The organism is Clostridium sp. UBA871 (assembly GCF_002295255.1).
GTDB classification, from domain to species: Bacteria; Bacillota; Clostridia; order Clostridiales; family Clostridiaceae; genus Clostridium_J; species Clostridium_J sulfidigenes.
Genome location: NZ_DBFV01000011.1, coordinates 515,877 through 746,562, shown reverse-complemented (window position 1 = coordinate 746,562; position 230,686 = coordinate 515,877). Strand labels below are relative to the sequence as shown.

Below are 230,686 nucleotides of genomic sequence, written 5' to 3'. Positions count from 1 at the left end.
CTGCATAATTTTTATTTATTTCATTATACTTAGGGATAAATACTTAGAGATAAAATTTCAGTTTACAATTGCTATTATGGATTTACTGTGTTACTATTAGATGTATTTAAAGAAAAAAGAGAAGAGGAATATGAATGATAAAAACTAAATTTGAAGAACTTGGACTTAAGGATTCCATATTAAAGTCTATAAATGACTTAAACTTTGAAAATCCTAGTGATATACAAGAGAAAAGCATTCCTGTAAGTTTACAAGGTTACGATATAATAGGTCAAGCGCAAACAGGAACTGGTAAAACCCTTGCCTTCGGAGCACCTATTCTTAGCAACATGGGTCCTAAGGGTGGAGCTATCCAAACCTTAATATTAGCTCCAACAAGAGAATTAGCTATTCAGGTTAGCGAAGAACTTTTGAAATTGTGTAAGTATGAAAAGTATAAAATCCTACCAATCTATGGTGGTCAATCCTTTGACAGACAACTTGCTGCTCTAAAAAGAGGAGTAGATATTGTAGTTGGAACTCCTGGAAGAATATTAGATCACATTAATAGAAGAACATTAAAACTTCAAAATGTTAAATTCTTAGTTTTAGACGAAGCTGACGAAATGTTAAACATGGGATTTATTGAGGATATTGAAAGTATCCTATCTAACTTAAATGAGGAAAGACAAACGCTTTTATTCTCTGCTACAATGCCAAGACCAATAAAAAACCTATCTAAAAATTACATGAAACCTGATGCTCAACATATTGTAATAGCTAAAAAATCCATGACTGTATCCAAAATACAACAATCATACTTTTTAGTTAACTCATCTAATAAATTTGATTCACTTTGTAGAATTTTAGACGTAGATAATCCAACTACAACAATAATGTTCTGTAAAACTAAAAAAGGTGTAGATGAATTAGTTGATGCTTTACATGGTAAAGGCTATAGTGTTGAAGGTATGCACGGAGATATGAAACAAAGCCAAAGAATGAACACATTAGCTAAATTCAAGAGCGGACAACTACATTTTCTTGTAGCTACTGATGTTGCAGCTCGTGGAATTGATGTTGAAGATGTTACTCATGTTATTAACTATGACTTGCCACAAGATATAGAATCTTATGTGCATAGAATAGGAAGAACTGGAAGAGCTAATAAAGAAGGTATTGCTTATAGCTTTGCTTCAAGAAAAGAAGTTTCTTTTATAAGACAAATAGAAAATCATACTAAAAGTAAAATAGTAAAAAAAGACATTCCTACTTTAGCTGATATATTCTCTGCTAAATCTGGAAGTTTAATAGAAAACATTGGGAATGTATTACAAGAAGACTCATACAATACATTCTTACCTATGGCTAAAGAGCTAATAAATGAGTATGGTGCTGAAGATGTTACTGCTTCTTTACTAAAACTAATGTTTGATAAAGAATTAAATTGTAACTATGCTGAAGAGTCTGTAGATGTAGATGATACAACAAGATTATTCTTATCTATAGGTAAGCTCGACAAGGCCAGAGCTAAAGATGTTATTGAATTTTTAGATAACACTGCCGGTGTTAAAGGTAAAGAAATTGGAAGAATTGATATCCTTGATAAGTTCTCCTTTGTTGATGTACCTAGCAATCTTGTAAATATAATATTAGAGAATTCTAAAGGAAAAATGTTTGGTAAAAGAAAAGTAAACATTGAAATATCTAATAAAAGAAAATAGATTTACATCTAATATATAGCCAAAATGCGGTATTTTACATAATACTGCATTTTTTATTTTTTTGCCAAATCTTGTATATCTATAGAAAATATAATGTTAAAATATAGTAAATAATATTTTAAAAGGAGGACATATGAAGATTTTAAACAAAATTCTATTAATAGTATTATTAATTTTCTGTGTTGTTCTAAGTGGTTGTAATAACAATAATAAATATGAAGAAGCCTCCTCTTTCACTGATGGCCTAGCAGCAGTTAAACTTAGAGGTCTTTGGGGATTTATTGATACAGAAGAAAATCTAGTTATAACTCCAACCTATGACGAAACACATTCATTTTATAACAATATAGCCCCTGTAAAAAAAGATGGATTTTGGGGTGCTATTGATAAAAAAAATAATGTGATAATTCCTTTTGATTATGAAGAAGCTACTATTATATCTGATACTCTCATTTCTGTTAAAAAGAACAGTAAGTATGGTTGTATAGACTTTAAAAACAATATAGTAGTTGATTTCGTATCTGAAACCCCAATTTCAATATATAATTGTGGAGAGGAAAATATAGCCATTATAACAGAAAACAATTACCAAGGCTTTATAGTTTTAAATACTAATTTAAAGGTAGAGCCCAAGTATACTGCCATAATGCCTAACAATTCTATAGTTCATCTTGAAAGTAATGGAAAATTTGGTTTTGTAAATCTAGAAAGTAAAACTATAGTAGAACCTAAATATTCTTATTACTTAAGCTTCAATGATGATTTAGCTCCTGTAGATATAGATGGAAAGTTTGGTTATATAAATACTAAAGATAAAATGATAATTAAACCTATTTACGATGGGGCTGATTCATTTATTAATGGACTAGCTACAGTATATCTTGATGGTAAGACTGGATGTATAGACAAGAATGGTGATGTTGTAATTCCATTTAAATATGATTATATAAACTCCTTTTGGGAAAGTGATATTTTGGTAGCTTCCTTAGATAACAAGGTTGCTCTTATGAATACTAAAGGAGAATTGCTCTTTGAACCTAAGTTTGAATACATAGAATTAGGTTCAGGAGATAATATGTTTGCTGCTAGCTATGTAGATGAAGATGGTAAACGTAAGAATGTATTTATAAATAAACAAGGTGAAATTATACTTAACACAGACTATACTGAAATTTATCCATTCTATGATGGCTTTGCTACCATTTATAAGTCAAGCAAATGTGGTATCTTAGCTTCTAATGGAATTGAGGTAGTTCCTCCTATTTATGATGAGGTTTATAATATTGATTCATCTAGAAATATATTTCAAGTATGCCTAAATGGTAAATGGGGGCTTATAGATAAAACCCAAAAAGAAATTTTAAAATGCGAATATAATATTATTGACCCCTACACTGAAAATATCTTTTTAGTAAGTAAAGATAATAAATGGGGGCTTTATAATAAATCCTCTAATAAGTTTACAGATATCATATATGATGAAATCACTCCTTCCTTCGGGGATATAGCCCCCATATCTGTAAAATTAGATAATCAGTGGTTTTACATTGATGAAAATGGTAATAAACTAAAGTAACTTTTAAATCATAGTTATATGAAATATTTTATAATTACACTAATACTTTAAAGAATATATAAGTTTTAAAGGATGCATGATGGATATATTTATTATGCATCCTTTTCATATCTCTCTAAAGCTCTCATAAAGTTACCCTCTACTAATTCACTTAACTTTTCAATAATCTTATGAGAATCTTCCTTCATTCCACCATTCATCCACTGAATTACCAAACCTGTAAATGCTAAAGTATAAAAATTTGCAATAAACTTTTTATTGTCTTCTGTAGCTCTCATATTCTGAGAAACTTCATTAACTACTCCAATAATTAAATCATAAGTAACTGTGTAAAGATATGAATCTAGGTGATTCTTTCCTAAAGAATTTAAAGTATTCATGCAAAATCTTCTATTGCTTTCTATATAGTTGAAAATCTTTTGAAATCCGTCAGTCCAGGTGTTATAACTTCTGTATTGTGATATGCTTTCTACGGCTTCTGTTTCATAAATCCATTCCAGTAGATTGTATATATCTTGAAAATGATAGTAAAATGTTTGTCTATTTAATCCACAGTTATTAACTATCTCTTTAACAGCTATCTTATTTAACGGTATAGAATTCATTAATTCCTTCAAAGATTTAGCTAATGCTTTTTTTGTTATTATTGAATTTGACATAGGTACTTATTTCCTCCCTATGGATTTTTTCATCTTTACATTTACTATACATTATATTATCTTTTTAATCCATTAATTTTCTATTACCCCTCTTTAAAATTTATAAATATTTATGCAATAATAAAAGCTATCTATAAATCTATTAAGTTAACAAATTTATAGATAGCTCCACACTTAAAATATATTCAATTATCACTCTATTATATCACCATTAGTTCCAATGGTTACTTCTTTGTAAGGAACTATTATTTGTGCTTGAAGCATGGCACTTTTAACTGAAGCTACTATTCCTGAGCAGCATGGCACTTCCATTCTAACTACAGTTATACTCTTTATATTGTTCTTCTTAAGTATTTCAGTTAATTTATTCTTATAATGTTCATTGTCATCAAGTTTTGGACATCCTATTACTGTAACTTTATCCTTCATAAAGTCTCTATGGAAATTTCCGTAAGCATAAGCTGTACAATCTGCTGCTACTAATAAGTTAGCATCCTTTAGATATGGCGCACTAGTATTTATTAAGTTCAATTGCACTGGCCATTGCATAAGCTCAGAGTTGTTTTCAGTAGTATTCTCTCTTTTTTTAGGCATAGTTTCCATAGTGATTATTGGTTTTCTTTCAATAGTTTTAGCCATTGTTCCAGGACATCCACATGGCAACTTTTCTTCCCCACCAATATTTATATCTTTAATCTCTTTAGACTTATTATCTAATTCTAAAATTCTTGCCTTTACTGCATCATCATCATATTCATCCGCTTCTCTTTCTATAATCTCTATAGCTGCTGTAGGACAATTGGGTAAGCAATCTCCTAATCCATCACAATATATATCGCTAACAAGTTTTGCCTTTCCATCGACTAATTCTATAGCTTTTTCATGACAAGCCGTAACACATAATCCGCAGCCATTACACTTTTCCTCATGGATCTTAATTATTTTTCTCTTCATAACAAATCCTCCTAAACCTATTATTTAATCTAATTTATCATATTTTTCAAAATTATATTTTTTATCACACTTATCTTTTGTTTAATTTTAACACCAAATTTAAATTAAACTATATTTAATATAGCTTAATTATAACTAGATTTCTATAATAGGTCTGTAACTTTTGTTACGCAACTAAATTTTTATTTATCTTACTAATTTTCTTGTTAAGGTACCTATTCCAACCCCCATCATAATTACTCCAACTATCATCTCAGTATTAGCTACTATAAAAGAAGCCGGTATTGGCGTTTCATTATCAGATCCTAGTCCTGTAAATACCTCAACACTTATATTTATACATTGATTTACTTGACTTAGAAATTCATTAAAGTTTTTTGGTAATCCTATACTCCACCAGTAGCTAATTATTTGATTTTGTGAGTTATATCCCAAGATCAAATACATAGTTGCAAAAATTAATATTAAAACTAAAGAGCTTATTAATGGATATAATATTCGTTCTCCATATCCACATGTAAACCAATAAATATAAGATATTGTTTTGGGTAATAGTTTTTTCAAACTTTTTCTTTGCATATTCTTACAAAGATAATAGTATTCTCCAAAGTTATTCTTCAAATTATTTTCATTATATTTATCAGCAATAGTTTCATATACAGTATATATTCCTTCATACTCTGTCTTTGTTTTTTTCTTTGGTTGAATTTTATCAAAAAAAGTTTTTGGATCTAGTTTGCTTTTTAATTTATCATTAAATTCTAAATCCTCAATGTAAGTTGATATTATTTTCCCTCCTGATAAATCCACATCCATTAAATTAATTCTTTTCATATAAGAATTTATAATTATAGCACTAGTCATATCTGTAAGTTCAAAAGATGTATCTTTAAGTTCACATTCATCAATTATTAAATAAGTGATATTAGAGCTTAAAAATTTACAGTATAATTTACATTTTTCAAAACTACAAGATAGATTATCCTTTTTATTTAGTGATGGTACATTATTAATTTCTTCTAAAATCATAGTACAGTTCTCAAAAATTACTCCTCCACCCCCAAAGTCACATTCTATGAACCTACAGGCCATAAATGTGCAATTTTTAAATTTTATATTATAAAATTTACACTTTATAAACTCAGTACATACGATACTTTTATCAGTAATCTCTAAAAAATCCCCCTCATTTTCAGTTTTAGAATTATTTATAGTTCTATCTTTAATGATTCTAAAACTATACTTTTCATCTTGTTGGATGCTAATTTTGTTCTTATTATTTTTTATTTCACTAAATAGTTTCTTATTATTTTCTATTCTTTTATATAGCTCTTCTTTTCCTTTAAACACTTCTTCTTTAAAGTTTATATAAGGCATAAAAGTCCTCTCCTTTTAATATCTACTATTTTTTATACTAATACTACTTAGTATGATACCTTTATATAAGAATTACTCATGTAGCTATATAGCTATTTTATTTTTTTCTTAGGCACCTAAAAATAAATAATAAGTCAAAGATGGGAAGTATATTTTGAGTTAGACAAGGAAACAGGTTCCTTAGATAGTAGCACTATCTAAGGGTTCTGTTGACGCAGTATAACACAAAATAGACGAGTATTCTGACTTACTTATTTTTTGAAGATGCCTTACATAGATATGCTGCCATAATTGCTGTTGCTGGTACAGTTAGAATTATTCCTATAGTTCCTGATAACCCTTGAATCAGTTCGGTGCCAAGGATATCTAAATTCAGTAACCTATTAGTTGTCATACTAGAAGAGTATAATAAAATAAGTATGTTTATAGCTCCTCCTGCAAATGCTAAAATTAAAGTATTAGCCATAGTTCCTATTATATCTTTACCAATATTCATACCACTTTTAAATAATGCTTTTATACTCATAGTCTTATCTATGGAACTTATTTCAAATATAGATGAGGATATTGACATAGCTACATCCATAACCGCTCCCAATGCAGACACAAGAATCCCTGCAAAAAATATACCCTTTATTTTTAGATTAGTCGTTTCTGCTATATACATTATACTTTCTACCTCTGACATGTTTATTCCTGAGAGATTTGTGGTTTCACCAAATATGTAGGCAAGTATTCCTGCTATTAAAACTCCTATTAAAGTTCCTAAGATGGCTGACAATGTTTTCTTATTTGTTCCTGATACTAGCACTAAGGTAATTGATGTACTTATTATAGCTATTATTATAGCTGATATTATAGGACTTACACCTCTTAGCATTAATGGTACCATCAAAAATATTACGCAAATCATTGTAAATAGTAATGCTACTATAGATTTTAAACCTTTAAATCCTCCAACCAATAATATTACTAGTAAAAATAAAATAACCATAATAGATAAAGAAGTGCTTCTCTTAAAGCTAGATATAGCCACATCATTAAGCTTATTGTCCATGAAGTACATGGCAACTATTACCTTGTCACCTTTTTTTACTACAGTATTATATAGTCTACTTACATTATTAGTTATTTCATATTGATTTTCCACATAAGGGCCATTTAATATTTTTACTGATACCTGTTGATATCCTAGTTCTATTTCCTCTATATACTTATCATCTTGCAAATTTTCTTTAAGTACATTTACTATTTCTGCTTCATAATATTCTACGCCAGCACTTAGCTTGTCCAACAAAAATCCATTAGTAAATATTAGTTTAGATGAAAAAACAATTAATATTCCTAATATAACGGTTACTGTTATTGTTATAATATCCTTCTTGTATTTATTTATATTCATTAATAACCCTCCTCTCACCTATTTTATTGTAAGGGGCTGTTTCAAACTTACTTTGAGTCAGCCCCTAAATTCAATGTCTAATTTTATTTTTTACTCTGCTCTGTATTCTCTCCTTTGTTTTTTCTCTTAAATAATAGAGTTACTCCTCCTCCAATTACTAAAACAGCTATAACTATTAGTACTATTGAAGAACTATCTCCTCCTGTTTGAGGTAAGTTTGAATTATTGTTTCCTGAATTATTTGGTTTGTTTGGTTTATTAGGCTTACTTGGATTTTCTGGTTTTTCGTTATCATCTTTACCTGGTGTTTCTTTACCTATTACAGTTACCTTTCTTGTCATAGTAGTATTATTTCCAAAGCTATCAGTTATGCTATAGGTTAAAACATACTCTCCAGCCTTACTTGTATCTACTGAACCTGTAATTACTATTTTTGAAGTTATATCTCCATCCTCTTTATCAGTAGCAATTACCCCTGATTTAGGATCAAAGCTATCTCCAACCTTTATTGTTATATTTTCAGCTCCATTAATCACTGGTTTTTCATTGGTTTCTTCACTTGGAATTAATATTATTTCTCCAGTATTTCTAACTCTAAGTCTTGCTCCTTCAGGATCCATTGAACCAAGTCCAATAGCTGATACTGTATCTCCAACTTTAATATTTTTATCCCATATTCCCTTTGTACTCTCATCTTTTCCATCCCATATATATCCTTCTACATATATCCTTGATTCTCCAGTGCCATCGTTAATATATAAATTAGATTTATCCATTCTAACTACCTTACCTTGCACCTGAATAAGCTTACCACCATTCTCAGCTATCATACTATTTCCTGTAGAAAGCTTTACTGGAGATATATCAACTGGGTTTTCATCAATAATTTGAATTTGAGCATCTTCATCCTTAACTTGAATTTCAAATTCACCCTGATATGCATCTACTGTACCTGTAACTCTAATTTTTTGTCCAACCCTTAATGGAGTTTTAGATACACCAAATATACAGATACCGCCTGTTTCATCTTCTATATACACTACTTCAAAGAAGGAATTTTTAGGAGTTACTGCCTCTGACTGAGAAGTTACTATACCTTCTATAGTAAACTCTTCTCCTAGTAAATCAGGTACATTGTCCTTATTTGCATCTATTCTAACATCTTTGATATTTACTTTTTCAGCTATCTTCTCTGGCATCATCCAACCCATAATATTTTTTACTATTTTAATATTTGAGTAAGATATTGCATTTTGCCCATCTGTTTCAAAATCTGAGAAAAATGTATTACCAGCTACTACTACCTTACCACCATTACTTAGCTCTTCTGCTCCAATAACTGATACCTTTCCTTGTGCTACTGGTACGTTATCTTTAGCATTATCCGCATCGCTAGTAGTTGTAGTTTCATAACCCTTTACTAAGAAATCTACCTTCTCTCCCTTTGCTCCATCTGAAAGGACAACTGAAGCTCCACTATAGAAGCTATATTGCTCTTTTCCATCTTCGATACCAGATACTAAATTGTATAATGGTGAACTGTATTTATTAAAGTATAATCTATAAGGTTGACCACCATTAGTAGTATTATCAATAACTTGGTCATCATTTATTCTAAGTTCTGTTCCTATAGCTTCAAGTAATGGATTAAGCTGCCTATCATTGCTATATTCACCTTCACCATCCTTATAGTCAGCAATAGTAGTTATTATTATATTTCCTCCAGCCTTTACATAATCAGCAATAGCCTTTATCTCACTTGTCTCTAACTTACTCTTAGTTAAGTTATATTCTGACTTATCAATACTCTGTGGGTTTGTAAGAATAAATAAATCTACTCCCTTGAGAGTATCTGCAGTTATTGTCTCTTTATTTAAAGAAAGTATTGTATTTCTCTGTTGTAACAAATTCTTAAGTGCTGTATATTTTCCTGCATAATTTCCACTTACATATTGATTTACGTGAGCACCATCTATTACAACTCTATAAGTGTTTTCTGGATTTCTAACTTTGACCTTTACACTATTAGTAAATACTTTTTCACTGCCTTCATGATTTATTGTTGCTTTAGCATAAATTGTATATTCACCTTGTTTAGTAGGTATCCAATCTATTTGAACATTTTCGGTTTTAGTTCCTTCCACTAAAGGAATAACTTTTTCACCTACTTTATTTTCTGTTTTAATTTCATTTGCAAAGAACTCCACCTTAGCATCTTTTAAAGCCTTAGCTTCATTATTGTAAACTCCTACAGAAACTTGAACCTTTTCATTAGGTAAAGTTATTTCATTGTCTACAGTAACTGTAGTTAAACCAAAGTTACTACTATCACCAACCCATACTGGTGCTGTAACAGCTATATCCTGATCACCCTGCACTATCTTTAAATAGTAGTAGGTATATTCTGGAGACAATTCAAACTGCCAGTCTACATTTTTAGAATTAAATTCTTTAGATACAACCTCAACTCCACCATTAGAAATAACTGATACTTTCTTTATAGTCTCATCATCAGTTATATTAACTTTAAAATTTAGTTTATCTACTTCACCTAAGGAACTTCCCATTAGACTACCATTTACTGTGTAATCAACAATCATATTCTCATCTTCTGAAGCATATACATTTAAATTTCTTATAGAATCATATATATCTCCTCTAGAGTTATCTGTGGCTATAATTACTGTTCTTGCATTATTAGCTGTAAACCACTTGCCCTTATGATTATCTTGGTTATTAGTTGGTGCAACATGCCATCCTTTATCAAGAGCTCTTGTATAATATTCATAACTTGGAAAATAACCTGAACCTCTTATTGGCCCCTCACCATTACCAACTTCCACTAAGTTTACAACCTTGTCTGTAGCCTCACTATAATAACCAAAGTCTGCAAAATCCCCAAAAGTCTTACCTGGATGATTTAATTGAGAAATTGACTGTGGTTGTGTTTGCAATGTATTGTAATAGTTTTGTAAATCCATGGCCTTATTTGATCTGGTTTCAAATCCTGGTGTATTAAATGTATTTATATGACCCCACCCTCCAGTAGAACCTGACCAAGTCATTTCATATCCATATATAGCTGTAAAATCATCTTCTTTATCATATTTATCCGCTGTAAACTGAGCATTTGTCCAAGCTTTGCTAGCTGAACCGTCTGCTAAGGAAGCTGCTGTATCATTATCAAACCAATTTGAGTGATCTGTTACTGCATAATAGTCAGCTCCATGATTCTTAGCCCAAGAATAAGCTTCATCTAAAGAACCTGTTCCATCTGAAATATTAGTATGTGAATGAAGTTGCCCGAAGTAGTGACTTAACTTACCTTTTTTGAAAGTCCATTCTTTACTTGAATAATTCCCCAAAGTATCTTTAGCTTCAATCTTTACTCTGTGACTTCCATCGTCTAAATCAGTAGTTGGTTTGTATAGAATAGATGTTGAAGTTATTGTAGCTTTTGAAGTTACATCTTCACCATCAAAGAATATTTTAATAGAATTTTTATCTACTCCTGTCCTATCTTTTATTGAAGCCTTTATTTCGGGTCTTGCTACATCTCCAATACCTACACCACTGTCTGGCACTAAATCATATATTTCTGGTCCAACTATATCTTCATTAGTTACTTCTACATTAAATACTCCTTCTTGTGGAATTCTTGTAATATTAGTTCCATCCTCAGCCACAAGATAATATTCTATACCCATCAATTTCAGTTCTTCTTTAGATATTAATGCCATGTAATTTCCTTGTTCATCTTTAGTCATATTTATAGCCTTAAAGACTTCTTCTCCCTTAACTCTATAGTTTAACATTGCACTTTTAACTTCTTTATTATCTTCAATAGAAGCTGTTATTTTGAAATCTTCCTCTATTGATGCTTTAAGAATTGGTTCATGTTTTATTATAGGCCCTTCAGTGTCAGGAGCTTCTACCTTTGTAAATGTACAAGATGAACCATATATTTGTACAGTTGTGTTGTATTTCCCCATAGTTCCTTTAACATTAACTAAGTCACCAGTAACTACATTTATATCAGAAGGTACATAGTATATGTCTAACTTATCTTCTCCTTGAGTTAAGGTCTTAGCTGCAACATCTATAACTGCATTAGTTATTTCCACATATTTTGAGTCATGCTTTCCTGTTAATAACTCTTTTATAGTATAAATTTCTGCAGTTGGCATACCACTATTAGATATAACCTTAATATCGCTAGCCTGAAGTTGAGCTAATCCTTTAAAGGTATCTCTGGTACCTTTAACTTCAACTAAGGCTCCATTAACTGCAGCACTTAAATCTATCTTAGTGGAGTTATTTGATATTGCAATTGCACCTGTAGCATCTTGAATATGAAGGGTTTTATTTCTATCATTAAAGGAAACTATTCCCCTAACTACAGCTTCAACCCCATTAGTTAAATCTCTAGCAGATGATATAGTTATGACCTCTGAAGTTGGTGGATCTATTGGTGGTTCTCCTGGATCTGTAGTTCCTCCTCCAATACAAGAAATTTCTATATCATCTATAGCTAAGTTACCTGATGCTTTATTGAAAGTAAATCTTATAGCTGTAACTCCCTTTTCTAAAGAAACTGAAAAGGTACTTTCACTCGTAACTGTAATATCTGGTCCTTTTATCTCTTGCCACACTTCATTAACTTTAACTTCTAATTTTAAAGTTGAAGTTATCGGACCATTTCCAACTTGCCCCTTATACCAAAAACTCAAAGTTCCTGTTGAAGGTAAATTGAATACTGGTGTTTCTAAAGTTTCAGTACTACTTCCACTCAATCGTCCAAATCCTAGTGAAGGTTTTGTTTTACCATAATTCCCATTTGTGTCATATCCATCTAGTACAGTAGCTTTTTCCCCATTTCTTGTAATTGTCCATCCTTCTCCTTCTGGTTTTACATTCTTTCTAGCTCCTGTAAAACCTTCTGAAAGGAGTATTGTTGTATCTTCATTATTATTAATAGCTATTTCTACTGCATAAACACTTATACTTGGCATAACAATATAAGTTACTAAGAATAATAATGCACTAATTAGGCTTAAAAGTTTATTTTTTTTCTTTCCCAATTAACTGCCCCCCTTACAATATTTTATAAATAATTATAACATTATATGGATATTATTTAAATTATTGTAATAAAACATTTAATCTTATATTATTCTATAAATTAACTATTTTTTTGAATTTATAAATATTTTTTATCAACTAATCAGTAAAATTTGTAATTAAATAATCTAATTAATAAAATATTATCAATAAGATTGAATAAAAATAAGGCTATTTCAGTCAGTTGAGATAGCCTTATTTCTATATGCAAAATTTATATCTGTACTTTTATTATAAATTTTATTTTAAATCCTTTTCTTTTCTGTAAATTTAGATATTACCATGGTACAAACCGTGTTACCTGCAGAATTTAATAAGGTTGCGGGCGCATCAATTATAGTTGCAATAACTAACATTATTGCTAAAGCTTCTGGAGGAAATCCAAATATACTTAATATTAGCATCTCGCCAATGGAACCACCTACTGGTATAGCACCAACAACAGCTCCTACTAGTAATCCCACCATGAAAATAATAGTTAAAGTTCCCAAGCTATTAATGTCTCTTCCGAATATCGCAAATAAAAACATTATCTTATATATTCCACCTATCACTGAACCATCCTTATGGATATTTACACCTAAAGGCATAACTATATTAGCTAAGGAACTAGATACTCCCATATTTTTAGCTGCCTGAATATTTACTGGAATACAGGCTGCACTAGAACATGTAGCTAATGCTGTCACTGATGGTCCTGTGGAATTTCTCCAGAAAGCTTTTATACCTTCTTTACCCCCTGCTATATAGGCATAGAGAGTAAAGAATATAATAAAATATACTATAGATACTATCAAATACAGTACAAATACCTTTGCATATCCACTTAATATTTGACTTCCTAATTGACCAACTACGTTGGCAAAATATGCTGCTAATCCTATTGGAGCATAATACATTATTATATTTATCACCTTATTTACTACTATAGCGCCACTACTTAAAAAATTAGAAAACTCCTTTCCTTCTTCTTTTGCTAACATAGTTCCAAAACCTATAAGCATAGAAAATATTATAAGTGCCAATAAATTACTTCTAGATAACAACTGTGAAAAATCCCCTACAGTAATACTAGAAACTATTTTTTCTAAAAATCCTACTTGCTCCCTAGGTACAACTTGAGCACTATTCATTAACTCTGTAAACATAGACGAATTTAGTCCCTGTGCAGGATTAAAAATTTTGAAACTAGTTACCCCTATTATTCCTGATATAATAGCCGTACATACAAATACTACTATTGTAATTCCAAGTATCTTTCCTAATTTTTTTGAGCTATCCATATTAGCAATAGCCGATGAAATACTAAAGAATACTAATGGTATCAGTATTGTAAATATTAAATTTAGAAATATTGTTCCCAGTGGTGCAAAAATACTTGCCCTTTCTCCCATGATCAACCCTATAACTCCACCTATAATAACTGAAATTATTAAAAATATCGAGGACTTATAATTTTTTAAAATCTCCATTTTTCCTCCTCCTTAAATAAAATAATATAATTAGTAATTTAATTTTCATATATGTTATAATCTTATTATATTCAACACTATGTACAATAAATATTGAATATACTGTTTAAAACATTGCAAAAACTGCTTTTTTAATAATATGATAAATGAAGTATATTTAGTTTTGGAGGTATCTTTATGGATAACACATATTCAAGTAACAAATCTGGATATCTTAATAAAGACTTTCAGCTTTTTCATATAAAGGACAAAAAAAATCAAGAATTCGAGTTTCATTATCATGACTTTAATAAAATAATAATCTTTTTATCTGGAAAAGTTACTTATTTAATTGAAGGGAAGGCTTATTATTTAAAGCCTTGGGATATTCTACTTGTAAACAATCATGATGTGCACAAGCCTATTATCGATTCTAATGAGACCTATGAACGTATAATTATTTGGGCTAATTCAGGTTTTATTGAAAATCATAATTATGAAGGTTGCGATTTATCAACTTGCTTTAAACTAGCAAAAGAGAAGAGTTTTAATTTAATAAGACTTGAAGATAAATTTCAAAATAACCTTAAAAATATCATATCTTCCTTAGAAGTATCATTTAACTCTCAAGATTTTGGAAGTAAACTTTTAGGTAACTCCCTCTTTATTCAACTAATTATATATCTTAACAGACTTTATCTTGATAAAACTTATATTACTACTAAGGATTCTTTAAAATACGATAAACAAATTGAAGAGATTTTAAAATATATAAACAATAACCTATCACAAGATCTATCCATTGAACTTATATGTAAGGAATTCTTTATAAGTAAATATTATTTAATGCATAAATTCAAAAATGAAACTGGGTATACTCTTCATAACTATATAATTCAGAAGAGATTATTTATGGCTCAAGAACTTATAAAATCTGGTGAGCCTGTAACTAAGGTTAGTTCCCTCTGTGGATTTAAGGATTACTCTAGTTTTCTACGTAGCTTTAAAAAGCTCTTTCACAAATCACCCCGAGAATATATAAATGCAATAAAATAAGCTGTCTCAAAATAAACTACTTCTGAGACAGCTTCTTAAAACACAATTTAACTATTTTATTTCATTTCCGTTGAAATCTTTAAATTCAGGCTTATTTCGAGGATCCCCAACATTGTTTTGATTCTCATGAAGCTTTTGTCTTCTTTTTCCCTTCTGAGCTGGATTGTTAGAACCTGATTTTCTCTTCATAATAAACACATCCTTTCCTTAAATAGTTTCTACTTTTTTTAAGGTTTTATGTGTTTAAATTAAGTGTTATCGCATCCAAGCCCCAGCCAAGGTAATTAGACCACTTCTTATTTTATAAGCTTCCATAATATCCTTTGCCTTGTACTTAATTCTGTTAGGTTCTATAAGCTGAACTCCTGGAATACATAAGGTTCCTTCTGCCATACCACTATCCATAAAGGCTATTTCTAACTCTACCTCATCATCTAATATGTTAGGTTCTACTAATTTATTATAAATAGCTTTTTCTGCTGATGATTCTAACATTTTATGAACTCTCTTTGGCTGTATGCATTCACCTACATATCTACTGTGAGCTTTTTTAACTTCTACAGCTTCTATATTCTTGTTAAATTCTTTAGCTTGACTTGTTAAAATGTTATCTCCTGATGTCATTACCACTGGAACTTTAAAATATCCTGCCAATAAGGAGTTAAATTCAAACTCTCCTACTACTTTTCCATTTAGTCTTATCTCTGATACCACAGAGCTATTATAACTGTGGGCTAAAACCCCTGAAGTATTATGTCTTCCATGATATCCTATCAGCATAACTGCATCAAAAGTATTATTTATACCCTCCATCATGCCAAGAATTTTTTTATTTCCACTAATTAATACTACATCTTCATCTAACTCTTCAATGAGAATACTTGTCATAGGACCGTGAGAATCATTTACTAGTATTTCTTTTGCACCTGCTTTTTTAATTCCTCTTATGACTGCATTTACTTCTTCTGTCATAAGCTTTCTTGCTCTTTCATAGTTATAGCCACCTTCATTAGTAAATCCCCAGTTAGTTACTCCACTGATTCCTTCAATATCCACTGAAATATAAATTTTCATAAAAATCCCCCTTATCTCATTCAATTTATTTCATAAGTTTTTTTACATTACTTAGATTTTTATTATTAAAAGGTGGAAAAACTATTGGAATATTTATTTTAGTAGTTTTTCTTACAACGCTTCTTCTATGAGAAAATGTCTTAAAGCTTTCTTTGCCATGATAAGCTCCTATACCCGAATTTCCAACTCCTCCAAAAGGTAACTCCGGATTAGCTAAATGAGTTATTGTGTCATTTATACAAGCTCCACCTGAAGAAATTTCTTCCAAAACCTTTTTCTCTACTTCATAGTTTTCAGCAAATAAATACAGAGCTAATGGCTTTGATAGTTTCTTAATTTCCCCTATTATCTCATCTAAATTACTAAAGCTTATAATTGGAAGAATAGGTCCAAAAATCTCTTCTGACATAGCTGCACCTTCCCATGAAGCATCTATAAGTGTAGGTTCAATATATCTTTTTTCTCTATTTACTTTTCCACCATATATTATTTTATCTGCCTCTTTATCTAATATATTTTTAAGCCTTATGAAGTGTCTATCATTAACAATTCTTCCGTAGTCTTTACTCTCCATAGCATCCTTACCATAGAAGCTTTGAATTTGCAATTTTAATTCCTTAATTAATTCATCTTTCACCTTGTTATTTACTACTACATAATCCGGTGCTACACAGGTTTGACCTACATTTATAGTCTTGCCCCAAATTATACGCTTAGCTGCCACTCTAATATCTGCACTTTCATCTACAATTACAGGACTTTTCCCACCTAATTCTAAAGTAACAGGAACTAGGTTTCTTGCAGCAGCTTCCATTATTATTTTCCCAACTTGAGCACTCCCTGTAAAGAAGATGTAATCAAAGGTACCATTAATCAATGAAGTGTTAGTTTCTATTCCACCTTCTACTGAGCGTATATATTCCTTAGGGAAGGTTTCAGTAATCATTTCTGTAATTACTCTTGATAAATTGGGCACATTTTCAGATGGTTTTAATACTACACAATTTCCAGCAGCAAGTGCTCCCACCAAAGGTTCTATCAAAAGTTGAAATGGATAATTATAAGGCCCTATAATTAGAACCGTTCCATAGGGCTGAGAAATTACAAAACTTTTTGCAGGAAATAAGTACAAAGGCGTTTTTACCTTTTCTTTCTTTGCCCACTTCTTTAAATTCTTTATAGTGTGACTAATACTACTTAATACAAAGCCTACCTCTGTAGTATAAGATTCAAACTCACACTTTCCTAAATCTTTATATAATGCTTCATATATTTTATATTCATACTTTTTTATAGCAGACTTTAAACTTCTTAATTGATTAATACGAAAATCTATATTACGACTTTTTTTTGACTCAAAAAACTTATAGTGATCTTCTATAATTTTATCTACATCAATTGAACTTAATTCCATAAACCTAATCACTCCTTATTATACCTATTTCAATAACTATATTTTATACTATTTTTACATATTATACTACATAGCTCCATAGCAAAGACCTACTTAAAAATTTTATTTTTAAGTAGGTCTTTCAAAGGGATAATTTATTTCAAACAGCTTAAGAATTTATAATTTAAAAATATTTAATATAATAAATATTAAAATTTTAAAAATTTATCTTATATAACTATTTAAAATTTTACCTAGGATACGATTTTAATATTTACCTATAGAACTATATAAATATTTAAATAGTTAACTAGTTGTTTACACCATGCGGGTTTGAGAGTTTTTTCATCTCGTTATATCCCATAAATACAATCCATACATAGGCTAAAGTCTTAGGTATCATAAGAATTCCTATGATCGGTAAAGTATTTGACCATAGTACAACAGGAATATAGAATCCAAAAGATAAAATTATTGCAATAGGCATAAATTTAAATCCTTTATCATTGTTTTCTTTAATTTTATTATGGAAAATCCATATGATTATAAGTCCTATTAATGCAAAAGGAATGTTACGATATATTCCCCAGGAAACTGGAGCATTATATGATAACCATTGGTTTTCTGGGAATGCACATAATATAATCCTAACAATAGCTAATCCATAAATAATATTAGTTAAGCCTTTTTTGTCTTTGACATCATAACGAATTCTCCAAATATGATATAGCACTACATAAAATATAGTCATTGTAATAGATGTAATTAGTTTTCCTACTCCTAAAGCCGTAGCATTAGCTTCTAAACCAGTGGTAAGTAATCCATAAGCCCTTGGAACTAGATGAAATGCATCTCCACATCCTAAAATCACTGCCATAATTCCAAATAATCTATATTGTTTATTTTGTCCACTTTTCTTAATCATAATAATTCCCATTATTATAACTGTTGAAAGATAAAGAATATCAAAAAGTGTTTCCATAATCCCTTGCATAATATATCACCTCTCATTTTTACTTGAACATAGTTCATTATTTATGTGTATAAAATGCTGTAAGTTAATACAGCATTTTTATTTAACTTTATTTAAAATAAATAATTCTCTTTAATGCTTCTATAAAAAAAGTTATATCCTCTTCCTTAGCTTTAAGCATAACTAACATGTTGCTAAAAATAAATTTAGCCACTTTTTCCTTAGTTAAATTGTCTGTCCAAGTTTCATCACTAATATTATCTTCTGAATCTAAGAGATTAACTATACTTTCACTAACTTTTTTAAAAAATTCGTGTTCTTTTTTTCTTCCTAGAGATTTTTCACTACTACTTAATAAAGATAACTGATCTATCCAATTTTCTTGAAATTTATCTAAGTAAACAAAAATATTATTATATAATAGCTCTATCTTTTCAAAAATATTTTTTTCACCCATTAAACATGTATGAAAATCAGTAAAGGCTTCTCTCCAAAAATCTTCAACAACCGATAACACTAATTCACTTTTTGTGGAGAATGAATTATAAACTGTACCTACTGAAATTTTACATCTACTGGCTACAGCTCTTATATTTATTGCTGCAATTCCATTCTCTAAGGCAATTTCTTTTGCTCCTTTAAGTATAATCTCTCTTGGGTTTTCTGAGAACCTATTCATTATATCTACTCCTTGTTTGAACTACGTTCAAGTTAATTATATATCAAATTTTTTTATAGGTCAATATGTCTTGTTATTTTAGCCTAACTGATTGAAGCTAAATTCTCCTTATATAAGTTAAGAATTTCCCTATATTTATATTATAATATAAAGTTATGAATAAAAACACACTGTTTACACTTAAAACTCCCCGAAATTTCTTACACCTACTAAAACGGGTAATTAAAATTAAAGATTAATTTAAATTATTGTACTATAATAAATATCTATAGCTTAGATGGTTATTATTTTTGATAAATATACCCAACTTGCTATATAATACATATGAGACAAAAATAATTAAGTTTATTTATATCAGGTTTATGTTAAAATTAGAAAGTGATGTGATATTATGGCTAAAACTACTTTTAAGGGTAGTATTATGCTAAATCCTGTTCCAGCAGTGATGATAACTAGTAGAAATTCTGAAGGAAGGGATAATGTATTTACTGTAGGCTGGATAGGTACAGCTTGTACTAAGCCACCTATGATTACAGTTGCTATTCGTCCTGAAAGATTATCCTATGAATATATAAAACAAACTGGTTCCTTTGTAGTAAATCTAGCTTCTAGTAATCTAGTTAAAGCTGTGGATTACTGTGGAGTTAAAAGTGGAAGAACCAATGACAAGTTTAGGGATATGAACTTGTCTCTCAGTGAAGCTAAGGATATTTCCTGTGGTATTATTAATCAATGTCCCGTTGCCTTTGAGTGTGTAGTAAAATCTATAACTCCCCTAGGTACCCATGATTTATTTTTAGCTGAAATAGTTAACTGTCATGTGGAAAATACACTTATCGATGAAAAAGGGAAAATTCACTTTGATAAAGGAGACCTACTTTCATACTCTCATGGTGAATACTTTAGTTTATCTCCTAAGCCTATTGGAAAATTCGGATATTCTGTGGCTAAAAAAACTACTATTAAACTTAAAAATAAAGGCATAAAAAAACATAATGAAACCACAAAAACTGCAATAGTGGAGAAAGAACAATTACATAATAGAAAAAATATTAAGAGTAATAAACCTAAAAAAACTAAAACTAAAAAAAGAACTCGTATATAAGAAATATATTTAATATGAAAGGTGCGATGTTTAATGAACTTTATAAAGGTTGGTTCTGCTTGTCCTATTACTAAGGTAGCAGATGTTGACTTTAACTTAAATGAAATAAAAAAATGTGTTGAAAAAGCCATAGAAGAACAAGTTAAAATTTTAGTTTTTCCTGAATTATCTATAACCTCCTATAGTTGTGCTGATTTATTCTTTCAACAAAAACTACTAAAAAAAGCAGAAGTAGCTATTGAAAATCTTTGTGTATTTTCTGAAGGAAGAGATATCTTATTTGCTGTAGGTGCTCCTTTTGAATATGATGATGTGCTTTATAATGCAGCTTATCTTATCTTTAATGGTAAAGTTTTAGGTATTGTTCCAAAAAGTTACTTACCAAATGCTTCTGAATTCTATGAAAAACGTTGGTTTAGCAGTGGTCTTAATATAACTTCTAGAATAGTTAAACTTCCTTTCCAAGACAATATATATTTTGGAACTAACCTAATATTTAGAAGTGGTGATATTAGTATTGGAGTGGAAATTTGTGAAGACCTTTGGGTTACTATTCCACCAAGCAGTTTCTTATCTTTAGCTGGTTGTAATGTAATATGTAATTTATCTTCATCTAATGAGTTAGTTAGCAAGGCTGACTATAGAAGAGCCTTAATTAAAAATCAAAGTGCTAGATGTATGAGTTCCTATATCTATTCTTCTAGTGGAGTCTTTGAATCTACTACTGATGTATTATTTAGTGGCCATCTTTTAATCAGTGAAAATGGTGGAATCTTATCTGAAAATGAAAGATTTAATCGCGAAAATGAAATTATTACAGCAATTATTGATGTAGATAAATTAAAGGCTGAAAGATTAAAAAATATAAGCTTTAGAGATAATAAAGTTTTAATTCCTTTTGATATGGAAACTATATACTTTGATTTTAACAATATAGCTATTAATAATTTTGATAAATATATAGATAAACATCCTTTTGTACCTAGTAATCCTCTTGAAAGAGATAAACGATCTAAAGAGATATTTAATATTCAAACTTCAGCTCTTGCTAAAAGATTTGAGCATACTGGCTTAAAGAAGGCAGTTATAGGAATTTCTGGCGGTCTTGATTCTACTCTAGCTCTTCTAGTGGTAGTAAAAACCTTTGATATGTTGAAAATGCCTAGAGAAAATATTGTAACCATTACTATGCCTGGTTTTGGTACTACAGATAGAACCTATAATAATGCCTTAGATCTTTGCAAGTATCTAGGTACAGACTTAAGAGAAATAAATATTGTACCTGCTTGCCTCCAACATTTTAAAGATATTGGTCATCCTGTAGAGCAACATGATGTAACCTACGAAAATGTTCAAGCAAGAGAAAGAACACAAATTCTTATGGACCTTGCTAATAAAGAAGGTGGACTGTTAATTGGGACAGGGGATTTATCTGAGTTAGCTCTTGGTTGGTGTACTTATAATGGAGATCATATGTCCATGTATTCTGTAAACTGTTCTATTCCAAAAACCCTTGTAAGATACCTAGTGGATTATGTGGCTGACCATGAAAGCACTCCTGATATAAGTAAAATCCTTATTGATATTTTGGATACCCCTGTAAGTCCAGAGCTACTTCCTAAGGACAAAGATGGAAACATTACTCAAAAGACTGAAGATATTGTAGGACCTTATGAACTTCACGATTTCTTCCTATACCATTTCATGAAACATGGTGCTTCTAAGGAACGTATAGAATTCTTAGCTAAGGCTGCCTTTAAGGGGATATATGATGACGAAGTAATTAGTAAATGGCTTAATAAATTTATGACTCGATTCTTCACTCAACAATTTAAGCGTTCAGCTCTACCTGATGGTCCTAAGGTTGGATCTATAAGCCTTTCTCCAAGAGGAGATTTAAGAATGCCATCAGATGCTAGCTATAACGGATTTCTTTAACTTTAAAAATATAATTAAATACCACTGGTAATTGTCTATTTATTACCAGTGGTCCTTAACTTAATATATAAAATATTAAATTATAGTATAACTTAATAATGAAGATAATTAGAGATATTAATTTATAATTATCTATAAATATCTACAATGAGACCTGATATTTCATCTATAGTGCTAGCTATATCTAAGTTTTCTCGTTCTTCATTAAGTAGCATCTGTGTTAGTTCTTCTAATTTATTGTCAATAGTCTCTACTGTAACAAAGTATTGAGTTTGCCAAAAGCTTATATCCTTTTTTATGGAATACATAAATGAAAGTACTGATTCTAGATATTCTTTTATTTCTTTTTTATAAGCTCTAACATCAGCATAGCACTTTGAAATTACAAGTCTGCTACCTTTAGATTTTATATTTTTAAGCATTTTCTTAAGATCTTCTTCTGACTTTTGCTCTCTAGCAAAGCTAAAATTTTTAGAGAAGTCCTGTTTGTTATTTACAACTTTACTTTCTCTTTGTATTGGAGTATTTCTTCCTACTTTTGATATCTCCATGTGAACACCCCCTTGTCCTTTAATTATATTATAAATAAGGTTAAGGATTTTAGCTATATTTTCTTACTATTTACAGATTAAATTAATTTAGGAGGCAATTATGAAAACTTTAATTAATATGTTTATAACCTTCTTTAAGATAGGTGCCTTTACCTTTGGTGGTGGTTATGCCATGATTCCACTTATTGAAAGAGAAGTTGTAGATAAAAACCATTGGATAGACAAAGATGAATTTATAGATATAATAGCTATATCTCAAAGCTTTCCTGGAGCCTTAGCAATAAATAGCTGTACCTTCATTGGATACAAAATTAATGGAGTTCTAGGAGCTATCCTAGGACTTTTAGGTGTAGCCCTTCCCTCTTTTATCATTATAGTAATTATAGCTATGGCCTTCAGTAAATTCAGAAACCTTTATGTCATTGAACTTATCTTTAAAGGCATCAATGCTGCCGTTCCCCTTCTAATTTTAGTAGGTGTAAATAGCTTGGCAAAGGTTTTAGATAAAACAGCTGTTAATATAATTATTGTAATAGTCACTGTAATTCTTAGTGTATTTATGAATGTTAATCCTGTATATTTAATTCTTATTGCTGCTGTATATGGAATATATATTAATAGAAATCACCACATTGATAATTATAAAAATACAAAGGAGGAAAATTAGATGCTATTACTAAAGCTATATTTAGCCTTTCTTAAAATTGGAACCTTCGGCTTTGGTGGTGGATACGCTATGCTTCCTTTAATTCAAAAGGAAATTGTGGACAACAATGCTTGGCTATCTCAAACAGATTTCATGGATATCATAGGTATATCTCAAATGACTCCTGGTCCTATAGCTATAAATGCTGCAACCTTTGTAGGCTATAAAACTGGCGGAATTATAGGAAGTGTTCTATCTACACTAGGGGTTGTCACTACATCCTTCATACTCATATCCTTTGCTAATTACTTCTTTAATAAATTTAAAAATTCAAAGATACTAGCTCATGCCTTAAAAGGAATGAGACCTGCTCTTATTGGACTTATAATTTCTGTATTTATAACTCTTAGCTACGAGTCCTATAGAGATTTAAACAGTTTAATAATAGCAGCAATTATTGGTTTTCTACTTTATAAAACTAAAATTCATCCTATATTAATTATTGTTATTGCAGCATTTTTAGGTATATTATTCTATGGAATGATCCCTAATTTGCTTGCTAAGTTTTAATAAAAAATATCTTGTAATTTATTAGTACATCCCTTATAATTAATGTATAAAATATAATTACATATGAGGGAGTAATTAGTAGGATTATCCTATGGCAATGTCAACATCTTGGCTTTAAGTCTGGCTTTGCATTAAATAATGAGACTCATGTATAGTGCTTACGCTATATATGAGTCTTTTCTTTTTACATACATTACCTACATATGTGATTATGTTTTTGCAAATATTAATAAAAGAATATCTTTTATTAAATCTATGTAAGTTTTACTAACTAAATCTTAGATTTAGAGTATGGCTTAACACTATTAATTATGAGGTGATTTTATGTATTTTAATGACTCTATTGACGATGTTATAGGTAAGTTTAACACCAACCCAGATACTGGTCTTACTTCATCTCAAGTTGAGGAAATTAGGTCCAAGTATGGGTCTAATAAACTGGCATCAAAAAAGAAAAAAACTAAAGTCCAACTATTCTTTGCACAACTAAATGATATTCTAATTTATATCCTTATAGTTGCAGCTATACTATCTGTAGTTGTAGGAAAAGAAATAAGTGATGCAATTATTATCGGTATTGTTATTTTAGTTAATGCAACAGTTGGAATGATTCAAGAGTCTAAAGCCGAGAAGGCCCTTGATGCATTAAAGGAATTATCAACACCAAAGGCTATAGTAAAGCGTAATGGAGAATTAATAGAAATTCCTTCAGAGGAAGTAGTCCCTGGTGATGTAATTATCATCGATGCAGGTAGATTTATTCCTTGTGATATTCGTCTTATAGAAAGTGCTAACCTTAAGGTAGAAGAATCTGCCCTTACTGGTGAGTCTGTTCCTGTAGACAAGAATGCAAATCTTATCCTTGAAGATGAAAAAGTATCTCTTGGTGATAAAAAGAACATGGTATTTATGTCTACCTTAGCTACCTATGGTAGAGCTACAGGTATAGCTGTAGCTACAGGTATGAATACTGAAATTGGTAAAATAGCTAAAATGCTTGATGAAGGTGAAAATGAGCTTACACCTCTTCAAAAGAAACTTGAACAACTGGGAAAAGTTTTAGGTATTGCTGCTATTGGTATCTGTGCTATTATGTTTGCAGTCGGTTTATTACAAGATAGAGCTGTTACTGATATGTTCATGATTTCTATCAGCCTTGCTGTTGCGGCTATTCCTGAAGGTCTTGCTGCTATTGTAACTATAGTTCTTGCTTTAGGTGTTCAAAGAATGATAAAGCAAAATGCTATTATTAGAAAATTACCTTCTGTAGAAACTCTAGGTTCTGTGAATATTATATGCTCTGATAAAACTGGTACATTAACTCAAAATAAAATGACAGTAGTTAAATACTTTGCAGATAATAAACTAAAAGAAGTTAAGGAATTCAATATAAATAATGATGGCGAAAAACTTTTACTTGAAAACATAGTCCTTTGTAATGATGCTACTTCTACGGCTACATCAAAAACTGGAGATCCAACAGAAATAGCACTTTTAGATATGGGAAATATGTTTAACGTTTTTAAAGAAGAGTTAGATAAAACTCATAAAAGAGTTGATGAAATACCTTTTGATTCTGACAGAAAATTAATGACTACGGTAAACTCTTATGAAGATAAATTTAATGTAATGACTAAGGGTGCTACTGATAATCTTATTAATATATGTACTTCTGCTTATATTAATGGTGAAGTTGTACCTATGACTGAAGAAATTAAAAATGGTTTCTTAAAAGTTGCTACAGCTATGTCAGACGATGCTTTAAGAGTTCTAGGTGCTGCTTTTAAAACTGTTAACTCTACCCATGTAGAAGTTGATGAATTGGAAAAAGACTTAACATTCATTGGTCTTATTGGTATGATAGACCCTCCTAGACTAGAAGTTAAAGACTCTATAGAAATTTGTAAAACTTCTGGCATAAAAACTATAATGATTACTGGTGACCATAAAAATACAGCCTTTGCTATCGCTAAGGAACTATCTATTGCAGAGGATATAAACCAAGTAGCTAGTGGTGCTGACATAGATAACTTAACTGATGAGGAACTTTCAAGTAGATGTGAAAATCTAAGAGTTTTTGCTAGAGTATCTCCTGAGCATAAGGTTAGAATAGTTAAAGCCTTTAAATCTAAAGGAAATATTGTATCTATGACTGGCGACGGAGTTAATGATGCTCCATCCTTAAAGGCTGCTGATATTGGTGTAGCTATGGGTATCACAGGTACTGACGTTGCTAAAGGTGCCTCTGACATGGTATTAACAGATGATAACTTTTCTACCATAGTAGCAGCTATTGAAGAAGGTAGGAATATATTTAATAACATAAAAAAATCTGTAATATTCTTAATTTCTTGTAATGCCGGTGAGATTGTTGCTCTATTCTTTGGTATTCTCTTCGGATGGGCTGCACCACTTAATGCAACTCATATATTATGGGTTAATCTTATAACAGACTCCTTCCCAGCTCTTGCCCTAGGTGTAGACCCTGGTGATAAGGATGTTATGAAACATAAACCAAGAAGTCCTAAGGATAGTTTATTTAAGGGTTCTTTATTTACTCTTTTATTTAATGGTGTGTTAATTGGTATATTAACCCTTATAGGTTTCATTTATGGAGTTAACAAATACGGAGATGCCGGAGTTACTCTTGTTAACATAGCTAACAATCCTGAAGCTTTGATGCATGCTCAAACTATAGCCTTTGTAGTTCTTAGTGGAACTCAACTGATTCATTCTTTAAATATGAGAAGTTCAGATAAATCCATATTTAAAATTGGTTTGTTCTCAAATATGTATTTAATCTATGCAATGGTTGTTGGTATCGCATTACAAATGGCAGTTATTTATATACCGCCAATTGCTAGAATGTTCAATGTTATACCATTAACTTTAGCAGATTGGGGACTTGTTATTGTTCTAAGCTTAATACCTTTAGTTATAAATGAAATAATTAAACTATTTATCAAAGATAAATAAAAAAAGACAAATTTCAATAAAATTACAAGTAACTCATAAAGGATAGTATTAATATCTTTTATGAGTTACTTTTAAATTATAATACATTTTAATTACTTTTTCATTTTTATACATATTTATACAATGAGGAGAGATTTATGACGTAAATTTGTTGTTACTTTTTATATTTTATTATTGTAATTATACATATTATGTTATAAAATATAATTAATTACTGTGAATGTATTTTAAATATATACTAATAATCATCTTATATCGACATGTAAACAATATTTCATCAAAAGTAACTGTTAATCGAATACTTTTTTAAGATACATTGTGCATTAAAATAATTCTCAATTTTATTTTGTTCATAATTGTAAAGCTTAATATAAATATTAATATTAAAGGAGTGAATTTTATGAAAACTAAACTTACTAAAGGTATAGTATTTTTATGTGCACTAACTTTAACTGCTTTTATCGGAATTTCATTATATGATATAGGTGAAGATGTTGGTCCAAGAGGACAAGCTCCCATATCTACGCAAGTTTACAATTTATAATTTTTGACTAATTAAATTTTAGCTATATTCATAATAANNTTATTATGAATATAGCTAAAAATACTAAAGGAATAATAAGTAAAATAATACATTTAAATATATATAATGTAACTAATTATACATTGCCTTTACATATAATTACCTATAAAATATAATTGATTGCATTTATTTAACTAAGGAGGTGAAGGATTTGGATTTCTTAAGTCCTGGAAAAAGATTAAAAGCTCTTAGACAACAATTAAATATCAAACAAGTAGAACTAGAAGAAATCGGTGTTTCTAGAAATTATATTAGTATGGTTGAAAGTGGTAAAAGAAATCTTACTGGAGTAACCTTAGCAAATTATCTTAAGTTTATGCAAAACAAAGCTGATGAGCTTGAAACTAATGTAAATTTAGATGTAAATTATCTGCTTCTTCCTGAAAAAGAAGAAGCACGAAACTATTGTAATATGAAATTAGATTCAACCTCAAGCCATAAAAATTTAGATGAAGTTATAAAAATAGGGGAAAAATACAAATTAGAAGATATACTTTTAAAATCTTACTTATTAAAGGGAAATCTACTATATGATGAAAATTCATATAATACTGCCTTTGTATATTACTATAAAATACTAGAAATTTATAATGATAATCAAGATAATAGTAATAAACCTTTTGCATATATTAAGCTTTCTAAATGCAAGATTATGACTCTATCCTATGAAGAAGCTCTCACATATTTATTTAAAGCCTATTCCTATTGTAAAGAGTTTAATAACGATACTAATCTTAGAAATTGTTTATATAATATAGCTCTTGTATATAAAAAATTAGGTGAATATGATAATGCTCTTATATATATAGATGAGTTGCTAAATATATGTAACTATGATACCAATTTAAAATTGTATATATCTACCATTATCCTAAAGTGTAATTGTTATATTAAGAAAAAAGATTACCACCATGCTTTAACTATATATTTTGATATTCTAAATAACTTTAGTGAAAATATTGGAATTCATTTAGGAATGATTCACAATAATATAGGATGTATTTATTATGAATTAAATGAAATAGATAAATCTATTGACTATTTTAATAGATCAATTAGCTTTAGAAAAGTACATGATATTAAAAATTTGAATCGTAGTATTATAGATATGTCTTTGGTATATGTAAAAGAAAATTCATATGATAAAGCCATAGAACTATTATATGAAGGTATAGCTTTATCTGAGAAATATTCTGATGCAGAGTTTTTAATAAGAGGCTACTCTATATTGGAAGATATTTATATAGAATTAAATAATAATAATAAACTTGAAGAAATATATCTTATATTAGTAGAAATTTTAGAAGATATTGATCTAAATAAAGTTTTAGGTATTTATATAAAACTGTCTCTACTTTATATGGATATGGGAAAACATGATAAATCTAAAGAAATTTTACACAAAGCTAACAATGTTCAAAAACTTTTATAAAAAGTGATTCAAAATTTTGAATCACTTTTTTATTTAAAATATGTATCTTTTTACAATCATATAAATTATTATAAATTTCTAGAACTTTCATGTTCAAAAAATGACATAATGATGACAACATAGGATTTGTAGTTACAACAATTTTCTATATAGTTAATTTTACCATCTTTCTTTATTTATACATAAAATTTTCCTTATATTTTTATGATATACATAGTATTTTATTATTGATAATTTCATTTCATTTCTATTATCCAAATGTTGCACTAATTGTTAAGTTACTATAGACTAATATATATGAATATAATTTAATTTGCTTAAATATGAGTAAAAGGATTTTTATTTTACTTGAATAAGGGGATGAATGATTTGATATTAAGTGAAGAAACTAAAGCTAGAACTTATTGCACTGGTAAACTTAGGTTAAATTTAACTGCTGATGAACTTGATGAGGTAATTCATATTGGAGAACTTAATAAGTTAATAGATATACTTCCTTTTCTGTATATTAAAAAGGGTAATCTCTTATATGATAAAAATCTGTTTAATGAAGCTTTTGTATCCTATGCTAAAACCTTAGAATTATATAATGCTATTCCTACAAAAGATGATGATATGATATTTATATATAATAAATTAGCTAAGTGTAAAATCAAAACCCTTTGTTATGAAGAAGCCTTAGCTTATCTATGTACATGCCATTCTTTTACCTTAGAAAATAAGGATAAAAATAATTATTATAATTGTACCTATAATATAGCTTTAACCTATAAAAAGTTAAATGATTTTGACAATTCTATTCTTTATGTAGATAAATTATTAGATAACATTGATATTAGTAAAAATTTAACCGAATATATTGACGGGACAATTTTAAAAGCTAACTGTTATCTTAGTAAAAATTCTAACTTTGAAGCTATAACTCTGTATAAGAAACTTCTTCATTTTTTTGGAAATAAATTAGGAATATATAAAGGATATATCTATAATAATTTAGCATTAGCCTATTCAAATGAAAATAATATTCATACAGCCCTAGAATATTTTAATAAGGCCTTAGACTTTAAGGCTTCCCATAATAAGCCTAGTCTTGACATTACCTTAATGTATATGGCTAAGTTATATATGAAAATCGATTCTAATAAAGAGGCTATATCTAAAATTAAAGATGGATTAAATCTGGCTAAAGAATATTCTCACAGTGAAGCTTTACTACTAGGATATAGTCTTTTAGAACAAATATATAGGGGACTAAATGATATTGAAGAACTTAGAACTCTCTATTCTGAAATGATAGAAACCTTTAAAGATGTTGATCCTAATATAACTATGGAGATATACTCAAAACTTTCTAACCTTTTGCCTGATGCTATTGGATATAATAAGTTAGACACTATTTTTAGAGTAAGTAAACTATAAATTAAAACTTAATACAATAAAAGGATTGGAAGTTCCAATCCTTTTATTTAGTCTTAAATCACCTGTAAGATTCGTATATTTCTAAAGTATTACCATCTAAAATAAATACAATAAAATCACTTTTATTATTTTTATCCATATAAAAATATTTAGCTTCTTTGCTTAGTTTTTCTATTACTTTTTCAGGATTACCATCAGATATACTAATTTCCTTATGATTTATTTTATCTCTATCTTCCAATAGCATAACACCATCATAGGATATTCTAAAAGGTATCTCCTCATAGTTAAACCACTGAAAAGAATTATTTAATTTCTCTAAGTCTTCTTCATCATGGTAAATTACTTCATTAATTTCATCTCCATCACCGCCAAAACCCCCTCTAGTACTTCCTATGAGAGTTAGTTTATCTGGTTTAGGTAATTTTATGTTCCAATTGGCTTCTAGGCATTCTGTGTAGGTTGGAAGTATTATAGGTCTTACTTTAATATAAGTTAATAGTAAAATTATCGTAACTACAATCCCTAATATTGTAGCTAAAACTTTCTTCTTCATTACTCCTCCTTATATTCCAATATATCACCAGGTTGACAATCCAAGGCCTTACATATAGCTTCTAAAGTAGTAAATCTTATTGCCTTTGCCTTATTATTTTTTAAAATAGATAAGTTAGCCATTGTTATGCCAACTTTTTCTGAAAGTTCAGTAGCGCTCATCTTTCTCTTAGCCATCATTACATCTACGTTAACAATTATCAATTAATCCACCTTCCTTATATAGTAAGATCATTTTCTTCTTGTAGTTCAATTCCATTATTTATAAGCTCTCTTACTACTGAAGAAATGATAAATACCATCATGGTAGCAAAAGTTATAACTATACAAATTAAATTTTTATATAAGAATATTGTTCCTGCTAAATAAGTAACAAAAGCTATGAATGAGCATATACTTATCACCTTTAGCGACTTTATACTCTCTTTACAAAAAGGACTTCCTTTTAATAGCTTTCCACTTAATTTCATTACTGAAATAAGTATTAATAAAAATGGTATATAAGTTATATATAAGAATATTTTTATTCCTCCACCTATATCTAACCCAGCAGTAGATATATTACTAAGATACCAATTTACTATATTAGGTAATGTTGCTCCAGCTATTATAGTTATAACTACTGATAAAACTGATACAATATATAGTATCTTTCTAAATAACATATTTTTCAAATTTATCACCTCTAACCAAAGCTTATCACAAGAGGCGTTTTACGTCAATAAATATTTATTGTTATTCAATAAATATAATATTACTTAAAAAGCTACCTCAAAATAATTCTGAGATAGCTTTTAACTTTATTCATATTTTATTTTAACCTAGTACCATTTTCATCTTGCTCTATAAGTCCTTTTTTCATCAGTGCCCCTAAAGATCTCTTAAAGGCATTCTTGCTAGCCTTAAAATATTTTTTTATATCATCTGGATTAGACTTATCATTAAATCTCATTGAACCTTGATTCTTCTTTAAGTAGCTAAGAATAACCTCCTCTAATTCTCCCATTTCCTCAAGACGAGGTTTTCTTGTGGTGATTTGAATTTTACCATCATCAAAGTATTTCTTTACTCTAGCCTTTATTTTATCACCAATGGAAATGTCGTCATAACATTCACTTTTTAATATAATTCCTCTGAATGTATTGTCTATAGCTACAACTAAATTTCCATTAGAATGTTTTCCATAAACTACGCCTTCTACCTCTTCTCCAACATTATAATGAGTAGTATCATGTAAGTATCTATCTACTCTAGTTGTTGCAGCTATTCTGTTAGTTTTATCTACATATAGATAAAATAAATATTTTTTGTCTACTTCTAATTCAACGGGTGCTTCCCTAAATGGAACTAATACATCCCTTTCTATACCTATGCTAATAAAGTATCCTATTCCAGTCTTATCTACTACTTTTAAGTAAGCTAACTCTCCTACTTGAGCTTCTACTGGCTTCATAGTAGCTATAGGTCTGTCCTTAGAGTCTCGGTATACAAATACATCTACTTCATCCTCTACGCCTATTTCACCCACTATATTTCCCTTTGGTATTAGTATGTCTTCAGAAGTTGTCTTTCCCTCTGCATCTAAATAATATCCAAATTCACAACTTCTTGATACTTTAAGAGTATTAATTTTTCCTAATTCTATCATTTATTTTCTCCTATCCACTTTTAAAACTTTGCTTATATTTATAATTGACTCCAATCAATATATTTATTAAGCTTATCTACAAATTTTATTAAATATTTCTCTTCTAATTCTGTAAATGTGTTAAATTCATAACTATCTATATCTAGTACTCCATAAACCACATCATCTTTTATTATTGGAATTACTATTTCAGAATTTGATGCCGAATCACAGGCAATGTGTCCTGGAAAATCATGAACATTATCTATTCTTTGAATTTTCTTAGTTGCTACTGCTGTTCCACATACGCCTTTTCCTATAGCTATTCTATTACAAGCTGGTAAACCTTGAAATGGCCCTAAAACTAGCTCTTCATTTTTTACAAAGTAAAATCCACTCCAATTTAGTTTATCAAAAATAGCATATATAATGGCAGATGCATTAGAAATATTTGCATATATATCTTTTTCCGAACTTAACTGGCCTTCTAAGAGGATTAACATGTATTTATATTTTTCTTCTGTAGTCATTTTTTTTATTACATCTAACTTTATCAAAACTATCTCTCCTAGCATAATTTTATTATCTAAAACTACATAAAATTCAAATTGCTTATTATAAGGCTACTTGTATTGCTTCAATAGCATTATTTCACTCTTGAATTTCTTTATGCTCTCTTCCCATATTAACATAATTCTCAGCTGAAGACTTTATAGATTTAATTTCTTCTTCTGTTAACTCCCTTACCACCTTAGCAGGGCTTCCTATACATAATACTCCACTTGGGATTATTTTATTTTGAGTTACAAGGCTTCCTGCTCCTATAATTGTATTATCTCCTATTTCAGCACCATTTAGTATTATTGATCCCATTCCTACTAACACATTATTTCCTACATTACACCCATGAATTATGCAGTTATGACCTATGGTAACATTATCTCCTATCCTAGTTGATATTCCAAAATCATTATGTACTGTAGAATTTTCTTGAATGTTAGTATTTTTTCCTATACTGGTGGTATCCATATCACTTCTAATTACCACGCTATACCATACATTAGTATTTTCTCCTATAGTTACATCCCCTATTACCGTTGCATTTTCTGCTATAAAACATGTATCATCTATAATTGGTGTATTCCCTTTAATTGCTTTTATCATTTTCCATCCATCCTTTATACTTGAAATTTCCATAATTTTCATTCAACCATTTTAATTTCTTAAAACTATATGAACACAACAATAATTATTATCTTTTATATAAGGTAATGATACCATAATTTAAAAGTCTATTGTGTAATAATTTATTTTTTCCTATTATTCATCACCTAATTACTGAATTATGTATTTATTTTCCCATATGTATTATGAAATTATATTAGTTTGTAATAATTTTTATAACTTTGTCATAAAATTTTATTAGTTAATCAGTTGAAGTGGTTAGGGTACTGAAATCTACTTAATTTAAGGCTATTTTCAGGTGTGAACAAGCACAGTTTAATGGAAATTTCAATAGTTGTAAGAAAAAAAATTATATAATATAATACAACATATAGTGCAAAAGCACATTTCGGACACAATATATAGTATATGAAGTATTTAGGGGGTGACTTGCTAATCATAACAGTGTGATTAGCTTTTATAATGAAGAGTATTAACAATATAATAAAAAGATACTACACAAAAGAGTTAGAAACTAATAAAGATTTGACAGTATACGATTTATTCCAGTGGAAAAAAGTTGACGTAATTTTAAAAGACTATAAAAAAGGTACCATTCTCGTAGATATGAAGGACTTAGAATTTCCAATTCACTATTCACAAAATGCTTGTGATATAATTGCTTCTAAATATTTCAAAAGAGCTTTAGTACCTAATGAAGTAGGCTATGAAAATAGTCTTAAAATGGTGGCACATAGATTAGTTAATTTTTGGTGTGCATCTCTAAAGGATGAAGGTTTAATAACTAATGATGAGGAGTTTACAATACTTTATGATGAATTAGTTTATTGCTTCTTAAATCAAATGTATGCACCAAATTCACCCCAATGGTTTAATACTGGATTAAAGCTTTCTTATGATATAGCTGGTGAGCATCAAGGTCATTTTTATTATGATGAGAACTTAAAAAAAGTTGTTAAAAGCGTAGATAACTATACTAGAACTCAAGCTTCTGCTTGCTTTATTTTATCTATACAAGATAAACTTTTAGGACCTCATTCAATTTCTGAGCAATATGTAACAGAAACTAAACTATTTAAGGGTGGTTCTGGATGTGGAACTAACTATTCAACTCTTAGAGCTAAAGACGAAAAGCTTTCTGCTGGTGGAATTTCTTCAGGTGTTATGAGCTTTTTAAAGGGCTTTGATAGAAATGCTGGAACTATAAAATCTGGTGGTACTACAAGACGTGCAGCTAAAATGGTTTGCCTTGATATAGATCACCCAGAAATTATAGAATTTATAAATTGGAAGGCTAGAGAAGAAGATAAGGTTCGTGCTTTAGGTAAAATGGGCTATGATGCTTCCTTTGAAGGCGAAGCTTATGAAACTGTATCCGGTCAAAACGGTAATAACTCTATAAGATTCAGCGATGAATTCATGAAAAAAGTTGAAAATCTATCTGAAAATCCAGATGAAGTAATAACTTTAAAGGGAAGAATAGATGAAAAAATTAATAAGGATGTTAAAGTTAGTGAGCTATGGGACGAATTCAACTTAGCTTCATGGCAATGTGCTGACCCAGCACCTCAATTTGATGATACCTTCAACGCTTGGCATACATGTCCCGGTGGTGAAGATGGAGACCTTGGTGCAAAGCATAATAGATTAAATTCTACTAACCCATGTGGTGAATATGCTTTCTTAGATGATACATCTTGTAACTTAGCTTCAATTAATATATATAAGTTCTATAACAAGGATAGTAAAGTATTTGATTTAGATGGATATGTTCATATGGTATCTTTGCTACAACTTATGCTTGAATCTTCTGTTCACTGGGGTCAATTCCCAACAGAAGATATTGCAAGAAAAACATATATGTTTAGAACAACAGGTCTTGGAATTGCAAACCTAGCTTCTCTTCTTATGGTAATGGGTTATGCTTACGATTCAGAAGAAGCTAGACAATTAACTGCTTCTCTAATTGGAGTGCTTACTGGAGCTTCTTACGTTACTTCTGCCCTTATGGCTGAAAAAGTAGGACCATTCGAAAAATATGACATTAATAAAGATGCAATGCTTAGAGTAATAAGAAATCATGGAAGGGTTGCAGGAGCACTAGATAGTGAATACGAAGACCTTCACTATAGCCCTGTGGAAGTTAATCATGAAATTCTTAAGGCAGAAGGTAATACTGAGCTATCTGAACTTTTAAAAACTCTTTGGCAAGAAGCTGTAGAGTATGGTGAGAAATTTGGATATAGAAATGCTCAAGTATCTGTAATAGCTCCAACTGGAACAATTTCATTTGCTATGGATTGTGGTGCTACTTCTATTGAACCATACTTCTCCCACTTTGTTTATAAAAAATTATCCGGTGGTGGATTTATGACTATAGTAAATCCAATTATAGAAGATGCCCTTGATAACCTTGGATACTCACAAGATGAAATTAAAGACATAGTAGATTATATTCTTAGAAAAGAAATGGTTAATGAAAATGGATATGAGTATGAAAAAATTATAGATGGTAAAATTGAAGGAGCTCCTCATCTTAAAGAAGAACATATTCACATTTTTGATACAGCAAACAAATGTGGAAGTGGTGAGAGATATATTAAGCCTATGGGACACGTTCTAATGATGGCTGCCATCACACCTCTTATATCTGGTTCAGTTTCTAAGACGGTAAACCTACCTAAAACAGCTACTGTAGATGACTTTAAAAAGGTTGTCCTTGATTCTTGGAACCTTGGGGTAAAAGGAATATCTCTTTATAGAGATGGATGCAAAGCTAGTCAACCTTTAAATACAGTTTTAGAAGAAGAAAATGATGCAGATTTAGAAAAGCTAACTTATGAAGAGCTTTTATCTAAAGCTAAAGAACTACAAAATCAAACTACTTCATCTACTGTATTTACTCGTGAAAAACCAATTGGTATTAGATTTGGAACTACTCATCCTGCTCAAATAGATGATGTTAAAATATACACTACAGTTAATAGAAGAACAAATGGGGAAATTTCTGAAATTTATATAACTACAGATAGAGAAGGAACTATAATAACTGGACTCTTAAATTCTCTTTCTAAATCTATTTCTGTAATGCTACAATATCACGTTCCTGCAGCAGATATTGCTAAAATGCTTAGAGGCCAAAAATATGAACCTTATGGCTTTGTGCAAAAACATCCTTACATTAAGCATGTTAGCTCCATCTCTGACTTAATCAGTAAAGTTATAGATATTGAGCTTGGTGACTATTCTCGTTGCCAAATTAAACCTAACCCTAAGGATATGGTAAAACCAATAATTCATAATAATGAAGTATCTACTACTTCTATTGACCATGGGAAATCAGAAATAAAAGGTGAGCGTATTTACTCCGAGGTTTGTTCAAACTGTTCAAGTACAAACTTAGTGAGAAATGGTACATGTAAGGTTTGTCAAGATTGTGGAACAACCACTGGATGTAGCTAAAATTATACATGATAACTAAAAAGCCAGGCAAATTATTGCCTGGCTTTTCCTTGGTTTATATACTACACTATTTACTTGACTTAAGTAATGAATTTACTTGTTCTGTCCAATATCCTACAAATTCTGCCATGGCCCATTCTGCCATAACTATCTCCTCATCACCATTTAAAGAAATAGTTAACTCTGGTGATTCACTGATTTTTCCATCTTCTATTTTATATCCATATAAACTTGATTTTGTCTTTATTATAGTCATATTTTTATTAGGGGACGATAATGCATCCTCCGCTGATGGAACCTGATTTTTAATTCCTTGCCATGATGTAAATAGCCTATCATACCTAGCTACATTCTTAGATACTTTTAAAGGAATATTTATATTATTTTCAATACTTTCATCCTTTTTACTATGAACAGTATAAATCTGCCATCTTCCTTGATTTCTTTTGATAGAAACATCTGTAAACTTATTTATATCTTCTATATGAAGTCCTTGTGCTTCATTATTAAACTTAGTTATATTTTTCTGTTCACTAATATTTCCTAAGGAAACTGCTCCTTTACCTTCCATATTCATAGTATCAATTAAATATGTCCCTACCTTTTCTGCCCTATGATCTTCTCCTTGTTCATGAATTTTAATACTTATATAATCATTTCCTATAAAATTTATCTCTTTAGATACATTTATATTTGGTTCTTTACTTACTTTTAGATCAGCTTGCTTTTCAGATGGATTGCCACTTAAAAATACAAATTCTATATTATCCTTATAATTGTTTTCAATATATTCTCTATGAATTGAAACCTTGAAAAATCCATTTTTACGTGGTAAAAGTAGGAATGGAACCTCTTTACTATATATTTTTTTACCATCATAGGATATCCAAAGAGTTTTATATGTAAATCCCTCATCAGTTTTATCTTTAATGCCTATTAATACTCCATTACTAATTTCCTCACTATCTGCTATTTCATCTACACCGGTTTTTTCATTGATATTCTCCATGGGTTTATCATCTACTTTTTCAAGATAAAGTAAAACATCGTCCTGTATTACTAATATACCTTTATCTATAACAATAACTTCCTTTAAATATGTATTTTTAGATGATATGGTTACAACTTCTACTTCCTTAGTATCTTTTAAATAATCAGGTATAAAGCCTATAGTATTATAAATGTATTGTTCACCATTTACTAATTTAGCTTTATAAGTTATGTTCTTGTATGCCTTATCAAACATAAATACTTCTTCATTACTAAAACTCACTTTGCTGTCTAACAAATTACAATTAAATACTTCCTCTTCTGTAATTCCCACATAATTTTTAACTTGCCATTGTCCCTTTAAAATAGAATCATTATTTGGTTTCTTTACTTCTATGTTAAATTTATTACAACCAGTAAGAATAAGTGCTAACATAAAAGTTATCAGTATTCTTATTAATCTTTTCATCTCATATCTCCTCTAGGTAACATTATAATAACCTCTGTACCCTTTTGTAATTCACTATCTATCTTTAAAATTCCGCTATGCTGAGTTATAATTTCTTCACATATAGAGAGTCCTATACCATTGCTTGCATTTATATTTCTTCCCTTATAAAATTTTTCTTTAACATGAGGTAGTTCATCTTTAGAAATTCCATAGCCATAATCTTTAATTGATATAGTTAAATATTTTTCATCTTCTACTAGCTTAACTACTATTTTAGAATCATTAGGTGAAAACTTTATAGCATTATCTAAAATATTTATTAAAACCTGTTTCATTCTATTTTTATCAACTTCTATAGGTTTAACCTGTAGTTCTTCAAATATGACCTCTATTCCTCTAGACAGTAGTTTAGGTTCTAATTGTCTTAATATATCTTGAGTAAATTCACCTATACTTATCACTTCTTTTCTTAAAGTGATTTTACCTGAAATTAACTTTGAAAAGTCCAATAATTCTTCTACTAGATAAGTTAATCTTTCAACCTCTGACTCTATAATTTTAAGACCTTCTCTTACTTCTTCTTTATCTTCTAAATCTGAGGACTCTAACACAATGGCCCATCCCTTAATAGAAGTTAGAGGTGTTCTAAGTTCATGGGATACAGATGATATAAATTCATTCTTTAGTCTTTCATTTTTTAGTATCTCCTCAGACATATAGTTTAGAGTATCAGCTAAACTTCCTATCTCATCCTTAGAGTAATTTGGTATACTCTCTTTAAAGTTACCCTTAGCCATCTTTTCTGCTCCCACAGAAACTAGTTTTAAAGGCTTCATTATACTATTAGAAATAAATAAACTTATAGTAGACGAAATAGAAATTACTAGTATACCTAATAAAATTATTATAAACAATATTTCCCTTATGCTTTTATCTATACCTTCAGTAGAGGCGCTAAATCTCAATATTCCATCTACATCTGTATCAAAAGAAAGTGGATATGCTACACAAATAATCTTTTCATTCTTATTTTCATTTTGATATATATTAGCTTCCCCTTCAGTATTACCACTAGCTGCTGCTTTAACTTCTCTAGTTAATATTCTGTCCTTTGAAATATATCCTGAAGAATCCATCATAACATTACCTTCTAAGTCTATTATTTGAACTCTACAATCCGTATTACTCCAAAATGTATCATTATCATTAAATATATTCTCTTTTACAGTATTGGAGGACAAGTATGTATTATAAAAATCTGATGATATCTTGATTTGGCCATATATAGTATCCTCTAGATTTCTATAGTAATATCCTTTGATAGCTATGTAAACCATAATTTGAACTATGAATATGGTTATAGCTATTACAATTATATTACTGCTAGAAATCTTAGTTTTTAAGGATTTCACTTAATCTTCCCTCCACTTATATCCTGTTCCCCAAACAGTTTCAATATATTTAGGTTTAGATGAGTTATCTTCTATCTTACTTCTAATACGTCTTATATTTACATCAATAATTTTATTTTCCCCTATGTAATTATAGCCCCACACCATATCTAGAAGTTCATCTCTGCTAAAGGCCTTGTTTGGATTTTCCATAAACATTTTTATAAGCATATATTCTTTAGGGGTTAATTCTATCTCTACTCCACTTTTATATAGTACCTTACTATCCAAATCTATTTTAAAAGCTCCAGATATAATTTCTCTACTCTTAAGACCATTTCCTAGTTCCATTCTTCTAAGTAAAGATTTAATAATAGCTATAAGCTCTAATGGGTTGAAGGGCTTTATAATATAGTGATCTGCACCAAACTCTAATCCCATAATTTTATCCCCATCTTGCGCTCTAGCAGTAAGCATTATTATTCCCATCTGTGGATAACTTTTCTTTAAAATTTCACACACTTTATATCCATCAATTCCAGGAAGCATTATATCAAGTATTACAATATCAGGGCTCTCTTTTGCAACTTCTTCAATACCAAGTTCTCCTGTTTCTGCTTCTACTACCTGAAAGCCCTCTCTCTTAAGGCTTATTTTTACAAACTTTCTTATATGTTCTTCATCTTCAATTAATAATATTTTCTTCATTATATTCACCTCTAATGTACAAAAGCACCAATAGTAAAATAAATTAACATCGGTGCTTCTTGTTCGTAATTCTTATTTTCTCTTTAACTATTCTTCCTTATCATTACTTTCTTCATACTCTTCTACATCTACAATAGTAGAATCGCTATAGTCTATATAAGATTCTGAGTCTGGAGTTACATTGGCACTATTGCTACCTTGTGGCCTTCCATTCTCATTAGAAGAATAAAATTCGTTAGTTTCCTTTTTCACCTTATATTTTAAGTACATTATACTAAGGGTTATTATAATTACAATCCCTAAAATAAGCCATAAAATTCCTTTGAATACAATTCCTAAAACTCCAAAAATCAATGGAGAAAATATAAATAACAGTATACATACAAATATAACTTTTATTAATGTTTTCATCTCAACACTATTCATAAATTCTAATTCCTTTCTATATGTATCAATTAAATAATTAATATACTATCTGATTTTAAAATTATTATCTGCTTTAAAGGTAAATTTAAAAGCCCCCGTTTACATTTAGTATTTCCCCTGTGATATAGCTACTATCCTTACTAGCTAAAAATACAGCAGCTCTTCCCACTTCTGATACACTTCCAAATCTCCCCATGGGTATTTCCTCTGTTAATTCCACTCTTTCTTCCTCTTTCATCCACATGTTCATCTTAGTTTCGATAACACCCGGTGCTATGGCATTTACTTTTATATTACTTAATGCTAGTTCCTTAGCTAAGGCCTTTGTAAAGGAATTTATAGCTCCCTTTGATGCAGAATATAAAACTTCGCAGGCAGCTCCTTCACCTCCCCAAACTGATGATATATTAATAATGCTACCTTCTTTTCTTGAAATCATATGATTAACTACAGAGTTTGTAGTATTAAATACTGACTTAAAATTTACAGACATAATTTTATCAAAATCTTCTTCAGTGTCATCCATAAATAGTCCTATTTTAGAAATAGCTGCATTGTTTACTAATACATCCACTCTGCCCAATTTCTCTAGAGTATATTCTATTAATTCCTTAGAAAAGTTATAATTACTTACATCTCCTTTAAATAAAGTACAATAATTTCCCATGGAACTAATTTGATTTAAAGTCTCCCTTGCACTTTCATCATCGTTAAAATAGTTTAGTACTAATATTGCTCCTTCTTTAGCAAATTCTAAGGCTATTCCCTTACCTATACCTCTTGTTCCTCCTGTAATTACTACCACTTTTCCCTTTAATTTCATTTTCATACCTCTTAAAACTTCTTTAATTCCCATTGTAGTTATTTTAACATTTGTTTTTTTATAGCACTAGTTATATGTACTGAAAATAAATTAATTTAAATAAATGTTAATATATTTTACATTTACTTTAATTAGTTCATTTATTAACTATAAAATTAATTTATTTCTTGTATTTTTTATTATATTTAAATATAAATCCTCTTTATTATTATATCATAATATGGTATGATAATCATGATTTAATAGTAAAGGGGGGTCTTTTTCATGGCTTATAAAATAGTAGATACTTGCATCTCTTGTGGTGCTTGCGAATCTGAATGTCCAGTTAGCTGCATAAGTGCAGGAGATGGATTATACGTTATCGATGCTGATTCTTGTATCGAATGTGGTGCTTGTGCTAGCGTTTGCCCAGTTGGTGCTCCAGTTCAAGACTAATTGAAATAAAAAATAGATGNNCATCTATTTTTTATTTCAATTTTTTATCTTAATTTTTTATTTTAATTTACTTATAGCATTAGTGTCTCTAATAAATATTAACCCATCAAAGGTATCTATAGGCTTTAATTTCATATAATAATCTTCTTCATACCCATTATAAAAAATAATGTTATGCATTAGTATTGAAGATGATAATATTTTTTTAACATCCTTATCCTGTGATGAAGATTTAAAATCTATAAAACTATTTGATATTTCTGTAAGGTTAAATATATTAGAAAACATTTGAGGATTTCCTTCTTCTATATTATAGATTTCATACTCACTACCTACACCACTACTGTCTATAGGATACGCTCCAAAACTACCTTGATGAAATTCTAATGCTAATGAATAATATTTATCTTTATACATCTCCTTTAAATTATACCCCATGCTTTTATAATCTTTAGAAATATTGCTTATATGTTGATTTCCACTCCAAAGAACTATTTTATCATTTCCATTTTTACTCTCACGATCTAGAATCCATTTAATATTATCAGCTAATAATTTTCCTTCCATATTCAAAGCTTCTTTAATGTTATGCTCTGGTCCACTGTATATGGCTAATTCTATGCTTTTCAAGATAGTCTGAAGATATTTCGAAGCCTCTTCATATTTCTCTTCTGAGGTACTTTTTACAAGTTTCTCTTTATTTTCATTAAATATATTAATTAGAATTTCAACCTTTTCTTGTTCTCTTCTTAACTCACTTGTAGGTATATTTCTAACGGGTCTTCCTCTTACTTCATCCAATTCACCATCAAACTTCTTGTATAGATCTTCATCAATATCTCTTAAATAATTTATTACAAAATTTGAACTATCTTCAGCATTAGTAACTTGAATACCGTAAAACTTAATTTTTTCCTTATGATTAGAATCTTCATTATACTTTCTCATCCATTCTATTAACTCCAAAGACTCCACCGTTGACCAAGAATAACCTCCATTTATCTTTGTTTGTCTTACTATATTTTCAGCATTTCCTTCCCCATTCAATATATAATTATTAATTAATTCAGTTCTTCCAAAATCCACATCCATAGCAAAGGTTCTATACCCCATTTCCTCTACTAAAAATTCCAGCATACGATGCTTAATTTGAAAAAACTCTTTTGTTCCATAGGTTGCCCCACCTAAGGCTATAATTTGTTTATCCTTAAATATATCCTTAAATTCCTTTAAATCTTCAAAGCCATTGCCAACCTCCACAGTGTTTAAAGGAACTAATTTTTCTTTTATAATTTCAGCCTCCTCATTAGGACTAAGTTTTCCCCAAAATAATCCTACGCATACTAGTCCGAGAATTATTATAACTGAAATTATTAATAATACCTTATTTCCTCTTTTCATCTTCATATACACCCTAAATACCTATTTTAACCCTTAACTCAACATTTTCAACTTATGGTTATATATATATTATAGAAAATTTTAGAAATATTTCAATTTTTATCTAGGTCATCTTAGAGTAATGGACAAAATTCTTCTTATTTTTAACTATATAGCATAAATACAATAAAAAATCAGTAAATCCCCCAATTGAAATTTACTGATTATATAATTAGTCTAGTATATTACCAAAGCCTTCCCCTAAAACCTCATGGACATTATGGGTTATGATAAAAGCACATGGATCCACTTCTTTTATAAAATTTCTAAGCTTAATAAACTCCTTTTTACCCATTACAGTTATTAAAACATCACTTTTTTCTAAATTGTATGCTCCTATAGCACGATAAATAGTAGCACTCCTACCTAGCTCTTCAATAATAAACTTTCTTATCTCTTCAGTTTTAGAACTCATTATTTCGATTCTCTTAGTTATATTAAGTCCATCTATAACAAAGTCTACCATGGAGCCATTTATTATAACACCAAGTAAAGCATACATCCCTGTAGTAGCTCCAAATGCTATAACTGCAAGTAAGGTTATACTAAAATCTATAATTAAAAGTCCTTTTCCAATTTCTAAATGAGCATATTTGTTTAATATTTTAGCAGGTATATCCGTTCCCCCTGTAGATGCATTCCTATTAAACACTATAGCCATACCTATAGCTCCAATTAATATACCAAAAATTAAATTTATAAGTATATCCTGTGAAATAGGTTTACTAATAGGTGCTACTTTTTCTAAAAGGGATATTATTACTGAAAGCATAAGGCTAGAATATATAGTTTTTGTTCCAAATGCCTTTCCAATAAAAATAAAACCTATGACAAAGAAAAATATGTTCCCTATAAGCATTATAATACCAATACTAAGGTTAGGAATATAATGGTTTATTATCATAGCGAGCCCAGTAAGTCCTCCAGCTGCTAAATTGTGTGGAACTAGAAAAAAATGAATACCTATAGCTATTAAAGTTAATCCAAAAGTTATTATAATATAATCTTTTATTTCCTTTTTCAAACCCATTCCTCCTCAATTCACCCTATTGATTTTTGTAAAAACTATCTTATGTTTTTCAATTTTATGTTAACTCTCTTTATTTAATCATATATCAATAGATAAGTTATTACAATATCTCTCTTTTTCTTATATATGTTTCACTGTTTAAACACTTATATACGTAAAAAACTACTACTATAAAATTTAACCGAACTTAATCAGAAAATTTCATAATAGTAGCTTGTTCTTTATATTTACTTATAGTATTTTTCTTTACTTGCAATGAAATGTAGCACACTCTGTTTCTTTTGGCTTACATGCATGGTCTCCAGAAATACAAATTTCTGAAGCATCACATTTATGGTTTTCGTTATAAACACAATTGGTAGCTTCACATCCTACTACCATTTCTGGATTAGGTCTTTGATTACTATTTGACATAGCTCCGCTTTTTTCTGCAAAACTATCACAACAAGTAGATGATTTATGAGTAGCTTCTCTTCCACCTACTTGAATAGAATCAATGCAGCAATAATAATCATTATTATATGCACAACTACATGCATCACATTTTAATTTAGTCATAAGAATGCCTCCTAAAGTTTATTTCAATAATATTGTTTCAATTTAGTAGGCAAATTATTCTTACATAATTTTATTGTTCTTTTACTTTATCTTTACAAATACGGAAAATTGAATTTCTGTAGACTCTATATGGTCATAATTTAAATCCTTACGACCAGAAAAGTTATCAATTTTTATTTTAATTTTAACTTTATCTGTTTCATCTTCAAATTGCATATCTTCTACAGGTATGGAGTTTGTTTTATTAACACCATATTTATCTATTATTCTATTAAAATACTCATTTAAATTTTTATTATATATCTGTTTACCTTTCTCTAATATCTTAAGTTCATTAGATGCTTTATTATAGTCAACTGTAATTCCATAAGAATTCTTATTAGCAGCACTTTGATAACTTATAATGTTAAAAAGGTAATCATAGTCCTTTATTTCTATAGGCTCTGATATTTCTTCACTTATAAAATAAAAATGTTCATATCTACTTTCATAATTTAAATTAGAATAAGTTATTCCTAGTACCCTCCCTGTATCACTTATAGTAAAATTATCTGGCAAATATTTAATATCCTTTAATTCATGTTTTCTATTAAAATAATCCAAAATACTATTGAGTTCTATTTGATCACCTTTAGAAACTGGATCTATAGCTTTAACTATTTTACCATTTTCAATCATATTATTTTTTATAAGGAACTTTTCAAATCTTTTATTTTGACTATACTTAGATAAATTATAACTACTCAAAGGTCCACAAATTGATATAAAAGTAATTATAGTAAGAGATATTGGGAGTATAATATTTTTTACTTTCTTAATTATTGAGTAATATATCATTATTCCAAAGACCCAAATCCCTAGTGCTAAAACAAAATATCTATTTTCAGTTATTCCATAGGCATTAACTCTTATTCCCATAGAAATAAACATAAGTACTATAAGAGGAAGTATTGCCTTTGGAAACATCTTTACAAACTTGCTTACCCAAGGACTATTTTCCTTTACTGGTGAAGTTAAAAACAAGGTTCCTGCTGATATTACTCCATACCATAATACTAAATGAGAAACTAATCCTTCAGGCCACTGTCTAGTAATAATTATCTTAGCAAAATATATATATAAGATTATTGTGTATATAGAAATTAATGGCATAATTATATAAATCATTAATATTTTAAACACCTTTGGATACTTTTCAACCTTTATAACTTCTTCCTTTTCTGGGATTCCTCCAAGAAAGAAGCATTGTGCAAAAACTCCTACAACTATAAGCCATGTATAATAATATATCTCATATTTAACTTCTATTCCAAAAAGATAATCTACGGTGAACAATATTGCTATTAATCCTAAATATAAAACTATAGAATATAAAACTGTTGTAAAAAATCTTCCTAAAACCTTTATTACATACATCTCAAAACTTCCATCCTTATAAATATATGGAGTAAAAAAGAACCCTGTAATAAATATTATAATAAGACCAACATATCTAGTAATCTGAACCATATTTAAATCTCCAAGACAAAAATATCCGTAGACTGCTAAACAAATAGCTGCAATAATATAAATTAGATATTTAAACTTCTCATTAGATTTATTTCTTCTTTCAAAATATAATTCAATGCAAATATATACTGGAATACCAAGTACTAAAGTCATCACAACACGTCTTAATTCCTCGTCACTTCCAATACTTTCTCCCATATAGATTAAAGTTATAACTGCAGCTATAGATAAAAATATGGGTATAGGAAATCTTTTTACTGAATCTTTTATAGAATTTTTCCATCCATTTACCAAAATTTTAATATACAATAATATGCCCCCTTTTATTATAAAATTATTTTTCTATGTTTTATAGTTACCTTTAGATAACTATTTATGTACCACTGTAAATTACACCCATTATACCATATCATCTAAATTAAAACATTTATCTATTACACATAATATTATCATATATGTAAAGAATATTCCTATTAAATATAAAGGAGGTGACCTTTAGTTTGAAGCCCATTGCTTCTACTAAAGAACTTAATGTTTATTCCTAAAAGAATATTATTTGAAAAAGGATCCTTGGATTATGAAATAGGCAAAAATATTTATAACACTTTTAAGGATAATAAAAATATTGAAATAATAAAATTAACTTCTAATAAGATTAAAGAGCGAATTCCTGGTGAAAATTTGCATAGCTTTTATAGTGAAGGTAAGAATACCCTAGTTGTGGGTATAAAAAAAAGAAGTAAATTTCAATCCTGTAAACCTTCTGCTAATTGGCAGTTACCCCTAGTGTCCGGTTGTATTGCCCATTGTCAGTATTGCTACTTAAATACAAATCTAGGTGATAAACCTTATATAAAGATTAATGTAAATATAGATGATATTCTAAATCAAGCAAATGAATATATTAAAGAAAGATTACCTTCTAAAACTTTATTTGAAGGTTCTGCCACCTCTGATCCTATACCTATAGAACCTTATACTAATAGTTTAAAAAAAGCTATAGAATTCTTTGCTAATAGCGATCATGGACTATTTCGTTTTGTTACAAAGTTTAATGATGTTGATAGTCTATTAGATATAGATCACAAGGGACATACAGAAATTCGATTTACTCTAAATACAGATAAAGTAATCAGTGACTTTGAAAATAGAGCCGCTTCTATAGATAAAAGAATAGAAGCTAGTGTAAAGGTGGCTAATGCTGGGTATCCTATAGGTTTTATTATTGCGCCAGTATTTCTTTATGAAGGTTGGAAAAACGATTATAAACAACTTTTATTAAACCTTAAGGATAAGCTTCCTGATAACTTAACTACTCCTGTTACCTTTGAAATAATATCTCATAGGTATACTCCTAGAGCAAAAAATATAATTCTAGAAGTATTTCCTGAAACAACACTTCCTATGGTTGATGAGGAAAGAAAATATAAATATGGACAATTTGGATATGGTAAATATGTATATACAAAAGAGCAGTTAGAAGAGATGAAAGAATTTTTTAGTTTAGAAATTGACTCTATATTTAATAATAAAGTTATAAAGTATATAATATAATGTTAAATGCAAAAGCCAAGCTATATTACCTTATATAACTTGGCTTCTTTAATGTTATAAAATTGTTTTTATATCTTTTGATTTATTCTATGTTTATATATTATTTAATTAATTTCAGCAAATTCTTCTAAGGTTATTCCATCATTATAAATCTTTTCTGACATTTCACTACCCACATATCTCACATGCCAAGGTTCATAATTATATCCTGTTATATCTTCTTTTCCCGACTCATATCTTACTATAAATCCATATTTATATGCATTATTAGCTATCCAATTAGCTTCTGGACATCCTTCAGATATCCATCCAGAACTAGTTGCTAAATCCATAGCCTCTCCTAGTTGATGCTCACTTGCTCCAGGCTTTGCTACATATTTATCTGAATAAGATTTTCCTTGGGTTTCCACATTATATTCATATAAATTTTTTTGTGTTTTGTAAGATCTATAGCCTGATAAACCACATAAGTAAACCCCATCCTTTGAAGCAGCATCTACTAGTTCCTCTAAAGCCTTAGCAGACTCCTTTGTCATATATCTTTCTTCTTCTGTGGATTCTGGTAAGAATTCTATATTTACTGAAACTAAATCCTTTGGCTTATAATCTGATGTTAAAGCATAATTTTTATTTACCACTACTTTATCATAATCATTAATAATAAAATATCCCTCTGATTTCAAATGAAATTTATTGATTAAATAATTTGTAGCACACATGCCTAATATAACTATTACTAGTAACTTCAATATAACTCTTCTTGCTTTTCTAACCTTTTTCTTTTTTCCCATAAGACCATCTCCTTAAGTTCATATACTTATTTTAAACCTTATGAGATTATTATTTATTACTTAAAGCTTACAAATTTATTACTTATTTATTAAGACATGAAATTTAAACTATTCTCCTTCTTTAGTAAACCAACCTCTACTATTATTAGCTATTCTAACAAGGGTAAGCATCACAGGTACTTCTACTAATACACCTACAACTGTAGCTAATGCAGCACCTGATTGTAATCCAAATAATGAAATTGCTACTGCTACTGCTAATTCAAAAAAGTTACTTGCTCCAATCATTCCTGCTGGTGCTGCTATAGAATGTGGCAACTTCCAAAGTTTTGCCCAAATATAAGCTATTCCAAATATAAGGAAGGTTTGAATTATAAGTGGTACTGCAATTAATACTATATGAACAGGATTATTTAAAATAGTATCACCTTGGAAGGAGAATAATATAATCAAAGTCAGTAATAATCCTATTATAGTAACATTATCAAACTTCTTTAAAAATACATTATTAAAATAATCTATTCCTTTGTTTTTAATTATTAATGTTCTAGTTATAAATCCCAGTGCTAATGGTATAACTACAAATAAAACTGTTGATAATACAAGAGTTTCTATAGGTATAACTACATCTCCAACACCTAGTAAAAAAGCTACAATAGGAGCAAATGCAATTAAAATAATCAAGTCATTAACTGCTACCTGAACTAAAGTATAGGAAGGATCCCCTTTAGTTAAGTGACTCCAAACAAATACCATAGCTGTACATGGTGCAGCTCCTAAAAGCACTGCTCCAGCTAAATACTCCTTAGCAAGTTCTGGTGCTATTATGCCCTTAAATACTATAAAGAAGAAAAATGCTGATATAGCATACATTGTAAAAGGTTTAATAAGCCAATTAGTTGTACAAGTAACTATAAGTCCCTTTGGTTTTCTAGTGGCATTAATTATACTTCCAAAATCAATCTTTAACATCATAGGGTATATCATTAACCATATAAGTATAGCCACAGGTATTGACACATTATAATACTCAAACTTATTTAGAGTATTAGGTATCATAGGCAAAAACTGACCAACCAATATTCCCACTACAATACAAAGGGCAACCCATAGAGTTAAGTATCTTTCAAAAACACCTAACCCTTTTCCACTATTTTCTTTATTATTACCCATAAGATAAACCTCCTATAATTCAATTTCTTTATTTTTTATTCTCTTAGCTAAATTTTTAATTTTTTCTTCAACAATTTTAGCAGTTTTAATAAATTCTTCATCTGACTTTCCAGTTGGATCCTCTAATCCCCAATCCTCTATATGCTTTCCGGGTAAAATAGGACATACAACATTACAACCCATTTTAATAACTATATCTACCTCAGGTATATCTCCTAGCAGTTTAGATTTCTGAGTCTCATTCATATCAATGTTATATAGCTCATTTATTATTCTAACCGCATCTTGATTTATTGTAGGTCTTAGTTGGGTCCCTGCAGAATAACTTTCAAAAACCTCTCCTTCATATAACTTTCCTAAGGCCTCCGCCATTTGAGATCTACAAGAATTGTGAACACATATAAATGCCACCTTTAGTTTCATATTAACTCCTCCATTCTTAATTGGTTAGTGTATGGTTTTCACACTTTTTATTTTAAAAATATCTATATATAACATGGATTTATTTACATCTACACTTTTCTTTTTCTTTGCAAATACACTCCTCTTTATCTGTTGTAACACTTGTTAAAAACAATATTAATTTATTACAATTAGTATTATTTAAAGAATAATGACTCCACAGTCCATCCTTTCTACTCTCAACAAGACCACAATCCATCAACACCTTCATATGATGTGAAAGAGTTGGTTGTGTAAAATCAAAATGTTCTAGAATATCACATGCACATCTTTCCCCACAGGATAATATGTCTACTATTTTTAACCTATTTGGATCAGATAATGCTTTTATAATTTTTGCATTTTCTTCATAATTCATTTTAACGCCTCCTTATATAGATAACTGTCTATGTTTATAATATAGACCATCACCTATATAGTGTCAATATGCTTATTTAATTTTTCTCCCTGTGCTAGATTTATTCTTAACTATGTAGAATGATTTATTTGTATAATTAAAAATAAGTAACTAAATTTAATATCTAGTTACTTATTCTAAAACTTTTACTATATAGATTTTTTTATTAACTCTACTATTTGTTTAGTAGATAAAACTTGTCCCATAGCCTTTGGTTTACCATTTATCATGAGAGTAGGAGTAGTCATAACTCCTAATGAAATAATATCTACTAAAGATTCAACCTTAGTGACATCAGCTTCTATCCCTAACTCCTTTAAAGCTTCCAAAGTATTATCATAAAGTTTAGTGCATTTAGAGCACCCTTCTCCTAAAACCTTAAATTCCATATGAACTCCTCCTAAAATTCAAAACTTTAATTTTTAAGTTCCATTTTTTCTCCTACAATTTCATTCCAATTATTAATTATAGGCTTTATTATATTAGGTCCTATTTTAGATATAAACACTAGTTGTGAAACTTCCTTTGGTTCACATGGCTTATAATCTATATTTTTTCCTACCACATCTATTTGTTGCCATCCATCATTTAAGTTAAAGAAGCCTTTTATTCTATAGCTATACTTCTTTATAGAATTTAAGAATTCTTCCATTTTATTTTTGCTTACAACACTACTAAAATTCATAGTTAAGCTTTTTGGCTTATTTTCCACAGTATTTGTAGACTCTTCTCCTTCAGCCCACTGATTTACTAATAGATCCTTATCTAAAAAGTCCATACTAAACTCTCCAAAGGAACAAGTTTCTATATCACACTTTGGATTTACCAGTCTAACTTCTTTAATTACGTTCTTTAGCTCTTCCTCTTCAATTAAATCTACCTTATTTATGATAGCCATATGACAATGCTTTAATTGACGATTTACTGTTTCTAAATCTTCTAATTGCTCTCTAAAGTTCATTCCATCGATTAAGCATAATACTCCCTTTAAATCATAGGTTGTTTCAGGTGATAAAACCTTTACACCTTTAAGTATCTCTTCTATATTAGATGGATCTGCTAGGCCTGAACTCTCTACAAAGACATACTCTAAATCCTGTTTACTCATTTCAGCTAAAGCTTGAGCAAAGGATATTTTTAAACATGAGCAAAAGATAGATCCCCTATTAATCTCTACCATCTCAATATTATCTCTTTTAAGTATAGTTCCATCTATGCCTAGCTTCCCAAATTCATTTTGTATAACTCCAACCTTATTTCCTTTTAACACATCTAATAGCCTTAAAAGTACTGTAGTTTTACCTGAACCTAAAAATCCAGTTAATACATATAAATTAATTTTTTTCTCCATGGTTTGCCCTCCTGTAGATTAATAATATAAAGAAATATCCTTAGATTTTTTAGTTCTTAGAGTTTAAAAAACTTCTCAATTCAGTAATTCTCTCTGAATTTAATGTATATTTCATCCAAGAGCCATCCTTGTTACCAAGAACCAATCCACTATCTGTTAAAATCTTCATATGATAAGATAAGGTAGGTTGAGTAATATTAAAATTCTCAAGAATTTTACATGCACACAATTCCTCTGATTCTGTAAGCATATTAATAATTTTTAGTCTAGTCTCATCTGCCAATGCTTTAAACATTTGAACATATTCTGCATAATCATATTTCATAAAATTCTATCTCCTAATCTTCTATTTATAAGTATTTTATATCCCTATTATATCCTTCATATAGATATTTGTCTATATGACTTTTTAATCTCAATTATTACAAATCCTAAAAAACAATATGTGATTCCATTAAATGCAAATAGCTATCTCTATATAAGTTTTTAGTAATTTTGAGATATCTAAATTTCTTAAATCCTAAATTTACATTGTATATGTATTTTTCCCTAATGATTTAGATAAATATAACTTTTCATCAGCTTCTTTTACTAAATTATATATATCCTCTTCATTAATTATTCTAGTAATTTCTATACCTATACTAACAGTTATTCTATCGCTAACTTGTGAACATTCATGAATAATATTAAGTTCCCTAAGATGCTTCATAAACCTTTTTATATTTTCAATAGTCTCTTTCTCATCCAGCCTAGATATTATTGAGAATTCTTCTCCCCCATACCTGCAGACTACATCCTCATTAAATATATCTTTCAAAGCTTTTGATACTACTTTTAAAATCTTATCTCCTTGAACATGCCCATAGTTATCATTGTATAGTTTAAAATCATCTATATCTACCATTAGAAACGTAATAACTTCTTTATTCTGACAGGCTTTTAATAATTCCAAATGCATAAATCTTCTATTATATGTATCCGTTAAAAAATCTCTCTCACTTATTAGTTTTAGCTCCTTATTTATTATAGATATTGCATTGTTTCTTATACCTAATACAAATACTGTAATAATTAAAAATATATTTATAAACTTACACAGACTTTCTTCTTTGATGAATATTATACTAACTAATAGTAGCAATGGAAATAGTACTATTAGTTTTTTTTTATATTTTCCTAACTTCATAAAAACTACTCTTATCGCTCCTCCCCATTCTGGGTAAAGTATGATAATTTTCCTCTCAACTATTTCTGTAAATAATGATTTTGCTCCGTCATAACTTTAACCTACAGATTAAACATTCGTACAATAATACTAAATCATTAGACTAAAAATTTAAGCTTTAGTATATCCTATTACTATGCATCTATAAAAATAGACAACCATAATTTCATATTGGATTGCCTTCTAAATATATTGTAGCAATATTTTCATTAGTTAATTATGTTATCTAAGTAATTTTATTTTGTATAAATATTATCCTTAATATTTATTAAGTTAAAATTTTATAGTTAGTATTTATTCTAACATTTGAATAAATTATTTATTCTACCGTTTTTCCATTTAGTCTATAGTATATTTTTATCATTTGTTTATATAACTTTTAATCTAAGAGATCCTTCAAACTAACCTCAAGTGCAATAGCCAAACTATTTAGAGTTTTTAGAGATGGCACTGTTCTTAAATTTTCAATATCAGATAAGTATGTGTTAGATATACCTGATAATTGAGCCAATTTATTTTGATTTATGCCCATTGATTTTCTAATAAATTTGATTTTTTTTCCTATTTCCACTCTATCACCCCAAACACTATTTTACGCTAATAAAGTAAAAAATCAATAGTTTTATGATTTTTTTACTGTCTATACATATTTTTTGTTCGTTTACTTATACTAATACTTAAACTATAATTTTATTATAAAAGTACGTAAATAACGTACTTTATTGGAGGTATATATATGAATTCAAGAAAAAAACTTAGAGACCTTAGAAAATCTAAAGGATTAACTTTAAAAGAATTATCTACTAAAACAAATTTATCAATATCGTTTATAAGTGATATTGAGCACAATAGAAGTAATCCTTCTATATCTACTTTAAAAATACTTTGTAATGCTTTAGATGTACCTATATCCTATTTATTAGAAGATGATAAAACTCCATCTAATTTAATATGTACTGATTTAGATGCAGTATTATCAATGCTACTAAATGACTTCTCATCTTGGAGTTATGATGACAAAATAGAACTAATCTGCTATCTAAAAGCTAAAAAACATGTTCGAGAAGCACAAAAAAAGATATGAATATATAAATTTATATAAATAATTTTAATACTATTTAATCAAATTAAACTTTAAATCTAATTTATGTTATTACTTAATTTATTTTATATTATTTATAACATCCATCCCGTATTATGGCTTTTTTTGTAATATTTGTTTCATTTTTCTTCATTCCATTATATAATTGAAACATAATATATATTCTTAAATAGGAGTGATTGCTGTGTATAATAATCTTTTCAATAAAACACACCTAAATCAAGAAACTATAGATGTATTAATCCCTATTTTAAATGAATTTGATGATTGTATATGGATAAAAAATATAAATGGAGAATATCTAGCAGTCAATAACGCATTATGTAATCTTCTAGGAGAGGATAAAAATACTTTATTGTATAGTAACGGTCTTGATATCTTCGACTACTCTAGTTTTAAATTTGTCATTAAAGATGATTTAAATGTTATTAATAAAAAGAAAAAAAGTATTATGAATGAATATTTATATATAAAAGGTAGAGAAGTTATTTTACAAACTCACAAAATTCCCATTATAAATTCGGACAATAGTTGTTACTCCTTTTTAGCTATTGGACAAGTTATTAATACAGATGAACTATACTATAACAATTTTATTATAGACAATAAATATAAAACACTATGCAATCTAATTACTGAAAGTGAAGAAAAACGTGAACAAGTTTCTTATGAAGAAGTTCATGAATATCTTATGGATATATATGAAACCCTAGACATAAATGGTACAAGCCTTTGGATCTATGATGATTCTAAAAAAATGTTAATAAAGCAAATGTCACTAGGAGTTACTGAAAGCATATCTGGCAATGATACCTTTTCTATAAGTGATTTCTATAAAGACGAATTAATAAATATTTCTACTAAAATAAACTCACCCACACCTTTAAAAAACTGTGAAAATTTTTATTGTAATAATGGTTTTTGTCAAAACTATAAGTATGTTCTTAAAGATAATTATATAATTGTTATACCTATAGTCTATAATAACTCCAGACTTCTAGGTGTTTTAAATTTATATTATAATGAGTCATTTGACACAGAATCTAATGCTAAATATATTGTAAGGACTTCTAAGCGATTAGCCTTATTACTAAAAAATATATATTTATCTACCCAATTGACAGATCAGTTACAAAAAAAGATTAAACTTGAAAATGAATTGAGTAGATTTCTTAATATAGCAGTTGATTTATATGCGATTATAGATACTAAGGGATATATTAAAAAAATAAGTTCTAATATACCTTTCATATTGGGCTGGGACTTTAATGATTTGAAAAAAATTCCTATTCAGACACTAATAAAATCAACAAATAATAGTATAAATTTCAAAGATATTTTGCATACCTATAACAAAAAATTTTATGGTGGAATATGTGAAGTAAAATGCAAAAACAATTCTTTCAAATTAATTGAATGGTATTATTATCACCAACAAGAAACACAGGAAATATTTATTACGGGTAAAGATGTAACTAGCTTTTCAAAACTTGAAGAAAAAGTTGCCTCTTTAGAAGAAAAAGTAGAATGTGAGAAATTTAAAACAGATTTTCTAGCAAATATCTCCCACGAATTTAAAACTCCTTTAAATATAATATTAGCAAGCATTCAGTTAGAGCTTAATGGTTATAATAGTATAAATGATAATAATAGTATTTACTATAATCGTCTTAATATGATAAAACAAAACTCATATAGACTTCTTCGATTAGTTGATAACCTAATTGATGTGACCCAAGTTGATAGCACCAATATAAAGCTATACAAAGAAAATGTTAATGCTATTACCTATTTTGAAGATGTGGTGAACTCAGTTTCTCAATATATAAAGAAAATGGGTAAAAATATAATATTTGATACTAATGAAGAAGAAGTATTTCTGGATTGTGATCCTGAAAAAATTCAAAAAGTAATTTTAAATTTAATTTCTAATTCCATAAAATACACAGAAGTTAATGGCAACATATGGATTACACTAACAACTAACTGGGATGAGCATAGACTATATATTTCTGTAAAGGATGATGGTGTAGGTATACCAAAGGATAGTTATGATATTATATTTGAAAGATTTAAACAGGTGGATAATTTATTCATAAGAAGAGCTGAAGGAAGTGGAATAGGATTACCCTTAGCAAAATCCTTTATCGAACTTCATAGTGGCGAAATATGGGTAAATAAGACTATAGACAAAGGTTCAGAGTTTATCTTTTACTTACCTATAACCTCTGAAAAAGATAGTAAAATTAATTATTTCTATAATAAAGTTATAGACTCTAGAGGTGAGAGACTTAAGATTGAATTTTCAGACATATATTCTTATCCTAATTAAAATAATTTACAAAGAATAAAAACAAAATGGGATCCCTTATAATAAGGAATTCCATTTTTTATTTGTATTCTTAAGCTACAATTTCTTTATCATTTTCTTCTTTTATAAAATCCTCAGCTGTTAATCCTTTAGATATTGGTTTACTTTCATCTAATGGCTTCATTGCAAATCCCGTATATCCATATATTGCAGATATAATAGGATTAATTAGTCCCAAGAAGTGGAATGGTGCATAAGCAAAAGCACTTACTCCTAAAGTAGTAAAGTATACTGCCCCACAAGTTGACCAAGGCACCAGCCCTGAAGTTAAAGTTCCTGCATCTTCAAGTACTCTTGAAAGATTTTTAGGATGTAAATTCAACTTTTCATATACTGGTTTATACATTTGACCTGGTATAACTATTGCCATATATTGATCAGCAGCCATAAAGTTCATAGCGATACAACTTATAATATTTGATAGAACAATACTTCCTCTGCTGTGACAGAAAGTAAGAATTTTAGCTATTATAGTATCTAAACAACCTATTTGCTTTACAAGTCCACCAAAACATAATGCACACATAACTAAAGAAATAGTTTCCATCATTCCAAGCATACCGCCTCTATTAAGGAGTGAGTCAACCATTGCATTTCCTGAGCTTATCTCAAATCCATAGAATAATGACTGTACAATACTTGAAATAGTCTGTCCTTGTCCTAGTGCAAATAAAACTCCTATAATAGTTCCACCTAACATTCCTGGTATTGCTGGAACTTTAAATATAATCATTAAAACTACTGAAAGTGGTGCTATAAATATTATTGGACTAATATTGAAGCTTCCTTGTAATGTTTCTAAAATAGCATTTATTTGACTAGTATCAGCAACTGCTGTATTTCTAAATCCTAAGCCTATTATCGCAAATAGAATTACAGCAATTATAAAGCTTGGTACTGTTGTATACAACATATGTCTTATATGATCAAACACATTTACTCCCGCTACACCTGCTGATAAATTTGTACTATCTGAAAGTGGTGACAGCTTATCTCCAAAAGAAGCCCCTGTAACAACTGCCCCTGCAACAATTGCAGAAGGTATTCCAAGACCAGCACCTATACCCATTGCTGCTGTTCCCATAGTTCCTGCTGTAGTCCATGCACTTCCTGTTGAAACAGAAACGATAGCACATATTATTGGAAGCAAGAATAAAAACATAGTTGGTGTAAATAATTTAAGTCCATAAAATATCATTCCCGGAACTACTCCACCCGCAATCCAAGCTCCTACTAAACAACCAACTATCATAATAATAAAGTTAGCTTGCATAGCCATGGAGTTTGTCTTTATCATTGACTCCTCCATATCTTCCCAACTATGACCTAAAAATTTCCCTATAATGGCGGTAATAGCACAACATATAACTAATGGTATCTGTGGTGCTGAATCAAATACTAGTACACCTAATAGCATAAAGCAAATTAAGCACACAAATGGTATCACTGCTATTAGCAGCGATGGTTTTTTAATTTCTTTCCCCTTATTCATAAATTAGTCCCCCTTGTTAATTAAATATTTATCTTTAAGTATTTTCTTATAAAAAAATACTTATAAGCGTGAATTAAATAATTTATCTATAGTTATTTTATACCCCTTTATATGTAATAAATAGTAAAATATATAATTATATTTAATTTAAATATAATTATGAATAAATATCCACTTAATATATTGAATATATCATGAATTTTGTGAAATTTCAATAAAGTTTACCGTTTAATTTGTTTATTTATTCATTCATTTTGTATTTTTATGTATTTTTATGTATTTTTATATTTCTATTTACATTAATTAGTTGTAAGTTTTTTTAATAAGAGATAATTGTTAACTTTATAACTCTTATTTAAGTTATTTTTAACAATAAAAAGCCTCAGAAACTGTTGATAAATCTATTTATTCTATCAATGACTCTATTATATTATTAATGTAAAAAAGGTATATCTCAAAAATATTTTGAGATATACCTTTAAATTTTTATTTAGTTACTTTAATATAATTTCCAACAAAAGACGTAGTTCCACTTTGCTCAAACCTAATATAAGCATTGTCAATTTTATCTTCATCTACTGCGTAAACTAAATGAGTTTCTTTTGTTTCATTCGGTGAAAAATCACTGAAGAAAAAGCTTTTTCCTTCATAATCTGATTGATCAAAGTATATTGGTGCATTATCCATTTGAAGGTTATTACCATTACCCCAATAATCACTTAGAAATTGGAGATTACTATTTGATGCTTTCTTCATAAACCCAATTCTCGGATAAATATTTATATCTTTTAGTTCTTTATCAAAAGGATTCTTCATGGTTAAAGTTACATAAACATACTTCATTCCTACTGTTTCAGTAATAGTATTCATTTTATTATTTTCCCATTTTTCCTCGTTAACTCTTTCATAATCCTTTAGTGTTCCATCTTCATTTATAAATGTAAGATACTCATTATAGTCAGAGAACTTATTTTTATCTAATTCAGGTAACTTATCTAATACTTCAATATTATTTACAGTAAAAGTTGGGTTTTCATCTGGGAACGCTTCATCACTTATTTCTTCATAAATATTAAATACATGATCAGTTGAAATTCCAGGTTCTACATATTCTATCTCTTCTTTATCATTATCTACTACATCTTTTAGTTCATCTGAAAATGCAGGAATCACAATAAATTCTCCAGGAATCTCTTCACATTTAATATTTTCTGCTACTTTCTTAAGTTCTTCTAAAGAAGTATTGTCAGCACCATAAATTGTAACAACATATCCACCTTTTTCATAAAACATATTGATAATATGATTGTACTCCAGTCCTTCCCTTGTAAGAATTTGTGCCTTTATGCCACCAAGGGTAGTTTCTTCTACATCACTTACGTAAATTTCTTCAAAATGCGTAGTATAGACAGGTGGACAAATAGTAATTCCCCCTACACTAAGGTCACCATTAGGATGATATTTTCCAAGAGCATTTTCAGTCTCTATATATCCTTCTGGAATATAGCCAGGAACCACCTTCATTGCAGGTACTTTAGTAGGAGCAGATTCTGTTTCAATATCACAAGTAAGTGTTCCTGTTTCTTCATTCTTACTTGTTGTAACTAAATAATGTTTAACTGCACCATAGGCTGTTGCAGATATTGCTAATGTAGCTGTAATAGCTGCAATAAGTACTATTATCTTTTTCTTCATAATTTTTTTCCCCTTTTTATTAATACTCTGAATAGAGTCTGTATTATTATCCCGTTGAATAAAATCTTGATTTTCAATGATGTTAACTTTTTGATTTTTATATTTTTGAGAAAATTCATGAGGCTCAATAGTACGTTTTAACTCTTCTACAGCATTTTCTTGCCCTAAAAGATACATCAATTTATCAAGATCTGGTTTATTATCCATACAATTCATCTCCTATCATTTCTTTTACCATCTTTTTGGCACGTTCATATCTTTTTGTTGCAACATCTTCACTAATGTGTAGTAATGATGATATTTCTCTATAGCTAAGTTCATAAAAGCAACGATACTGAATTATCTCACGATATTTTGATGGTAATTTAGAAAGTAATTGTGTAATCATATGTCTATCTTCTACTGTTTTTACAGAAGGAACTCCCTTTTGGTTTTCACTTGTCACTTTTTCCTCTACCTCTTTAGTGAATAACTGAGTTTCTTTCCTATTTCTACGATATAAATCAATGGATATGTTTTTTATTGTATATACAACCAATCTCTTAGTTTTTAAACTTTCTACCCCATGAATAGTCGAGATATATGGAATTAGCTTTATAAATGCATCTTGAACTGCATCCTCAGCTTGTTCTACATTATTTAAAATCGAGTATGCAATACCATACATCTTATTTTCATAGGCATCATAAAGCTGTGCTAGCATATTATTTTTAAAATTTTCATCCGATGAAATCTCCACCTAATCACTCCTTGCTGTTTAAGAGTCCTCTTACTAAACATAACGAATGAAAACTTACAATTCTGACATTTTTATCTTAAATTCAAAATAATTACCACTTATATAATAGTATAGGTTACTTTTAATAAATTCCACCATTGTAATTAAGTTTTAAAGTAGAAATTTAAGATAGAATTTTACACATAAAAAAAGAGCATTTATACCAGAAATACTCTTTTTTAATATTAATCTATTATAGTAACTTCTCCAAATTCTCCACTAATTCACCTATTGCATTAACATAATCCTTTATTATTCTATCCGCAACTTCATTTGCTACTATTTCTCCATCTAAATTCAAAAAATCACCCCTTATATTATATAAAACCTATAATGTTATATGATTTATCTTACCATTTTTAAAAAATTTTATAATATCATGTCCTAAATTAATCATTATCATTTTATCATAAACATATTCATTTAAATACTTTTATCTATTCTCCATAAAACTTAGGTGAAGCCTTTGAATCTTTAATTAACTCTAACTTAACATGCTTTCAGTATCTTTTAATATGTATAAAATCCTTGAAACCCCTATGGCGCCTACAAATAGTTAAATAGTTTTATTGTTAAATATAAAGCTAGTTTCCTATAAAAATATTAATATAGTTATAGTTTTACATAGTTAAGATTATAATTTAAAATTTTTTTATAAATTAGACTGTGCTATTAAATAAGTTGATATATGCTTAAACACAAAAGAGGGTAAAACTTTCGTTTTACCCTCATATTTATTCTATTAAATTTTCTCCTAGAATTCTGCAGTTCCTGTAGTTCTTGGGAATGGTATTACGTCTCTGATGTTGCTCATTCCAGTTACGTACATTATCATTCTTTCGAAGCCTAGACCAAATCCAGCGTGTTTTGTGCCACCAAATTTTCTTAATTCTAGGTACCACCAGTAGTCCTCTGGGTTTAATCCTAATTCGTTGATTCTGTCTACAAGAAGATCATATCTTTCTTCTCTTTGGCTTCCTCCGATGATTTCTCCTATACCAGGAACTAATAAGTCCATAGCTGCTACAGTTTTGTTGTCATCGTTCATTCTCATGTAGAAAGCTTTGATTTCCTTTGGATAGTCAGTAACGAATACTGGTCTTTTGTATACTTCCTCAGTAAGATATCTCTCATGCTCTGTTTGAAGGTCACAACCCCATTCTACTGGGTACTGGAACTCTTTATCTGATTTCTTTAATAATTCTACAGCTTCTGTATAAGTTACATGACCAAAGTCAGAAGTTGCAACGTGGTTTAATCTTTCAAGTAATCCCTTATCTACAAAGCTGTTGAAGAATTCCATTTCTTCTGGAGCATTTTCAAGGACATAGTTTATAATATACTTTATCATATCTTCTGCCAATGTCATGTCATCCTTAAGGTCTGCAAAAGCTATCTCTGGCTCTACCATCCAGAACTCTGCCGCATGTCTTGCAGTGTTAGAATTTTCAGCTCTGAAAGTTGGTCCGAAAGTATAAACATTTCTAAATGCAAGAGCATAAGCTTCTGCTGCAAGCTGACCACTAACTGTAAGGTTTGTTTCCTTACCAAAGAAGTCATTCTTATAATCTATTTTCTTATCCTCAGTCATTGGGATGTTCTCAAGATCCATAGTTGTAACTCTGAACATTTCCCCTGCACCTTCACAGTCACTTCCTGTAATTATTGGAGTGTGAGTATAAACAAATCCTCTTTCATTGAAGAATCTATGAATTGCATATGCAACTAAAGAACGTACTCTAAATACTGCTGAAAAAGCATTACTTCTAGGTCTTAAGTGAGCTATAGTTCTTAAATATTCAAAGGTGTGTCTCTTCTTTTGAAGTGGATACTCATTACTTGATTCACCTTCTATTACTATTTTTGTAGCTTTAATTTCAAAAGGTTGCTTACTTCCTGGAGTTAATACAAGCTTTCCTTCAACTATTATAGATGAGCTAATACTTAACTTTTCTATTTCTTTAAAGTTTTCAAGGCTATCCTCGAATACAACTTGAAGGTTTTTAAAGAAGCTACCATCATTAACTTCTATAAAACCAAAAGCTTTAGAACTTCTTAAAGTTCTAATCCATCCTGAAATACAAACATCTTGGTCTGCGTATTTTTCACTTTCTCTGTAAAGACTTTTTACTAAGACTGTTTCCATAATAAAATCCTCCTTTTATAATTTGATTATTGCCTGTTGAGGTAATATGATTCTATTTTAAGACAATAAAAAAACCTTTCCTTCCCTAAAAAAACAGGGACGAAAGGATACATTCCGCGGTACCACCCAAATTATCATATTGATCAACTCAACAAGTACAAAGATCTCTCTTGATACTCTTCTCTTTTAACGGTGAGCTTCCGTCTAAGTCTACTTTCCTAAGATTTCGGTTAGAAACTCCGAGATGTTCTTCAATAAGAGCTTCATATTGACCTTCCACCATCGTCAACTCGCTTTAACTACTTCTCATATCTACTCTTCTCATCACAGTCTTTATTTTCATCTATTAACTAGTATTTTCAAATTTATATTATTTATTCAAAACACTTGTTATCTATTATTATATGTGCATGATTTTAGAATGTCAACTATTGGTGAAAAATTTTGTATTTGTTATAATATAACATTTGTTATATTATTATATTATAGCTTAATATCTATTAATTATTTATATGTTTGGAGGATATTCTATGAAAGAGAAAGTCCCTTTTACTAAATTTCAAAAATTCCTTGAAACTCTAGCTCTATTAATCTTACTAGGCTCAATAATCTATCTAATATTCATTTGGAGCACCCTTCCTGATACTATCCCATCTCATTATAATGCTAAAGGAGTTGTTACCAACTGGAGTGGGAAGGGTATGCTACTTATAATGCCTATAATTTCAATAATTTTATATACAGGACTTACAACCATAACACTGTTTCCTAATATATGGAATGTACCTGTAGAAATCACAGAAAAAAATCAAAATTTTGTATATACTAATCTAAAAACTATGCTGATAGTTTTAAAATTAATCTTAGTTTCTGATTTTTCTTATATGACAATATGTTCAGCAACTCAAAGTTCTTTAAGTGTTTTATTTACACCTATAGTTTTAATTGCTGTATTTGGTACACTTGCCTTTTTTATCACTAGAATAATTAAAGGAAGCAAAAAACTTCAATAATATACTTAGAATATATACAAAATCTTAATTAAATAAAGGAGCCTAGATATTAATATATCTAAGCTCCTATTTATTGTTAATTAAGTTATTACTAATTAAGATTTAATATAGAATCGTCAGAATTAAAGGTATTTACATTATATAAGAATAATATATCTGTTATATCCTTCGACTCAATTAACTCTTCCATATTATCCATGTAATACCTAAGATCTACCACGTCTATCTCTCCATAGTGGGAAGTTAAAAAAGGTAGAAAACTATTGGCATAGGAATCTTTAACTACTAATAGCTTCTTCTTTGGATCTCCTAAAGATTTAATATTAATATGTGGATGATTTCCTCCTGTAAAAACTTCATACTTATCCTTTTTATCTAAATTCTCACTGCTATACAGGGTACTAGTTCTCTTTTGCTCAGTTATATAATTAACCACCATTTCTCCATTTTCTTTAGGTATGTATACATTTATACAATCTGGCTTTCCTCTCTTATCTCCTATTTTTGAAGTTAAGCTTCCATAAAAATCATTAGCAACTAACTCAACCTGAAAATCTCCCTCTTTTTTAGGCTCTAGCCCCAAACTCTTACAAAATTCCACATAGGCAAGATAAGCCCCTTTGCTAGTCCAGTGATGGTCTGTCCTATAGTATAGATACTTATCCTTATTATTTATAAGTGCATTATAGGGATTAATATATTTTACATTAGAACTTAACTTTCCTTCTATGTACTTCATATATTCCAACTGATTATCCACTGGTGCGTATTTAGGTAGCCTATCCTTTAGAATCTCTGTAGCTGTTGGTATCAGCATAAAGCTTGTATTTATATTTTCATGTTTCTTTACAAATTCATTAACAGCTAAAACCTTATGGTCAGTTTCTTCTTTCGCTCTCTCTTCAAAGTCTTCTATAAGTTGATTATTCTTTCCTATAAATACATCATTACTTTCACTTTTACCCATTAGTTTATCTACCTTAGCCTTAGTATTTATAAATAAACCTCTGCCTGGAAATTGGTCTGATATATAACTCTCATAATGTTTAATATAGTCACCACTAAGAAGTGCTCCTAAAGAAAACTCTGGTCTACTAGCTAGATTTCTATTTTCTTCTTCTGAAAATGCTTTTTCTCTTCTTAATATATTACTTACAGACATTATAGCTATAAATAAGAGAAATACTACTACCATTAGCCTTCTATTTACCTTGTTACTTTTATACATTTCTCTCACTCTGCTTTCTTTAAAATCTAAAATATAGGAAAGGATTATAACTTTCACTAACTAAATAAACTATAGATAAAATTAAAACTAACATATTCATAGCTATAACTATATATACGCCCTTTAACTTATACTTCTTTTTTATATATGCAATTAAATTTTTAATCAACGGCGTAGAGCAAATAATTGCTATTACTATAAGTATTAGATTTGTTTTCAAAGTATATTTAGCCATATTATCCATAAAAATATTTTTTCCCATTCCAAACATAAGCTTTATGTAATTTAGTGCATCTTTAACCTTTGATGTATCAAAGAATACCCAGCTTATAATTACTAAAACTACAGTATATATATGAGTAATAGCATCAGGGACTTTATTAAGAATTTTTCCTAAAAATAATTTTTCAAGGAATATGAATACTCCAAAATATAGGCCCCAAATTACAAAATTCCAACTAGCTCCATGCCATAGTCCTGTGGCAAACCATACTATAAGTAAATTTCTAAATTGCACAGCCTTCCCTCTTCTATTTCCTCCTAAAGGAATATATATATAATCCCTAAACCATGAACCTAAGGATATGTGCCATCTTCTCCAAAACTCACTGATACTCTTAGACATATAGGGATGATTAAAGTTCTCTAAAAATTCAAATCCAAACATCTTTCCAAGACCTATTGCCATATCAGAGTAACCACTAAAATCAAAATATATTTGTAGTGTAAAGGCAATTATACCTATCCAAGCTGTTAATATAGATAATTCTTCAATAGGAAGCCCCTTAATAGAAGTCCAAATCATGCCTATATTGTTAGCAATAAGAACCTTTTTTCCCATACCTCCAATAAATCTTTCTACCCCTTCTCCAAATTTATCTATAGACTCACTTCTGTTATTAAGTTGATCTTCTATATCATTATATTGGACAATTGGTCCAGCTACTAGTTGCGGAAACATAGTAATGTATGCCCCAAAATTTATAATGTTTCTTTGTGCAACCACCTTTCCCATATATACATCTGCTACATAGGATATGAGCTGGAATGTGTAAAAAGATATTCCCAGTGGTAAGGGTAAATTCCTTATTTGAAGATTAATACCAAAAATTCCATTGATATTATCAATTAAAAACCCATAATACTTAAAGAAGAATAAAAAACTTAAATTTAGTACAATTACAGTAATAAATATTGCTGTTCTTTTTTCACTATCTTCCTTATTTGCCTCTATCATAAGGCCACCTATATAATCAATTAATATGGATCCTATCATTAAGAAGATATATATAGGTTCTCCCCAAGCGTAAAAAATCAAACTCATAATAAGAATTACTAAATTTTTAAATTTCCTAGGACATATATAATAAATTATTAAGGTAATTGGTAAAAACATAAATAAAAATATCAAACTACTAAAAACCAAATTAATCACTCCAATTAAAATATACTTACTACTTAAATTCTTTATTTATTGTTGCTTCTATGGTTGCCGAATCTTTTGAAATGATCAATATTAAGTACTTTCCTTTTATATCTAATACACGATTACTTATTATGTCATATTCCTCAGGCCTATAGCTATTAAAACTATCGGACTGTTTTTTTATTCTTCCCTCAACTTTGACCTTTAACTGCTGTATAACTTCTTCACTTTTCCCTTTTAATACGAGAACCTCATTAGCATCCATATTGCTCTTAGGTGCGTATAAAATAAAATCTTCTACTTCATTTTTACTTATGTAATATAACTTTCTTAGCTTTGAACTATCACCTATATCCATCTGTTCATCATCTATAACCTGTGAAAGATTCTTTCTTAAGCTATCCATATCTGCATCTTTAACTTTAAGAACTTGGTACAGGGCTATAAATGTAATTAATACTGTTGCTATCAATATATAATAATAATTTTTATACTTTTTCATATTTATCTCCTAATTATTTGATGTAATTCCTTGGTGTAAATAAGATAACCATTTTAAATAAAAATCATATTTTAAGTGTATTCCATCTTGCTCATAGAGCTCACCTTTATCCCTTACCAATACATCAATATTTAAATAATTAACTGCTGTTTCTTCACTTACTTCATAAGCTAATTTTCTAAACTCATCTAAATTAGTATTAGTAAGCCTTCCATTAGTTTCTATAGCCCTATCCATAACTGGTAGAGGTGCTTGTATATATATATTAGTATTAGGTAATTTTGTCTTAATATCATTTATAAATTCTATGTAATGAGCCTTAAACTTATCTGGACCCCCAGGTCCACCTCCATCAAATTCTATTACATCATTCATTCCATATAAAAGTACTACATTCTTGGGCTGTAAAGATACAACTTTATCTATGTTTTCTTTACCTTTAACTACAGTATCTCCCTTATTACTTATTACATTATATTGATTTACTAATTCCATCTCCATAAGACCTTCTGTGATAGAATCTCCCATAAACACTGTATTCTCATAGAACTTATAAAAATCAACATCTTTATCCTCTACCACAACTTCAGGGGTATGATGTTTCTCTATCTTATCCTGGATTACACTTAAATCAGCCTGTTCTAAATCTTTCAAGTGCTTTCTCCCTAATAGTACTCTTTGTTTTTCATTCATCTGGACCTTTTTATTCTCTATAAAGGTATGCATACCTATTGCTGCTATCATTACTACTAATATTATTCCTATAATTGTAATAATTTGAAAACTTCTTTTCTTCATGTTATCTTCCTCTTCTGTCTAATATTTATCTTCCTTAATCATTCTAATACAACAAATTTAATATTTGGTTACAAAATCCTTACGTTTCAAAAAAACTTTACTTCACATAAAGAAACCTAAGCATAGACATACTTAGGTTTTTTCATCATTATAATAATATATGGTTCTCAAAATTTTAATAATTATCCGATTATAGGTTATCCTAGTTAATCTTTAATATATCACTTAAATTCTCATTTTTAATAATAAATTTAAATACTAAAACTCCTATAATTGAAACTACTACAAATTCTCCTATGGCAACTTGTAATACAGAAAGCCAAAATGGTAAATTTATCATGTAGTAAAGCTCAGCTCCTATAATTAAAGCATTTGATATAGTTGCCCATAAAGATGCTATAAATAGTACAAGTATTTTATTATAGCCTTCTTTTTTAGTTAAAGCCTTCTTAGTTTGCCAAATTAAAACTACAGCTATTAAACTAGCTAAGCTTCCAAATATCATATCTACTATTGCCATAGGACTTAGTAGAAAATTTGAAATGGCACATCCTATAGTTAAGGCTGGAATATATAGTGGGTCTATAAATGCCAAAAGTACCATTACCTCTGATAATCTAAATTGAATATTTCCAAAGGCAAAGGGTGCAATAACAGCAGTAACCGCTACATAAGTAGCTATAATTAGAGCCATCTTTAATAATTTTTTAGTATTGTTGCTAGTATTCATAAATATAATACCCTCCTCATTTTTTAATAGTGTAAGCTCTTAGCCTTACTAGATTCATATATTGCCCTATTTAACTCCATACAAACCTACTAATAAAATAATGAGTCTAGCTATGTCACCTCACTAGCTCCGCACCTATCTTTAACTCAGCATTTTCTTTATCCAAAAAATACCACGCCATATTTATTGGTGATTAAAATATATACTCCTATAATATATATTTATATATCTTATAGAAAAAATAAAGGCCGTCATCCAAATGACAGCCTTGTAATCCTTGTACATAAATAAAGCTCTACCTTTTTATGATGAGCTAATTAAAAGATTTCAATGCCGTAGTTTTATTTAAAGACAGGAGGCTTACGAACTGTCACTCTTATTTTGTTCAATCTTATTATATAATGTAAAGTGTTGAATTTCAAGTGTTTCAGAGATCTTCAGAAGATTTATTTTATTATTTATTCTCATGTAATATTGATATTTTCTATATTTTTCGTTAGAAACTTTGTTAGAATAGTTTTTCCAATGAAATTTATTAAAATATTATATTACTATTGATTTTTACATCCTTCAGTGGCATGGTTTGTGTGCTAAATGTACATTTAAACCAAACTTATACATACACCTCTAATTTATCTTAACATATCAACAATCTCATCTTTAGATTTTATCTTATCTTTATATTCACCTTCAAATTCTTTTGGTATTTGTTGCTTCCATTTAGAGTCTTATAGCTTGTATTTTCCCTGATATTCACCTACTGGTGCATAACATGGCTTACCATCTAATGGTGGTGTTTGTAAAGCAAATATTATTACATGCTCTTTTATATCCATAGGTGCAATCCCATCTGTTATGAGCTTGGTTGGTTTCATATCTTTTAATGAAATGGCTTCATTTGAAAACTTCTTCTTATGTTCATTTAATAAGACTTCTGGTGAGAAAATTCCTTCTGTTTCTATAACGCATATATTTTTCCCTTTTTCTAATGTGCCATCATTTTTAAAAATTTCTACTATTTCTACCTTTGAAACTGTATAAGGTATATCTTCTATCATGGGTGAAGTTGTATTTTTAACAATCCCTTCTACGATTATAGTTGAATCTTTTTTTAATTCATTTATACTATTGTATTTCTTAGTTAAACTTATATGTGAGTCTATAATGTCATATTTAATATCGTCATTAATTACCCCTGTTGTATTATTTGAAACTACTAGACTATTTGCACCTAAATTCCATTCTGAATCCTTAATCTTACTATAAGCATTAAAACAAAACACCGTAATTACTAATACTATTGTTATACTAAAATATTTTATTATTTTTTTCATTTTAGTTTTCTCCATTCACTTTATTAAAATAATCTATTTATAGCTCTACAATCTTCCACACTAGGTCCTCTGTCTAAAATTCCTGGAAACTAATCATACATATCACTTTATTCCAATTCCAATTTTGTATCCAAGGTTTTATATTAGAACCTCCCACGATAAAATATGTTATTCACACTCAATAAGAATATTGTTCATTTTTACATTAATCCTCCTTTGCTCACTTTTTATACTTATTATAGCTTGTACATTTATAACTTATATTCACATATTATAGAAATAAAATTCCAGTATATTGAGCATACTGGAATTTTATCCCTAAATCTTTTTATAAATTATAATTGCGAACATAAAAAAAGCCAAGAATTAAATTCTCAGCTTTCTTTCTTCTAAAATATCCTTTAGAATTTTTATATGATTAATTAAGTCTTCTTCCAATTTCTTCGAGGCAAGCTTTTGCTTTATTCATTATTGGAATTAACTTACCCTTTTTATCTTCTTTAATTTTACTAATACTTTTATCTAAATCTTCATACTTTCTTTCCATAATTCGCTTTGTAATGTCTGGATACTCCTTTAGCAGCTCTATATCACTTTCATTTATATTATCATACATAACCATGTCATTTATGGCGTCTGCCACTCTATTATATATATTTATTTTAATTAAGGTTGGTGAATCATCCTTTGCACGATCAAACTCCTTTTTCCTAACAAACCATGGTTCAGGAATATCTTTTTCAAGGTTATCAGCTTCACTTTCAAAAATAACTAGATTTTTAATGCCCTCTCTATGTTCGATGACATCAAAATATCCTAAATATTCAGTCTTCTTAACTCTTTTTATTATTTCTTTAAATTCCATAAGCCCACTTCCTTTCTTATATTATATAATTCTATGCTTCTTTAAACATTCCTTCTATATTATATACATTATTTTTCACTAAAATACACAAAATAAGTTAATGAAGTCTTTTAGACCTTTGTCCTTTGTTAAATTCATGTTAATTTTTCTTTATCTATTGTTAAAACTTTCTACTCTTTGTTAAATAAAAGGTTTTTGTGTTACTATTAAGTTAAAATTATTGTATCTTTAATTGTGTCTTTAGAATGAATATTATTTGAATACATATTATTTATTGGAGGTTTAACACTATGGAATCATTGTTTTTAATTATTAACCTTTTAGGAGGTCTTGGAGTATTCCTATTTGGTATGAAAATCATGGGAGATGGTCTTGAAAACCTTGCTGGCGAAAAGTTAAAGGGGATCTTTGATAAAATTACCTCTAATCCACTTAAGGGTGTAGCAACAGGTGCTATAGTTACTGCTATAATTCAAAGCAGTAGTGCTGTAACTGTTATGGTAGTTGGATTTGTTAATGCAGGTATTATGAATTTATCTCAAGCAGCCTATGTAATCATGGGTGCTAATATTGGAACAACTATAACAGCTCAATTAATTACCTTTGATTTTGATGCTATAATTCCTGTATTTATTGCAATAGGGGCCTTTTTGGTACTATTTACCAAAAAGAAAAATCCTAAAGAATTAGGTCATATAATTCTAGGATTTGGTATTTTATTTTTAGGTCTTATTTTAATGTCTGACGCTATGTCTCCTCTTAGAGAGTCACCAGTATTCACAAAACTTATTTTAAGTCTAAAAGGACATGTATTCTTAAGCCTTTTATTAGGAATAGGAATGACTGCTATAATTCAAAGTTCCTCTGCAGTTACTGGAATTTTAGTTGCTTTAGCTTCTGTTGGAAGTCTTCCAATTGATGTAGCTATACCAATGTTATATGGAACTAATATTGGTACTTGTGTTACTGCTCTAATATCCTGTTTAGGAACTAGCAAGACTGCTAAAAAGGCGGCATTAATTCACTTATTCTTTAATGTAATAGGTAGTATAATATTCCTAATTCCTCCAGTTTCTAAATTACTATTAACTACAGTAACAACTCTTACCCCTGGTGTAACTGGAGGAGTTGTGGCAAAACAAATTGCTAATGCCCATACAATGTTTAATGTAGTTAACACTATATTAATATTACCATTTACAAAATACTTAGTAACTTTAGTTAATTTCATACTTCCAGGAGAAGATGAAAAAGAAGTTGATGGAGTTAAGTATATAGATGACAGACTCTTAGAAACTCCAACTATAGCCTTTGGTCAAGTTACTAATGAGATTATTAGAATGGGTACTTTAGCTAAGGAAAATATAGAAACAGCCTTAATGGGCTTTACTGATAATAATGAAGATTCAATTAACAAAGTATATAAGAATGAAGCTTTAATAAATCTATTAGAAACAGATATAACTAGATATCTAGTTAAACTATCCAATTCTGATATTGGAGATGAGCAAAGAACTACTATAGCTTCATATTTCCATGTAGTTAATGATATAGAACGTATCGGAGATCATGCTGAAAACATTGCTGACCTGGCTAAAGATAAACTTTCTAAGAATGTTAAGTTTTCTAAAGATGCCATTGAAGAACTTAAAGTAATGGTGAATATTTGCATAGAAGCTTTGGAGCATAGCATAGAATGTTTCTCTGACTATAGTGATAAAAAGGCTTTGGATGTAAGGACCTTAGAAGAAAAAATAGATACTTTAGAAAAAGATTTAAAGATATCACATATCAAAAGATTAAATAATGGTTCATGTGATGCAATTGTAGGTACTATATTCTTAGATCTTATTAGTAACCTTGAAAGAGTGGGTGACCACGCTGTTAACATTGCTGAAATACTTTCTTAAATATAAATATGTCCCTAAAGTAAATTATTAAATACTTTAAAAGCTACAATTCAAAATTGTTGAATTGTAGCTTTCCCCTTTTATATAGATTACTTTTTAAATTTCCATTCTTTAAACTATTATGGTGTTTATGCATCCATTAGCTCTAGCTAATGATTCTAATTCCTTCATATAATCATTAGTAGGTACTGTAGTCTCAAGTAATTCCTTTCTTACTCCCATAGGTCTATATTTAATTAGCTTATATTGAATATTAGGATTAATTTCAGCTAACAGCTTACTTCCCATGTCTACAGTATAATTATTATTAAGAACTTCTGGTACTACTACTGTTCTAATTTCATATATTTTATCAAGTTTTCCTAGCTCTCTTATGTTTTTTATTACCGTTTCATTAGTGAGGCCTGTAAGCATCCTATTTTCTTCTGGAGAAAAAGCTTTTAAATCTATCATAGTTTTATCTGTTACTTCTAAAAGTTCTTTATCCTTATATATAGGAGTGGAACCATTAGTGTCTATAAAAGTTGTTAAACCAAGACTCTTTACTTTTGTAAATAGCTCCTTTAGAAAATCTCTTTGAAGAGTACATTCGCCTCCTGAAACCGTTATTCCTGAAATAAATAGCTTTACCTTTTCAATTTTTTTCATTAGTTCTGAGGCAGTTATTTTTGTTATCTTAGGGCTACTGTTTTTCCTACAAGTATCAACACAAGCATCACAATTAACGCATTTATCAATATCATACTCTACCTTACCATCTACCATTGATAGGGCTCCATATTCACAGGCAGGCACACATTCGCCACAATTGATACATCTATTTATAGTTTCTGGATTATGACAATAAAGACAGTTATAATTACATCCTTGAAGAAATATGGCCATTCTATTGCCTTCTCCATCTACATTACTAAAAGGTATTATTTTATTAACATAGCCTATAGTTTCTTGCTTATCATTCATACTTCTTCCCCCAGTTCTCATATATTTTCTTTTCCTGATAATATAGAACCGCTCCAATACTATAAGCTTTTGCTACAATTGTATCGAAGCGGCCTTTATTATAAAAATCCTTTTTATCCTATGACTACCAACTCTAATGATAAGAATTCTATTTATCAGAACTTCTTAATTTTCTTTCAAGTATCTTGGAGTTTTTAACTGCTCCATATCCAAGGGCTACTGTATCTTGAAGTACTTGCTCTCCCCTATCTAAAGCTTCAATATCAGAACGCTTAACAAGATATCCTGTAATTCTTATAACGTCACAATCATCACAGTATAGGGAGAAATATCTCATATTTAGTGCAAAGGCACCTTTGATTATATCTAAAATTGACTTTGGATTCTTCTTAGCCATTTCATCAAATTTAAATATATCACCAATTCCAGATGGGAAGTATTTGTGGAATACTGCACTTTGAATCAAGTGTTCTGGTAATGATGGCTCTTCTCCTATTGGAATTCTACATCCTGGACTTGTTTCAGTATCAGAATCAATTCCAACTTGAGAATGAAGTAGATAATGATTATCTGTAACTTCACAATATTTATTTTCATGGGCATTAACCATAGTATACATTTTATTTATAATAGTTTCACCTAGCTTGTTAGCTCTTTCACCATATCCAAATCTATCCTTTTCATCTGTTGCTCCTAGAAGCGTATTTACACATTCTGCAAGACCAACTAATCCAAACATAGCAGTAAATCTATCTCTTGATAATAAACCTTCTCTTACAAGGAAACTTGACTCAAAGAAATTACTTTCTTCTACTATGAATTTAACTCTATTATCCATATAATCAAGCATTGATTCTACAGCATCTGGTAATACAGTGTTTAAAAAGTGTTCTTCATTATACGACATCTTAGCTAGTTTTGAAAGTAACATTCTAACTAATGTATAACTTCCACCGCCAAGATTAAGTCCATTATAGCAACTTACTATTCCATACTTTTCTCCTAATTCTGAGCTAAACATTTCATGGTTAGCAAAGCTTGGCTTAGCACAGGTAAGAGCTGTTTTTATTGCTTCAACTGCAAATTCTTCACTAGTTTCCTTTGAGTATTTTAAGGTTATATTAGGAGTAGCATTTTGAAGTTCTCTCTCTACTTCTAAAATTATTCTTCCTGCTTTAGTATCCTTAGGTCCAATATTAGCATGACAGAATGAATCAGTTATTGTTCTGTCTATATGCTTTAAGAAAAATTTAATTGCTTTATATGCTTCTTCCTCATCTTCTATATATGGATCTAAAAGGGTATCAATATTACCTACATATACTGGGAAAGATGTAACTGATGGTACATGTTTATATAGAATAAGTAAATTATTTACTGCATCCCATATATCCTCTGCAGGAGTTAGGCTTAAAAACTTACTTCCATTTTTCATAAACTTTTCATAGTCAGGTACAATGTATCTAGGTCTATAGGGTGCGTTACCTTCATTAAGGTCACATATAACACCTGCATTTTCGTACATTTTTGTTTTGTCAGATTTATTTAATACATCTAAACTATTTTCTGACTCCCTAGCTAAATTTAAAACTTTCATTTCATAAGTTAAAGTCTTGTCTTTAATAATATTCATTATACTATCTTTCATTTTATCACTCCTATGACATTTTGAAATTAAGTAAATATTATTATGTTGTTCCTGCTTAACTATATACATAAATTAAATATAATTAAGCCATACTTTATTACAATAATGCAATGTTTATAATAAATTTATCTTAATTATAGTATACCCGAATATAAGAGTTTTTTCTACTATTTAATGAATAATAATTATTGATTACATTAACTTTTTAAGTAACATTTTAATTTTATCAGTATTTTTAACTTGTGTTACTTTTTTAAGAAAAGTTTCAATTAACTGTTTAAATATAAACTACACAAATAAAATTTTATGCTTATACTAATAATGTATATATATTTTTTAAGTGGAGGTGAAGCTTAAATTGAAAATCGGAATTATTTCTGATACTCACATGAATAAACATTATTCAAGACTAAAACATATACTAGATGATAAGTTAAAAGATGTAGATTTAATAATTCATGCAGGAGATTATACCTCCCCTGAAGTAATATCTATGATTAAGGAAAAATCAAAATTTATAGGTGTTTATGGAAATAATGACAAATCTAATTTAAGAAGTTTAGTTCCTGAAAAACACATATTAACTTTAGAAGGTTATAAAATTGGTATTTGTCACGGGGATGGTACTAAAAAGCAAACTATAGATAATGTGGTTGATACTTTTAAGAAGGATAAGCTTGATATAATAATATATGGTCATAGCCATAAACCTTGTATTTTTACTAAAGGAAAAACAATGTATTTAAATCCTGGATCTTCTACTAGCAAAAGAAAAGAACCTTGGTTTTCTTATATAATTTTAGAGCTTAATAAAAATTGTCCCATATCAGCTTCAGTAAACTTTTTTAAATAGCTAAAAAATTCATTATTCCATAGAGTAAAAGGATTGAGCCTATAAAATAGACTTCAATCCTTTTAATTTATTAGTTTAAACATATCCATAGATTCCTCTTACAGATACTTCTCCAGATATTACTCTATTAATAGTACCATCTTTATGTTTTACTATTAATTCTCCTTCATCATCAATATCTATTACCGTACATATGACTTCATTATTTCCATTAATTACTCTTACCTCTTTATTTATAAGTAATGAGCCTTCTCTACAAATTTCTATAACTCTACTTATATCTCCTGTATTTTTAAAGTCTTCGTAAAACACTTCAAAATTATTCAATATATTAGCTACAAGTTTTTTTCTATCAACTTCATTTCCTAATTCATTTTTAAGGGATGTGGCTTTTTCCTTTAACTCATCTGGAAATGATTCCATATTAACATTTATACCAATTCCCATGATGACATAATTTACTCTTTCTATTTCTGCATTCATCTCAGTTAATATGCCACATATTTTTTTGCCATTAATGACTATATCGTTAGGCCACTTTATTCCTACAGAAATGCCCATCTCCTTTAGAGCAGTATAAACTGCTGCTGCACCAATTAAAGTAGCTCTAGGTGCTACCATAGGAGATATATTTGGTTTTAATACTATGGACATCCATATTCCTGTTCCTTTAGGTGAAATCCAACTTCTACCCAATCTCCCCTTCCCACTAGTTTGTTCCTCTGCAGCAACTACCATTCCTTCTATAGGATTATTACTACACTCTCTTCTGCACTGAACATTAGTAGAGTCTACTTCATCAAAATAAATGAAGTTTCTCCCTATATACTTAGTTGTAAGAAGAGGTAAAATCTCTTCACCATCTATAATATCCGGAGTACTTATTAGTTTATATCCTCTATTGGAAATTGATTCTATAACGTATCCTACTTCCTTTAAGCTTTTTATATGCTTCCATATTCCAGCCCTAGTAATTCCTAATTCCTCACTAAGTCTTTCCCCTGAAATATATTCATCCTTACTTTTTCTAAGTATGTTCAATATCTTCTTCTTCATTAAATACTTACCTTCCTAAGCTTTCTTATTTCTCAGGCAAATTATATGTCTCTGCCATTCTTTTTCTCTTATCAATATAATTCTGGCACCTTTCTAAGAAAATTTCAATATTTCTCTCTTCTTTTCTTACTTCCTCTTCGGTCTTTGGCCCTCTCCCTAATCTATCACATATTCCAAGAAGTCCTATATCCTCAATGTATCCACTTTTAACAACTCTATTAAGGTCTGCAAACTCATTATTTTTTACTACGAAAAGAATCTGCATATGAAGTCTAACTAGATTTACTACATAATCATAAAATCCTTTATCTTCATGAAGCTTTAAATGGGTTAAAAATTCTTCTGCCATTCTTGCTCCAACTTTATCATGGTCATAGGCAGTGAGGTAGCCTCTTCTTAACTTTGTAGTAGTTAACTTACCTATGTCATGTAAAAATGCTGCCCACATAAATCCCTTTGGCTCTTTGCTTCTATCTCTTCTTTTAGCAGCTTCATCTATAACCATCATAGTGTGAATCCAAACATTGCCTTCTGGGTGATGTTTAGGATTTTGCTCCACATCTTTTAACTTTAAAACCATGTTATAGGGATATATATCTGGATAACCATTATTTTCTACTAAGTTATTAAAATATATGGATGGCTTTTCATCTTCTAAAAGATGCTTTGTAAATTCTTCAAAATAATTCATTTAACTTTTCTCCCTTCTTATCATACCTATATAATTAATATTATTTACATATATAATATTTACTATTAATATAATAGGTCATGAAATTTTTTCTTATGCTGTTATACACAATATATTTTTATTAACATTATATTGTAACCAATTATTTAAATTCAATTAAATATTTACTATGATAAAATACCCTACAGTATAGACGGATATCTTGTCTATCTATAGGGTATTGATTATTCAAGAATAAATATCTTTATTTTTTCTTTCATTTCTTTATCATAATTTTAGTTACCTGCAGGTTTATCTGTTGGCTTTTCAGCAGGTTTTTCTGCCGGCTTGTCTGCTGGTTTTTCTGCTGGTTTGGTAACAGGAGCTTGTTCTACTTTTTTAGTACCTCTTTTTATTATTTTAGGTAGTGGTATATAAGTATCAGTATTCATAAGCTCTGTTGAAACTACATTACCATTTTCATAAGTAGTTCTATATGCCTTAACCTTATATCCCTGAGATCCATTCTGAGTAACCTTTTCTGTTCCTATAGGTAAAGTTGGATCATCCTCATATTTTACTGTTACAGGAATGGTCTCATAGGTTTCTGAGTTAAAGCTATATGTTTTTCCACCCTTAGCTGCAGAGTTAGAATATATATTAAAGGTTACATTTCCACCACTAGTATATCCTTCAATATATATTGGATATTTGTATGGATTTGTGAATACATAATCTATTCCTCCATAAGCAATAGTTGCATCAAGTCCTAACGGAACATATCCTACTGCCATGTTATGATTTAATCTTTGATCTGGAAGAATTCCTGAGTCTAATACTGCATTGTGAAGTGTTGAGGATACTTGGCAAATACCTCCTCCATATCCAATCTCCACCTTATTTCCTACATAAACGCCTCCTGGTTGATAACCTTTATCTGCTGTAGTGTCACCCACTGTAGTATTAAAACTAAAACTTTCTCCTGGCATTAGTACTATACCATTTACAGTTTGAGCTCCTAGTGATATATTGGTACTTCTACTCCAATCTGAACTTCCAAAGTTAGTAGTTTTGGTTCCAATTCTAGTGTTAATCGTTGATAATTTTTCTTTTGTCTTAGTAGGTACCTCTTTTTTTATAGTTGCAGTTACTTCTATGTTTCCTGCTTTACTTTCTGATACTTTAGCATTTATATCCTTAACTAATGCTTGTACATCCAAAGTCTTACCAACTACTTCTTCAGTAATGTTAAATCCTGAACCTGATTTTGCTATAGTCGCATCTTTTTTAGCAACATTAATTTCACTTTCCATTTTTTTAGCAACAGTATTTATAATTTCGTTATTATAGGTAAATGTTATTGGAAAGTCTTTTTTTTCAGAACTCTTTATTGCTTTAAACTTATCTAAATACCCAAGATCTCTATTATGGTTAAAAGCTTCGTTTACAGTTTCATCTATATTAAACTCTACATGTAAGTCAGTGTAGTTAATATCATACTCCTTATCTCCAGCTTTAATTTTAATACTTCTGTTCCCAATTTCGTCGTTATATTTACTATTTAGTTCTTGTACAACTTGGTCCTTGGCTTTACCACTTACATCTATTCCTTCAACCTGCACACCTGGCATAATTAAATTCTCATATTTTGATACAGTAGTATGGATGTATGTTGTTGTACCTAAAAATACTAAAAGAACTATAGTTATTACGGAAGAAATTGCTATGATCTTAGCTTTTTTATTAGATTTTTTATTCCCTGGGGTTAGTGAAAGCTTCGATCCATTCTCACCCTTCTCTAGATTCATATCCATAGTAACATTCCTTTCATTTTACAATTAAAAAATTGATTTAACATATAAATTATATCATATGTTAATCATATTTTCATTTATATTATTATTACGATTTCATTACATAATAATTTTCTATTGTAAAATTTTAACATAAGCATTGTATATATGCAATTCCTTCCCTATACCTCTATCCATTTCTTCTGATGATTTTATTTACAGGTTCATATATCTCATCATATATTACCTCTTCTTTTACTACCTTCTTATTTTCTAAGGTTTTTCTATAAACCTTTATCTTATAACCTTTACTACCTTGATTCTCAACTATTTCTTCCCCTTCATCCAAGTTTATGTCCTTTTTATATTCTATCTTTTGAGGTATTTCTTTATAGACTTTACTAATGACTTCATACTTTATATTTTCTAATTCTTTATAAGAATATATATTAAATGTTAATTTATTATTTTCTACTATACCATCTATATAAATGGGATATGGTAAAGTATTTTTAAACTTATAATCTACAACATTATAATAAATGGTTGCATCCATTCCTTTATCAACATACCCTATTGGCATAGAATGATGCGTTCTCTCCATAGGCAGAATTCCTGCTCTTATTATTGCATTATGAAGAGTTGTAGATACCTGACAAATACCTCCACCTAATTCAGGTTGAAGTTTATTATCTTTTATAACAGGTGCTTCTACATATCCTTTTTCTTTAGTGCTTTCACCTACTAGTTTATTAAAACTATATTCTTCCTCTGGCATTAAAACTATACCACTTGCTGCTTCAGTTGCTACTTTAATATTAGTAGCTCTAACATCACCTACAAAGTTTGTACTAAAACTAGATATTATTATATTAATCCTTTTCAAATCTTCAGTGTTTATTTCTGGATTTTCAATACTAATAGGCAATTTGAGAGTAACATCACCTTTATTATTCTCAGTATTACTTTTTACAACTTCTTCAACCTTAGAAATAAAATCTTTTCTATTTATTTCTTCTTTTGAAGAACTTTCACTTACTTTTAGTTTTCCATCTTCCTTGATGATAGTTGCATTTTTAACTTCCTTGTTGAGAGTTTTTTCAATTTCATCCAACAATGAATCTACAAAATTTGTATTATAACTATACTCAATATCAAAATCTACTTTTTTAGGATTTTTTATCAACTTATAACCTTCTCTTACAGATAAATCCTTTCCATAATCCAAAGCTTCCATAAGAGTTTCCTGTAAGTTGCTTTTTATATTTAAGCTTTCATAATCAATCTTATATTCTTTATCTTTTACCTTTACCTTAATATCATTATTGATAAGTTCTTTGCTTTTTTCATTTAAAAGCTTTATAGATTCCTCCTTAGTTCTACCACCCACTTCAATTCCTTCTACAAAAACTTGAGGATAAATTTTATTTACATAACTACTTACGGTACGCTTCATATATCCGTAATAAAATAGAAAATACACTACAATAAAAACAACTATTAAAGCAATAATAGTAAAAAAAGTATTTTTATTTCCTTTTCTTCTCTGATTTCTTTTTTCCATATAAAATTCTCCTCTCATGTTATTTAAATTAGCTTGTGTAGTATTTCATGAAATATTCTAGCTAAAATAAAAAATCAGCTCATTGTAAATTTACAATGAACTGATTTTTTTATTTATACTTAAAAAGTTATAGCTAATTAATATTTTTCTTTTCTCGCTTTGCTCGCAGGGACACTCCTTCTCACATTCGTTCGAAATGTTAAACCAAAGATTTTCTTTTCTCGCTTTGCTCGTAAGGACACTCCTTCTCACATGCGTTCGAATGAGTAAGTTCGAATACCCAAATATAAAATTTGGATTCTCACTTATCTTTCTATTACTATTGCGATTCCTTGTCCGCCACCTATACATAGTGTAGCAAGACCTTTTTTGTTATCTCTCTTAATCATTTCATAGATAAGAGTAGTTAATATTCTAGCTCCTGATGCTCCAACTGGGTGTCCAATAGCTATTGCTCCACCATTAACATTTACTTTATTCATGTCAAATTTTAAATCTTTAGCTACTGCTAATGATTGTGCTGCAAAAGCTTCATTAGCTTCTATTAAATCTAAATCTTCAACTGTTAATCCAGCTTTAGATAAAGCTTTGCTTGTAGCTTCGAATGGTCCATATCCCATTATTTGTGGATCAAGACCTGCTGATGCATAAGATTTTATAGTTGCAAGATAGTTAACTCCTAGTTGTTCAGCTTTTTCTTTAGACATAACTATGAACATAGCAGCTCCATCATTTATTCCTGAAGCGTTACCAGCAGTAACTGTTCCACCTTTTTTGAAAGCTGGCTTAAGTTTTCCTAATTTCTCTATTGTTGAACCAAATTTAGGGAACTCATCTGTATCAAATACAATTGGATCTCCTTTTCTTTGAGGTATTTCAACTGGTACTATTTCATCTTTAAATCTTCCTTCTTTTACAGCCTTTTCAGCTTTTAATTGGCTACTTAAAGCAAATTCGTCTTGCATTTCTCTTGTAAGACCCCATTTTTCAGCTATGTTTTCTGCAGTAACTCCCATATGATAATCATAGAACGCATCCCAAAGACCATCTTTAATCATAGTGTCAACCATTGTTGAATCACCCATTCTTTGTCCCCATCTAGATGTTGGTAATACATATGGTGCATTACTCATTGATTCTGTTCCACCACAAAGGATTACATCTGCATCTCCTGATTTAATTGCTTGAGCTGCTAATGTTACAGCTTTTATTCCTGAACCACAAACTTTATTAATACTAATTGCTGTAGATTCTTCTTTTAAACCAGCCTTTAAAGCTACTTGTCTTCCAACATTTTGTCCAAGCCCTGCACTTATAACATTTCCTATAATAGCTTCATCTATAATAGCTGGATCTATTCCTGCTCTTTTTATTGCTTCTTTTGCAGCTACAGCACCAATTTCAGCTGCTGATAATTTTGATAATGAACCTCCAAATGATCCTACTGCTGTTCTAGCAGCACTTACAATAACAACTTCTTTCATTTTTAACTCCATCCTTTTCTTAAAAATTTTTTCTTTAAATAATTCGTTACGTTAGAAACTATTTTATCCCCTGCTTATATATCTACATAGGGTTACAAAGTCTATGTTTATTACTCTTATTTATATAGCAGTTTCCATGCCAACTTCTACAATCCCCTAAATATCTACTTTCTCGTGAATTAGGGAAAATAACACTGTAAACTACAGTTTACGGTTTTTCCTTAAACAAATCTTTGTTAATATTATAACTTCAATGTTAAATAAATCACCTAAAGCAAAATCAATAATTAGCAGATTTTTTTCATCATTTATTAATACATTTAATCTATTTAAAGGGTTAATTCTCCAAACTAAAGCACACATGTAAANNTTTACATGTGTGCTTTAGTTTACACTTTTTTTTAAAGTTCCATATTAAACCTCTTCATTTTTTTATAAAGACCTTGCCTACTAATACCCAAAACCTTAGCAGTTTCATTTTTATTACCATTAAGTTTCTCTAGAGTTTCTGTAATTACCTGCTTTTCTATTTCTTCTACTATATCTTTAAGTTGTTTATTTTCATAATCAACCTTTCTTTTGTTACAATCTAATATCTTTGCGGGTAAATGCTCTGGTAATATTTTAAGCTCTGTATTAAGTAAATTTATTGCTCTTTCAATAACATTTTCTAGTTCTCTAACATTACCTGGCCAGTTATAACATTTAAGATAATCCAAGGTTTCTTCTGATATACCTTCACTATATATTCCATACTTATTACATAGCTTAACTCTTAATGCCTCTGCAAGTGGTCCCACATCTTCAATTCTTTCTCTTAGTGCTGGAAGCTTAACATGCATAACATTTAATCTATAGTATAAATCTTGTCTAAACTTACCCTCTTGAGTTAACTGTAATAAGTTTTTATTGGTAGATGCTATAATCCTAACATCTATCTTTTTTACATCATTACTACCAACTCTTACAATTTCTCTATCTTGAAGAACTCTTAATAACTTCACCTGCATAAAAAGAGGCATATCTCCTATTTCATCTAAAAGAATAGTTCCTCCATCTGCAAGCTCAAATTTACCCTTCATTCCTGTTTTTTTCGCTCCTGTAAATGCTCCTTCTTCATAGCCAAACATTTCTGATTCAAATAGTTCTGTTGGTATAGCTCCACAATTTATTTTAACAAAGGGTTTTCTGGCTCTTTTACTACTATTGTGTATGGACTGTGCAACTAATTCTTTTCCTGTACCACTCTCCCCTGTAATTAATACAGATGAATCTCCTCTTGCAATCTTCTCAGCAAATTTTATAGCAGTTAAGAAGCTTGAGCTATTTCCGATAATTTTATCAAAAGTATAGGTTGCTTTATTCTCTACAGTGAGTTCATTTTTATAAAATTGAACCTCTTTTTCTAAATGGGATATCTTACTACTTAATATTTTAAAATTATCTATATCTTTAAACATAACTCTACCTATGGCGCCTCTAATTTTTCCATTAATTATTATAGGAACTCTCATAGATATCATTTTATGTTCATTAACCTCTTGAATATCTCCAACTTCTTTAAATCCATTTTTAGCTATAAGATGTAATTTTGTGTTTGGAATAACCTTAGTTACATGCTTACCCTCTGGTTCTTTACACCCTAAAAACTTCTTGTATCCATCTGTCATCATTGTTATAATTCCATCTTCATTAACTACTACAATGTATTCATTTAAACTATTAAATGCAAAATTGAGTATTTCTTCATCAACTCTCATATATTTTTCCTCCTAAATAAAATACATTATTTTATGTTTCTATCTATTAAGTGTAACTATATCCTTATTTAATATATTTATATCCATTTTAGCTATTTTAATTAAACTTATTTTAAAACCAATTGTTATTTACACCAAAAACTTTTTTTAAATGTTCTACTGCAAAATTGCCTGTAATTCCAACAAATATGCCAGTCCCTATCCCTGCCACGCTCATAACAGGTAAATAGAGCATAACACTCATGGTTTTTACTATTAGTGATGCTGCAAGTAATTGTCCTACATTATGAAATACTGCCCCCGCACAACTTACTCCTACAATACTTATCTTTTCTTTTCCAAGGTGTTTTGCAAATACCATAAATATATAACTTAAAATCCCACCAGATAAACTATACATTAATCTAGATATACTTCCTCCAAACATTACGGAAAGCAAAATTCTTAAAAACATAACTAAAAAAGTCTCTTTATAACTTAAGGTGTATAATGCTATTACCGTAATAATATTAGCAAGACCTAGTCTTGTGCCCGGAGTTATAAATGGTACTGGTATCATATTTTCAAATATGTGTAGCACCATGGACATTGCTACTAATAGGGATATATATATCATTTTTCTAATATTTTTACTAGCTTCTTTACTATTCATTTTCTTCACCTCAACGAGAAATTACATCTTCCCCTTCACTACTCTTTTGTTCCCCTACTATTTCAATGATTAACCTATTAGGCAGACATACTATTCTTTCTCCAACCGCTCCTATAAATCCTTCATTTACACATATTTCATCCTTACAATCTGCATCTACAATTCCTATTTTCATTTCATGAATTACAACTCGATTAAATCCATAGGAAGATTTAATAGTAAATTCTTCATCTAACCCTGTGGTTAGTTCCACTCTCTTTGTCTCTTTGCCATCTATAGAAATAACAGCATAATTTATTCCTTTATAATTACTCTGATAATTTTTTAGCATAATGTAAGGTATAAATGACACTATTAGTAACACTACAATTATTACTATATCCATTCTCTTCATTAATTTCATATTCATTCTTCTCCTATCCAACAATAGTTTAAACAAAGTAATTTTAATCTTTTATTGTTATTATATCAATATGTTCACCTAAATTCCTTAGTGATTAAAAAATTTCAGAAAAATAATCTTTAACCTATAATAACAATATACATACTCTGATGTATTTTTATGTTATTAATGTTAACTTTAATCATAAATTGTAAATAATTTTTTAACAATTTTCCTGGAAATATATTTACTATTATTTTAGTTTAGTTTATAATTAAATCATAAAAATAGTATGTTTCTTAAACTAGAAATATTTTTAGGAGGTAACATTAATGAATAAAAAAGTTCTAGCTTTATTATCCTCAGTAGTTTTAACTGCTGGAATGTTAGTTGGTTGTGGTTCAAAAGGAATGAAAGATGGAAGCTATAAATCTGAATTTGACACTTTTGATGATCACGGTTGGAAAGGACAAGTTGAAATTACAGTTGCTGATGGAAAAATCACTGATGCTAAATTCGACTATGTAAATGAATCTGGAGATCTAAAGAGTAAAGATGCCGAATATCAAGAAAAAATGACAAAAGTATCTGGAATTGGCCCTGTTGAGTTCTCAACTCAATATGCAGAAGCTCTTGTAGAGAAACAAGACCCTGCAACAGTTGATGCAATAACTGGAGCAACTACTTCTGGAGATGATTTTAAACTTTTAGCCGATGCAGCTATCCAACATGCAAATGATGGTAAAACTGAAACTGCTGTAGTTAAAGCTAAAAAATAGTATTTTCATAAATAGTATAGTAATAAGACTTTAGGATATCCTGAAGTCTTATATTTATTTCTCCATATTTATATAGTTATTACTAGTTTAAAAAATTCTATGTATTTTATATTTAAAAGTTTCACCTAATAAATTATAATGTTATTATTAATATAAAGATATAATTCACTTTAATAATGTTTTAACAATATATAAATTTTTTTATTTAAATATTAAAACTTTATATTACTATGCATATAACTAAGGAGGTCCCTATGAAACTTTTTAAAAAACTTTCTTGCATTTTAGTTCTATTTATAACTATTATTATTGTTGCAGGATGTGCAAATCAAAGATTACCTATTAAGCCAATTAGTAAAACAGAGCTAGTCATTGGTACAGTGTGTACCATAACCATATATGATAAAAGTGATACAACTATAATAGATGAATCTTTTGCTCGTTTAAGAGAACTAGAAAATATATTAAGTATAAGTAAGTCTAATACCGAATTGGATGAAGTAAATAATATGGCAGGAATAGAACCTGTTGAGGTTAGTAATGATACTTTTAATGTGGTAAAAAAAGGACTAGAATATTCTAAACTGTCTGGTGGTTCACTAGATATCACTATTGGACCTTTGGTAAAGTTATGGGGAATTGGTACAGATAATGCTAAGCTTCCCTCAGAAAAAGAAATTAATGAAAAAAAGGCTTTAATTGATTATAATAAAATTCAAATAGATGAATCAAAAAAAAGTATATTTTTAAAAGATTCCAATATGATTATAGATTTAGGTGCAATTGCAAAGGGGTATGCTGCTGATGAAATAGTTAAAATCCTAAAAAATGCTGAAGTATCCAGTGCAATTATTGATTTAGGTGGTAATATTTATGTACTCGGTGACAAGATAGATGGTACCCCTTGGAAGGTAGGAGTTCAAAACCCTGAAAAATCCGGTAGTGATACTATTGGATTTGTAAGTGTTAGTAATAAATCTATTGTAACCTCTGGAGTGTATGAAAGATACTTTGAGCAAGATGGTAAAAACTATCACCATATTCTAAGTCCAGATACAGGTTATCCATATGACAACAACATCTTAGGTGTGTCTATATTATCTAATAACTCTATAGATGGTGATTCTCTATCAACTACTTTATTTGCCCTTGGGGTAGATGAAGGTTTAAAACTTATTAACTCATTAGATGATGTTGAGGCAATTTTTATAACTAAGAACCATGAACTATACCTAACTAATGGCTTTAAAAAAGCATTTACCCTTACAAATAATAATTATGAAATAAAAGAATAATAAATGGCTATGGTAGTCCCATAGCCATTTTTTTAAACTAATTTATAGCATTTACTATTATTATATACCATATTATGATCAAGTTGTTTGATATATTTTAATACCTCTACATCTACAAATTTCATAAGAACTTCTAATTCCTCATTCTTTTTAGTAATCTCTTCATGAGATTTTGTCATATCCATCTCTGCTTGCTCAACTATATTTTTATCTATTGTAATATCATTTAGAGTTCCTTCAAATATATCTTTTATTTCTTCCTTTAACTTGTCTGAAAGTCCTCTTAAGTTTTCCATTATATTATTGCTTAATATAGCAGCAATATTATCCTTATTTTCTATGACTTGATTTTTAATTTTTATTCTAGTACTTTCTGCCTTTTCTTCTGACTTCATAAACATTACCTTAATTCCACCAGCTACTGTACTTAAGAATTTCTCATTTGGTATTACAGTAACTTCATAATTAATACTATTTAAGAATTCATCATGTAATACTAAAAATTCCTTCAGTAGCTCTTCAAGTGGTTTTATATCTATGGGTTTAATTTTACTTGTAAAATCACCATAGGCAGATATTACAGTATCTCTATTATCCTTTATCTTTTCTATAGTCTCTTGATGGTATCCATAGAGCTTTGAATACTTAGTTATATAAACCTCAAATTGCTCTAACATTAAATCATATATATTTTTATTACACCAATTTACAATAGTTTCACTAAATATCTTTTCAGCCTTATCCTTTAGTGTTGAAGTTTCTTCTAAGTCATCTATAGCATCTAGTTTTTTTTCTATGAGATCAGGGATAATTATTGATATCTTTTCTTCAGCATATTTTCCTAAAAACTCTATATCACCCTGAATTTTTGTAAGAAATTCATTATAGTTTGATTTAACTTCATCTGCTAGGTTTATATATTCTGATACACATTCCTTAAGGGTATATCTTCTTTCCTTATAAACTGCATTTTTAAATTTTATGTCTTCTCTAATTCCATCTAAAGTTTTATTTATATTGGTCTTAAAGTCATTAAATTTCATATTTATTATATTTTCTGAAGTTTGTCCTATAAGTGTTTCTAATAACTCTCTAGAATCAAAAAAGTCTTTTTGGTCAAATAATATAATTTCTCTTTTATAATCTAGCATATTTTCCAATAAAGCTTTATTATAACTTAATGCTTCAGCCTTATAATCACTACTTTTTGTATTAATAAGAATAGCCAATATAGAATTGTTACAATCTTCCAATATATGTTTAATATAAGTTACATCAATATCCCTTAACTCTTTATGACCATCTATTACAATAATATTTTTATCTGCCATTTTACCATGAATAGACTTATCATAAGTTATAATACATTTATTAGGATCTCTTAATAAATTATTCTTTGTAATAACTTCACAACTATAATAATCTTTAATATATGATTTTAACTCAAGTTGTTTATTGCTAATAAACACAATATCCTTATCTTGTAAAAAGATCTTTTCTCCAACAATATTGTTTAAAGTTTCTTCTACCTCTCTATCTTGAATTGCATTAATACCTATTATTGTTTTTTTACTACTACTTCTAATAAAGTCACTAGTATCAAATTTAGATTCTATACCATAGCTTGTACATATATCTTTTACATTATTATATAAGTATAGCCAAGGATATTCTCTTAAATTATAGTTTTCCCTTTTAGTTCCATCTATAGATATTTCTTTACATTCTTCTATATAATTAAGTAGCTCCTTATTTATATTAAATATATTGATTATGGAAGATAACTTAGTTGAAGTTTCAATTGCTTTTTCATAATTATTGTTTTGAACCGCAGCATTCATTAAATAAAACGCAAAGTCAAATTCATACTCTCTTAAAAATACTTCTTTATACTTTCTTATTCTTATATCTTCATAAATTTCATTTAACACACATACTGCTTGAGAACAATTTATAAAATCTCCGTGTTTATAATCTATAATTTTAAAACTTTGTCTTAGATAACTTAATACTTTAATAAGTTGTTCTTCCTCTTGTCTGATACCTTTGTATAAGCTTAAAATTAAAGTACTCCATTCTACAATTTTAAGCTCTTCCATTAATATATTACAGAACTTTATAATCTTATCTACACATTCTATATCTAGGGATTGTGCTTTTGTGCATATAGTATTCATTGCATTTATCCAATGAGGGCTACTATCCTTACAATATTCCTCTATTGAGATATCTATGGCATTAGAGTAAGATTTTTCTGTTGTAAAATACTCTACAACATCTATATTTATTCCTTTAAATGAAGATAATATTTTTATTACATTTCTAGCTGCCTCATTTGCTTTATCTATAATGTTTAATTCTTTACTTGCTCTATATACGCAATAGTTTTTTTGTATGTATAATATTTCTTCTTCTCCAATTATACTTTCATATAAGTATAAAGCTTCTTCAACTTCAACCATATCACCAAGATTTTTTCTTGCCCACATTAATAGTTCAAAAAATACTACTCCACTTTTACATTGAATTTCTTCAGTTTGAAATTTATTTCCACTTTTTAAGAATTCCTCCATAACCTCTATTACTTTAGAAAAGTAATCCTTTGACAATTCAAATTCTTTTCTCTCAAAATATATTTCTCCTAGTGAGTAGTATGATACTATAAGATTTCTAAAATCCTCATACTCCATATTCCCAATTACTTTATAATCTAACTTTTCTATAATTTTTTTAAAAAACTCAGTAAGGTTTACTTCATTTACATCTATTCTAAATATATTTTTAACACACCAGTTATAATAATGCTTTACCATTAAGCAGGGTTCACAGGTAATCTTACTGTCTGTAATATCTAGATAAAAATTCAATTTACCTAAATTGTTTTCACACTGCTGAAGGAATTTCATCTGTTTTTTTAAAGACAATTCATTCACTCTCCTTATTTTATTTAGTCATACATGACATTTGTCTATATTTTATATGATGTTACTTTTGCTAGTTGCTGCAGGATTAGGAACACTTGCAACTAAAATTTTGCATATTTTATTAGTATAGTTTGCATAGTTATGATTAATAGAAGATTTAAAATGTGCTGAATCACCGGGGTAAAGATACTGCTTTTCATCATTTATGAATAAAGTTATAATTCCTTCTAATACATATATAAATTCTTCACCTTCATGCTGATAAGTATTTAAATTTTCCTCTGTATTGGTAGGCAATATTTCAATTAATCTAGGCAATATAGTTTTATCTTCAGGATTATTTGATAATACATAATTAATATGAAGGGCATTATCTATTTTATATATATCTCTTTCGTAACTCTTTTGTATAAATCTTTCTCTCCTCTTACTAGTTGATAGTAAAAAGTAAGATAATTCAACATCTAAAGCTTCTGCTATATTAAGTAAAGAATCTGTAGCTATACTGGTAAGACCTCTTTCTAATTGAGATAAAAACCCAGTAGATAAAGATGTTTTTTCGCTTAGTTCCTTTAATGTCATCTTTTTATTAGTTCTAAGTTCTTTAATTTTGCTTCCTATGATTTTATTCAACCGTTCCACCTCTTTGTTTAATTTAACTTTTTATATAGAGCCTAGCTGCTTTAACACTGTGGTTAGCTACTATGTAAGGAATAATAATGTCATCAACTAGAGCTACTGACTATTTGAGTATATGTTCAACTAAACTTCAATGGAGATAAAACTCCCTCTAAGCTAAGTTTCACTTGATATTAATATTATTACTCAATACCTAAGTATTGTCTAGCTAAGTTTATAATTTATAAATAAATTTGATAAATATAAATAAATGTTTATAAAATTTTCACCAAAATAAAAGACATATTAAAACTTCTATAATAATAAATTTTATATTTAAATGTTTTTATAAAATAAAGTCCAGATATTATTTATCTGAACTTTATAATCTTTAGAACATATTCTTCAATGCAAATTTTTCTTAATTATTTTTCTTTAAGTTCTTTTCATATCTAGCAAAAAGTACTAAGGCAACTATTGAAAAGAATATTGGTCCTGCAATACTCCATATAGTTTTAGCCATATCTCCATTCATAGCTGGCTCAATTATTGAGAAAAAGTTAGCAAATCCAACTGTAGCTGTTACTACAATAGTTACGAGTATTATAAATCCTTTACCTTTGAAAACTTGGAAAGGTTTCTGTATTCCTGCTCTTCTTTTAAATGATATAAATGCTCCAGACAAGAACATATATGGAATTGTCATAGCTACATTAGTCATGGCTACAAGAATACTAAAGAATTCTTCCATAGCTTCTCCACCAAATCCTACTAATAAAATCATAATTATTACTACTATAGCCTGAATAAGCATTGCATTTACAGGCATACCTTTTTTCATTTTTGCAACTGAATCGGGGAATAACCCCTTAGGAGTTCCTGCTATTAATTGCTTAAGTGGTGCATATGTTAAAGTAAAGAACGCTCCTGTAAGAGCAAGTAGCATTGATAATCCAACAAATCTAGCTATCCAGTTACCAATTTGTACTGAAATAGCTTCAGTTGCTCCAAAGGTTACTCCAAATTGATAACCCAAATTATTCATTATAAGATAACCTACATTTCCCATGTGAACTATATCTCCATACTTACCATTTGTTCCAAGTATAGCATCCCAATTTGTAAATATTCCAACACAGAATAATCCTACTGCATATCCAACAGCTATGATTATAGCAGATATAGCAAGACCTTTAGGAAAGTTTTTTTCTGGTTCATCTGTTTGATCAACCAATCCTCCAACTACCTCAATACCACCAAAGGCAAATAAAGCAAATACCATAAATGATAATATTGATATTGAACTTTGATAAGCTGGGTTAGGCGATGATATGAAAGTTGTAGAATTAACTATAGGTTGTGCTAATTCTCCACCATTTCCTATTAATATAACTATGGAACCTAGTATTAACAATATATTAAGTGCTGCTACAGCTGTACCTCCTACTGAAGTAATCTTTTTAATTTTTTCTATCCCCTTAGTTGACACGAAGGTAACAAATATAATCCAAAGAACAGCAAGTATGGCAAGAGTTTGACGCCCTCCAAAACCAAATATACTCCATGTACTAGTTGTATCTGTACCATAAATTGCATTAGATAAAGTTACCCATATTCCAGAAGATACATTAACCATCCATATTACCGTTGACGTATACCACATAAATGTCCCTATAAATGCATACTTAGCATTTACCGACTTCTCCATCCATGAATATATTCCTCCGGTTTCATTTTTAAATGCGGCTCCATATTCAGCCATCATAAATGCAAATGGAATAAAGAATAATATTGCAGCTATAATGAAGAAGGGTATTGAACCATACCCCATTAAATAGTATGACCTGGGCATATTATTAAAGCCATATACAGATGTAAAAATCATTAATATCAGTGCTGTGATAGATAACTTTTCTGTACTACCTTTCTTTGATGACATTATTTTTCCTCCTTTGTAGCTAAATTAAGTTTAAAAACTTAATTTTATCTAATTACTTATTAAATAAGTAATCTTATTTTATTTTTCACCATAATAAAATAAATATGTAAGAAAAATAAGAAACCACAAATATCCATTGTGGTTTCTTACTTTTTTTAAATCTCTTTGGTTGCATTTCTTAACCATAAAACCTCATCCTCTAATAAATAGGGACTTAACTTTTCTAATACTTTTTTATGATAATCATTTAACCAAGATTTTTCATCTTCATTAAGCAAAGATATATTTATTGCATCTAGTTCATAAGGACATAAAGTTAAATCTTTAAAGCACATAAATTTTCCAAAATCATTTTTTTCTTTTTCTTGAACAGCTATTAAGTTTTCAATTCTTACCCCATGTTTATCAGCTTTATAAACTCCAGGTTCATTAGATACTATCATGCCTTCTTCTAAAGCAATTGGATTTAATTCTCTTCTTATCCCCTGTGGACCCTCATGTACATTAAGTAAATAGCCAACTCCATGTCCTGTTCCATGTTTAAAGTCTAATCCTTTGCTCCAAAGAGCTCTTCTTGCTAAAACATCAAGACTACATCCCGGAGTTCCTTCCAAGAATATTGCTGTAGATAGATTTAGATGTCCTTTTAAAACTAAAGTATAATCTTCCTTTTCTTCTTCTGTAAGTTCACCTAGGGCTATAGTTCTTGTAATATCCGTAGTTCCATCTAAATATTGAGCTCCAGAATCTACTAGGAACAATCCTTTTGGTTGTAGTTTCAGACTAGACTCTTCAGATGCTTTGTAGTGAATTATAGCTCCATGAGGACCATATCCCGCAATGGTATCAAAGCTTATGTCTATAAAATCCTCACCTTCTGCTCTAAGTTTTTTTAGTTTTTCAGCCGCTGATATTTCTGTTATCTCTTCATTATTTACATTTTCTTTTACCCACTTTATGAACTTTACCATAGCTATTCCATCTTTTATATGGGCATTTTCTATATTTTTAAGCTCTACAGAATTTTTTCTAGCTTTTAAATCCGTAGTTATATTCCTTTTTTCTATTGTGTTAACTTCTTTATTTATAGATTCCTTAAGCCATACATTAGTTTTGCTTGGATCAAAGGTTATATTTCCTTTAATTAACTTAAGATCTGATACTATGTCATTATAATCTTTTATAGATATTGATTTACTACTTAATAGATTTATAATTTTTTCATTTAATTTTTCCTTATCTACATATAGAATATACTTGTCATCACTAATTAAGAAATAACTTAAGAATACAGGATTACATTCCACATCTCCGCCTCTTAAATTTAGAAGCCATGCTATATCATCTAAAGATGCTAATAATAAGTTATTTACATTAATATTTTTCATTTCTTCTTTTACTAAAGTTAACTTTTCTTCTACAGTTTTTCCTGCATAAGAATCTTCATGAATAAATATTTTATTATTAGGCATAGTTGGCCTATCTTTCCAGATAATATCAAAAATATCTTCTTCAGGTTTTGTTTTAATCCCCTTTTCTTCAAAAGCTTCTTCTAAATCATGAAGCTGAGAAACTGTAAACACCTTTCCATTAAAGCTGACAGTATCTCCTGATTTCACATTATCACAGATCCATTGTGTATAGGTTTTAACACCTGGTTCACCCATACGTTCTAGTATGTATTCTGTACCTTGAATTTGTTGTTCTCCTTGAAGAAAATATCTTCCATCTACCCATAAATGAGCTTCTTTCTCCGTTATAACAACAGTTCCAGCAGATCCAGTAAATCCTGAAATCCATTGTCTCACTCTAAAATAGTCACTTACATACTCACTTCCATGATTATCTGAACTTGGAATAATAAAAGCGTCTATACTTCTTTCTTTCATTAAACTTCTTAAACTTTCAATTCTTGATTTAATATCCACTTTAACATCTCCTTATAAAATAAATTTTATTAATGTTTAAATATCAATCTTATTTTTCAGTATAATAAACAACTCCTACAGTTTTAGGTCCTACATGACAGCCTATCACAGGCCCAATGCATTGTATATCTACATCTATACCTAATATTTCTTTGATTTTATTAGCTAGAGCCCTTCCTTCTTCTTCACAGTTTATGTGATGAACTATTACCTGTCCAAGTCCTCTATTTTTTATATCCTTTTGCAATTTTTCTATAATTTTAAGTATTGCCTTCTGTTTTGTTCTAACTTTATCAAAAACTGAAGTCTTTCCAGCTTCTACAGTAAGTATAGGTCTAATTTGAAGAAGTGCTCCAAATAAAGCGGCTGCTCCTCCTATACGACCACCCTTTTTCAAATATTCTAAAGTATCTGGTACAAATAAAAACCTACTCTTACTCTTTATAGCCTCTACTCCAGCTATAACTTCCTCCATAGATTTACCTTCCTCAGCCAGTTTTGCTGCTTCTAAAACTGCATATCCCATTTGCATACAGTTAGATGCTGAATCTATAACTTCCATCCTAGCCTTAGGATATTTGTCCATTATCATTGTTTTTATTAGTTGATTACAAGTAGCATATGTACCACTCATTTCTGATGATATAAAAACTCCTAATGCTTCATGTCCTTCACCTATAACCTGGTCAAAGCTATTAAACAAATCATCTACACTTGGTTGAGATGAAGTAGGTATACTATCTAACTTCTCCAAGGTTTTATAAAACTTATCATTTTCAATTTCTATTTCTTTATTAGCTATATTATTTATAACAACACCTAAAGAAACTACAGTAATATCATATTTTTCTATGAGCTCCTTTGGTATATAACTAGTACTATCTGTTATTATTTTTATACTCATAAATCTTGCCTCCAAATAACAATAATTATATGCTTATTATTAATTATAATCATAATTAATATTTATTTTTATATTATATTTAATTCTAATATAATATTCTAATTTTCAAAAATATAAAACTCTCTACTGAGCTAACATTTAAGTAATATAATATTTAAATTAAGTTTGCATCCTAAATTTAAAATTCAAGATGCAAACTACAATATTAATTATATACAATTTTCTAAACAATATTATAATTATATCAATACCAGATTTAAAAATATATAGATAACCATTATTTTCTTAAAAAATCATACTACTAATTAGTATAAATAACGCTAGCTCAACAATTTCATTATTGGCACCTAGGGTATCTCCAGAATGCCCTCCTATTTTGCTATTACAAAACAAATTAAATATTATAGTAACTATAAGTCCGCCAAGTAAAAGTATAATAATATATTTAATATTAAAGAATAAACTTCCAATAAGTAAAGTAAGAGTTAATGCTCCTGTAAAATATATACCATTAGTATTTCCAATGTAAAAATTCCCAGTACCTTCTTTTTTAGCTGACTTTCCTATTAAAGCAATAAATACAGTAAATAATCTACTTATCATTGGTATTACTATTATCATATAACCTATAGATTTTGTTCCTATATAATATATTCCTAAAGCCTTAACTGCTATATCTATAATCATGGCTAATACTCCAAAAGAACCTACTCTACTATCCTTCATTATCTCAATTATTCGCTCTCTACTTCTAAAAGAAAAGAATCCATCACAGGTATCTCCTAGTCCGTCCATGTGAAGTCCACCTGTAATAAATATTCCAACTATAACTGTAATTATAGCAACCATAGGTAATGGCAACCATATAGATGTAATATAAAAAATTAAATATTCAATAGCCCCAAGAATGGCTCCTACTACGGGAAAATATAAAGTAGCTTTTTTAAAGTTTTCTTTCTCACAAGCCAAAGATATATTTACCGGTATTCTAGTTATAAATTGGAATAGTAAAAGAAAATTATTAAAGAAAATCTTTTCTTTTCCTATGGCTCCTAATACCATAATAGCTATTATAGCTAAAATTATCAAATTTTTAATCATAACTCTGCTCCTCGTCTATCCCTTTATTTTTAATCCTTGTCCACAACAAACTAAATATACCTCATCACAAATATTTGCTACATGCTGATTTATAAACCCTTGAATATCTCTAAAAATTCTAGATAATTTATTTTCAGGCACTAATCCCCATCCAACTTCGTTGGTAATTAATACAACTTCTTTATCTAACTCTTTACACTTTTCTAAGAATAATGTAAATTCATTCTTTATGCTATCACATATTTTATCTATTTCATCATCACTTATATTATCGTAATTTGTAGTGATTTCAAACATTAAATTGGTAGTCATTATAGTAACGCAATCTAAAAAAATATATCTTTCAGTAAATCTCTCTATTTTTTTATGTAAGTCTTTATAACTTTCTAAGGTTTGCCACTTTTTATTTCTGCTTTCCTTATGCTTTTCTATTCTGTGCTTCATTTCATCGTCTGTTACTATAGCTGTTGCTATATATAATACATCATCAGTATGTTTAAGTAGATTTTCTCCATATTTACTTTTCCCACTTCTACATCCACCAGTAACTAAAGTTAATTTACTCATTTTCTTTCTCCTCTTCTTTTATCCTCATAAACAAATTAATTAATATTAAAATTCTACTGGAATTATACTATCAATATAAAAGTACCCGTATTCTAATTTAATTATGGACAAATCTGCATTTTTAGAATTAAACCTCCAATAATTATCTAAACTACCTTCCAATATATAAGTATATATTGTTCTTATAATTCCTCCATGGGTACAAATAAGTATATTTTCAACTGATTCTTTTTTTAGTTCTTCCATAAAGCTTTTCACTCTATTATAAACCTCTATAAAGCTCTCTCCATTCTCTATGGAATACTCCTTCCAATCATTTGTCCAAGTATCATATTCTAACTTAAATGAATCTTGTAACTGCTTATAGTTTTTTCCTTCAAAGATTCCAAAGTTTCTTTCATTCAATCTAGAATCTACTTTAACTCCTTCTCCTTCATATATTTTTTTAAGGGTTTCCTTTGCTCTTTTTTTTTCACTACAAAACACTTTATCAAAGTTTATATGCTTCAATTTTTCTCCTACTAATTCTGCTTGCTTAATTCCCTTTTCTGTTAGTTCACAGTCTATATCTCCATAGTAAGTCTTTTTTATATTTTCTTCTGTTTCCCCGTGTCTAACTATATATATTTTCAATTACTACACTCCTTTATAAAAAGCCGTATATCAATAACCTATCTGCACCGGTTCATATTCTATTGTTTTCTTATATCTATATAATCCTTTTTATCTATGCCAGCTTCATTAAAGGAATCCATATTATTCATAGTAAAAACAGCACTCTCTATTATTCCAAAGGCTATTGGACATCCACTACCTTCACCTAATCTCATTCCTAAACTAAACATAGGTTCAAGTCCTAAAGTTTTCATTGCATATTGTGATCCTGGTTCTGCTGATAGGTGAGATGCAAACATATACCCTGAAGTCTTTGAACTTAATTCCTTTGCACAAATAGCTGCAGCTGATGATATAAGCCCATCAATTACCACTGGCACTTTATATATAGCACCTCCTAAAAATACTCCACAAAGGCCAGCTATATCAAATCCACCTACCTTACTAAGCACATCTATTGCATCATTTTTGTTAGGCTTATTTATTTCAATAGATTTTTTTACCATAGCCTTTTTATGGGACAATCCATCATCTGTTAGACCTGAGCCTTTACCAACTATTAAATCACTATCAATTCCAGAGAATACACTTATTATAGCTGCAGAAGTAGCTGTATTACCTACTCCCATCTCACCAGTTCCTATTAAATCATATCCTTGATTTTTTAACTCCTTAACAATATCAATTCCTATCTTTATAGCTTTGATAGCTTCTTCCCTAGTCATTGCAGGACCTTTAGTCATATTACTTGTACCATATCTAATCTTTCTGTTAATTATTCTAGGATCAGTAAATTCCTTATCCACTCCTATATCAACCACAGTAGTATCATTATTGTAGTATCTACTTAATATACACACTCCAGTAGTACCCTTTACAAAATTTTCTGTAACTGTAGCTGTTACCTCTCTTGGGCATGAAGAAACCCCTGATTCTTGAATTCCATTATCAGCACACATTATAACTATATTTTTCTTTTTTATTTCTTTTATATGCTCACCCTTAATACCACTAAGTTTTACAACAATCTCTTCTAATACTCCTAAACTTCCTATAGGCTTGCTTAAATGATCTATGTAATTCTTAGAATTATTCATTACTTCTCTATTTACTTCTTCAATGCCACTTAATAACTTTTTTAATTCATCCACTCTTATCACTCCATCTAAATTTATTCTGTAAAATTTATTCTTTAAATAGTTTTATTATAACTAAAAACACCCTTATCCTCTAAGATAAGGGTGTTAATACACATAACTAAATTTATTAAACTAAAAAATAGTTTGATATACTCTTCCCTCCGAAGGTCTCAACTAACAAAGTTTTAGGCAGGTCTCCTGGCTCACGGCTTATCCTCATCATTTCCTTCCCAGTAAATTACCAGTGGTATCATGACTTGTATCCGTACACAGTAGCGGGGGCTGCAGTGGCTTTTAACCACTTTCCCTATTAAACTTAATGTACCTTAAACTATTATTCATTTAACTTAAATTATATACTACTAGCATAACTTATTCAACAATCTTTATGGACTCCATATTAAATAATACATATAACTTTAGGTTATTAACTATAAATATAAATTAAATTTACATAACATTCGTAAATATCCCTATTCCCTTGAAAAATTTATGAAATAGTGGATAATTATAATTGATAAGTAATATCATTTGAATTGCATTTATAACTTTACTATGATACATAAACTGTATTTTAAAATAGTTTATAAAAATTAACTTAAGATTGGAGACGTACTATGAGTAATAGAATTAAAGGAATAATATTAATTATTTTATCTGCCTTTGGCTTTGCAATGATGTCTGCCTTTGTAAAACTATCTGGAGATTTACCCTCTATGCAAAAGGCTTTTTTTAGAAACATAGTTTCTTTTGTCATAGCCCTTGGTATGATTATATATCACAAAGAAAGTTTCTTTGGCAAAAAAGAAAACCAAAAGCTTCTTATTATGAGATCCACTTTAGGCACATTAGGAGTAATATTAAACTTTTATGCTATAGACCATCTTATTCTTTCAGATGCTAATATGCTTAATAAGCTAAGTCCTTTCTTTGTAATACTTTTCTCTGCTATCTTTTTAAAAGAAAGATTACAGGTAAGGCATATTACTATCATTGCTATTGGTTTCCTTGGATCACTACTTATTATAAAGCCTGCTTTTAGTGTAGACATAATTCCTTACCTCATAGGGCTTTCATCTGCCATATTTGCTGGCTCTGCCTATACCTGCGTTCGAGCCATTGGAAACCGTGAAAAGCATTATACTGTGGTGTTTTATTTTTCTTGCTTTTCTGTAATAACAATTTTCCCATTTATGATATTTTCTTATACACCTATGACTTTGATTCAATTTACCTACTTAATATTAGCCGGTATCTTTGCAACTATAGGACAATTTGGAATTACTCTAGCCTATAAGTATGCACCTGCAAAAGAAATATCAATTTTTGATTACTCTAATATAATCTTTTCAGCTATTATAAGCATGGTAATATTTAACCAATCCCCTGATATCATAAGTATTTTAGGATACATAGTTATATTTTCTGCTTCACTTTACATGTTTATGTACAATAAAAAACTAGATAACCTTAAATAATATTTTTAAAAGTGTTGTCTCAAAGTTAATTCTTTTGAGACAATCCTTTTTATTATATATCTAAGGTCTTTATTTCTCTATTTAATATAGTAATTTATTATTAATTTATGTTTAGCTTAATAATTTCCTCCAAATCTTTAATAAATCTTAAGATTTATTAAAGGTATTTCTTAAGATTTACCATGTAAAATAAAACCATAGTAAAAATTATGTAGAATTAATGGGGGGTTTAAAATATGAAAATATTAATTCTTACAGGAAAATTTGGTATGGGCCATTATTCAGTATCTAAATCTTTATGTGAACAAATTCAGTCTAATCATCCTAATGCATCAGTAGTTATAAAGGATGTTTTTGAATATTCTTTACCAAATTATTCCAATGCACTTTATAAGGCTTTTAATGTTATGGTGAACAAAGGTAGTGTGTTTTATAATCAAGTTTATAAAATTACGGAAAATAGAAAATATAATATGAATCCTATGTTTTTAAAATACTTTCTTCCTAAGCTTGATAACCTAATTAAAGATGTAGAACCTAATATTATTATTTCTACTCTACCCTTTTGCTCTCAACTAATATCAAGATATAAGATGAAATATAATCCATCTCTTCCGCTTATAACTTGCATAACGGATATTAGTAGTCATTCAGAGTGGCTTAATGATAATACTAATTGTTATTTAGTTGGAAGTAACTCTTTAAAAAAGGATTTAATTTTAAAAGGTGTTCCTGAAAACAAAATATTTATTAATGGAATACCAGTAAAAGAGGAATTTAAAAAATCTATAACTAATAGTTCTTCTAATGAAAAACAGCTCCTTATTATGGGCGGTGGATTAGGGCTATTACCCAAGTCTATGGAATTTTATAACCAGCTTAATTCTTTAGAAAATGTAAAGACTACAGTTATTACAGGAAAAAATACTGAAATCTATAATATGCTTTATGGAAAATATGAAAATATTAATGTACTTGGATATACTGATGAGGTTTATAAATATATGCAAAAAGCAGATTTAATACTTTCTAAACCTGGTGGAATAACTTTATTTGAAAGTATTTTCTCAGAAACACCTTTAATTGCCTTTAAGCCTTTTCTTCAACAAGAAATTAATAATACTAACTTTATATTAAATAATGGTATTGGAAAGGTTCTTGAGACAAGTCCTGATAAATGTTTTGATAAAATAAAAAAAATTATTTTTGATGATGCAATACTAGATAATCTTTCTAATAATATAAAAATTTTTAAAAAACAATTTGATTGTACATCAATTGAAAAAGTATTACTTACTTTAGAAGCTAATATGGATGGAGCGTGTGCTTAATGTACTTTACTACTTTAACAGCTATTATTATAATTATTTTTCTAATTCATTCAATTATACCAACTTTATACAACAAATATATAAATTCAAATATTATTAAACTCACTAATAAAGATAATGAAATAATGCTAACTTTTGATGATGGCCCTGATGAAAGATATACTAATAATCTTTTAGATGTGCTTAAAGAAAATAAAATTAAAGCTACTTTCTTTGTTGTTGCAGAGAATGCTAAGAATAATCCTGAAATAATCTATCGTATGCATAAAGAAGGGCACACTATAGCACTACATTCTTTAGCCCATAAAAATGCTCTCTTTTATAGCTATAAATATACGAAAAAAGATTTTAAAAATAGTATAGAAATCATGAAAAACTTCAATTATCAAATCAACTATTATAGACCTCCTTGGGGACATAGTAATATCTTTACAAACTTTTTTGTTAAACAGTATAATTTAAAAATGATTTTATGGGATGTTATGGCAGAAGATTGGAGTAAATATGCTACAGTAGATTCTATATCTTCAAAGTTAATACTACGCACTGATAGAAATTCTATTATATGTCTACATGATGCAGGAGAGAATTCAGGGGGTGCCTCCAATGCTCCTCTTAAAACCATTGAAGCATTATCTACAGTTTTACCTAAGTTAAAATTAGTAGGTTATAAATTTATAACACCAGAAAGGTTAGGACATTAATTGTGCAAAAATCTATAAAAAAAGACAAGTTTAAAAACTACTATGGAAGTTTAATTTTTATGTTCTTACTCATTGCTATTACTTTTTACTTACTTTTTAAAGATACTTCGATAACTTCACTAATCCCTGTAATAAACACAATTAATCCTATTTACTTATTCATAGCATTTTCTATGATGTGTCTATTTATAATTTTTGAAGCTTATGTTATTTATATTATACTTAAAAATTTAAATATAAAAGTACCTTTTAAAAAATGTATTGGTTATTCCTTTATTGGATTTTACTTTAGTGCTATTACTCCTTCATCATCTGGTGGTCAGCCAGCACAAGTATACTATATGAAAAAGGATAATATAAATATATCCTATTCTTCTTTAACTTTGTTAATAGTTGCCATAGTCTATCAATCAGTAATGCTTTTATATGGACTACTTATGTATCTTTTTAAATATACTTTTATAATAAATAATATACATGGCATTAAATGGTTGTTAATTTACGGAGTTATGATAAATGTATTTATAATAGGTTTTATATTTGCAGCTATATTTTCTAAAAATTTAGTTGGTAAATTTATTAAATTTATTGTTGAACTCTTATCAAAATTTAAAGTTATAAAAAATACAGAGTATACTCTATCTAAAATTGATGTTCACCTTGATGAATATACTAATGGTGCTAATTATATCAAAAATAATCCTTTACTAATTGTTAAGGTTTTAATAGTTACAGTTTTACAAATCACAGCCATGTATTTAGTTCCATATTTCATATATAAATCTTTTGGATTAAGTACTTATGGCATTATAGATGTACTTTCTATACAAGCCTTATTAACTATAGCAGTCTCTTCTTTGCCTTTGCCTGGTGCAGTAGGTGCCAGTGAAAGTAGCTTTATGATATTATTTAAAATATTCTTTTCAAAAGAATTATTGCTCTCTGCAATGCTATTAAGCCGTGTAATTAGTTTTTATGCCTTTCTATTATTAAGTAGCATAATAACAATAATTATTCATATTAAAGTTAATGGTAGACATAAAATTCAACATAGTCATCTATATTAATAATAAGCTCAGATAGAAATTACAGTAATAGAATATTTAATATTCTATTAGTTTATATTTAAACTAAAAATACAGACTATATCTAAATAAAATTTGGATATAGTCTGTATTGGTATGTTAATTAATTTATTAGTTTTGAGTTGCCCAATCTGCTGGATATGTTACATATATGAATCTAGCATAGTTTGGAACTGAGAATTTAATTGTGCTTCCTTTTGGTATTAAAATTAATTCTCCAGCATCTGCAGATACAAGTCTTCCATCTATTACTATGTCTAGATGTCCTTCTATAACATAATCTATTTCATCATAGTTTAAAGTCCAATCGAAGGTTGTTTCTTTCATCTCCATTATTCCACAACCTAATCTTTTACTTTCCTCAAGAGTGAATAAATCTTTTGTATATACTATATCACTGCTATTTCCAGTATCAAGTCTATTTGACTCATCTACTCTAACTGTTGGTAGTTTAACAGAGATAATTCCACTTACATCTTTATTTCTTACAAAATCTACAGAATCATTAGAAGCTCCTGTAAGTTTTTCTTCTATTATTTGTCTAACTAATTTTTCTAATAAGCTTTTATCGATATTTTCCATCATTATTTAGCCTCCTCCTTTTTAGCTGCATTGTTTGCAATAAATATAGCTACAAATACTGCTGTAATTCCTGCAACTAATTTACCAACTATCATTGGTAATATCATTTCTGAATTAAATCCTGCTGTAAATCCTAAGTGATCTCCAAATACAAAGGCTGCAGATACTGCAAAAGCAACGTTAATTATTTTACCTCTGTTATCCATATCCTTCATCATTCCGAACATTGGAATACTATTAGCAAGCGTTGCAACCATACCAGCAGCTGCTATATCATTCATTTTTAAAACTTTACCTAATCCCATTAATGGTTTTTGGAATACTTTCGTAATTACATATACTAGTGGGAATGCTCCAGCAAGAACTATTGCTATTGCTCCAACAGTTTCAATACCATCAGAAATTGGTGCCATTCCTGGAATTACAACAATTCCTGTTAATGCTTCAATTACAGCCGCTGCTAATCCTAAAGTTATAACTATTACTACAAACTTCCCGAAAACTGTAAATCCTTTAATTATTGCATTTTCAAATTTCCAAAGTCCTAAAGCTATAAGTGCTGCAATTATTACTATTGGAATTAAGTTTTTTAGTACCATAATTATTGGGAATCCAGCTACAAGACCACCAACAAAAGCTCCTAATGGAATTGTAATAACCCCTGCTAATACTCCCATAGCTAAGAATTTATGATCTTCTTTTTCTATTATTCCAAGGGCAACTGGAATTGTAAATACTATAGTAACACCCATCATTGAACCAACTATTAATCCGCCAAACATTCCTGCTTGAGAATCTACTGCAAGAGCTTTAGAAAGCGAAGCTCCTCCCATATCGTTTGCAAGTAATGTACCTCCAAACATACCGGGGTCTGCTCCTAAGAAATTAAATACTGGTACTATTACTGGTTCTAATATATTTGCAAGTACTGGTGCAAGACAGATAACTCCTATCATTGCAATTGCAAGAGAACCCATAGCCATGAAACCTTCTTCGAACTTTTCTCCCAGTCCAAACTTATTTCCTAAACACTTATCTATGGCTCCAAGGGCCATAAATACAACCATGATATATACGATTATCTCGTTAATTCCCATTGTTTCATCTCCTTAATAAGTTAATTCTTTATTTATTCAATTTATTTATACTGTTAACTGTGTAAACTAAAGTTTAAGCTTTTATGTTAAATACTTAATGATAAGTTCATCTGGCGAAGGTATTACTGATGCATGAACAATTCGTTTTTCTTCTATAGCTTCTTTAGCTATATTTATTCCATGCTCTACATCACTAAGCCCACCAGAAATAATATAAACAAGTTTACCACTTATTCCAGATGCTACTTGTAGTTTTACTAAATTTAAATTGGCTCCCTTAAGAGCAATATCTAACGCTTTAAGACCACTACTTACGCTATTGGTCTCCATTACTCCTATGGCCCCATTAGCCTTAGTTACAAACCTACTTTTCAAAGCTTGTATAATATTATTATGGACACTATTTATAATACAACTATCTATTATATGCCCCTGACCAGAGAAAATCCCGTGGTCAAGGGTTGTTCTTATAGCACCTTCATCTCCTGTTAATATCACTAAAAACCTTCCAGGACATATAGTTTTAATATATAGTACATCAACATCAGCTTTTTTCACCATTTCATCTGCAACTTCAATGCCTTTAGCTATACTTTTAAAATCAATTGCTCCAATACTTTTACTCATTTTCCACCTCTATTGAATCAATTATTCCTATTATAGTTGCATCCACAGGTACATCTCTTTCTCCTAGTGATACTCTAGCTGCACCACCTCTAGTTATAAGTACATTGTCTCCAGTACCTGCACCTACACTATCCGCTGCTACAAAAAAGCCTGTTTCTTCTACATCTATATCTTTAAGTAGCCTCACTATTAAAAACTTTTGACCATTTAGCTTTTCATCTTTTCTAGTTGCCCATAATCTACCAACAACTCTACCTATAACCATATTATCCTCCGCTAAACTCTTTTAACTTTCAGATTATGAATTCTTATAAAGTCGTTAGCCAATGGAGTGATTATGCTTTTTTTATCTATTACCACAGATTTCATTCCATTCATAAATGGCTTCCTAAGATCCATCTCACTAATAAGTTTCTTATTTCTAATTTCGAAGCTCATCTCTTCTGATATAAAATTTGAAGTTTCTAATATACTAATATCTTCAACTTTTTTATACTCTTCTTTTCTTGTGGTTTTATCTTCAACTTTTTCAATAAACTCAACTATATCAATTCCATAAACTTTAAGCTCTCTTTCAAAGCTTAAATACTTATTATATAGTGCTCTTGGAGCAGTATTTTTATACTTTCTATACTCTAGACCATTTTCAAGGACATATACCTTCTTACCTGCTAATAGCATATTAATGATAAAGTTTTCTTCTTCATTAATACCAGTTAGCGTAGCTATATTTGCCATGGACTTTATAGATAGTGTAGAAACTATGGCTATGTCAGCTTCTATTTGTTCTTCATTATATGAAGTCACAGTATATTCTTCATCTAAATTAGATTTAGTAATAGGATCCAACTCTACATCTCCAATTATTACAGCTATCTTATGTTTTACAATATTTTTATTTGTTTCTTCTAACTTTTTATAAACTTCTTTTACTATTAAGTCCACAAGTTTATCATAGTTCATTTATATACCTCCTTTTTGAGGCCTACTTAACTATTCTACAAAGAGTTCCCTTCGTAAATCCACAAGCATTAGCCTCATCATAGTCTATATGCATATATGTTCTAAAGTCTGGGCTTACTCTTATGACAACATCATCAAATATTAGGGGTCTATTACCATAAACCTTTGCTTGAATGATTTCTTTATCTTTCACACCAAACTTCTCTGCATCTTCTGGAGTTATGTGTATGTGCCTTTTAGCAACAATTACTCCTTTATCTATTGTAAGAGTAGCTCGTTCTGTAGAAATTGTAATTCCAGGAGTACCTTCTATTTTACCACTCTCTTTAACAGGAGCCTTAATTCCAAGAACTGTTGCATCAGTTAATGAAATTTCTACTTGTGTAGATTTCCTTGCAGGTCCAAGAACAACAACATTCTTTAGTGAACCCTTAGGTCCTGTTATAGTAACTCTTTCTTTACATGCATATTGACCTGGTTGTGATAAGTCTTTAACCTTATTTAAGTGATAATCACGTCCAAATAATATGTTTATATGTTCTTCACATAGGTGAACGTGTTTTCCTGAGGCTTCAACTTCTATAAAAGCTTCTTTTTTTACTCTCTTTATTACTTCATCTATGATATCTTCTACTAAAAGATTATTCATATTTCATCCTCCTGCTTTAACTGTATTCTCCAGTTCTATATTTAAATATCATTATCCAAAACAAGGATGATAATCTATTTAATGCCTTTATTATATCCGGCCTTTGAACATCACCATACTCCCCTTTAAATGCGGTATAAGCTAAAAGTTCAGTTTCTCTTATAGTTGTTCTACAAGAATTTAATGCCACAACAGCCTCACCCATAGAAAACGCTACTGGCTCATGACCAATCCCATAATATTTCTTTGGATAATGAGATTTTTCTCTCAATTCTTCTGGAGTCATACCAAGAAGTTTAAATTCTCCTACTGGTTCATTAACTACTTCACATCTAAGGAGACATCTTACAAACTTTAATATCTCTTCAAGGTCTTCTGTTAGCTTTGAAGCTCCTAATTTATGAGTAATAACTTGAGTTTCCAATATCTTAGACTCAAGAGAATCTAACTTTCCTCTCAGCGCTATTATCTTATGATCTTTAAACACTAATAAGTTTCCATTTAAATGTGTCATATGCTCAGGTTTTTCCATTAATTCAGCACCAAATACAGTTATATATTTACTTTTTTCTTCTCTCGTTTGTAACTTTACAGGTACTTCTTCTTTTACCTTTTTTACTTCATGCACTACTTCCTCTAAAGAATCTACATACTTCAATTTAATATTATTTTCTGACAAAAATGATTTTGCAGATGGGGTTACTATTTGCCCTTTTAGAACTCTAAATTCGGTATATTCCTTAAAGTCTGTTCCCTTTAACTGTCTTCTAACTTCACTTTCAGTTAATACTGACATATCTTCACATCCCTCATTAGATGTAAGAGACGTATTGCTTATTTTAGCAATACATCTCTACACAAACCTAAATTAAACTGTTTCCTGTGTTTTTGGTAAAACAGCATCTACTTCAAAGTGTGGTCTTGGGATTACGTGAACTGATATTAATTCTCCAACTCTTTCAGCAGCAGCTGCTCCAGCATCTGTAGCAGCTTTAACAGCTCCAACATCTCCTCTTACAAGTACAGTTACAAGACCGCCACCAACTTGTTCTTTTCCTACTAGTTGTACGTTAGCAGCTTTAACCATTGCGTCTGCAGCTTCTATTGCTGCTACTAATCCTTTAGTTTCAATCATTCCTAATGCATTTGCGTTTGCCATTATAAATTCCTCCTTAAATTTAACCAATATACTTTGAAATTTTATTTTATTATCTTAATTCACTTATTATTTTCTTAACAAGTAAATTAACAAGCTCTTCTGTGTCTGCAGATGAAAGTGAACTATTATTTCCATTAACTGAATTGCTACTTCCACCTCTAAAATGTTCAATTTCTCTAACTCCATAAGCTACTTTTTTGATATTTACAAGGTGAAGTGGTCCTACATTATCAGATGTTGCACTTCCACCAATAGCTCCACAACCTAAAGTTAAAGCAGGTACTATATTTAGAGAAGCACCTATTCCTCCTAAAGTACTTGGAGTGTTTACTGGTATTCTTGATACCGGCATACTAAGAGCAAATCTTTTTACTAGTTCCTTGTCTTCACAGTGCATTGAGAATGTGTGACCAGCGCCTTCATTAATAAGTATTTCTCTACACTTAGCTTCTATATCATCTACACTCTTTTCAACATAGAATCCTAGAATTGGAGCTAGTTTTTCTCTTGAATATGGAACATTGTGTCCTACTTCTGTTTCTTCAGCAATAAGTACTCTTGCTGAAGAAGGTACGTTAGTTAAATTAGCAAGTTTTGCAATAGTTTCTACACTCTTACCAACTATTTGTGGATTCATACTTCCATTAGCTCTCATTATAAATTTACCAAGTTGTTTTGCTTCTTCTGGGCTTAAGAAATATGCTCCTTGATTTTTGAATTCAGTCACCACTCTATCTTTAATAGCTTCTTCTATAATCACTGATTGCTCAGAAGCACAGATTGTTCCATTATCAAAAGTTTTAGAATCCATTATTCTCTTAACTGCAACTTTAATATCAGCACTCTTATCAATAAATGCTGGACCATTTCCTGGACCAACTCCAAGGGCCGGTGTACCTGAAGAGTACGCTGCTCTAACCATTGCTGAACCACCAGTTGCAAGTATCATAGCTGTATCTTTATTTTTCATTAATTCATCTGTAGCTTGAAGGGTTGGAATTGTAATGCATCCAATAACTCCTTCTGGGCATCCAGCCTTTACAGCTGCTTCATTAATAATTCTAACTGTTTCTAATATACTTTTTTTAGCATTTGGATGTGGTGAAAATACTATTGCGTTTCCACATTTTAATGATATAAGAGCTTTATACATAGTTGTTGATGTTGGATTAGTTGAAGGAATTAATCCTGCAATTACTCCCATAGGTACTGCAACATCCATAACTTTTTTCTCTTCATCTTCTGCAACTATACCAATAGTTTTTAGATCCTTGATATAATCATAGATATATGTAGACCCAAAAATATTTTTAATTACTTTGTCCTGCCATATTCCAAATCCAGTTTCTTCAACTGCCATTTTAGCTAGCTTCTCTGCATTTGCTGCAGCAGCCTCAGCCATAGCCTTAACTATTCTATCAATCTCATCCTGAGATTTTTTAGCCAATTTTGCTTGAGCAGCTTTAGCTGTTTTAATTAGATTTCTAACCTCTTGTATAGACGCTAAATCTTTATCTGTAAGTTCCATTATTTTTCACCTGCTTTGTTATATTCTAGTATAGTTTTAATAAGCACATCCTTTTTGGCAAATTTAATTTGTTTATTTGTCATATTCGGAATTTTTAAAGTTCTAACTAATCTTCTTAACTCTTCTACTTTCATAGAGTTATAATCTATATGATCTTTGAAATCATTTTTTATAATTTCTTCTATTTTGTTTATTTGAGGCTCTATTTCCTTACTTTTTTCTTTGGTTTCTTTTTTAGCTTCTAATTTTTCTTCTGTAACTTTTTCTACAATTTCCGCTTCAGAAGTTTCCACTTTTTCCTTGACTAAAGCCTCTTCTTTTTTATTAACTGGAGTTTCTGTTTTTTCCTTATCTTTTGTATCACTTTTTTCACTGGATGATTCTATAGGTACCTCTTGTGGTTTTTTATGTCCTTCAAAGAATAAACCTTCAACTTGTGAATCTACTCTTGGTATCACATGAGCAGTTCTAAAAGTACCTAAACTTTCTACAGAAGCCTTGGCTGCATCAACTGCAGCCTTTACCGCTCCTACATCTCCAATAATTTTAATAGTAGTTATTCCACCTTTTATTTTCTCTAGTCCAATCAAAGTAACATTTGCAGCCTTTAGAGCAGAATCTGCAGCTTCTACTGCTGCAACGTATCCTCTTACTTCTACTAGACCTAATGCTTTACTCACTTACTAAACCTTCGCCTAAAAGTTTACTGGTTGTTGAGCAACTGATTTGACAGCTTCTGCAAAAGCGTCACATGCTGCCTTACATGCTGATTGACTACCTGTAAGTAATCCACCACCATAGTTTGTTTCAGTTGGAGGTCCAAAGAATTCTTTCATTTCAACATCTGCTGCCTTAAGAGCTGCATCTAATCCATAGATAGCTTCAAGTGGTGGAGCTACTAGATAAGCTATTGCTTCTCCTTCTTTAACTCCTGCTACTTTTGAAAGATAAGTTCCAGTTCTTGAAACACAGTGTGCATAGTAAGCTATAGAGTTATCATCATTAGCACTTACAAAGTGTGATCCATTTTCCATGAAGTCTATAGTAGCATTTAAACCACTTCTTACTTCTGCTGGACTTGGTCCAGCTATTATTCCAATAACTTCACCAGCAAGTTTTGTAGATGCATTAGCAGCACCTGCATACATTGATCTTGCATATACTACATCAACTTCAGCAGCTTTTGTAGCTTCATCAAGGGCAGTGTAAGTTACGTCATCACTATCAGCAGTAATGATACCTAAACTTTTATGATGAGGTTGTAATTCTAATTTTTTAACTAGTTCTGGGCTTACATTTGAAATTATTTTAACGCTTAATACGGTTGGACGTAATGCTTCATTAATCACAATAAATTCCCCCTAAATTATATTTTTAAATTTATTCCTGATGCTTTTTTATCAAGCATTGTCTTTATAAGTTCAGCTATATGTGCTCCAGCTTCAACTGCTGTAGTACCACCTTTATGGATGTTTGATATAACTGTTCTGTTAGCCTCTGGCATATTAGCTGTTGGTCTATAAGCTATATAAGCACTCATTGATTCAGCAGTAACAAGACCTGGTCTTTCACCTACTAGCATACAAACAACCTCTGCTCCTGTTGCATCACCAATGGCATCCATAGCTCCAACTCTACAATGTTTAATGAATAATATATCTCCAATTTCAATTCCATACATTTTTAAACCTTGCTTAATTGAAGGAACTGAATCTTTTAGGTTAGCTTCAATAGCTGCAGAAGAAAGTCCATCTCCAACTACTACTAACACTTTTTGACCTGAGAACTTATCTTTTATAAACTTAGTAGTTTCTTCGTCAAATCTTCTTCCTAGGTCAGGACGAGTTATATATTGATCTTTATCAACACACATTGTATTTACTGGTATTAAATTATTCTCTTTTATAAAGTCTTCAGATACATAAGAGAATACAGAGTCTTGTGCAGCAGCATGGTCAGCTCTAACTCTTAATTGAGTTATAGTTTTGTATCTTGGACCTGATCTTCCAATACCTATTCTTGCTGGAGTTCTTTCCTTCATTTTTAGGTATCCTTCTCTATCATGAGGGTTTTCAACTAAAAGTTGTTTTTTAAGGTCAATTTCTGTGATATCTGGAATACATCCATTTTCATCTACTGAACCTATTACAGCACTCATTTTATTTGCTACTTGATTTACTATGTCAGTACTACCTGATTTTTCTACCATTTCTCCTAATAACTTTTCAACCATTAATTTTAATTCTTGTTCGTTCATCAGTAGTCCCCCCTTATCCTAAAAATATTGAAGCGTCGCCAGCTCTTCTGGTTAACTTGCCATTTTCTATAATTCCCATTTTTTCCATCCACTCTTCAAAAGGTTTAATAGGTTTTACTCCTAATAACTCTCTTAATGTAGCTGTCTCTTGATATCCAGTTGTTTGATAGTTAAGCATTACGTCATCACCATGAGGAATTCCCATGAAGTATGTACATCCTGCTGTAGCAAGTAATACCGCTAAGTTTTCTATATCATTTTGATCAGCTTTCATATGGTTTGTGTAACAAGCGTCACATCCCATTGGGAGTCCTGAAAGTTTACCCATAAAGTGGTCTTCAAGACCAGCTCTTATAACTTGTTTTGCATCATATAGGTACTCAGGTCCTATGAATCCAACAACTGTATTTACTAAGAATGGTTGGAATCTCTTAGCAAATCCATAGCATCTAGCTTCCATTGTTACTTGGTCAGCACCATGGTGTGCATCTGAAGAAAGTTCTGAACCTTGACCAGTTTCAAAATACATTACGTTTGGACCTGTAGCAGTTCCTTCTTTAAGTGCAAGTTGTCTTGCTTCTTCTATTGTTGCAGCAGTAAATCCAAATGCTTCATTTCCTTTTTCAGAACCAGCAATTGATTGGAATATAAGATCCGCTGGCGCACCTTTTCTAATTGCTTCCATTTGTGTAGTTACGTGCGCAAGTACACAAGTTTGAGTTGGTATTTGCCATTTTTCTTTAAATTCATTAAATCTCTTTAAGACTTTTGTTACGCTCTCTACAGAGTCATCAACTGGGTTTAATCCAAGCACTGCGTCTCCAATACCATAGCTTAATCCTTCCATTAAAGATGCAAGTATTCCATCTGGATCATCTGTTGGATGATTTGGTTGTAATCTAACAGATAATGTACCGGGTTCTCCTATAGTTGTATTACAATGTGCTGTAACTTTTATTTTCTTAGCTGCGTATACTAAATCCATATTAGACATTATTTTTGCAACAGCAGCCACTATTTCTGATGTTATTCCTCTTGAAACTCTTCTTATATCTGCTCCTGTAGTATTATCATCTAGTAGCCACTCTCTAAATTCTGCTACAGTCCAATTTTTAACTTCTGCATATATTTTTTCATTTACGTCATCTTGTATTATTCTAGTAACCTCATCTAATTCATAAGGTACTGCAGGATTATTTCTTAAATCAGACAATGTAAGGTTAGAAAGTACAACTTTTGCTGCAACCCTTTCCTCTGCTGACTGTGCAGCTATTCCTGCTAAGTTATCTCCTGATTTTTCTTCGTTTGCTTTTGCCATAACTTCCATTACTGAATTAAACTGGTATACTTTTCCGAATAATTTAGTTTTTAAAATCATGATAATCCTCCTCTCGGTTAATTAAATACTAATGTTTTTATAACTACAGGTAATACTTTACCTTCCGCTACGGGTTTTCCTATATCTATATAATCTCCATTTTCCACCTTGATACCATCTATACAAACTATGTCCTTATCAAGATGTAAAAGGGAGTAAATAGCCTGACCTAATACCTTTGCCATATCATTTTCAACAATTATAATAAGTGGAAGCTTTCTATCAATCAGTTCTTTCATCCCACCTACTAGTCCCTTTGCCATATCTTGTATTTCTGCAAAAGAAGGATTCTTCTTTCCATGTAGGGCTATGGCAATACTCTGAAGTTCATTTTCATATTTAAACCAGTTAATTTTTTCTGATATAGCTTTTTCTAAAACTTCAGAACCTCTATTCTCATCTTCTAAACTGAGCTTTAAAATTGGTAAATTTTTTATAGGGAAGTTGTCATGGGTATATGTAATTGTACTTCCACTAATATCCATAGTGTGAGAGCCAGCTCCCACTACTGTTGCTCTTATAGTTTCTATTGCTCTCGCCAATTTTAATTTTTTACATAAGTCTGAGTTTTTAATAGCTTCTCCAAGAAGTATTCCTATATCTCCATACTTAAAATAATCTTCTATAGGAGATTCATTATATACATAGTCAGCTACTCCGCCTGAAAAAGATATACACTTAATCTCCTCATTTAAGGCAATAGACTTATTAGTAACTATCATTTCAAAGATAGATGTTTGAGTCCTAATTCCTACGCTTTCCTCTAAAAGCTTTACCATTTCATCAATAACTGGAATCAACATTTCTTTAGTTGCTTTATAGCCAACTTTTATATCAAAATTATTTTGATTTATAATATTTTGTATTTTAGGTGCTATATATACTATATTATTTGTGTCTTTATCAAGTTTTATAAGTCTTCCACCTATATCTAGACATCCAGTTTCCTTCAAATCTCCTCTAGTAAACACAGCTAAATTTGTAGTTCCTCCACCAATATCTAGATTAACTACACTTGTAGAATGTTCACTGGAGTAAATGTGAGCTCCTGCACCTTTAGCTGCTATAATACTTTCAAGATCTGGACCTGCTGTAGCAACTACAAAGTCTCCTGCAAATCCACTTAAAGTATGCAGTACTTCGTTGGCATTTTCTTTTCTAGCAGTTTCACCTGTTATAATTACAGCTCCTGTTTGTATTTCATCCTTATTGATACCAGATTTTTTATATTCTAAAGATACTATATCCTTAACTTTCTCGGCATCAATTTCTGTCATAGATTTAAGTGGCGTAAAATAAACATCACTTCTATAAACTACTTCTTTATCAACTATTGATATTCTAGGTACTGAAAAACTTGAAGCAGTGTTTTCTATGATTAGTTTCGAAAATACAAGTTGAGTTGTACTAGTTCCAATATCAATTCCAACACTTAAAAGTTCTTCTCTCATTAAATCACCTCCAAATACAAATATAAAAAGGCTTAAAGCTATCAAATTAATCTTTCAAATAACTATGAAAATTAATTTTTTTAACTTTAAGCCTCTTTGCTTAAATCAAACTACTTCAATGTAGTTCTATTTTATTCAAGTTTTATAGGAAATCTAAATTTAATTCTAGTTCCCTCATCATTAGAAAATATATCTATATCACCTTTTAATTTATCAGATACGTAGTTTTTTACTATAGACATTCCTAAGCTAGAAGATTTATCTATGGAAGTATCAAAACCAACTCCATCGTCAGCTACTGATATTTCTCTAAACTCTTCCTGCTCAGTAACAATAATTTTTATAGTGCCACATTCCCTATGATTAAAAGCATGATCATAACAATTTTGTATTAATTCATTAATTATAAGAGATATTGCAGTAATTCTATCTGTATCAATATAAAAATCATCACCTGATACTTCTATGTTAATTTCCTTTTGAATGTTTAAAAAACATCTTTTAGCATTATCTACTATAGCATTTATAACCTTCATAATCTTTACCTCATCACTTATATCCTTAGATAGAAGTTCATGAGTTGCTGCAATAGCTAGAATCCTATTCACACTTTCTTGAAGACTTACCTTTGCTTCCTCACTATCACATCTTCTCCCTTGAATACGTAAAAGTGAAGCTACAGTTTGTAAGTTATTCTTTACTCTATGATGAATTTCTCTTATAGCAACAGATTTAGAGATTATTTCAGCTTCCTTATTCTTTATATCTGTTATATCTTGAACTATTTCAATAACTCTCAAGTCTTCTTCCTTAATCAGTATTCTTTTTATTCCATAATAAAAATTACCAACTTTTATTTCCTTTGTTATTACTTTATTATCTTCTGTAATCTCTAAGATTTTATTAATATTAGTAAATAGGGTATTATCTAAGGACAAGTCATCATAATGCATTCCTTCAAGCTCATTATATCCCCTACCTATGTAAATCATATCAGCTTTTCTATTTTTAATTCTTAATATTCCATTTTCATCATAAACTAAAATGGCAGATTCTAAGTTATCATTTATCAATCTATTGGAATTTATCAAGTTCATAAGCTGATGTGTCTTTTGTCTTTTGCTTTTGGAGCCATCATTAGGAATAGTAAAATCTTCTTTTATTTCATTACTTATATCATCCTCAACAATAATTACTCCTATTATTTTTTCCTTATTATAAATCGGGTATACCTTTTGCCTTACAAATCTATTTTCTTGTGTTAAAGCTCTTACTCCTTTAAAAACCTCACCGGTTTTTAGAGTTCTTATTACACCAGGCTCATTAATTCTTAAAGCTTTTTTCCCTACTACAGAATTAGTATAAATAGATTCTTTTTTTCTTCCTTCTGAAACCACTATAGCTTCTTCTGGATTTTTTGATGGCACATCTATAAAAGCATCACATTCCTCTAAATTAGCTATTAACTCAATAGAGCTAGAAACCTCTATGATTTTATTAACATCTTCATCAGTAAGATTAGTATAAATATTACATAATTCTTTTATCTTATTCATAAGCCACTATTAAAGTTTTTGCAATATCTATCATAGAGCATCTTCTATCCATACTTAATTTTCTAATGTATCTGTAAGCTTCTTCTTCATCGGAATTTAATTCTTTCATAAGTATACCTTTTGCTTTTTCTATTAATTTTCTTTCGTTTAACTTTGATGTAACTTTCTCCAGGTTATTTTCTAACTCTTCAAACTCTTCTACTTTAGCTAAGCACATTTCCACTGTTGGAATAAATGATTTTTCATCTAAAGGTTTCACCAGATATCCATATGCTCCTACACTTTTAGCCTTTTCTATAAATTCAGTATCATTAAAGGCTGTCAATAAAAGTATTCCACCTGCAAGATGCTCAAGTCTAATTCTTTTACTGGCTCCTATGCCATCAAGTATAGGCATCTGTATATCCATAATTACTAAATCAGGTTTATGCTCTTTACAAAGTTCTACAGCACTAAACCCATCTGAAGCCTCTGCTACTACATTGTAACCCTCCGCTTCTAAGATATCTCTGATATCCATTCTAATAATAGGCTCATCGTCGACTATTATGATTTTTTTACTCATATTTAATTATTCTCCTCTATATTATGAACTTAAATATTTAATTAATTCCTCTATGCCAGTTCCATCTAAAGTATTTACTTCAAATATTCTAGATACTCCAGCCTCATTTAAGATTTCCTTAGCATATTTTATTCTATCTTTGTTTTGAGCAATGTCTATCTTTGTCACTATCCCAATACATTCTTTAGCAAACATACTACAAAAACCTGGTGCTATGTACGATTCTTCTGAAGTACAATCATATACTAGTGCAATTACATCTGCATCTGCTGATGTTACTATCAAAGCTTTGTAGTAAGATCTATTTTCTAGATATTCTCCTGGAGTATCTATAGACTCATCATAAATTTCTACCGATTGAGTCTTCTTATATTCTAAATCTAAATCGTGAATCTTTTGACACAAAGTAGTCTTTCCACTTCCAGTCTTTCCTATAAATATTACTTTTTTCATGTTACCTCCTAGGTTCTAGTAATTTTTGTAGAGGTAAATTGTAATAATCCTTCAAGTACAGAAGTAACTTCCTTTAATGCTGATTCTACAGAACTAATATCTCCTGTTATAACAAGTGAACCACTAAATCTGTCTACAAACCCAAGATTAACTCCAGCAGCTTTTGTAGCTACATCAGCAGCAATTATAGAACCTTCACTTGGAGTTATAGTTAAAATACCAATAGCATCTCTAGTGCTTGCTACAAGACCTAGCTTTTTATAAAGCTCTTCTGTAGGATTTGCTATTATATGTGCAAGGGTTACTTGTTTTCCTGGAACAAACTCCTGTATGATCCTTTGCTTATCGTCACTCATATACTCACCTTACCTTTGCATTTAGAGACAACACTAAAATAATATTTTCATATAAATTATTAGTCTTAGTATTACCTGTGTTTTAACAACTATTCTTAAATAAATCTATAATTTTATAAAAATAATAAAGGCTCCTCGAAAACATAATATTTTCAAGAAGCCCCTTTGCTTAAAACCATTACACTACTTTGTGTATATTTCGATTATATATTCAAAATTTTATACTGTCAACCCATTTTTTGATGTTATTCTTTAATTTTTCCGATAATTTCAATAACATTAAGAGGAGTAGGTATTTTAGGGTTAGTTGCAGTACATGCATCTAATAATGCACTGTTTGCAATTTCTTCTTTAAGCTTTTCTAATTCTTCCATAGATACACCACAAGCTTTTAAAGTGGTAGGCATATTCATTTCCTTTTGTAATTTTTTAATTTCATTTACAATACTTCTAACTCCTGCTCTAGCATTACTACAAGGTAATCCTAATAATTTTGCTATGTTAGCATATTTAATAGCAGCTCTAGAAAACTCATTATTCTCATATCCTACTATGTCAGCATTAAAATCAACTATATAAGGTAATAATAAAGCATTAGTTCTTCCATGAGGTACATGGAATTTGCCGCCTAGAACATGGGCTATCCCATGATTTAATCCAAGAGAAGCTGAATTAAATGCAATTCCAGCAAGACATGATGCATTATGCATTTTTTCTCTAGCTTCTATATCTTCACCATTACTATATGCTCTTAAAAGATATTTAAATGATAGTATAAGTGCTTTTTCAGCTAAAGCATCTGAAAAATCAGAAGCATTTGTAGATACATAAGCTTCAAGAGCATGGGTTATTACATCCATACCTGTATCTGCAGTAATTGATCCAGGTACACTTTTCACTAGTTCTGGATCTAATATAGCCACATCTGGTAATAGATCATCTGAAACTAATGGATACTTTGTTCCCTTAGTTTTATCTGTTATTACTGAGAAAGATGTAACCTCTGAACCTGTACCGCTTGTAGTTGGGATAGCTATAAATTCCATATCTGTGACAGATGTAATTTTCTTCGCAAAATCCATTATTGCTTTAGCTGCATCTATTGAAGAACCTCCTCCTAGAGCAATCAACACTTCTGGCTTAACTTTCTGAAGCTCTTCTATACCTTGAACTATAAGCTCTATAGGTGGATCTGGAACTATATCACTAAATATAGTTATGTTAGCACTTTTTAATTTTTCTGTTATGTTATTAATCATTCCTGATTTCACCATGAAAGGATCTGTAACTACAAAAACTTTTTTATTTCCTACTTCCTCTAACCGTTCTAAAGCTCCTTGACCAAAATAAATCTGAGTTTTAATTTTAAAATTGTTCATCTTAAACTCCTTTCAAGACTATCTTATTTACAATATAGTCTTTAAAATTAATTAACTATTTATGCAGTAAGTTTATTAAAAGAAAATTCATTATTAAATTTACCCTAAAAACAACCACAAAAAGCTCCATAGGAATAATCCTATGGAGCTTCACTGCTCTTTAAGTACTTCATTGTACATATTTTCAATATACTATTTTAAAAAATAAAAGTCAATAAATATTCAATTAATTAAAATGTAAACTTATTAATTAATTGAATATAATATTTATACTATAATATTTATCTCTTAAACTACTATTTTCTACAGCATTTTTATTTATATTAATAAATATTAAAAAATTTTTCTGTTTTAAATATTTTTTATGATAAAATCCTCTAAATTTGCCGTTAAATATTACATTTTCTCGAGTCTATTATACGTTTACATATGACTATTTTTAAAATATAATATTTGTATAACATTATAACCCTTAATACTAGGAGGACGGAATGAAAAACTTTTTTTATAAAACTAATGTAAAAAATAATATTATTACTTTATATCCTAAAGAATCTAAATGTAATGTTTGGTATATTATTTCTATAAGTTTTCTCATTGTTTTTATGATATTTAATATATTCTTTTCAAATCTATTAGTCCTAGATGGTAAATTTCCTTTGCCATGGATTGTATTATTATGTATAACTGTAATTATAACCATCACTAATTTTAATGAATTTCACTCTTCTAATTTTATTATTATCAGTTATATTATAACCATTCCAATGATTTTAAATTATTTATTGTTTAAATTATACATATACATACCTAGTCATATAATTCTTATATTATCTTTAGGTATATCTATAATCTACAGAGTTACAAAAGAATTCCATAGTAAAAAATATCTAAAAATTATTATGGTGATTTTATCTATATGTACTTTCTTTTCAATTAATTATTACATATATTCTAAGAGAATTATAAAAGATTCTAACCTTAATACTACTGTAAAAAAAGCCATAGGTATGAATTCATATTCTTTAAATTCTTTGAATAAAACTGAACTTTCAAATGTAAATATACTTAAAATAAAAAATGTATCTAATCTAAAAGGCTTAGAATACATTGAAAATTTAAACACCTTGGATATTAATGATGATGGATTAATTTTAGATTATTTACCTATTACTAAGTTGTATAATTTAAAGACTTTAAGTATACACAGATGCAACTTAAATGTCTTAAGTGAAGTAGCCTTATTTGATAAAATAGATACTTTTAAACTTATATATCCTAAAACTGATTCTATAAATAGTCTGCCATTATTCCCAAAGGTAAAAAACTTAACCATTAGCTTTAGCAGTGATTTTCAGCTTTCAACTTTGAAAAATTTTCCTAATGTAGAGGAATTCTCTCTATGTTTAGAAGGTCCTTTAATTGTAGATGGAATAGAAGTTATAAATAATCTAAAAACCTTGAATCTATCCTACGCTTACATATCAGATTATTCTAAACTTTTTGATATACCTACACTGAAAACTATTAGTTTAAAAAATTGTTATATTGTAAATTTAGAGGATTTCATAAAACAGGCTGAATCTAAAGGTATTAAAGTCATTATGTAGTTTTACATAATGACTTTAATCAAACTGATCATCTCTTTAAAATACATACATATATTATCTATATAACTATTTTTACACTTTCTCCTTCATTGGTTTTTATATCTACAAGAACTAAGCCTTTATATTTTTTATTAAGATACTTAATTGCTTTTTTTAAGTTCTTCATTTCTTTATTGTTAATTGCTACCTTGGTTTTACTATTATTTTTTTTCCTATACATAGATTTTAATGCTAAAGGTAGTACAAATATTCCTAGCGAAATACAAACCCTTGGTATACATATATTTTTACTCTTATTTTCCCCTGTTTCTTTTATATTGATAATCATTTACTCAAATCCCCTTAATATATTATTTTAAGCTATTTCTATCAATATTTTATCTCCCTCATCTGTATCTACTTGTACAATTGGTCCTACAACACCTTTATCAATAGCTTCTAATATCATATCAATTTTGATATCATATTTGTCCATACTTTCAATTACATTACTACCAGCAGAAGCCATTATTTTTATAACCTCTAGTGGTATTGTAACTTTAACATTTTCTCCATCGTGAGATTTAATCCTTATATAAAGCATTCTAGTCCCGTTAGTTGATTTTGGTATTTTAAAGAATTCATCATCATCTTCGCCTTTTACTTTATCTCCATCGTTCTTTTCTAAGGTTTCTAGAAGTTTACTTGCTTGCTCCCCTGTAAGCTTTCCTTCCTCTACCATTTTTAAAATTCTTAACTTATCTTCCATGATTACTCCCCCTAATTTATATTTTATTTAAAAGTTCGATAGCTTCATCTGAAGTTATCTCACCATTTTCTAACTTTGTAATTACATGTTTTCTATCAATTTCATGCTGTTTTTTACTAGATAGCCCTAATACTTCATTTATTTCATCTAACTTACCCCTTACTGTTGGATAAGAAATTCCTAATGCCTTCTCTACATCTTTTATATTTCCTCTATATTGTAAAAAGGTTTCTACAAACCTTAATTGATCATGATTTAACTTCTCAAACTTTGAAAAAGTAAAATTATTTTCAATTACAGTATTACATTCATCACACTGTAGCCTTTTTATATTCAATTTTCCTGAACAAACAGGACATCTTGTTAATGCCTTATACATTCTTGCCACCTCCTAAATAAAATTATACGGCATATTCTTTTAATTGTAAATATATACATTGAAAATAATTAATATTATTATTCAAAAAATTAATTTTCAATAAGCATTATATTAATATAATTAATTTTAATATTAATATAATTAATTTTACTCGTTTATTGATAATATATAAAAATCTTATTATAAAATATTCATTACAAACCTTAGAATAAATATACAAAGATCTAATAACATAAATCTTTTTAAATTGGTAATCATAATTATTGATAAATTTAATATATTTATTAATGTATAATCAATAAATATTGTATACAAACTATAAATGATTTAAATATTCAGTAAATTGATTGAATAATCTTCAAAATAATGGTACAATAATAATTAAAATATATGAGAGTTAAAATTGAGAGGGAGTGAATTTTTATGATGGTAAAACTTACTGTAAGAAGCATTATGAATTTAGGACTATGGGGTAGACTTTGTGAATATAAAGGGTGGGATAAACTTATAGTTAGAGAAGGTTTAATCTCTCTTGATAGTGAAGTTGAATTTGATGATGAATTTTTAAAGAAAGATGTTGTACCAATAGAGAAATTAAATGTATTCTTATTTAATGTGGATACTGAAGATGCTAGATACTGTGGAACATTATTAGCAAGAGACTTAGAAGATGCAAAAATTAGAGTTGGTATGATCCACAATGTAACTAAGATTACAACTATTCAAGAAATCACTAAGGAACAGTTATATAATATGAAAAATAAACATATGGTTCTTGCAAGAATACCACTTTAGTCTATAAATGATACTAAAATAAGAAAAATCCCCAGTTAAATTGNNCAATTTAACTGGGGATTTTTCAAACTATAATTTAAATTTCTTTAAACTGCACATTATGTGCATAATGAAGTAGTAGATCTCTTTGTACTTCTATTATGGATGTATTAATATTTTCTCCATGAACCCTTAAAGTTACATCACTATGGTCTCCATATCTTTTTAGAAATTTATCCATATCTGAACGTTTAATACTAATTGGCAAAGTATCTCCATTACTTCTAAGTATCATTCCCACAGTTCTTCCTTCATTTCTAAATTTTCTTCCCTTAATTTTTAAATCTCTTAAACTAGCATCTATTATCATAGTAACCCCTCCATATTTACTTAAGTATAATTTTATATATTATATTTAAGTTTATGGAATAATATTACTTTAAATGTTAAATATTAATTTCAACTTCTACTGGACAATGGTCTGAACCTAATATCTCTGTATGTATCTTAGCTGAAATTAAATTTTCCTTTAATCTTTCTGAGGTACAGAAATAATCAATTCTCCATCCTGCATTTTTCTCTCTAGCTTTAAATCTATAAGACCACCAAGAATATGTTCCTTCTAAATCAGGATAGAAATTTCTAAAGGTATCTATAAATCCAGAATCTAATAATTCAGTGAATTTATTTCTTTCTTCATCAGTAAATCCTGCATTTCTTCTATTATTTTTAGGATTTTTAAGATCTATCTCCTTATGAGCTACATTTAAATCTCCACAGACTATCACTGGTTTATTTTCATCTAAATTTTTAAGATGTTTTCTAAATTCATCTTCCCAAACCATTCTATAATCAAGTCTTTCTAACTCCGACTTAGAGTTTGGAGTATATACTGTTACAAGATAAAACTTTTCAAACTCTAAAGTAATTACTCTACCTTCTTTATCATGTTCTTCTATTCCAATACCATAGGATACATTCATAGGTTCTATCTTTGTAAATATAGCAGTTCCTGAATATCCTTTTTTTTCAGCATAATTCCAGTATTGATGATATCCTTCTAAAGCAAGTTCTATCTGCCCACCTTGAACTTTACTTTCTTGAATACAAAACATATCTGCATCTACTTCTTTAAAGAAATCTAAAAATCCTTTTTGAACGCAAGCTCTAATGCCATTAACATTCCACGAAATCAACTTCATATATACTACCTCATTTCCAAAATAAATTTTAAGTTATAATAACTTATAACTTAAAACTTATTTTATTATTAGCTATAGCTTATCACTATAAGTTTAATGTGATTCTATTACCTTACTAATTATTGTAACATATAGTATATATTTATTTACACTACTATGGAGTAAATTGTCTACTAATTGATGCAACTATACTATTTTTCATATCCACTTTACATAGTAAAGCTCTTTCTGCAGAGATGTCCTTCTTATACTTATCTATATGCTTTTTAAAAGTATCATAATTAACTGTTTGAAAATCAATCTTATTATTATCTGGGTTTACTTCATAGGCTAATAAGTTCATAGCTACATCCTTAGATACTTCATAAACCTTTGTTTCAACTACAGAATTTCTAATATAATAGTCATCATAAACTATATAAGTTCCATCCTCTTCTTTTATAGCTTTATTATCCTTTTTAGCTTCTACTAAGGCATCTTCTCCAGTATAAAATTCTACTTCATCGAAGGATATATAAATAACATTATTATCTGTGTAAATATCTTTTACATATCCAATTCTACTATCATACATATTCTCTTTTATATTTAAGGTAGCATGAACATTTCTTCCATATTCCTTTGTCACCCCATTGTATGAATATTGTCCAGGTTGATTTAATATATCTATCTTTGATTTTTCCCAAAGAACATAATCCTTTATCTTATTGTTATCTACAATTACTTCTACCTCTTCTGGTAAAACAAATGAAAGGTCATCTTCATATATATCATAAGATAACTCAACTCCTTCCATTTTTACCCTTATACTAGTAAGAATCTTTTCCATATTTTCTGTATCAACCTTATTATCAATAGCTAATTTTATAATATAGTAAGCATCATCGTACCTCTTTTTTTTTATATACTCATCCTTTATATCTGTATATATCTGCTTATCATTCTTTCCTTTTGTTATTGCAGCTTCATAGGACTTTCTAGCCTCTGCATATTTTTTTTCTTCTAGAAACTTATTGCCCTCCTTTATATACTTTTCTATTTCATTTTCCTCAACTTGAATATCTTTGGCTACATTTTCAGATAAAACAATCTCTTTATCTTTATTTTTGCATCCTCCCATTATAACTGTACCAGTGACCATAACAAAAGCTACAGAACACAATAGAAATTTATTTATTTTCATTTTCAAGCACCCCTTACTTAATAACTTTAATATAAGTATATGATGAAAATTTTAACAACTATAGTAAAGTTATTTCCAAGTTATTAACAAGGTTATTTTATACTTAATGGCATATCTACTCTTACAGTAACCTTTTCTCCATTTATAATATCTATAGAACCTCCATGATCTTTTATAATTTCACTGCATAGGTATAATCCGAGTCCTCTACTTTCAGATTCTGAATACTTATTAGATTTTATAAAAGCTTCAAAAATATGATCATATATTTCCTTAGGAATAACTCCTGACATACTCTCTACTTCTATAATATATTTCTTCCCTTCTATTTTCCCATTTATATAAAGATACTCTTGTGATTTAGAATATTTTATACCATTATCAATTAAATTTATAATAAGTTCCCTAATCCTGTTACACTGTGCTGATACTATACCACTTTCTAAATTTCTTATAATTTTCATAGAGTATTTTTTAGCTTTTATACTCATGTCATCACTTATCTCATCTATAAGTTTATCTATTCTAATATCCTTAAATTCTTCTGTAGTATAAGATAATCCCTTGGATATTTCTATTAACTCTATAATTAAGTGATGTAATCTTTCACTCTCTAGATATATTCTTTCTATAGCTCTTTTCTTAAAAGCCTCATCCTTTACCATCCCATCATTTATCATCTCTGCATATCCAGAAATAGCAGTTAACGGTGTCTTCATTTCATGAGTCACATTATCAAAAAAAGCTTTTCTACTTTTCTCTAATTTCTCTACCTTTTGTTTTTCTTCTTTTATTGTATTTATTTGTTCTTTTATTTTTTCTTTCATACTATTAAATTCTCTTGACAATATAGCTATTTCATCATTTCCATGAGCATCTATATAAAAACTATAGTCTCCTCGTCCAACTCTTTTTACGCCTTCTGTCAATGTTATTATAGGCTTAGTAACTTTAGTTATTATGAAAAAGCATAAGCTAAATATAAAGAATAATATAATACCTTCTACAACAGTTATAAATAAAAGCATCCTATTATTTTCACCATAAACCTCACTATAATCTTTTATAATACTAAGAACCCCTAGATTATCTTCATTCACAAAAATAGGATAGGACAGAATTCCATAGAGTTTTTTATCTTCATATTTAAGATTAACAATAGCAGTTCCAGATCCAGCATTTTTATTTCCACTATTTAATATTTCCCTAAAAGATTCATCTACGTTCTCACTTAATATCTTGCCATCTGTATCACTTATTTCTACAGTGCACTGGAAATTAGATGATATATATCTATTTAAGTAATTGCTTTCTTTAACTAAGCTATCTTTTTCATACTCTAACTCTGTAGCTAGCAGTCTATATTTTATAGCTTCTCTAGTACTATACATAATTTCATTTAGTGAATTACCTATGGATGTCTCCATTCTAATAATTAATATATTCCTTATGGATAAATTCAATATTACTCCAAAAGTTATAATTATAGATAGTATAGAAAATATAAATTTTACTCTTATTTTCATATTATTACCTCATCACATATCCTACCCCAAATACTGTATCTATAAGATATCTCTCATTTTCATTATCTAATTTACTTCGAATTCTTCTTACATGAACATCTACAGTTCTAATATCTCCATCATAATCATATCCCCAAACTTTATTAAGAAGTTCTTCTCTTGAAAATACTCTATTCCTATTCTTCACTAAGAATTCAAACAAATCATATTCCTGTGGTTTCAATCTGACTTCTTCTTCATCCTTTAATACAATTCTACTATCTATATTTATTTTTATATGATTTGAAACTTCTAAAAATTCACTTTGGCTCTTCACTTTGTACTTTTCTACACATCTAAGAGCAGTTTTAACCCTTGCAAGGACTTCCTTTATATGAAATGGCTTAGTTATATAATCATCAGCTCCTAGCTCTAATCCTAAAATTTTATCTACTATATCATTTCTTGCAGTTAATATTACAATTGGAATTAAATACTTACTATTAATTTCTTTACATAACTCGAAGCCACTTTCATCTGGTAAATTTAAATCTAACAAAGCTAAATCAGGTTTATAATTTTTTACTAATTCTCTGCCTTCTTTAGCCGTAAATCCACATCTTACATTATATCCTTCACTTTTTAATGCAGTATATAATATATCACTTATAGATATTTCATCTTCTACTATTAAAATCTTTATACCCATATCTCTCTCCCAAATTAAAAATTATCCACTAATTATAATATACAGCTTCATATTATATATGGCAAATATATGAAGTAACTGTCTCAAATAAAAAATCCCCATCTATATTAGATAGGGATTAAAACTATATTCTTTCTACACTTTCTCTTATAACTAATTCAGATGTATACCTATACTCTGATTGTTCTCTTGGTTGTCGTAAAATTATAGATATTAACTCTTCAGTGGCTTTTCTAGCCATTTCTTTTATAGGTTGTTTAAACGTTGTAAGTGCTGGCGTTATAATTTCAGAAAAAACCAAATCATCAATACCTATAACAGATAAATCATATGGTATAGATATCTTAACCTTATTAGCAACTTTATAAACTCCATAAGCAATAACATCAGAACAAGCTACTATAGCTGTAACCTTACTTTTACAATTTAAAAGTTTTTCCGCTCCCTTAATACCAGTTTCTACATCATGCATAGAAGAGTGTGTCCATTCATCATCTATTTCTAAGCTATGATCTTTCATAGCTTGTCTATACCCTTCCATGCCATCTCCACAATTTGCTAACCAAGGTGTTCCATTAATACACCCTATATTTTTATGTCCTAATTCAATAAGATATTTAGTTGCTTCATAACCATCCCTATAACTATCTAGATATACATTGCAAACGTCTTCACTACTACTAATGCTACGATGAATAGCCACCATAGGATACTTAATTCTTAATAAATCTTCAAATTGCCAACTCTCCTTTATTAAACTAGGCGCAATTATAATGCCATCTACACAGTGCTCTCTCATTAGGTTAATATACTTATGTTCATTTTCTGCATCATTATATGTACTGCAAACTAATATGCTGTATCCATGCTCCTCTGCCGTTTCCTCAATACCCTTAATTATTCGTGAAAAATAAAAACTAGAAATATCCGGCAAAATAACCCCAATAAGCTTAGTTTCTCCATTAACCAAACTCCTAGCCATGGCATTCGGTTTATAGTCAAGCTCCTTAATTAAATTTAGTATTCTCTGTTTTGTCTCCTCTGTAGTTTTTGCTGTCTTTCCATTAATAACATTAGAAACCGTAGTTGCCGACACTTGGGCAATCTTCGCAATGTCCTTTATTGTAACCCCCATACAGATTCCTCCTACTTTATGTCATTTATTAAGCTATAAATATATTATATATGATACTCTATTAAACTACAATAGACCATATGCTCCCCCACATTTATCAAGTAAGCACATGGTCTATGTTAATTATTTTATCAACTTCTACTATTTCTTATATTCAATATGTCTAGCCTTAAAATTACAGGAACAAGATCTATTTATCGTAGTACTTGTCATATATCTTCTAACCTTAAGATAGAAAAATATAGTAGCACAAATAAGTATAATAAAACCGTATAAATAATTATATCTATATCCCAAGTTATTCAAAATAGTTCCACCAAGAAAATTCCCTATAGCTAATGAGAATCCATTAGCTAGCATCTTTAATGATGCAAATATATCTCGATGCTCTATGGCTATATTACTCATCATCAGACTATCTAAAGAGTAAATTATAAGACCAACAGATATACCTCTAATAACTAAGAAAAGTATAAACAATTCACTGCTAGAAACCACTGCTAACATAAAACAACTGATAATTGCAATTATAAATACAGTCAGGTTAAATTTCTTTACCCCCATCCGTTCTATAATCCCTGGCATTAAAATAAGCCCAAACATACTTAAAATAGTTAATGAAAAAGTTATATAAGATATTATATTATTTCCTAAACCAAAATAATTCTTTAATATTAAATTATTATAAGGTGCTACACCACTAAATCCTATGGCGTTAATAAATAAAAGCATAGAAAAAAGTCTAATTTGCTTATCAGACTTTAAGCATTCTATTGTTTTCCTCATACTTTTCTTTACTTCTTCATTCTCTGCTACATTAGTTATATCCTTAGGTAGCAATAAGCATCTAATAGTTGAAGTCACTATTAGAATTATAGCTGCTAGTAGAAATAACTTTTTATACCCTATTCTCGCAAAATATTCTATTCCTGTTATATTTCCAGCTATTAGTGCTCCTACAGCTCCGGCTATTAAATTTACGGAATACTTATAGCTATAGGCACAACATTCCTTTTTACCTATAGTATATGAATACAACAATTGTAACTCTGTAACATTTATAAGACACGTACCTATATTTATAAGAATTTGACCAAACATAAGAATTATCATTGCTCTAAACCCCATATGAAACCCAACTCCTATGGCACAAATTAATAATCCTATACATAAAATTCTCTTTCTTCCAAGTATTTTAATAAATGGTCCTACAAAAAAGCCTGTCAAAGTAAATAGAGAGCCTAGAGAAAATATTGTTCCTATAGCTTCAGCTGATAAACCTATAAAATCATAATATAAAATTTGCAAAAAGAAAAACATTCCCATGCCCAGAGCACATAGAGCTTCACTCGCTACCATTATATGTATATTTCCAGGAAATGTCTTTATTATTTGTAACGTCTTTAATTTACCCATTTTATGTCCACCTTAAATAATCATTCTCTATTTAGGGTAAACAAAATTTCAATACTTATACAAAAAGAGAGCATTATTGCTCTCTTAAAATTAATTATATTCAACTTCTTTTAAGCATAATCCTTTAGCCTGAGCCATTGGTCCAGCTTGTGCTCTCTCTTTTGCCTCTAAAATTTTAGCAACATCACTTGGCTTTAACTGATTTTTCCCAACTTCTAAAAGAGTTCCAACTATTATTCTAACCATATTTAAAAGGAATCCATCTCCATTGACTTCTATTTTAATAATCTCATCATCCTTTGTTATATCAATATAATTTATAGTTCTAACAGTGGATTTATTATCTGATTTTAAGCTTGTGAAACTCTTAAAATCATGGGTACCAACCAAAATATCTGCAGCTGCCATCATAGCATTTAAATTTATTTCTTCTTCAATGTGGTATGTAAATTTTCTATTAAATACATTTCTATATTTTCCATTGTTTATAGTATACTCATAGGTTTTTGCCTTTGCATTATATCTAGAGTGAAATCTTTCGTGAACATCAGTTACTGATTTTACAACTATATCCTCTGGTAAAAATTCATAAAGATAGTTCAAAATATCTTCATTGGTAAGGGTAGATTTAGTATGAAAATTAGCTATATAGTTTTTAGCATGTACTCCTGTGTCTGTTCTACCACAACCTATAACTTGAATATCTTCATTAGTCATCTTACTTAATACATTTTCAATTTTACCTTGTATAGTAGCAACATTATCCTTTTGCTTTTGCCATCCTTTATATCTAGTTCCATCATATTCTATTACCATTTTTAAATTTCTCATAAAATCTCCTTTATTATCTCTACTAGTTAAATTCTCTATAGAATAAACAGAGTTCTAACTCTTAGCTCATTCCAATTAAGTATATACTCTTTACTAAAATAAAGCTATAAAATTATGTAGTTATATTATTTAACTGTCTTGCAATTTTTAATTATCCCTTGGTAGAGGTATTCTAAATACTCTACATCCACATTTTCAGCCTTTAAACTATCAATTCTTTCTCTAGCCTTTTCTATAGCCTCTTTTGCTTCTGCATAATCCCTTTGTTTTATAGCATTACTGGTATATTGAAGCAAATAATCTACTTTTAATACAATTTTGGCTAAGTCTTCTCTATCATCATTTACTAAATCCAATAAAAGAGAATATATCTTAGGGGATGAGCTATTTCTATGAGTATTTAAAAAGTCATTATTTTTACTATTTTTCTTTGCCATAATATAATTTCTCCCTTCTTAATCCTAAAATTTTTATCTATTTTCAAACACAACTTTTCCTTTACATAGAGTCTTTACAATATTATACTTATTATCTAATATTACTATATCACAGTCCTTGCCTTTATCTAAACTACCCTTCCTATGAAGTATATTTAAATTTCTAGCTGGATTTGTACTTGCCATAGTGACAGCGTCTTCTAAGGTACATCCAGTGAATTTTATTATATTCTTTACAGCATCTATCATAGTTAAACAACTTCCAGCTAAGGTTGTATCTTTAAGTCTAGCTTCATTTCCAACTTTAATAACCTTTTGTCCACCAAGTTTGTACTCACCATCTTTTAACCCTTTAGCTTCCATAGAATCTGTTATTAATATTATTTTTTCCCTTCCCTTTATTTTATAAACAGCTTTTATAGTGTCTTTGTGAAGATGTATTCCATCACATATTATTTCTACACCTAATTCATCAAAAGTAAAACCAGCAGTAACTACTCCAGGTTCTCTATGATGATGAGAGCTTTGTCCATTGTGAAAATGTGTAACACTGGAAAGACCCTTTTCTACTGCTATTTCTATTTGAGAAAAAGTTCCATCACTATGCCCTACTGATGGAATAATGTTATTATTTGTAAGACATTTTATAAATTCGAACTTATTGTCTAATTCAGGAGCATAAGTAACCTTTTTAATGTTATTGTGAGAATGTTTTATAAGCTCCTTCATTATCTCACTATCTGGGGTTAAAATATAATTCTCAACCTGAGCTCCCTTATACTTTTTATTTATAAAGGGACCTTCCAAATGAAGTCCAATTATTTCTGCTCCATCTACTTCATTATTATCATTATGGTTTTTAACCTTTAAAGTATTATCAATAGCTTCTCTTATTTTTTTCAAACTTGCAGTCATGGTGGTTGGAAGAAAAGCTGTAACTCCTTCTCCTGGCAATTTATTAGTTAGATTTCTTAAACCTTCATAATCAGTGTCCATGACATCTATTCCGTATCCACCATGGGTATGCTCATCTATAAAGCCAGGTACTGCATAACATCCTTTTTCTATAACTAAAGACTCTCCATGGTCTGCAATTTTTCCATCTTTAATATATATTGTTGTATCTGTTAATACCTTTATCATTCCCACTGCCCCTTAAATCTTTATTTTTCATTAACAAAGCAATTATTAATATTCATATTAAATATATTTCCAATTTTACTATTTAAATGAAAAAACCTTGAAACCCGCATGAATAGAACAAATAGTTAAATAGTTTCCTATATAGCTATTTAGCTATTTGGCTATTTACCTATCTAAATAGTGAACTATGGAAATAGTACGATATTCTACATTTCATTATAAGATAATCTTACTAAAGGTTAAACATATTTTTATTACTATAGTAGAAAAACTTTTTGTATTTTTTATTAACTATAAACACATGCTATTCGTATATTAATTACTAAAGTCACTAATGATATTCTAAAAAGGAGGATTAATATGAGTAAAAAATTTATATGTAATTTAAGTTTAGTCCTTGTAATTATAAGTTCTTTTATGTTTGTTGGATGTACTTCTAACACAGGGTCTACCTCAAACTCAACTACAGACAAGGATGAAAATAAAAGTGTATTTAATACTGTGAAAGAAATTGATGATGAAATAATTAAGGGAGCTTCTCAAAATGATCAGAGAAATCCTTCATCCTCAAAAGATGATTTAGCAGTTAAGCCGTCAGAGGTAGATGAAAATATATCCAATGATAGCTCTAATAACCCATCTAATGAAGATCCTGCTCCAATAGCTTCAAAAATAGATACTACTAATCTTAGCAATGAAAAAATAGCATGGTGGTTTAAACCAAATAAACAACATGTGACACCAGAAGTAAATTTAAATTTAAAGTTTGATTTAAATAAATATGATGCTCATTACGTAGGAGATACTAGTAAAAAGGTACTTTATTTAACCTTTGATGAAGGTTATGAAAATGGATATACCCCTAAAATTTTAGATATACTAAAAGCAAATGATGTTAAGGCTATATTCTTTGTAACTTCACCTTATGTAAAAGATAATCCAGATATTATAAAAAGAATGGTAGAAGAAGGTCATATTGTTGGTAATCACACAAATCATCATCCTTCTATGCCAGATGTTACTAGATCAGAGGAGAAATTTAATAATGAATTTTCAGATGTAGAATCAAAGTTTAAAGAAATTACTGGTGAAAATATGCCACTTTATTTCAGACCACCAATGGGTGAATACTCCGAGAAATCTTTAGCTATGACAAAAAATCTAGGTTATAAAACATTATTTTGGAGTTTTGCATATCATGATTGGGATATAAACAAACAACCTGATCCAGTTAGAGCAAAAGATACTATAATGAACGGCTTACACAATGGCGCAATTCTTCTTGTTCATGCAGTTTCTAAGACCAACACAGAAATCCTTGATTCTATACTAAAAGAAGCCAAAGCACAAGGCTATGAATTTCAACTATTCCAGTAGATTATAAAATATATTACTTTAAAGATGCTCTTAAAATATTTTCAAAATGCATTCTTCCTAAAATATAATAAGCAAGAAAAGGAGTATTAATACATTTGTAAGCAGTATTAATGCTCTTTTCTTATAATTATCTTCAATCTTTTCTTTACAATGTCATTACTTAAATATATAATTATTGTATCGTTACAATAATTATATTTAGAATAATGAAAGGAGTATTAATAATGAACTCTATTTCAATAGAATTAGATAAATCATCTACAATACCTATGTACCTTCAAGTAGCTAATAAAATTGAAGCATTAATAAAATCTAACACTTTAAAAATTGGTGATAAGCTTCCCCCTATTCGTAAATTAGCTAATGAATTAGAAGTTAATAATGTAACTATAGTTAATGCATATAAACAACTTGAGATAAACGGATACGTTAACGCTATAAAGGGAAGTGGATATTATGTAGCAGAGCAAGATAATATCTATATGAGTTATGATATTTCATCCTCCCCATCCAATAGTAGAGGTATAAATTCTGAAAATCTAGATTCACATAATACCTATGTAGCTTCTCCTAACTACCAGGAAGACTTTAAGCTTATGTCTAATGGTCAAATTGCTATGTCTTCAACTACTATTAACTTTGCTAGTGCTACTCCTGATCCAGGTATCTTCCCTTTTGAAGCCTTTAAATCTGCTTTAAATGAAGTCCTAGATAGAGATAAAGGTTACGCATTTGGATACCAAGAAAGCAATGGTTATGAACCTCTTAGGTCTTCTTTATGTGATTATTTTCTTCAAGAGTATGGAATAAATGCTACTTCAGATAGCATTCAAATAGTTTCTGGTGCTCAACAGGGTATCGATATAATTGGTAAAGCTCTACTAAGTCCTGGTGATTATGTTATTACAGAAAATCCTACTTATACAGGAGCTGTTGCTGTATTTAAATCTAGAGGAGCTAATATCATCGGTGTACCCATGGAAGCTGATGGCATAAACTTAAAGTTATTAGAAGCAAATATTAAAATATATAAACCTAAATTAATATATGTAATGACTCAATTTCAAAATCCTACTACAGCCTCTTATTCTGAAGAAAAACTTAATCAGCTATTAGCTTTAGCTGATAAATACGATTTATATTTGGTGGAGGATGATTCTTTATCTGGACTTTCCTATGATAGTTCTTTTAAGAGCAAAACCCTTAAATCTATGGATAGTAAAAATAGGGTTATCTATATCAAAAGCTTCTCAAAGCTTTTAATGCCTGGACTTAGAATAGGATTTATAATTTCTCCTAAAGCTATAAAAGATGAACTTTTAGCAGCAAAACATACTACTGACATTTCTTCTTCTGGATTAATTCAAAGAGCACTGCAACTTTATTTTAAAAATGGTTACTGGGAAAAACATCTAAAATATATGATAGAGATGTATAAAATAAAATATGATGCCATGAAATCAGAACTAAAAAAGCTTAAAATATATGGCATAGATTTTATAGATCCTAAAGGTGGTCTTAACTTTTGGGTAAAACTTCCTAAGGGCGTTTCTGCTAGTGAGCTATATGTTCAATGTTCAAAAAAAGATGTATTAATTGTTCCTTGCAATGTATTCTATGTAAATAAAGATAAAAATATAGATAACACTTTAAGACTTAGTTATGCTGCCACTAATTTAGAAGAAATTCAAGTTGGCATGAGTATAATCGCTGACTGCCTATCAATGCTTATAAATAAAGGTAAAAGAACCTCTTATATAAGTCCTCTTATATAAGAAAAATAGGTTCTGTATGCAAATAGTAAACTATTTATACAGAACCTTTAATTTTATCCCAAAAGCTTTCCTTCTATATTTATATACTCATGTGCAGCCTTTAATCCTTCTTCTCTCGTATTAAACACCGCTTCTTCACCTAAGGATTTTACAAACTCCATTTTAGTAAGTGCTTTTTTAGGTTGTAGTTGTAGATTGGATATTATCAGTTTTATATTGTGCTTATTACAATGATTGTGTAACCTTTCTAGCGCTGAAATTGCACTGGCATCTAATGCTTGAGTATGCCTCATGTCTAATAATAATACTTCTGCTGCAGTCTCAATTTTACTTATCATCTTAATAAAATCTTGAACTACTCCAAAGAAGAAAGGTCCGTTTACTTCATATATTAAAATTTTATTATTATCAATCTGTATTACTTCTCCATCTTTATTTCTTTTGCTTTTTATTCCTTGAACTTTTTTAATATCTGTAGTTTCAGCTAATCTTCTTATCCATAAGAACATAGCTAGAATCATTCCTATCTCTATAGCTACTACTAAATCAAATACTATAGTAAATATAAAAGTTAAAAGTAAAATTATAATATCACTTTTTGGTGCTTTAAGAAGGGATTTAAAGGTTGACCACTCACCCATATTATAAGAAACTACAATTAATACTGCTGCCAAAGTTGTCATAGGTATCATTTTAGCTAAAGGCATAAATAATAGCATTATTAATAATAAGGTTATAGCATGTACCATTCCTGAAATTGGACTTCTACCACCATTTTTAACATTAGCTGCTGTTCTTGCAATGGCTCCTGTAGCTGGAATTCCTCCAAATAAAGCTGAACCTATATTTCCAATACCTTGAGCAATGAGCTCCATATTTGAATCATGACTATCATCTATCATTCCATCAGCTACAACTGCTGATAGTAATGATTCTATAGCTGCTAATATTGCAATAGTCATAGCTGGCTTAAATAAAACTTTTATTGTTTCTATTTCAAACATGGGAATTGAAGGCACTGGTATACTAGATGATATTTGTGCATATCTACTACCTATTGTTTCTACTGGTAAATTAAATAACTGAACTGCTAGAGTAGATACAATAAGTGCTATAACGGAACCCGGAATAGTTTTATTTACCTTTGGCCAAAACACCATTATCAGTATACATCCAATTCCAACTAAAAGTGCAGTAATATTTAAAGTGCCCATATTAGAAAAGTAGCTTTGCCACTTAGGTATAAACTCTGCTGGTACATTTTTAATATTAAGTCCTAAAAAATCTTTAACTTGTGTAGATAATAAAGTTATGGCTATCCCACTAGTAAAACCTACAGTTATAGTATGTGGAACATACTTTATAAGATCTCCTAATTTTAATACTCCCATTATAACAAGCATAATTCCAGCCATAAGGGTTGCTATTATAAGACCATTAATACCATACATTTGTACTATAGTATAAACTATAACTACAAAAGCTCCGGTGGGACCTCCTATTTGCACTCTACTTCCACCTAAAAAAGAAATTATAAATCCAGCAACTATAGCAGTGATGAGGCCTTTTTCCGGAGATACTCCAGAAGATATACCTAGTGCAATTGAAAGTGGTAATGCTATTATAGCTACTATAATTCCAGCCATAACATCCTTCATTACTTGCTCTTTAGTAATCTTTTTCTCTTTAATAAGAGTAAAAATCTTTGGTGACATCTTTTCTCCATCCTTTACTTTAGCTTTAGTCACTCAACAATATTCTATTTTAATACTTATTTCTACCACTAAGTACTAAAGTAGAGTATCGTGGCAACGAACATAGCCTCAGGGGAAGATTATCGTCCTCTGAAGCCTAATGCTTATGCTATTATTTATGGGTGCAAAATAAGCTTTACACCCATAGATATTTTATACCTTGCTATTTGAATTGTCAAATTTATATTCTATATGGAATAATTTACATTTTATAAATTGATAAGGTTCGATCTAAAATACCTGTTAAATATGCAAGTATAACTCCATAGTTAGTTATAGAAACCTTCTTATCTTTGCACTGATTTATTCTGTTAATAACAGTTTTTCTATTTATCATACATGCTCCACAATGAATTATCAAATCATATTTTTCAATGTCCTCTGGGAAATCATGACCAACTCTATATTCATAATTAAGATCAAATCCTACATGCTTATTTAAAAGCTTTGGAATCTTAACTTTTCCTATATCTTCATGAGACACATTATGAGAGCAGCTTTCTGATATAAGTATTCGTGAATTTTCATTAAGGTCTTTGATTTTATTAGCCCCCTCTACAAATACAGATAGGTCTCCTTTATGTCTTGCAAAGAGCATAGAGAAACTAGTTAATTTAATATTAGATGGAACTATTTTATCTACCTTCTTAAAAGCTTGGGAATCTGTTATTACTAAGTCTATATCCTTAATATCTACCAGAGCAGATTCCAATTCTGTATCTCTTACTACATAACTTTTTATTCCATAATCTAAACAATCTCTTATGCATTGAACCTGAGGTAATATTAACCTTCCTTTCGGTGCTTCTGAATCTATAGGTACTACAAGAACAACCTTACTATTATAAGGTAATAAATCACCTATTATGGGAAGTTCCTCTTGATTCTCTTGTACCATAGCTATAATTTTTCCCTTTAAAATTTCAATTCCTTCACCAGTTATGGAAGATACAAATACACCTTCAGAAAACTCATTTTTCAAATCTATTATTTTATTATTATTTAAAACATCTATCTTATTAATGACAAGGATATGTGGCACATTATACTTTTTAAAATTTAACTTTACTTCTTCGTAAGCTTTTATGTCTATATCATCAGAATCCATAACATATAGAGCTAAATCTGTCCTCTTAACTATTTCAAGAGTTTTCTCACTCCTTACAGCTCCAAGCTTGGTATCATCCCAAAGTCCTGCTGTATCAATAAATAGAACTGGACCAATTGGAATTAACTCCATTGCCTTTGAAACTGGGTCTGTAGTAGTTCCTCTTACATCTGAAACTATAGAAATTTCTTGTTTAAGAATTTTATTTAATAATGATGATTTTCCTACATTAGTTTTACCATATATAGCTATATGCGTTCTATTAGAATTAGGTGTAGTATTCATTCTCTCTCTCCTTCTAATCTATTGCTTACGTATCCAGTCTAAATTATCTCCTCTAGTAATATCTAACTGGAATCCTGCACTTTTTATTCTATTTTCAATACAATATCTACATTCTGCTGCTTCATCTCCAGTGCATATCTTTCCATCATAAAGAGAATATTTCTCTCTCACACTTCTTGGTGATAGGTTAGGCATAACAACATTTGCTCCAGCTTTAATTCCCATCTCCCTTCCCAAAGGATTAATACTACCTAGTGCTGTAGTAGCAGGTAATAAAATATTTGGGACTAAAAGTCTTACTAAAGCTAGCATAGTAATAGTTTTTTCTAAAGTTCCTGATTTACAATCCTTTAATACTGTGTCCTTATGGGGTATAAAAGGACCCAATCCACACATATGAGGAGATAGTTCTTTTATAAATCTTAAGTCATTAACTAAATCCTTATTTTCTTGTCCAGGTAACCCCACCATAAATCCTGCCCCTATTTGATATCCTATTTCCTTTAGGTTGTATAGGCATTGTCTTCTATTCTCAAAGGTAGCACCTGGATGAAATCTATCATAAAGTTCTTTTGTAGCAGTTTCGTGTCTTAATAAGTATCTATCTGCACCTGCATCATAAAGTTTCTTATAGGATTCATAACTTCTCTCTCCTAAAGAAATTGTTATAGCATTTTCAGGATATCTTTGTTTTATAGCTTTAATAACCTGTACTAATCTTTCATCTGTATAATATGGATCTTCTCCACCTTGTAATACAAAAGTTTTATATCCTAGTTCATCTCCTAGGTCTGCACATTCTAATATCTCTTCTAGAGTAAGTCTATATCTATCAGCATTTTTATTTTCTGCTCTAATTCCACAATAAACACAATTCATGCTACAGTAATTAGTGAATTCAATGAGACCTCTTATATATACTTTATCTCCATATACTTTCATCCTAGTTTCATGAGCTTTTTCTATTAAATATTTTTTACTTTCTTCATCCAAATTATCTAATATGTACAATAACTCCTCTGAAGATAAATTATTAGTTAAAGCTAACTTATCTATTAAATCTCTTATCATAATTTTCCCCTTTACAATATAATTTTATAATATACTTAACCTAAAATAAAAGTCTAGCCATCTTAATATAGAAAGAAAGCTAGACCCATAATATATAACAATAACTATGGTTCTGGTTTTATAGTTTTCTTTCAGATTAGATTGTTTTATCTTTTCCGTTAGATTTTTAAACCTTTACATTTATTTTTATGAAAATTTAAATTTAGTATTCCATCTTTAGAATAATACTTTATTATAATAAATTCAAGCCATTTATTGCAGTGACTTGAATAAACCAATTATTTATTGATTATTATATAATCTATTATAATAAGTTTCGTCTATAGAAGGATTCTTTATAATAATTACTCCTTGAAAATAATCAGTAGTTACCCCTGGTTCTTTCCCTATAATTCCTCCAACTTCTTCCCCAGCTACATCTTCTTGTGAATATAAGATATCATCTGGAAATGGAAAATATATAGGAGTAAATTTTCTTTTATATGGACTTCTTGAGTTGTTTAAATCTATTACCATATCCTCTTTATCTAACTTTATTTCTTCGAGGAGCGTATTTAAATCTTCTCTTGCTGCATTTATTTGCATATGTGTATTATCAAAATTAAATTTACCTTTTTGGTATATAACATTAATCCCTAAAACCTTATCCTTAAATTTCTTATCCTTTGCAATTTTTGCTCCTAAAAAATCTACATCTAAAATTTTATGTTGATAGCTATATATCTGGTATACATGGATATAACATCTTTTCATATTCATATCTTTATAGAAACTATTCAAATTATCATATAAATATTGAGAATACTTTTCATTTCCATTTGTATTATTTGAATCATCTTGATGATATGTTTTCATAATTTCTTGCAAATTTCTTATATTATCTAAAACAATTTTTATGTTATTTAAATCATCATTTAAAGCTTCTTTATATTCTTCTTCATTGGCATTAATATCACTATAAAAATTATCAATATGCTTTAAAATTATTTCATTTCTTTTTTCTAATTCCTCATCATTACTTATATTTGTTATAATCTCTTCACTTTTTAAGTTTTCTAAAATATTATTTATATTTTCTATCTGCTTATCTGTTAAATCAGGATTTCTACTAATTATCCTTTTAAAATATAAGTCAACAGATTGAACGGACTCATTTATTCCTATTCCCATTATATTTAATTTTTTATTATCGGGAAGCTGACTATTTTTTATGTATAATTTTTTTAGCATTTCCTGCTTTGAATCTCCAATAAATGCATATCCCATAGAACTATTATTATATGATTCTAGTAAGGCTTCATCTCCAGTCTGCAAGTATTCATTTATAATTGCAGCTTCTGCATACCCTACATCAACTAAAAAATATTTTAACTTCCATGTATCCATTAAGTAAGATATAAATTTATATTGAATTTGCGCATTCTCCTTTATTCCAATTTCTTCATTAGTCAAAACTATCTTTTTATCCTTTACACTATCATCAAAAATTTCTAATGCAGAATAATCCTCATAATTAGTGAAATCTATATTAGAAGAATTTTTGCCTATATAGCTTTTCTCATTAGCTGGCAATGATATGTACATTCCTCCTATTAAAAGGATAAATCCTATCACAAAGGCAAGGGTAATAATAATTTCTTTTTTTATTTTATAATTCAATATGTCTCCCCCTTTTTATCGTAAAATTCATATCCATAATATATCTAAATTATACTTAATATTGAATTATATGTAAACCTAATTATACTTTGCTTATATGTTGTTATAGATTTTTCAATATCTTTAATCATGGGGAAAATTTCTTGTAGAAATAAGACTCAACCTACCATATCTAATGATAAATTGAGTCTTAATAACTATCTTGTTAAGTAAGCATATAATAATTTTATTGTTCCTTCTAAAGCTGTGTAGTGAGTTCTTTCCATTCCATGGGAAGCATGAACTCCAGGTCCTATTAGTGCACCTTTAATATTATTTCCACCACTAAGTGCTGCTCCAACATCTGAACCATACATTGGATAAATGTCTACAGCATATTTTATTTCGTTGCTTTTAGCAAGATTTACTAGGTCTGTAGTCATATTAAAATCATATGGCCCATTAGAATCCTTAGCACAGATAGAAACATCATATTCTGTACAAGATAAATCTTCTCCAATACATCCCATATCTACAGCTATCATTTCTGTTATATCTGATGGTATATAAGCTGAACCATGTCCAACTTCTTCATAAACAGATATAAATACTTTAGTAGTATAGGTAGGAACTATCTTTTCGCTACTTAATATATGAAGAAGATTCATTAAACATGCAACGCTACCTTTATCATCTATAAATCTAGATTTCAAAAATCCACTTTCTGTTATAGTAGTTTTAGGATCTATAAATATAAAATCTCCAGGGCATATTCCTAGTTTTTCTACATCTTCTTTAGATTTTACAACTTCATCAAGTCTTACTTCCATATTCTTTGGATCACGAGCTTTAGATTTTGCATCTTCAAATACGTGAGCTGCTGGACTTGTACTTAGGAATGTTCCATTATATATTTTTCCTTCTCTAGTTCTAACCTTACAATATTCAGCATCTAAAGTAGGAACTATTGGTCCTCCAATTAAAGTAAACTTTAAAGTACCTTCGCTAGAAATAGATCTTACCATAGCTCCTAATGTATCTACATGTGCAGATAACCCTATTACTTTATCACTACTTTTTCCTGGAACAGTTATAACTCCACAGCCTTTAACAGTCTTTTCAAAAGCATAACCTAGTTCTTCTGTCATTGATTGGATTTTGTCCATAACGTCATAACAAAATCCACTTGGGCTATCAATAAGCAATATTTCTTTTGCTGTATTTAGAACCTTTTCTTTGTTTACTGTTATCATTTTTCGCCCTCCCGATAATATAAATTTTATATTCCTATTATTCTTTAATCTTAGATATAAAAGTAATTAATTTTTAAAATATCTAAATAATTATAATAGTCATATAATTTAGTCTCTCTAAATATTATAATATTCATCTATAAATTATTAAAGGGTTTATAATAATATTTTTTGTAAAGTTTTCTATTCAATAAATCCCTTTTCTTTCATATTTTCAGCATTATTAAATAAAGCCATACCAGTTTTCATCTTTCTAAAATTAAAGCTATTATAGAATCCTTCTTTTCCCATAGCAGCATATAAAATCACATTGCATCCTGGCAATGACTCAAGTATAGTGCTTACAATTAACTTTCCTATTCCTTTACCTTGATACTGTGGCAATATGGCTACATCATAAATTGCACCTTGATAAACTCCATCTGATAATGCTCTTCCAAATCCAATAAGATTATCATTATCATATACAAATATAGCAATATAGCTGTTTTCAAAGGCTTTCTTATGGGTTGCTTCATCAAAATACCCCATACCTCCCAGCTTTAATATTTCTGGAATCAAGCTCCAATCTACATTATCACAGTTTTTTTCTATTTTTATATTCATAATATCGCTCCCAATTATGTTCTTTCATGTTAATTATTCATTCTTATATTTATCAATTTTTAAGGTTTTATATAAGCATAGCATTATTCTTGTTTCTTTACAATTTCTTCTTCTTTGCTGCTCATATTTAAGCCGTTGATGTATTTGTCTGGTCATGGTAAAATGATAAAAAATACAACCATGCAAATATTTACTAAAAGGTAGTTGATGAGATTTACGCTTATAAATTGAATTTATATGATAGGTGGTGATTATTTTGAGCAAAGAGTTTGAGATACAAGGCTGCGTAGAAGTGCCAATGAATCTATCTGAAGATGAATTTTTCAATAAATTTATTGGTTTTATTGAATCCAACAACTGGTCATTTGGTGGAGGTATCAATGAAATCATTGATGGATTTTATATTAATGCTGATGGCACAAAAGGAAAATATGTACTTGAGGATATGTCCGAAAACTTGTATGATAACCTAGCAAATGAGTTGTTTCACTATCATTCCTTAGCTGCATTGTTATATTTGATAAATGCAGGGCGTGAGCTTGAGTTTTCATACAAGGAGATAAAATGCTTTATTTCAAAAAACGGCTCTGCCAAGACGGTTTCTTTGTGGATATCCGAGGATGAGCAGGCATTTGATAGCATAGAATCCCTAATTGAAAATGCTGTGTTCTGCAATCAACAATTTATGCATATATTCCATGACACTACATTAGAAACTCTTTTTAGGAGGATGGCTTATGATAATGAAAGACACACCATTTGTAATTTCTTGGTCAAATCTCTGCTGGATTGATGATTCTGAAGACGCTCCAAAAGATTTATGCCTACACGGAGATGTTACAGTCACAATCGGAGATACACGGTTAGATTACTCATGCTGTACAAGTGCTTCTGCACTACAGATGCTTAGAACCTTAACACATGATCATGCGATTACTCCTTATGAACAGATGCTTCCTTGTTGTGGTAACAGTTTATTTGCATCTGACACTTTGAGTGAAGTAACAATAATTGGATGCGATAATGGTATTGATTATTCTGTTACGCACAAGACAGATGTGGTTGTTATCCAAACGGAAGAAGGAACCACCTACACGGTTTCATTGCTAAAATATCGAAATGAGGTTTTACGATTTTCTAGGGCTGTTGAGAAGTTTTATAACCAGTGTTCACCTAAAATTTTACCAGACGAACCTTATGAAAGAGATGGATATTTTGCCTTTTGGAGCGAATGGTCACATCATACGTATGAAGCAATTGGAATGTTTAGAAACCAATTGTTAAACCAATCATTATTAACTACCCACTTCTGTAAAGAGTTTCCATTAGAATGTGATAATCCCTATGATGATGCTCTAAATGCAAGAACGGAATATATTGATACTTGCTCTCAGCTTGCCATAAAGCTCTATATACAGAAACATTTTACTAATAATTTAGCCGTTATTTATGAAGATAAATACAATCGTGCGGTAAAGAACGAAAAAGAATTTGTTGAGTCATGCCTTGCAGCGGCCGAAAACCAAACCATTCCCTTTCATTGGACTGACGAAGAAGAAACCTTTCATGGTATAAGATATATATGGAAAACCAATAAAATTGATATTGAAACACTTTTTCGTAAAATAATTACCTCTGATTTAGGGGATAACACAGAGCTTGATTGTTCTGTTTACATCATAGACCTTGAAACAGGAACTGTGTTTTTCTTATATGACGACAGAGGTATTGATATTTTTGAGGAATTAACTCAGTACACTTAAAGTCTCTATTACATTAAAAATATAATCTGTGCTCCCCAAATTATATAAGAATAATCATATTCTTCTTATTGGGTTTACACAGATTATTTTATACTTTCTTATAATGTTCCATAATTATCTTTATCTAAAATAACTAAAGCTCTAGTTAATTCTTCCACATGTTCCTTTTCATCTCTAGTTATTTCATTTATTATTTTAACTAAAGTACTGTTATCTAAGTTTCTAACAAATTGTTCATAAAGCAAAATAGCCTCTAACTCTCCCTTTATTCCCTCTCTAATAGTTACAAGTAGATTAACATCCTTATCATATTTATTAGTATAATCTTTATACTTTTCCTTAGATGATATATTTACATGTTCCCTAGCTTCTTCTTCTAAAGCAGCTTGCTCTGGATCAATACATCTTAGAGCATTTAAAAACATTGCATAATGTCTCTTTTCATCTTCCATAATATGATGAAATAGTTCCTTAAGTTCTTTATTTTCTGTAATTGTTATAAAATGACTATAATCATTTATTGCTACAACTTCTGCAACAAGCCCTTCTCTTAAAAATCCTTCTGCACTTTTGGCAATACCTTGTGGTTGTCTTTCAGTAGTATAACTCATAATAGCCCCCTTAATTATTTATCTATGTTATATATATTATAAATAATTTTATCTTATGAATGCTTCTTCTACATTTAGACGTATTGCTTCTATATCTAAAGGGATTTCATATACACATTTTTAGATAACTCATTAAGTCTATCCTCATCTAATATATATATTTTTTTATTATCACATTTTATAATTGATTTTGATTCAAGCTCTTTAAATGTTCTCACTAAATGCCTATAAGTTGTTCCTAAAAATTCAGCAATCTCTTTAAATGATGAGTTTAAAAGAATATAATTTCTATCATCTTCTAAATGCTCAACTAGGTAGCTAGCTAGCCTATTTACAAGAGGATATACAAAGTTATATGAACTATTATTAATGGTTTCATGAAGTTTTTCACTTAAAGAACCTACTAAATGATGTAAAAAGTTCACATTATCAATATAATTTGCTCTAAGTATAGTTGATGGTATGGCAATTAAAAAAGTATTTTCTATAGCTTCAACATTACATTGTATGGGCTTATTTTTTAAAAACTCTAAATCTCCTATAGTATTAAAGTCTTTATAAAACTTTAATAGCATTGATTTACCATTTTCAAAAAGATATGATATTTTAATTTTCCCATCTACAAGCAAATAGTAATATTCAAGTTCATCCTCCGCTTCTAATATAATTTCATCTTTTTCATAAAAATGGAGTTGAGCATAGTTTATTATATCCTCATCAAATAGATTTTCTATATTATACTTAGTAAAATACTTGTTTAAGAGTTGCTGATTCAATATTTTTTTCATAAATTCTCCTTATCATGACATATGTCCTATAGATATATACATCAATATGGTAACTTATGCAATAGAGGATGTAAAGTATAGATGGAGGTTTATTATGAATTACGAAGTTATAATTTTTGATGCAGATGAAACTTTATTTGATTTTAAAAAATCTGAGAGATACGCTCTTAAAAATACTATGATTGAGTTTGGCATAGATTATGATGAGAATTATCATTTAAAAGTATATAAGGATATAAATACAATTATATGGAAAGAGTTTGAAGATGGACTTATCATTCAGAGTGATTTGAATATTGAAAGATTTAGAAGACTATTATATAAATTAAATGCTAAATTTGATGAAGTTAATTTTGCAAAATCATATGTAAAACATTTATCCAGTGCATCATTTTTATATGATGATAGTATAGCTCTTATAGAAAGTCTACATAAAAATTATAGGCTTATTATAATCACTAACGGTCTTAAGGATGTACAAGATAATAGAATAAGAAAATCTGTCATAGGAGGATACTTTGATGATATAGTAGTATCTGATGAAATTGAAGTATCTAAGCCAGATCCTAGAATATTTGAACATACTTTAAAAAATATAAATCATACTGATAAAACCAAAGTATTAATGGTAGGCGATAGCTTAACTTCAGATATACAAGGGGGAATAAATTTTGGTATAGATACCTGCTGGTTTAATTCTAATAAGATTATAAACAAAAGTGCTATAAACCCTACATATGAGATTTCCAATCTTATGGAGCTTAAGAGTATAGTTGAAAAATAGATAATATTAATTCATAACTAGCAATATAAAGTTTATATATTTATCTTAACAATGGATGTAAAAGTGGATTCACCAAGAATCCACTTTTACATATGCAAACTATTTTTTCTTTAATTTTAATCTTAGCTTCTAATACTCATTATCATGCACTCTTATGTTTATACTATCTGCTACAATATTCTGCTAATATTGATTGTACTTCATAAATGTTACAACTACTGCTAAAGGTCTTTTCTATAGGCATGCTCATCCCTGAAACAAATATTTTAAGTTCTGCATCTAAATCAAAATGTCCTGATGTTTCCACTTTGAAATTAGTAATTGCTCTATATGGTATTGAATGATACTCTACCTTTTTACCAGTAACCCCTTGCTTATCAATAATAATTAATCTTTTATTTGTAAATATAATCATATCTCTTACTAACTTGTATGCTTTTTCTATTTGTTCATTAGAACCTAATAATTTCATATAGTCTTCCTTGATTTTATTGATATCCACCTCTGACGCATTTCCTATTACACTACTAAATAATCCCATTACCATCACTCCCTTTATAAAATTAATTTAATTATACCCTAAATAACAAATATTAGTAAATATTTTTATATAGTTTATCTTACCTTAAATGTGTTTTTTGTGTCCCTATATTTCCTTTGTATATACTGTAATTAAATTCTATCGCCTAATTTAAATAATCTTATACAAAAAATAAGCTTAAAAGCTCTTGTTTACTTACATTTCCAAAATAATTCTTTATATTAATATTATCTATTACTCTATGAATTTCTTCAGTATTATGCTTTTTACCTATAAGAGCTTTTTCAATATCTTCAATATTTCCTTCTCCAAAGAAATCTCCAAAAATTCTTATGTGCTTCATTATACCCTTTTCAACATCAATACTTAATTCTATAGTACCAGCAGATAATTTTTTCTCATTATAAAAATTATATTTGGGCGACTGTCCAAAATTCCACTGCCAAGTTTCATATTTAGTTTTAACTAGATTTTTAATCTCTTCAATTTCCTCATTATCTAAAGTAGTTATAACCTTATCTTTTTCTTCTCTACCGATATACTCGAATATTTTATTTTTAAAATCTATAACACTAAAGGATTCCTGTAAATGTTCACTAATATTTGTAATTCTACTAGATACAGATTTAACTGCTTTATCTGAAAATTTTATGGGTTTAGAAATTAAAGCATCACTTAAGTTAACTATGTCAGAAGAAAATAATAAAGTCCCATGATGCATTACTCTATTTTTATATTTACATTGAGCATTTCCAGAAAACTTTTTACCATCTATTAAAAGATCATTTCTCCCTGAAAACTCTGCCTTTACTCCTAATTCATTTAATACACCTATGATTGGAATAACAAAGGTCTTAAAATCATTGAATTTTTTTCCATCATCCTCAACTATAAATGTAAAGTTTAAATTCCCAAGGTCATGAAAAACAGCTCCACCTCCACTTTGTCTCCTTACAACTTTTATATCATGCTTTTTAATGTATTCCTCATTAATCTCTGATAAAGTATTTTGATTTTTTCCAACTACTATACAAGGTTCATCTCTCCAAAGTACAAAATATTCACCATTCTTTTCTCTTAATAAATACTCCTCTAGAGCTAAATTGAAATAAGGATCTGTGCAATTATTATCAATATATCTCATTTTTTCTCCTTTTTATTTTGAATATAATATAATGCATATTTTAAAAATAGTAGTTACCTATTTATACTGTGTATAGCTTCTTTATTTAATCCTAAGACAGCTTCATGTAGTGCCTCACCTAACGTTGGATGACTATGAACCACTTCTTTCAGCTCTGACACCGTCATTTCCTTTTCAACCATGATAGTGCCTTCTAGTATTAAATCTGACCCATGGGGTCCAAGAATGTGCACACCTAAAATCACATTGTTTTCATCACTTATAACTTTTACCAAACCTTCACCTTCACCTAAAGCTAAAGCTTTTCCATTGGCACCAAACATAAATTTATTTTTTTTATAGTTTATTCCCTTTTCTTTAGCTTCTTCTTCTGTAATTCCTACTACTGCTATTTCAGGGAAAGTAAAAATACAAGAAGGAATCACTGCTTTATGACAAGGTTTATTTAATAATATATGTTCCACAGTTTCCACCCCTTGGTGAGAAGCTGCATGAGCAAGAAGTGAAATCCCATTAACATCTCCAACAGCATATACACCCTTTAAAGAAGTTTCATAATTTTCGTCAACCACTATGCCTTTTTTATATATGTTTATTCCTAATCTATCCACATCAATACCTTCAAAATTAGGTTTTCTTCCTTTTGCAAGAAGTACTTTCTCCCCTCTTACTTCAAAGTCACCTTTCTTACCCTGACATTGTATAACTATTTCTTCAGCCTCTCTAAAACTTATAACTTTAGTTGAAGTAAGAATCTCTATTCCAGACTTTTTTGCCATAGCTGAATATCTCTTTGAAATATCTTTATCTATATCGTATAGTATAGAATTTCTCGCAACTATCACTGTAACTTTACTTCCCATAGCATTAAAAATGCTGGCAAACTCCATTCCAATTACTCCACCACCTATAACTACTAAGGATTTTGGTATATGATTAAAATCTAAAAGTTCAGTGCTTGTTATAATATGTTTACTATCATATATTCCTTCAATGGATGGGATTTCAGCTTGAGATCCAGTAGCTATAATTATATTTTTTCCTTTAATAGTTATTTCTTCTTCACTGCATACTGTTACAGTATTTTTATCAATTAATGTAGCTTTACCCCTTATAAGTTCTACATTATTTCCCTTTAAAAGAGCTTCTATTCCAGTTACTAAGGTTTTTATAATGCTTCCTTTTCTTTCTTGAATTTTATCTACATCTATTTCAAAATTATTTGCTTTAATACCAAAGTCTTCAATATGACTTAAGTTATTAAAAAGTTCTGCAGTTCTATATATGGTTTTAGTTGGAATACACCCATAATTTAAACATGTCCCACCTAAATTTTCTTTTTCTATAAGGCACACTTTTGCTCCTAATTGCGCTGCTCTAATGGCAGCCACATAACCACCAGGTCCTCCGCCTATTACAATTATATCTTTCATAACTACACTCCTCGTATTAATATGTTCTGTATGAATTACTATATTAACTTTATATGCAAGCTTATTTTAGTTAAAACTTTAACAAATATTTATAAAAAGGCATTAATATAATCTTTGACATTATTATATTAATGCCTATAAATTTTAATTCTTAAAAAGTTACTTACTCCACTTTAAGATTGGTGTTCTTGCTGCTTTAACTTGATCTAACCTTCTTACTAAAGCATTTTGAGGAGCTTCATGTAAAACTTCTGGATTCTCCTTAGCTTCTATAGCTATTATCTTCATAACTTCAACAAACTCATTGATGGACTCTAAGCTTTCACTTTCAGTTGGTTCTATCATAAGAGCATCTTCAACTATTAGAGGAAAATAAACTGTTGGTGGATGTACACCATAGTCAATCAATCTTTTAGCTACATCTAAAGTTGATATATGATTTGGGTTATCTTTTAAACCAGCAAAGATAACTTCATGCTTACATACCTCATCTATAGCTACCTTATAATAATCTTTCAAAGCTTCTTTTATATAATTTGCATTTAATACAGCATTCTCTGAAGCAGCTTTCAGTCCTTCACTTCCCATAGTTAGTATATAGGTATAGGCTCTAACTAACACTCCAAAATTCCCATAAAAACTTCTTACTTTTCCAATAGAATCAGGTCTATCATAATCAAATACAAACTTCTCTTCTTCCTTTTTTATAATTGGAACCGGAAGAAACTTAGAAAGTTTACCACATACGCCTACTGGACCTGCTCCTGGACCACCACCACCATGTGGTGTTGAAAATGTTTTATGAAGATTTAAATGACACACATCAAATCCCATATCACCAGGACGAGCTTTTCCCATAATAGCATTTAAGTTTGCTCCATCATAGTATAAAAGTCCGCCTGCTTCATGAACCAACTTACTTATATCCTCTATATTTTTCTCAAACAAACCTAAAGTATTTGGATTTGTAAGCATCAGTCCCGCTATTTCATCATTTAAAACTTTTTTTAGTTCTTCTATTGAAACCAATCCATCCTTATCAGATTTAATTTCAACTATTTCAAAACCTGCCACTTTTGCACTTGCAGGATTTGTACCATGAGCTGAGTCAGGAACTATTATTTTTTTACGTTTAAAATCATTTCTACTTTCATGATATGCTTTTATTAATAAAAGTCCTGTGAATTCACCATGAGCTCCAGCAGCGGGTTGCAATGTAAAATCATCCATACCTGTAATTTCACATAACTTTAAGGAAAGGTCGTGGATAAGTTCTAATGCACCTTGTACATTTTCTGCTGATTCTTTAGGATGAATTTTACTAAAACCAGAAAACATAGCCACATCTTCATTAATTTTAGGATTATATTTCATAGTACAAGAACCTAGAGGATAGAACCCCTTATCTACACAATAGTTTTTATTAGAAAGAGCAGTGTAATGTCTAACTACATCAACTTCACTTACTTGTGGAAGATATGCATCCTCTTCTCTTAACATATTTTTAGGTATAACAGACTCTATATTTATATCCTCCACATCTATTTGTGGAAGCGTATAACCTACTTTACCCTCACATGATAGTTCAAAGATAACTTTATTATAACTTTTCATTATATCTCCTCCATCACTTTAACTAATTTGTCTATTTCATCCTTCGATCTTTTTTCTGTTACACAAAGTAACATAGAATTCTTATATTGAGGGTAATCTTCTTCTAAAATATATCCACCTAAAATATTATTATCTAGTAATTTGTTATTTATTTCACATAAGCAAGTATCAGATTTCACTGCAAACTCTTTTAAAAATGGTTTATTGAATAGTGGCTTATATTTACCACTCTCTATTAATTGATTAAAAGCATAGTGAGACTTTTTGATGCATTGAGCTCCTATTTCTTTTATACCTTCTTTTCCTATTGTAGCCATATATACAGCAGCACCTATTGCCATCAATGTTTGATCAGAACATATATTAGAGGTAGCTTTTTCTCTTCTTATATGTTGTTCTCTTGCTTGAAGTGTTAATACATATCCTTTGTTACCATGACTGTCGTCAGTTTCTCCAACAATTCTACCTGGCATTTTTCTCATAAGCTTTTTAGTAGTATTTAGAAATCCTAGACCCGGTCCTCCAAAGTTAATATTAGCACCAAGACTTTGACCATCCCCTATAGCTATATCTGCCCCTAGTTCACCAGGGCTTTTTAAAACACCTAAAGATAATGGATCCACACTCATAATAAGTAAAGATTTATTTAAATGGATATCCTTCTCTAATTCCTCTACCTCTTCTATAATTCCAAAGAAGTTTGGACTTTGTATAATAACTCCTGCTACATCTTTATTTAATAATGATTTTACCTTCTCAATATCTGTAACTCCATTACTTTCATCAACTTCTAATAAATCGTACCCTTTATATTTTAGATAAGTTTTTAAAACTTGTCTTGTGTCCGGATGTACTGTTTTAGAAACTATTATGGTATTTCGCTTTGTATTTTCTATAGCCATTACAGAAGCTTCTACTGCTGCTGTAGCCCCATCATACATAGATGAGTTTGAAACTTCCATACCTGTTAAGTTACAAATCATAGTTTGATACTCAAAAACTGCTTGTAAAGTTCCTTGGCTAATTTCAGGTTGATATGGAGTATAAGCTGTATAAAATTCTGTTCTTCCAGTTAAATGTTTACATATAGAAGGAACATAATGATCATACATGCCTGCACCTAAAAAACAAATAAAATCTTCTATAGATTTATTTTTATTAGCTAAGTTAGTCATTATTTTCTCAACTTCTAACTCAGATAAACCTTTATCAATGTTTAATTCTCTATTTAATTTTAAATTATCCGGAATATCTTTAAATAAATCCTCTATTGATTTTACAGAAATAAAATCAAGCATTTGTTTTTTTTCTCTTTCTGTAATAGGAATATAAGGAAACATATTATTCACCTTCTTTACATAGGTCTTTACATAATTCTTCATACTCTTCAGCTTTTAATAAATCTTTTAAATCATCTTTATTTGATAATTCTACACAAATCATCCAAGCGTCATATGCATTTTCATTTACTAGAATAGGATTATCAGTTAACTCTTCATTAACTTGTAGTACATTACCACTTGCAGGCATGAAAATATCTTCAGCAGCTTTAACAGATTCAATTGTTGAAAAAGCTTCTCCCTTAGAAAACTCATCACCTTCTGATGGTAAATCTACAAAAACTATATCACCTAATAATTTTTGTGCACAATCTGTAACTCCTATATAAGCTTTATCTTCTTCTACTCTTATCCATTCATGATTCTTTGTATACAATAAATTTTCCAATACTAACATGATTAATCCCCCTTATTTTTGAGTTTTTTTACTATAAAACTTCTTATTGACAACCATTGCCTTTAATTCTTTATTTCTAACTTTTATAAAAATTTCTGTACCTAATGCTGCGTACTTAGCATCAATTAACGCAAATCCTATTGTTTTGTTTAAGGTAGGAGACATATATCCAGTGGTTACATGTCCTATTTCTTCATTATCCTTAATTACTATATAGCCATGTCTTCCTATACCTCTATCTATCAATTCATATCCTACTAATTTTCTGGTTACTCCATTTTCCTTTTGTTTTATCAAAACATTTTTACCAATAAAATTTTCTTTATTAAGTTTCACAAAAAATCCAAAACCCATTTCTAATGGAGTTATAGTTTCATCCATTTCATTCCCATACAATGGAAGGGTAGCTTCAAATCTTAGTGTATCTCTAGCGCCAAGTCCAATAGGTTCAACACCTTCATTTTCTCCAGCTTTAAGTATTTCTCTCCATAAGACTACTACATCCTCAGGTTTTGCATATATTTCAAAGCCATCTTCACCAGTGTATCCTGTTCTTGAAATTAAAACTTTTTTATTACATATGTCTATATCATCTTTAAACTGGAAAAATCCTATATCTGATAAATTAAGTTGTGTTAATTTTTGTAATACTTCTTGAGCTTTTGGCCCTTGAAGTGCCAATTGAGCAACACTATCAGAAATATCTTCAATGGTTACCTCAAAATTATCTTTGTTATCTAACATCCATTTAAAGTCTTTTTCTTTATTGCTTGCATTTACAACTAAATAATAATAATCTTCTGAAAATTTATACACTAGTAAGTCATCTACAACACCACCATTTGGATAACACATGAAACTGTATATGACATCTCCATTTTTTAGTGTTTTCACATCATTTGTTAAAAGATAGTTAACAAATTTTTCAGCATCCTTTCCCTTTACTAGCACTTCACCCATATGAGAAACATCAAACAAACCTGCTCTTTCTCTTACGGTTTCATGTTCATGTAGAATTCCCTTAAATTGAGTAGGTAATTCATACCCAGCAAACTCTACAATTTTTCCACCATTCTTCTCATATTCTCCTCTTAAAGGAGTAACTTTTAAATTGTCCAATTAACTCCCTCCTTAAATTAAAAATAATGTATATAAGTCTATTATAACGCTAATTTATTTATATGCAATATTTTACTCAAAATACAATATTTAAGAATAAAATAATTCATAACTATATTAATCCTCATATAAATTTCAAAACTAAAGTGGCTATAAGTTCTATAGCCACTTTGTACAAAATCTACGATCCAACATTTTTTTCTAATAAATATTCTATATTATTTCCACTTAAAACTAATATATCACCTTGATTAATTAGTGTAGAGCCTTTTGGAACTATTATTTCACTATCTCTTTTTATCATTACAATAAGTATCTCCTCTGGAATATCCGCTTCCATTATAGTCTTTTCTTTCCAACTACTGTTCGAGTCAACATTATACTCTATTAATGTTGTAGACCTATCTTCTTGATAGTCGGTAAATGTTTTTAATACTGTTTTTGTATCATCTACTAAATCTAACTTTCTAGCTACTTTAGGGATTAATGTGCCTTGAATAGCTACTGATAATAAAGCTATAAAAAATATTATATGAAATATATCATTTTCTAATGGTATCCCTGATGTTATTGCATATATTGCAAAAACAATTGAAGCTGCCCCTCTTAATCCTACCCAAGAAACAAACAACTGTTGTTTAAATGGTATCTTAAACCAACTTAAAACGCTAAAGGTTGCGATTGGACGTGCAATTATTATCATAAATATTGATATTAATATAGAGCTCCCTATAACACTTGGTAATTCAGAAGGAAATGCTAATAAACCTAATACAAAAAATAGCATAATTTGCATTATCCACGATACTCCATCAAAGAAATGAACTAAGCTTCTCTTGTGTGGAATTTTGCTATTTCCAATGATAATACCAGCTATATAAACACTTAAATATCCATTACCGCCTACCCATTCACTTAATGCATAAGATAAAATGGCAATTGCCGTTATGAATATTGTATAAAATCCATCTACTTCAAAATTTGCATTTCTCATTATATAGACCGTTAGCTTAGATAATATCACCCCAATTAATATACCAAAAATAATTTGTCCAATTACTGTAGGTACTATTGAGCTGATACCCCCATTATTCATTAATGTTAAAACTATTAATGTTAGCATATATGCAATAGGGTCATTACTTCCACTTTCAACCTCTAGTATAGATGCAATTTCTCCTTTTAAGTTTAATTTCTGTGAACGTAATATAGAAAATACTGATGCTGCATCTGTAGACCCAACTATGGAGCCTATTAGCAACCCTTCTAAAAGACTTGTTTTAAGGACAAAATAACAGAATAATCCTGTCAATCCTGATGTGATTATTACCCCAAATGTAGACATTAAAATGGATTCTCTTGCAACAGGTTTAGCTTCTTTCCAATTGGTACCAAACCCACCATAGAACATTATAAATACCAACCCAAAGGAACATAATTCTCTTGTAAGCTCATAATTATCAAAATATATTCCTACTACACCATCTGAGCCAAATAACATTCCTAAAATGATGAATATAAGTAACATTGGTACACCAAACTTATATAATACTTTACTGGATGTTATGCAAATTAGTAATACTAATCCACATATAATCATTAACTCAAGCATATTACCTCCTTAATTTATATTATTTATTATAATTAATTTTTTTAATTTTAGATATTCTCATATATATATTATACAATAAAATTGAATTCAATACATAAAAATTCCTCCCTAATCAAATTATATTTGTGTAAAGTCTATTAAATTTAACAAAAATTTTAATGAATTTTCATCATGATATAAAAAATAGTAGCTCACCATAAATATGTTAGCTACTATTTTTATACTATTTTTATACTATTTAGATTTTATTTCAATCCATCTTTCATCATAAAGCTTAATGTTGTCACCAAGGTCTATGAATGATTCACATTTATCAAGAAGAGTCTTATCTGGATAAGCTACTGGATTAGATTTAACATCTTGTGAAAGCATTTCAAGAGCTGCTTTATTTGGTGTAGAATATCCTATATAATCTATGTTTTGGACAGCATTTCCCGGCTCTAACATAAAGTTTATAAATTTCTCTGCATAATCTTTATTTTCTGCATCTGTTGGTATGCATAATGCGTCTACCCACTTATTGGTACCCGTTTTAGGGATTCCATAAGCTAGATTTTCATTTTGTTCCATAAGAGTTATTGCATCTCCAGAATAAACTATTCCCATAGCAGCTTCTTCTCCTAAAAGTCTATCTTTACCTTCATCATTAACATAAGCACGAACTAAAGGTCTTTGAGCTATTAATTCAGCCTTAGCTTTATCTAGTTCTTTTTCATTTATGCTATTTTGAGAATATCCTAACTTCATTAAGGCAATAGCCATAGTATCTCTAACTGAATCAAGCATTAGGATTTCTCCAGAGTATTTCTCATTCCATAAAATGTCCCAACTATCTACAGGATCACTTACCATATTTTTGTTATAAAGAATACCAAAAGTTCCCCAGAAATAAGGTACACTATATTCATCATTTTCATCATAGCTAGGCTTTTTAAAGCTTTCATCTATATTTTTATAGTTAGGAATATTAGAATAATCTATCTTCTGGATTAATTTCTCATCCTTCATCTTTTCAATCATATAATCTGATGGAACTATTAAATCATATTTTGATCCACCACTCTTTATCTTTTGATACATGATTTCATTGGTATCGTAGGTTTCATATACTACCTTTATACCAGTTTCTTCTTCAAACTTTTCTATTAGAGATTCATCTATATAATCCCCAACGTTATAAATATTTAAAACATCACTAGAGGATTTTGTCCCACAACCTGTAAGCATAGCTGTCACCATTACCCCTGTACATACTAGAGCTATAATTTTTTTTAATTTTTTCATCTTATTACTCCTTCCCTACCATTGCTTGCTTTCTGTTAGATAATAATAATAGTATTAATACTGTTATAAACATTAATGTAGTCAGTGCATTAATCTCTGGTTTAATACCTCTCTTTGCCATAGAATAAACCTCGATTGATAAGTTAGTTACTCCATTTCCAGTGTTAAAAAAGCTTATAATAAAGTCATCTATAGACATAGTAAAAGCAATTAAAAATCCTGAAATTATACCTGGTTTTATCTGTGGAAGTATTACCTTTCTAAGGGTATACATAGGTTTTGCGCCTAAATCCATAGCAGCTTCTTCTACATTGTCTGGAAGTTGTTTTAACTTTGGCAATACAGATAAAACTACATATGGTATATTAAAAGTTATGTGTGCAAGTAACATAGTTAAAAATCCTAACTTCATATTAAAAAATATAAAAAGTATCATAAGACCTATTGCTGTTACTATATCAGGATTTAATACAGGTAGATAGTTTATATTGAGAAGCATTGCCTTTTTAGGCCCCCTCATTCTATCTATCCCTATAGCACTTATTGTTCCTATGACTGTAGCTATTGCTGATGCCAATATTGCTACTACTACAGTGGTTATTAAAGCTGAAATTATTCTATCATTATGAAACAATTGCTGATACCACTTAAAAGTAAACCCTTGCCATCTTGCCATGGATTTTGAATCATTAAAAGAAAATAGTGCTAGGGCAAAAATAGGAGCATATAAAAATATAAATATTAAAATCAAATATATATTTGAAAATATTTTTTTTGCTTTTACCATAATACTCTACCTCCTCCTTTTTCATCATCATCTGAAAACTTAGAGGTTAATCCCATAGCTAATAAAATTAATATCATCATAAGGATAGATATTGCAGAACCAAAGTTCCAATCTCCAACAGAAGTAAACTGCTGCTCAATTAAATTTCCTATGAGCATGTGCTTTCCACCACCTAAAAGTTGCGAGATTACAAAGGTAGATACCGCTGGCATAAATACCATAGTTATTCCTGAGATAACTCCTGGTATACTTAAAGGAAAAATTATCTTCATAAAAGCTGTAATTTTTCCGGCTCCCAAATCATAAGCAGCATTAACTAAATCTTGATCCATCTTTAATAGCGATGTATATATTGGTAGTACCATAAATGGAAGAAAGTTATACACCATTCCAAGAAGCACTGCACCATTTGTATATAGTATATCTACTGAGTTTAACCCAATGATATTAAGTAAGTTATTAAGCAAACCATTCTTTCCTAGAATTGCAAGCCATGCATAGGTTCTAAGCAAGAAATTCATCCACATTGGAAGAATAAATAACATTATAAGCATTCCACGTTTATTCTCTGGTTTTCTTGATATCATATACGCAATGGGATATCCCATTACTAAACATAAAATTGTTGATTGTAAGGCTAAGCTAATAGATCTAGTAAATACCTTTATATATAAAGGATCCATTAATCTTTTAAAATTATTTATAGAGAATTGGTAGCTTCCGCTCACTTTTTCTGTAAAGCTAAAAAATACTATTAGAAGAAGAGGTACTATTATAAACAAGGAACTCCACAATACATAAGGATAAGCTAAATATGATTTCTTTTTCATTCTACGCTTCTCCTGACTTTTTCATTATGTGAATGTCTTCTGGATAAATATCCATTCCGATTTCTGTACCTATAGAAAAGTTTTTAGTATTATGAAGAATAAAGTTCATACTCTCTTCCTCTACTTCTAATTCATAGTGAACTCCTTTAAATACAGAAGATTTTACTATCCCTTTTAAGTTTCCTTCTTCTTTATTTACTATTTTTATATCCTCTGGTCTTATTACCACATCTATATATTCATCTTTATCAAAGCCTTTATCAACACATTCAAATATACGTCCACAGAATTTAACCTTAAAGTCTTCTAACATTATTCCGTCTGTAATATTACTTTCTCCTATAAACCTAGCTACAAACTTATTCTCAGGTTCATTATATATATCTTCCGGAGTACCCATTTGTTGAATCACTCCCTTGTTCATTACTACCACAGTATCAGACATAGTTAGTGCTTCTTCTTGATCGTGGGTTACAAATACAAAAGTAATTCCCAATTGTTTTTGTATTCTTTTAAGCTCTATTTGCATTTCTTTTCTAAGCTTTAAGTCAAGAGCACCTAAAGGCTCATCAAGAAGTAATACCTTTGGCTCATTAACAATAGCTCTTGCTATAGCTACTCTTTGTTGCTGACCACCGCTTAGAGATTCAATTTTTCTTTTTTCAAAGCCCTTAAGATCTACTAATTTTAAAACTTCATTTACTTTTTTATCAATTTCGCTTTTAGAAAGTTTTTTTATTTTTAATCCAAAAGCTATGTTTTCATATACATTCATGTGAGGAAATAGTGCATATTTTTGAAACACTGTATTAATCTGTCTTTCATATGGAGGTAAGTCATTGATTTTCTTATCTTCAAATATAACTTCACCTTCATCGCAAGTTTCAAAACCTGCTAAAATTTTTAATGTAGTAGTTTTACCACAGCCACTTGGACCAAGTAATGTTATAAACTCATTCTTTTTTATCCCTAAAGTTATATTGTCTAAAACTTTGTTGTCTTCAAAGGTTTTAGATATACCTTTAATTTCAATTATATTATCACCCAACATAAACACCTCTTTTATAACATAATGCTAATTATACTTTTGTGTCACCTTATTAAATTTGTCTACTTAAAATGACGGTGGTGTACTTACCCATATTACTGTTGCCTCAGTTTTTCCTGTATTTGAAATATAATGATTAGACTTTGGCTTAAAATAAAAGCTTTCTCCCTTACGTATTTTATATACCTTATCTCCTAAATGCAGGTTTACAATACCATGAAGCACAAGTCCAAATTCCTCTCCCTCATGAGGAGTTTCTTCTTTGTATTTTCCATTTGGTTCTAATGTGAGCATTATAGGCTCCATCTGATTTTTTTGAGCATCTGGTACGAGCCACTTTAATCTATACTTTAGATCTTCATCCTCAGTTTCAAACATATCATCATTTGTAAACTTAACTCTTTCATTAATTTTCTCACTAAAGAATTCATTTAAATTTGTGCCTAGTATCTGAAGAATATCCATAAGTGTTGCAATAGATGGAGATGTGAGATCATTCTCAATTTGAGATATGAACCCCTTGGATAATTCACATCTGTTTGCAAGTTCTTCTTGTGTTAACTGTTTTTCGATTCTAAGACTTTTTATCTTCTCTCCAATTTGCACGATTCCACCTCAATCTTATGTATTATACTAAACCTTAAGTTTACATTTACTAAACAAACAATATTATTCTATATTTTTTTTATTAATAAATCAATAGATTTATTAAATTTTTTTTATATTTTCATGATTTTTTTTTCATAATGAACCTTTGAATATACCTTATGTTTATGAAAATATGTTTATATTAATATTCTTCATGTTTAGTAATACTAAGTATATTCCATAATAAAAACTTCCTAGTATTAATTGTACTAACCTTCTACCAAATACTAGAAAGACAATTTACTTTAACTATTTTAAAAAAATACTTTATAATCACAATAAATGCTATATATTTTTCATTGTAAAATAATGTAATTATTAACATTTTCCACAACTCTATCCACAATATAATTAACACTAAGTGGATAAATCTTAGATTATCAACCTTTTTTCTGAAAATTTACTTTATTTTATCCACAATTTATAAATTTTAAAAAAATAATAAACAACTAAGTAATTAACACCTTAGTTGTTTATTTTTCATTTGATTCTACTAGTTCTCACTTAATTCTTCCAAAAGCCTATCAAATTCTCTTATTTCAACCCAATCATAAAGATTAATGTTTTCCTTTGAATGATATACTCTGAAATCTTCTATGGATACTTTAACTTCATTTTCTCCATCAGTCGTGAACCATAGGTATTTTTCATTACAAGAATTCAATTCTTTTATTTCGCTAAAAGGGTTAATATCATCCTCATAATAAAATCTAACTCCACTTTCAGCAAGACTTGTATAGATGTCTATTATCCTATTATTAAGCTCATCCATAATTTTCCCTTCCTCCTAGGTTACAAATGTTTAATTAGTATTATAACCTACTTTAGCTAGAAATCTTCATTTTATTTTCTAGAGCATTCATAGCCATTATATATCCATATTCTCCAAAACCACATATCTGACCTATACATGCTGGAGCAGTAACTGATTTTTGTCTAAAATCTTCTCTATCATAAATCTGTGATAAATGAACTTCCACAGTATCTATGTTTACACTTTTTATAGCATCATAGATTGCATAACTATAATGGGTAAAGGCACCTGGATTAATTATTATTCCATCATATTTTTCATAGTATGCCCTTTGGATGAAGTTAATAATTTCTCCCTCTATATTGCTTTGTAACATCTCTATGTCATGTCCTAAGGATTTAGAGCATTCCTTTATGTAATTTTCAATCTTCTCAAAGCTTTTTGAGCCATATATATGTTTTTCCCTTATGCCCAAAAAATTCAGGTTAGGTCCATTTATAACCATAATTTTCATAGCAATCACCTCTTATAATTAACTAAACTCTCTATTTAAAATTTCATATATATCTTTAATTACTTGGTCATCAATAGAATTCTTTTGCCATATTTCCTGTGCTTTTACGCCTTGTCCTATGAGCATAGATAATCCCCCTACAACTTTTTTTCCTAACTCTTTTCCCTTTAATAAAAATTTTGTTTCTGATGGATTATATACTATATCTACAACTGTTTGAAAATTATTTATGATAGTATCATTAACAGGAGTGGCATCTTCATTAGGAAACATACCTACTGGAGTTGTATTAATTATCATATCTCCTTGAATTTCTTTTAACTGCTCATAACTTATTAGTTGAACTTTTTCATGATTTATTCCCTTATTTTTTTCTGGTGTCCTACTTACTATATAAACATTTTTAGCTCCATTGTCTAATAAATAACACACAGCAGCCTTTGTAGCTCCACCATTTCCCAAAATTACAGCTATTGAGTCTTGTATCTTAACATTATATACCTTTAACATATATCCAAAGCCATAGTAATCTGTGTTATAACCATATAGTTTATTATCCTCTAGTGATATTGTATTAACAGCACCTATCCTTTGTGCTTCTGGTGATATCTCATCTAAATACTTAATAATTTCTTCCTTGTAAGGAATAGTTACACTGGCTCCTTTAATTTTTAAAAGTTTAAGTGCATCTATGAATTTTTCTAAATTTCCTTTAGGTATTTCAAATAGTTTATATGCACCTTCTACTTCCATAGCCTGAAATATTATCTTATGTATTCTTGGTGATAAGCTATGTCCTAATTTCTCACCTAGTATGCCGTAAAACTCCATAACATTACTCCTTTATATATGATTAATTTAAATAACTTTACTTATGCTTTTTTATAATGCTCTCTTGCAAACTTCTACTTAACTCCATTATGCTTAAGAAAAATCTTCTTGCTAATAAATCATAGTTCTTATTTTTTAAATTGTCTACATTTTTTTTAATAACCTTTGATTCTCTCTCCTCATCATATATCGGTAAATCATTTTCTTTTTTACAATTAGCTACTCTTATAGCAACATCCATTCTTCTCTCAAATAGATTTATAAGTTCTTTATCAATCTCATCGATTTCTTTTCTACATTGCTCTAATTCATTCACTGCAATTCACCCTTTTCTAAATTATCTATATACATTAATTAAATTTTACTAATATATAATAACACTTATTTATATATTATTTCCACTAAAAATAAATAGACTCCTATAGGAATCTATCTTTTTATCTATATATTTTTACTTTACATAATATTTATTAAAGTTTTTTTATTCCAAGTTTTCTCTTTATTCTTCTTGTATTTCTAGCTATCCAACTTTCCTTATTTTTTTCTTCAAATTCTTGTAATTCACTGTCCATAGCCTGTCTTTCTAATTCTTCGATTAATTGATATCTTGCCATTTCAAAAATAGGTTCTAAAAGATTTTTTGTATCATAGTAACCTCTTTGAATTCTCTTGTTTTTAGACTCTTCATCTAGATTTAATAATCCATCTAATATTTTTGTTTCTATATCTGAAGGAATTAGTTCTATGATTTTTGCATCTGGAAAATCTTCTCTTTTTATTTTAGCTTCTTTAGATAATAGTACAGCTATTATTATATCACACCCTTCTTCATATACTGGTTTTATAGGAGTATTATCTACTAGTCCCCCATCTAAATATGTCTTTCCACCAATTTCTTCACTTTCATATATCATAGGAAGACAAGACGTTGCTAATAATATACTTCTAGCCTTTTCTTCTTCATAGTCATTTATTTTAAAATATTTAGCAGAGAACTCCGGCATTTCAGTACATGATACATAACATATTTTATTTGACTTTTTTAATTTATCAATATTTATATATTTCTCTATAATATCCTTAGCTCCATCCCTAGGAATATCACCCTGCTCTAATTTCTTTGTCATATATTTTTTTACTAAATTCATGTTTCTACTACCAATAGCGAGGGTTACGCCTTTCCTTATTAAGACTTTACTATTTACTGGTAACAACTTCTCTATAGTAACCTCTTGCCACATTTTCTTAGCTTCTTCAAAATCATCTTGAGCAAATAAAGCTGCATTTATAGCACCTATAGAAGTACCTGAAACTACTTTTATGTATTTATCTATATTTAACTCTTTTATAGCTTTCCATACTCCTATCTCATAAGCTCCTTTTCCGCCTCCACCAGATAATACTAATCCTACTCTCATTCCCCTTCATCCCCCATTAAAATATTATCTTGATTTTAAAATATTTATTAGCGACTTTTTATTATTATATCATTTTAAGAAAGTTTTTTACTTCATTTTCATATTTCTCTTGGTTAGTGGCATAACAAGTATTATGCTTAGCTCTTGGAATTATACATAAGCTTTTTATTCCCTTTTTAATTTCATACATTTCCATAGACATATAACATGGTATTAATTCATCTTCATCTCCATGAATGAACATAATTGGTACTTTGCTTTCCTTTACCATATCCATTGGACTTATTTCTCCTAAAGAAAAGCCACATACTTTTTTTATTTTATGATTAGCGAGATTATAGAAAGGGAAAAATGGAATCTTGTATTTATTTAACTTTCTTTTTATAACCTCTATTGCATTTGCATAAGCTGATTCCGATATTATAAAATCTATTTTATTCTTTCCTAAAACTGAATACATAAGACCAGTAGCAGCTCCCATAGAATGTCCATGTACACCTATAAAGCATTTCTCCCCAACTTTTTGTCTTATACAGCTTACCCATAAATCTAAATCTTCACACTCATATCTTCCATAGGTAGCATAAGTTCCTTCACTATTACCATGACCTCTTTGATCTACTAAAAGAATATTAAATCCTTCTTTTATAAAAAACTTTATATATTGGCAAGACCTGTAGTGGCCAACCAAGTATCCATGCAATAATATTATTATTTTTTTTGAAGGTAAATTACAGTTTAGATAATATCCTTTTAACTTATATCCATCTTTACTTTGTACAATTAGCTCTTCCAATTTTAACTTTTCATACTCATCAAGAGAATATAATCCCATGGTGTAAAGACTATTAAAGGTTTCTATCTTATCACGCTTTTTACCAAGAGTAGCATAATAAAATAAACAATTTATAGTTTTGATAAATATTATAAAAAGTACTGTCATTACAATTAATATATTAACTATTATCATAATTTGCTCCTATTATCATCTTATAATGTTTTAAAATAAAAAAACTTGTATTTAAAATACAAGTTTTTATTTTATATATTTTAGTAATCCCCTACTTTTTATAATTAATGCACCTTTAATTTCTTTTATAATGTCACATTATTTAATACTAAAGTCATAGACCTAAATCATTTTTTCTCTAGTAAAAACTAATTTAGTATTGCTACTTAATTCTTTATTATAGCAATAACCTTCTTCTTTAAAATTCTTTAAATCTTCTATATTATCTATATTATTTTTAACAATATAAGTTACCATAAGCCCCCTAGCCCTCTTAGTATATGTTCCTATAATCTTATATTTTCCCTCTATGTTTTCTTTAAATTCAACATCATAGACATTAATAGTATCTAGCTTACTTTTATCTATGGATTTAGAGTACTCTAGAGAGGCCAAATTCAAAATTGTCTTATCTTTTTTAAGATTTAAATCATGAACTATATTTTGAGTAATCTTTTTTGTCCAAAATTTATATAAATTCTCTTCAGGTATACCTCTTAACTTTGTAGCCATTTCTAGCCGATATTCTTTTATATTATCTAAAGGTCTTAAAACCCCAAATAAACCTGATAAAATCCTAATGTGCTTTTGTGCAAACTCTATGTTTGATCTGTCATATTCAAAAGGATTTATAGCTCTATATACTTCCCCACTAAATCCAAAAATAGCCTGTCTAGTATTTACTTGTTGGTCATAAAAGCATTGAAATCTATTATAATTTACCTTTGATAACTTATTACTAATTTTCATTATCTTAGCTATTTCTTGTAAATTGTAATTTTTAATTATATCTACTAATTCTCTTACTTCATTCATAAATACAGGTTCGGTACTTTCATCTATAAATATTTCTTTTTCAAAATCTAAAGATTTAGCTGATGATATTATTGTTATCATATGTTTTCTCCTAACTTTAAATATCCTAATTAAAATTCATTACTCTGGCAGTCTCTTTAATACATCTATTCCTTAATTACAATCCCTAAAATTCTCGAAAGCGATAGTGCTTGCATTGGAGTAACTACTATTCCATATAAATCTCTTACATCTCCAATAAGTCCTTCTATATCACTATTTCTAAAATCAATTCCTTTCACCATAGCCTTAGATATATCAATTTGCCTCATACTTACATTTTCAAAGTTTACTTTATTAAATTTACTATTTTCAAATATTACATTATTAAATGACGAATCTATAAAATTTACATTTTTAAGAGTAGAGAAAGATATGTTACTATAGTCACCGCTACACTGATTTAATGTGACATTTTGAATATTTGTATCTGTCAAATCTATACCTATAAGCTTACAGTTTTTCATTTCTACCCTATGCAGAATTCCATTATTTAAATTAGAATTTGATAAATCACAGTTTTCAAACTTTACATCTATAAATTCAATATGAGGAAATTTTACATTTCTAAAATCTACATTTTTAAATATAACTTCCGAAAATTCAACATGTGATGCACACTCATTACTTATGTCACAATTAAGCATCATTACATTATTAAAATAATCTTCATCATCTATATTCTTCTCTAAAGAATATACCTCTTCATTTATTGCTGTAATTTTAGGTAATAATACATTTTTTACTTTTCTTTCTTCCATATTTCTTCTAGCTATGTACTATATATACTTAACATAGCTAATCTTCACCCTCCTTCACTGTTTTCATTTAATCTAATTATTATCTATCATATTTAAATATTCCCCAGGTAATCTCAAAAACCTTCATAAACAGAGTTCTTAGCTTCTATGATGCTTAGAAATCGTTATCCAGGGACATAGCAGGTCTTTTACTTCCACTTTGAAAAAGGTGGGAGTATTAGAGCTGGTAGTCATCGGATAAACAGAGTTCTTAGCTTCTTTATAAGTCAAAGATATTTTAAAACAGATAATAATATATTCACATACCTACATAATCATTAATACAATAATCATATAAGCTACAACGGAGGTGTCTAATGTCTACATTCAGAATTATTGTATTTGATGGTGGAGGAATTCGTGGTGCCCTATCCACACGTATATTAAAACGCATTTATAATAAATATCCTGATATCTTAAAGTATACAAACTTATTTGCTGGTACTTCTACAGGTGCTTTAATAGCCTTAGCTCTAGCTTCTGGAAAGGATGGAAATTATGTTGATAACTTGTACAACTATGAGACTGTAAAAAGTATATTTTATCCTTCTCATCTTAACCTTTTCAGACCTAAATTTAATAATAAAAACTTAAGAGAAGTCATATTATCTGTATTTACAGAAGACCTTACCCTTGGGGATCTTGAAAAATATGTATTCATCCCATCCTTTAATGTAAAAGGTTTTTCATCCGATAACTGGCAATCTGTATTTTTTAATAACCTTTCTCGTGGTTCAACATACACATCTAAGGTTGTAGATGTGGCTTTAGCTAGCTCTGCCGCTCCTACTTATTTCCCTTCATACAAGAACTTTATAGATGGAGGTGTAATTGTAAATAATCCTACAGCCGCCTCTATGATTTCCGTAATGAAGCTCCTTAAGCCTAAACATTCACTATCTGATTTTCGTATATTATCTATTGGTACCGGCTCAACACTTAACCAAATAAAATCAGATACATCTTCTTGGGGTGCTCTCCAGTGGATGCTCAGACCAAAATGTAATGTTAAAACACCTTTGGTTTCAATTCTACTAAATGATACACCTCTAGAAGACTTATATTGCAAAGAGCTTATCGGTCCAAACTACTTTAGAATAAATCCTATACTAAAATATAAAATTCCTCTTGATGACTATTCAAAAGTTCCATTACTTAAAGATGCTGTGGACAATCTAGATCTTTCCGATACCTTTAAATTTATAGAAAATAATTTTTTACATTAGTACAGAATTAATTTAATATAAAAAGTTATTCTATAATAATTCCTTTTATCATTATAGAATAACTTTTTTATTTTTATGTACATTTTCTAATTAACTAACTTTATATAACTAAGAATAATTTTCATATTTTACAAGTTTATTTTTCCCTTCAGCTTTAGCTATATATAATGCTTCATCTGCAAAATTAATACATTGATCAATGCTCTTCTCTTTACCTGAATACATAAATACACCTAGGCTAGATGTTACTTTTAATTTAGATTTTTCTCTATAATATATATTAGCTCTTTCAATTGATGTTCTTATATTGTCACAGATTGAATAAATCTTTCTTTCACTTATACCTTGTAAAATCACTAAAAATTCTTCCCCACCATATCTCCCTGCAACTCCATGATTTTTAACATTATTTTTAATTATGCCTCCAACCATTTTTAATACACCGTCTCCATAACTATGTCCATACTTATCATTGATTAATTTAAAATCATCAATATCTATCATTATGACAGCTAATTTCTTTCGTTCTCTTTGACAATCCTTAAATATTTTTTCTCCCTTTTCAAATATTTCCATCCTAGACAGTAATCCCGTTAAAAAATCATGAGAAGAAAAATATTTAGTTCTATTATAAAGACAGGAATTCTCTAAAGCTATAGCAACATAGGATGCTAATATCTTTAATTTGTTTAAATCATTTTCTGTATATGCATTTTTCTTATAACTTTGTACATTTAAAAATCCTCTAACCTTATCCTCTAGAATTAAAGGACAATACATTGCTGATTGAGTATTATTATCACTTACTTTTACCTTAAGGGTTGGTACATACTTTTTATATTCTTTATACAGATCATTAATTAAAATAGTGCTTCTATTTCTAACACAGTAAGCTCCTATGCTTGTTTCATCTTCTATATGAACATTCTTTAAATTCAGCTTATTTCCTCTATCTATAAATAGTGCATAATCTAAAATCCCTTCTGATTCCTTAAGGGTAGAAACACCAACCACTTCTGCATCAATAATCATTGATATTTCTTTATGTATATTTTCTAATATATTATCAAAATTAAGATCTGAAGTTATTTTTTGCCCTATAGTTGATATTACTTTAATGTCATCATATAATGACTTGAATATAGCTGCTTCTTGCTTATTCTTTTCATTTTCTAAATCAGCAAGACTTAATTCACTAGTTATACAGTTCAATTCATTATTTATTTCAACATACTTCTCATAATACACTAATGCTTCCTTATATTTATTAATCTCCTTGTTAGATAAATACAGTCGTTTATATATATTTCTACTAATTAGTACGTATTTATTTTTTTCACATATTTCTAATGCCTTTACTAGCTTATTAATAGCTTCATCATATTTATTATTAATTAAATCACTCTGAGCCCAAGACTCTAATATGCTAGCTTGAACTTCATAATAATCCCTCTTTGTGGCATGCTCTAATGCAGCTGAATAATCTTCTTCTGCTTCCTTTTGATTGCCAGCCTTAAAATTAATTTTTCCCCTTATCCTTAAAGCTTCACTTCTTATAATTTCATAATTCAGCTTTTCTCCAATTTCAATAGATTCATTAATAAAATTTATGGCATTTTCTAAATTGCCAAGTTCACATTCAATTTCAGCAATAACTTGATACATATTTATTTTCAAATTATCATTATAACCATAAGGTATGTCTTGCAATGAATCTATAATTTTTTTAGCTTCATTATATTTTTCCAGATTTAGATAATTAACACAAATATTATTTAATATTATTAAAAAAAACTTATCATTTTTTATTTCTTTTGCTATTTTCAAAGCAATCTTTCCCCATTTTGTACTCAATTCACATAATCCTAATTGAAAGTAGGCACTCATAAGACCATTTGATACATATAATTTCCCTTTTTCATCACTTATGCTTTGAAATAATGTATTAGCTTTTAATAGCCACTGTACTCCCTTTTCATATGTACCTGAATAATTAAAATACCACCCTATAGTTCCACTACACCAAGCTATTCCTTTGATATTTTCATTTTCAGTACATATTTTTAAACCTTCATCTAATATACTTTTAGCGTTGTCTAGGTTAATTACTAGCTGTTCGTTAATATAATCTATAAATTGGTCTATGTAATCTGAATCTTCCCTAAGTCTATTTAGTACATCTTCTTTTGAATCTTTATACATAGATTTCATAACCCCCTATTTTTATTATGTTATAAGGTATTAATTATTCCTCTTCTTCTATGGCAAAATCTCTAGTAACATCTCTTACCCATTTCCCACTACTTACTCTTACTATACTAACCAAAGATTTTATTATCTCATCACACCTAATTATAAAAAATACAGCTACTATTGGTAACCCTAATATATCTACTGCTATGAATCCTCCTGGAATAGCTACACACCACATAAATATAATATCATTTAATAATACAAATCTTGCGTCTCCTCCACCTCTTAGAACTCCCATCATCATATTACTTCCTAAAGCTTGGAATATAACAATAATAGAGGTTACACTCATGATTTCCATAGCAATTAATTTTGTGCTTTGTGGAACATTGTAGAAGTTTACTATTACGGGCTTAATAACATATATTATTCCGCTGGCAATAAGCCCTGTAATTACACTAAATACACCTATTGTAAAGGCATATTCCATGGCTTTATTCTTTTTACCTTCACCTATGGTATTACCAATAATAACAGCTGCAGCATTAGATAATCCAAATATAAACACTGTTACAAATTGTTGTGCAACTCCATTTATACTATTAGCTGCTACTGTACTTGTTCCCATTTTTGCTACAATAACTGAAATCATAGAGGAGCCTGTAGACCAAAGCAATTCATTAAATAATACTGGTGTACATGTAGATACATAATCCTTTAATATAACCTTATCCACCTTTAATAGATGCTTAGGTCGTAATTTTATCTTCTTCTCAAAATAAATCATAAATATTATAACTATTATAAATTCTGTGATTCTTGCCATAACGGTAGCAATAGCTGCTCCTCTTATGCCTAATGCTGGGAATCCAAATTTTCCAAAAATAAATATCCAGTTAAAAAAAGCATTTACCAACAATGACACACTATATACTAACATTGAAATTTTTACCGTTTTTACAGAACGAAGCATCATTATTGTACAGTTTGTTAAACCATAGAATATGTATCCTATGCAGACTATTCTAAGATAGCTAGCCCCACCTTGTATAACAGCTATATCATTAGAAAATATACTCATGAACTGTGTTGGTAATAGTGCTGCTATGGCTATAAATATAATTATTATAACAGTACAAACTCTATACATAATTGCAAGTATCTTATGAATAGAATTTACATCTTTCTTCCCCCAATATTGAGATATCATAATATTTGATCCACTAGCTAGTCCAAAAAGTAGAATCATCAAAATAAAAAATAAATTATTTGCTAAAGCTACTGATGATAATTGGACTTCGCCTAAAGATCCTACCATTAAGGTATCTATCATACTTACTGCAAAAGTAATTAAGTTCTGTATAGCTATGGGTACTGATATACTAAAAAGTAATCTGTAAAATTTCTTATCTGTAGTTATTTTCATATAAATATTCTCCGTATTAATCCAATTTAATAAAATAATTATACCATATTTCACATATAAAATAACCATACATATTTCTACAAATGTGCATGGTATGTATGGTTATTTTAGAATAATAAATATATTAATGCAAATTTCTTTATTATGAATATATTAATAAAATTATTTATGCTCTTAGAAAATTTCATCAACTTCCAAAATACATATTTTCATCTATCTTCTTATTCTAGCTTTTCTTTCATTTATTCTCTCTTTAGCCTTTCTACGTTTTTCTTCATTAGCTATTTCTTTTTTTATTTTTTCATAACTTATAAATCTCTCCTTAGATAATTCTCCTCTTTCAATGGCTTGTTGAACAGCACATTTAGGTTCACTTTTATGCTTACAATCTGAAAAGTGACACTTCAATGCAAGATCTTCTATATCCTTAAAGGTGGCTTCTACGTCTCCCTGACTTAGCTGAAGTTCTCTCATTCCTGGAGTGTCTATTATAGCTCCCCCTGTTGGCAACACAAACAACTCTCTATGGGTTGTAGTATGCCTTCCTTTGTCATATTCATCAACTTCCTTAGTAATTTGTACTTCTTTTTCTAATAATTTATTTATTATAGTAGATTTTCCAACCCCTGAAGATCCAATAAAAACTACAGTATCATCGCTTTTTATAATATTCCTTACTACCTCTACACCTTCACCAGTTAAAGAACTTACACTTATCTTATCTATACCTAATGCCACCTGATCTAAGGATAATAATTTATCTTCTAAATCCTCACATAAATCTAATTTAGTTAATAAGATAACAGGTGTAGCACCACTATCCCATGCTATATTAATATATCTTTCTAATCTTCTTAGGTTAAAATTATTATTTAAAGACATTGTTATAAAAATCTTATCTATATTTGCAGCTAAAGCCTGTTCTTCACTTTTTACTCCTGCTACCTTTCTACAAATAAGCGTTTTTCTTTCTTGAATCTGATGTATTATTCCTTCTCCATAACCAAGCTCTTCATAATTAACCCAATCCCCTACAACTGGATAGTCCTTTTTATTAATTAATTCATATTGTAACTTCCCCGATAGGGTAGCTGATATTTCTCCCTTTTCAGTTATTATCTTGTATAAATTTCTATGCTGAGCATACACTCTTCCTATTGAATATTCATTTATATTATTTTCTCTCAACTATATAATCTCTCTTTCTAACTTTATACTTTAATTTATTTTCATTTAATAACACGTTGAACTTATGCCCTTTAGCTTTTTTATAATAACCTTATTGGTTAAAAAACTTTATTTTTGCATACAAAAAAACCTTGGATTAGGCTACTCCAAGGCATAAGTTCAAATTAAATATAGTTATAAAATTAGGATTATAATATTATTATACTTCTAAGGTTTTAAACTGAATATAATTGTTAATATTAATCCACTGAAACTAACATTTAAATCTTAAATTTGGAGCGGCTGTATATACTTCATCTAATATTAATCTTTCTCTGTTCATCATAATACAACAACTCCTTTCAAATTCGATTTATATATTTATAATATCAATACATATATTAAGCATACATCAAATATACATATTTGTAAATAATTAAATGACAAATTTCTATAAATATTTTTCATTTTTAGGATTTTATATAATTTAAAATGCTTATATATCCATCTTTATTATCTATTTATATAAATCTACGGCTAAACTTCTAAGTATTTCTTCATTAATAATTTCATATCCGTAATTGTCTTTTTTTAATACTTCCCTATTTATTAAATTATTTATAGTCCTTAATAGATGTCTATAGCTAGTTCCTAGCAACTCAGCAATTTCTGTTAATGTTTCATTAAATACAACTCTATTTCCTTCTTCCCTTGTTGCCATTATATAGCTAGCTAATCTGTTTTCCAGTGGATATAGTAAATTAATTGATCCATTCCTAGAAACTGTGTCCATTTTATTGCCTAATGAACTACAAATAAATCTTAGAAATTTAGCATCATTAAGTAGTTTTTCTCTTACCTTTTTAAAAGATAAGCCAATACAATAGGCCTCTTCTATAACTTCCATATTTGTAGTTGCCATTGTAAAATTAACTAGCTCTAAATCCCCTAGTACCATAAGTGGATAATAAAAACATATTAAAAGCGATTTACCATTTTTTAAACTAATATATACTTTAGCCTTCCCTTCTACAAAAAAGAATAAATAATCTATAGGCTCATCTTCTTTACATAAAAATTCATTTCTCTTAAAGTGAAATAATTCCATATATTCTCTCATATCACTGGTAAAGATATCATTAATATTGTATTTATTTATATATGTGTTCATAAGTTCTGAGTTATTTATTTTCTTCATATTTATCTCCTAAATCATATAAATTACTTATTAAAATTATTTCTCATCTTAAATACTTTCTTAATACAACTATGACATATGTCATAATACTTCTCAACTGCTTTATGATAAATTCAATATGTAACTAAAAGGGGGATTGTCATGAATATTTTTATTTCTATATTTATAGGTGCATTAATTTCAGTAATGCTTGTGTTTAATGGAACCTTATCAGGGACTATTGGTAATTATTCTTCCAGTGTACTCATTCACATAGTAGGTTTAATTACTATTATTACTGTATTATTTGCTACTAAGTCAAAATTAAAAATTCAAAAAGGTATTCCTATTTTATGGTACAGTGCTGGAGCCGTTGGAGTATTTACAGTGCTTTTTAGTAATATAAGTTTTATGGCTCTTGGTGCTTCTTTAAGCATTTCTCTAGGATTACTTGGTCAAGCAATTTCTTCTATTATCATTGATAACTATGGATTACTTGGAATGAAAAAGATTAAATTTAACGGTAAGAAGTTCATAGGTTTATCAATTATGATTATAGGTATCGTAATTATGACTATTTTTAAATAATGATAGGAGGTGAACTTTAATAAGATTATTTATTCTATAACCTTATTAAAGATAAATAATGATATATATTATAATTTCTATTTTAGCTGGTGTAACTATTGTTATAGGTAGAACTATAAATTCTAAATTAGCAGAGAAAATCGGTATATTTCAAGGAACCTTTTTTAACTATGTAGTTGGACTGTTTTTCTCAGTAGTATTTCTTTTATTCAGCAAAGAAACCTTTCCTTCAACCTTTAGTAGCTTTAGCACAATACCCTTCTTAGCATATTTAGGAGGACTCCTAGGAGTTATAACCATAGTTATTTCAAATTACATGACTCCGAGAATATCTTCTTTTTATCTAACTCTCTTTATATTTATTGGGCAATTATTTATGGGTATAGTAATTGACTATATCACCTTAGGTAAAGCATCTACAGGAAAAATTATTGGAGGTATTTTAGTTCTTATAGGGTTGGCCTATAATCTTATAGTAGATAAAAATGACACTACTTGTGATGAAAGTGAAATTCTCAAAGCATAGTCAAATGAATACATTCAAATTATTCATCAATAATAATAAGTCCAAGTATAAGTAATTAAAATAAAGATTACTTACGCCTGGACTTGAATTATTTTATAGATATCCTTTTATTTTAAATGCTCAATCCGATATCCGATTTCTTTATTGGCTAATCGATATCCTTCTTCTATTAATTCTTTCTCTGTAGGTGCAGTTCCAAGGATAGTATCTATAGTAACTTGATCTCTATCACTAAAATATTTATCTAATAGATTTCTTTCCATATCTTCCTGAGAAGCTAGAGAATAATCGTCTAATATATGTCCTACAGTGAATCCATGATCTCTTAAAGCTCTTCCCACTAAGATGCTTCTATGACATCTTATAGGATCTTGCATCGCACCTAATAATGCTATTCTATATCCTTTTTCACAGCCATCCTTTAGCCTTTGAATACCTTTTATAAAATCCTCTTCATATACTACCTTCTCGAAATCTGAATACCCTTCATCATAATAGGATATCCTATTTTCTCTCTTAGCAGCTAACTCTTTAGCCATATAGATATAAATAAAGCCTTCCTTCTTCAAAGTTTCCCTTATTGTTTCCTTGTCAAATTGAATATTATACTTTGAATAAGGAGTTCCTCTAATATCTACTACACAGTCAATGTTATAATGTCTTAGCATATGAATTAACTTCTCTACAGTATAATTAGAATGTCCTATTGTAAATATTTTCATAATCTTTTCTTCCTTTATTAGTATAATCTATATTATTCATCACTCCTCTCTTTTCATACCCTTGATAATACTTATTATACTATAATTATGTAACCTCACAAATTTATGAGCATAATATGATTTTATAGAGTTATTGGAAGTGATGTTATGACAGGTGTTATTCTATACACTTTAGCTTTAGTGCTACTTCTTATTTCTTTAATCAAAGATAAGAAGAAAACTATTAAGGCTCTAAAAATTTCCCTTAAATCCTTTGAAAACATAATGCCTCAATTTTTAGGTATCATTATCACTGTAGGAATTCTCCTTGCTATAGTAGATGCAGCTACCATATCAAAATTAATGGGTTCTAATTCTGGGTTTTTAGGAGTTATTATTTCTTCTATTACTGGTTCCATAACTATGATGCCAACTTTTGTAGCCTTTTCATTAGGTAATACACTACTTGAAAGTGGAGCGGGTTATCCACAAGTGGGAGCTTTAATTTCTACTCTAACCATGGTTGGTATCATGACATATAGCTTAGAGTCAAAATATATAGGTAAAAAAGCTGCCTTTCTTAGAAATTTTATAGCCTTTGTCTTTTCCTTTGTAGTAGCTTTCTTTATTGGAAAGGTGGTGACTTTATTTTGATTAGACTACTTAACTTTCTAAAAAGGTATTCCTTTTTCCTTTTAAGTTTATTAATACTTATCTTAGTATTCGTCTTTAATTGGGACTTAGGAACTAAAAGCTTTATTAATGCTCAATCTAGCTTTATTCAGATGTTATCTGTACTTCCACCTATTATGATTCTTCTTGGCCTTATTGATGTGTGGGTTCCAAAAGAAGTATTAATGAAATATATGGGGAAGAACTCCGGATTTACTGGTGTTTTAATTGCTATTCTTATTGGCTCTATAGCTGCTGGCCCCATGTATGCTGCATTTCCTTTTACTGCAGTGCTTTTAAAAAAAGGAGTTAAATTTAGTAATATTATTATTTTTATGAATGCTTGGTGTGTTACTAAAATTTCTACATTACTCTTCGAAATTTCCGCTATAGGTTATGCCTTTACCCTATCTAGATTAGTAATTGATATACCTGGAGTCATCATAATGGGTTATTTAGTTGAAGGGCTTATGAAAAAAGAAGATATAGATAATCTATATTTACGTTATGATACTTAAGAAGTATAAAAATTAAGGAGTTACTAAGTCAACTAAGGTTTTAGTAACTCCTTTAATTCTGATTTAATTTTTATACACAATACAATCAAATAAGCAATATAGACATAATTATATTACTTATTATAAATACTATAAGTCCTCCCACAGCTATCCAAGACTTTGGATGAGCAAAGTTTACTGTCCAACCTACACCCAATCTTTTCTCTACCATCCAAGCTGGATCATTTTTATTATAATAAATGCTTCCTAGTATCCATTTATCATCATCATCTTTATATAACTCATCTTTTTCACCTTTTGTTTCGATATTTCTTCCACCTTGACCAATTTTGATAAAAATAATGATAAATATAATCATAGTTATCATGAAAATTACCATAAATACATAGTTAATTATCATAGGATCAAAGTTAAATAATATAGATGCTTGAATTAACGAAAACATAATAAGCATTTGTAGTATCATTACCATCATTAATATTGACCCTATTTTTTTAAACTTCCTCTTTCGAATAATGGCCTTCTCAATACTTCCACTATTTAAATCCACCTTAGAATTAATAATCACTTTGTTTATTCCATATAATAATGCTGTTAAAAAAATTTGAACAATTGGAAATTGATATATTATAAAATGACCTCTTAAAGTCTCCTTTTTAAACACCCCAAAGCTAGTATAAGGAATCTCCATCACCTTAGGTAATGCATCATATCTATACATAGTTACTAAAATACTTACTAAAGGAAAGATAAATAATAATAAAAACCATTTTGAGTCTATAGGTTTTATCTTTTCATCCTTTTTAGGCTTTCTTAGAGTAGTCTCTACCACTACTACATTTCTTTTAGTATAAGTCCAGTCTCTATGCTTTTTTAAGGTTTTAACCTTTTTATAATATGGAATATATACTATAAAGCTTATTATTAAACTACCTATAATAAGTATTGCCATTATAAATCCTAAAGTATTTTCACTATAGTTATCAAGATTAAAGAATAAAATATTTACTCCTAAAAGCATAATAAAAAATATGATTGAAATAATTATTCTATAAGATTTTTCTATATCTTTTAGCTCCTTTTCTTCTTGATATTCCTTAGGAAATCTCACTCCAAAGAAAATGCCACTATTAGATGTTTTGTTCACAAAAAAACTAGTTAAAAATATAAATAATAACATAAAATTCATAAATACTAAGAATAACCATTTATCCATATTAGCTATCCTCCTTCTTAAATCCACTAAAAATAGCGTCAATATAGCTCTTTATATCTTCTTTACTTATGCCTCTATTAAAGCATTCAGCCATATAATACTCTAGTTCATAATTTAAACTTTCTCTAAACTCCTCATTAGAGCTTTTTAAGCTACGAGATACAAAAGCTCCTTTTCTTCTATCTATTTTAATATAACCTTCATCCTTTAAAAGTGAATATGCTTTATTAACTGTATGCATATTCACTCCAATATCATCAGCTAACCCTCTAACGGATGGAAGTTCTTCGCCTTCTTCTAGTTCCCCTCTTGCTATACCTTCAACTACCTGATTCTTTATCTGGACATATATAGGTATATCTGAGTCAAAGTCTATTTTTAAAATCAAAATCTCATCTCCTATTTAACTCCTTAGTTTATTAAACAACTTTTCTCCCTTAGTTTTCAATATTGTACATACTAATAATATCAAAAGTACTAGTAGTAATGCTATAACCCCTAGATATAAATTTATATTTGTAATCGCAAATACCTTGTTAATTCCAATAGTTATAAAAATCACTACAACTACAAGCACTGCTCCCATAAGAATACTTATCATAGAACTTAAACTTTGCTTTACAACCTGTACTTCTGAAGTCCAGTCTAACTTAGGGAAAAACAAGTTAATCAAAAGGCCCCCAACTGATACTAAAATAGCTAATAGTGTAGGAATTAATATAGTCCACATAAAATTTATTAGGGTTAACTTAAAGGCTATGGCAAACATAATTGAATCCACTACTATAGTTGGTATTAGTAAAAGAATATTAACTCCTATCTTACCAATGAATATATCTTTAACTTCTAGTGGAGATGATTTTAAAATCCACAAATTTCTTCCTTCAATTGATATAGATGAACCTGTAGTGCAAGTTAATCCTATACCAAAGGATAATATTATAAGTGGTGCAAATTGCATTACCTGTTTTAATAGTGGTGCTAGTACCTGAAGGTCTGAATCACTAGATTGTGCCATCTGATCTATGAGAAAATCTCCTCCCATAACTAGAGATGATACAGCTGCTACCGTTACTAAAACTATACCTATTATTGTATTTGTAACATATACAGAAGATGAAAAATATCTCTTAAATTCTTTCTTTATTAAGGCTCCCCTTAAAGTATTTGTTTTTAAGGATGTTAATTTATAATTAGATCTTTTAAAAGTTTCTCCTAACCTTAAATTTATTGACTTAAAGCTTTTAGCAAAGATTATTAAAAATATTATGAAAGGAATTATAGACCATAAAATAAATTTTGTCATAGATAATAAGCTTAAATTAGCTAAAGCATCCGTAAAGTAATAAGAAGGTGGATAAATAGTTTTTATCCCTTGGATTATAGATGTACTGTTCTCTATAACTATATTTATAATCTTATCCATTTTAAATGAACCTATCATTACTACAACTACAACTATCAAGGTTCCTATATTTAAAATTAAAGTTTTACGTTTCATTCTTGAAGATACATAGCTAAGAGCAAAGGCTATAATAGCTGCCATAACTATAGGTATAAGCGGAATAAAAATTATTCCTATGAATAAATAAATAAAAAATATAATACTTGTACCTGATTTCATAAAATAAACTATAGCTGGTGGAATTGTTACTAGTGCTACAAATAAATAATTCAATAATAATAATTCAATCATCTTACTAGCTAAGATTATACCTGGTTTTATAGGTAAACTCATTAAGGTTTCAAAATCCCTTGATGAAAAAAGAACACCCTGAGCCTTGTATACAGATGTAAACAATGAAAACATAGTACTAAGAAGCATTGCACTCATCAAAATAAGACTTAAATATCCATACTGACCCAATTGCTCTACTATAGCCAAGGAATACATTACAATTAACATACCTATAGAAAATATGCCTAGTAGTATTGCTAAAAATATGGATATGTTTTTTACTTTTTCACTCTTTGATTCTTCCTTTAGGAATTTATTTATTCCCCAAGTATTCCTAATGTTATTTTTTAATAGAACTTTTAAATTACTCATTGTCAATCAACTCCATAAATATTTCTTCTAGACTACCATCACCTTTAACTTTATTGGTGTCTCCTGAAGCTACTATCTTTCCACCTTTAATGATAGCTATCTTATCACATAATTTTTCAGCAACTTCCAGTACGTGGGTAGAGAAAAATATAGCTCCCCCTTCATTACATAATTCTCTCATGAATCCTTTTAAAATATGTGCTGCTTTAGGATCAAGTCCAACAAAAGGTTCATCTAGAATTAGTAATTTAGGCTTATGAATAAGTGCTGATATAAGGGCTAACTTTTGCTTCATCCCATGAGAATAGGATGAAATTAGATCTCCTAGAGATTTTGTAAGTTCAAAGGCTTCACTATACTTTTTTATAAGTGTCTCCCTTTCTTCCTTTGATACCTTAAAAATATCTCCTATGAAATTCAAATATTGTATACCTGTTAATGAATCATATAAATCCGGGTTATCCGGAATATATGCTATATCCTTCTTACACTCTATTGGACTAGTCTTTATAGAATTACCATTTATTAAAATTTCTCCTTCTTCAAAATCTAAAATTCCTACTGCAGCTTTAATGGTAGTAGTTTTTCCAGCACCATTATGACCAATAAATCCAAATATATCTCCTGGTTTCACTTCAAGAGATATACTATCTACAGCTTTTTTACTACCACTATAAGACTTTGAAAAATTATTTATCTTTAACATTTTACATACCACCTTATTTGTTATATCTGTTATATATAATATATAACAGATGTAACAAATATTCAAGTGCCTAATAGATCTTTTCATAACTTACTTTTAATAGTTTTTCTAAATAAAAAAGGGCTTTCACAAAATATTGCTAATCTTTATAAAGTGCTTCGCATTTATATAAGATTTAGTTCATTTTGTGAAAATCCCTTTTAATTAAGGCATCTAAAAATAAATAATAAGTCAAAGATGCGCAGTATATTTTGAGTTAGACAAGGAAATAAGTTCCGCATATAGTAGCACTATCTAAGCATTCTGTTGACGCAGTATAAACAGATTTCTTTGCTTCAGAGGGGGTTTTTACTCCCACTGAAGCTTATTAACTGAACTCCTAGTATCAGTATTTTCGATACTTAGAATTCGTTGTCCTTTAGGGGAAATCGTTAGCTAGGGGCGTCTCTCACTTTGAAGTAGATGTGAGTATTAGATCGGGTAGTCATCAGATAATATAAAATAGACGATCATTCTGACTTATTTATTTTTTGAAGATGCCTAACCTATTCTATATAAATAGTGCTTCCCTTTGGAACATTATCATATATCCATTTTGCATTTTCCTTTGCAAGCCTTATACATCCATCAGAAATCCTCATTCCTAATCTTCCATCTCTCACTGTTCCATTTAAATTATATATTATAGAATGAAAAAGGTAATTTCCCTTGATTTGTGTATAATAATAGCATTTATAACCATGCTCTACTCCAAAGTATGGTCCTTTTATACCGACCTTAAAGGTACCTTTTATAGTTGGTGTAGATGATTTTCCTATTGAACATATATAAGACTTTACTAAAGACCACTGATTACCCTTCTTTTTAAATACATTAGTCCTAAATTTATTAAGCTCTACATATATTAAATATTCAGTATCACTTTTCAATTCTTTTGAATTTACTAGTTGTGTAGCTGTTGTATTATAGTCACTCCTATATACCCCCTGTATTCTCATTCTTATAGAGTTTACTTTACATTTAACTAAACTTAATGTACCTTTTACATATTTCATAATTACTCCACCATAATACTATATAATCATATATTATGTACTCAATTATAAAATGCCAATGCGAATTAACATTAATTCTAATTTCTATTTTATACTATTTACCTTTTATCTTATTTATAGCATAATCTAAAGCTCCCTCTAAGTTGTTATTATTCTTTCCACCACCTTGAGCTTGATGACTACTTCCTCCACCTTTACCATCAATTAAAGTGATTGCATCTTTTAATAGTTCATTCATAGATATTCCTTTAAAATCCTTTGATGCTGCAAAGATAAGGTTTGCTCTTTCTCCATTTTTAATTGCCATTAATGCTATAGTATTGTTATTTTCAATAATCTTTGAAGTTACCTTATTTACATATTTAATATCTTCATTATCATAAACTTTTTTAACTATAGTTATATTTTCTACTTTCTCCCCTTTTTCAACCATGTCCTTTACTTCATAAGCAGCCACTTCTTCACTTAGCTTTTTATTTTTATCTAGAGCAGCTTTAAGATTTTCGTTCATATTTTTTATGCCATTTATAGCCTCATCTTCACTGGCATTTAAATATCTACATACCCTTGTAGTAAATTTATCTTTTCTAAAGGAATCTTCTATTGCTCTTTTCCCTGCTACATATTCTATTCTCGTTGCTCCTTTATGTTTTTCCCATCTTCTTACCTTAATCATTCTTAGTTCTAAGGTTGACTTTGGATGTACTCCACAACATGCATTAATATCTAAATCTGAAATCTTAACAACTCTTATTTCTTCATTAGTATTAGGTAATGCTCTTCTTAATCCCATCTTCTTTAACTCTTTTTTATCTGGCACTAAAAATTCTACTTGAAGATCATCTCCTATAATTAGATTTGCAGCCTTTTCAGCTTCTCTTATCTTTTCTTCTTCTAATATTCCCTCTATATCTACAGTACATATTTCTCTTCCCATATGAAAACCCACTGTATTTGCATTAAATATTTTATAAAAACACCCTGATAAAACGTGCTGTCCGAGGTGTTGATCCATGCCATCCCTTCTTCTTTCCCAATCTATAGAGCACTTTAATTTATGAAGCTTTATAGGCTTTTTATTAAGAACATGATATATAATTCCTTCTTCTTCGTAAACATCTATTACTGGTTCATTTTCTATAAATCCTAGATCACAAAATTGACCTCCACCTCCTGGGAAAAAAGCTGTTTTATCTAAAACCACATGAAACTTCCCATCTTTCTCTTCTACCTTCTCTAATTCAGCTACAAATTCTTTAATATATTGATCTTTATAATAAAGCTTCTCCATTGTATCTCTCTCCTTTAACCAATGTATAACTAAAGTTCTAACTTTAGCCTTAATTTAAATATTACTTTGTCTTTAAATCTCTATATCCTGTAGATAAGTTAACTACATTCCTGAGTTCCTCTCCCTTTATAAAGCGTTCTAAATTATTAACAGCAATTTTAACTATACGATGATGGGTTTCCTTTAGATTATAATTTCCAGAAACATGAGGTGTAATTATTGCATTTTTTATTCCCCAAATCCTATGATCCTTTGGCAATGGCTCAGGGTCTGTCACATCTAAAGCTGCTCCTAAAAGTTTCCCACTTTCTAAAGCATCACAAAGTGCTTCAGTATCTATAGCTGTACCTCTACCTACATTTATAAGTACAGAATCCTTTTTCATCTTAGAAATTTTATCTTTAGAGAATAATTTATAGGTTTCCTTAGTTTCTGGTAAACTTAATGCTACCACATCTGCTTTAGGCAATAACTCATCAACCTTATCCATAAGATATAATTCATCTAAATATTCAGGTTTATTAGTATCACTTCTTCTTACTCCTATAGTATATCCACCTAGAGCTTTTATTCTCTTGGCAAAGTCTCCTCCAATATCACCAAGTCCAATAACTAAAGCAGTACATTCACAAATAGATTTAACTTCACCCTCATTCTTCCAAAGACTATTATTTTGATTATCCCTATAAAGGTATAACTTTTTATATATAGAAAGTAGTACACCTATCATATGTTCTGATATAGCGAGTCCATAGGCTCCAGTTGAATTAGTTAGTTTTACTCCCCTTGGAAGCACCCCTTCTTTTACAAATAAATCAGCTCCTGCACTATCAAGTTGTAACCACTTTAAGTTTTTACATCCTTTAACCATATCTAATGGAGGATTACCTATAATTATGTGAGCATCTTGAAGAGTCTCCCTATTTATCTCTTTAGCTGAAGTAAATATAAAATTAGATCCAGGTGCCACTGACATTAAATCAATTTTATGGCTATCGTCCATAGGCATTAACACAACTACATTAATTTCTTTTTCCATAATTAATCACTCCTAATATATTAAATTTCTAATAATATTTATTTAAGACAATGAATATGTTCCTTAACTTCATACCAAGGAACTGCATAACCTAAACCCTTAGCACAAAAAATTGAAGATGATGTGTATTCAGGATCTACGTCCTTGTTATAGCTTTTAGCTTCTATAACCTCTTCTGGATTATGACATATATCATACCCATGAAATACTAGACTTAAGCTGCCCTTACCCTTTGTGAATGCTTGAAAGTCCAAAGCATAATTCATAAAGGTAGCTACAGGACCTCTTCCTTCAATTATAACTCTTTCTCCATAACTTTTAGGCTCATTAATGCTACCACTCATTTTTTGAATATCACTGATAACTCTACCCATTAAGTTTATCTCTACATCTATTTTAAATTTGTAATAGGGTTCTAGTAATAGATTTTTAGCACTTTCTAATCCTTGTCTAAGGGCTCTTTTAGTTGCTTCTCTAAAATCTCCACCTTCAGTATGCTTTAAATGTGCTCTTCCATTCATAAGGGTTATTTCTATATCTGTAATTGTACTTCCTGTAAGTATTCCCTTGTGATCTCTTTCAAATATGTGAGTTCTTATAAGATTTTGATTTCCTGTAGTTAAAAAATCACTGTGACATTTATTTTTAAAAGTAATCCCTGATCCTCTAGGCCCTTCTTTTAACTTTAAATAAACCTCTGCATAGTGACGAAGAGGCTCAAAATGTCCAAAGCCGTCCACTTCCCCTTCCATGGTTTCCTTATATAATATTTCTGGGGTTCCAAAATCCACTAATAAGTTAAATCTATCTTTTAATATTTCCTTTAAGACTTCTAGTTGTATTTTTCCCATTATACTAATATGAAGCTCTTGTAACTCCTCGCTCCACACTACATTCAGACTATTTTCTTCACTTTCTAAAATTTTAAAGCATCCTAACACTTCTCTAGGGTTTATACTTTTATCAAACTCTACCTTTGCTCTTAAGGTTGGAATCATAAAAAACTCATTTAAATCTAAAACTCCTATGCCCATACCAGCTCTTAAAGAGCTTATGCCTATAATTCCAAAAATTTCACCTGAAACAATTTTATCTTTACTCTCAAATTTATTTCCATTATAACTTCTAATTTCATTTATTTTTTCTCTTATCTCTTCTCCATTTGTACTATATATAATTTCATCCTTTACCTTTAACTCACCCTGTAATGCTTTTATAAAGGTAATTCTATTACCTTTTTCATCATATTTAATCTTGAATACTCTACCTTTGAAGCATTTATTATCTTTTATCTCTTCATAGTTAGTATAACTAAGACTATTAAAGTTCTCTAAAAACTCTTTTACACCTTCATCTAATAAAGCTGACCCTTTTAAAACTATAAACATTTTTTCTGACTTAATAAGCTCCTTTAATTTATCTACCCATAAGTAGTTGTCATAGCCTTTACCTAGATAGGTTTCCAGTAATTCCTCATTTCTTTCAGCTATAAATTCTATATTTTCATTACTTAAATTATATAAATCTTCTTCAACTAAACAAACTTCACTACTTAAGTTATTTCTTATCTCATGGATAACCTTTTGTAAGTCAGCACCTTCTCTATCTGTTTTATTTATAAATATAAAAGTAGGTATATTATTTTTTCTTAGTAGCTGCCATACTGTCTCTGTGTGACCTTGCACTCCCTCTACTGCACTTATTAAAAGGATAGCATAATCTAGAACCCCCATAGCTCTCTCCATCTCTGGCGAAAAATCTATATGTCCTGGAGTATCTATTAAATAATATTCTGAATCTTCATAATTAAAAATTCCAATATCAGAAAAAACTGTAATACCCCTTTCTCTTTCTATATTATGACTATCTAGAAAAGCTTCTTTGTGGTCAACTCTTCCTCTAGTTTTTATACTCTTTGTATGATAAAGTAATTGCTCAGAAAATGTAGTTTTACCTGCATCAACATGAGCAAAAATTCCTATGGTTTTTTTCACTATAAACTTCCCCTTTATTGTACAATATCATTAGATTTATTTTACCACAATATTCTTTTATGTTTCAGTTATAAATGCAACTTCCCCTAAAACTTTATTTATATAAATAACTTTTTACTAGTAGATATATTATAACAATCTAATATTGTTATAATAATTAAAATCCCTATTACAAAAAACCACTCAATTTGAATTTCTTCATATTAAGTGGCTTAATTTATTTATTCAACTTTGTATCCATATAAAAAAACATTCATTGTAACAAGTTTACTCTCACAGGTTGTTTCAAAACTTTTTTCAGCTAAACGTTCAAACCCTTGACTATCATAAAAACCATAATTACAGGTTGAGTCTGTGTATAAATAAATATGTTTTGTGTTGTGATTTCGTAAATAATCACAAAGATTTGAAAGTAGTTTCTTACCTACACCCAATCCTCTACAGTCTTCTGTAACGGCAAATAGTGTCAATACTCCATCAAACTCCGCCTCTCTACCAGCAAGAAGCTTATGATAAATGTGATGCATATTTCTATAATCACTTATATTACTTTTATATTGTATAGCTTTTAATGTCGTTATTGAATTATACAATACTACTCCTAAAATATTTTTTAAATGAGTCAATATTTTATAATCATTTTTAGACTTTCCTAAAATCACACCAACAATATTTCCGTCTTTTTCTGCAACACAGCTAAAGGTTTTCTCTGCTAAACAGCTTTGTAAGTATAATTTTAAAAGATTTTTTAATACCTTTTCATTATCAATATACCTATAAAGTCCAAAACTCTCATTTATTATAGATTTAACGGTTTCATAATCATCTTTTTTGATTTCTCTATATATTATCTCATTCATTGCTAATTTCCTCTTTTTTATTAAATTCTCCTGCCCACTCAAAAGCCTTTTTAGATGCTATAACTGCGATAACCTCGTTAATAACCGCTGCCGCCGCAATTGTTCCTTGGATGACCTTAGCGTATTCTGGTGCTGGTCCTGATAGAACAGAAACAGCTATACCTGTAAATACGAGAGATACACCTGAATGAGGAAGCAATGTGAGTCCTAAATATTTTTTTACGGTTTCTGGTGAATCTGTTATAACAGCTCCGAATAATGCTCCACCATATTTACCTACAGCTCTTGAGATGATATAAATTGCAGTAAATAGTCCGGCACCTAAAATCAGATGATAGTCAAGCGGTGTTCCCAGATTTAAGATAACTACAATCATAGAAATACCAAGAATAGGATTAAATGAGTTCATAATCCGCTCTAGACGTTCTTCTGAAATCATATTAGAAAACGTTGCTGAGAAAGCCATACCAATAAGCATAAAGTTAAGTACAGGCTTTGGTAAAACTAAATCATTAAATATAAAACCAACACCTGCTGATATTAGTATGGTTGCACTCAGTAGCAATACAGTTACTTTTGTTGAACGTTCTCTTTTCAGTACAACTCCTGCAAGCAATCCTACAACAATCCCAATAATAATTGGTAATAAAACTACAAGTAATATCATATAAGCCGGTAGTTTTTGCTCAGATAGATTGGCAGATATAATAGAAATAGTTGAAAAAAATACAATTACTCCTACCATATCGTCAAGGGCTGCCATAGGAATTAATGTTTTAGTTACAGGTCCGTCTGTTTTAAACTCACGCACAATAGAAAGTGCTGGTGCTGGTGCAGTTGCAAGAGCAATACCTCCAAATATAAATGCAAGATAAATAGGAAATCCTACAAAATAAAATACAACCCCAAATACCAAGCTCACAACAAAAAATGTTCCTAATGATTGGGTTAATGTTGTTATGATAATTTGCTTGCCCGATTTTTTAATTTTCTTCCAAACAAGCTCCGTGCCTATTAAAAGTCCCACTACACATTCTAAAATATGCATAATTGGTTCATACCAATGAGCATTTAAAACTGCATCATTTACAACTCCAAATGCATGTGGTCCAAGTATCATACCTGTAAGTAACCATCCTAGAATAGCAGGCAACTTTATCTTTGAAACAAGCTTACCTACAATAAAAGCAATTGCAATTGCCACTAAAATCCTTAAAATTAATAATATCATTATTTCTACTCCTCCTTTGAAATACCATAAAGCATAATATTTAGTATTTTTGACAGTTTCAGTTGGTGCATTTCTATTAGTGAATTAAAGTCCAGATTTTCATAAGCTTTACTTTGAAAATAACCATTGAACATTTCTTGAAAAACAAAGAAGTATTCCATTGCTTCTTCTTCTGTAATATTATCTCGTAGTGTTACATTACTTAAGGCCATGCGATAGTGACTTATATTAAGTGTGTCAAAATTAGCTCTTAAGTCTTTGACTTGTTCTTTCAAATGTACAGGTGGTTGTAAAATTGCATGAAAGAATATATGACTGTAATAATTATTCTCTTTAAAAAAACGATACCTTAAATCAAAATAATTTTGCATGTACTTCTGAAAATCCAATTGGTCAAATTCTTCTTTACTAAGATAATCTACAAGCTCATCAAAGCAAACCTTAACACATTTTAAAAATAACTCATCTTTATTTTTAAAATAGTGATAGATAAGTCCCTTTGAAATTTTGTTATCGTTGCATATATTATTCAGCGAAGCATTTTCATATGTCTTTGTTCCAAACTCCGCTATGGCAGCATTTAATATTTTATCTTTACTTATCTGACTTTTCTCTTTTTGATTCATAATACCCTCCAAATATAAATATTGACCACACGGTCTATTATATATTATCAAAAACAAACCACGTGGTCAATAATATAAATTATTAAATTTTTTAAAGACCTTCAATTAAATTTTAAGTTTAAATTTACTGATAATTATTAATAGACATTTATTCTTATCTATTTTTAACCTTAACTGCTCCATCTTCCATAAAAATGTTTTAAATTACATAAATAAACTTATATAATTGAATGGCATCTTTACCATTAACCCTAACTATCTTAGGTGGCCTAGAATACTCTATACTTATTTTTTGAGTTTCCTCTTCTAATAATAACCCTCTAACCTTCATAGCATTGATTAAACTACTCTTTCTGTTATTAGGAAATATTATATAAGCAACACTTTTTCTATCTTGCTTTAACAATTCAACAATATCATTTGCTAAAACATCCAATTTGATATCGAATGGTGGATCACATATAACTCTATCAAATTTTTTTAAATATTTATTCTGTAAAAATTTTGTTAAACCAATATTCAAATCAAATTTTACAAATTTTAGACCACCATTTTCTCTAAATCTGTTATCTCGTTCAAAAAGGACTATGTTTTTATTTATCTTATATGCATACTGTGCTACGGATGGAGTAACTAGACATGCTGTATATCCTTCACACAATTCCGCTAGATTTGCTGTAGTTTCAACGGAAAAGAAATATTGCATATACTCTAAATTCTGATTTAATTTAACATAGGCTTCAGAATTACTATAGGAGAGCTCCACATATGGAAATATTAAATTATTCCTATGAGCATACAGTCTATCAATGTTGTTATCATGCATTAAAGATAGTATATTCCTCTTATGCAATTCCAGATTAAAATTTATATCTCTTTTAATGAACCTTAACCAAATAAATCCATTAGGATGTCTATTACTATCAACGTATAGACTATAGCTATCATATTCTAATTGTAAACCAAGGTCATGAATTAAACTCCATAACTTTAATATCCATCCTGGTTTCGTAAGTACTACTAATCTTCCATCTTTTTTTAACAACTTACTGGACTTTGCTAATAACCTTTCAAACATCTCATATTCTATTCCAGTTTCAAGACTAAACCTGTTTATCTGTACTTCTTCTGAGATATTAATTAAATTAGCAAAACCCAAAATTGCTACGTCAAAAGATTCCTTCTCATATTCTACAAGTCCTATATCAAAATTAGAGCTAATAATTTCTGTATATTTATAACCTGATAAAAGTTCATTGATATTTTTAAATACTCCATTATCAATACCACAACTTATATCTGAAATCTGTGTCACTAACTTTTGTGGTGCATAGATATATGATATTAGTAATGTGGTAATCTCTAAATGTGAGCCTATTGTAATTACATTATCAGTATCATTAATACAAGCAAAATTAATAAATGATAAGGCTTTATTTAACCCAAATATATTTGAAATTAACATATTTCTGATTTCATGTTCATAAACTAACTCCATTGCACAAATTACATCTTCTTCATGTGCAAACTTCAATGTTTTATCCATTGATATAGCCTCCTTAAAATAAGTTTTGAGGCCTAACCATTGATTTATTAAATATAAAACAAAAGGCTACAAAAAAGCACTGCTTTCTTGTAGCCTAAAAATCTGTAATCAATTTTATACTTAAATAAGTTTATCTAATAAGAACTATATATTTAATGCAATAAAAATAAATATATACAATCTCCAATTACTATAGCTCCTGTCCTAATAAACTTAACGTCTATATAAAACATAAATACAATTTTAGTTCTATAAGAGGTATGTCTTTTAATTGCCAATTTAAAAGAAGTACACAAAAAAACCTAATGATTAGGCATTTTATTCTTTCTTTCATCAATTTTCAATTATGAAAATTAATTAGCAATTACACAATTTCATTGTTGTACCTCCTATATTTGATAAAATCACTATAGCAAATATTTGAAATTAAGTCAATAAATAATAATGTAGTTTCAACAGAAAAGAAATATTGCATATACTCTAAAATCTAATCTATAATTGAGAAAACTTCGTAACATATATTTACTTTCTTATACCACACATACTAAATAACTGATATGGTTGCTCCTTACCTTCACTTTTCTTCATTCCTGAATAAAATATTTTTGAACCTATGACTTCAAGCCCAGCTTCTTCTATTAAGCCTTCCATTTCTGTAAGCTTAAATCCATTATGTCCACTAAAATCCTGTACTTCATCATGGAAACCACCATTATCAGGACATAGATCTACAACTATTAATTTGCCCTCTTTATTTAGCAAATCATATAGCTTCTTTATTACCTTTGGTAGATCTTCTATATGGTGAAAAACCATAGATGTATAAATCACATCAAACTTTTTATTATCGTTAAATTGAAATAAATCCCCACACCAAGTTTTCATATTTTTTATTTTGTTTTTTTCTATTTTTAATTTTAACTGTTCTATCATTCCTTCAGATAAATCCATCATCAATATATCAGAAAATCTATGAGTTAAATTTTCTGATATAAGCCCTGTACCACATCCAAATTCTAAGGCTCTTAAATTGTTATCTTTATCCAAATAGTTTTCTATTTCAGTACTAATTTTCTTTGCTCTTTGAACCCTACATTCTGTATCCCATTTTTTTGACTCCTCATCAAAGTGCATATCTTCATCCCCTTAAAATAAATTTTTTCCTTTAGTTTATATTTCTTCTTTGCTTCTATCTTTTATAAATAATTTATTTATAAGGATATAGCCTCCAAGAATTATAACTATTCCTAATGCCCATTTAAAAATCTCTGGAATATCTACATCCCTAAGTAAATATCTAAAGCCATCCGCAAGTAAAAATCCTATTATCCAATAGAATATTGATTTAATATCCTTCATTTTAACTATATAGATTTTGCCTTAACATACATAAGACAAACCATTTCCCCCTTTTAATTAAATACTATATACATTTTATCATATATTGAAACATAGATTAAGTAAGGTAAATCTAATATTTTATCTTAATAGTCTTAAAATAAGCTCAGCTGTTCCTCTTCATAATTCTTTCTATAATCCTTGATTATATCCTTCATTTTGTATATAATTCCATATTTATTACATTCTTCAGTGAAGGTCTTCCAAAGCTTCTTTCCATTAGAAGATTCACATTCATATCTATCACCATAGGTATGAATATATTTTCTAACTAAGTTCTCCCTTTGAAATAGTCTACTTAATTGTTCATAGTAATAGGCCCTTTGATTCCCTCTAAGGGTAAGCCCCATTCCATAAGCAAATATAAATTTAGCTCCTGAATTATGAGCTTCTCTAACTATATTTCTTATATTATCTTCTGAATCATTAATAAAAGGAAGAATTGGCATAAGCAATATTCCTGTATATATCCCACTATCACTAAGCTGTTTTATAGCCTTAAACCTTTGGCTACTAGGTGCCACATTAGGTTCTATCCTTTTACATAAATCATCATCAAAGGTAGTTACAGTTATTTTTATTAACACAGGAGAGCGCCTTGAAATCTCCTTTAATATATCAATATCTCTAGTAATTAAAGGGCTCTTGGTGGCAATGGAAACTCCAAAATTATACCTAGTAATCTCCTTCAAAGCTTCCCTTGTTAGCTCATATTCTTTTTCAAATGGATTGTAAGGATCACTCATAGCGCCTGTTCCTATTACACCTTTTTTCCTTTTCCCTTTAAGTTCTTTTCCTATAGCTTCTACAGCTTTTTCTTTTGCTCTAACTCTATCAAAATCTTCTATTTGATAACATTCACTTCTGGAGTCACAATAAATACATCCATGGCAACATCCTTTATAGATATTCATATTATAATTGATATCAAACCATGAATTATTAGGTATATATTGAGATATTAATTTTTTTGCTTTTATGTATTCTATGCTAATCACCCCCTAACTTAAATATAAACTTTTAAAATAAAGTTTATCTTCATACCTTTCATATCAATAATTAAAATAATAACATTATATTTTATCTAAATCATTTTCTGTATAGACTTCAATCCCATTTTTCATTAATAATTCTGCTACTAATCCATTGCCTTCTATTAGTTTTCCTGAAAATGTTCCATCATATACCATACCGTACCCACATGAAGGACTTCTAGACTGTAGTATTGCCTTCTTTATACCAGCAGCTTTAATAATTCCTAAAGTTTTCTCTGCTCCCTTTAAAAAACTTTCGGTTAAATCTATACCGTCCTTACTAATTACTCTTTTATTAGAATTTTCATCTATAAAAATCTCACAACACGCCCTTGGAGTGGGCAAACCAGCTAATTGTTCTGGACATATCGCTATAGCTTTTCCTGCTTTTACTAATTCGGCTACATATTTATTCTCACTATTACTTCCATTATATCTACAATTGACTCCTGCTAAACATGAACTTACTAAATACATATATAGTCCTCCTTTGTTTTTTATCTATAACTTATACTACAATACCTATTAGTAATTTATAGATATAATTATATCATAGCTTATTTTCAAATTAATATATCTTAACTTTCTATGGAGATATAGGTATAATAAAATATGGAGTTTATTCTAAAGAATCATAATTAAAATAATATCTTAATTTAATTATGTAAGAAAACAATCTAACAAATTTAATTTTAAGGAGTTGACATCATGAGTAGTTTAATTCTTGAAGGTGGAACCTTTAGACCTATTTTTAGCGCTGGTATAATGGATGCCCTTTTAGATAATGATATTATGTTTCCTTATTGCATTGGCGTTTCAGCAGGTATTACCAACGGCTTTTCATATATATCAAAACAAAAGAAAAGAAACTATGATATTCTAATTAACCATAGACATGATAAAAGATATATAGGCTTTAGAAACTTTTTTAAATGTAAAAGCTTATTTGGTTTAGATTTTGCTTTTGATGAGTTACCTAATAAGATTTATCCTTTTGATATGGATACCTTTAAAAGCTATGAAGGTAAAATTTTAGTTGGTGTGACTAATGCTAAAACTGGAGTTACCGAATATTTAAATGGTAAAGATTTAGATGAAAAATGCAATATGTTAAGAGCTAGTTGTGCTATACCTCTTTTCTTTCCTCCAGCTATAATTAATGATAATGAATATTTTGATGGAGGCATCTGTGATCCTATTCCTGTATTAAAAGCCATGGAAGATGGAAATGAAAAGCATCTAATTATTCTAACTAGACCTAAGGGGTATATTAAAGAATTAGGTAAAGGCAATATTTTTGCTGCTAAAGTTTTAAAAAAGAAATATCCTAATTTAGTAAAGCCTCTTCTTACACGTCATGAGCTTTACAATGATAGAGTTAAGTATTGTGAACAACTTGAAAGAGATGGCAAAGCTATAATTTTAAGACCTACTGCAGAAGATGGTATTGATAGCTTTGAAAAAGATCTTAATAAAATTAAACACGCCTATAACCACGGATATAATATAGCTTTAGAAAGAATTGATGAAATAAAAAAATTCTTTAGCATTTCATAAAAGTATATTAATAAAACTATTTAAATATTTACCTATAAACCTATAAAACTATATAAATATTAATATATAAAACTAGTTAACTATGAAAATAGTTAACTAGTTCTTCTGTTCATGCGGGTTTCAGAGAATTTACTATTTAGAATATATAGTTATTACCCTCTTTAAAATAGGAAAATCCACATCTAAAATTAGTATAAACAGACTTATATCCCACCATAAATTATTCCTAGTATTATTACCAATACTGTTATAAGGGTAAACCCATATTTTGAAAACATAAAAAATTTATTTCCTAACTTTCTCTTAGCACCTCTATTTATTTCTTCTAACACCTGTTCTTTGTTGTACATAAAGTAAAATACTATAAATACTAACAGTGCAGCTAATGGTGATATTACTATAGTAATTACATCTGCAAAGTTGCTAAACAAATTCATATTTAAATTTAAAGGTATTGATAATACAAATGACACTACAGCTATTAAAATAGTAGCTGTTTTTCTGCTTAATTTTGTTTGTGCCATAAAAGATTCTACTGGCCCTTCTAGCATATTTATTGAAGAACTAATTGCTGCAAATAATACACTTAAAAAGAATAGTATCATAAGTATTTGTCCACCAGGGATAGCTTTAAATATAGTTGGTATTGTTATAAATAATAGAGGTGGACCTGCTGCTGGATCTAAGCCAAAGGCAAATACTGCTGGCATAATAACAAAGGATGCTAATAATGCCGCAATAGTATCAAGTACAGCAGTACTCACTGCAGACCTTGGAATGTCTAAATCCTTCTCTATGTAACTACCATATACCACCATTCCGCATCCATTTAAAGATACTGTGAAGAAGGCTTGACCAAGTGCCATTACCCATGTATTTATTTTAAATAGGTATGACCATTGTGGTGTTAATAGGTACTTCACCCCATCTATAGCTCCAGGTAAAGTTAATGATCTAATAGCTAACAATATAAAAATTCCAAAAAGTATAGGCATTATAATTTTATTTATTTTTTCAATTCCCTTAGATATACCCATACATACAATTATCAAGGCTAGTACTATTGCTAGTAAATTCCATGGTATAGTTTGGGTGCTTCCTGCAAAACTTTCAAAGTACTTAGGTATATCAATATTTTTTATATTTCCACTAAGGCTAAGTCCTAAATACTTAATTATCCAACCTACTACCACATTATAAAACATAAACACTCCTGCAAGTCCTATGGCTGGTATAAATCCAAAGAGAGTTCCTCCCTTTAAACCTTTATTCTTAAATCCTTTTTTAATTCCTGTTAAAGCTCCTCCCTCAGCACCTCTTCCAAAGGCAAACTCTGTAATTAACCCTGTTGATCCTAGTATAAGTACAAAAATAAAGTATGGTATTAAAAATACAGCTCCCCCATTTTGACCTAACCTGTAAGGAAACATCCATATATTTCCAAGTCCTACTGCTGCTCCAATACAAGATATCACAAATCCTGCTCTACTTGTAAAGTTCTCTCTGTTTTTCATGTTCTAATCTCCTTCCTAAAATAAATAAAACCACATAGATTGATTCCATGTGGTTTAAATAAGAAGGCATCAAATATAAAAACCACATAGATATATCTATGTGGTCTAATCACTAAACATTTGAGTATAGCAAATCTTCCTAACCATCATAGACACAAACCAAATTTGTTAAACTGGCTTGCATCTATAATTGTTTATAAATACAAACCCTATCTATAATAGCTAAGATAATATGCCATATTAACTTTTGTTGATTTAAAGTTAATTTCTCTACTCATTTTAATTCTCCTAAGTGTTATATTTTATTAAATACTACCATCATTATATATGTATGTCAACAAATTTTCTTAATACTTTTATTATATAATAATAGTAAATCATAATTTTTATTTTATTAAAAACCTAATTAACTTCTGCATCATATGGCGTATTTCTCCACTTGCATACATTAGATACTAAACCTATAGCTAAAATATTAATTAAAAGTTGGCTTCCACCATAACTAATAAATGGCATGCTTACTGAAACTGTAGGTGCTAATGTCAAGCTAACAGAAATACTTAGTAAAAACTGCACTATAAATAATGCACAAAATCCACTTACTAGTAATTTACCATAGGTTTCTTTAGTACTTTTTCCTATTATACCCATTCTTATTATGAATGCTAAAATTAAAGAAATTAGTATTATTCCAGCAATCCATCCAAAAGAATAAACTATATAGGTAAATATAAAGTCTGTATGAATTTCTGGCAACATATTTGGTATAAAATTTGCTCCCTGTCCAAACAATCCCGCCGATTCCCTTAATTTAACTAGTTGATTATAAATCCATCCCATTCCATCTACATCTAATGAAGGATTAAAAAGCACATGAAATCTTTTTATTCTGTAAGGTTCACTAACCATACAAGATAAAAAGATAACCCCCATAGCTCCAAAGGAAGTTATAATATGTTTTAATTTCACACCTGATATAATCATCAAAGTAATAGCTGATATGGCATATATAATAATGCTAACTGAAGCATTTCCAATAATAAAAAATATTATTGGTACAAAAGCAATAAAAATCCCTTTTAATATACTTTTAATCTCATTCCAATTCCACTTATCAAGCATTCCAGCTAAAGCAATGATTAGAAAAAAAGGTGCTATATTAAAAGCATTAAAACTAATTGGCCCAATAACTATCCAGCCAATTTCTCCATTTATATAGCCTGTATTTATAAAGATTTGGGATATTAACAGAATTATTACTCCACTATAAACATATTTAGAGTACTTTTTTAATTTTCTATAATCAATTTTAAGTAAAACTGCTGTTAATATAATTCCTCCTGATGCATAAATTATAGTCTTACCTAAAAAATTAGCATATGAACTGTGTGTCAATGCATTATTCTTCTGAATGAAGCCTAAAGTAAATATGCTAACTAATATAAATATAGCGGTTATACCTAAAAGCATCCAATCAGGAGATGCTTTATGAACCATATTCAAATCCCTTCCTATAACTTCGTATGAACCCATTTGCATAATAGCTTTATCTATAGCTTCCTCCTCCGTTATTCCAACATCTCTGTACTCTTGTATAATCTCTTCTATGTGATCTATAAGTTCCTCTTTTATATTTTTATGAACTCTTTTATTTTTAACTAATCCACATACTTCTTCTATATACTTTTCTACCTTCGGATGGTTTACTGTAGACATAAATCTCCCTCCCCTAATACTTCATTAACTGTAGAACTAAACAATTTCCATTCTGCTTCTTTTTCTTTGAGAATTTTGTTACCATTTTCCGTTATCTTGTAATATTTTCTCTTACGCTTTCCTTCGCCTTCATCCCAGTAAGCTTCTATAAAATTTTCATTTTCTAAACTATGAAGAATAGGATATAGCGTTCCCTCTTTAAAAGAGAAAATACCCTTAGACCTTTCTTCTATCTCCTTAATCATTTCATATCCGTACATATTTTTTCGATTAAGTAGACTTAATATAAGTATTGTCGTGCTTCCTTTCAAAAGTTCTTTATTTATTTTCATAATTCCACCCCTTACCTCGGTTTACTATACATAGTATATCTATGTATAATTATATATGTATATATTTACATTGTAAAGTATTATCTATTCTAATATTTTATGAATTTTGCTTTTTCCTTAATATATGTTATCATGGTATAAGTATATTTAAGGAGGTTGATGCATATGTGGGCTTTGTATAAGCTCTGTGTGTAATTAATAGTGCTTAGATTCATTTATATACTGAGCTTAATAAATCAACAAAAAATTATTAAAAATAAGTGAGGGATTTATTATGAAAAGTACAACATTTAAAGTATATGAAAGAAGCTCAAAGGAGAATTTAAAGAAGCTTAGAAATTTGGGAGAAGTACCTTGCGTAATCTATGGTGAATTTTTAGAAGAACCTATCTCTGCTAAGATGAATAAAACTGAACTGTTAAAAATGTTAAAAGGCAGTTTTAGTGGTTCTATCATACCTATTGATTTAGAGGGAAAAACTCTAAACTGTGTAGTTAAAGATATTCAAAAAAACAATCTACACGAAATTATACATTTTGATTTACAATATGTTAAACCAAATGAAGTAATTAAACTAACTATTCCTATAAATTATATAGGTCAAGAAAATTTGGAATCTAAAAGACTAGTTTTAGAAACCTTTAGACCATATCTTGATTTTCAAGGAAATGTAGAAAAGATTCCAGAATATATTGAAGTTAATGTAGCTAATATGCAATTTAATGATAAACTACTAGCTAAAGATATTAATATTCCAAGTGAAGTAACCCTTCTTACTCCTGAGGACACTATCTTAGCTGTAGTAAATGGCTAATGCAAAATGAAATTTAAATTTAAAAAAGTGCTGATCTTATAAAAGACTAGCACTTTTTTCTTATATTTATTTAAATTACGTCTTAAAAAGATAACTGTTTAAATCCCTTTCCATGAGCTTCATTCACATTCATTATGGATATCACTGCATTAGCATCAATATCTAGTATAGCTTTCTTGGCCTTTTCCACTTGTTTAGAACTCATTATAGAATATATAACTTTCTTTTTCTCTCCTGTAAAAGCACCTTCTCCATGAAGAAAGGTAACACCTCTTCCCAAAAGTTCCAAGATAGAATTTTTTATTTCCTCTGGATTATTACTTATCACTATAATTAATTTTCTCTCATTAGTCATAGTAATAGCGTTATCTAGAATATAGGCTCTTATAAATAGAGATATTAACGTATAGATAGTTATAGTTAGATCATTTAAAATTAACCCTGTAAAAACAATGACTCCATTTAATATAAATGTCATAGAAGCTAAATTAACACCATACTTTTTCTTTAAAGCAATAGCTATTATATCCGTTCCACCTTCTGAAGCCTTATTTAAAAATATTATGGCCATACCAAAACCACATAAAACTCCTCCACTTATGCATGATATTAATAAATCATCTACTTTAATAAATCTAGTTATATCTTCAGTTAATATTAAAAATATGGACATTGATATCATACCAATAAAACTTAAAAACCCAAATTCCTTATTAATTACCTTAATTCCAAAACAAAATATAGGTATATTGATAAACAATGTAAAATACCCTGAAGGAATATCTGTTACATATTGTAAAAGTAATGCTATCCCAGCTACTCCCCCACTTAAAAACTTATGTGGAACTATAAACATATTTACACTTAAAGAATAAATTAAACTTCCTAAAAGAATTAATGATACTTGACCTAGTTTTTCTTTGATATTACTATCAGAGATAAATTGTTTAGTTACATATATACTACTCATTGTAATCTCCTTGTCTTAGCTAATATTATTAATGACCTTAAGATTAATCACTCCCCTGCATTTCATGTATATAAACTTATGTTTTTATACATGAAAAAAGACATCCTATACGGGATGTCTAGTATAACAATTAAAAGATTTACAAAAGTAGTTTCTCTTATGAAAAGCACTAAATACATCTTTCATGTTAGACACCTCCCAGTTTCCCCGTGGGTTTTTTGGTCTATATCCTATGGCAGGTCTCCTGACTTCATATCAACATGTATTCTAACCTTCCCATTAACTAAGTTAACAGTGGCTTATCTAGAATACACTCCTTGTTACAGTGACGGGTTCGTGTTGGATTTTCACCAACTTCCCTTTTAATTTAAAGAATAAACTTTAAAACCATAAAATATATTTAATTTTATACATTCATTATATCATTGTTTATAGTGAATTTAAAGCCAAATCAATGATGTTATACATGAACCATATTTATTATTAAGCTTTATTTGCTTCACCTGCTTTAAATATTGCAATTTTAGTACATAGTGGGCCTATTAACTCATATATAACAGTTCCTGCCAATATTATAGTTCTAATTTGGGTACCATAAGCTGGTAATTCATTTTGAACTATAAGTGCTAGTCCAATAGCTACTCCTGCCTGTGGTACTAAAGTTAATCCTAAGTATTTTTGAACTATAGGTTCTGATTTAGCTATCTTAGCTCCTAAATAAGCTCCTAAAACTTTACCAATAACTCTAGCTATTACATAGCCAGCTCCAATTATACCTACAGTCTTCAAAACTGACATATCTAGTTCTAATCCTGATATGGTAAAGAATGCTATAAATATTGGATTAGTAAATTCATCTAATACAGTAAGTAATTTAGTTTTACCATCGGTAATGTTACTAATGGTTCCACCCATAACCATACAAGTTAATAATCCAGACAAATGTAATTTGTTAGCTAGGCCTATAGCTAATAAAATTACACCTATAGCCATGCTCATAGTTTGCTCTCTACTGTTAGATAACCTATTAATAAATGCTAACACAAATCCTAGTATTATTCCTAAAACAGCAGATCCTATAATCTCTATAAAAGGATTCATTATTGACATCACTGTCAAAGCTCCTGTACCATTTGTTAAAGCTTTTGCAATAGATAAAGCTATTCCAAAGGCTATAACTGCAATGGCATCATCTATAGCAACTACTGGTATAAGAGTATTTACTAAGGGTCCCTTAGCTCTATATTGCTTTAGAACCATAATTGTAGCTGCAGGTGCTGTTGCTGAAGCTATTGCGCCTAAAGATAAACTAAAAGCTAATGGTTGCTTAAATACTGTTATCATAACTAAAGTTACAACTACTACTGCCATAAGTGCTTCAAATAAAGCTATAATTATAATTCCAGAACCAATTTTCTTTAAATCCTTAAAATTAAGAGAACTACCTATACTATAAGCAATAAACCCTAAGGCTGCCTCTGAAATAACTGTTAATCCATGGATAGCTTCAGTAGGTACAATCTTTAAAACAAAAGGTCCTATTATTATCCCTGCTACTAAGTATCCTGTTACCTTTGGTAGTTTAATATAACTTACTAGTAATCCTAAAAATATACCTGCAAGTATTACTATCCCTAGTACATATAACCAATTCATCTTTAACTTCAGTCCCTCCTATTTTTGTTGAAAGCTACCTCCAATTACTCTATTAACCGGAATTGTAAATGCTATTCCATTACCTGGACCATTTAATCCTCCAGTTACTTTGTTAATAATTTCTAGTGCTTGTTCTATTCTTTCTTTCTTTAAAACGGTAAATACTGTTTTATTAGATGACCTTCCTTTGTTTAATAACAATTGAAGTGAAGAAAACATACTTGCATCTTCACAACTAGATAAAATATTAGCCATCCCTACAGTATCAATAATTGTAGACCCACTTATACCTATGTTAGTGAATTCAACCATTATTTCCTCTAAATCTCTTGGGTCATTTAATACAAATATAAGAACTTCCATTTATATCCCTCCTCTTCCTTATATATCTATTATATATTTTCGGTTGATTAAAATCAAATTTACATAAATTTTATTTAATTAAACTAAATTTAACAAAGTGCATAAAATATTTATATTTTGCGTTCACATACCAACTTACTACAACATATTATAAATTATATTGTATCAATAAAATGGAGTGTATTAATATGAGAATGGCTAATGATAAATTTAGTATTAACGATATAATTATGAATCATGGTATGCCTGAACCAACAGCTTATGCAGTAATTGAAGGTGGACCTTTAGCTCCTGAACTACGTGGCAGAGCATTATTTTGCTGTTTAGATGATGGGATAATTCTTAGAGTATATATTACTGGTATTCCAAGATACAACTCTGAAGGAAAACCTTCACTTTTCCATGGATTTCATATTCATGAGTTTGAAAGTTGTAATATAGGTGATCCAAGTGATCCTTTTAAAACTACTGGTGGACATTGGAATCCAACAAATGAACCTCACCCTTATCATTATGGAGATCTTCCACCACTAATGTCATCAAATGGTATTGCTGCAATGGATGTTTATTTAAGCAGATTTTCTATAAAAGATATTGTTGGAAAAGCTATCATAATCCATGAAAATGCTGATGACTTTACTAGTCAACCTGCTGGTAATTCTGGGAAACGATTAGCTTGTGGAATAATAATGCCTACTTAGATACTGTTAATACTTATTAATTGTTAATACAAATTCTATATATCAAGCTTATAAATTTTATACTAAAGTAAAGAACTATATCAAAACATATCTTGATATAGTTCTTTACTACTTTATTTTACTACTTTACAATATTTCTTTTTAAAAATTCTTTCTTACTGTTTATAATATCATCTAAGGTTATAAAATTTATACTATCTCTACTAAATTCTTCATCACATATTCTAATACTCTGAGTTCTTATAAGATTATCTAAATACTGTTTTATCATTAATCCATTTTTTATTACTAAATTTGGATTACCGTATATGTCTATTATAGTTTTATTAATTTCCTCTTCTGCATCCTTCGATAAAGAATATCCCTTTTTACTTAATATACTTAATGCTATATTACATAGTCCCATATAATCATAATCTTCAAAATCAAACCAAGTTGGAAATCTATAGTTAAAGGCTGGATTAGATAATACTAGTTTTTTCATCCCTTCTTTTTCTCCTGAAAGGATTAATATAACCTTATTATTTTTATCTAAGAATTTAATGAAATCTGATACTATTTTATTATATTGCTGTTCCTCTAGGAGAAGGTCTACCCTATTTAGAAATAGCATTTTCCCTGAAAATTTACTAAATATATCTTCAATTTTTATTCCCTTATTAATCATTGCCATGAATTCATATTTATCCATTTCTACAATGTTTTTGGCTTTAACTATTCCCATACTATAATACATTTCTGAGAGAATATTAGCTACAGTTTTCTTCCCTGTTCCATTTTCCCCTGTAAATATTATATTCATATATCTATTGATATCTGAGCCTAATCCTAATTTCTTTCTTCTTTCTCTAACTTTTAAAAGCTTATATTGATTTTTCAAAAATTCCTTTGCATCCTCATTACCAACTAATAGCTCTAATCTACTATCTAGATTAAAGATATTATCATCTTCAATAACATTTATATTTTCTACATCCTTAGCAGTTATAAGGTTCATCTCATAGACACTGATATCCTCTTCTACAATTCTTATGCTTTGATTTCTGATTAGTTTTTCCACATAATTTCTAACCATCCTTCCATTTCCTGATTGTGCATCTGAGTTATTGTAGATTTCAACAAAGCTTTTCTTTAAAGCTATGTATCCATTCTTAGATAACTTAAACCCCTTTGCTTCAACAAGCTTTACAGCCATCTCAAAAAGTTCATTGGGATTATAGTCTGCAAAATTAGTCCATAATGGAAATCTTGACCTTAATCCAATGTTTACATCGAAGAATTCTTCCATTTCTTCTTCATACCCAGCTAATATCACTATTACTTCTTTAGAATAATCTTCAATTAACTTTAACAGAGTCTCTATGGCTTCAATTCCTAATGAATCATTGGCAAGGGTATATGCTTCATCAATAAATAATACTCCACCTAAAGCTTCTTTAAACTTCTCTTCTGTTTTCTTTGGGGTTTCCCCTGGAATTTCTGATACAAAACTTGATCTATCAGTTTCTACTAGTTGGCCTACCTTTAATAGTCCCATACTATTTAGCATTTCAGCTACTAATCTTGCTATGCTTGTTTTACCTGTACCTGGATTACCTGTAAATACCATATTTAAATTTTGCTCTATCTTAGTATTTACTCCAACAGACTTCCTTTTTTCTTGAGCAACTATAAGCTTATATTGACTTCTTAATAGTTTTTTAACGTCATCAAGTCCTATTATTTCATTTAATTTTTCTTCTAAATCAAACTTTGCATTTGCTCTAAAGTTAAAGTTATCTCTATCTAATAAATCAATTTCCTTATCACTATTAGTTAGATACTTTTTAGAAGCATCAATTATTGCATTTTCCACTATGTTTCTTACAAACCTAGCATTACCTAAATCATTTTTGCCTGTAATTTGGTTTCTTGTAAATAAATCTATTAACCCTGCTTTTACATTTTTGGTTATTCTATACCCCTTAGATTTAGCTATGTTAACTGCTATTTCATACATTTCTACTGGATTGTAATCTTTAAAGTGTATAGTATTTGAAAATCTAGATTTTAGACCTTGATTTATAGTTAAAAATCTTTCCATATCCTTTTCATAACCAGCTAATATGACTATTAAATTATCTCTATTGTCCTCAATGCCCTTAAGTAATGCATCTACTATTTCCTTACCTACCTTATCTTCTTCACTTTCACATAAGGAATATGCTTCATCTATAAATAGTACTCCTCCTAAGGCGGAACTAATTATATCATTTGTTCTCTTAGCTGTATCATTAATGTTCTCTGTAACGAAATCTGCTTTACTCACCTCTACAAATACACCTTTAGATAATATACCTAAGGCGTTTAAATATTCAAAGGTAACCCTAGCTGCATTAGTCTTTCCTGTGCCTGCATTTCCCGTAAATATCATATTCATAGATATCTTTGAAGTTTTTAGTCCAAGTCTTTTTCTTATTTTTTGTACCTTCCAATTATTTTCAACATTTATTATAAAATTCTTAAGTTCCTCTATACCTATTATAGAATCCAATTTATATTTTACTTCTTCAAGGGTAGGTACTAGATAGTTTTCTAACTTGTATATTTCATCATCTGATTTGCAATATATCTCATTCTTATCTACATATATTAAAATCTGACTTTCATTATAAAGTCCTTCTTTTTGTATTAGGTTCATAATTGGTTTGTAAATTTTATAGGATATATATTCACTGATTCCAAAATTGCTATCTTCTATGAAGTTTTCTTGTAAGAAACTACAAATTCCAAAGTTATCTTCCTCTTCATCTTTATTCTCTATTCCAAGAACTATATTTCCTTGCATATGCTTTTGTATACCATCTATTGACCTTAACACTTCTCTTCTAATTACTTTATTTTGTTCCTCTTCTGTAAGGCTTTCAGTATATAATACCTCTTCCCTATTATCTAAAATTCCATCTCCTATTACATTATCATCACTATTATAAATAAATATGAAAAACTTATTATGACAGATAAATTCTCCTATATTGTCTATATCCTTAATCTTTGCTTCAATAAGAAACTTATTTTTCATAATGTAGTTATCTTTTAACTTTAAACAAGTATTAGGATATATTTCTGATAACACATTTAAAATATTTTCTGAAGCTTTTTCAGTATTTTTAAACATTATTACCTGTGAACTACTATTTAGTTTTTCATATAAGTCACTTAAAAAAGCATTATATCCTAAATTAAAACTGTAAGAAGCTAAATCTATTTCATCTATATGATAATCTTCAGTTATTCCTTCCTCATTAAGTTTTTCAAATAATAACCTTACACTAGCTTTTTTAAAAGTTCCTCGTTTACCAGCTAAAAGTAATATGCCCTTCTTATCTTCTTCAAACTTTTCTTTAAAATAATTGCACAATTTATGAATGAATTCTCCTTGCCCTATTATTTCATTATTCATTTTTTTTACTATATTTAAAAAACCATTACTTAAACTTTTGTCTTTCATATATAACTTCACCCTTTCTTTTGTTTATGTTGTTATCTTTGTATTATAATTTCTTTACTAATTATATAGTTCTTCTAAATCTTTTAGTAATTGAATTTTACCTCTTGATATTAATAAATATCCTTTTTTCTCTAGTTCCTTAAGCTTTCTGCTTATTACTTCTCTTGAAGAATCTAATTCAAAAGCAAGTTCCCCATGGGTTGTATAAATTATTTTAGTATTCTTACTAAGTAATAATTTAACCAATCTACTTTCTAAAGATTCATGAATTCTAGCTTCTTTGTTTTCTATAACCCCTCTAAATTTTGAATATAAATCTTTATATATAACTTGCATAAATCTAAAATCACTTAATAAATAGGCTTTCACTATATCTGATGGTAAAATAGCAATTAAAGAGTCTTGCATGGCTATGCCTTCTATATTTAGTGATTGACAATTTACAAAGCAGCTTAATGCTTCATGACATAGCTCACCACGCTCTACATTGTATAAATTAGTTTCATTTCCCTCTTCTGTTACTTTTTGAACCTTTATAATTCCACTTATAACAAATAACATACCTATGCAGTTTCCACTATCTGTTTTTAAATACTCCTCACTTAATAAACTTTTAAAAATTACATTTTTTCTTATAATTTCATGGCTATCATCTATTTTTTTTAATACAGGATAAGCATCATACAAAGCTTCAAGTCTTTTATTAAATACATCTAAACTATTTAACATATTATCCTCCTAAAAAATTGCTTGTGTGACTATATCACATATTTTCTTTTAATTATACAGTTATAATATGCTTACTACAACATTTATAAAACAGGAGGATATAAATTTATGGAAAAGAAAATTGTTAAAAGGAAGGCTTATGTGGATACTAGCTACTGTGTAGCCTGTGGTGCTTGTGAAAAAGTCTGTCCCCTTGGAGCCATTGCTATTAACAAGGGTATTTTTTCAAAGGTTGATTATGATAAATGTGTTGGATGTGGAAAATGTGTTAAAGCTTGCCCTGCATCTACTATAGAAATTAAACAACTAGGAGGCAACTAATGAAAAGGAAGAAAAAGCATCTTTATGAATATCTTTGGATATTATCATCCCTATATTTAATTTTAGGGTTATTTAATATACTCTTTGCTTGGCTAGGGTTAATTTGCTTTATCGTACCTTTATTAATTTCAATAGTTAAAGGAAATAAAGGCTATTGCAATAAATATTGTGGTAGAGGACAACTATTAGATTTATTAGGTAATAAATTAAAATTATCAAGAAATAAGCCTATGCCTAAATTTTTAAAATCTAAATATTTTAGATACGGATTTTTAATTTTCTTTTTAACTATGTTCATTAGTATGGTATTTAACACATATTTAGTTTTCCAAGGGACAAATACTCTAAAAGAAGTTCTTACTATACTTTGGACCTTTAAATTACCTTGGAACTTCACAGATTTATCCTATGTTTCTCCTTGGATAGTTCAATTTAGTTTTGGCTTCTATAGCTTAATGTTAACTTCAACTTTCCTAGGTATAATTACCATGGCCCTTTATAAACCACGTTCTTGGTGTGTTTATTGTCCAATGGGTACCATGACTCAAGGAATTTGTATAATTAAAGATATGAAAAAATAGAGGGCTAACCCTCTATTTTTATTATATCTAGAATCTAAAATCACGTTTTCCTTCATTAAGTTCTTTTAGGTGTTCCTCTACAATACCCTTAACTTTAGGATTAGGAATTTTCATAGCTTCATTTTTTATGACTTCTTCGCCTTTAGCTTTTGTATCTTCAGATGCATAATCCTCTAGATACTCTTTTAAAGTCATTAGGGCGTTAGGTAAACAACAGTTAGAAATTTGACCTGATTTTACTAACTGCATAAATCTGTCTCCTGTTCTACCTTCACGATAACAAGCAGTACAAAAACTAGGAATATATCCCATGCCAAGTAACCAATTTACAATTTCATCTAGAGTTCTTGTATCACTGATATCAAATTGTGCTGAATTTTCTTCTTCTTTTTCCTTCTGAGCATATCCTCCAACACTTGTACATGAAGCTCCACTAATTTGAGAAACTCCAAGATGAAGCACTCTTTCTCTAGATTTTTGAGATTCCCTTGTAGATACAATAATTCCTGTATAAGGTACTGAAATACGTAAGATTGCAACAATCTTTGCAAATATATCATCAGAAATTCCATTAGTAAAATCTTCTGGATTTACTTCATCAGCAGGACAAATTCTAGGTACACTGATAGTATGTGGTCCTACTCCCATGGATGCTTCTAAATGCTCTGCATGCATAAGTAATCCAACAAAATCATACTTATACATGTTTAATCCAAATAAAACTCCTATACCAACGTCATCTATACCACCCTCCATAGCTCTATCCATAGCTTCAGTGTGATAATTATAATCATGCTTTGGTCCTGTTGGATGTAATTCTTCATATAATTTTTTATTATAAGTTTCTTGGAATAATATATATGTTCCTATTCCAGCTTCTTTTAATTTTCTATAATTCTCAACAGTAGTAGCAGCAATATTTACATTTACTCTTCTTATAGCACCATTTTTATGTTTTATGCTATATATAGTCTTTATACTTTCTAATACATATTCTATAGGAGAATTTATAGGATCTTCACCTGTTTCTAGTGCAAGTCTTTTATGTCCAAGATCCTGTAATGCAATTACTTCCTTTTTAATCTCTTCTTGAGTAAGTTTCTTTCTAGCTATATGTTTGTTTCCATGGTGATACGGACAGTATATACATCCATTAACACAGTAATTAGAAAGGTATAATGGAGCAAACATAACTATACGATTACCATAAAATTTATTCTTTATCTCCATAGCTAGCTCTTCTATCTTTTTATTTTCTTCTTCTAAATCACATTCTAATAGTACTGCTGCTTCTTGGTGGTTTAAACCTTTACATTCTCTAGCCTTCTCTATAATACTATTTATTAACTCTTTATTATTTTTATTTTTCTTAGCATATTCAAGGGTTGATAATATTTCTCCATCTTCAATAAATTCAGTTGCTACCTTAGATTTTACATTATACATACATCTACTCTTCTTTCTTAATAAGATTTTAAGTGCTTTATTCTAATATATACCTAATTCGTTCTGATTTTATATATTTACTCTACTTCTTTGAATAGATCGTTTTTACAGTAATACCATCGAGCATACCCAACTTACCAGATAATGAACTAATAATATCATTAGTTGCATCTATAATTACGCTGATAACACACACCTCCTTGTCGCGATATGGTACCCCCATTCTCCCAACAATATATTGTCCATAGTCATGTAAAATATTATTTAATTTTTCTGTAGCTGTAGTATCCTCTACTATAATTCCAATCAATGCGATTCTTGTTTCCAAAGCTTAAGCTCCCCTCAAAAAAATACTCTCTGCGTCCCAATAGAGAGCAGAGATAGTATATCGCTATCCTATGACACCGCCTTATCATTTGGGCTAACCCTCATGTAATTCAGAACGATTTAAATCTATTACTCTTCCTCCTTGGATACTTCCTTAGAGTAAGACTACATTTTTATTTTAACACCTATTACAAATATTATCAATTATTACTTATACATTGAAAAACACTTTAACTTTGTATACAATTAATTGGGACAACCATATAAAATATGAGAAATAGATTAACAAAATACTAGAAAGGATATTAATTATGGGAAATTTGATTTTATCAATTAATGTAGTTTTACCACTGTTTCTTACCATGGCTTTAGGATATATATTAAAGCGATTGAAAATGTTTGATGACAATACTCTAAAGGTTATGAATAGTATCACCTTTAAGGCTTTTTTGCCTCTATTGTTATTTTATAATATATATAAAACAGATTTAAAAGGAGCTATAAATCCGAAACTTATTTGCTTTGCACTTATAAGTGTTACCCTTACCTTTATAGTACTATGCATTCTCATTCCCCTTATTGAAAAGGATAATAAAAAACGTGGTGTTTTGATACAAGGTATATTTCGTAGCAACTTTATAATATTTGGTCTACCTGTAGCATGTTCCCTATTTAGTGAAGACAAAGTTGGTGTTGTAGCTATACTAATAGCCACTGTTGTTCCTTTTTTTAATATGTTAGCAGTGATATCCTTAGAAATTTTTAGATGCGGAAAGCTAGATATTAAAAATACTCTAAAAGGAATTATTACTAATCCTTTAATTATAACATCAGCAATTGGACTATTATTTCTTATCTTTGGAATAAAACTTCCAACAGCTATTGAAAAATCCATAAGTGATATATCACGAATTGCTACACCTCTTTCCCTTATTTTACTTGGTGGTTCCTTTTCTTTCACCGATGTAAAAGCTCACTTGAAACAAACTATTATAGGTGTAACTGGTAGACTTATTGTAGTTCCTAGTATTCTTATGCCTATAAGTATATGGTTAGGTTTTAGAGATATAGAACTTATAGCGTTAATGCTTATCTTTGCATCCCCTACTGCTATTTCTTCCTTCACTATGGCTCAAAAAATGGATGGTGATAGTGAATTAGCTGCCCAAATAGTAGTATTTACTTCAGCCTTTTGTATACTTACAGTATTCCTGTGGATATTCACATTAAAACAGTTTAGTTTAATTTAGGGGATAGATTAAATATATAGTTGGACTATGTAAAAATAATCCGTCAACATGTTATAGATTGTATATTCTATCACTATAGTTTTCAACAGAGCCATTATTAAAAGAACTGTATGAAAATAGANNTCTATTTTCATACAGTTCTTTCAATTCTTAATTATATTTTAATGATGGTCACATCCATCATGATTACAAGTATGATTCATAGCGAATTCTGACAACTCACCATTTTTAAGCTTCTCTAAGTTTGTATTTATAGTTCCTTCTGCTGCTCTATATACCTTTATTCCTTGGGAGTTTAACTTAACTATAGCCCCTTGACCAATACCACCTACAACCACAGCATCTACTACTTCTCCTGATAATGCTTTCATTGGTTGACACATACCATGCTGATGACCTAAATCACCATTTCCTATAGTCTTAACCTCATTAGTTTCTAAATTACATACTACAAACATTGGAGCTGTTCCAAAGTGTCCATATGGTACACTCTCCATACCTTTATTAGATTTAACTGGAAAACAAACCTTCATTACTCTTCCTCCTTTAATCTCTCTTTACAGCATTTCTTTACCACCTTACAATTTTTTTCACATTGTAAAGCATGAAAGCTCTCTAAACTTACATTAAACTTATCATCTATTGAGCATATGTCATCAGTAATTAATACATTAATAAATTCTATAGCTTTTTCTAAAACTTTCTTATTTAAGTCATAGATTACATGATATCCTCTTTTGTAACCTACAATTAAATCTACTTCCTTAAGAATTTTAATGTGTTGTGATACTGCAGCTTCAGAAATTTGTAAATGCTTAGCTATTGCCTTTGCACAAATATTCTTCTTAGATAATAATATTAGTATTTTTATCCTTGTCTCATCACCAATAGCTTTAAAAACTTTTACACTTTCTATCATATATACTCCTTTTATAATATAATTTAATTAAGCATTAACTTAATTAAATTATATTACTCTTAAGTGATTATATCAACTACAAATTAAAATATTCTATACAATAATTAAAGTTATTTTCTTTTAGCCCCTTTATATGCTCCAATACCACCTCTAACATTAATCACATTAAACCCTTTTTTAGTCAGTCTCCTACAAGCAAGTGAGCTTCTCGAACCTGTTTGACACATAAGGTAATATTCATCTTCTTTTTTAAGATATCTATCTGGATTGTTTAAAAGATTTCCCATTGGAATATTTCTAGCTGTTTTTAAACTTCCATTTCTATATTCATATATTTCTCTAACATCAATTAAATTAATCTTACCTAACAAACTATCTATATCATTAATACTTATTACTTTTCCATTATCCCTTTTTAAAAAGTTAAACATTGTAATGCCTCCCTATATATGATAACTCAAAATCTGCTTTTTATTATACATATATTTTACCCTTTTTAATATTTTATTTATGTGAGTTAATCACTTATTGTTTATTATTAATGGTCAGATGGATTTTGCAGTCACTAAATTTAGATTTAACTAATTTTCATATAAAATGTAATAAAAAAATAAGAACTATAAAACTGAAAGTTTATAGCTCTTATTTTTTAACAGCCTAATGTTATATATTGTCTTCTTTCTATTTTAGCGCTTCACATATAATTGATTCATGAAAATCAGTATTCAATATATCCATGAAGACTTCATCAAACTCATTATTTCCATATATAATAGAGTTTCTTCTTCTTCCTATCTCTTTAAAGCCAATCTTCTTGCATAAGTTAATGGCCCTTTCATTAAAAGAAAAAGTCTCTATCATTATGTTTCTAAGATTTATCACATTAAAAGCAAAATCCAATATTAGCTTTGTTGCTTCTGTTCCTATACCTTTATTTCTATGATTCGAATCTCCAATAAACATTCCAAGAACAGCATTTCTGTGTATGTGGCTTATTCTCATAAGCCTTATGACCCCTATAGCCTCGTCGTTTTTAGAGTCAACTATATAGAAGGCATATCCTCTCTCATTCATACTATTTAAATACTCTCTTTGAGCATCAACTGTTATCATATCTGATATATCTCCAGTTCTTAAGGAAACCCTCAAGTCATTACTCCATTGAGCTACCTTATCTGCTAGTATATCATCCACTGGAGAAAGATAACATTTATCTCCAACTAATTTCTTTAAAAATTTCATCATATCTCACTTTCTTTTATGCATGCTAAATCTATTGTATTTTATGGAAACTCCTTCTCATATATATTCGAATGAGTAAGTTCAACTAACTAAATCATAGATTTAGAGTCTCACTTAAGTTCCACTGACCAAATATAAAATTTGGAGTGATGTTGCTAAAGCAACCTTTCGCTTCGCTCTCGAAGAAACTCCTTCTCACATGCGTTCGAATGAGTAAGTTCCACTGACCAAATATAAAATTTGGAGTGTCACTTATATTTCGTAGATTTCTCCGTATTTTTTATTTAGGTACTCTAAGAAATATTTAGGATTTAACTCTTCTCCTGTTACTTTTACAATAAGCTCCGATGGAGTATAAAGAGATCCAAACTGATGTATGTTTTCTCTTAACCAATCTTTTATCACTGCAAAATTACCATTTTTAACTTCTTCGTCATAGGTAGGTATATCTTGTCTCATTTTATTTAAAAATTGGGCTCCATATACATTACCAAGAGCATAGCTTGGGAAATATCCAATTAAACCTGCACCCCAATGAGTATCTTGAAGAATTCCTTCTGAATCATTTTTAGGCTCTACACCTAAATATTCCTTGTATTTTTTATTCCAAGCAGCTGGCAACTCTTCTACTGTGATTTCATTATTCATGAAAGCTCTTTCTAACTCATATCTAATTATAATATGAATACTGTAAGTTAATTCATCTGCTTCTGTTCTAATTAAAGAAGGTTCTACCTTATTTATAGCTTTATAGAAATCTTCTAAATTAACTCCTTCAAATTGAGGGAATCTCTTTTGAGCCTCTGGATAAAAATAAGCCCAAAATTCCTTACTTCTTCCTAGAATATTTTCATAGTATCTAGATTGTGATTCATGTACACCCATAGAAGTTCCACCTGAAATACCTGTATATTCTAAATCATCTGCTGAGTTTTGCTCATAAATACCATGTCCACCTTCATGAATATTGCTAAAGAAAGCACTTCTAAAATCATGTTCATCATAATTAGTTGTTATTCTAACATCTTTATTTCCGAAGTTAGTTGTAAATGGGTGAACAGTAGTATCTAGTCTTCCTGCCTCAAAATCATATCCTAATTTTTCTAAAACAAATTTACCAAATTCATCTTGATCTTTGATAGGAAATTGCTTTTTAAAGAAGGACTCGTCTATACTTACCTTAGAGGCTTTAATCTTCTCTAAAAGCTCCACTATACCATCCCTAAGCTCTTTAAATACTTTATCTACCCTATCTACAGTCAATCCTCTTTCATAATCATCTAAGCACTTATTATATATATTTCCTTCATATCCTATATATTCAGCAAATTCCTTATTAAACTCTATTATCTTTGCTAGATATGGCTTAAAGCCTTCATAATCATTGTTAGCCTTAGCTTGTTTCCAAAATGCTTCTGATGTTGAACATAACATTTGATACTCTTTATTTCTTTCAGGTGGTATCTTTATAAGTTCATCATAGTTTCTTTTTAAATTTTCTATAATCTTTTTATCCCTGAAAGATAATTTGTCCATTTTATCTGAGAAATACTCTATCCATTCCCCTATTCTTGGAGAAGTCATAAGTTTTATACACTCTGAATATAGATATCCCACTACTTCAATTCTTCCATCTATAGCTTTAGATGGTATTCCTGTTTGCATATCCCAATGTATTAAGCTTTCTGCATGAATTAAATAAGTTACGTTTTTAATATGCTCCTTTACTTCATTTAATTTTTCATTAATAATCTCCATTCTCCCCACTCCTTATAACTTGTATTACATAATTTTCGTTGTACTAATTATATCTTTATTTTCAATATAATTCCATAGTTATTTATTAAATTTATATATTATTGCTTTATGCTACTTATTTCATTAAAAAACTTTATTCAATTTATACACCTAATTTTTAATCACATTAATTTCCTTCTAAAATTATTTATAATCTAATCATAATTTTGTCACACAGATGTCACAATATACCCTTATTATAAATATCAACAGGAGATAATAAATATTTCGTAAGTAATTCCCCAAGATTATATAAGAGATAATTAATTTCCTAATATTTAAAGCAAATAAGTTACACCCTGGAATAAGTATCTCCACTTTTAATATTACTTTTTAGTAATATTAAAAGTGGAACCCCTAAGTATTAAGTAAAAAGTACTTCATAAATAATCCCCCGATTATAAATGAAGCTAAAAATTAACCCCTCAAATAAGAAAACCCTGTGTAAATCACAGGATTTTCTTATTTACATTGATTTTGTAAATTTTCTTGATTATAATGAATATAATGTAAAGCAATGGTTTTAATTTATAACTCATTACTTTATGTTTCTAATTAATCTTGTTAATAATAAGATTAATTCATATATAATATGTGAAATTAAAACATATACTAAATCAAAGATTGAAAGGAGAATAAATTATGAAAAAAGGTATGAAGGTTTTCCTTCCTATAATAATTATTGTGATTATTATTGCTGTATTTTTAGTTGGAAATTACAATAATCTTGTAACTCTTAAACAAGGAGTTAGTGCAGCGGAATCAAATATTGATACTCAGCTTCAAAGAAGATCAGATTTAATCCCTAACCTAGTTAATACAGTAAAAGGATATGCAACTCAAGAAAAGGAAATATTTACGGAAATAGCTGATGCTAGGGCTAAACTTGCAGGAGCTACAAATATCTCTGACCAAGCAGCTGCAGATACTGAACTATCTAACGCTCTTTCTAGATTGTTAGTAGTGGTTGAAAATTATCCTGACTTAAAATCTAATCAAAATTTCTTAGATTTATCAGTGCAATTAGAAGGAACAGAAAATAGAATTGCCATTGCTAGACAAGATTATAACAATGTAGTAACAAATTATAATACTAAAATCTTAAGATTTCCTACCAACATAATTGCTTCATTATTTGGATTTGACGAGAAACCATTTTATAAAGCAAGTGCAGGTGCTGCAGAAGTCCCTTCTGTAGACTTTTCTAAATAAAGATGAAGAGTGCAATTAAATTTTTAAAACACTGTCTTTCTTTGCTTATTGTTATACTACTACTCTCTTCTTTTAGTGCATTAGCACAGGATACTTATCCTAGTCCAACTGTATATAAATATCTAAATGACTATGTAGGTATTATAGATAATGAAGATGCCAATAAAATTGTTTCTCTAGGTAAGGAGCTTGAGGATAAAACAGGTGCTCAAGCTGTAGTTGTTGTAATGAACACCCTAAACAATACTCCAATTGAAGATTATAGCAATAGTCTCTTTAGAACCTGGGGAATAGGTGAAAAAGGCAAAGATAATGGTCTTTTAATTCTTGTAGCCATAGATGACAGGGAGTGGAGAGTAGAGGTAGGAAGAGGTCTTGAAGGTGCAATACCTGATGCACTTTCAAGTAGAGTTATGACTTCCATCGCAAAACCAAGTTTTAAAAGTGGAAATTATAGTGAAGGAATTCTAAATAGTTATAGTGTTTTATGTGATTATGCTAGTAAAGAATACGGTGTCACCTTAGATAAGTCTTTGAATGTGACAATGCCTAGTGAAGAAGATTATGAGGATAATGATGGTTTTAATATATTTATATTTATAGCTATCATCATCATTGTATTTATAGATTCCATCTTCAATAGGGGTAGATTACTACGAATGTTGTTTTGGACTAGTAGAGGTGGAAGAGGTCCTAGAGGTGGCGGTGGCTTTGGTGGCTTCGGCGGCGGTGGTTCTTCCGGTGGCGGCGGCTTTGGCGGCTTCGGTGGAGGTTCTTCCGGTGGCGGTGGATCATCTGGTAGTTGGTAGTTATAAAAAAAGAGAACAAGTTCATTTTTTCAATGAATTTGTTCTCTTTTTTTATTAAAGTTATCATTTAATTTAAGCTACTAAGGTAATAACCTTTGTAAATACTAACACAGCAAGTAGTACTCCTACTGCTACTCTGTATATAGCAAATACTCTCATAGGCTTTTTCTTTAAGAAAGTAACAAATTTGTCCATAACTATTATTGATACAACAAAGGCAACAATAAACCCAACTATTAATGCAACCCATAAGGTTGGAGTCATAATAGAATAGTTAAATTCAAATAAATCTTTAGCTGATGATCCTACCATTGCAGGTACTGCTAGGAAAAATGAGAATTCTGCTGCTACTGGAGTGGAGAGCCCTGCAACCCAACCTCCCATTATGGTAGATGCACTTCTTGACATTCCTGGCCATACAGCAAGAACTTGGAATATTCCTACCTTTAATGCCTGCATAGGTGTTATATCATCTATGTTTTTAACAGCTTTACTTTTTCTCTTTCTAAAGAAGTTTTCCACTATAAGTAGTAAAAATCCTCCTACTAATAATCCAACAATTACTGATTGAAGATTAAATAAACTTTTAATTTGCTTATAAAAAATTACTCCTACTATTCCCATTGGAATACATCCAATCAATACATTAATTCCAAATTTAAATCCAGTTTGACCCTTCTTACCAAATGTGAATATGAATTTAAAAAATTCTATTACACTATCCTTAATCTTATTCCAATATAATACCACTACTGCAAGTATGGCCCCTAGTTGAATAACTACCTGAAACATATCAGCAAACTCACCACGGAAGTTAATAGCATTACCAACTAATATCATATGTCCTGTAGATGAAACTGGAATAAACTCTGTTAACCCTTCTACTATTGCAATAATTATTGCCTTTAATATAAATATCAAATCTAAACCCACTAATTTTCACTCCTTGCTACTTGTACCCATTTTTGACATACATATAGTTTACCTTACATGTATAAATAGAACAAGAGGATAACCTTACATATATCTTTCAATGATGTAAGGTTGTCCTCTCTAACACCTATAAACCTTGTATTTACACAGGTCTTGTAATTTTAAATTTTATGTTAATTAAATATTATGTATATTTAATTTCAACTTCTTTATCATATTCTTTAAACTTTATCCATCCTCTTTTAGATATGTATTTTAAATAAGTTACTAATCTATATAGCTCTCCATCTACATTTTCTTTATAAATTTCTGCCATGAGCTTTGCAATATCATAAACAGTTCTATTTCCATCTATATACTTCCATACTGTAGAACATCTCTCATCTAGTTCTAATTTAGTTTCAGGAGTTCTTTTAACCATCCAAGCTAGAAACTTTTTAACTGGATCAGTAACTTTTATATGGATAACAACTTTACCATCTTTTTCTTCCCAATTTTGTTGTTTAATTTCAGGTACATAAAGGGCAAAATTATGCTTTGTATCTTGAGCTTGTTTTTCTATTTCTTCTTGCTTTTTCTTATTTTTCATGAAAAATTCCTCCTAACTTATTTATAACTATTAAATATAAGATATTCTTTAATTCATTTTATTATTCTTTATTATATAAATTAATTTGTTACCAATTATTAAAATCGCTTGTCCACAGATAGACTTTACCTGTGGCAAAGCGATTTTAAGTTGTTTTATGATTTACTATTTAACGGCTTTGTCTTTTTTACAAGAGAACATGTAAATCCATAATCCTAGTAATAAGAACATTACACAAGCAAATAGATTACTTTGAGTTATTCCTGTTAAGAAATTCTTACCGAATGCTATATTTACATTAGCAGCTACTAATCCAGCTACTACTATACCCATCAATGCATCTCCTGCAACTAAACCTGATGCAAGAAGAGTTCCTTTTTCAACAACTTCTCCTCTTCTATCTTGATCCTTAGCAAATTTTCTCTCAACGATTTCTCTGATTATTCCACCAACTAAGATAGCAGCATTTAAAGTTATTGGAAGGTATATACCTAGAGCTACTGGTAATACTGCTATTCCAGCTAATTCACAGAATAATGCAATTGCAGCACCAATTATTATTAGTGTCCATGGCAATTGAGCTGTCATAATACCTTCAACTATCATTTTCATAAGTGTAGCTTGAGGCGCTGCTACATCTGCAGAACCTATTCCATAAGCAGTATTTAACATGTTAATTACAAGTGCTGCAAAAACTCCTGCTACTGAAAGTGCAATAAACATTCCTATTTGAACCTTTTTAGGAGTACCACCTATAATAAATGTAGTTTTTAAACTTTGTGCTGCTCCACCAGCTACTGCTATAGCGACACAAACAACTCCACCTATTAGTACTGCTTTAGTCATATACTCTTGGCTTACTCCACCAGTTAATTTAATTACAGTAGTTACAAATAACATTGTAGCTATAGTCATACCAGAAACTGGGTTGTTTGATGCTCCAATTATACCAACCATTCTAGCTGAAACAACAGCAAAGAAGAAGCTGAATAAAACTGCCATGATTCCACCTACAAATCCACCATTAACCATTGGTAATAACCAAGTTAATGCAAATCCAAAAGCAGCTGCTAGAATAACCCAAGTAAGAGGTGCTTCTAAATCAATTCTACTTACTTTATCATTTTTACCTGCACCTATTCCACCCATAGCTTGTTTAAAACTTGTGATAATAGTAGGAATAGACTTAGCAAGAGAAATAAATCCTCCCATTGCAACAGCTCCAGCACCTATATATTTAATATAGTTAGCCCAGATTTCGTTAGCACTCATTTCAGCTATAATTTTAGTAGCTGGGAATAAAGGCTCTGCTAGTCCAACTCCTAAGAATTTGATTAATGGTATAAGTGCAAACCAAGCTATAACAGAACCACCAAACATAAGTAATGATGCTCTAGTACCAACTATAAATCCAACACCAAGAAGTGATGCTAAAGTGTCAAATCCCATCATTGTACCTTGATAACTTTTAATAACATAAGTAGCTTGCTCTCCCCAAAGTGCAAATCCACCTGAGAAAAGTTTATATCCAGCTCCTACTCCAAGACCAGTCATGACTGTTTTGAATCCTTGTCCACCTTCACTACCAGTTACAAGAACTTCAGCTGCAGCCATACCTTCTGGATAAACTAAATTTCCGTGTTCTTCCACGATTAAGTATCTTCTAAGGGGTGTAATGAAAAATACTCCCATAACTCCACCAATTATTGTAACAATAACAACAGTTAGAATACTTAATTTTAATCCCCATAAAATTAATGCTGGTAAAATAAATATAATTCCCCCGGCAATGGATTCTCCCATAGCAGCTAAAGATGCTACCATGTTTGCTTCTAAAATGTTATTTCTTCTAAACATTCCTTTTAATACTCCAGTTGCAATAATAGCACCTGGAATACCAGCTGATATTGTCATACCAACTTTCAGACCAAGATATGTGTTAGCTGCTGCAAAAACGCATGCTAAAATAATACCTAAAATAATTGAATAACCTGTTGTTTCTGGCATTGCCATTGATGTTGGAATAAAAGGAACATATTCTTCACCTTTGCATCCACCATAAGCACTTTGAGATAATTTTCTTTTCTCTTGGCTCATAAATTTTTTCTCCTCCTTTGTAACTCTTTAACAAGGCACCCTAAAAAAGCCACTAATTACTATGTTTAAAAGTTTAATTTATCTACAAGCTATATCTTTATCTTTAATTAATACTATTGATAAAAATATAAACACATTAACTAGTACTCTTCAGGATGCCTAAATCAAATTGTTTATTTTTATATTAAATATCTAAAGTAAAATTTACCTTAGGCATTTATTTAATATTTTCTAATAGTGCTTTTATAAAATTCCATACTCTTTCAACAGATGATATACTCATATGTTCATTTGGAGTGTGTACATCAAATAAATTTGGTCCAAAGCTAATCATATCTACATCTGGCATTTTTTCTTTTAAAAGTCCACATTCAAGTCCTGCATGGATAGCATCTATTTTTGGTTCTTCACCAGTAACATTTTTATAAGTTTCTATACATAAATCTCTTATTGGTGAGTTTGGTTCATACTGCCATTCTGGATAATCAGAATCATTAATAACCTCAGCACCAACTAATTCTGCTACAACATCTATTCCATCTGTAATGGCATTTTTTAATGTTTTTACAGAGCTTCTCACTGCAGAAACAAAGGTAACTTTTTCTTCACTAAATTCTATAACTCCTAAGTTAATACTACTTTCTACTAACCCTTTAATATCTTCACTCATAGTTTGAATTCCATTTGGAGCTACTACTAAGTAAGAAACTATTTTTTCAGTTACTTCCTTAGTTAATTGTTTGCTAGTTTCTGATTTTTCAACTATTACAGTTACATCTGGATCTTGTATTCTTAACTCAGTTTTAAATATTTCTAATGATTTTGTAGCTATTTGTTTAACTTTTTCTACATCCTTAGCTGCTACTGTAATTGTAGCTTCTGCTTCACGAGGAATTGCATTATTTTTAGCGCCTCCACCTATATGAGAAATATTAAAATCTACCTCTTTTGATATAGCATTTAATAATCTTCCCATAAGTTTATTAGCATTTCCTCTTTGTTTTATTATTTCCATACCAGAGTGTCCACCTTTTAAACCTTTAACTTCTAGTTTTAAAGCTTCATTAGAGGCATCTTCCCATTGAGTATTTATATTTACATAGTTAGTAACTCCACCAGCACAGCTTACAAGGAATATTCCTTCTTCTTCTGAGTCAATGTTTAATAATATTTTTCCATCAAGATTTTTAGGATCTACTGCTATAGCTCCATACATACCTGTCTCTTCACCTGTAGTAACAAATAGTTCTATAGCAGGATGTTTTAACTCTTTTGAATCTAAAATAGCTAATCCATAAGCTACTGCTATTCCATTATCTGCTCCTAGTGTTGTTCCATTAGCATAAAGATAGTCCCCATCGATTCTAAGCTCTAATGGATCCTTTTCAAAATCATGTACCTTATCCTTATTCTTTTCACAAACCATGTCCATATGACCTTGGATTGTTACTACTGGTGCATTTTCATATCCTTGAGTAGCAGGTTTTTTAATGATTACATTTAACTCATCATCTTGTATTACTACAAATCCTCTTTCCTTACCAAAGTTAGCCAAATAATCGCTGATAACCTTTTCATTGCCTGAACCATGAGGTATTTTAGTTAATTCTTCAAAATAGCCTAGAACCTTTTCTGGATTTAATCCTTTTAATATAGACATAAAAATCCCTCCATTTTTTTGTATTTACTTTATAATTAATATGTACTTTATATATATTTCAATATATATTTCAACATTTTATTACGTTCTTCGACTTGCAAATTTATATTAATTTTATACTTATAAATTTATAAAGTCAACATATATAAAATAATTATTTTTGAAATATTACCTATAACCCATTTAATAATTCATTTAAATTTTTTATATTTTATATAATTAAAAAAAGTATTTATAAAAATAGTATTATTTATTATTTCTTAAAATATAATTCTATATAATACCTATGTTAATAGAAAGAATTTATGCTACCTTTTTATAACAACTTTTTCTAATCTCATAATTATTATATCTTTTATGAATTAATTTCATACATTTTAACCTAAGAAAAGCAACATACTCTTTACATTTTAATAGTATATTGCTTTTTCTTTTATATTCTAATATTTTAATATGTCGTTATTCTATAATTACTTTGATCAATGGCTTCAATGAATTATATTTATAAATAGTGTAATAATTGCAGAATTTACGAAATCTATGAATAAGCATCCTACAATTGGTACGACAAAATATGGGGTAGGTGCAAATCCAAATTTATTTGAAAGTGCATCCATATTAGCTACAGCATTAGGTGTAGCTCCCATTCCAAATCCGCAGTTTGCAGATGCAAAAACTGCCGCTTCATAATCTCTCCCCATAATTCTAAAGGTTACAAAATATGTAAATACACCTATGAGAATTGTTTGTGCTATTAACATAACAACCATAGGAATTGCTAAATCTAGAAGTTCCCATAACTTTAATCCCATAAGAGCCATAGATAAAAAGAAGGATAAGCTGATACCTCCAAGATTTTCAATTTCTTTTTCTACTAACTCAATATTTGTGGCATCACAAATATTTCTTATAATTGCAGCCACAAGCATAGCTCCAATATAAGATGGAAAAGTTAAACCAATTCCCTGAATAAAATTAGATATTATAGATCCTATTCCCATTGCTATAAAGATCCAAGATGCACCTGACATTAATCTTTTATGACATAGTATATCTTGATTATCTTCATTAAAATCTCCTAGTGGCATACAGGTATTATCATCATCCTCCTTCATAGGAGTATTAAGCTTATGACGTATAATTAATGTTCTAGCAACCAATCCTCCAATTATACTTCCCATAACCAGTCCAAAAGTCGCAGAAGCAAAGGATACAGTTGTGGCACCTGCAATTCCCATTTCTTCTAGAATAGGTCCAAATGACCCCGCTGTACCATGTCCCCCTATCATAGGAATAGAGCCTGTACAAATTCCTAATAAGGGTTCTAAATTAAACAAAGTTGCTAAAGCAACTCCAACTGTATTTTGTAGAATTACTAAAAGCACTGATATAATTAAGAATGTTACTACTTTTATACCACCTTTTTTTAATATTCTAATACTAGCCGTAAATCCAACGCTAGTGAAAAATGCAGTCATAAAAATATTTTGAAGAGTTGTATCTAAATTAATAGTTATGAATCCTGTCAGCCTAAATATAAGCATAAGTATTGCAAAAATAAGACCTCCTACAACTGGTGCTGGTATGCAATACTTTTCTAATATAGATATTTTTTCTTTTAAATATTTTCCAAAATAAAAAACCATAGAAGCTAATGCCATTGTTTGAAATATGTCTAATGTCAATTCCATAAATTTATCTTTCCTCTCATCATATGTGTATCTTAGTGCGTAAGTATTAAATTTTTAAATCATTGAGTTATCTCCATATTATGAAACACCTTATTCATATCGTAATGTCCATAATACCAAAAATACTCGTTTATACTTGCACTATCATCCAAGTGTAAAATGTTATCAATAATAACTTGTTCCTTCCCCTCCCTATTTCCCTTAATTAAAGAAAATTTATTTTCTTTATCTTTTCTTATAAATACAAATTCACTATCATCATTAATATAGTTAGGATAAAAATCCCATCCTACAGATGAGTTAGTCAATTTAGTAATTTCATTATTTTCTAAGTTTACTTCATATATATGTTGATTGTTGGAATTTTCCCATTGCTGAAGATTTTCACTATAAGTTGAGGCTGAATAAACTATATTTCTACCATCACTAGAATAACTTGGAGTCATAGCTACTTCTCCATCCTTAGTGATCTTTTTAAAACTTTCATCTTCTAAATTTAAGATTCCTAAAGTTTTATCTACATTCATAAACCTATATGCACCATTTATAATAGCCACTAAGTTATCATCTATTGGTGATACAGACATCATATCCTCATAAGTTAAAACTATAATCTCTTCATTAAGTACTTCTCTACACTTGTTACTTTCATCATTATAAACTCCTATAGGCACCCCATCTGCTGTCATTGATGCAGAATTAGGTCTACACCATACAATTAAATTAACTCCATTAATTGAGATGGTAGCCATCTTTGGATCCAACCCTAAATCATGATTTTGGGAACTTATAGGTATATATGGTATCACTACTTTTTCTGTTTTAGTTGCTAAATCTAACTTAACTATTCCTAGCGGAAAAGGATAATTATCCGAATTACCTTTTTTCATAATATTCTTTGTGGCAAATAAAGAGTTATCTTTTCCTAATAAAATTTGTGTATAAAACTCTTTTCCTCCAGTGAAAATTTCTTTAGTTTTATCTTTAACTCCAAATATATATACTCCACCTGTGGACTTAGAATAAATTAAATTTCCATCTTTATCCCATTGATATGCAGTAATACTATCATCTACATTAGTAGTATTTTCTACTTTTTTATAAAAATCTATTTTTGTTACATATAAGTTATTCTTAATATCCCTATAGGCTACATAACCATTTTCACTTATATTTGGCTCTCTATAAGCCCCTTTGTTAAGCATTATTTTCTCTGAAGGGTTATTTATATTCACTGCCCAAATACCATCATCTTTTATAACTACTGCTACCTCAATTTTATTATCTTCTTTTCTAAGTTCTAAGACATAACTTCTATCCTTAGCAAAAGCTATATCATATAATATAAAATTGAAAATAAGTAATACAAAAATAACTCTAAGTAAGTTTTTCATGGATGAACTCCCCTTTTAAATTTCGTACTCTTATTATTATTTTTATTATAAAAATATATACATGTTTTAAAAGTAAAGTCCCAGTCTTAAAGAGAGTCTTTAAAAGTTCACTGAGCTATATAGAATCATTGCCTGTTATATTATCATTTCACCTACAGGAATTTTAGGGTTTTTATATTTCTTTTTATTAATTGTATATTTTCCATATTGGATGGCTTCCTTAGGACAATAACTTATACATGCTAAACATTGACAGCAGTTATCTCCCCATTTAGGAACTTTATCAACTTTAATGCATTTAGTATTGCATACCTGTTCACAAAGTTTACATCCTATACAATCATCTGTAACATAAAACTTTTTAGTATTTATAGCTAACTTATTGAATATAGGATTAGCTATAGCTGTCATAACCTTAGGCATTGGTCCTGTTTCAACTTTAAATACATCCCTAACTTTATCACCTATAAGATTATTTACTTCTCCAATGGTCTCCAAAGCCTTAGACATCTTACTATTCACAATATCATCTTCATCTGCTCTTCCAAGGATAATATAATTATTAGGCATAACAATTGAAAATCCACTATTTAACTTTAACCCCTTAGCTCCTAGCTTTTTCTCTAGTATTTTCATGTTATTTCCTATGTTCTCGCCACAGGTTACTACTGCTGATAAATAATTGTTCTTATAGTTATTTAATTTTAATTTACTAATGAATTTAACTACTGGTGCTGGTGATGCCCAAGCATAGATAGGATAAACAAATATTATCTTTTCTCCTGGTTTTAAGTCATATTCATAAAAATCTTTATCTTGTTTCATTTCCTTTGAAATTGCAATTAATTCTTCTCCTTGGTTACTGGATAAATTTTTTGCTACGTATAAAGAATTTCCTGTGCCTGAAAAATAAAATATCATGAATAAACCCTCCATATATATTTTTTTGCTATTGTTTTAATATACCATATAGATATATATTTATGAAATAGTCTTTTTAAAAATATTAAACTAGCATCTTTATATTTTTAATGCTAGTTTAATATTAGTTTAGAATTTAGTTTTTATCAGGTCTAGAGACATTTAAATTCCTATCTATCCACATATTCAAAACTACAGTTATCACTTTCTATATCAAAGACTAAATTATCCTCTATATAAAACTTATAGTTAGCTGAGCAAGCTGCATTTTCATGAATAGTTCTGCACATATTACCACTTGAGGGTGCTAATAACTTTTGTGGATTTCCATCAGTAACTTTTATCTGTAGTTCATACTTACCTCTTTTTAACATTAGTGACTTGCAATTATATTTAAGAATCTTAACTCCATTATAGGTGGATAATCTATATTCTCTTCCTTTATAATATACAACGCATATACATCCTTTAAAATTTATTCCCATAAAAGGTATATCTGCTATAGCTGCCATTATAGATATTTTTTCATTTTTAAAATCATTACACTGGGTCCATAAATAAGTTTTGGGGAAAGAGTTGCCTCTATCTGTTTCAATATATCCAACTCCATCATTAAAACTTACATATTCACCATTAATAATTAAATTCCCCCTTAATTTATGATATAAACTAATAATGCCATGGCTACATTCCATAAAAGGTATAAAGCTAAAAGGTCCCATGATGTCATATTTTACAGGAGTCAATAAGTCATATTCTATTTTTCCATCTATTGTTAAGCCCTCATCTTTAATGTGGATTTCAATGCCTTTAGATGAAAAAGTACTATCTCCAATTTTTATTCTTAACTTATCTTTATAAACTATAAATTTAGAAAAACTATAATTTATATTATATGAATTTCTATTAGTTATCACTTGTATAAAGGCTGATCTATTTCCTTTACTATCTATATTTATGCCAGGTATAAAGGATATAGTATCCTCACCCTTTTGATGTTTAAAATACCAGCCCTCAAAAAAATTCTTTTTCCTTGTATAACATTTAATTTTATTCATGGGATAATCCCCTAATAGCTGGACTTTCTATCCAATTACCCTTGTAATCAAATCTAGAACCATGACATGGACAATCCCATGATAACTCATCAGGATTCCATTGAAGCTCACAGCCTAAATGAGGACATTTTGTAGTTACAGTAAATATATTACCATCATTATCTTTGTATACCCCAACTTTCTCTCCATTATATTCTACAATTCCACCATGACCAGCTTCTACCTTCTCTACCTGCTCACTTGGAATGTGAATTTTTTGTGCTATAAAATTCTTTGTAGTTTCTATTACATCCTGGGTTAGGTTTTTACTTGATGCTGACATATCAAATCTTGTAGGAGAAAATATCTCTGCAAAATCATTTTTATTTCCGGATATCATATCAGATAAAATCATAGCTGCCACCATAGAAGATGTCATTCCCCATTTTTTATAACCCGTTGCCACATATACATTAGGAGTTTCAGTGGAATATTGACCAATGTAAGGTATTTCATCTATAGGAATACAATCTTGAGCAGACCAATGATATTTTTCCTTAGCATTGGGATATAACTCCTTTGCTACCTGTCTTAATTCTTCATATTTACCACCAGCTTCATTCTTACCAGTTCTATGAGAACCTCCACCAAGCAATAATAAGTCCTTATAATTTCTAAAAGAGTATCCCCATTTATCAATACCAATGTACATTCCATTGACATCTTGAGCATTCTCTAAAGCTATAACATAGGATCTTTCTTGATGCATTCTAATGAAATAATACCCAGGTGTATTCATAATTGGATAGTGAGTAGCTACTACTATTACCTTAGCAGCAACCATCCCTTTATCTGTAACAACTAGCTCCTCTTTAATTTCTAAAGCTTTAGTATTTTCGTAAATGGTTAAGTCTTCAGTAATAACTTCTAAAAACTTAAGGGGATTAAATTGACCTTGGTTATAAAATTTCAAAGCTGCCTTAACCTTAAAAGGAAGCTCTGTATTTTCTAAAAGTTTAGCTTTTATTCCTAACTTAGTTGCCGCTTCTAATTCTTTTTTTAAAGCTTCAACATTGTCCATAGTATATAGATAAGCATCCTTCTCTTCAAAATCACACTTAATTCTCTCATTCTCTATTATTTCTTTATATTTTTTTATAGCTAACTCATTGGAACTTGCATATTGTCTTGCCTTCGCTTCTCCAAATTCCTTAATTAACTTATCATAAATTAAGGAATGCTGAGAAGTTATCTTCGCAGTAGTATTTTTTGTATTTCCACTACAAATCTCTTCAGCCTCAATTATAACTACATCTATTCCTTTTTTCTTTAGCATATAGGCAGTTAATATTCCTGTTATACCAGCTCCTATAACTACTACATCTGCCTCTATATTTCCATTTAAGGATTCCCTCTTTTTAAAATTACAGCTTTCACTCCATACAGATTTCATAAAATCACCTCATAAATAGTATTCCACTTTAGTGATTTTATACACAATTAATTATTAATAAAGGTGATATATCCACACAACTATAACATTTTGTTGATATATCACCTTATATTATCTTTTTCCTAATATATATTCTAAGGAATCCATATTAAAATTTAAAACAAGTTTCTCTGGGAAATCTATCTCCTTAAGTAACTCATAGCAGGATGAAAATTCTCCTACATCATAATAAATATGAGCGTCACTGCCCATGATT

Annotated in this window: 216 protein-coding genes, 1 pseudogene, 2 riboswitches and 1 other annotated feature (1 of these 220 running past the window's edge); of the genes and pseudogenes, 45 read left to right on the top strand and 172 right to left on the bottom strand. The window is 29.2% G+C overall.

Annotation, left to right across the window (positions count from 1 at the left end):
* The first annotated feature begins 134 nt into the window (after positions 1 to 134).
* Positions 135 to 1,703, top strand: a complete 1,569-nt coding sequence (locus B3086_RS16610) for a DEAD/DEAH box helicase (protein ID WP_035133090.1) — start codon at positions 135 to 137, stop codon at positions 1,701 to 1,703.
* A 133-nt stretch (positions 1,704 to 1,836) separates the two neighbouring features.
* Positions 1,837 to 3,279 (top strand): WG repeat-containing protein, encoded by a 1,443-nt coding sequence (locus B3086_RS16605; RefSeq protein ID WP_346893950.1) that lies wholly within the window; start codon positions 1,837 to 1,839, stop codon positions 3,277 to 3,279.
* Between the two features lie 92 nt (positions 3,280 to 3,371).
* On the opposite strand, the gene dhaS is transcribed toward B3086_RS16605, so the two are convergent.
* The 6 genes from dhaS to B3086_RS16575 form a co-directional block, all read right to left on the bottom strand.
* A complete protein-coding gene (gene dhaS / locus B3086_RS16600) occupies positions 3,372 to 3,938 on the bottom strand; it encodes a dihydroxyacetone kinase transcriptional activator DhaS (protein ID WP_346893948.1) in 567 nt (188 codons plus the stop codon).
* Between the two features lie 192 nt (positions 3,939 to 4,130).
* On the bottom strand, positions 4,131 to 4,892 hold the full coding sequence (locus B3086_RS16595; RefSeq protein ID WP_346848568.1) for a 4Fe-4S dicluster domain-containing protein: 762 nt from the start codon (positions 4,890 to 4,892) through the stop codon (positions 4,131 to 4,133).
* 186 nt (positions 4,893 to 5,078) lie between these two features.
* Complete coding sequence (locus B3086_RS16590) at positions 5,079 to 6,269, bottom strand: pentapeptide repeat-containing protein (RefSeq protein ID WP_346893946.1); 1,191 nt, start codon at positions 6,267 to 6,269, stop codon at positions 5,079 to 5,081.
* 247 nt (positions 6,270 to 6,516) lie between these two features.
* On the bottom strand, positions 6,517 to 7,671 hold the full coding sequence (locus tag B3086_RS16585; protein WP_346848566.1) for a YibE/F family protein: 1,155 nt from the start codon (positions 7,669 to 7,671) through the stop codon (positions 6,517 to 6,519).
* Positions 7,672 to 7,754: 83 nt separating this feature from the next.
* Entirely contained in the window at positions 7,755 to 12,752 is a 4,998-nt protein-coding gene (locus B3086_RS16580; RefSeq protein ID WP_346893944.1) for a CehA/McbA family metallohydrolase, read from the bottom strand.
* Between the two features lie 285 nt (positions 12,753 to 13,037).
* Entirely contained in the window at positions 13,038 to 14,264 is a 1,227-nt protein-coding gene (locus B3086_RS16575; protein ID WP_346878543.1) for a dicarboxylate/amino acid:cation symporter, read from the bottom strand.
* Between the two features lie 177 nt (positions 14,265 to 14,441).
* On the opposite strand from B3086_RS16575, the gene B3086_RS16570 reads away from it, so the two are divergent.
* Positions 14,442 to 15,299, top strand: coding sequence for an AraC family transcriptional regulator (locus B3086_RS16570; protein WP_346878542.1), 858 nt, complete (start codon positions 14,442 to 14,444; stop codon positions 15,297 to 15,299).
* 51 nt (positions 15,300 to 15,350) lie between these two features.
* Here B3086_RS16570 and B3086_RS16565 read toward each other — a convergent pair whose 3' ends face one another.
* From B3086_RS16565 to B3086_RS16545, 5 genes are all read right to left on the bottom strand, one after another.
* Positions 15,351 to 15,488 carry a clostri-philic family protein gene (locus tag B3086_RS16565; RefSeq protein WP_346878541.1) on the bottom strand — a complete coding sequence of 46 codons (138 nt, stop codon included), beginning with the start codon at positions 15,486 to 15,488 and terminating at the stop codon, positions 15,351 to 15,353.
* Positions 15,489 to 15,554: 66 nt separating this feature from the next.
* Positions 15,555 to 16,373, bottom strand: coding sequence for a M55 family metallopeptidase (locus tag B3086_RS16560; protein WP_346878540.1), 819 nt, complete (start codon positions 16,371 to 16,373; stop codon positions 15,555 to 15,557).
* A 25-nt stretch (positions 16,374 to 16,398) separates the two neighbouring features.
* Entirely contained in the window at positions 16,399 to 17,796 is a 1,398-nt protein-coding gene (locus B3086_RS16555) for an aldehyde dehydrogenase (protein ID WP_414632303.1), read from the bottom strand.
* A 280-nt stretch (positions 17,797 to 18,076) separates the two neighbouring features.
* Positions 18,077 to 18,760 carry a hypothetical protein gene (locus B3086_RS16550; RefSeq protein WP_346893940.1) on the bottom strand — a complete coding sequence of 228 codons (684 nt, stop codon included), beginning with the start codon at positions 18,758 to 18,760 and terminating at the stop codon, positions 18,077 to 18,079.
* An 88-nt stretch (positions 18,761 to 18,848) separates the two neighbouring features.
* On the bottom strand, positions 18,849 to 19,418 hold the full coding sequence (locus B3086_RS16545; RefSeq protein ID WP_346878537.1) for a TetR/AcrR family transcriptional regulator: 570 nt from the start codon (positions 19,416 to 19,418) through the stop codon (positions 18,849 to 18,851).
* A gap of 391 nt (positions 19,419 to 19,809) precedes the next feature.
* Between B3086_RS16545 and B3086_RS16540 the strand changes: the two genes are divergently transcribed.
* Together B3086_RS16540 and B3086_RS16535 are read left to right on the top strand one after the other, a co-directional pair.
* Positions 19,810 to 20,523: a flavin reductase family protein gene (locus tag B3086_RS16540; RefSeq protein ID WP_346893938.1), complete on the top strand. Its 714-nt coding sequence runs from the start codon at positions 19,810 to 19,812 to the stop codon at positions 20,521 to 20,523.
* A gap of 33 nt (positions 20,524 to 20,556) precedes the next feature.
* Entirely contained in the window at positions 20,557 to 22,461 is a 1,905-nt protein-coding gene (locus B3086_RS16535) for an NAD(+) synthase (protein WP_346893936.1), read from the top strand.
* A 128-nt stretch (positions 22,462 to 22,589) separates the two neighbouring features.
* Here the strand turns inward: B3086_RS16535 and B3086_RS16530 are convergent, their stop codons facing one another.
* Positions 22,590 to 23,012: a DUF327 family protein gene (locus tag B3086_RS16530; RefSeq protein WP_150846056.1), complete on the bottom strand. Its 423-nt coding sequence runs from the start codon at positions 23,010 to 23,012 to the stop codon at positions 22,590 to 22,592.
* A gap of 100 nt (positions 23,013 to 23,112) precedes the next feature.
* On the opposite strand from B3086_RS16530, the gene B3086_RS16525 reads away from it, so the two are divergent.
* The 6 genes from B3086_RS16525 to B3086_RS16500 all read left to right on the top strand — a co-directional run bounded on the left by B3086_RS16525 (position 23,113) and on the right by B3086_RS16500 (position 30,638).
* Positions 23,113 to 23,679 carry a chromate transporter gene (locus B3086_RS16525; protein ID WP_346848556.1) on the top strand — a complete coding sequence of 189 codons (567 nt, stop codon included), beginning with the start codon at positions 23,113 to 23,115 and terminating at the stop codon, positions 23,677 to 23,679.
* Positions 23,680 to 24,228, top strand: a complete 549-nt coding sequence (locus B3086_RS16520; protein WP_346848555.1) for a chromate transporter — start codon at positions 23,680 to 23,682, stop codon at positions 24,226 to 24,228.
* Positions 24,229 to 24,552: 324 nt separating this feature from the next.
* Complete coding sequence (locus B3086_RS16515; RefSeq protein ID WP_346848554.1) at positions 24,553 to 27,204, top strand: cation-translocating P-type ATPase; 2,652 nt, start codon at positions 24,553 to 24,555, stop codon at positions 27,202 to 27,204.
* Positions 27,205 to 27,604: 400 nt separating this feature from the next.
* The gene (locus tag B3086_RS16510; protein ID WP_346893934.1) at positions 27,605 to 27,748 is read left to right on the top strand and encodes a hypothetical protein; all 144 of its coding nucleotides are present in this window, start codon (positions 27,605 to 27,607) and stop codon (positions 27,746 to 27,748) included.
* Positions 27,749 to 27,938: 190 nt separating this feature from the next.
* Positions 27,939 to 29,219, top strand: a complete 1,281-nt coding sequence (locus B3086_RS16505; RefSeq protein ID WP_346893932.1) for a helix-turn-helix domain-containing protein — start codon at positions 27,939 to 27,941, stop codon at positions 29,217 to 29,219.
* Between the two features lie 360 nt (positions 29,220 to 29,579).
* Entirely contained in the window at positions 29,580 to 30,638 is a 1,059-nt protein-coding gene (locus B3086_RS16500) for a hypothetical protein (RefSeq protein WP_346893930.1), read from the top strand.
* Positions 30,639 to 30,696: 58 nt separating this feature from the next.
* Here the strand turns inward: B3086_RS16500 and B3086_RS16495 are convergent, their stop codons facing one another.
* From B3086_RS16495 to B3086_RS16470, 6 genes are all read right to left on the bottom strand, one after another.
* Complete coding sequence (locus B3086_RS16495; RefSeq protein ID WP_346893928.1) at positions 30,697 to 31,194, bottom strand: hypothetical protein; 498 nt, start codon at positions 31,192 to 31,194, stop codon at positions 30,697 to 30,699.
* Positions 31,194 to 31,373: a helix-turn-helix domain-containing protein gene (locus B3086_RS16490; protein WP_035133168.1), complete on the bottom strand. Its 180-nt coding sequence runs from the start codon at positions 31,371 to 31,373 to the stop codon at positions 31,194 to 31,196. Before B3086_RS16490 ends, B3086_RS16495 begins: the two co-directional genes overlap by 1 nt.
* 38 nt (positions 31,374 to 31,411) lie before the next feature.
* Positions 31,412 to 31,858 carry a DUF2975 domain-containing protein gene (locus B3086_RS16485; protein WP_346879563.1) on the bottom strand — a complete coding sequence of 149 codons (447 nt, stop codon included), beginning with the start codon at positions 31,856 to 31,858 and terminating at the stop codon, positions 31,412 to 31,414.
* A gap of 146 nt (positions 31,859 to 32,004) precedes the next feature.
* On the bottom strand, positions 32,005 to 32,841 hold the full coding sequence (locus B3086_RS16480; protein ID WP_346877752.1) for a CvfB family protein: 837 nt from the start codon (positions 32,839 to 32,841) through the stop codon (positions 32,005 to 32,007).
* Positions 32,842 to 32,879: 38 nt separating this feature from the next.
* Positions 32,880 to 33,377, bottom strand: coding sequence for a GAF domain-containing protein (locus B3086_RS16475; protein WP_346848548.1), 498 nt, complete (start codon positions 33,375 to 33,377; stop codon positions 32,880 to 32,882).
* 94 nt (positions 33,378 to 33,471) lie between these two features.
* A complete protein-coding gene (locus tag B3086_RS16470) occupies positions 33,472 to 33,984 on the bottom strand; it encodes a gamma carbonic anhydrase family protein (protein WP_346848698.1) in 513 nt (170 codons plus the stop codon).
* A gap of 483 nt (positions 33,985 to 34,467) precedes the next feature.
* Between B3086_RS16470 and B3086_RS16465 the strand changes: the two genes are divergently transcribed.
* Positions 34,468 to 37,467: a vitamin B12-dependent ribonucleotide reductase gene (locus B3086_RS16465; RefSeq protein WP_346893926.1), complete on the top strand. Its 3,000-nt coding sequence runs from the start codon at positions 34,468 to 34,470 to the stop codon at positions 37,465 to 37,467.
* A 67-nt stretch (positions 37,468 to 37,534) separates the two neighbouring features.
* On the opposite strand, the gene B3086_RS16460 is transcribed toward B3086_RS16465, so the two are convergent.
* The 5 genes from B3086_RS16460 to ymfI form a co-directional block, all read right to left on the bottom strand.
* Positions 37,535 to 38,926: a hypothetical protein gene (locus B3086_RS16460; RefSeq protein ID WP_346877751.1), complete on the bottom strand. Its 1,392-nt coding sequence runs from the start codon at positions 38,924 to 38,926 to the stop codon at positions 37,535 to 37,537.
* Positions 38,923 to 40,320, bottom strand: a complete 1,398-nt coding sequence (locus B3086_RS16455) for a HAMP domain-containing sensor histidine kinase (RefSeq protein ID WP_346848545.1) — start codon at positions 40,318 to 40,320, stop codon at positions 38,923 to 38,925. Before B3086_RS16455 ends, B3086_RS16460 begins: the two co-directional genes overlap by 4 nt.
* A complete protein-coding gene (locus B3086_RS16450; RefSeq protein ID WP_035133134.1) occupies positions 40,321 to 41,007 on the bottom strand; it encodes a response regulator transcription factor in 687 nt (228 codons plus the stop codon). It lies immediately after the preceding gene.
* Between the two features lie 87 nt (positions 41,008 to 41,094).
* Positions 41,095 to 41,433 (bottom strand): hypothetical protein, encoded by a 339-nt coding sequence (locus B3086_RS16445; protein ID WP_346848544.1) that lies wholly within the window; start codon positions 41,431 to 41,433, stop codon positions 41,095 to 41,097.
* Between the two features lie 85 nt (positions 41,434 to 41,518).
* Positions 41,519 to 42,256 carry an elongation factor P 5-aminopentanone reductase gene (ymfI, locus tag B3086_RS16440; protein WP_346848543.1) on the bottom strand — a complete coding sequence of 246 codons (738 nt, stop codon included), beginning with the start codon at positions 42,254 to 42,256 and terminating at the stop codon, positions 41,519 to 41,521.
* A 264-nt stretch (positions 42,257 to 42,520) separates the two neighbouring features.
* Here ymfI and B3086_RS16435 point away from each other — a divergent pair, with 264 nt between their 5' ends.
* Positions 42,521 to 42,691 (top strand): DUF362 domain-containing protein, encoded by a 171-nt coding sequence (locus B3086_RS16435; protein ID WP_035133140.1) that lies wholly within the window; start codon positions 42,521 to 42,523, stop codon positions 42,689 to 42,691.
* A gap of 57 nt (positions 42,692 to 42,748) precedes the next feature.
* Here B3086_RS16435 and B3086_RS16430 read toward each other — a convergent pair whose 3' ends face one another.
* The 4 genes from B3086_RS16430 to B3086_RS16415 all read right to left on the bottom strand — a co-directional run bounded on the left by B3086_RS16430 (position 42,749) and on the right by B3086_RS16415 (position 47,537).
* Positions 42,749 to 44,092, bottom strand: a complete 1,344-nt coding sequence (locus B3086_RS16430) for an erythromycin esterase family protein (protein WP_346848542.1) — start codon at positions 44,090 to 44,092, stop codon at positions 42,749 to 42,751.
* A 211-nt stretch (positions 44,093 to 44,303) separates the two neighbouring features.
* Positions 44,304 to 45,161, bottom strand: coding sequence for a YitT family protein (locus B3086_RS16425; RefSeq protein ID WP_346848541.1), 858 nt, complete (start codon positions 45,159 to 45,161; stop codon positions 44,304 to 44,306).
* 246 nt (positions 45,162 to 45,407) lie between these two features.
* Positions 45,408 to 45,719, bottom strand: coding sequence for a DUF1540 domain-containing protein (locus B3086_RS16420; protein ID WP_346893924.1), 312 nt, complete (start codon positions 45,717 to 45,719; stop codon positions 45,408 to 45,410).
* Positions 45,720 to 45,800: 81 nt separating this feature from the next.
* A complete protein-coding gene (locus tag B3086_RS16415) occupies positions 45,801 to 47,537 on the bottom strand; it encodes a DUF4153 domain-containing protein (RefSeq protein ID WP_346893922.1) in 1,737 nt (578 codons plus the stop codon).
* A 222-nt stretch (positions 47,538 to 47,759) separates the two neighbouring features.
* On the opposite strand from B3086_RS16415, the gene splB reads away from it, so the two are divergent.
* A complete protein-coding gene (splB, locus tag B3086_RS16410) occupies positions 47,760 to 48,782 on the top strand; it encodes a spore photoproduct lyase (RefSeq protein WP_346848539.1) in 1,023 nt (340 codons plus the stop codon).
* A gap of 104 nt (positions 48,783 to 48,886) precedes the next feature.
* Here the strand turns inward: splB and B3086_RS16405 are convergent, their stop codons facing one another.
* The 9 genes from B3086_RS16405 to B3086_RS16365 all read right to left on the bottom strand — a co-directional run bounded on the left by B3086_RS16405 (position 48,887) and on the right by B3086_RS16365 (position 54,755).
* The gene (locus tag B3086_RS16405; RefSeq protein ID WP_346893920.1) at positions 48,887 to 49,573 is read right to left on the bottom strand and encodes a M15 family metallopeptidase; all 687 of its coding nucleotides are present in this window, start codon (positions 49,571 to 49,573) and stop codon (positions 48,887 to 48,889) included.
* Between the two features lie 108 nt (positions 49,574 to 49,681).
* Positions 49,682 to 50,746: an ACR3 family arsenite efflux transporter gene (arsB, locus tag B3086_RS16400; protein WP_346867429.1), complete on the bottom strand. Its 1,065-nt coding sequence runs from the start codon at positions 50,744 to 50,746 to the stop codon at positions 49,682 to 49,684.
* Positions 50,747 to 50,758: 12 nt separating this feature from the next.
* Positions 50,759 to 51,169 carry an arsenate reductase ArsC gene (locus B3086_RS16395; RefSeq protein WP_346848536.1) on the bottom strand — a complete coding sequence of 137 codons (411 nt, stop codon included), beginning with the start codon at positions 51,167 to 51,169 and terminating at the stop codon, positions 50,759 to 50,761.
* 79 nt (positions 51,170 to 51,248) lie between these two features.
* On the bottom strand, positions 51,249 to 51,566 hold the full coding sequence (locus B3086_RS16390) for an ArsR/SmtB family transcription factor (protein WP_346848535.1): 318 nt from the start codon (positions 51,564 to 51,566) through the stop codon (positions 51,249 to 51,251).
* Between the two features lie 188 nt (positions 51,567 to 51,754).
* The gene (locus B3086_RS16385) at positions 51,755 to 51,994 is read right to left on the bottom strand and encodes a thioredoxin family protein (protein WP_346848534.1); all 240 of its coding nucleotides are present in this window, start codon (positions 51,992 to 51,994) and stop codon (positions 51,755 to 51,757) included.
* Positions 51,995 to 52,020: 26 nt separating this feature from the next.
* The gene (locus tag B3086_RS16380; protein WP_346848533.1) at positions 52,021 to 52,956 is read right to left on the bottom strand and encodes a CobW family GTP-binding protein; all 936 of its coding nucleotides are present in this window, start codon (positions 52,954 to 52,956) and stop codon (positions 52,021 to 52,023) included.
* A 49-nt stretch (positions 52,957 to 53,005) separates the two neighbouring features.
* Positions 53,006 to 53,281, bottom strand: coding sequence for an ArsR/SmtB family transcription factor (locus tag B3086_RS16375; protein ID WP_035133162.1), 276 nt, complete (start codon positions 53,279 to 53,281; stop codon positions 53,006 to 53,008).
* Between the two features lie 201 nt (positions 53,282 to 53,482).
* Positions 53,483 to 54,145, bottom strand: a complete 663-nt coding sequence (locus B3086_RS16370; RefSeq protein WP_346848532.1) for a GGDEF domain-containing protein — start codon at positions 54,143 to 54,145, stop codon at positions 53,483 to 53,485.
* 418 nt (positions 54,146 to 54,563) lie between these two features.
* Positions 54,564 to 54,755 (bottom strand): helix-turn-helix transcriptional regulator, encoded by a 192-nt coding sequence (locus tag B3086_RS16365; RefSeq protein ID WP_346848531.1) that lies wholly within the window; start codon positions 54,753 to 54,755, stop codon positions 54,564 to 54,566.
* 165 nt (positions 54,756 to 54,920) lie between these two features.
* Between B3086_RS16365 and B3086_RS16360 the strand changes: the two genes are divergently transcribed.
* Positions 54,921 to 55,268, top strand: a complete 348-nt coding sequence (locus tag B3086_RS16360; protein ID WP_346848530.1) for a helix-turn-helix domain-containing protein — start codon at positions 54,921 to 54,923, stop codon at positions 55,266 to 55,268.
* Between the two features lie 202 nt (positions 55,269 to 55,470).
* Positions 55,471 to 57,618, top strand: coding sequence for a PAS domain-containing sensor histidine kinase (locus B3086_RS16355; RefSeq protein WP_346893918.1), 2,148 nt, complete (start codon positions 55,471 to 55,473; stop codon positions 57,616 to 57,618).
* Positions 57,619 to 57,688: 70 nt separating this feature from the next.
* Here the strand turns inward: B3086_RS16355 and nhaC are convergent, their stop codons facing one another.
* From nhaC to asnS, 4 genes are all read right to left on the bottom strand, one after another.
* Positions 57,689 to 59,149: a Na+/H+ antiporter NhaC gene (gene nhaC / locus B3086_RS16350; protein WP_346848528.1), complete on the bottom strand. Its 1,461-nt coding sequence runs from the start codon at positions 59,147 to 59,149 to the stop codon at positions 57,689 to 57,691.
* Positions 59,150 to 59,635: 486 nt separating this feature from the next.
* Positions 59,636 to 61,051 carry a hypothetical protein gene (locus tag B3086_RS16345; RefSeq protein WP_346893916.1) on the bottom strand — a complete coding sequence of 472 codons (1,416 nt, stop codon included), beginning with the start codon at positions 61,049 to 61,051 and terminating at the stop codon, positions 59,636 to 59,638.
* The gene (locus B3086_RS16340) at positions 61,044 to 61,583 is read right to left on the bottom strand and encodes an RNA polymerase sigma factor (protein WP_346893914.1); all 540 of its coding nucleotides are present in this window, start codon (positions 61,581 to 61,583) and stop codon (positions 61,044 to 61,046) included. Before B3086_RS16340 ends, B3086_RS16345 begins: the two co-directional genes overlap by 8 nt.
* A gap of 793 nt (positions 61,584 to 62,376) precedes the next feature.
* On the bottom strand, positions 62,377 to 63,768 hold the full coding sequence (asnS, locus tag B3086_RS16335) for an asparagine--tRNA ligase (RefSeq protein WP_346848525.1): 1,392 nt from the start codon (positions 63,766 to 63,768) through the stop codon (positions 62,377 to 62,379).
* A 92-nt stretch (positions 63,769 to 63,860) separates the two neighbouring features.
* Positions 63,861 to 64,105, bottom strand: a binding site (T-box leader).
* A gap of 193 nt (positions 64,106 to 64,298) precedes the next feature.
* Here asnS and B3086_RS16330 point away from each other — a divergent pair.
* Positions 64,299 to 64,781, top strand: a complete 483-nt coding sequence (locus B3086_RS16330; protein WP_346848524.1) for a DUF1648 domain-containing protein — start codon at positions 64,299 to 64,301, stop codon at positions 64,779 to 64,781.
* Between the two features lie 91 nt (positions 64,782 to 64,872).
* Here the strand turns inward: B3086_RS16330 and B3086_RS16325 are convergent, their stop codons facing one another.
* From B3086_RS16325 to B3086_RS16295, 7 genes are all read right to left on the bottom strand, one after another.
* Complete coding sequence (locus tag B3086_RS16325) at positions 64,873 to 66,009, bottom strand: DHHW family protein (protein ID WP_346879507.1); 1,137 nt, start codon at positions 66,007 to 66,009, stop codon at positions 64,873 to 64,875.
* 19 nt (positions 66,010 to 66,028) lie between these two features.
* Positions 66,029 to 67,435: an MBOAT family O-acyltransferase gene (locus tag B3086_RS16320; RefSeq protein WP_346877744.1), complete on the bottom strand. Its 1,407-nt coding sequence runs from the start codon at positions 67,433 to 67,435 to the stop codon at positions 66,029 to 66,031.
* 28 nt (positions 67,436 to 67,463) lie between these two features.
* Complete coding sequence (locus tag B3086_RS16315) at positions 67,464 to 67,937, bottom strand: DUF4358 domain-containing protein (protein ID WP_346877743.1); 474 nt, start codon at positions 67,935 to 67,937, stop codon at positions 67,464 to 67,466.
* 9 nt (positions 67,938 to 67,946) lie between these two features.
* Positions 67,947 to 68,735, bottom strand: coding sequence for a GDSL-type esterase/lipase family protein (locus tag B3086_RS16310; protein ID WP_346877742.1), 789 nt, complete (start codon positions 68,733 to 68,735; stop codon positions 67,947 to 67,949).
* Positions 68,736 to 68,937: 202 nt separating this feature from the next.
* Complete coding sequence (locus tag B3086_RS16305) at positions 68,938 to 69,465, bottom strand: QueT transporter family protein (protein WP_346879506.1); 528 nt, start codon at positions 69,463 to 69,465, stop codon at positions 68,938 to 68,940.
* A 728-nt stretch (positions 69,466 to 70,193) separates the two neighbouring features.
* Complete coding sequence (locus tag B3086_RS16300; protein ID WP_346879505.1) at positions 70,194 to 70,799, bottom strand: hypothetical protein; 606 nt, start codon at positions 70,797 to 70,799, stop codon at positions 70,194 to 70,196.
* A 418-nt stretch (positions 70,800 to 71,217) separates the two neighbouring features.
* Positions 71,218 to 71,664 carry a hypothetical protein gene (locus B3086_RS16295; RefSeq protein WP_346879504.1) on the bottom strand — a complete coding sequence of 149 codons (447 nt, stop codon included), beginning with the start codon at positions 71,662 to 71,664 and terminating at the stop codon, positions 71,218 to 71,220.
* A gap of 290 nt (positions 71,665 to 71,954) precedes the next feature.
* On the opposite strand from B3086_RS16295, the gene B3086_RS16290 reads away from it, so the two are divergent.
* Entirely contained in the window at positions 71,955 to 73,574 is a 1,620-nt protein-coding gene (locus B3086_RS16290; RefSeq protein ID WP_346848516.1) for a Na/Pi cotransporter family protein, read from the top strand.
* Positions 73,575 to 73,685: 111 nt separating this feature from the next.
* On the opposite strand, the gene B3086_RS16285 is transcribed toward B3086_RS16290, so the two are convergent.
* Positions 73,686 to 74,537 (bottom strand): YjjW family glycine radical enzyme activase, encoded by an 852-nt coding sequence (locus B3086_RS16285; RefSeq protein ID WP_346877739.1) that lies wholly within the window; start codon positions 74,535 to 74,537, stop codon positions 73,686 to 73,688.
* A 148-nt stretch (positions 74,538 to 74,685) separates the two neighbouring features.
* On the bottom strand, positions 74,686 to 76,185 hold the full coding sequence (locus B3086_RS16280) for a YjjI family glycine radical enzyme (protein ID WP_346848514.1): 1,500 nt from the start codon (positions 76,183 to 76,185) through the stop codon (positions 74,686 to 74,688).
* A gap of 358 nt (positions 76,186 to 76,543) precedes the next feature.
* Between B3086_RS16280 and B3086_RS16275 the strand changes: the two genes are divergently transcribed.
* Positions 76,544 to 77,038 carry a metallophosphoesterase family protein gene (locus tag B3086_RS16275; protein ID WP_346848513.1) on the top strand — a complete coding sequence of 165 codons (495 nt, stop codon included), beginning with the start codon at positions 76,544 to 76,546 and terminating at the stop codon, positions 77,036 to 77,038.
* Between the two features lie 75 nt (positions 77,039 to 77,113).
* Here B3086_RS16275 and B3086_RS16270 read toward each other — a convergent pair whose 3' ends face one another.
* The 8 genes from B3086_RS16270 to B3086_RS16235 form a co-directional block, all read right to left on the bottom strand.
* Positions 77,114 to 78,094, bottom strand: a complete 981-nt coding sequence (locus tag B3086_RS16270; RefSeq protein ID WP_346877303.1) for a biotin--[acetyl-CoA-carboxylase] ligase — start codon at positions 78,092 to 78,094, stop codon at positions 77,114 to 77,116.
* Between the two features lie 25 nt (positions 78,095 to 78,119).
* Positions 78,120 to 78,785 carry an HDIG domain-containing metalloprotein gene (locus tag B3086_RS16265; RefSeq protein WP_346874166.1) on the bottom strand — a complete coding sequence of 222 codons (666 nt, stop codon included), beginning with the start codon at positions 78,783 to 78,785 and terminating at the stop codon, positions 78,120 to 78,122.
* Positions 78,786 to 79,060: 275 nt separating this feature from the next.
* Entirely contained in the window at positions 79,061 to 80,578 is a 1,518-nt protein-coding gene (locus B3086_RS16260) for a VanW family protein (RefSeq protein WP_346893912.1), read from the bottom strand.
* Positions 80,579 to 80,747: 169 nt separating this feature from the next.
* The gene (locus B3086_RS16255) at positions 80,748 to 82,121 is read right to left on the bottom strand and encodes a VanW family protein (protein ID WP_346877300.1); all 1,374 of its coding nucleotides are present in this window, start codon (positions 82,119 to 82,121) and stop codon (positions 80,748 to 80,750) included.
* 305 nt (positions 82,122 to 82,426) lie between these two features.
* Positions 82,427 to 83,605, bottom strand: a complete 1,179-nt coding sequence (locus tag B3086_RS16250) for an acetyl-CoA C-acetyltransferase (RefSeq protein WP_346847420.1) — start codon at positions 83,603 to 83,605, stop codon at positions 82,427 to 82,429.
* Between the two features lie 401 nt (positions 83,606 to 84,006).
* A complete protein-coding gene (locus B3086_RS16245) occupies positions 84,007 to 85,365 on the bottom strand; it encodes a sigma-54 interaction domain-containing protein (protein WP_051824230.1) in 1,359 nt (452 codons plus the stop codon).
* 112 nt (positions 85,366 to 85,477) lie between these two features.
* Positions 85,478 to 86,017: a Gx transporter family protein gene (locus B3086_RS16240; protein ID WP_035135090.1), complete on the bottom strand. Its 540-nt coding sequence runs from the start codon at positions 86,015 to 86,017 to the stop codon at positions 85,478 to 85,480.
* A 10-nt stretch (positions 86,018 to 86,027) separates the two neighbouring features.
* Positions 86,028 to 86,420 carry a NusG domain II-containing protein gene (locus tag B3086_RS16235; RefSeq protein ID WP_346847419.1) on the bottom strand — a complete coding sequence of 131 codons (393 nt, stop codon included), beginning with the start codon at positions 86,418 to 86,420 and terminating at the stop codon, positions 86,028 to 86,030.
* Between the two features lie 311 nt (positions 86,421 to 86,731).
* On the opposite strand from B3086_RS16235, the gene B3086_RS16230 reads away from it, so the two are divergent.
* Positions 86,732 to 87,178, top strand: coding sequence for an FMN-binding protein (locus B3086_RS16230; RefSeq protein ID WP_035135094.1), 447 nt, complete (start codon positions 86,732 to 86,734; stop codon positions 87,176 to 87,178).
* A 254-nt stretch (positions 87,179 to 87,432) separates the two neighbouring features.
* A complete protein-coding gene (locus B3086_RS16225) occupies positions 87,433 to 88,473 on the top strand; it encodes an FAD:protein FMN transferase (protein WP_346847418.1) in 1,041 nt (346 codons plus the stop codon).
* Between the two features lie 32 nt (positions 88,474 to 88,505).
* Here B3086_RS16225 and B3086_RS16220 read toward each other — a convergent pair whose 3' ends face one another.
* The 9 genes from B3086_RS16220 to cobT form a co-directional block, all read right to left on the bottom strand.
* Positions 88,506 to 91,397, bottom strand: a complete 2,892-nt coding sequence (locus B3086_RS16220; protein WP_346878524.1) for a hypothetical protein — start codon at positions 91,395 to 91,397, stop codon at positions 88,506 to 88,508.
* Between the two features lie 51 nt (positions 91,398 to 91,448).
* The gene (locus B3086_RS16215) at positions 91,449 to 92,030 is read right to left on the bottom strand and encodes an XRE family transcriptional regulator (RefSeq protein WP_346847416.1); all 582 of its coding nucleotides are present in this window, start codon (positions 92,028 to 92,030) and stop codon (positions 91,449 to 91,451) included.
* A 406-nt stretch (positions 92,031 to 92,436) separates the two neighbouring features.
* A complete protein-coding gene (yjeM, locus tag B3086_RS16210) occupies positions 92,437 to 93,954 on the bottom strand; it encodes a glutamate/gamma-aminobutyrate family transporter YjeM (RefSeq protein WP_346847415.1) in 1,518 nt (505 codons plus the stop codon).
* A gap of 155 nt (positions 93,955 to 94,109) precedes the next feature.
* Positions 94,110 to 95,882, bottom strand: a complete 1,773-nt coding sequence (locus tag B3086_RS16205; protein ID WP_346878523.1) for an aminopeptidase P family protein — start codon at positions 95,880 to 95,882, stop codon at positions 94,110 to 94,112.
* Between the two features lie 49 nt (positions 95,883 to 95,931).
* Entirely contained in the window at positions 95,932 to 96,786 is an 855-nt protein-coding gene (locus B3086_RS16200) for a DegV family protein (RefSeq protein WP_346847413.1), read from the bottom strand.
* A gap of 285 nt (positions 96,787 to 97,071) precedes the next feature.
* A complete protein-coding gene (cobS, locus tag B3086_RS16195) occupies positions 97,072 to 97,887 on the bottom strand; it encodes an adenosylcobinamide-GDP ribazoletransferase (RefSeq protein WP_346847412.1) in 816 nt (271 codons plus the stop codon).
* Between the two features lie 15 nt (positions 97,888 to 97,902).
* Positions 97,903 to 98,454, bottom strand: coding sequence for a bifunctional adenosylcobinamide kinase/adenosylcobinamide-phosphate guanylyltransferase (gene cobU / locus B3086_RS16190; protein ID WP_346847411.1), 552 nt, complete (start codon positions 98,452 to 98,454; stop codon positions 97,903 to 97,905).
* Positions 98,455 to 98,499: 45 nt separating this feature from the next.
* Positions 98,500 to 99,087: an alpha-ribazole phosphatase gene (gene cobC, locus B3086_RS16185; protein ID WP_346847410.1), complete on the bottom strand. Its 588-nt coding sequence runs from the start codon at positions 99,085 to 99,087 to the stop codon at positions 98,500 to 98,502.
* 59 nt (positions 99,088 to 99,146) lie between these two features.
* The gene (cobT, locus tag B3086_RS16180; RefSeq protein ID WP_346847409.1) at positions 99,147 to 100,220 is read right to left on the bottom strand and encodes a nicotinate-nucleotide--dimethylbenzimidazole phosphoribosyltransferase; all 1,074 of its coding nucleotides are present in this window, start codon (positions 100,218 to 100,220) and stop codon (positions 99,147 to 99,149) included.
* Positions 100,221 to 100,379: 159 nt separating this feature from the next.
* A riboswitch (cobalamin riboswitch) is annotated at positions 100,380 to 100,552 on the bottom strand.
* 273 nt (positions 100,553 to 100,825) lie between these two features.
* Between cobT and B3086_RS16175 the strand changes: the two genes are divergently transcribed.
* The 4 genes from B3086_RS16175 to B3086_RS16160 all read left to right on the top strand — a co-directional run bounded on the left by B3086_RS16175 (position 100,826) and on the right by B3086_RS16160 (position 104,788).
* The gene (locus B3086_RS16175; protein WP_346847408.1) at positions 100,826 to 101,686 is read left to right on the top strand and encodes a DMT family transporter; all 861 of its coding nucleotides are present in this window, start codon (positions 100,826 to 100,828) and stop codon (positions 101,684 to 101,686) included.
* Positions 101,687 to 101,922: 236 nt separating this feature from the next.
* Positions 101,923 to 103,017, top strand: coding sequence for an MGDG synthase family glycosyltransferase (locus B3086_RS16170; RefSeq protein ID WP_346879500.1), 1,095 nt, complete (start codon positions 101,923 to 101,925; stop codon positions 103,015 to 103,017).
* Positions 103,017 to 103,721, top strand: a complete 705-nt coding sequence (locus B3086_RS16165; protein ID WP_346847406.1) for a polysaccharide deacetylase family protein — start codon at positions 103,017 to 103,019, stop codon at positions 103,719 to 103,721. The genes B3086_RS16170 and B3086_RS16165 overlap by 1 nt, the downstream gene beginning before the upstream one ends.
* Before the next feature lie 2 nt (positions 103,722 to 103,723).
* Positions 103,724 to 104,788, top strand: a complete 1,065-nt coding sequence (locus B3086_RS16160; RefSeq protein ID WP_346847405.1) for a lysylphosphatidylglycerol synthase transmembrane domain-containing protein — start codon at positions 103,724 to 103,726, stop codon at positions 104,786 to 104,788.
* Between the two features lie 129 nt (positions 104,789 to 104,917).
* Here B3086_RS16160 and B3086_RS16155 read toward each other — a convergent pair whose 3' ends face one another.
* The 19 genes from B3086_RS16155 to B3086_RS16065 form a co-directional block, all read right to left on the bottom strand.
* Positions 104,918 to 105,388: a cupin domain-containing protein gene (locus tag B3086_RS16155; RefSeq protein WP_346847434.1), complete on the bottom strand. Its 471-nt coding sequence runs from the start codon at positions 105,386 to 105,388 to the stop codon at positions 104,918 to 104,920.
* Positions 105,389 to 105,390: 2 nt separating this feature from the next.
* Positions 105,391 to 106,485: an ethanolamine utilization protein EutH gene (gene eutH / locus B3086_RS16150; protein ID WP_035130598.1), complete on the bottom strand. Its 1,095-nt coding sequence runs from the start codon at positions 106,483 to 106,485 to the stop codon at positions 105,391 to 105,393.
* A gap of 81 nt (positions 106,486 to 106,566) precedes the next feature.
* On the bottom strand, positions 106,567 to 107,112 hold the full coding sequence (locus B3086_RS16145) for a BMC domain-containing protein (protein ID WP_346847404.1): 546 nt from the start codon (positions 107,110 to 107,112) through the stop codon (positions 106,567 to 106,569).
* On the bottom strand, positions 107,105 to 107,377 hold the full coding sequence (locus B3086_RS16140) for a EutN/CcmL family microcompartment protein (RefSeq protein ID WP_035130595.1): 273 nt from the start codon (positions 107,375 to 107,377) through the stop codon (positions 107,105 to 107,107). The genes B3086_RS16145 and B3086_RS16140 overlap by 8 nt, the downstream gene beginning before the upstream one ends.
* A gap of 11 nt (positions 107,378 to 107,388) precedes the next feature.
* Positions 107,389 to 108,075: a TIGR02536 family ethanolamine utilization protein gene (locus tag B3086_RS16135; RefSeq protein ID WP_035130591.1), complete on the bottom strand. Its 687-nt coding sequence runs from the start codon at positions 108,073 to 108,075 to the stop codon at positions 107,389 to 107,391.
* Between the two features lie 22 nt (positions 108,076 to 108,097).
* A complete protein-coding gene (eutD, locus tag B3086_RS16130; protein ID WP_346893909.1) occupies positions 108,098 to 108,724 on the bottom strand; it encodes an ethanolamine utilization phosphate acetyltransferase EutD in 627 nt (208 codons plus the stop codon).
* Between the two features lie 16 nt (positions 108,725 to 108,740).
* Positions 108,741 to 109,520, bottom strand: coding sequence for a cobalamin adenosyltransferase (locus B3086_RS16125; RefSeq protein ID WP_346847403.1), 780 nt, complete (start codon positions 109,518 to 109,520; stop codon positions 108,741 to 108,743).
* A gap of 72 nt (positions 109,521 to 109,592) precedes the next feature.
* Positions 109,593 to 109,883, bottom strand: a complete 291-nt coding sequence (eutM, locus tag B3086_RS16120) for an ethanolamine utilization microcompartment protein EutM (RefSeq protein ID WP_035130585.1) — start codon at positions 109,881 to 109,883, stop codon at positions 109,593 to 109,595.
* A 49-nt stretch (positions 109,884 to 109,932) separates the two neighbouring features.
* Positions 109,933 to 111,411, bottom strand: a complete 1,479-nt coding sequence (locus B3086_RS16115; protein ID WP_346847402.1) for an acetaldehyde dehydrogenase (acetylating) — start codon at positions 111,409 to 111,411, stop codon at positions 109,933 to 109,935.
* A complete protein-coding gene (locus B3086_RS16110; RefSeq protein WP_346847401.1) occupies positions 111,411 to 112,091 on the bottom strand; it encodes a BMC domain-containing protein in 681 nt (226 codons plus the stop codon). The genes B3086_RS16115 and B3086_RS16110 overlap by 1 nt, the downstream gene beginning before the upstream one ends.
* 15 nt (positions 112,092 to 112,106) lie before the next feature.
* On the bottom strand, positions 112,107 to 112,760 hold the full coding sequence (gene eutL, locus B3086_RS16105) for an ethanolamine utilization microcompartment protein EutL (RefSeq protein WP_035130583.1): 654 nt from the start codon (positions 112,758 to 112,760) through the stop codon (positions 112,107 to 112,109).
* A gap of 17 nt (positions 112,761 to 112,777) precedes the next feature.
* Positions 112,778 to 113,668 (bottom strand): ethanolamine ammonia-lyase subunit EutC, encoded by an 891-nt coding sequence (gene eutC, locus B3086_RS16100; RefSeq protein WP_346877288.1) that lies wholly within the window; start codon positions 113,666 to 113,668, stop codon positions 112,778 to 112,780.
* 13 nt (positions 113,669 to 113,681) lie between these two features.
* The gene (locus tag B3086_RS16095) at positions 113,682 to 115,046 is read right to left on the bottom strand and encodes an ethanolamine ammonia-lyase subunit EutB (protein WP_346847399.1); all 1,365 of its coding nucleotides are present in this window, start codon (positions 115,044 to 115,046) and stop codon (positions 113,682 to 113,684) included.
* Positions 115,047 to 115,063: 17 nt separating this feature from the next.
* Positions 115,064 to 116,497, bottom strand: a complete 1,434-nt coding sequence (gene eutA / locus B3086_RS16090; protein WP_346847398.1) for an ethanolamine ammonia-lyase reactivating factor EutA — start codon at positions 116,495 to 116,497, stop codon at positions 115,064 to 115,066.
* 131 nt (positions 116,498 to 116,628) lie between these two features.
* Positions 116,629 to 118,053, bottom strand: a complete 1,425-nt coding sequence (locus B3086_RS16085; RefSeq protein WP_035130573.1) for a sensor histidine kinase — start codon at positions 118,051 to 118,053, stop codon at positions 116,629 to 116,631.
* Positions 118,046 to 118,618 (bottom strand): ANTAR domain-containing response regulator, encoded by a 573-nt coding sequence (locus B3086_RS16080; RefSeq protein WP_035130570.1) that lies wholly within the window; start codon positions 118,616 to 118,618, stop codon positions 118,046 to 118,048. Before B3086_RS16080 ends, B3086_RS16085 begins: the two co-directional genes overlap by 8 nt.
* 21 nt (positions 118,619 to 118,639) lie before the next feature.
* Entirely contained in the window at positions 118,640 to 119,071 is a 432-nt protein-coding gene (locus B3086_RS16075) for a EutP/PduV family microcompartment system protein (protein WP_035130567.1), read from the bottom strand.
* Between the two features lie 8 nt (positions 119,072 to 119,079).
* A complete protein-coding gene (eutS, locus tag B3086_RS16070; protein WP_035130564.1) occupies positions 119,080 to 119,427 on the bottom strand; it encodes an ethanolamine utilization microcompartment protein EutS in 348 nt (115 codons plus the stop codon).
* 245 nt (positions 119,428 to 119,672) lie between these two features.
* On the bottom strand, positions 119,673 to 120,806 hold the full coding sequence (locus B3086_RS16065; protein ID WP_346847397.1) for a 1-propanol dehydrogenase PduQ: 1,134 nt from the start codon (positions 120,804 to 120,806) through the stop codon (positions 119,673 to 119,675).
* Positions 120,807 to 121,297: 491 nt separating this feature from the next.
* On the opposite strand from B3086_RS16065, the gene B3086_RS16060 reads away from it, so the two are divergent.
* Positions 121,298 to 122,416, top strand: a complete 1,119-nt coding sequence (locus B3086_RS16060; protein WP_035130558.1) for a hypothetical protein — start codon at positions 121,298 to 121,300, stop codon at positions 122,414 to 122,416.
* Between the two features lie 58 nt (positions 122,417 to 122,474).
* On the opposite strand, the gene B3086_RS16055 is transcribed toward B3086_RS16060, so the two are convergent.
* From B3086_RS16055 to B3086_RS16045, 3 genes are read right to left on the bottom strand one after another with little or no spacing between them, the layout of a single operon-like run.
* Entirely contained in the window at positions 122,475 to 122,744 is a 270-nt protein-coding gene (locus tag B3086_RS16055; RefSeq protein WP_346893907.1) for a hypothetical protein, read from the bottom strand.
* Positions 122,745 to 122,771: 27 nt separating this feature from the next.
* The gene (locus tag B3086_RS16050; RefSeq protein WP_035130552.1) at positions 122,772 to 123,164 is read right to left on the bottom strand and encodes an SHOCT-like domain-containing protein; all 393 of its coding nucleotides are present in this window, start codon (positions 123,162 to 123,164) and stop codon (positions 122,772 to 122,774) included.
* Between the two features lie 16 nt (positions 123,165 to 123,180).
* The gene (locus tag B3086_RS16045) at positions 123,181 to 123,543 is read right to left on the bottom strand and encodes a DUF2089 domain-containing protein (RefSeq protein WP_035130549.1); all 363 of its coding nucleotides are present in this window, start codon (positions 123,541 to 123,543) and stop codon (positions 123,181 to 123,183) included.
* 423 nt (positions 123,544 to 123,966) lie between these two features.
* On the opposite strand from B3086_RS16045, the gene B3086_RS16040 reads away from it, so the two are divergent.
* Positions 123,967 to 124,338, top strand: a complete 372-nt coding sequence (locus B3086_RS16040; RefSeq protein WP_035130245.1) for a hypothetical protein — start codon at positions 123,967 to 123,969, stop codon at positions 124,336 to 124,338.
* A gap of 76 nt (positions 124,339 to 124,414) precedes the next feature.
* Here B3086_RS16040 and B3086_RS16035 read toward each other — a convergent pair whose 3' ends face one another.
* The 10 genes from B3086_RS16035 to nagA all read right to left on the bottom strand — a co-directional run bounded on the left by B3086_RS16035 (position 124,415) and on the right by nagA (position 133,878).
* Positions 124,415 to 124,687, bottom strand: a complete 273-nt coding sequence (locus B3086_RS16035) for a hypothetical protein (protein ID WP_346847394.1) — start codon at positions 124,685 to 124,687, stop codon at positions 124,415 to 124,417.
* Positions 124,688 to 124,763: 76 nt separating this feature from the next.
* Positions 124,764 to 125,519: an exodeoxyribonuclease III gene (locus B3086_RS16030; RefSeq protein ID WP_346847393.1), complete on the bottom strand. Its 756-nt coding sequence runs from the start codon at positions 125,517 to 125,519 to the stop codon at positions 124,764 to 124,766.
* A gap of 154 nt (positions 125,520 to 125,673) precedes the next feature.
* Complete coding sequence (locus tag B3086_RS16025) at positions 125,674 to 126,702, bottom strand: hypothetical protein (RefSeq protein ID WP_346847392.1); 1,029 nt, start codon at positions 126,700 to 126,702, stop codon at positions 125,674 to 125,676.
* A 92-nt stretch (positions 126,703 to 126,794) separates the two neighbouring features.
* A complete protein-coding gene (locus B3086_RS16020; protein WP_346847391.1) occupies positions 126,795 to 128,228 on the bottom strand; it encodes a HAMP domain-containing sensor histidine kinase in 1,434 nt (477 codons plus the stop codon).
* Positions 128,229 to 128,232: 4 nt separating this feature from the next.
* Positions 128,233 to 128,916 (bottom strand): response regulator transcription factor, encoded by a 684-nt coding sequence (locus B3086_RS16015; protein WP_346847390.1) that lies wholly within the window; start codon positions 128,914 to 128,916, stop codon positions 128,233 to 128,235.
* Positions 128,917 to 129,040: 124 nt separating this feature from the next.
* A complete protein-coding gene (locus B3086_RS16010) occupies positions 129,041 to 130,051 on the bottom strand; it encodes a substrate-binding domain-containing protein (RefSeq protein ID WP_346847389.1) in 1,011 nt (336 codons plus the stop codon).
* A gap of 141 nt (positions 130,052 to 130,192) precedes the next feature.
* Entirely contained in the window at positions 130,193 to 131,467 is a 1,275-nt protein-coding gene (locus B3086_RS16005; protein ID WP_346893905.1) for an MFS transporter, read from the bottom strand.
* A gap of 90 nt (positions 131,468 to 131,557) precedes the next feature.
* Positions 131,558 to 132,298 carry a tRNA pseudouridine(38-40) synthase TruA gene (gene truA, locus B3086_RS16000; RefSeq protein ID WP_346893903.1) on the bottom strand — a complete coding sequence of 247 codons (741 nt, stop codon included), beginning with the start codon at positions 132,296 to 132,298 and terminating at the stop codon, positions 131,558 to 131,560.
* 125 nt (positions 132,299 to 132,423) lie between these two features.
* The gene (locus tag B3086_RS15995) at positions 132,424 to 132,735 is read right to left on the bottom strand and encodes a hypothetical protein (RefSeq protein ID WP_035130235.1); all 312 of its coding nucleotides are present in this window, start codon (positions 132,733 to 132,735) and stop codon (positions 132,424 to 132,426) included.
* Between the two features lie 33 nt (positions 132,736 to 132,768).
* A complete protein-coding gene (gene nagA / locus B3086_RS15990) occupies positions 132,769 to 133,878 on the bottom strand; it encodes an N-acetylglucosamine-6-phosphate deacetylase (RefSeq protein ID WP_346847386.1) in 1,110 nt (369 codons plus the stop codon).
* A gap of 360 nt (positions 133,879 to 134,238) precedes the next feature.
* On the opposite strand from nagA, the gene pdaA reads away from it, so the two are divergent.
* Together pdaA and B3086_RS15980 are read left to right on the top strand one after the other, a co-directional pair.
* Positions 134,239 to 135,255, top strand: coding sequence for a delta-lactam-biosynthetic de-N-acetylase (gene pdaA / locus B3086_RS15985; RefSeq protein WP_346847385.1), 1,017 nt, complete (start codon positions 134,239 to 134,241; stop codon positions 135,253 to 135,255).
* Positions 135,256 to 135,479: 224 nt separating this feature from the next.
* A complete protein-coding gene (locus B3086_RS15980) occupies positions 135,480 to 137,030 on the top strand; it encodes a PLP-dependent aminotransferase family protein (protein ID WP_346847384.1) in 1,551 nt (516 codons plus the stop codon).
* Between the two features lie 53 nt (positions 137,031 to 137,083).
* Here the strand turns inward: B3086_RS15980 and B3086_RS15975 are convergent, their stop codons facing one another.
* From B3086_RS15975 to B3086_RS15950, 6 genes are all read right to left on the bottom strand, one after another.
* Complete coding sequence (locus tag B3086_RS15975) at positions 137,084 to 138,745, bottom strand: SulP family inorganic anion transporter (RefSeq protein ID WP_346847433.1); 1,662 nt, start codon at positions 138,743 to 138,745, stop codon at positions 137,084 to 137,086.
* A 241-nt stretch (positions 138,746 to 138,986) separates the two neighbouring features.
* Positions 138,987 to 140,177, bottom strand: coding sequence for a [FeFe] hydrogenase H-cluster maturation GTPase HydF (hydF, locus tag B3086_RS15970; RefSeq protein WP_346847383.1), 1,191 nt, complete (start codon positions 140,175 to 140,177; stop codon positions 138,987 to 138,989).
* 18 nt (positions 140,178 to 140,195) lie between these two features.
* Positions 140,196 to 141,248, bottom strand: a complete 1,053-nt coding sequence (gene hydE, locus B3086_RS15965) for a [FeFe] hydrogenase H-cluster radical SAM maturase HydE (RefSeq protein WP_346847382.1) — start codon at positions 141,246 to 141,248, stop codon at positions 140,196 to 140,198.
* A 282-nt stretch (positions 141,249 to 141,530) separates the two neighbouring features.
* Entirely contained in the window at positions 141,531 to 142,907 is a 1,377-nt protein-coding gene (locus tag B3086_RS15960; protein WP_346893900.1) for a hypothetical protein, read from the bottom strand.
* Between the two features lie 197 nt (positions 142,908 to 143,104).
* Entirely contained in the window at positions 143,105 to 144,139 is a 1,035-nt protein-coding gene (locus B3086_RS15955; RefSeq protein ID WP_346847380.1) for a M42 family metallopeptidase, read from the bottom strand.
* Between the two features lie 183 nt (positions 144,140 to 144,322).
* Positions 144,323 to 144,745, bottom strand: coding sequence for a GNAT family N-acetyltransferase (locus B3086_RS15950; RefSeq protein WP_346847379.1), 423 nt, complete (start codon positions 144,743 to 144,745; stop codon positions 144,323 to 144,325).
* A 256-nt stretch (positions 144,746 to 145,001) separates the two neighbouring features.
* Here B3086_RS15950 and B3086_RS15945 point away from each other — a divergent pair, with 256 nt between their 5' ends.
* Complete coding sequence (locus B3086_RS15945) at positions 145,002 to 145,538, top strand: hypothetical protein (protein ID WP_346893898.1); 537 nt, start codon at positions 145,002 to 145,004, stop codon at positions 145,536 to 145,538.
* A complete protein-coding gene (locus B3086_RS15940; protein WP_346893896.1) occupies positions 145,483 to 146,508 on the top strand; it encodes a DUF3885 domain-containing protein in 1,026 nt (341 codons plus the stop codon). The genes B3086_RS15945 and B3086_RS15940 overlap by 56 nt, the downstream gene beginning before the upstream one ends.
* Positions 146,509 to 146,606: 98 nt before the next feature.
* On the opposite strand, the gene B3086_RS15935 is transcribed toward B3086_RS15940, so the two are convergent.
* A complete protein-coding gene (locus B3086_RS15935) occupies positions 146,607 to 147,119 on the bottom strand; it encodes a ferritin-like domain-containing protein (protein WP_346879492.1) in 513 nt (170 codons plus the stop codon).
* A gap of 95 nt (positions 147,120 to 147,214) precedes the next feature.
* The gene (locus B3086_RS15930) at positions 147,215 to 147,907 is read right to left on the bottom strand and encodes a Crp/Fnr family transcriptional regulator (protein ID WP_346847375.1); all 693 of its coding nucleotides are present in this window, start codon (positions 147,905 to 147,907) and stop codon (positions 147,215 to 147,217) included.
* Positions 147,908 to 148,001: 94 nt separating this feature from the next.
* Here B3086_RS15930 and B3086_RS15925 point away from each other — a divergent pair, with 94 nt between their 5' ends.
* Positions 148,002 to 148,691: a YjjG family noncanonical pyrimidine nucleotidase gene (locus B3086_RS15925; protein WP_346847374.1), complete on the top strand. Its 690-nt coding sequence runs from the start codon at positions 148,002 to 148,004 to the stop codon at positions 148,689 to 148,691.
* 163 nt (positions 148,692 to 148,854) lie between these two features.
* Here B3086_RS15925 and B3086_RS15920 read toward each other — a convergent pair whose 3' ends face one another.
* The 21 genes from B3086_RS15920 to B3086_RS15820 form a co-directional block, all read right to left on the bottom strand.
* Positions 148,855 to 149,232: a PH domain-containing protein gene (locus B3086_RS15920; RefSeq protein ID WP_346847373.1), complete on the bottom strand. Its 378-nt coding sequence runs from the start codon at positions 149,230 to 149,232 to the stop codon at positions 148,855 to 148,857.
* A gap of 160 nt (positions 149,233 to 149,392) precedes the next feature.
* A complete protein-coding gene (locus B3086_RS15915; RefSeq protein WP_346847372.1) occupies positions 149,393 to 150,376 on the bottom strand; it encodes a lipoate--protein ligase in 984 nt (327 codons plus the stop codon).
* A 53-nt stretch (positions 150,377 to 150,429) separates the two neighbouring features.
* The gene (gene lpdA / locus B3086_RS15910; RefSeq protein ID WP_346893894.1) at positions 150,430 to 151,809 is read right to left on the bottom strand and encodes a dihydrolipoyl dehydrogenase; all 1,380 of its coding nucleotides are present in this window, start codon (positions 151,807 to 151,809) and stop codon (positions 150,430 to 150,432) included.
* 159 nt (positions 151,810 to 151,968) lie between these two features.
* Positions 151,969 to 153,423: an aminomethyl-transferring glycine dehydrogenase subunit GcvPB gene (gcvPB, locus tag B3086_RS15905; RefSeq protein WP_346877267.1), complete on the bottom strand. Its 1,455-nt coding sequence runs from the start codon at positions 153,421 to 153,423 to the stop codon at positions 151,969 to 151,971.
* A complete protein-coding gene (gcvPA, locus tag B3086_RS15900) occupies positions 153,423 to 154,763 on the bottom strand; it encodes an aminomethyl-transferring glycine dehydrogenase subunit GcvPA (protein WP_346894100.1) in 1,341 nt (446 codons plus the stop codon). Before gcvPA ends, gcvPB begins: the two co-directional genes overlap by 1 nt.
* A 1-nt stretch (position 154,764) precedes the next feature.
* Complete coding sequence (gene gcvH, locus B3086_RS15895; RefSeq protein WP_346878510.1) at positions 154,765 to 155,160, bottom strand: glycine cleavage system protein GcvH; 396 nt, start codon at positions 155,158 to 155,160, stop codon at positions 154,765 to 154,767.
* A 12-nt stretch (positions 155,161 to 155,172) separates the two neighbouring features.
* Positions 155,173 to 156,279: a glycine cleavage system aminomethyltransferase GcvT gene (gcvT, locus tag B3086_RS15890; protein WP_346847368.1), complete on the bottom strand. Its 1,107-nt coding sequence runs from the start codon at positions 156,277 to 156,279 to the stop codon at positions 155,173 to 155,175.
* A 181-nt stretch (positions 156,280 to 156,460) separates the two neighbouring features.
* Positions 156,461 to 157,891, bottom strand: coding sequence for a potassium/proton antiporter (locus B3086_RS15885; protein WP_346847367.1), 1,431 nt, complete (start codon positions 157,889 to 157,891; stop codon positions 156,461 to 156,463).
* Positions 157,892 to 158,125: 234 nt separating this feature from the next.
* Positions 158,126 to 159,175, bottom strand: coding sequence for an ABC transporter substrate-binding protein (locus B3086_RS15880; protein WP_346847366.1), 1,050 nt, complete (start codon positions 159,173 to 159,175; stop codon positions 158,126 to 158,128).
* Positions 159,176 to 159,179: 4 nt separating this feature from the next.
* Positions 159,180 to 159,962, bottom strand: coding sequence for an ABC transporter permease (locus B3086_RS15875; RefSeq protein ID WP_346847365.1), 783 nt, complete (start codon positions 159,960 to 159,962; stop codon positions 159,180 to 159,182).
* The gene (locus tag B3086_RS15870) at positions 159,956 to 160,792 is read right to left on the bottom strand and encodes an ABC transporter permease (protein ID WP_035130173.1); all 837 of its coding nucleotides are present in this window, start codon (positions 160,790 to 160,792) and stop codon (positions 159,956 to 159,958) included. Before B3086_RS15870 ends, B3086_RS15875 begins: the two co-directional genes overlap by 7 nt.
* A gap of 1 nt (position 160,793) precedes the next feature.
* Complete coding sequence (gene potA / locus B3086_RS15865) at positions 160,794 to 161,843, bottom strand: spermidine/putrescine ABC transporter ATP-binding protein (protein WP_346877266.1); 1,050 nt, start codon at positions 161,841 to 161,843, stop codon at positions 160,794 to 160,796.
* A gap of 63 nt (positions 161,844 to 161,906) precedes the next feature.
* Positions 161,907 to 162,446 (bottom strand): helix-turn-helix domain-containing protein, encoded by a 540-nt coding sequence (locus B3086_RS15860; protein WP_035130168.1) that lies wholly within the window; start codon positions 162,444 to 162,446, stop codon positions 161,907 to 161,909.
* Positions 162,447 to 162,981: 535 nt separating this feature from the next.
* A complete protein-coding gene (locus B3086_RS15855; protein WP_346847363.1) occupies positions 162,982 to 163,260 on the bottom strand; it encodes a hypothetical protein in 279 nt (92 codons plus the stop codon).
* Positions 163,261 to 163,312: 52 nt separating this feature from the next.
* Positions 163,313 to 163,756 carry a type II 3-dehydroquinate dehydratase gene (aroQ, locus tag B3086_RS15850; RefSeq protein ID WP_150846162.1) on the bottom strand — a complete coding sequence of 148 codons (444 nt, stop codon included), beginning with the start codon at positions 163,754 to 163,756 and terminating at the stop codon, positions 163,313 to 163,315.
* Positions 163,757 to 163,774: 18 nt separating this feature from the next.
* Entirely contained in the window at positions 163,775 to 164,587 is an 813-nt protein-coding gene (gene aroE / locus B3086_RS15845) for a shikimate dehydrogenase (protein WP_346847362.1), read from the bottom strand.
* Between the two features lie 37 nt (positions 164,588 to 164,624).
* Positions 164,625 to 164,903, bottom strand: a complete 279-nt coding sequence (locus B3086_RS15840; protein WP_346847361.1) for a chorismate mutase — start codon at positions 164,901 to 164,903, stop codon at positions 164,625 to 164,627.
* A 154-nt stretch (positions 164,904 to 165,057) separates the two neighbouring features.
* Complete coding sequence (locus tag B3086_RS15835; RefSeq protein ID WP_346893892.1) at positions 165,058 to 166,005, bottom strand: patatin-like phospholipase family protein; 948 nt, start codon at positions 166,003 to 166,005, stop codon at positions 165,058 to 165,060.
* Positions 166,006 to 166,069: 64 nt separating this feature from the next.
* Complete coding sequence (locus tag B3086_RS15830) at positions 166,070 to 166,975, bottom strand: alpha/beta hydrolase (RefSeq protein WP_346847359.1); 906 nt, start codon at positions 166,973 to 166,975, stop codon at positions 166,070 to 166,072.
* A gap of 162 nt (positions 166,976 to 167,137) precedes the next feature.
* Positions 167,138 to 167,911 (bottom strand): peroxide stress protein YaaA, encoded by a 774-nt coding sequence (gene yaaA, locus B3086_RS15825; RefSeq protein ID WP_346893890.1) that lies wholly within the window; start codon positions 167,909 to 167,911, stop codon positions 167,138 to 167,140.
* Between the two features lie 65 nt (positions 167,912 to 167,976).
* A complete protein-coding gene (locus tag B3086_RS15820) occupies positions 167,977 to 168,630 on the bottom strand; it encodes a pentapeptide repeat-containing protein (protein WP_346847357.1) in 654 nt (217 codons plus the stop codon).
* Between the two features lie 356 nt (positions 168,631 to 168,986).
* On the opposite strand from B3086_RS15820, the gene B3086_RS15815 reads away from it, so the two are divergent.
* Entirely contained in the window at positions 168,987 to 169,895 is a 909-nt protein-coding gene (locus B3086_RS15815) for a patatin-like phospholipase family protein (protein ID WP_346877264.1), read from the top strand.
* Between the two features lie 108 nt (positions 169,896 to 170,003).
* On the opposite strand, the gene B3086_RS15810 is transcribed toward B3086_RS15815, so the two are convergent.
* The 4 genes from B3086_RS15810 to yeiL all read right to left on the bottom strand — a co-directional run bounded on the left by B3086_RS15810 (position 170,004) and on the right by yeiL (position 175,879).
* Complete coding sequence (locus B3086_RS15810; RefSeq protein ID WP_346847355.1) at positions 170,004 to 172,097, bottom strand: GGDEF domain-containing protein; 2,094 nt, start codon at positions 172,095 to 172,097, stop codon at positions 170,004 to 170,006.
* A 43-nt stretch (positions 172,098 to 172,140) separates the two neighbouring features.
* Positions 172,141 to 173,514, bottom strand: coding sequence for an MATE family efflux transporter (locus B3086_RS15805; protein WP_346847354.1), 1,374 nt, complete (start codon positions 173,512 to 173,514; stop codon positions 172,141 to 172,143).
* A 213-nt stretch (positions 173,515 to 173,727) separates the two neighbouring features.
* Positions 173,728 to 174,702, bottom strand: coding sequence for a ribosome small subunit-dependent GTPase A (rsgA, locus tag B3086_RS15800; protein WP_346879486.1), 975 nt, complete (start codon positions 174,700 to 174,702; stop codon positions 173,728 to 173,730).
* A gap of 496 nt (positions 174,703 to 175,198) precedes the next feature.
* Positions 175,199 to 175,879, bottom strand: a complete 681-nt coding sequence (yeiL, locus tag B3086_RS15795; protein WP_346847352.1) for a transcriptional regulator YeiL — start codon at positions 175,877 to 175,879, stop codon at positions 175,199 to 175,201.
* Positions 175,880 to 176,020: 141 nt separating this feature from the next.
* On the opposite strand from yeiL, the gene B3086_RS15790 reads away from it, so the two are divergent.
* Both B3086_RS15790 and B3086_RS15785 read left to right on the top strand, forming a co-directional pair.
* The gene (locus B3086_RS15790) at positions 176,021 to 176,446 is read left to right on the top strand and encodes a DMT family transporter (RefSeq protein WP_346847351.1); all 426 of its coding nucleotides are present in this window, start codon (positions 176,021 to 176,023) and stop codon (positions 176,444 to 176,446) included.
* 58 nt (positions 176,447 to 176,504) lie between these two features.
* Positions 176,505 to 176,972, top strand: a complete 468-nt coding sequence (locus B3086_RS15785; protein WP_346847350.1) for a DMT family transporter — start codon at positions 176,505 to 176,507, stop codon at positions 176,970 to 176,972.
* A gap of 107 nt (positions 176,973 to 177,079) precedes the next feature.
* Here the strand turns inward: B3086_RS15785 and B3086_RS15780 are convergent, their stop codons facing one another.
* Positions 177,080 to 177,694, bottom strand: a complete 615-nt coding sequence (locus B3086_RS15780) for a DUF488 domain-containing protein (RefSeq protein ID WP_346879485.1) — start codon at positions 177,692 to 177,694, stop codon at positions 177,080 to 177,082.
* A 147-nt stretch (positions 177,695 to 177,841) separates the two neighbouring features.
* On the opposite strand from B3086_RS15780, the gene B3086_RS15775 reads away from it, so the two are divergent.
* Both B3086_RS15775 and B3086_RS15770 read left to right on the top strand, forming a co-directional pair.
* A complete protein-coding gene (locus B3086_RS15775) occupies positions 177,842 to 178,327 on the top strand; it encodes a permease (protein WP_346847348.1) in 486 nt (161 codons plus the stop codon).
* Positions 178,328 to 178,380: 53 nt separating this feature from the next.
* Entirely contained in the window at positions 178,381 to 178,863 is a 483-nt protein-coding gene (locus B3086_RS15770) for a permease (RefSeq protein WP_414632302.1), read from the top strand.
* A gap of 85 nt (positions 178,864 to 178,948) precedes the next feature.
* Here B3086_RS15770 and B3086_RS15765 read toward each other — a convergent pair whose 3' ends face one another.
* The 16 genes from B3086_RS15765 to B3086_RS15690 all read right to left on the bottom strand — a co-directional run bounded on the left by B3086_RS15765 (position 178,949) and on the right by B3086_RS15690 (position 195,386).
* The gene (locus tag B3086_RS15765) at positions 178,949 to 180,079 is read right to left on the bottom strand and encodes a DUF5808 domain-containing protein (protein ID WP_346847346.1); all 1,131 of its coding nucleotides are present in this window, start codon (positions 180,077 to 180,079) and stop codon (positions 178,949 to 178,951) included.
* A 1-nt stretch (position 180,080) separates the two neighbouring features.
* Positions 180,081 to 180,467 carry a GntR family transcriptional regulator gene (locus B3086_RS15760; RefSeq protein WP_346893888.1) on the bottom strand — a complete coding sequence of 129 codons (387 nt, stop codon included), beginning with the start codon at positions 180,465 to 180,467 and terminating at the stop codon, positions 180,081 to 180,083.
* 15 nt (positions 180,468 to 180,482) lie between these two features.
* On the bottom strand, positions 180,483 to 182,129 hold the full coding sequence (locus B3086_RS15755; RefSeq protein ID WP_346893886.1) for an ABC transporter permease: 1,647 nt from the start codon (positions 182,127 to 182,129) through the stop codon (positions 180,483 to 180,485).
* The gene (locus B3086_RS15750) at positions 182,122 to 182,835 is read right to left on the bottom strand and encodes an ABC transporter ATP-binding protein (protein WP_346847343.1); all 714 of its coding nucleotides are present in this window, start codon (positions 182,833 to 182,835) and stop codon (positions 182,122 to 182,124) included. Before B3086_RS15750 ends, B3086_RS15755 begins: the two co-directional genes overlap by 8 nt.
* A gap of 545 nt (positions 182,836 to 183,380) precedes the next feature.
* The gene (locus tag B3086_RS15745; protein WP_346847432.1) at positions 183,381 to 183,833 is read right to left on the bottom strand and encodes a L,D-transpeptidase; all 453 of its coding nucleotides are present in this window, start codon (positions 183,831 to 183,833) and stop codon (positions 183,381 to 183,383) included.
* Positions 183,834 to 183,984: 151 nt separating this feature from the next.
* The gene (locus B3086_RS15740) at positions 183,985 to 185,181 is read right to left on the bottom strand and encodes an alanyl-tRNA editing protein (protein WP_346847342.1); all 1,197 of its coding nucleotides are present in this window, start codon (positions 185,179 to 185,181) and stop codon (positions 183,985 to 183,987) included.
* Positions 185,182 to 185,242: 61 nt separating this feature from the next.
* Positions 185,243 to 186,220 (bottom strand): D-2-hydroxyacid dehydrogenase, encoded by a 978-nt coding sequence (locus tag B3086_RS15735; RefSeq protein ID WP_346847341.1) that lies wholly within the window; start codon positions 186,218 to 186,220, stop codon positions 185,243 to 185,245.
* A gap of 38 nt (positions 186,221 to 186,258) precedes the next feature.
* A complete protein-coding gene (locus B3086_RS15730; RefSeq protein ID WP_346893884.1) occupies positions 186,259 to 188,214 on the bottom strand; it encodes a translation factor GTPase family protein in 1,956 nt (651 codons plus the stop codon).
* A 221-nt stretch (positions 188,215 to 188,435) separates the two neighbouring features.
* Positions 188,436 to 189,074, bottom strand: coding sequence for a GNAT family N-acetyltransferase (locus tag B3086_RS15725; RefSeq protein ID WP_346877256.1), 639 nt, complete (start codon positions 189,072 to 189,074; stop codon positions 188,436 to 188,438).
* On the bottom strand, positions 189,067 to 190,305 hold the full coding sequence (locus B3086_RS15720) for a cation:proton antiporter (RefSeq protein ID WP_346877255.1): 1,239 nt from the start codon (positions 190,303 to 190,305) through the stop codon (positions 189,067 to 189,069). The genes B3086_RS15725 and B3086_RS15720 overlap by 8 nt, the downstream gene beginning before the upstream one ends.
* A gap of 5 nt (positions 190,306 to 190,310) precedes the next feature.
* The gene (locus tag B3086_RS15715) at positions 190,311 to 190,931 is read right to left on the bottom strand and encodes a TetR/AcrR family transcriptional regulator (RefSeq protein WP_346893882.1); all 621 of its coding nucleotides are present in this window, start codon (positions 190,929 to 190,931) and stop codon (positions 190,311 to 190,313) included.
* 199 nt (positions 190,932 to 191,130) lie between these two features.
* Entirely contained in the window at positions 191,131 to 192,477 is a 1,347-nt protein-coding gene (locus B3086_RS15710) for a hypothetical protein (protein ID WP_346847336.1), read from the bottom strand.
* A gap of 522 nt (positions 192,478 to 192,999) precedes the next feature.
* Positions 193,000 to 193,611 (bottom strand): class I SAM-dependent methyltransferase, encoded by a 612-nt coding sequence (locus B3086_RS15705; RefSeq protein ID WP_346847335.1) that lies wholly within the window; start codon positions 193,609 to 193,611, stop codon positions 193,000 to 193,002.
* 36 nt (positions 193,612 to 193,647) lie between these two features.
* Positions 193,648 to 193,836: a hypothetical protein gene (locus B3086_RS15700; protein WP_035130112.1), complete on the bottom strand. Its 189-nt coding sequence runs from the start codon at positions 193,834 to 193,836 to the stop codon at positions 193,648 to 193,650.
* 134 nt (positions 193,837 to 193,970) lie between these two features.
* Positions 193,971 to 194,870 carry an SPL family radical SAM protein gene (locus B3086_RS15695; RefSeq protein WP_346847431.1) on the bottom strand — a complete coding sequence of 300 codons (900 nt, stop codon included), beginning with the start codon at positions 194,868 to 194,870 and terminating at the stop codon, positions 193,971 to 193,973.
* Positions 194,871 to 194,948: 78 nt separating this feature from the next.
* The gene (locus B3086_RS15690; RefSeq protein ID WP_346847334.1) at positions 194,949 to 195,386 is read right to left on the bottom strand and encodes a DUF523 domain-containing protein; all 438 of its coding nucleotides are present in this window, start codon (positions 195,384 to 195,386) and stop codon (positions 194,949 to 194,951) included.
* Between the two features lie 231 nt (positions 195,387 to 195,617).
* Here B3086_RS15690 and B3086_RS15685 point away from each other — a divergent pair, with 231 nt between their 5' ends.
* Complete coding sequence (locus B3086_RS15685) at positions 195,618 to 196,466, top strand: patatin-like phospholipase family protein (protein WP_035130106.1); 849 nt, start codon at positions 195,618 to 195,620, stop codon at positions 196,464 to 196,466.
* A 203-nt stretch (positions 196,467 to 196,669) separates the two neighbouring features.
* Here B3086_RS15685 and B3086_RS15680 read toward each other — a convergent pair whose 3' ends face one another.
* The 3 genes from B3086_RS15680 to B3086_RS15670 form a co-directional block, all read right to left on the bottom strand.
* The gene (locus B3086_RS15680; protein WP_346847333.1) at positions 196,670 to 197,980 is read right to left on the bottom strand and encodes a sodium-dependent transporter; all 1,311 of its coding nucleotides are present in this window, start codon (positions 197,978 to 197,980) and stop codon (positions 196,670 to 196,672) included.
* Between the two features lie 402 nt (positions 197,981 to 198,382).
* The gene (locus B3086_RS15675) at positions 198,383 to 199,696 is read right to left on the bottom strand and encodes an FtsW/RodA/SpoVE family cell cycle protein (protein ID WP_346847332.1); all 1,314 of its coding nucleotides are present in this window, start codon (positions 199,694 to 199,696) and stop codon (positions 198,383 to 198,385) included.
* Positions 199,684 to 200,028 carry a PadR family transcriptional regulator gene (locus tag B3086_RS15670; protein WP_035133937.1) on the bottom strand — a complete coding sequence of 115 codons (345 nt, stop codon included), beginning with the start codon at positions 200,026 to 200,028 and terminating at the stop codon, positions 199,684 to 199,686. The genes B3086_RS15675 and B3086_RS15670 overlap by 13 nt, the downstream gene beginning before the upstream one ends.
* 274 nt (positions 200,029 to 200,302) lie before the next feature.
* On the opposite strand from B3086_RS15670, the gene B3086_RS15665 reads away from it, so the two are divergent.
* Positions 200,303 to 200,842, top strand: coding sequence for a 50S ribosomal protein L25 (locus tag B3086_RS15665; protein ID WP_035133935.1), 540 nt, complete (start codon positions 200,303 to 200,305; stop codon positions 200,840 to 200,842).
* An 82-nt stretch (positions 200,843 to 200,924) separates the two neighbouring features.
* Here B3086_RS15665 and B3086_RS15660 read toward each other — a convergent pair whose 3' ends face one another.
* From B3086_RS15660 to B3086_RS15650, 3 genes are all read right to left on the bottom strand, one after another.
* Positions 200,925 to 201,812: a YitT family protein gene (locus tag B3086_RS15660; RefSeq protein WP_346847331.1), complete on the bottom strand. Its 888-nt coding sequence runs from the start codon at positions 201,810 to 201,812 to the stop codon at positions 200,925 to 200,927.
* 217 nt (positions 201,813 to 202,029) lie between these two features.
* A riboswitch (cobalamin riboswitch) is annotated at positions 202,030 to 202,219 on the bottom strand.
* 76 nt (positions 202,220 to 202,295) lie between these two features.
* Positions 202,296 to 203,468 (bottom strand): cation:proton antiporter, encoded by a 1,173-nt coding sequence (locus tag B3086_RS15655; RefSeq protein WP_346847330.1) that lies wholly within the window; start codon positions 203,466 to 203,468, stop codon positions 202,296 to 202,298.
* An 18-nt stretch (positions 203,469 to 203,486) separates the two neighbouring features.
* Entirely contained in the window at positions 203,487 to 203,831 is a 345-nt protein-coding gene (locus tag B3086_RS15650) for a hypothetical protein (protein ID WP_346847329.1), read from the bottom strand.
* Between the two features lie 188 nt (positions 203,832 to 204,019).
* Between B3086_RS15650 and B3086_RS15645 the strand changes: the two genes are divergently transcribed.
* Positions 204,020 to 204,532, top strand: coding sequence for a superoxide dismutase family protein (locus B3086_RS15645; RefSeq protein WP_346877249.1), 513 nt, complete (start codon positions 204,020 to 204,022; stop codon positions 204,530 to 204,532).
* Positions 204,533 to 204,653: 121 nt separating this feature from the next.
* Here B3086_RS15645 and B3086_RS15640 read toward each other — a convergent pair whose 3' ends face one another.
* Complete coding sequence (locus tag B3086_RS15640; protein ID WP_346879479.1) at positions 204,654 to 208,022, bottom strand: AAA family ATPase; 3,369 nt, start codon at positions 208,020 to 208,022, stop codon at positions 204,654 to 204,656.
* A gap of 57 nt (positions 208,023 to 208,079) precedes the next feature.
* On the bottom strand, positions 208,080 to 208,751 hold the full coding sequence (locus B3086_RS15635) for a Crp/Fnr family transcriptional regulator (RefSeq protein ID WP_346893880.1): 672 nt from the start codon (positions 208,749 to 208,751) through the stop codon (positions 208,080 to 208,082).
* Between the two features lie 108 nt (positions 208,752 to 208,859).
* On the opposite strand from B3086_RS15635, the gene B3086_RS15630 reads away from it, so the two are divergent.
* Positions 208,860 to 209,072, top strand: a complete 213-nt coding sequence (locus tag B3086_RS15630) for a 4Fe-4S binding protein (RefSeq protein ID WP_150845245.1) — start codon at positions 208,860 to 208,862, stop codon at positions 209,070 to 209,072.
* Positions 209,072 to 209,653 (top strand): 4Fe-4S binding protein, encoded by a 582-nt coding sequence (locus tag B3086_RS15625; protein WP_346847325.1) that lies wholly within the window; start codon positions 209,072 to 209,074, stop codon positions 209,651 to 209,653. Before B3086_RS15630 ends, B3086_RS15625 begins: the two co-directional genes overlap by 1 nt.
* A 27-nt stretch (positions 209,654 to 209,680) precedes the next feature.
* Here the strand turns inward: B3086_RS15625 and hydG are convergent, their stop codons facing one another.
* Together hydG and B3086_RS15615 are read right to left on the bottom strand one after the other, a co-directional pair.
* Complete coding sequence (hydG, locus tag B3086_RS15620) at positions 209,681 to 211,099, bottom strand: [FeFe] hydrogenase H-cluster radical SAM maturase HydG (protein WP_346877245.1); 1,419 nt, start codon at positions 211,097 to 211,099, stop codon at positions 209,681 to 209,683.
* An 82-nt stretch (positions 211,100 to 211,181) separates the two neighbouring features.
* The gene (locus B3086_RS15615; RefSeq protein ID WP_150845249.1) at positions 211,182 to 211,427 is read right to left on the bottom strand and encodes a TM1266 family iron-only hydrogenase system putative regulator; all 246 of its coding nucleotides are present in this window, start codon (positions 211,425 to 211,427) and stop codon (positions 211,182 to 211,184) included.
* Between the two features lie 310 nt (positions 211,428 to 211,737).
* Between B3086_RS15615 and B3086_RS15610 the strand changes: the two genes are divergently transcribed.
* Positions 211,738 to 212,676: an AEC family transporter gene (locus tag B3086_RS15610; protein ID WP_346879478.1), complete on the top strand. Its 939-nt coding sequence runs from the start codon at positions 211,738 to 211,740 to the stop codon at positions 212,674 to 212,676.
* Positions 212,677 to 212,837: 161 nt separating this feature from the next.
* Here B3086_RS15610 and B3086_RS18055 read toward each other — a convergent pair.
* The 4 genes and pseudogenes from B3086_RS18055 to B3086_RS15585 form a co-directional block, all read right to left on the bottom strand.
* A pseudogene (locus tag B3086_RS18055) lies at positions 212,838 to 213,595 on the bottom strand (metalloregulator ArsR/SmtB family transcription factor).
* Between the two features lie 110 nt (positions 213,596 to 213,705).
* Positions 213,706 to 214,026, bottom strand: coding sequence for a rhodanese-like domain-containing protein (locus tag B3086_RS15595; RefSeq protein WP_346847321.1), 321 nt, complete (start codon positions 214,024 to 214,026; stop codon positions 213,706 to 213,708).
* 250 nt (positions 214,027 to 214,276) lie between these two features.
* Positions 214,277 to 214,840, bottom strand: a complete 564-nt coding sequence (locus B3086_RS15590) for a GNAT family protein (RefSeq protein WP_346847320.1) — start codon at positions 214,838 to 214,840, stop codon at positions 214,277 to 214,279.
* 249 nt (positions 214,841 to 215,089) lie between these two features.
* Positions 215,090 to 216,595, bottom strand: a complete 1,506-nt coding sequence (locus B3086_RS15585) for a carboxypeptidase M32 (RefSeq protein WP_346847319.1) — start codon at positions 216,593 to 216,595, stop codon at positions 215,090 to 215,092.
* Positions 216,596 to 217,276: 681 nt separating this feature from the next.
* Here B3086_RS15585 and B3086_RS15580 point away from each other — a divergent pair.
* Both B3086_RS15580 and B3086_RS15575 read left to right on the top strand, forming a co-directional pair.
* Complete coding sequence (locus tag B3086_RS15580; RefSeq protein WP_346847318.1) at positions 217,277 to 217,846, top strand: LemA family protein; 570 nt, start codon at positions 217,277 to 217,279, stop codon at positions 217,844 to 217,846.
* A 2-nt stretch (positions 217,847 to 217,848) separates the two neighbouring features.
* Complete coding sequence (locus B3086_RS15575; protein WP_346879477.1) at positions 217,849 to 218,655, top strand: TPM domain-containing protein; 807 nt, start codon at positions 217,849 to 217,851, stop codon at positions 218,653 to 218,655.
* A 72-nt stretch (positions 218,656 to 218,727) separates the two neighbouring features.
* Here B3086_RS15575 and B3086_RS15570 read toward each other — a convergent pair whose 3' ends face one another.
* The 10 genes from B3086_RS15570 to B3086_RS15525 form a co-directional block, all read right to left on the bottom strand.
* Positions 218,728 to 219,588: an undecaprenyl-diphosphate phosphatase gene (locus tag B3086_RS15570; protein ID WP_346877242.1), complete on the bottom strand. Its 861-nt coding sequence runs from the start codon at positions 219,586 to 219,588 to the stop codon at positions 218,728 to 218,730.
* A 184-nt stretch (positions 219,589 to 219,772) separates the two neighbouring features.
* Positions 219,773 to 220,177, bottom strand: a complete 405-nt coding sequence (locus tag B3086_RS15565) for a PqqD family peptide modification chaperone (protein WP_346847315.1) — start codon at positions 220,175 to 220,177, stop codon at positions 219,773 to 219,775.
* Positions 220,178 to 220,342: 165 nt separating this feature from the next.
* The gene (locus B3086_RS15560) at positions 220,343 to 222,274 is read right to left on the bottom strand and encodes an OPT family oligopeptide transporter (RefSeq protein ID WP_346847314.1); all 1,932 of its coding nucleotides are present in this window, start codon (positions 222,272 to 222,274) and stop codon (positions 220,343 to 220,345) included.
* Between the two features lie 217 nt (positions 222,275 to 222,491).
* Entirely contained in the window at positions 222,492 to 223,934 is a 1,443-nt protein-coding gene (locus B3086_RS15555) for an aminoacyl-histidine dipeptidase (protein WP_346893878.1), read from the bottom strand.
* 488 nt (positions 223,935 to 224,422) lie between these two features.
* Positions 224,423 to 225,625, bottom strand: coding sequence for a sodium/glutamate symporter (gene gltS / locus B3086_RS15550; protein ID WP_346879474.1), 1,203 nt, complete (start codon positions 225,623 to 225,625; stop codon positions 224,423 to 224,425).
* Between the two features lie 59 nt (positions 225,626 to 225,684).
* Positions 225,685 to 227,019, bottom strand: a complete 1,335-nt coding sequence (locus B3086_RS15545) for a hypothetical protein (RefSeq protein WP_346879473.1) — start codon at positions 227,017 to 227,019, stop codon at positions 225,685 to 225,687.
* Positions 227,020 to 227,154: 135 nt separating this feature from the next.
* A complete protein-coding gene (locus B3086_RS15540; RefSeq protein WP_346847310.1) occupies positions 227,155 to 227,940 on the bottom strand; it encodes an EFR1 family ferrodoxin in 786 nt (261 codons plus the stop codon).
* Between the two features lie 170 nt (positions 227,941 to 228,110).
* Positions 228,111 to 228,998, bottom strand: a complete 888-nt coding sequence (locus B3086_RS15535; RefSeq protein ID WP_346877237.1) for a tocopherol cyclase family protein — start codon at positions 228,996 to 228,998, stop codon at positions 228,111 to 228,113.
* On the bottom strand, positions 228,991 to 230,430 hold the full coding sequence (locus B3086_RS15530; protein WP_346877236.1) for an FAD-dependent oxidoreductase: 1,440 nt from the start codon (positions 230,428 to 230,430) through the stop codon (positions 228,991 to 228,993). Before B3086_RS15530 ends, B3086_RS15535 begins: the two co-directional genes overlap by 8 nt.
* A 111-nt stretch (positions 230,431 to 230,541) precedes the next feature.
* Positions 230,542 to 230,686, bottom strand: partial view of a phosphatase gene (locus B3086_RS15525; RefSeq protein ID WP_346877235.1) — the 3' portion only. The gene runs 569 nt beyond the window's last position; 145 of the gene's 714 nt are visible here — the last part of the coding sequence; the start codon falls outside the window, past its right edge; it ends in the stop codon at positions 230,542 to 230,544.

What these genes read in the sequence shown, in the direction of transcription:
- B3086_RS16575 (WP_346878543.1), bottom strand. Translation starts at nt 14,264, where the DNA reads ATGGAGATTTTAAAAAATTATAAGTCCTCGATATTTTTAATAATTTCA.
- eutD (WP_346893909.1), bottom strand. Translation starts at nt 108,724, where the DNA reads ATGAATAATCTTTTAGTAGAAGATATCATAGATGAAGTAATAAAGAGA.
- B3086_RS15810 (WP_346847355.1), bottom strand. Translation starts at nt 172,097, where the DNA reads ATGTATAAAGATTCAAAAGAAGATGTACTAAATAGACTTAGGGAAGAT.
- B3086_RS16170 (WP_346879500.1), top strand. Translation starts at nt 101,923, where the DNA reads ATGAAAATATTAATTCTTACAGGAAAATTTGGTATGGGCCATTATTCA.
- arsB (WP_346867429.1), bottom strand. Translation starts at nt 50,746, where the DNA reads ATGGGTAATAATAAAGAAAATAGTGGAAAAGGGTTAGGTGTTTTTGAA.
- B3086_RS16595 (WP_346848568.1), bottom strand. Translation starts at nt 4,892, where the DNA reads ATGAAGAGAAAAATAATTAAGATCCATGAGGAAAAGTGTAATGGCTGC.
- B3086_RS16315 (WP_346877743.1), bottom strand. Translation starts at nt 67,937, where the DNA reads ATGAAAAAGTATAAAAATTATTATTATATATTGATAGCAACAGTATTA.
- B3086_RS16545 (WP_346878537.1), bottom strand. Translation starts at nt 19,418, where the DNA reads ATGAATAGGTTCTCAGAAAACCCAAGAGAGATTATACTTAAAGGAGCA.
- B3086_RS15855 (WP_346847363.1), bottom strand. Translation starts at nt 163,260, where the DNA reads ATGGATGAGCTTAATAATAGGATAATAGACATCTATACAAGTCTTGCT.
- B3086_RS16530 (WP_150846056.1), bottom strand. Translation starts at nt 23,012, where the DNA reads ATGGAGATATCAAAAGTAGGAAGAAATACTCCAATACAAAGAGAAAGT.
- B3086_RS16325 (WP_346879507.1), bottom strand. Translation starts at nt 66,009, where the DNA reads ATGTATAAAAGTAACAAGGTAAATAGAAGGCTAATGGTAGTAGTATTT.
- B3086_RS15875 (WP_346847365.1), bottom strand. Translation starts at nt 159,962, where the DNA reads ATGGTAAAAGCAAAAAAAATATTTTCAAATATATATTTGATTTTAATA.
- B3086_RS15790 (WP_346847351.1), top strand. Translation starts at nt 176,021, where the DNA reads ATGAATATTTTTATTTCTATATTTATAGGTGCATTAATTTCAGTAATG.
- B3086_RS16255 (WP_346877300.1), bottom strand. Translation starts at nt 82,121, where the DNA reads ATGGAAAAAAGAAATCAGAGAAGAAAAGGAAATAAAAATACTTTTTTT.
- B3086_RS16260 (WP_346893912.1), bottom strand. Translation starts at nt 80,578, where the DNA reads ATGGATATGAATCTAGAGAAGGGTGAGAATGGATCGAAGCTTTCACTA.
- B3086_RS15835 (WP_346893892.1), bottom strand. Translation starts at nt 166,005, where the DNA reads ATGAGAGTAGGATTAGTATTATCTGGTGGAGGCGGAAAAGGAGCTTAT.
- gcvPA (WP_346894100.1), bottom strand. Translation starts at nt 154,763, where the DNA reads ATGTTTCCTTATATTCCTATTACAGAAAGAGAAAAAAAACAAATGCTT.
- gltS (WP_346879474.1), bottom strand. Translation starts at nt 225,625, where the DNA reads ATGGAATTGACATTAGACATATTTCAAACAATGGCATTAGCTTCTATG.
- B3086_RS15655 (WP_346847330.1), bottom strand. Translation starts at nt 203,468, where the DNA reads ATGAATTGGTTATATGTACTAGGGATAGTAATACTTGCAGGTATATTT.
- B3086_RS16095 (WP_346847399.1), bottom strand. Translation starts at nt 115,046, where the DNA reads ATGATTTTAAAAACTAAATTATTCGGAAAAGTATACCAGTTTAATTCA.
- eutH (WP_035130598.1), bottom strand. Translation starts at nt 106,485, where the DNA reads ATGGGAATTAACGAGATAATCGTATATATCATGGTTGTATTTATGGCC.
- B3086_RS15660 (WP_346847331.1), bottom strand. Translation starts at nt 201,812, where the DNA reads ATGAGTAGTATATATGTAACTAAACAATTTATCTCTGATAGTAATATC.
- B3086_RS16585 (WP_346848566.1), bottom strand. Translation starts at nt 7,671, where the DNA reads ATGAATATAAATAAATACAAGAAGGATATTATAACAATAACAGTAACC.
- B3086_RS16480 (WP_346877752.1), bottom strand. Translation starts at nt 32,841, where the DNA reads ATGATAGAATTAGGAAAAATTAATACTCTTAAAGTATCAAGAAGTTGT.
- pdaA (WP_346847385.1), top strand. Translation starts at nt 134,239, where the DNA reads ATGAGTAAAAAATTTATATGTAATTTAAGTTTAGTCCTTGTAATTATA.
- B3086_RS16025 (WP_346847392.1), bottom strand. Translation starts at nt 126,702, where the DNA reads ATGAAAATAAATAAATTTCTATTGTGTTCTGTAGCTTTTGTTATGGTC.
- hydF (WP_346847383.1), bottom strand. Translation starts at nt 140,177, where the DNA reads ATGAATACTACACCTAATTCTAATAGAACGCATATAGCTATATATGGT.
- B3086_RS15675 (WP_346847332.1), bottom strand. Translation starts at nt 199,696, where the DNA reads ATGTCTACAGTAAACCATCCGAAGGTAGAAAAGTATATAGAAGAAGTA.
- B3086_RS15590 (WP_346847320.1), bottom strand. Translation starts at nt 214,840, where the DNA reads ATGATGAAATTTTTAAAGAAATTAGTTGGAGATAAATGTTATCTTTCT.
- B3086_RS16145 (WP_346847404.1), bottom strand. Translation starts at nt 107,112, where the DNA reads ATGAGTAAAAGTATTGGAGCAATTGATTTTAAAAGTATAGCTAAAGGC.
- B3086_RS15755 (WP_346893886.1), bottom strand. Translation starts at nt 182,129, where the DNA reads ATGAGTAATTTAAAAGTTCTATTAAAAAATAACATTAGGAATACTTGG.
- B3086_RS16030 (WP_346847393.1), bottom strand. Translation starts at nt 125,519, where the DNA reads ATGAAGTTGATTTCGTGGAATGTTAATGGCATTAGAGCTTGCGTTCAA.
- B3086_RS16445 (WP_346848544.1), bottom strand. Translation starts at nt 41,433, where the DNA reads ATGAATAGTGTTGAGATGAAAACATTAATAAAAGTTATATTTGTATGT.
- B3086_RS15725 (WP_346877256.1), bottom strand. Translation starts at nt 189,074, where the DNA reads ATGAATGAGATAATATATAGAGAAATCAAAAAAGATGATTATGAAACC.
- B3086_RS16500 (WP_346893930.1), top strand. Translation starts at nt 29,580, where the DNA reads ATGAATGATTTGATATTAAGTGAAGAAACTAAAGCTAGAACTTATTGC.
- B3086_RS15625 (WP_346847325.1), top strand. Translation starts at nt 209,072, where the DNA reads ATGAAAAGGAAGAAAAAGCATCTTTATGAATATCTTTGGATATTATCA.
- B3086_RS15995 (WP_035130235.1), bottom strand. Translation starts at nt 132,735, where the DNA reads ATGGCAAAGAAAAATAGTAAAAATAATGACTTTTTAAATACTCATAGA.
- nhaC (WP_346848528.1), bottom strand. Translation starts at nt 59,149, where the DNA reads ATGAATAAGGGGAAAGAAATTAAAAAACCATCGCTGCTAATAGCAGTG.
- B3086_RS15935 (WP_346879492.1), bottom strand. Translation starts at nt 147,119, where the DNA reads ATGAGTTATACTACTGAAAGACAACCACAAGGTATTGCCAAAAGTGCA.
- B3086_RS15555 (WP_346893878.1), bottom strand. Translation starts at nt 223,934, where the DNA reads ATGTCTATATTAAAAGGATTAAATCCAGAAAAGGTTCTAGGCTATTTT.
- B3086_RS16510 (WP_346893934.1), top strand. Translation starts at nt 27,605, where the DNA reads ATGAAAACTAAACTTACTAAAGGTATAGTATTTTTATGTGCACTAACT.
- B3086_RS15575 (WP_346879477.1), top strand. Translation starts at nt 217,849, where the DNA reads ATGAAGAGTGCAATTAAATTTTTAAAACACTGTCTTTCTTTGCTTATT.
- B3086_RS16270 (WP_346877303.1), bottom strand. Translation starts at nt 78,094, where the DNA reads ATGAAGAAGAAGATATTGAACATACTTAGAAAAAGTAAGGATGAATAT.
- B3086_RS16540 (WP_346893938.1), top strand. Translation starts at nt 19,810, where the DNA reads ATGGCTAAAACTACTTTTAAGGGTAGTATTATGCTAAATCCTGTTCCA.
- cobU (WP_346847411.1), bottom strand. Translation starts at nt 98,454, where the DNA reads ATGAGTAAATTAACTTTAGTTACTGGTGGATGTAGAAGTGGGAAAAGT.
- B3086_RS16165 (WP_346847406.1), top strand. Translation starts at nt 103,017, where the DNA reads ATGTACTTTACTACTTTAACAGCTATTATTATAATTATTTTTCTAATT.
- B3086_RS15870 (WP_035130173.1), bottom strand. Translation starts at nt 160,792, where the DNA reads ATGAAAAAGAAATCATATTTAGCTTATCCTTATGTATTGTGGAGTTCC.
- splB (WP_346848539.1), top strand. Translation starts at nt 47,760, where the DNA reads ATGTTTATTCCTAAAAGAATATTATTTGAAAAAGGATCCTTGGATTAT.
- hydE (WP_346847382.1), bottom strand. Translation starts at nt 141,248, where the DNA reads ATGATAAGAGATTTAATAGATAAGTTAGCTTTAACTAATAATTTATCT.
- B3086_RS16010 (WP_346847389.1), bottom strand. Translation starts at nt 130,051, where the DNA reads ATGGGGGTTACAATAAAGGACATTGCGAAGATTGCCCAAGTGTCGGCA.
- B3086_RS16040 (WP_035130245.1), top strand. Translation starts at nt 123,967, where the DNA reads ATGATGGTAAAACTTACTGTAAGAAGCATTATGAATTTAGGACTATGG.
- B3086_RS15915 (WP_346847372.1), bottom strand. Translation starts at nt 150,376, where the DNA reads ATGAGATATATTGATAATAATTGCACAGATCCTTATTTCAATTTAGCT.
- B3086_RS16300 (WP_346879505.1), bottom strand. Translation starts at nt 70,799, where the DNA reads ATGAAAAAAATAATAAAATATTTTAGTATAACAATAGTATTAGTAATT.
- B3086_RS15535 (WP_346877237.1), bottom strand. Translation starts at nt 228,998, where the DNA reads ATGAATAAAATTAAATGTTATACAAGGAAAAAGAATTTTTTTGAGGGC.
- aroE (WP_346847362.1), bottom strand. Translation starts at nt 164,587, where the DNA reads ATGGAGTTTTACGGCATACTAGGTGAGAAATTAGGACATAGCTTATCA.
- B3086_RS15565 (WP_346847315.1), bottom strand. Translation starts at nt 220,177, where the DNA reads ATGAAAAATAAGAAAAAGCAAGAAGAAATAGAAAAACAAGCTCAAGAT.
- B3086_RS15775 (WP_346847348.1), top strand. Translation starts at nt 177,842, where the DNA reads ATGACAGGTGTTATTCTATACACTTTAGCTTTAGTGCTACTTCTTATT.
- B3086_RS16345 (WP_346893916.1), bottom strand. Translation starts at nt 61,051, where the DNA reads ATGGATAATAAACCAGATCTTGATAAATTGATGTATCTTTTAGGGCAA.
- B3086_RS16060 (WP_035130558.1), top strand. Translation starts at nt 121,298, where the DNA reads ATGAAAAACTTTTTTTATAAAACTAATGTAAAAAATAATATTATTACT.
- B3086_RS15980 (WP_346847384.1), top strand. Translation starts at nt 135,480, where the DNA reads ATGAACTCTATTTCAATAGAATTAGATAAATCATCTACAATACCTATG.
- B3086_RS16390 (WP_346848535.1), bottom strand. Translation starts at nt 51,566, where the DNA reads ATGAATTATGAAGAAAATGCAAAAATTATAAAAGCATTATCTGATCCA.
- B3086_RS15975 (WP_346847433.1), bottom strand. Translation starts at nt 138,745, where the DNA reads ATGTCACCAAAGATTTTTACTCTTATTAAAGAGAAAAAGATTACTAAA.
- B3086_RS15545 (WP_346879473.1), bottom strand. Translation starts at nt 227,019, where the DNA reads ATGAAAAACTTACTTAGAGTTATTTTTGTATTACTTATTTTCAATTTT.
- B3086_RS15720 (WP_346877255.1), bottom strand. Translation starts at nt 190,305, where the DNA reads ATGATATTATTAATTTTAAGGATTTTAGTGGCAATTGCAATTGCTTTT.
- B3086_RS15820 (WP_346847357.1), bottom strand. Translation starts at nt 168,630, where the DNA reads ATGGAAGAAAGAAAAGTAAAAAATGTATTATTACCTAAAATTACAGCA.
- B3086_RS16460 (WP_346877751.1), bottom strand. Translation starts at nt 38,926, where the DNA reads ATGAAAAGATTAATAAGAATACTGATAACTTTTATGTTAGCACTTATT.
- B3086_RS16035 (WP_346847394.1), bottom strand. Translation starts at nt 124,687, where the DNA reads ATGATAATAGATGCTAGTTTAAGAGATTTAAAAATTAAGGGAAGAAAA.
- gcvH (WP_346878510.1), bottom strand. Translation starts at nt 155,160, where the DNA reads ATGTTAGTATTGGAAAATTTATTGTATACAAAGAATCATGAATGGATA.
- B3086_RS16605 (WP_346893950.1), top strand. Translation starts at nt 1,837, where the DNA reads ATGAAGATTTTAAACAAAATTCTATTAATAGTATTATTAATTTTCTGT.
- B3086_RS16075 (WP_035130567.1), bottom strand. Translation starts at nt 119,071, where the DNA reads ATGAAAAAAGTAATATTTATAGGAAAGACTGGAAGTGGAAAGACTACT.
- B3086_RS16385 (WP_346848534.1), bottom strand. Translation starts at nt 51,994, where the DNA reads ATGGAATTTAAGGTTTTAGGAGAAGGGTGCTCTAAATGCACTAAACTT.
- B3086_RS15540 (WP_346847310.1), bottom strand. Translation starts at nt 227,940, where the DNA reads ATGATATTTTATTTTTCAGGCACAGGAAATTCTTTATACGTAGCAAAA.
- B3086_RS16610 (WP_035133090.1), top strand. Translation starts at nt 135, where the DNA reads ATGATAAAAACTAAATTTGAAGAACTTGGACTTAAGGATTCCATATTA.
- B3086_RS16305 (WP_346879506.1), bottom strand. Translation starts at nt 69,465, where the DNA reads ATGAATACTAGCAACAATACTAAAAAATTATTAAAGATGGCTCTAATT.
- B3086_RS15925 (WP_346847374.1), top strand. Translation starts at nt 148,002, where the DNA reads ATGAATTACGAAGTTATAATTTTTGATGCAGATGAAACTTTATTTGAT.
- B3086_RS15665 (WP_035133935.1), top strand. Translation starts at nt 200,303, where the DNA reads ATGAAAAGTACAACATTTAAAGTATATGAAAGAAGCTCAAAGGAGAAT.
- B3086_RS15750 (WP_346847343.1), bottom strand. Translation starts at nt 182,835, where the DNA reads ATGTTAAAGATAAATAATTTTTCAAAGTCTTATAGTGGTAGTAAAAAA.
- B3086_RS15710 (WP_346847336.1), bottom strand. Translation starts at nt 192,477, where the DNA reads ATGGATAAAACATTGAAGTTTGCACATGAAGAAGATGTAATTTGTGCA.
- B3086_RS15955 (WP_346847380.1), bottom strand. Translation starts at nt 144,139, where the DNA reads ATGATAACAGTAAACAAAGAAAAGGTTCTAAATACAGCAAAAGAAATA.
- B3086_RS15690 (WP_346847334.1), bottom strand. Translation starts at nt 195,386, where the DNA reads ATGTATTTAGTAAGTTCATGTTTAGCAGGAGTCAATTGTAGATATAAT.
- B3086_RS16115 (WP_346847402.1), bottom strand. Translation starts at nt 111,411, where the DNA reads ATGGAACTTACAGATAAAGATTTAGCGTCTATACAAGAGGTTAGAAAT.
- B3086_RS16370 (WP_346848532.1), bottom strand. Translation starts at nt 54,145, where the DNA reads ATGAAGTTAGGAAAATATAAAAAAAAACTAATAGTACTATTTCCATTG.
- B3086_RS16535 (WP_346893936.1), top strand. Translation starts at nt 20,557, where the DNA reads ATGAACTTTATAAAGGTTGGTTCTGCTTGTCCTATTACTAAGGTAGCA.
- B3086_RS15700 (WP_035130112.1), bottom strand. Translation starts at nt 193,836, where the DNA reads ATGAAGGATATTAAATCAATATTCTATTGGATAATAGGATTTTTACTT.
- B3086_RS16065 (WP_346847397.1), bottom strand. Translation starts at nt 120,806, where the DNA reads ATGAACAATTTTAAAATTAAAACTCAGATTTATTTTGGTCAAGGAGCT.
- B3086_RS15630 (WP_150845245.1), top strand. Translation starts at nt 208,860, where the DNA reads ATGGAAAAGAAAATTGTTAAAAGGAAGGCTTATGTGGATACTAGCTAC.
- B3086_RS16250 (WP_346847420.1), bottom strand. Translation starts at nt 83,605, where the DNA reads ATGAAAGAAGTTGTTATTGTAAGTGCTGCTAGAACAGCAGTAGGATCA.
- B3086_RS15705 (WP_346847335.1), bottom strand. Translation starts at nt 193,611, where the DNA reads ATGCACTTTGATGAGGAGTCAAAAAAATGGGATACAGAATGTAGGGTT.
- B3086_RS16045 (WP_035130549.1), bottom strand. Translation starts at nt 123,543, where the DNA reads ATGTATAAGGCATTAACAAGATGTCCTGTTTGTTCAGGAAAATTGAAT.
- B3086_RS16450 (WP_035133134.1), bottom strand. Translation starts at nt 41,007, where the DNA reads ATGAAGAAAATATTATTAATTGAAGATGAAGAACATATAAGAAAGTTT.
- B3086_RS15640 (WP_346879479.1), bottom strand. Translation starts at nt 208,022, where the DNA reads ATGAAAGACAAAAGTTTAAGTAATGGTTTTTTAAATATAGTAAAAAAA.
- lpdA (WP_346893894.1), bottom strand. Translation starts at nt 151,809, where the DNA reads ATGAAAGATATAATTGTAATAGGCGGAGGACCTGGTGGTTATGTGGCT.
- eutS (WP_035130564.1), bottom strand. Translation starts at nt 119,427, where the DNA reads ATGAGTGACGATAAGCAAAGGATCATACAGGAGTTTGTTCCAGGAAAA.
- B3086_RS16280 (WP_346848514.1), bottom strand. Translation starts at nt 76,185, where the DNA reads ATGAAAGATAGTATAATGAATATTATTAAAGACAAGACTTTAACTTAT.
- B3086_RS16005 (WP_346893905.1), bottom strand. Translation starts at nt 131,467, where the DNA reads ATGGGTAAATTAAAGACGTTACAAATAATAAAGACATTTCCTGGAAAT.
- B3086_RS15805 (WP_346847354.1), bottom strand. Translation starts at nt 173,514, where the DNA reads ATGAAAATAACTACAGATAAGAAATTTTACAGATTACTTTTTAGTATA.
- B3086_RS16265 (WP_346874166.1), bottom strand. Translation starts at nt 78,785, where the DNA reads ATGAATTATTTTGAAGAATTTACAAAGCATCTTTTAGAAGATGAAAAG.
- B3086_RS16295 (WP_346879504.1), bottom strand. Translation starts at nt 71,664, where the DNA reads ATGGAATTTAAAGAAATAATAAAAAGAGTTAAGAAGACTGAATATTTA.
- B3086_RS16490 (WP_035133168.1), bottom strand. Translation starts at nt 31,373, where the DNA reads ATGATGGCTAAGAGAAAGATGAGCGCTACTGAACTTTCAGAAAAAGTT.
- B3086_RS15950 (WP_346847379.1), bottom strand. Translation starts at nt 144,745, where the DNA reads ATGAATATAAAAATAGAAAAAAACTGTGATAATGTAGATTGGAGCTTG.
- B3086_RS16550 (WP_346893940.1), bottom strand. Translation starts at nt 18,760, where the DNA reads ATGCAAGGGATTATGGAAACACTTTTTGATATTCTTTATCTTTCAACA.
- B3086_RS16360 (WP_346848530.1), top strand. Translation starts at nt 54,921, where the DNA reads ATGAATTCAAGAAAAAAACTTAGAGACCTTAGAAAATCTAAAGGATTA.
- B3086_RS15830 (WP_346847359.1), bottom strand. Translation starts at nt 166,975, where the DNA reads ATGATAATAGTTAATATATTAATTGTAATGACAGTACTTTTTATAATA.
- B3086_RS16375 (WP_035133162.1), bottom strand. Translation starts at nt 53,281, where the DNA reads ATGAAATATGATTATGCAGAATATGTTCAAATGTTTAAAGCATTGGCA.
- B3086_RS16290 (WP_346848516.1), top strand. Translation starts at nt 71,955, where the DNA reads ATGGAATCATTGTTTTTAATTATTAACCTTTTAGGAGGTCTTGGAGTA.
- aroQ (WP_150846162.1), bottom strand. Translation starts at nt 163,756, where the DNA reads ATGAAAATTATGGTTATAAATGGACCTAACCTGAATTTTTTGGGCATA.
- B3086_RS16135 (WP_035130591.1), bottom strand. Translation starts at nt 108,075, where the DNA reads ATGAACTATGATAAACTTGTGGACTTAATAGTAAAAGAAGTTTATAAA.
- B3086_RS16230 (WP_035135094.1), top strand. Translation starts at nt 86,732, where the DNA reads ATGAATAAAAAAGTTCTAGCTTTATTATCCTCAGTAGTTTTAACTGCT.
- gcvPB (WP_346877267.1), bottom strand. Translation starts at nt 153,423, where the DNA reads ATGAAAAGTTATAATAAAGTTATCTTTGAACTATCATGTGAGGGTAAA.
- B3086_RS16310 (WP_346877742.1), bottom strand. Translation starts at nt 68,735, where the DNA reads ATGAAGAAAAGAAGTTTTCAAATTATTACAATTATAGGAATAATATTA.
- B3086_RS15530 (WP_346877236.1), bottom strand. Translation starts at nt 230,430, where the DNA reads ATGAAATCTGTATGGAGTGAAAGCTGTAATTTTAAAAAGAGGGAATCC.
- B3086_RS15680 (WP_346847333.1), bottom strand. Translation starts at nt 197,980, where the DNA reads ATGAAAAACAGAGAGAACTTTACAAGTAGAGCAGGATTTGTGATATCT.
- B3086_RS15685 (WP_035130106.1), top strand. Translation starts at nt 195,618, where the DNA reads ATGAGTAGTTTAATTCTTGAAGGTGGAACCTTTAGACCTATTTTTAGC.
- B3086_RS16155 (WP_346847434.1), bottom strand. Translation starts at nt 105,388, where the DNA reads ATGGAAAATATCGATAAAAGCTTATTAGAAAAATTAGTTAGACAAATA.
- B3086_RS15785 (WP_346847350.1), top strand. Translation starts at nt 176,505, where the DNA reads ATGATATATATTATAATTTCTATTTTAGCTGGTGTAACTATTGTTATA.
- B3086_RS16525 (WP_346848556.1), top strand. Translation starts at nt 23,113, where the DNA reads ATGAAAACTTTAATTAATATGTTTATAACCTTCTTTAAGATAGGTGCC.
- B3086_RS16330 (WP_346848524.1), top strand. Translation starts at nt 64,299, where the DNA reads ATGAAAGAGAAAGTCCCTTTTACTAAATTTCAAAAATTCCTTGAAACT.
- B3086_RS16380 (WP_346848533.1), bottom strand. Translation starts at nt 52,956, where the DNA reads ATGGAGAAAAAAATTAATTTATATGTATTAACTGGATTTTTAGGTTCA.
- asnS (WP_346848525.1), bottom strand. Translation starts at nt 63,768, where the DNA reads ATGGAAACAGTCTTAGTAAAAAGTCTTTACAGAGAAAGTGAAAAATAC.
- B3086_RS16200 (WP_346847413.1), bottom strand. Translation starts at nt 96,786, where the DNA reads ATGAGTATAAAAATAATAACAGATAGTACTAGTTATATACCAAAGGAG.
- B3086_RS15580 (WP_346847318.1), top strand. Translation starts at nt 217,277, where the DNA reads ATGAAAAAAGGTATGAAGGTTTTCCTTCCTATAATAATTATTGTGATT.
- ymfI (WP_346848543.1), bottom strand. Translation starts at nt 42,256, where the DNA reads ATGAAATTAAAGGGAAAAGTGGTAGTAATTACAGGAGGAACAAGAGGT.
- B3086_RS15940 (WP_346893896.1), top strand. Translation starts at nt 145,483, where the DNA reads ATGATAATGAAAGACACACCATTTGTAATTTCTTGGTCAAATCTCTGC.
- B3086_RS15650 (WP_346847329.1), bottom strand. Translation starts at nt 203,831, where the DNA reads ATGGAAGTTCTTATATTTGTATTAAATGACCCAAGAGATTTAGAGGAA.
- B3086_RS15930 (WP_346847375.1), bottom strand. Translation starts at nt 147,907, where the DNA reads ATGAAAAAAATATTGAATCAGCAACTCTTAAACAAGTATTTTACTAAG.
- B3086_RS15920 (WP_346847373.1), bottom strand. Translation starts at nt 149,232, where the DNA reads ATGGGATTATTTAGTAGTGTAATAGGAAATGCGTCAGAGGTGGATATC.
- B3086_RS16240 (WP_035135090.1), bottom strand. Translation starts at nt 86,017, where the DNA reads ATGAATAGTAAAGAAGCTAGTAAAAATATTAGAAAAATGATATATATA.
- B3086_RS15595 (WP_346847321.1), bottom strand. Translation starts at nt 214,026, where the DNA reads ATGTTTAACTTTTTAAAAAGGGATAATGGAAAAGTAATAAGTATTAAT.
- B3086_RS15765 (WP_346847346.1), bottom strand. Translation starts at nt 180,079, where the DNA reads ATGGATAAATGGTTATTCTTAGTATTTATGAATTTTATGTTATTATTT.
- dhaS (WP_346893948.1), bottom strand. Translation starts at nt 3,938, where the DNA reads ATGTCAAATTCAATAATAACAAAAAAAGCATTAGCTAAATCTTTGAAG.
- B3086_RS16015 (WP_346847390.1), bottom strand. Translation starts at nt 128,916, where the DNA reads ATGGGTATAAAGATTTTAATAGTAGAAGATGAAATATCTATAAGTGAT.
- B3086_RS16590 (WP_346893946.1), bottom strand. Translation starts at nt 6,269, where the DNA reads ATGCCTTATATAAACTTTAAAGAAGAAGTGTTTAAAGGAAAAGAAGAG.
- B3086_RS15560 (WP_346847314.1), bottom strand. Translation starts at nt 222,274, where the DNA reads ATGAGCCAAGAGAAAAGAAAATTATCTCAAAGTGCTTATGGTGGATGC.
- B3086_RS15880 (WP_346847366.1), bottom strand. Translation starts at nt 159,175, where the DNA reads ATGAAAAAATTAAAAAAAATTATAGCTCTAGTATGTACAGGGGTAATG.
- B3086_RS16395 (WP_346848536.1), bottom strand. Translation starts at nt 51,169, where the DNA reads ATGAAACTAAAGGTGGCATTTATATGTGTTCACAATTCTTGTAGATCT.
- cobS (WP_346847412.1), bottom strand. Translation starts at nt 97,887, where the DNA reads ATGATTAAAAATTTGATAATTTTAGCTATAATAGCTATTATGGTATTA.
- B3086_RS16055 (WP_346893907.1), bottom strand. Translation starts at nt 122,744, where the DNA reads ATGATTATCAATATAAAAGAAACAGGGGAAAATAAGAGTAAAAATATA.
- B3086_RS16175 (WP_346847408.1), top strand. Translation starts at nt 100,826, where the DNA reads ATGAGTAATAGAATTAAAGGAATAATATTAATTATTTTATCTGCCTTT.
- eutM (WP_035130585.1), bottom strand. Translation starts at nt 109,883, where the DNA reads ATGGCAAACGCAAATGCATTAGGAATGATTGAAACTAAAGGATTAGTA.
- B3086_RS16285 (WP_346877739.1), bottom strand. Translation starts at nt 74,537, where the DNA reads ATGAATGATAAGCAAGAAACTATAGGCTATGTTAATAAAATAATACCT.
- B3086_RS16420 (WP_346893924.1), bottom strand. Translation starts at nt 45,719, where the DNA reads ATGACTAAATTAAAATGTGATGCATGTAGTTGTGCATATAATAATGAT.
- B3086_RS15670 (WP_035133937.1), bottom strand. Translation starts at nt 200,028, where the DNA reads ATGAAAATAAATAAAGAACTTTTGAAAGGAAGCACGACAATACTTATA.
- B3086_RS16515 (WP_346848554.1), top strand. Translation starts at nt 24,553, where the DNA reads ATGTATTTTAATGACTCTATTGACGATGTTATAGGTAAGTTTAACACC.
- B3086_RS15585 (WP_346847319.1), bottom strand. Translation starts at nt 216,595, where the DNA reads ATGGAGATTATTAATGAAAAATTAAATGAAGTAAAGGAGCATATTAAA.
- yjeM (WP_346847415.1), bottom strand. Translation starts at nt 93,954, where the DNA reads ATGTCATCAAAGAAAGGTAGTACAGAAAAGTTATCTATCACAGCACTG.
- B3086_RS15780 (WP_346879485.1), bottom strand. Translation starts at nt 177,694, where the DNA reads ATGAAAATATTTACAATAGGACATTCTAATTATACTGTAGAGAAGTTA.
- B3086_RS15610 (WP_346879478.1), top strand. Translation starts at nt 211,738, where the DNA reads ATGGGAAATTTGATTTTATCAATTAATGTAGTTTTACCACTGTTTCTT.
- B3086_RS16125 (WP_346847403.1), bottom strand. Translation starts at nt 109,520, where the DNA reads ATGTCAGTATTAACTGAAAGTGAAGTTAGAAGACAGTTAAAGGGAACA.
- B3086_RS16140 (WP_035130595.1), bottom strand. Translation starts at nt 107,377, where the DNA reads ATGGTTATAGGTAGAGTTGTTGGTAGATTATGGGCAACTAGAAAAGAT.
- B3086_RS16570 (WP_346878542.1), top strand. Translation starts at nt 14,442, where the DNA reads ATGGATAACACATATTCAAGTAACAAATCTGGATATCTTAATAAAGAC.
- B3086_RS16485 (WP_346879563.1), bottom strand. Translation starts at nt 31,858, where the DNA reads ATGTTATTTAGAAAGATACTATATATTGTATCAGTTTTATCAGTAGTT.
- B3086_RS16495 (WP_346893928.1), bottom strand. Translation starts at nt 31,194, where the DNA reads ATGAAGAAGAAAGTTTTAGCTACAATATTAGGGATTGTAGTTACGATA.
- B3086_RS16405 (WP_346893920.1), bottom strand. Translation starts at nt 49,573, where the DNA reads ATGGGAAAAAAGAAAAAGGTTAGAAAAGCAAGAAGAGTTATATTGAAG.
- B3086_RS16080 (WP_035130570.1), bottom strand. Translation starts at nt 118,618, where the DNA reads ATGAGTAAAAAAATCATAATAGTCGACGATGAGCCTATTATTAGAATG.
- B3086_RS15885 (WP_346847367.1), bottom strand. Translation starts at nt 157,891, where the DNA reads ATGCTTGAGTTAATGATTATATGTGGATTAGTATTACTAATTTGCATA.
- B3086_RS16225 (WP_346847418.1), top strand. Translation starts at nt 87,433, where the DNA reads ATGAAACTTTTTAAAAAACTTTCTTGCATTTTAGTTCTATTTATAACT.
- B3086_RS16520 (WP_346848555.1), top strand. Translation starts at nt 23,680, where the DNA reads ATGCTATTACTAAAGCTATATTTAGCCTTTCTTAAAATTGGAACCTTC.
- hydG (WP_346877245.1), bottom strand. Translation starts at nt 211,099, where the DNA reads ATGTATAATGTAAAATCTAAGGTAGCAACTGAATTTATTGAAGATGGA.
- B3086_RS16425 (WP_346848541.1), bottom strand. Translation starts at nt 45,161, where the DNA reads ATGGGTTTGAAAAAGGAAATAAAAGATTATATTATAATAACTTTTGGA.
- yeiL (WP_346847352.1), bottom strand. Translation starts at nt 175,879, where the DNA reads ATGAAGAAAATAAATAACTCAGAACTTATGAACACATATATAAATAAA.
- potA (WP_346877266.1), bottom strand. Translation starts at nt 161,843, where the DNA reads ATGTTGGGTGATAATATAATTGAAATTAAAGGTATATCTAAAACCTTT.
- B3086_RS15815 (WP_346877264.1), top strand. Translation starts at nt 168,987, where the DNA reads ATGTCTACATTCAGAATTATTGTATTTGATGGTGGAGGAATTCGTGGT.
- B3086_RS15645 (WP_346877249.1), top strand. Translation starts at nt 204,020, where the DNA reads ATGAGAATGGCTAATGATAAATTTAGTATTAACGATATAATTATGAAT.
- B3086_RS16430 (WP_346848542.1), bottom strand. Translation starts at nt 44,092, where the DNA reads ATGAAAAGAGGAAATAAGGTATTATTAATAATTTCAGTTATAATAATT.
- eutC (WP_346877288.1), bottom strand. Translation starts at nt 113,668, where the DNA reads ATGAACGAACAAGAATTAAAATTAATGGTTGAAAAGTTATTAGGAGAA.
- B3086_RS15740 (WP_346847342.1), bottom strand. Translation starts at nt 185,181, where the DNA reads ATGGAGAAGCTTTATTATAAAGATCAATATATTAAAGAATTTGTAGCT.
- B3086_RS16465 (WP_346893926.1), top strand. Translation starts at nt 34,468, where the DNA reads ATGAAGAGTATTAACAATATAATAAAAAGATACTACACAAAAGAGTTA.
- nagA (WP_346847386.1), bottom strand. Translation starts at nt 133,878, where the DNA reads ATGATAAAGGTATTAACAGATACAACAATATATATTAAAGATGGAAAA.
- B3086_RS15635 (WP_346893880.1), bottom strand. Translation starts at nt 208,751, where the DNA reads ATGTTAAATAGTTTAGATGTATTTAATAAAAGACTTGAAGCTTTGTAT.
- B3086_RS15735 (WP_346847341.1), bottom strand. Translation starts at nt 186,220, where the DNA reads ATGGAAAAAGAAATTAATGTAGTTGTGTTAATGCCTATGGACGATAGC.
- B3086_RS16560 (WP_346878540.1), bottom strand. Translation starts at nt 16,373, where the DNA reads ATGAAAATTTATATTTCAGTGGATATTGAAGGAATCAGTGGAGTAACT.
- B3086_RS16470 (WP_346848698.1), bottom strand. Translation starts at nt 33,984, where the DNA reads ATGATAAAAGCAATTAAAGGGAATACACCAATTATAGATGATACATGT.
- B3086_RS15715 (WP_346893882.1), bottom strand. Translation starts at nt 190,931, where the DNA reads ATGAATCAAAAAGAGAAAAGTCAGATAAGTAAAGATAAAATATTAAAT.
- eutA (WP_346847398.1), bottom strand. Translation starts at nt 116,497, where the DNA reads ATGAGAGAAGAACTTTTAAGTGTTGGAATTGATATTGGAACTAGTACA.
- B3086_RS16050 (WP_035130552.1), bottom strand. Translation starts at nt 123,164, where the DNA reads ATGGAAGATAAGTTAAGAATTTTAAAAATGGTAGAGGAAGGAAAGCTT.
- truA (WP_346893903.1), bottom strand. Translation starts at nt 132,298, where the DNA reads ATGAGAAATTTAAAAATGGTAATAGAATATGATGGAACTAGATATAAA.
- B3086_RS16235 (WP_346847419.1), bottom strand. Translation starts at nt 86,420, where the DNA reads ATGAAATTAATGAAGAGAATGGATATAGTAATAATTGTAGTGTTACTA.
- B3086_RS16565 (WP_346878541.1), bottom strand. Translation starts at nt 15,488, where the DNA reads ATGAAGAGAAAATCAGGTTCTAACAATCCAGCTCAGAAGGGAAAAAGA.
- B3086_RS16435 (WP_035133140.1), top strand. Translation starts at nt 42,521, where the DNA reads ATGGCTTATAAAATAGTAGATACTTGCATCTCTTGTGGTGCTTGCGAA.
- B3086_RS16085 (WP_035130573.1), bottom strand. Translation starts at nt 118,053, where the DNA reads ATGAATAAGATAAAAGAATTATGTAATATTTATACTAATCTTACTGAT.
- B3086_RS16020 (WP_346847391.1), bottom strand. Translation starts at nt 128,228, where the DNA reads ATGAAAATAAGAGTAAAATTTATATTTTCTATACTATCTATAATTATA.
- B3086_RS15745 (WP_346847432.1), bottom strand. Translation starts at nt 183,833, where the DNA reads ATGAGAATACAGGGGGTATATAGGAGTGACTATAATACAACAGCTACA.
- yaaA (WP_346893890.1), bottom strand. Translation starts at nt 167,911, where the DNA reads ATGATAACAATAATATCATCAGCTAAATCTTTAGATTTTGAAAAAGAA.
- B3086_RS16245 (WP_051824230.1), bottom strand. Translation starts at nt 85,365, where the DNA reads ATGAGAGTTGATGAAGAAATACTCAATTTTGCATTTAATAGTTTAAAT.